175 protein-coding genes, 12 tRNA genes, 1 rRNA gene and 2 pseudogenes (1 of these 190 only partly in view) are annotated in these 224,096 nt (G+C 61.1%); 47 read left to right on the top strand and 143 right to left on the bottom strand.

Annotated elements, in window-relative coordinates:
- The 4 genes from BMYO_RS01350 to serS form a co-directional block, all read right to left on the bottom strand.
- Nucleotides 1–319: ribosomal RNA gene (locus tag BMYO_RS01350) — 16S ribosomal RNA — on the bottom strand; the annotation flags it as partial.
- A 6-nt stretch (nucleotides 320–325) separates the two neighbouring features.
- A complete protein-coding gene (locus tag BMYO_RS11410; RefSeq protein ID WP_143249086.1) occupies nucleotides 326–817 on the bottom strand; it encodes a hypothetical protein in 492 nt (163 codons plus the stop codon).
- 648 nt (nucleotides 818–1,465) lie between these two features.
- Nucleotides 1,466–1,550: transfer RNA gene (locus BMYO_RS01340), tRNA-Ser, on the bottom strand.
- 248 nt (nucleotides 1,551–1,798) lie between these two features.
- Nucleotides 1,799–3,085 (bottom strand): serine--tRNA ligase, encoded by a 1,287-nt coding sequence (serS, locus tag BMYO_RS01335; RefSeq protein WP_094666776.1) that lies wholly within the window; start codon nucleotides 3,083–3,085, stop codon nucleotides 1,799–1,801.
- 143 nt (nucleotides 3,086–3,228) lie between these two features.
- Here serS and BMYO_RS01330 point away from each other — a divergent pair, with 143 nt between their 5' ends.
- Nucleotides 3,229–4,413 carry a diacylglycerol/lipid kinase family protein gene (locus tag BMYO_RS01330; protein ID WP_169834004.1) on the top strand — a complete coding sequence of 395 codons (1,185 nt, stop codon included), beginning with the start codon at nucleotides 3,229–3,231 and terminating at the stop codon, nucleotides 4,411–4,413.
- 62 nt (nucleotides 4,414–4,475) lie between these two features.
- On the opposite strand, the gene BMYO_RS01325 is transcribed toward BMYO_RS01330, so the two are convergent.
- From BMYO_RS01325 to BMYO_RS01310, 4 genes are all read right to left on the bottom strand, one after another.
- Nucleotides 4,476–6,263, bottom strand: a complete 1,788-nt coding sequence (locus BMYO_RS01325; RefSeq protein ID WP_094666775.1) for a putative PEP-binding protein — start codon at nucleotides 6,261–6,263, stop codon at nucleotides 4,476–4,478.
- Between the two features lie 10 nt (nucleotides 6,264–6,273).
- Entirely contained in the window at nucleotides 6,274–6,618 is a 345-nt protein-coding gene (locus BMYO_RS01320; RefSeq protein ID WP_094666774.1) for an HPr family phosphocarrier protein, read from the bottom strand.
- An 83-nt stretch (nucleotides 6,619–6,701) separates the two neighbouring features.
- Complete coding sequence (locus tag BMYO_RS01315) at nucleotides 6,702–7,586, bottom strand: PRD domain-containing protein (protein WP_094666773.1); 885 nt, start codon at nucleotides 7,584–7,586, stop codon at nucleotides 6,702–6,704.
- A gap of 44 nt (nucleotides 7,587–7,630) precedes the next feature.
- On the bottom strand, nucleotides 7,631–9,736 hold the full coding sequence (locus tag BMYO_RS01310; RefSeq protein WP_094666772.1) for a glucose PTS transporter subunit IIA: 2,106 nt from the start codon (nucleotides 9,734–9,736) through the stop codon (nucleotides 7,631–7,633).
- 329 nt (nucleotides 9,737–10,065) lie between these two features.
- Between BMYO_RS01310 and BMYO_RS01305 the strand changes: the two genes are divergently transcribed.
- Together BMYO_RS01305 and pgm are read left to right on the top strand one after the other, a co-directional pair.
- Nucleotides 10,066–11,550, top strand: a complete 1,485-nt coding sequence (locus BMYO_RS01305; RefSeq protein WP_420807272.1) for a sugar porter family MFS transporter — start codon at nucleotides 10,066–10,068, stop codon at nucleotides 11,548–11,550.
- A gap of 333 nt (nucleotides 11,551–11,883) precedes the next feature.
- On the top strand, nucleotides 11,884–13,560 hold the full coding sequence (pgm, locus tag BMYO_RS01300; RefSeq protein ID WP_094666771.1) for a phosphoglucomutase (alpha-D-glucose-1,6-bisphosphate-dependent): 1,677 nt from the start codon (nucleotides 11,884–11,886) through the stop codon (nucleotides 13,558–13,560).
- Between the two features lie 1,370 nt (nucleotides 13,561–14,930).
- On the opposite strand, the gene BMYO_RS01295 is transcribed toward pgm, so the two are convergent.
- Nucleotides 14,931–15,989, bottom strand: coding sequence for a hypothetical protein (locus BMYO_RS01295; RefSeq protein ID WP_169834003.1), 1,059 nt, complete (start codon nucleotides 15,987–15,989; stop codon nucleotides 14,931–14,933).
- A gap of 334 nt (nucleotides 15,990–16,323) precedes the next feature.
- On the opposite strand from BMYO_RS01295, the gene BMYO_RS01290 reads away from it, so the two are divergent.
- A complete protein-coding gene (locus BMYO_RS01290; RefSeq protein ID WP_094666770.1) occupies nucleotides 16,324–17,331 on the top strand; it encodes a ribonuclease H family protein in 1,008 nt (335 codons plus the stop codon).
- 143 nt (nucleotides 17,332–17,474) lie between these two features.
- The gene (rpiA, locus tag BMYO_RS01285; RefSeq protein WP_094666769.1) at nucleotides 17,475–18,173 is read left to right on the top strand and encodes a ribose-5-phosphate isomerase RpiA; all 699 of its coding nucleotides are present in this window, start codon (nucleotides 17,475–17,477) and stop codon (nucleotides 18,171–18,173) included.
- Between the two features lie 761 nt (nucleotides 18,174–18,934).
- Here the strand turns inward: rpiA and BMYO_RS01280 are convergent.
- Together BMYO_RS01280 and BMYO_RS01275 are read right to left on the bottom strand one after the other, a co-directional pair.
- A tRNA-Asn gene (locus tag BMYO_RS01280) sits at nucleotides 18,935–19,007 on the bottom strand.
- Nucleotides 19,008–19,054: 47 nt separating this feature from the next.
- Nucleotides 19,055–19,127, bottom strand: a tRNA-Asn gene (locus tag BMYO_RS01275).
- A 249-nt stretch (nucleotides 19,128–19,376) separates the two neighbouring features.
- On the opposite strand from BMYO_RS01275, the gene BMYO_RS01270 reads away from it, so the two are divergent.
- Both BMYO_RS01270 and BMYO_RS12385 read left to right on the top strand, forming a co-directional pair.
- Nucleotides 19,377–20,096 (top strand): GIY-YIG nuclease family protein, encoded by a 720-nt coding sequence (locus BMYO_RS01270; protein ID WP_094666768.1) that lies wholly within the window; start codon nucleotides 19,377–19,379, stop codon nucleotides 20,094–20,096.
- 299 nt (nucleotides 20,097–20,395) lie between these two features.
- Nucleotides 20,396–22,777, top strand: coding sequence for a DUF4143 domain-containing protein (locus BMYO_RS12385; RefSeq protein ID WP_338024363.1), 2,382 nt, complete (start codon nucleotides 20,396–20,398; stop codon nucleotides 22,775–22,777).
- Between the two features lie 261 nt (nucleotides 22,778–23,038).
- On the opposite strand, the gene BMYO_RS11405 is transcribed toward BMYO_RS12385, so the two are convergent.
- Complete coding sequence (locus tag BMYO_RS11405) at nucleotides 23,039–24,814, bottom strand: glycosyltransferase family protein (protein WP_143249084.1); 1,776 nt, start codon at nucleotides 24,812–24,814, stop codon at nucleotides 23,039–23,041.
- A complete protein-coding gene (locus BMYO_RS01255) occupies nucleotides 24,811–25,767 on the bottom strand; it encodes a glycosyltransferase family 2 protein (RefSeq protein ID WP_094666765.1) in 957 nt (318 codons plus the stop codon). The genes BMYO_RS11405 and BMYO_RS01255 overlap by 4 nt, the downstream gene beginning before the upstream one ends.
- A gap of 205 nt (nucleotides 25,768–25,972) precedes the next feature.
- Between BMYO_RS01255 and BMYO_RS01250 the strand changes: the two genes are divergently transcribed.
- Entirely contained in the window at nucleotides 25,973–27,514 is a 1,542-nt protein-coding gene (locus BMYO_RS01250; protein ID WP_158216924.1) for an oligosaccharide flippase family protein, read from the top strand.
- A 45-nt stretch (nucleotides 27,515–27,559) separates the two neighbouring features.
- Here BMYO_RS01250 and BMYO_RS01245 read toward each other — a convergent pair whose 3' ends face one another.
- From BMYO_RS01245 to BMYO_RS01135, 22 genes are all read right to left on the bottom strand, one after another.
- Nucleotides 27,560–28,660: a polysaccharide pyruvyl transferase family protein gene (locus BMYO_RS01245; RefSeq protein ID WP_158216923.1), complete on the bottom strand. Its 1,101-nt coding sequence runs from the start codon at nucleotides 28,658–28,660 to the stop codon at nucleotides 27,560–27,562.
- A 10-nt stretch (nucleotides 28,661–28,670) separates the two neighbouring features.
- Nucleotides 28,671–29,867 carry a glycosyltransferase family 4 protein gene (locus tag BMYO_RS01240; protein WP_094666762.1) on the bottom strand — a complete coding sequence of 399 codons (1,197 nt, stop codon included), beginning with the start codon at nucleotides 29,865–29,867 and terminating at the stop codon, nucleotides 28,671–28,673.
- Nucleotides 29,868–29,910: 43 nt separating this feature from the next.
- Nucleotides 29,911–30,936 (bottom strand): glycosyltransferase family 2 protein, encoded by a 1,026-nt coding sequence (locus tag BMYO_RS01235; protein ID WP_094666761.1) that lies wholly within the window; start codon nucleotides 30,934–30,936, stop codon nucleotides 29,911–29,913.
- Nucleotides 30,920–32,002 carry a glycosyltransferase family 4 protein gene (locus BMYO_RS01230; RefSeq protein ID WP_094666760.1) on the bottom strand — a complete coding sequence of 361 codons (1,083 nt, stop codon included), beginning with the start codon at nucleotides 32,000–32,002 and terminating at the stop codon, nucleotides 30,920–30,922. The genes BMYO_RS01235 and BMYO_RS01230 overlap by 17 nt, the downstream gene beginning before the upstream one ends.
- 48 nt (nucleotides 32,003–32,050) lie before the next feature.
- The gene (locus BMYO_RS01225) at nucleotides 32,051–32,752 is read right to left on the bottom strand and encodes an acyltransferase (RefSeq protein WP_169834002.1); all 702 of its coding nucleotides are present in this window, start codon (nucleotides 32,750–32,752) and stop codon (nucleotides 32,051–32,053) included.
- Nucleotides 32,753–32,792: 40 nt separating this feature from the next.
- Complete coding sequence (locus tag BMYO_RS01220) at nucleotides 32,793–33,515, bottom strand: glycosyltransferase family 32 protein (RefSeq protein WP_094666759.1); 723 nt, start codon at nucleotides 33,513–33,515, stop codon at nucleotides 32,793–32,795.
- A complete protein-coding gene (locus tag BMYO_RS01215; protein ID WP_143249083.1) occupies nucleotides 33,512–34,849 on the bottom strand; it encodes a 3-phosphoshikimate 1-carboxyvinyltransferase in 1,338 nt (445 codons plus the stop codon). Before BMYO_RS01215 ends, BMYO_RS01220 begins: the two co-directional genes overlap by 4 nt.
- 74 nt (nucleotides 34,850–34,923) lie before the next feature.
- Complete coding sequence (locus BMYO_RS01210; RefSeq protein WP_094666757.1) at nucleotides 34,924–35,985, bottom strand: glycosyltransferase family 2 protein; 1,062 nt, start codon at nucleotides 35,983–35,985, stop codon at nucleotides 34,924–34,926.
- A gap of 11 nt (nucleotides 35,986–35,996) precedes the next feature.
- Entirely contained in the window at nucleotides 35,997–36,527 is a 531-nt protein-coding gene (locus tag BMYO_RS01205) for an acyltransferase (protein ID WP_094666756.1), read from the bottom strand.
- Nucleotides 36,528–36,551: 24 nt separating this feature from the next.
- Nucleotides 36,552–37,337, bottom strand: a complete 786-nt coding sequence (locus BMYO_RS01200) for a hypothetical protein (protein WP_094666755.1) — start codon at nucleotides 37,335–37,337, stop codon at nucleotides 36,552–36,554.
- On the bottom strand, nucleotides 37,334–39,010 hold the full coding sequence (pssE, locus tag BMYO_RS01195) for a PssE/Cps14G family polysaccharide biosynthesis glycosyltransferase (RefSeq protein WP_094666754.1): 1,677 nt from the start codon (nucleotides 39,008–39,010) through the stop codon (nucleotides 37,334–37,336). Before pssE ends, BMYO_RS01200 begins: the two co-directional genes overlap by 4 nt.
- A gap of 26 nt (nucleotides 39,011–39,036) precedes the next feature.
- Entirely contained in the window at nucleotides 39,037–39,507 is a 471-nt protein-coding gene (gene pssD / locus BMYO_RS01190) for a PssD/Cps14F family polysaccharide biosynthesis glycosyltransferase (RefSeq protein WP_094666753.1), read from the bottom strand.
- A 96-nt stretch (nucleotides 39,508–39,603) separates the two neighbouring features.
- Complete coding sequence (locus BMYO_RS01185) at nucleotides 39,604–40,842, bottom strand: nucleotide sugar dehydrogenase (RefSeq protein WP_094666805.1); 1,239 nt, start codon at nucleotides 40,840–40,842, stop codon at nucleotides 39,604–39,606.
- A 284-nt stretch (nucleotides 40,843–41,126) separates the two neighbouring features.
- Nucleotides 41,127–42,578, bottom strand: coding sequence for a tyrosine-protein kinase domain-containing protein (locus BMYO_RS01180; RefSeq protein ID WP_233427971.1), 1,452 nt, complete (start codon nucleotides 42,576–42,578; stop codon nucleotides 41,127–41,129).
- A 256-nt stretch (nucleotides 42,579–42,834) separates the two neighbouring features.
- Nucleotides 42,835–44,682, bottom strand: a complete 1,848-nt coding sequence (locus BMYO_RS01175; protein WP_094666752.1) for a DUF4012 domain-containing protein — start codon at nucleotides 44,680–44,682, stop codon at nucleotides 42,835–42,837.
- A 206-nt stretch (nucleotides 44,683–44,888) separates the two neighbouring features.
- A complete protein-coding gene (locus BMYO_RS01170; RefSeq protein ID WP_420807271.1) occupies nucleotides 44,889–46,454 on the bottom strand; it encodes a sugar transferase in 1,566 nt (521 codons plus the stop codon).
- A gap of 219 nt (nucleotides 46,455–46,673) precedes the next feature.
- The gene (locus BMYO_RS01165; RefSeq protein ID WP_094666751.1) at nucleotides 46,674–47,246 is read right to left on the bottom strand and encodes a hypothetical protein; all 573 of its coding nucleotides are present in this window, start codon (nucleotides 47,244–47,246) and stop codon (nucleotides 46,674–46,676) included.
- A 358-nt stretch (nucleotides 47,247–47,604) separates the two neighbouring features.
- Nucleotides 47,605–49,290 (bottom strand): MDR family MFS transporter, encoded by a 1,686-nt coding sequence (locus tag BMYO_RS01160; RefSeq protein ID WP_169834001.1) that lies wholly within the window; start codon nucleotides 49,288–49,290, stop codon nucleotides 47,605–47,607.
- A 1,286-nt stretch (nucleotides 49,291–50,576) separates the two neighbouring features.
- The gene (locus BMYO_RS01150; RefSeq protein WP_094666749.1) at nucleotides 50,577–51,476 is read right to left on the bottom strand and encodes a hypothetical protein; all 900 of its coding nucleotides are present in this window, start codon (nucleotides 51,474–51,476) and stop codon (nucleotides 50,577–50,579) included.
- A gap of 1,397 nt (nucleotides 51,477–52,873) precedes the next feature.
- A complete protein-coding gene (locus BMYO_RS01145) occupies nucleotides 52,874–54,178 on the bottom strand; it encodes an Nramp family divalent metal transporter (RefSeq protein WP_375137680.1) in 1,305 nt (434 codons plus the stop codon).
- Between the two features lie 532 nt (nucleotides 54,179–54,710).
- The gene (locus tag BMYO_RS01140) at nucleotides 54,711–55,511 is read right to left on the bottom strand and encodes a transglutaminase family protein (RefSeq protein WP_094666748.1); all 801 of its coding nucleotides are present in this window, start codon (nucleotides 55,509–55,511) and stop codon (nucleotides 54,711–54,713) included.
- Nucleotides 55,512–55,612: 101 nt separating this feature from the next.
- Nucleotides 55,613–57,793, bottom strand: coding sequence for a circularly permuted type 2 ATP-grasp protein (locus BMYO_RS01135; protein ID WP_094666747.1), 2,181 nt, complete (start codon nucleotides 57,791–57,793; stop codon nucleotides 55,613–55,615).
- A 519-nt stretch (nucleotides 57,794–58,312) separates the two neighbouring features.
- Here BMYO_RS01135 and truA point away from each other — a divergent pair.
- Nucleotides 58,313–59,224 carry a tRNA pseudouridine(38-40) synthase TruA gene (truA, locus tag BMYO_RS01130; RefSeq protein ID WP_094666746.1) on the top strand — a complete coding sequence of 304 codons (912 nt, stop codon included), beginning with the start codon at nucleotides 58,313–58,315 and terminating at the stop codon, nucleotides 59,222–59,224.
- A 113-nt stretch (nucleotides 59,225–59,337) separates the two neighbouring features.
- On the opposite strand, the gene rplQ is transcribed toward truA, so the two are convergent.
- From rplQ to BMYO_RS00975, 30 genes are all read right to left on the bottom strand, one after another.
- Nucleotides 59,338–59,874 carry a 50S ribosomal protein L17 gene (gene rplQ, locus BMYO_RS01125; RefSeq protein ID WP_094666745.1) on the bottom strand — a complete coding sequence of 179 codons (537 nt, stop codon included), beginning with the start codon at nucleotides 59,872–59,874 and terminating at the stop codon, nucleotides 59,338–59,340.
- A 95-nt stretch (nucleotides 59,875–59,969) separates the two neighbouring features.
- Nucleotides 59,970–60,965: a DNA-directed RNA polymerase subunit alpha gene (locus tag BMYO_RS01120; RefSeq protein WP_094666744.1), complete on the bottom strand. Its 996-nt coding sequence runs from the start codon at nucleotides 60,963–60,965 to the stop codon at nucleotides 59,970–59,972.
- A gap of 77 nt (nucleotides 60,966–61,042) precedes the next feature.
- Complete coding sequence (gene rpsK / locus BMYO_RS01115) at nucleotides 61,043–61,444, bottom strand: 30S ribosomal protein S11 (RefSeq protein WP_094666743.1); 402 nt, start codon at nucleotides 61,442–61,444, stop codon at nucleotides 61,043–61,045.
- 83 nt (nucleotides 61,445–61,527) lie between these two features.
- Entirely contained in the window at nucleotides 61,528–61,905 is a 378-nt protein-coding gene (gene rpsM / locus BMYO_RS01110; RefSeq protein WP_012578466.1) for a 30S ribosomal protein S13, read from the bottom strand.
- Between the two features lie 145 nt (nucleotides 61,906–62,050).
- A complete protein-coding gene (gene rpmJ / locus BMYO_RS01105; protein WP_003814578.1) occupies nucleotides 62,051–62,164 on the bottom strand; it encodes a 50S ribosomal protein L36 in 114 nt (37 codons plus the stop codon).
- Nucleotides 62,165–62,187: 23 nt separating this feature from the next.
- The gene (infA, locus tag BMYO_RS01100) at nucleotides 62,188–62,406 is read right to left on the bottom strand and encodes a translation initiation factor IF-1 (RefSeq protein WP_003808114.1); all 219 of its coding nucleotides are present in this window, start codon (nucleotides 62,404–62,406) and stop codon (nucleotides 62,188–62,190) included.
- Nucleotides 62,407–62,573: 167 nt separating this feature from the next.
- Nucleotides 62,574–63,134, bottom strand: coding sequence for an adenylate kinase (locus BMYO_RS01095; protein WP_094666742.1), 561 nt, complete (start codon nucleotides 63,132–63,134; stop codon nucleotides 62,574–62,576).
- Between the two features lie 200 nt (nucleotides 63,135–63,334).
- Nucleotides 63,335–64,675 carry a preprotein translocase subunit SecY gene (gene secY, locus BMYO_RS01090; RefSeq protein WP_094666741.1) on the bottom strand — a complete coding sequence of 447 codons (1,341 nt, stop codon included), beginning with the start codon at nucleotides 64,673–64,675 and terminating at the stop codon, nucleotides 63,335–63,337.
- A 479-nt stretch (nucleotides 64,676–65,154) separates the two neighbouring features.
- Nucleotides 65,155–65,607 (bottom strand): 50S ribosomal protein L15, encoded by a 453-nt coding sequence (gene rplO, locus BMYO_RS01085; RefSeq protein ID WP_094666740.1) that lies wholly within the window; start codon nucleotides 65,605–65,607, stop codon nucleotides 65,155–65,157.
- A 2-nt stretch (nucleotides 65,608–65,609) separates the two neighbouring features.
- Nucleotides 65,610–65,795 (bottom strand): 50S ribosomal protein L30, encoded by a 186-nt coding sequence (gene rpmD / locus BMYO_RS01080; protein ID WP_094666801.1) that lies wholly within the window; start codon nucleotides 65,793–65,795, stop codon nucleotides 65,610–65,612.
- A gap of 5 nt (nucleotides 65,796–65,800) precedes the next feature.
- Entirely contained in the window at nucleotides 65,801–66,532 is a 732-nt protein-coding gene (rpsE, locus tag BMYO_RS01075; protein ID WP_094666739.1) for a 30S ribosomal protein S5, read from the bottom strand.
- Nucleotides 66,529–66,900 carry a 50S ribosomal protein L18 gene (gene rplR / locus BMYO_RS01070; RefSeq protein WP_094666738.1) on the bottom strand — a complete coding sequence of 124 codons (372 nt, stop codon included), beginning with the start codon at nucleotides 66,898–66,900 and terminating at the stop codon, nucleotides 66,529–66,531. Before rplR ends, rpsE begins: the two co-directional genes overlap by 4 nt.
- Nucleotide 66,901: 1 nt before the next feature.
- Nucleotides 66,902–67,441 carry a 50S ribosomal protein L6 gene (gene rplF, locus BMYO_RS01065; RefSeq protein ID WP_094666737.1) on the bottom strand — a complete coding sequence of 180 codons (540 nt, stop codon included), beginning with the start codon at nucleotides 67,439–67,441 and terminating at the stop codon, nucleotides 66,902–66,904.
- Between the two features lie 17 nt (nucleotides 67,442–67,458).
- Nucleotides 67,459–67,857 (bottom strand): 30S ribosomal protein S8, encoded by a 399-nt coding sequence (gene rpsH, locus BMYO_RS01060; RefSeq protein ID WP_094666736.1) that lies wholly within the window; start codon nucleotides 67,855–67,857, stop codon nucleotides 67,459–67,461.
- Nucleotides 67,858–67,945: 88 nt separating this feature from the next.
- On the bottom strand, nucleotides 67,946–68,131 hold the full coding sequence (locus BMYO_RS01055) for a type Z 30S ribosomal protein S14 (RefSeq protein WP_003814530.1): 186 nt from the start codon (nucleotides 68,129–68,131) through the stop codon (nucleotides 67,946–67,948).
- A gap of 1 nt (nucleotide 68,132) precedes the next feature.
- Nucleotides 68,133–68,705 carry a 50S ribosomal protein L5 gene (gene rplE, locus BMYO_RS01050; protein WP_094666735.1) on the bottom strand — a complete coding sequence of 191 codons (573 nt, stop codon included), beginning with the start codon at nucleotides 68,703–68,705 and terminating at the stop codon, nucleotides 68,133–68,135.
- A complete protein-coding gene (gene rplX, locus BMYO_RS01045; RefSeq protein ID WP_094666734.1) occupies nucleotides 68,702–69,037 on the bottom strand; it encodes a 50S ribosomal protein L24 in 336 nt (111 codons plus the stop codon). Before rplX ends, rplE begins: the two co-directional genes overlap by 4 nt.
- A gap of 1 nt (nucleotide 69,038) precedes the next feature.
- Complete coding sequence (gene rplN, locus BMYO_RS01040; RefSeq protein ID WP_094666733.1) at nucleotides 69,039–69,407, bottom strand: 50S ribosomal protein L14; 369 nt, start codon at nucleotides 69,405–69,407, stop codon at nucleotides 69,039–69,041.
- Nucleotides 69,408–69,501: 94 nt separating this feature from the next.
- The gene (rpsQ, locus tag BMYO_RS01035) at nucleotides 69,502–69,762 is read right to left on the bottom strand and encodes a 30S ribosomal protein S17 (RefSeq protein ID WP_094666732.1); all 261 of its coding nucleotides are present in this window, start codon (nucleotides 69,760–69,762) and stop codon (nucleotides 69,502–69,504) included.
- Nucleotides 69,763–69,764: 2 nt separating this feature from the next.
- A complete protein-coding gene (gene rpmC / locus BMYO_RS01030; RefSeq protein ID WP_094666731.1) occupies nucleotides 69,765–70,016 on the bottom strand; it encodes a 50S ribosomal protein L29 in 252 nt (83 codons plus the stop codon).
- Nucleotides 70,016–70,435: a 50S ribosomal protein L16 gene (gene rplP, locus BMYO_RS01025; protein ID WP_094666730.1), complete on the bottom strand. Its 420-nt coding sequence runs from the start codon at nucleotides 70,433–70,435 to the stop codon at nucleotides 70,016–70,018. The genes rpmC and rplP overlap by 1 nt, the downstream gene beginning before the upstream one ends.
- A 6-nt stretch (nucleotides 70,436–70,441) precedes the next feature.
- Complete coding sequence (rpsC, locus tag BMYO_RS01020) at nucleotides 70,442–71,245, bottom strand: 30S ribosomal protein S3 (RefSeq protein ID WP_094666729.1); 804 nt, start codon at nucleotides 71,243–71,245, stop codon at nucleotides 70,442–70,444.
- A 2-nt stretch (nucleotides 71,246–71,247) separates the two neighbouring features.
- A complete protein-coding gene (gene rplV / locus BMYO_RS01015; protein ID WP_094666728.1) occupies nucleotides 71,248–71,607 on the bottom strand; it encodes a 50S ribosomal protein L22 in 360 nt (119 codons plus the stop codon).
- Between the two features lie 16 nt (nucleotides 71,608–71,623).
- Entirely contained in the window at nucleotides 71,624–71,902 is a 279-nt protein-coding gene (rpsS, locus tag BMYO_RS01010; protein ID WP_003814508.1) for a 30S ribosomal protein S19, read from the bottom strand.
- Nucleotides 71,903–71,917: 15 nt separating this feature from the next.
- A complete protein-coding gene (rplB, locus tag BMYO_RS01005) occupies nucleotides 71,918–72,748 on the bottom strand; it encodes a 50S ribosomal protein L2 (RefSeq protein ID WP_094666727.1) in 831 nt (276 codons plus the stop codon).
- Between the two features lie 36 nt (nucleotides 72,749–72,784).
- The gene (gene rplW, locus BMYO_RS01000; protein WP_094666726.1) at nucleotides 72,785–73,081 is read right to left on the bottom strand and encodes a 50S ribosomal protein L23; all 297 of its coding nucleotides are present in this window, start codon (nucleotides 73,079–73,081) and stop codon (nucleotides 72,785–72,787) included.
- A gap of 5 nt (nucleotides 73,082–73,086) precedes the next feature.
- Nucleotides 73,087–73,746, bottom strand: a complete 660-nt coding sequence (rplD, locus tag BMYO_RS00995; protein WP_094666725.1) for a 50S ribosomal protein L4 — start codon at nucleotides 73,744–73,746, stop codon at nucleotides 73,087–73,089.
- Between the two features lie 6 nt (nucleotides 73,747–73,752).
- Nucleotides 73,753–74,394, bottom strand: coding sequence for a 50S ribosomal protein L3 (gene rplC, locus BMYO_RS00990; RefSeq protein ID WP_094666724.1), 642 nt, complete (start codon nucleotides 74,392–74,394; stop codon nucleotides 73,753–73,755).
- 16 nt (nucleotides 74,395–74,410) lie between these two features.
- Nucleotides 74,411–74,719: a 30S ribosomal protein S10 gene (gene rpsJ / locus BMYO_RS00985; RefSeq protein ID WP_003808013.1), complete on the bottom strand. Its 309-nt coding sequence runs from the start codon at nucleotides 74,717–74,719 to the stop codon at nucleotides 74,411–74,413.
- Nucleotides 74,720–75,653: 934 nt separating this feature from the next.
- Entirely contained in the window at nucleotides 75,654–76,622 is a 969-nt protein-coding gene (locus tag BMYO_RS00975) for a type IV toxin-antitoxin system AbiEi family antitoxin domain-containing protein (RefSeq protein ID WP_143249081.1), read from the bottom strand.
- 228 nt (nucleotides 76,623–76,850) lie between these two features.
- Here BMYO_RS00975 and budA point away from each other — a divergent pair, with 228 nt between their 5' ends.
- Nucleotides 76,851–77,612: an acetolactate decarboxylase gene (gene budA / locus BMYO_RS00970; protein ID WP_094666800.1), complete on the top strand. Its 762-nt coding sequence runs from the start codon at nucleotides 76,851–76,853 to the stop codon at nucleotides 77,610–77,612.
- A 220-nt stretch (nucleotides 77,613–77,832) separates the two neighbouring features.
- Entirely contained in the window at nucleotides 77,833–78,834 is a 1,002-nt protein-coding gene (locus tag BMYO_RS00965) for a YwiC-like family protein (protein WP_094666799.1), read from the top strand.
- A 171-nt stretch (nucleotides 78,835–79,005) separates the two neighbouring features.
- On the opposite strand, the gene adhE is transcribed toward BMYO_RS00965, so the two are convergent.
- Nucleotides 79,006–81,738, bottom strand: a complete 2,733-nt coding sequence (adhE, locus tag BMYO_RS00960) for a bifunctional acetaldehyde-CoA/alcohol dehydrogenase (RefSeq protein ID WP_094666721.1) — start codon at nucleotides 81,736–81,738, stop codon at nucleotides 79,006–79,008.
- A gap of 506 nt (nucleotides 81,739–82,244) precedes the next feature.
- Here adhE and BMYO_RS00955 point away from each other — a divergent pair.
- Both BMYO_RS00955 and glgX read left to right on the top strand, forming a co-directional pair.
- Nucleotides 82,245–83,408 (top strand): ROK family transcriptional regulator, encoded by a 1,164-nt coding sequence (locus BMYO_RS00955; protein WP_094666720.1) that lies wholly within the window; start codon nucleotides 82,245–82,247, stop codon nucleotides 83,406–83,408.
- Nucleotides 83,405–85,717: pseudogene (glgX, locus tag BMYO_RS00950) on the top strand (glycogen debranching protein GlgX); the annotation flags it as partial. The gene BMYO_RS00955 and the pseudogene glgX, both read left to right, overlap by 4 nt.
- Before the next feature lie 677 nt (nucleotides 85,718–86,394).
- Here the strand turns inward: glgX and rpsI are convergent.
- The 9 genes from rpsI to BMYO_RS00905 all read right to left on the bottom strand — a co-directional run bounded on the left by rpsI (nucleotide 86,395) and on the right by BMYO_RS00905 (nucleotide 96,961).
- On the bottom strand, nucleotides 86,395–86,886 hold the full coding sequence (rpsI, locus tag BMYO_RS00945) for a 30S ribosomal protein S9 (protein ID WP_094666719.1): 492 nt from the start codon (nucleotides 86,884–86,886) through the stop codon (nucleotides 86,395–86,397).
- Between the two features lie 22 nt (nucleotides 86,887–86,908).
- A complete protein-coding gene (rplM, locus tag BMYO_RS00940) occupies nucleotides 86,909–87,358 on the bottom strand; it encodes a 50S ribosomal protein L13 (RefSeq protein ID WP_094666718.1) in 450 nt (149 codons plus the stop codon).
- 462 nt (nucleotides 87,359–87,820) lie between these two features.
- Nucleotides 87,821–89,986, bottom strand: coding sequence for a 4-alpha-glucanotransferase (gene malQ / locus BMYO_RS00935; RefSeq protein WP_094666717.1), 2,166 nt, complete (start codon nucleotides 89,984–89,986; stop codon nucleotides 87,821–87,823).
- 180 nt (nucleotides 89,987–90,166) lie between these two features.
- Nucleotides 90,167–90,904: an AbrB family transcriptional regulator gene (locus BMYO_RS00930; protein ID WP_233427967.1), complete on the bottom strand. Its 738-nt coding sequence runs from the start codon at nucleotides 90,902–90,904 to the stop codon at nucleotides 90,167–90,169.
- Nucleotides 90,905–90,913: 9 nt separating this feature from the next.
- Nucleotides 90,914–91,555 carry an IMPACT family protein gene (locus BMYO_RS00925; protein WP_094666716.1) on the bottom strand — a complete coding sequence of 214 codons (642 nt, stop codon included), beginning with the start codon at nucleotides 91,553–91,555 and terminating at the stop codon, nucleotides 90,914–90,916.
- Nucleotides 91,556–91,617: 62 nt separating this feature from the next.
- Nucleotides 91,618–92,658 (bottom strand): NAD(P)-dependent oxidoreductase, encoded by a 1,041-nt coding sequence (locus BMYO_RS00920; RefSeq protein WP_094666715.1) that lies wholly within the window; start codon nucleotides 92,656–92,658, stop codon nucleotides 91,618–91,620.
- Nucleotides 92,659–92,893: 235 nt separating this feature from the next.
- A complete protein-coding gene (locus tag BMYO_RS00915; protein ID WP_094666714.1) occupies nucleotides 92,894–94,276 on the bottom strand; it encodes a CapA family protein in 1,383 nt (460 codons plus the stop codon).
- Between the two features lie 623 nt (nucleotides 94,277–94,899).
- Nucleotides 94,900–95,385, bottom strand: coding sequence for a hypothetical protein (locus tag BMYO_RS00910; RefSeq protein WP_233427966.1), 486 nt, complete (start codon nucleotides 95,383–95,385; stop codon nucleotides 94,900–94,902).
- 586 nt (nucleotides 95,386–95,971) lie between these two features.
- Nucleotides 95,972–96,961, bottom strand: coding sequence for an HNH endonuclease (locus BMYO_RS00905; protein WP_094666713.1), 990 nt, complete (start codon nucleotides 96,959–96,961; stop codon nucleotides 95,972–95,974).
- A gap of 90 nt (nucleotides 96,962–97,051) precedes the next feature.
- Between BMYO_RS00905 and BMYO_RS00900 the strand changes: the two genes are divergently transcribed.
- Nucleotides 97,052–97,327 carry a helix-turn-helix transcriptional regulator gene (locus tag BMYO_RS00900; RefSeq protein ID WP_094666712.1) on the top strand — a complete coding sequence of 92 codons (276 nt, stop codon included), beginning with the start codon at nucleotides 97,052–97,054 and terminating at the stop codon, nucleotides 97,325–97,327.
- A gap of 4 nt (nucleotides 97,328–97,331) precedes the next feature.
- Here the strand turns inward: BMYO_RS00900 and BMYO_RS11390 are convergent, their stop codons facing one another.
- From BMYO_RS11390 to BMYO_RS00865, 6 genes are all read right to left on the bottom strand, one after another.
- Complete coding sequence (locus tag BMYO_RS11390; protein WP_143249080.1) at nucleotides 97,332–97,565, bottom strand: hypothetical protein; 234 nt, start codon at nucleotides 97,563–97,565, stop codon at nucleotides 97,332–97,334.
- Between the two features lie 398 nt (nucleotides 97,566–97,963).
- The gene (locus BMYO_RS00890) at nucleotides 97,964–99,337 is read right to left on the bottom strand and encodes a hypothetical protein (RefSeq protein ID WP_143249079.1); all 1,374 of its coding nucleotides are present in this window, start codon (nucleotides 99,335–99,337) and stop codon (nucleotides 97,964–97,966) included.
- 6 nt (nucleotides 99,338–99,343) lie between these two features.
- Nucleotides 99,344–99,943 (bottom strand): hypothetical protein, encoded by a 600-nt coding sequence (locus tag BMYO_RS00885; protein WP_094666709.1) that lies wholly within the window; start codon nucleotides 99,941–99,943, stop codon nucleotides 99,344–99,346.
- Nucleotides 99,944–100,636: 693 nt separating this feature from the next.
- Nucleotides 100,637–102,115 (bottom strand): tyrosine-type recombinase/integrase, encoded by a 1,479-nt coding sequence (locus BMYO_RS00875; protein WP_094666707.1) that lies wholly within the window; start codon nucleotides 102,113–102,115, stop codon nucleotides 100,637–100,639.
- Between the two features lie 204 nt (nucleotides 102,116–102,319).
- A tRNA-Ser gene (locus BMYO_RS00870) sits at nucleotides 102,320–102,407 on the bottom strand.
- A gap of 238 nt (nucleotides 102,408–102,645) precedes the next feature.
- Nucleotides 102,646–103,587 (bottom strand): EamA family transporter, encoded by a 942-nt coding sequence (locus tag BMYO_RS00865; protein WP_094666706.1) that lies wholly within the window; start codon nucleotides 103,585–103,587, stop codon nucleotides 102,646–102,648.
- Nucleotides 103,588–103,997: 410 nt separating this feature from the next.
- Between BMYO_RS00865 and dinB the strand changes: the two genes are divergently transcribed.
- Complete coding sequence (dinB, locus tag BMYO_RS00860; protein WP_094666705.1) at nucleotides 103,998–105,272, top strand: DNA polymerase IV; 1,275 nt, start codon at nucleotides 103,998–104,000, stop codon at nucleotides 105,270–105,272.
- A 150-nt stretch (nucleotides 105,273–105,422) separates the two neighbouring features.
- Here dinB and dapC read toward each other — a convergent pair whose 3' ends face one another.
- The 9 genes from dapC to BMYO_RS00815 all read right to left on the bottom strand — a co-directional run bounded on the left by dapC (nucleotide 105,423) and on the right by BMYO_RS00815 (nucleotide 112,642).
- On the bottom strand, nucleotides 105,423–106,628 hold the full coding sequence (gene dapC / locus BMYO_RS00855) for a succinyldiaminopimelate transaminase (protein ID WP_094666704.1): 1,206 nt from the start codon (nucleotides 106,626–106,628) through the stop codon (nucleotides 105,423–105,425).
- Between the two features lie 128 nt (nucleotides 106,629–106,756).
- On the bottom strand, nucleotides 106,757–107,077 hold the full coding sequence (fdxA, locus tag BMYO_RS00850; protein WP_094666703.1) for a ferredoxin: 321 nt from the start codon (nucleotides 107,075–107,077) through the stop codon (nucleotides 106,757–106,759).
- An 83-nt stretch (nucleotides 107,078–107,160) separates the two neighbouring features.
- Nucleotides 107,161–108,687, bottom strand: a complete 1,527-nt coding sequence (locus BMYO_RS00845) for an amino acid permease (protein WP_094666702.1) — start codon at nucleotides 108,685–108,687, stop codon at nucleotides 107,161–107,163.
- A gap of 219 nt (nucleotides 108,688–108,906) precedes the next feature.
- The gene (locus BMYO_RS00840; RefSeq protein WP_233427962.1) at nucleotides 108,907–110,145 is read right to left on the bottom strand and encodes a UDP-N-acetylmuramate dehydrogenase; all 1,239 of its coding nucleotides are present in this window, start codon (nucleotides 110,143–110,145) and stop codon (nucleotides 108,907–108,909) included.
- Between the two features lie 610 nt (nucleotides 110,146–110,755).
- On the bottom strand, nucleotides 110,756–110,923 hold the full coding sequence (gene rpmG, locus BMYO_RS00835) for a 50S ribosomal protein L33 (RefSeq protein WP_007053013.1): 168 nt from the start codon (nucleotides 110,921–110,923) through the stop codon (nucleotides 110,756–110,758).
- A gap of 63 nt (nucleotides 110,924–110,986) precedes the next feature.
- Nucleotides 110,987–111,060: transfer RNA gene (locus tag BMYO_RS00830), tRNA-Met, on the bottom strand.
- Between the two features lie 4 nt (nucleotides 111,061–111,064).
- A tRNA-Thr gene (locus tag BMYO_RS00825) sits at nucleotides 111,065–111,136 on the bottom strand.
- 1 nt (nucleotide 111,137) lies between these two features.
- Nucleotides 111,138–111,219 (bottom strand) — tRNA-Tyr (locus BMYO_RS00820).
- A 343-nt stretch (nucleotides 111,220–111,562) separates the two neighbouring features.
- A complete protein-coding gene (locus tag BMYO_RS00815; RefSeq protein WP_094666699.1) occupies nucleotides 111,563–112,642 on the bottom strand; it encodes a histidinol-phosphate transaminase in 1,080 nt (359 codons plus the stop codon).
- Nucleotides 112,643–112,762: 120 nt separating this feature from the next.
- On the opposite strand from BMYO_RS00815, the gene BMYO_RS00810 reads away from it, so the two are divergent.
- Nucleotides 112,763–113,995, top strand: a complete 1,233-nt coding sequence (locus BMYO_RS00810) for a trans-sulfuration enzyme family protein (RefSeq protein WP_094666698.1) — start codon at nucleotides 112,763–112,765, stop codon at nucleotides 113,993–113,995.
- An 18-nt stretch (nucleotides 113,996–114,013) separates the two neighbouring features.
- Here the strand turns inward: BMYO_RS00810 and BMYO_RS00805 are convergent, their stop codons facing one another.
- The 9 genes from BMYO_RS00805 to BMYO_RS00765 all read right to left on the bottom strand — a co-directional run bounded on the left by BMYO_RS00805 (nucleotide 114,014) and on the right by BMYO_RS00765 (nucleotide 128,987).
- Nucleotides 114,014–118,528, bottom strand: coding sequence for a transglutaminase domain-containing protein (locus tag BMYO_RS00805; protein ID WP_158216922.1), 4,515 nt, complete (start codon nucleotides 118,526–118,528; stop codon nucleotides 114,014–114,016).
- Nucleotides 118,529–118,623: 95 nt separating this feature from the next.
- Nucleotides 118,624–119,691, bottom strand: a complete 1,068-nt coding sequence (locus BMYO_RS00800) for an AAA family ATPase (RefSeq protein ID WP_094666796.1) — start codon at nucleotides 119,689–119,691, stop codon at nucleotides 118,624–118,626.
- A gap of 120 nt (nucleotides 119,692–119,811) precedes the next feature.
- On the bottom strand, nucleotides 119,812–120,942 hold the full coding sequence (locus BMYO_RS00795) for a 3-deoxy-7-phosphoheptulonate synthase (RefSeq protein WP_094666696.1): 1,131 nt from the start codon (nucleotides 120,940–120,942) through the stop codon (nucleotides 119,812–119,814).
- 221 nt (nucleotides 120,943–121,163) lie between these two features.
- The gene (locus tag BMYO_RS00790; protein ID WP_094666695.1) at nucleotides 121,164–122,510 is read right to left on the bottom strand and encodes a C1 family peptidase; all 1,347 of its coding nucleotides are present in this window, start codon (nucleotides 122,508–122,510) and stop codon (nucleotides 121,164–121,166) included.
- Nucleotides 122,511–122,687: 177 nt separating this feature from the next.
- Nucleotides 122,688–124,187 carry a cell division protein gene (locus tag BMYO_RS00785; protein WP_094666694.1) on the bottom strand — a complete coding sequence of 500 codons (1,500 nt, stop codon included), beginning with the start codon at nucleotides 124,185–124,187 and terminating at the stop codon, nucleotides 122,688–122,690.
- A 182-nt stretch (nucleotides 124,188–124,369) separates the two neighbouring features.
- A complete protein-coding gene (locus BMYO_RS00780; RefSeq protein WP_094666693.1) occupies nucleotides 124,370–125,047 on the bottom strand; it encodes a pyroglutamyl-peptidase I in 678 nt (225 codons plus the stop codon).
- Nucleotides 125,048–125,197: 150 nt separating this feature from the next.
- A complete protein-coding gene (locus tag BMYO_RS00775) occupies nucleotides 125,198–126,028 on the bottom strand; it encodes an IspD/TarI family cytidylyltransferase (protein WP_094666692.1) in 831 nt (276 codons plus the stop codon).
- 317 nt (nucleotides 126,029–126,345) lie between these two features.
- Nucleotides 126,346–127,344: a purine nucleoside phosphorylase YfiH/LACC1 family protein gene (locus BMYO_RS00770; RefSeq protein ID WP_094666691.1), complete on the bottom strand. Its 999-nt coding sequence runs from the start codon at nucleotides 127,342–127,344 to the stop codon at nucleotides 126,346–126,348.
- 14 nt (nucleotides 127,345–127,358) lie between these two features.
- Nucleotides 127,359–128,987 carry a peptidase U32 family protein gene (locus tag BMYO_RS00765; protein WP_169834000.1) on the bottom strand — a complete coding sequence of 543 codons (1,629 nt, stop codon included), beginning with the start codon at nucleotides 128,985–128,987 and terminating at the stop codon, nucleotides 127,359–127,361.
- Nucleotides 128,988–129,060: 73 nt separating this feature from the next.
- Here BMYO_RS00765 and trmD point away from each other — a divergent pair, with 73 nt between their 5' ends.
- Complete coding sequence (gene trmD / locus BMYO_RS00760; RefSeq protein ID WP_094666689.1) at nucleotides 129,061–129,978, top strand: tRNA (guanosine(37)-N1)-methyltransferase TrmD; 918 nt, start codon at nucleotides 129,061–129,063, stop codon at nucleotides 129,976–129,978.
- Between the two features lie 23 nt (nucleotides 129,979–130,001).
- Here trmD and rsmD read toward each other — a convergent pair whose 3' ends face one another.
- The 4 genes from rsmD to BMYO_RS00740 form a co-directional block, all read right to left on the bottom strand.
- On the bottom strand, nucleotides 130,002–130,652 hold the full coding sequence (gene rsmD / locus BMYO_RS00755) for a 16S rRNA (guanine(966)-N(2))-methyltransferase RsmD (RefSeq protein ID WP_233427957.1): 651 nt from the start codon (nucleotides 130,650–130,652) through the stop codon (nucleotides 130,002–130,004).
- Between the two features lie 399 nt (nucleotides 130,653–131,051).
- On the bottom strand, nucleotides 131,052–134,072 hold the full coding sequence (locus tag BMYO_RS00750; protein ID WP_094666688.1) for an ATP-dependent DNA helicase RecG: 3,021 nt from the start codon (nucleotides 134,070–134,072) through the stop codon (nucleotides 131,052–131,054).
- A gap of 479 nt (nucleotides 134,073–134,551) precedes the next feature.
- On the bottom strand, nucleotides 134,552–134,746 hold the full coding sequence (gene rpmB, locus BMYO_RS00745; protein WP_094666687.1) for a 50S ribosomal protein L28: 195 nt from the start codon (nucleotides 134,744–134,746) through the stop codon (nucleotides 134,552–134,554).
- A gap of 166 nt (nucleotides 134,747–134,912) precedes the next feature.
- Nucleotides 134,913–136,508 (bottom strand): aminotransferase-like domain-containing protein, encoded by a 1,596-nt coding sequence (locus tag BMYO_RS00740; protein ID WP_094666686.1) that lies wholly within the window; start codon nucleotides 136,506–136,508, stop codon nucleotides 134,913–134,915.
- 651 nt (nucleotides 136,509–137,159) lie between these two features.
- On the opposite strand from BMYO_RS00740, the gene BMYO_RS00735 reads away from it, so the two are divergent.
- The 5 genes from BMYO_RS00735 to BMYO_RS00715 all read left to right on the top strand — a co-directional run bounded on the left by BMYO_RS00735 (nucleotide 137,160) and on the right by BMYO_RS00715 (nucleotide 143,883).
- Nucleotides 137,160–137,903, top strand: a complete 744-nt coding sequence (locus BMYO_RS00735; RefSeq protein ID WP_094666685.1) for a LysE/ArgO family amino acid transporter — start codon at nucleotides 137,160–137,162, stop codon at nucleotides 137,901–137,903.
- A 386-nt stretch (nucleotides 137,904–138,289) separates the two neighbouring features.
- Nucleotides 138,290–139,318: a PfkB family carbohydrate kinase gene (locus tag BMYO_RS00730; protein WP_094666684.1), complete on the top strand. Its 1,029-nt coding sequence runs from the start codon at nucleotides 138,290–138,292 to the stop codon at nucleotides 139,316–139,318.
- Between the two features lie 114 nt (nucleotides 139,319–139,432).
- Complete coding sequence (locus BMYO_RS00725) at nucleotides 139,433–140,716, top strand: MFS transporter (protein WP_094666683.1); 1,284 nt, start codon at nucleotides 139,433–139,435, stop codon at nucleotides 140,714–140,716.
- 37 nt (nucleotides 140,717–140,753) lie between these two features.
- Nucleotides 140,754–142,115: a glycosyltransferase family 4 protein gene (locus BMYO_RS00720; protein ID WP_094666682.1), complete on the top strand. Its 1,362-nt coding sequence runs from the start codon at nucleotides 140,754–140,756 to the stop codon at nucleotides 142,113–142,115.
- Between the two features lie 241 nt (nucleotides 142,116–142,356).
- Nucleotides 142,357–143,883, top strand: coding sequence for an amino acid permease (locus tag BMYO_RS00715; RefSeq protein ID WP_420807274.1), 1,527 nt, complete (start codon nucleotides 142,357–142,359; stop codon nucleotides 143,881–143,883).
- Nucleotides 143,884–144,178: 295 nt separating this feature from the next.
- Here the strand turns inward: BMYO_RS00715 and BMYO_RS00705 are convergent, their stop codons facing one another.
- Nucleotides 144,179–144,424, bottom strand: coding sequence for a hypothetical protein (locus BMYO_RS00705; RefSeq protein ID WP_094666679.1), 246 nt, complete (start codon nucleotides 144,422–144,424; stop codon nucleotides 144,179–144,181).
- Between the two features lie 128 nt (nucleotides 144,425–144,552).
- Nucleotides 144,553–145,251, bottom strand: coding sequence for an HAD-IA family hydrolase (locus BMYO_RS00700; RefSeq protein ID WP_094666678.1), 699 nt, complete (start codon nucleotides 145,249–145,251; stop codon nucleotides 144,553–144,555).
- Nucleotides 145,252–145,959: 708 nt separating this feature from the next.
- Here BMYO_RS00700 and BMYO_RS11960 point away from each other — a divergent pair.
- Nucleotides 145,960–147,483: an esterase/lipase family protein gene (locus BMYO_RS11960; RefSeq protein ID WP_233427955.1), complete on the top strand. Its 1,524-nt coding sequence runs from the start codon at nucleotides 145,960–145,962 to the stop codon at nucleotides 147,481–147,483.
- Nucleotides 147,484–147,902: 419 nt separating this feature from the next.
- Here BMYO_RS11960 and BMYO_RS00690 read toward each other — a convergent pair.
- The 4 genes from BMYO_RS00690 to BMYO_RS00675 all read right to left on the bottom strand — a co-directional run bounded on the left by BMYO_RS00690 (nucleotide 147,903) and on the right by BMYO_RS00675 (nucleotide 148,764).
- Nucleotides 147,903–147,975, bottom strand: a tRNA-Val gene (locus BMYO_RS00690).
- A gap of 39 nt (nucleotides 147,976–148,014) precedes the next feature.
- Nucleotides 148,015–148,086: transfer RNA gene (locus tag BMYO_RS00685), tRNA-Val, on the bottom strand.
- A 37-nt stretch (nucleotides 148,087–148,123) separates the two neighbouring features.
- Nucleotides 148,124–148,196, bottom strand: a tRNA-Gly gene (locus BMYO_RS00680).
- 172 nt (nucleotides 148,197–148,368) lie between these two features.
- Complete coding sequence (locus tag BMYO_RS00675; protein WP_211276812.1) at nucleotides 148,369–148,764, bottom strand: GntR family transcriptional regulator; 396 nt, start codon at nucleotides 148,762–148,764, stop codon at nucleotides 148,369–148,371.
- A gap of 257 nt (nucleotides 148,765–149,021) precedes the next feature.
- On the opposite strand from BMYO_RS00675, the gene BMYO_RS00670 reads away from it, so the two are divergent.
- The 6 genes and pseudogenes from BMYO_RS00670 (at nucleotide 149,022) to BMYO_RS00645 (ending at nucleotide 157,115) form a co-directional block, all read left to right on the top strand.
- Nucleotides 149,022–149,582 (top strand): NADPH-dependent FMN reductase, encoded by a 561-nt coding sequence (locus BMYO_RS00670; protein ID WP_094666677.1) that lies wholly within the window; start codon nucleotides 149,022–149,024, stop codon nucleotides 149,580–149,582.
- A 1,127-nt stretch (nucleotides 149,583–150,709) separates the two neighbouring features.
- Nucleotides 150,710–151,084: pseudogene (locus BMYO_RS00665) on the top strand (methylated-DNA--[protein]-cysteine S-methyltransferase); the annotation flags it as partial.
- 362 nt (nucleotides 151,085–151,446) lie between these two features.
- Nucleotides 151,447–152,925, top strand: coding sequence for a DUF2974 domain-containing protein (locus BMYO_RS00660; protein ID WP_094666676.1), 1,479 nt, complete (start codon nucleotides 151,447–151,449; stop codon nucleotides 152,923–152,925).
- 610 nt (nucleotides 152,926–153,535) lie between these two features.
- Nucleotides 153,536–154,201: a TetR/AcrR family transcriptional regulator gene (locus tag BMYO_RS00655; protein ID WP_094666675.1), complete on the top strand. Its 666-nt coding sequence runs from the start codon at nucleotides 153,536–153,538 to the stop codon at nucleotides 154,199–154,201.
- A gap of 106 nt (nucleotides 154,202–154,307) precedes the next feature.
- Nucleotides 154,308–155,807, top strand: a complete 1,500-nt coding sequence (locus BMYO_RS00650; RefSeq protein ID WP_233427953.1) for an aspartate ammonia-lyase — start codon at nucleotides 154,308–154,310, stop codon at nucleotides 155,805–155,807.
- A 510-nt stretch (nucleotides 155,808–156,317) separates the two neighbouring features.
- Complete coding sequence (locus BMYO_RS00645; RefSeq protein WP_094666674.1) at nucleotides 156,318–157,115, top strand: mechanosensitive ion channel family protein; 798 nt, start codon at nucleotides 156,318–156,320, stop codon at nucleotides 157,113–157,115.
- Nucleotides 157,116–157,322: 207 nt separating this feature from the next.
- Here BMYO_RS00645 and BMYO_RS00640 read toward each other — a convergent pair whose 3' ends face one another.
- The 10 genes from BMYO_RS00640 to BMYO_RS00595 form a co-directional block, all read right to left on the bottom strand.
- Entirely contained in the window at nucleotides 157,323–158,465 is a 1,143-nt protein-coding gene (locus BMYO_RS00640; RefSeq protein ID WP_233427952.1) for a CPBP family intramembrane glutamic endopeptidase, read from the bottom strand.
- A 399-nt stretch (nucleotides 158,466–158,864) separates the two neighbouring features.
- Nucleotides 158,865–160,094, bottom strand: coding sequence for an ABC transporter ATP-binding protein (locus BMYO_RS00635; protein ID WP_169833999.1), 1,230 nt, complete (start codon nucleotides 160,092–160,094; stop codon nucleotides 158,865–158,867).
- 6 nt (nucleotides 160,095–160,100) lie between these two features.
- The gene (locus BMYO_RS00630) at nucleotides 160,101–160,919 is read right to left on the bottom strand and encodes an ABC transporter permease (protein WP_094666790.1); all 819 of its coding nucleotides are present in this window, start codon (nucleotides 160,917–160,919) and stop codon (nucleotides 160,101–160,103) included.
- A gap of 116 nt (nucleotides 160,920–161,035) precedes the next feature.
- Nucleotides 161,036–161,968: an ABC transporter permease gene (locus BMYO_RS00625; RefSeq protein WP_094666673.1), complete on the bottom strand. Its 933-nt coding sequence runs from the start codon at nucleotides 161,966–161,968 to the stop codon at nucleotides 161,036–161,038.
- A 29-nt stretch (nucleotides 161,969–161,997) separates the two neighbouring features.
- A complete protein-coding gene (locus tag BMYO_RS00620; protein ID WP_094666672.1) occupies nucleotides 161,998–163,170 on the bottom strand; it encodes an ABC transporter substrate-binding protein in 1,173 nt (390 codons plus the stop codon).
- Nucleotides 163,171–163,596: 426 nt separating this feature from the next.
- Complete coding sequence (locus tag BMYO_RS00615) at nucleotides 163,597–164,784, bottom strand: D-alanine--D-alanine ligase family protein (protein WP_094666671.1); 1,188 nt, start codon at nucleotides 164,782–164,784, stop codon at nucleotides 163,597–163,599.
- A 180-nt stretch (nucleotides 164,785–164,964) separates the two neighbouring features.
- The gene (locus BMYO_RS00610) at nucleotides 164,965–165,966 is read right to left on the bottom strand and encodes an NAD(P)H-dependent glycerol-3-phosphate dehydrogenase (RefSeq protein ID WP_094666670.1); all 1,002 of its coding nucleotides are present in this window, start codon (nucleotides 165,964–165,966) and stop codon (nucleotides 164,965–164,967) included.
- Between the two features lie 773 nt (nucleotides 165,967–166,739).
- Complete coding sequence (locus BMYO_RS00605; protein WP_094666669.1) at nucleotides 166,740–167,657, bottom strand: lysophospholipid acyltransferase family protein; 918 nt, start codon at nucleotides 167,655–167,657, stop codon at nucleotides 166,740–166,742.
- Between the two features lie 220 nt (nucleotides 167,658–167,877).
- Nucleotides 167,878–168,267 carry a Rid family detoxifying hydrolase gene (locus BMYO_RS00600; protein WP_034527123.1) on the bottom strand — a complete coding sequence of 130 codons (390 nt, stop codon included), beginning with the start codon at nucleotides 168,265–168,267 and terminating at the stop codon, nucleotides 167,878–167,880.
- 277 nt (nucleotides 168,268–168,544) lie between these two features.
- The gene (locus BMYO_RS00595) at nucleotides 168,545–169,681 is read right to left on the bottom strand and encodes an ATP-binding protein (protein ID WP_094666668.1); all 1,137 of its coding nucleotides are present in this window, start codon (nucleotides 169,679–169,681) and stop codon (nucleotides 168,545–168,547) included.
- Between the two features lie 600 nt (nucleotides 169,682–170,281).
- On the opposite strand from BMYO_RS00595, the gene BMYO_RS11380 reads away from it, so the two are divergent.
- Nucleotides 170,282–170,707 (top strand): hypothetical protein, encoded by a 426-nt coding sequence (locus BMYO_RS11380; RefSeq protein ID WP_158216921.1) that lies wholly within the window; start codon nucleotides 170,282–170,284, stop codon nucleotides 170,705–170,707.
- A 610-nt stretch (nucleotides 170,708–171,317) separates the two neighbouring features.
- On the opposite strand, the gene BMYO_RS00590 is transcribed toward BMYO_RS11380, so the two are convergent.
- The 3 genes from BMYO_RS00590 to BMYO_RS00575 form a co-directional block, all read right to left on the bottom strand.
- Complete coding sequence (locus BMYO_RS00590; RefSeq protein WP_158216920.1) at nucleotides 171,318–172,634, bottom strand: LPXTG cell wall anchor domain-containing protein; 1,317 nt, start codon at nucleotides 172,632–172,634, stop codon at nucleotides 171,318–171,320.
- 207 nt (nucleotides 172,635–172,841) lie between these two features.
- Nucleotides 172,842–176,348 carry a prealbumin-like fold domain-containing protein gene (locus BMYO_RS00585; RefSeq protein WP_143249076.1) on the bottom strand — a complete coding sequence of 1,169 codons (3,507 nt, stop codon included), beginning with the start codon at nucleotides 176,346–176,348 and terminating at the stop codon, nucleotides 172,842–172,844.
- Between the two features lie 1,136 nt (nucleotides 176,349–177,484).
- A tRNA-Arg gene (locus BMYO_RS00575) sits at nucleotides 177,485–177,557 on the bottom strand.
- 96 nt (nucleotides 177,558–177,653) lie between these two features.
- Here BMYO_RS00575 and BMYO_RS00570 point away from each other — a divergent pair.
- The gene (locus BMYO_RS00570) at nucleotides 177,654–178,280 is read left to right on the top strand and encodes a CYTH domain-containing protein (protein WP_094666665.1); all 627 of its coding nucleotides are present in this window, start codon (nucleotides 177,654–177,656) and stop codon (nucleotides 178,278–178,280) included.
- Nucleotides 178,281–178,621: 341 nt separating this feature from the next.
- On the opposite strand, the gene BMYO_RS00565 is transcribed toward BMYO_RS00570, so the two are convergent.
- The 3 genes from BMYO_RS00565 to BMYO_RS00555 form a co-directional block, all read right to left on the bottom strand.
- Nucleotides 178,622–179,593, bottom strand: a complete 972-nt coding sequence (locus BMYO_RS00565; RefSeq protein WP_094666664.1) for a tetratricopeptide repeat protein — start codon at nucleotides 179,591–179,593, stop codon at nucleotides 178,622–178,624.
- Between the two features lie 150 nt (nucleotides 179,594–179,743).
- Nucleotides 179,744–180,751, bottom strand: a complete 1,008-nt coding sequence (locus tag BMYO_RS00560; RefSeq protein WP_094666789.1) for a DUF8094 domain-containing protein — start codon at nucleotides 180,749–180,751, stop codon at nucleotides 179,744–179,746.
- A 14-nt stretch (nucleotides 180,752–180,765) separates the two neighbouring features.
- Complete coding sequence (locus BMYO_RS00555) at nucleotides 180,766–182,145, bottom strand: hypothetical protein (protein ID WP_143249075.1); 1,380 nt, start codon at nucleotides 182,143–182,145, stop codon at nucleotides 180,766–180,768.
- Between the two features lie 80 nt (nucleotides 182,146–182,225).
- Between BMYO_RS00555 and BMYO_RS00550 the strand changes: the two genes are divergently transcribed.
- Nucleotides 182,226–183,194, top strand: a complete 969-nt coding sequence (locus BMYO_RS00550; protein WP_094666663.1) for an FKBP-type peptidyl-prolyl cis-trans isomerase — start codon at nucleotides 182,226–182,228, stop codon at nucleotides 183,192–183,194.
- 477 nt (nucleotides 183,195–183,671) lie between these two features.
- On the opposite strand, the gene nucS is transcribed toward BMYO_RS00550, so the two are convergent.
- The 10 genes from nucS to BMYO_RS00500 all read right to left on the bottom strand — a co-directional run bounded on the left by nucS (nucleotide 183,672) and on the right by BMYO_RS00500 (nucleotide 193,926).
- Nucleotides 183,672–184,502 carry an endonuclease NucS gene (gene nucS / locus BMYO_RS00545; RefSeq protein WP_094666787.1) on the bottom strand — a complete coding sequence of 277 codons (831 nt, stop codon included), beginning with the start codon at nucleotides 184,500–184,502 and terminating at the stop codon, nucleotides 183,672–183,674.
- Between the two features lie 546 nt (nucleotides 184,503–185,048).
- Nucleotides 185,049–185,348 (bottom strand): F0F1 ATP synthase subunit epsilon, encoded by a 300-nt coding sequence (locus tag BMYO_RS00540; protein ID WP_094666662.1) that lies wholly within the window; start codon nucleotides 185,346–185,348, stop codon nucleotides 185,049–185,051.
- The gene (atpD, locus tag BMYO_RS00535) at nucleotides 185,348–186,835 is read right to left on the bottom strand and encodes a F0F1 ATP synthase subunit beta (protein ID WP_094666661.1); all 1,488 of its coding nucleotides are present in this window, start codon (nucleotides 186,833–186,835) and stop codon (nucleotides 185,348–185,350) included. The genes BMYO_RS00540 and atpD overlap by 1 nt, the downstream gene beginning before the upstream one ends.
- Nucleotides 186,836–186,844: 9 nt before the next feature.
- On the bottom strand, nucleotides 186,845–187,765 hold the full coding sequence (locus BMYO_RS00530; RefSeq protein WP_094666660.1) for a F0F1 ATP synthase subunit gamma: 921 nt from the start codon (nucleotides 187,763–187,765) through the stop codon (nucleotides 186,845–186,847).
- A 3-nt stretch (nucleotides 187,766–187,768) separates the two neighbouring features.
- Nucleotides 187,769–189,397, bottom strand: coding sequence for a F0F1 ATP synthase subunit alpha (gene atpA, locus BMYO_RS00525; RefSeq protein WP_094666659.1), 1,629 nt, complete (start codon nucleotides 189,395–189,397; stop codon nucleotides 187,769–187,771).
- 108 nt (nucleotides 189,398–189,505) lie between these two features.
- Nucleotides 189,506–190,336, bottom strand: coding sequence for a F0F1 ATP synthase subunit delta (locus BMYO_RS00520; RefSeq protein WP_094666658.1), 831 nt, complete (start codon nucleotides 190,334–190,336; stop codon nucleotides 189,506–189,508).
- A gap of 46 nt (nucleotides 190,337–190,382) precedes the next feature.
- On the bottom strand, nucleotides 190,383–190,904 hold the full coding sequence (locus BMYO_RS00515; RefSeq protein ID WP_094666657.1) for a F0F1 ATP synthase subunit B: 522 nt from the start codon (nucleotides 190,902–190,904) through the stop codon (nucleotides 190,383–190,385).
- A gap of 190 nt (nucleotides 190,905–191,094) precedes the next feature.
- Nucleotides 191,095–191,325 (bottom strand): ATP synthase F0 subunit C, encoded by a 231-nt coding sequence (atpE, locus tag BMYO_RS00510; RefSeq protein WP_033890625.1) that lies wholly within the window; start codon nucleotides 191,323–191,325, stop codon nucleotides 191,095–191,097.
- A gap of 156 nt (nucleotides 191,326–191,481) precedes the next feature.
- Nucleotides 191,482–192,291, bottom strand: a complete 810-nt coding sequence (atpB, locus tag BMYO_RS00505) for a F0F1 ATP synthase subunit A (RefSeq protein WP_094666656.1) — start codon at nucleotides 192,289–192,291, stop codon at nucleotides 191,482–191,484.
- Between the two features lie 597 nt (nucleotides 192,292–192,888).
- A complete protein-coding gene (locus tag BMYO_RS00500; protein WP_094666655.1) occupies nucleotides 192,889–193,926 on the bottom strand; it encodes a homoserine O-succinyltransferase in 1,038 nt (345 codons plus the stop codon).
- Nucleotides 193,927–194,359: 433 nt separating this feature from the next.
- Here BMYO_RS00500 and BMYO_RS00495 point away from each other — a divergent pair.
- Nucleotides 194,360–194,436 (top strand) — tRNA-Met (locus BMYO_RS00495).
- Nucleotides 194,437–194,916: 480 nt separating this feature from the next.
- Here BMYO_RS00495 and brnA read toward each other — a convergent pair.
- From brnA to BMYO_RS11370, 3 genes are all read right to left on the bottom strand, one after another.
- On the bottom strand, nucleotides 194,917–195,150 hold the full coding sequence (gene brnA, locus BMYO_RS00485) for a type II toxin-antitoxin system BrnA family antitoxin (protein ID WP_094666786.1): 234 nt from the start codon (nucleotides 195,148–195,150) through the stop codon (nucleotides 194,917–194,919).
- A gap of 46 nt (nucleotides 195,151–195,196) precedes the next feature.
- Nucleotides 195,197–195,469, bottom strand: coding sequence for a BrnT family toxin (locus tag BMYO_RS00480; protein ID WP_094666785.1), 273 nt, complete (start codon nucleotides 195,467–195,469; stop codon nucleotides 195,197–195,199).
- Nucleotides 195,470–196,256: 787 nt separating this feature from the next.
- The gene (locus BMYO_RS11370) at nucleotides 196,257–197,654 is read right to left on the bottom strand and encodes a hypothetical protein (protein WP_143249074.1); all 1,398 of its coding nucleotides are present in this window, start codon (nucleotides 197,652–197,654) and stop codon (nucleotides 196,257–196,259) included.
- Between the two features lie 376 nt (nucleotides 197,655–198,030).
- Between BMYO_RS11370 and BMYO_RS00470 the strand changes: the two genes are divergently transcribed.
- The 8 genes from BMYO_RS00470 to valS all read left to right on the top strand — a co-directional run bounded on the left by BMYO_RS00470 (nucleotide 198,031) and on the right by valS (nucleotide 209,323).
- Nucleotides 198,031–200,313 carry an alpha-1,4-glucan--maltose-1-phosphate maltosyltransferase gene (locus BMYO_RS00470; protein ID WP_094666653.1) on the top strand — a complete coding sequence of 761 codons (2,283 nt, stop codon included), beginning with the start codon at nucleotides 198,031–198,033 and terminating at the stop codon, nucleotides 200,311–200,313.
- 72 nt (nucleotides 200,314–200,385) lie between these two features.
- On the top strand, nucleotides 200,386–200,880 hold the full coding sequence (locus BMYO_RS00465) for an inorganic diphosphatase (protein ID WP_094666652.1): 495 nt from the start codon (nucleotides 200,386–200,388) through the stop codon (nucleotides 200,878–200,880).
- A gap of 554 nt (nucleotides 200,881–201,434) precedes the next feature.
- Entirely contained in the window at nucleotides 201,435–202,013 is a 579-nt protein-coding gene (locus tag BMYO_RS00460) for a manganese efflux pump MntP (RefSeq protein WP_094666784.1), read from the top strand.
- 128 nt (nucleotides 202,014–202,141) lie between these two features.
- On the top strand, nucleotides 202,142–202,846 hold the full coding sequence (locus BMYO_RS00455; protein WP_094666651.1) for a hypothetical protein: 705 nt from the start codon (nucleotides 202,142–202,144) through the stop codon (nucleotides 202,844–202,846).
- A 233-nt stretch (nucleotides 202,847–203,079) separates the two neighbouring features.
- Nucleotides 203,080–203,871: a winged helix-turn-helix transcriptional regulator gene (locus BMYO_RS00450; protein ID WP_169833998.1), complete on the top strand. Its 792-nt coding sequence runs from the start codon at nucleotides 203,080–203,082 to the stop codon at nucleotides 203,869–203,871.
- Nucleotides 203,872–203,895: 24 nt separating this feature from the next.
- Nucleotides 203,896–204,564 carry an endonuclease III gene (gene nth, locus BMYO_RS00445; RefSeq protein ID WP_094666649.1) on the top strand — a complete coding sequence of 223 codons (669 nt, stop codon included), beginning with the start codon at nucleotides 203,896–203,898 and terminating at the stop codon, nucleotides 204,562–204,564.
- A gap of 306 nt (nucleotides 204,565–204,870) precedes the next feature.
- On the top strand, nucleotides 204,871–206,484 hold the full coding sequence (locus BMYO_RS00440; RefSeq protein WP_094666648.1) for an ABC transporter substrate-binding protein: 1,614 nt from the start codon (nucleotides 204,871–204,873) through the stop codon (nucleotides 206,482–206,484).
- 58 nt (nucleotides 206,485–206,542) lie between these two features.
- On the top strand, nucleotides 206,543–209,323 hold the full coding sequence (gene valS, locus BMYO_RS00435; protein ID WP_094666647.1) for a valine--tRNA ligase: 2,781 nt from the start codon (nucleotides 206,543–206,545) through the stop codon (nucleotides 209,321–209,323).
- A 179-nt stretch (nucleotides 209,324–209,502) separates the two neighbouring features.
- On the opposite strand, the gene BMYO_RS00430 is transcribed toward valS, so the two are convergent.
- From BMYO_RS00430 to BMYO_RS00420, 3 genes are all read right to left on the bottom strand, one after another.
- A complete protein-coding gene (locus BMYO_RS00430; RefSeq protein ID WP_094666646.1) occupies nucleotides 209,503–211,848 on the bottom strand; it encodes a hypothetical protein in 2,346 nt (781 codons plus the stop codon).
- 342 nt (nucleotides 211,849–212,190) lie between these two features.
- Nucleotides 212,191–212,580, bottom strand: coding sequence for a chorismate mutase (locus BMYO_RS00425; RefSeq protein WP_094666645.1), 390 nt, complete (start codon nucleotides 212,578–212,580; stop codon nucleotides 212,191–212,193).
- A gap of 333 nt (nucleotides 212,581–212,913) precedes the next feature.
- Nucleotides 212,914–213,888, bottom strand: coding sequence for an aminodeoxychorismate lyase (locus tag BMYO_RS00420; RefSeq protein WP_094666644.1), 975 nt, complete (start codon nucleotides 213,886–213,888; stop codon nucleotides 212,914–212,916).
- 259 nt (nucleotides 213,889–214,147) lie between these two features.
- Here BMYO_RS00420 and BMYO_RS00415 point away from each other — a divergent pair, with 259 nt between their 5' ends.
- The 6 genes from BMYO_RS00415 to BMYO_RS00395 are packed head-to-tail and all read left to right on the top strand — an operon-like array spanning nucleotide 214,148 to nucleotide 221,017.
- On the top strand, nucleotides 214,148–214,948 hold the full coding sequence (locus BMYO_RS00415; RefSeq protein ID WP_094666643.1) for a putative hydro-lyase: 801 nt from the start codon (nucleotides 214,148–214,150) through the stop codon (nucleotides 214,946–214,948).
- A 52-nt stretch (nucleotides 214,949–215,000) separates the two neighbouring features.
- Complete coding sequence (locus BMYO_RS11645; protein ID WP_158216919.1) at nucleotides 215,001–215,165, top strand: hypothetical protein; 165 nt, start codon at nucleotides 215,001–215,003, stop codon at nucleotides 215,163–215,165.
- Nucleotide 215,166: 1 nt separating this feature from the next.
- The gene (locus BMYO_RS00410) at nucleotides 215,167–215,937 is read left to right on the top strand and encodes a LamB/YcsF family protein (protein WP_094666642.1); all 771 of its coding nucleotides are present in this window, start codon (nucleotides 215,167–215,169) and stop codon (nucleotides 215,935–215,937) included.
- A gap of 21 nt (nucleotides 215,938–215,958) precedes the next feature.
- Nucleotides 215,959–218,028: a 5-oxoprolinase subunit B/C family protein gene (locus tag BMYO_RS00405; protein WP_233427951.1), complete on the top strand. Its 2,070-nt coding sequence runs from the start codon at nucleotides 215,959–215,961 to the stop codon at nucleotides 218,026–218,028.
- Nucleotides 218,025–220,049, top strand: a complete 2,025-nt coding sequence (locus BMYO_RS00400; protein WP_094666641.1) for an acetyl/propionyl/methylcrotonyl-CoA carboxylase subunit alpha — start codon at nucleotides 218,025–218,027, stop codon at nucleotides 220,047–220,049. The genes BMYO_RS00405 and BMYO_RS00400 overlap by 4 nt, the downstream gene beginning before the upstream one ends.
- 38 nt (nucleotides 220,050–220,087) lie before the next feature.
- Nucleotides 220,088–221,017, top strand: a complete 930-nt coding sequence (locus tag BMYO_RS00395; protein ID WP_094666640.1) for a DUF4392 domain-containing protein — start codon at nucleotides 220,088–220,090, stop codon at nucleotides 221,015–221,017.
- Between the two features lie 253 nt (nucleotides 221,018–221,270).
- Here BMYO_RS00395 and rho read toward each other — a convergent pair whose 3' ends face one another.
- Together rho and BMYO_RS00385 are read right to left on the bottom strand one after the other, a co-directional pair.
- Nucleotides 221,271–223,499 (bottom strand): transcription termination factor Rho, encoded by a 2,229-nt coding sequence (rho, locus tag BMYO_RS00390; RefSeq protein WP_094666639.1) that lies wholly within the window; start codon nucleotides 223,497–223,499, stop codon nucleotides 221,271–221,273.
- A 520-nt stretch (nucleotides 223,500–224,019) separates the two neighbouring features.
- Nucleotides 224,020–224,096 carry the final stretch of an NAD(P)/FAD-dependent oxidoreductase gene (locus tag BMYO_RS00385; RefSeq protein WP_094666638.1) on the bottom strand. The gene runs 1,537 nt beyond the window's last position, so the window shows 77 of its 1,614 coding nt (coding positions 1,538–1,614); its start codon lies beyond the right edge, outside the window; the stop codon is at nucleotides 224,020–224,022.

Below are 224,096 nucleotides of genomic sequence, written 5' to 3'. Positions count from 1 at the left end.
AGTCCCAATGTGGCCGGTCGCCCTCTCAGGCCGGCTACCCGTCATAGGCTCGGTGGGCCATCACCCCGCCGACTACCTGATAGGACGCGACCCCATCCCATACCGGAAAAACCTTTCCCAACACACCATGCAGTGCATTGGAGCATGCGGCATTACCACCCGTTTCCAGGAGCTATTCCGCAGTACAGGGCAGGTCGGTCACGCATTACTCACCCGTTCGCCACTCTCACCCCGGCCGAAACCAGGGATCCCGTTCGACTTGCATGTGTTAAGCACGCCGCCAGCGTTCATCCTGAGCCAGAATCGAACCCTCCACAAAAAAACTTCATGAAGAAAGCCCGAAAAACAGACTCTCAAAACAAAAAAGACGAGAAAAATCCTTTATAAGGAAAAAGGACCTCTCACACAAAACCCCATCACCATTCAACCATCTCTCAGGCACCCACCAGAAAACCAGCAGGCAGGCAATGGACTGGCAATCATTGACTATAAAGAAGTAGTACAAACACGCTCTTGAGTTCTCAAACCACCACCACACAAGCAACCCAAGCCCCAACCAAACACAAGGAAGAAACCCGAACCGCTCAGCGGCAACAGATGAATAACCTACACGAACACACGAACAAGCGCAAATCAGGCGCACGAAGAACAGCCCAAATCGTTGCAACGACAGGCTTCCACCGGCGTGTCGCAAACCCCGCAAACCCGCTGACACCATCAGTGTAAAACCGCAACCGACCCACACACCAGCAAAAAACACCACTACAACAGCGCATCCCACAACAATTCCGTCTCCAGACACCACCCGTTCACTCACATCCACAACTCACATCAACCCCGTCACTCCCAAACAATCAATAACCCCGCTCAACCACAACCCCGCCAACAGCAACAATCCCAGACGGAATGCATCGCCCTGTACGCAATCACGTCCATGCGACGCCCACTAGACTCATCCCAAACAGATGCCGACCCACGCGAAAGGCACATCCCATACCACGGGGGATCAATACTTGCCAAATTCCGCACGAGCGTCACAATCCTGACCGCGCAGAGGAATTATGACGGGCTTACATGCTCGCATTCATGGGAAGCAGAGCGGTCGCAGTCGGCAATCCCTGCCATGTGCTGCGTCCGATCAATGGGTCTATTCACGGTTCCGATCGCTCCATCGCCTGATGACAAGTCGTGACAGCGATTCGAAAACGAACGCCACAGACAACCGCCCTGTCGCATCATGGCCACAACACATTCGTATCGACATCGCACATGCTGCCCCAATGAAGAAAGCCCCAGTTAAACTGCTGTGCATCGCGATACGATTCACTTCGTAATCTTTGGTTTGCGGCGGTAAGCCGCTATCCGCAACAAGGTCCGATGCTCCAGCACCGGGGCTTGTTGCTACGCGGATCGCAAAGCAGAAATACGAAAGGGTCCCAGGCAATCGACCCGGAACCCTTAACGGCGGACAGAGCGAGATTCGAACTCGCGGAGGGTTGCCCCTCAACGGTTTTCAAGACCGTCTCTTTAGACCGCTCAGACATCTGTCCTTGTGTGCGCATCGGCCCGAAATCGCATAGAACCAATCAGACTGACAACGCACGACGTTCAATTATACAGATACGACACCCTTTTTGCCCGATTCGGAGAATAACGGGCAAAATCGTGTCTCACCGCCCCCGCTCGTACGGAAACGGCGGTCACGCCTCCCACTTGACGAACAGCCCAGTGGAGTGTTCGTAGCAGCGCGCAGCGAAAGCGTGGCGCACGTCGCGAAACGCAGCAGGCGTGACGGAGGTCACGCCTCCCACTTAGTCGGCTCGATGACTTCCTTGCCACCCATGTACGGACGCATGGCCTGCGGAATCTCGATGGAGCCGTCCTTCTGCTGGTGGTTCTCCAGGATGGCGACCAGCCAACGGGTGGTGGCCAGCGTGCCGTTCAGCGTGGAGACCGCACGGGTGGAGCCGTCCTCGGTGCGCTCACGGATGTTGAGACGACGAGCCTGGTACTCGGTGCAGTTGGAAGTGGAGGTCAGCTCGCGGTAGCGGCCCTGAGTCGGCACCCACGCCTCGCAGTCGAACTTACGGGCGGCGGAGGAGCCGAGATCGCCGGCGGCGGTGTCGATGATGCGGTACGGCACCTCGACCTTGGCGAGCATCTCCTGCTCCATCTCCAGCAGGTGCTGGTGCTCGGCGTAGGAGTTCTCCTGCTTGGCGTACACGAACATCTCCACCTTGTCGAACTGGTGGACGCGGATGATGCCGGAGGTGTCCTTGCCGGCGGCGCCGGCCTCACGGCGGTAGCAGGAGCTCCAGCCGCAGTAGCGCAGCGGGCCGTTGGACAGGTCCAGAATCTCGTTCTCGTGCATGCCGGCGAGCGCCACTTCGGACGTGCCGACGAGGTACTGGTCGTCGGGCTCGCGCAGGCGGTAAATCTCATCGGCGTGGGAGTTGAGGAAGCCGGTGCCGGCCATGACCTCGGGACGCACCAGCGTCGGGGTGATGGCGAGCACGAAGCCGTGCTGCTCGGCCTGGTCCACGGCCATGGTAAGCATGGCAATCTGCATGCGGGCCACAGCACCGCGCAGGAAGTAGAAGCGGGAGCCACCGACCTTGACGCCGCGGCGCATGTCGATGCCGGCCACGTTGGTGCCGAGGGTCAGATGATCCTTCGGCTCGAAGCCCTCGGCCGCGAAGTCACGGATCTGACCGACCTTCTTGACCACGACGTAGTCGTCCTCGCCGCCTTCCGGAGCCTCCGGCTCGACGATGTTGGACAGCTTCCACATGGCGGTGGTGTATTCCTCGGCAGCGGCGTCGGCCTTGGACTTGTACTCGGCCACCTTGGCGGCGAGTTCCTTGGTCTGGGCAATAAGCGCGGCCTTCTGATCGGCCGGGGCGGCGGCCACCTGCTTGCCGATCTCCTTCTGCTGGGCGCGGGCCTCCTCGAAGGCCTTCAGCGACTCACGACGCACGGTGTCGGAGGACAGCACCTCATCGACGAGTTCCACGGACTCGCCACGCTTGCGCTGGGATTCCTTGACGATATCGGCGTGCTCACGAATGAATTGAATATCAAGCATGGGCCTAACACTACCGCCGCAAGCCGACACGCGGCAATCCTCCGGCTAGCCCGTGGACCGGCCACTCGTTCAACGTGCACAAACTGTTCATGTTCACACGTTTTCCTCAGGCGGCACCCAGTCCCACGGTAACAATAGGAATCATGTCTCAGCCTGTCCTCACCGCGCTCATCGTTGTTGTTGTTGTCCTCGTGATCGTGGCCATCGTCGCCGCCGTGCTGGCCGCACGCGCGCACCGCCGCCGCAAGCTGGCGGAATCGTTGGACAAGCGGCGTGACGACGAGGTGCAGTACGCCTTCATCATCAACCCCTCCAAGCCTCAGGCGGAGGCCGAGCGGCTGCATATCCAGGAATTCTGCGCGGCCAAAGGCCTTGACCGCATCCGCTTCTACGACACCCAGCTTGACAAGGACGGGCGCGCCTGCGCTAAGGAGGCGCTGGCGGACGGCGCCGACGTGGTCATCGCAGTGGGAGGCGACGGCACCGTGCGCACGGTGGCGAGCGCCGTTTCAGGCACCGGCCACGCCCTCGGCATCATCCCGATCGGCACCGGCAACCTGTTCGCCCGCAACATGGGCATTCCGGTGGATGACATCGACGCGGCGCTGACCGTGGCGACGTCCCACGGCTCACGTCTGGTGGATATGGGGCGACTCTGGCTGCTTGACCATCCTGAGGACGATCACGGCCATGCGTTCCTCATCATCGCAGGCATCGGCTTCGACGCTGCGATGATCGACGACACCGATCCCGCTTTGAAAGCCAACATCAGCTGGCTCGCCTACTTCGTGGGCGGTTTCAAGAACCTGTTCGCCCCGAAATACCAGGCCAATCTGACCATCACCAGTCCCGATGGCTCCTCGCACTCCATCCGCAATCTCGACTTCCGTACGATCATGGCCGGCAATTGCGGCCAGATTCCTGTATTCTCCCTGATGCCGGCCGCCTCATATGACGACGGCATCCTCGACTTCGAAATCATCGACACCACTGGCGGCATCCTTGGTTGGGCGAATCTGTTCGGCGATGTCGTGCATCAGACGCTCATCGGCAAGCCTGAGCAAAACCCGCTCTCCACGAATTCGACCATGGAACAGATACAGGGGCTTACCGCTGAAGTCACGCTGGAGAAGCCGGCCAAGGCGCAGGTGGACGGCGACATGCTGCCCGAGACGCGCCACATCCGTTTCTCGGTGGACCGTCGCGCGCTTATTGTCCGCGTGCCGGCGTCCACGCTCTCCTCTCTGGAGAAGACCGCGCAGGCCGCGGCGGCGAACGCCACGGCCGATTTCGCCGAAACCACGGCACTGCTGGAGCCAATCCGCTGAAAATCCCATGTCAGCGTCCCACGAGCGCTCCACTTGCGCCTTCCGCGGTTAAACCGTCGAAGTCACAGCACATCACGCAGCCTGGCGTCGGCGAGCGCCAACGCGGATTGACGAGCTTCCGTCGCTGAACGCGCGTTGAGCGCTGCCTGTGCCATGCGTTGGCAATCAGCCAGACTGTGCAGCCGCAACGCGGACCGTACAGCGGCCGCCTTCCGCCAAGCCATCGACAGCGACCGTATGCCGAATCCCGCAAACACCAGTGCCAGCAGAGGATCGCCCGCAGCTTCGCCGCACACACCCACCGGCTTCCCGGCTACCAGACCGCCCTCGACGGTCATCCGTATCATGCGCAGCGTTGCGGGCTGCCATGAATCGAGCAGGTCGGACAGACTGCCGTCAAGCCGGTCGGCCGCCATCGTGTATTGCGCCAGATCATTGGTGCCGATCGACGCGAAATCCGCCACGGCGAGCAATGACGCGGATTGCACGGCTGCGGCCGGCGTTTCGATCATGATGCCGGCATACGGCAGCCCTGCCGCATGCGCTTTGTCCACGAACCATTGCGTCTCCTGCACGGTCGCGACCATCGGGGCCATCACCTTCAGACAATTCCCCGAGGCCCGATATGCATCGGCAAGCGCCGCGAGCTGCGTATCGAGAAGATCCTCGCGCCGCATGCCCAAGCGGATGCCCCGCACACCGAGCGCCGGGTTGGACATGGCCGACGCTTCGCCGCCGTCGCTCCGTGCGAAGGCAAGCGGCTTATCGGCACCGGCATCGAACGTACGGACCGCCACCGGCCGGCCGTCGAACGCATGGACCGCCCGGGTATACGCTTCGGCCTGCTCAGCCTCCGTCGGCGCCTGCGAACGGTTCAGGAACAGGAATTCGCTACGCAGCAGGCCGATGCCATCAACACCGGCCAGGGCGGCCTCCTCCGCTTCGGCCGGAGTGCCAACGTTGGCGTTCAACAGTATCCGGCATCCATCAGCGGTCATAGCGGAGGAGTCATCGACGTCGGCTGCAGCATCGGCTGCATCTGTAGCATCGGCAGCACAGGCAGCACCGCCATGGAGCAACGCCCTTCGCCGGGCGGCGCGTTCGGCGGCACAATCCCAATCGGCAGAATCGGGATTGACGATCACCTCTCCGGCGCCACCGTCCAGAACGATGCGACTATCATCGGCTGCCGCTTCCAGCACACCATGCGCCCGAACCACGGCTGGAATGCCACGTTCGGCGGCCAGAATGGCGGTATGTCCGGTAGCTCCACCCTCCTCCAACACCAGTCCGCGTACTGCAGCGGGGTCCAACGCGGCAGCATCGGCGGGCGCCAGATCGCGGGCGACAAGAATCACCGGGATGTCGCGCACGGCATCGTGCTGGGGGACCACGACCGGCAATCCCCGCAACTCGGCGATGAGACGGCTTCGGATGACGTTGAGATCGGTGATTCGTTCGGCCATCATGCCACCGGCCTTGCTAAAGCGCTCGATGTATCCGTCCACGGCGTTGGCCACGGCACGGGTCACGCCATCGCCGGCCGACAGGCGCTTCATGATGGATTTGTCCAATCCGCGATCCTCGGCCAACCGCGCGCCGGCAGCGAGCATGGCACGGGTCATGTCATCGGCCGCCCGCAAGGACCGTTCCCTCAACGCGGCAGCGACGGCAGCCATCGCCGCACGCACACGCATCATGTCCGATTGTGGGTCCACGCACGCCGGCTCCCCCTCGTCAACGCCCGGCGGCTCATGCATCAGTCGCGCACAGCCATATGCCACACCGGAGGAGACCCCGATGCCCTGCAATACGCGACGTTCGTTGCCGCTTATCCGTGTGGCCGCCATCAGACCCCCATCAGACTCCATCAACGGCATCGACGGCATCGAAATCACGGGCGAGCATCGCGGCGAGTCCGTCCAGTTTCGCCCTAATGGCCTCGACGGTGGCATCTGCGGCGCCCGCGCCGGCGTTCGCACCGGCGTTCGCACCGGCTTGCCCCTCATCGACGCCGATGGTCACCGTCTCCCCTCCGGCGATGCCGAGCGCCATGATATCCAAGGCGCTGGCGGCATCCGCCTCCTCGCCGTCGTGCCAGAGCACCACGTCAAGCCCGGTCTGTTCCACGGCAGTGGCGAATATGGCGGCCGGGCGCGCATGCAGTCCCATGGCACTGCCTACCGTTACCGTTCGGGTGATCATCGCGTCTCCTGTCTGTAATCCATCTGTCCGTAATCCATCTGTCTGCAATCGATCTGTCTGCGATCGGCGTGTCTGCGTTCAGTTTATTTGCCGTCGGCATGACTCCCGTCGTCCGGCCCGGCGCCGACCCGCTCGGCATCGGCGGTGACTCGGGCCACATGCATCGCCAGATAGGCGACTTCGTCCTCGCTGATATCCGCGTCGAGTCGCAACTCCAGCAACGATCGGATGGTGCTCGCGCAACGTACGGCCTTGGGGTAGGCGGCACGAATCGCCTCGATAATGGGCGCCGGCTCGCCATCCAGCTGACGATGCTGGTGCACCCGGATGAACAGGTAGCGCAGATGGGTGATGAATCGGCCCACGTTCACCGATTCGCGATCCAGCACCAGCCCGTACGTCTGTTCGATGATGTCAAGCATTTGTTGAATGACACCGGTCATCGTATAGGTATAGGTCAGGTCTCCGGTGGCGAACCCGGCGTTCACCAGATGCATGGCCAGCGAGGTCGCCTCGCCGTCCGGCAAAGGGGTGTCAAGCCGCGCGTTGATTGCAGCGAGCAGCGAACGCCCTTGCCCATATTCGCGCGGATAGAGGTTGCGCACCTCACCGATCAGCGGGTAGGTCATGTCGATGCCACGCCGTCGTCGTTCAATTGCGCCGGCGATATGGTCGGAGAGCGCCAACACCAGCGTGGTGCTTGCGCTCTGATGCTCGTCCAGACCGGTCTCCTTCATGGCGTCGACCACCAGACGAATGGTTTCCGGAGCGATGTCCGCAAGCATCTGCGCGAGATGGTCCGGGTCCCGGCCGTCCGACGGCACGAAGGTCCGTACGATCTTCGATTCATCCACCGATTGGCCCGGTCTGGCCTGGAATCCCAAGCCACGGCCCGTGAGAATCACTTCGCCGCCGTTGCCGTCTTTGGCCAACACGACGTTGTTGTTGAAGACCCTCAGTATCTCCACGGCGTCCTCCTTTCACCGCCTGCATCGCCTCCCCGGCGCCATTGTCACCGTTCCACATCGATGATAGGGTCACCGACCCGCACGACTCTGGCTTGGCGATCCGACACGTCGGATTCCCCCTGGTTCCGGTTCCCTGCGCCGAGTGGCGTCCCGTTTCCGGGGGCGGTCAGCAATGGCGTGACCGACTCCATCGCAGCGCTGTTCACCACGGTGACCACGACCACCATGCTGCGGCCGGACCCGACAACCGCATGGCGATCGACCTGCATCACCGGCTCACCCGCCTGCACCGCATCGCCTTTGCCCACCTGCAGCACGAAGCCTTCGCCATCCATATCGGCGGTGTCCAAACCGACATGCACCAATACCTCGACGTTGTCATCGGTTTTGATGCCGAATGCATGCCCCGTTCTGGCCACGGTTTTCAGCATACCGGCAACAGGTGCGCATACCGTCATCATGCCGTCGCTCCCACTCGGCATCACACCGATGCCCTCGCCCAATGCCTTGGATGCGAATACCGGGTCACCGATTGTGTCCAAGCCGACCAGCGCACCGTCCACCGGCGCGAATACGGCATGGGAGGACTGCGCCTTGGATACCCCTGCACCCGCATCAGCCGGCGTGCCGTCGCTCGGCTCCGCATCCGATATCGGAGCATCCGGCAACGCCGCATCATGCACGGCGCCATCGGCGGATCGGCCCGGTTTCACGGAGGACACGGCATTCATCGGGGTTCGGTAATCGAACATGACCACCAGCGTCATCGCCACCACGAACGCGATCGCGATGGACGACGCATATACCCACGCCCTGTCGAACACGGGAATCGTCAACAGCGACGAGAACGCGAAGGCAGTGGTCGTCACCCCGTGCACGGTCTGGCCGTCCGGCAGCACGGACGGGAACAGGCTGCCCAGCACCGCACTGGACACGCCTCCGGCCGCGCACCCGGCAAGCAGCCACCGGTAGATGCGGCGATGCTGCAGATGAATACCGTACAGACTGAGTTCCGAGACACCGCCCAGCAGTCCCGCCAGCAGAGCGCTCAGCGCAGTCTGGCGCATGGCCGAGTCCCGGTCACGGACGGCGAGCACCAGCACGCCCGCAGTCGCACCGAAGCACGCGAAGTTCCATACGCCCATCGGACCTTGCACGAAGTCATAACCCAATGTCTGGATGTTCACGAGCATCAGGGCGTTCAGTGGCCAATGCAGGCCCAACGGCACCAAAAACGGGTACATCATCGGGATGAGCAGCGCGAACAGGAACGGCACATGCGCATCCAGCCAGGCCGTGCCGGCGCTCAGCCCATCGCCGATCCACACGCCGAAGGGCCCGATGAGCAGCACCGTGAGCAGATAGACGGTCACCAGCGAAAGGAACGGCGCGAACACCAGCTGCACACTGCTTGCAATCACCCGCGCAAGCCCGTGATACACCAACGCGAGCGCGACGGCCATCAGCAACGGTACGATGAGGTTCCCGCTGTAGTCGCGAATCGGGAGGGCCACGCCGAACGCGGTGACCCCTCCAGTGACTCCGGCAAGTCGCGGCGCCATCAAGGCCGCCATGATCGCGCCGCCGAGCCACGGATCGACATTGAGCTTGCGGGAGGCGTTGCAGGCGACCATCACCGGAAGCAGCATGAACATGCCCTCCCATATCGCCTTCAGCAGATTCCATCCCTGTGTAGCGTCGCCGGACGGCATACCGCCGAACGCCACCATCACATTGGCCAAGGCGATGACCATCGAGGCGCCGAGCAGCGCTCCGAGCAACGGACGGAACGCGTCGGATACGTAATCGAGTGCGGCGCCCGCCCATGCGCGCGCGGACTTCGGCCAATGGCGGTGCTCGGGGGTGCCGGTCGCAGACGTACCGCCAGCAGAAGTGTCAGCCGCAGACGCGTCAGCCGAGGCCAGTACAGCCATGACCGCCTCATACACCGATGCCACAGCGCCCCCGATGACGATCTGACAACGCCCACCAGGACGGGAGAACGCACCCAACACCCCATCGATGGCCTCAATGCGGGCGAAGTCGGCCTTGCGCTCGTCTGCAAGCACAATGCGCAGGCGTGTGGCGCAATGCGTGACCTCGAGGATATTGCCGGGGCCGCCGAGGGCTTCGACTATCCGCATCGCCATCGACGTATTCCCCACGGCCAACTCCTCTCACGGTTGTCGCCATTGTCTCGCATACGCCATCACAGTATCGCGCTTCGGAGTGTCGCGGTCGAAAACGTCGTATCCTATGTTTCACACGTTGCGTAGCAGGGTTGTTACTTGGAAACGAGGCAAGACCTGGAGCGATGTGGAATCTGCGTATCCCATGGACGAATGTCCGTGGCGATATACCGATTCCACATTGTTCCAGGTCTTTTTTGTTGTCCGGGTACATCGATGATGTGTTCCTGCACGCAGCGCGCAAAGCCGCAAACGCAAGCACTGTCAATGACGATGAAAGGAACAGGACAATGACGACGGCAGCAACATCACCCACATCGACCCAGACCGTAGCAGACGCGACAAGCGCCGTGGCGAGCGAAGCGGCAAACGCCATCGAGAAGATCGAGGCCATGGAATCCCGCGGCTTCTCTCCCCGATTCCCGCTCAACAGCTCGTTCATCTTTACCTTCGGCGCGCTCGGTGGCATGCTGTTCGGCTTCGATACCGGCATCATCTCCGGCGCCTCCCCGCTCATCGAATCCGACTTCGCCCTGAGCGTCTCCCAGACCGGTTTCATCACTTCGTCCGTGCTGATCGGCTCGTGCGCCGGCGCGCTGTCCATCGGCGCGCTGTCCGACCGGTTCGGCCGTAAGAAACTGCTCATCGTGTCCGCCATCCTGTTCCTGATCGGTTCGGGCATGTGCGCCATGTCCACCGGCTTCCTGATGATGGTCGCCGCGCGCATCATCCTCGGCCTCGCCGTCGGCGCGGCGTCCGCACTGACACCGGCCTACCTCGCCGAGCTCGCACCGAAGGAGCACCGCGGGTCGCTGTCCACGCTGTTCCAGCTCATGATCACCTTCGGCATCCTGCTGGCATACGCCTCCAACCTCGGTTTCCTCGGCCACGACCTGCTCGGCGTGCGCGATTGGCGCTGGATGCTCGGCTCGGCGCTCGTGCCGGCGGCGCTGCTGCTGATCGGCGGCCTGTTGCTGCCGGAATCCCCGCGCTATCTGGTGAACAAGGGCGACGAGCGCAACGCGTTCAAGGTGCTCACCCTCATCCGCAAGGACGTCGACCAGACGCAGGTGCAGCTCGAGCTCGACGAGATCAAGGCCGTGGCCGCGCAGGACACCAAGGGCGGTGTGCGCGAGCTGTTCCGCATCGCGCGTCCGGCACTGGTGGCCGCCGTGGGCATCATGCTCTTCCAGCAGCTCGTGGGTATCAACTCGGTCATCTATTTCCTTCCGCAGGTGTTCATCAAGGGCTTCGGCTTCCCTGAAAACGATGCGATCTGGGTGTCTGTGGGCATCGGCGTGGTGAACTTCGCCTCCACCATCGTGGCCACTCTGATCATGGACAAGTTCCCGCGCAAGACGATGCTAATCTTCGGTTCCGTGGTGATGACCGTCTCGCTCGCCATTCTCGCCGTGATGAACTTTGCGGGCGACGTGGCCGTGCTCGCCATTCCGACCATGATCCTCATCGCCTTCTACATCCTCGGTTTCGCCATCTCCTGGGGCCCGATCGCATGGGTGCTCATCGGCGAGATCTTCCCGCTGTCGGTGCGAGGCATCGGCTCCTCCTTCGGCTCGGCGGCCAACTGGCTGGGCAACTTCATCGTCTCCCAGTTCTTCCTCATGCTGCTCGCCGCATTCGGCAACAACGTGGGTGGCCCATTCGCCATCTTCGGCGTGTTCTCGCTGCTGTCCATCCCGTTCGTCATGCGGTTCGTGCCGGAGACCAAGGGCAAGTCACTGGAGGAGATCGAAGCGGAGATGACCCACCGCTGACGGTCGGAAGCCGACGGTCGGAAGCCGACGGTCGGAATGATTGCAGCGACCTTTCCGATGATGCGTTGACGGCAATGGCCGACGTTCGCGATTTCGCGGCGTCGGCCATTCTCATATAATCAGTCATCGGTAGTCAATCATGTGATTGCATACGGCCCCACGCGATTCCATGCGATCCGATGCCTCAAACATGTCCCGCGCAGCGCCCAGGAACCCAACGAGATATGAATTTTGACCAAACAGCAGGCAAGATTATTTCTTTTTCGCACAAAAGTTGACAACTCTTAACATAATTCCACACGAAACCTCGGAAAACGTGGCAGAATAAGAGGCATGGTAGCAACAAATGCGGGTCTTCCCGCCACCCCAGCAGATCTGATTGACGTCGATGAGGTCATCGGCAAGTACTACGACCTCGTCCCCGATCCCTCCGTCCCCGAGCAGCGTGTCATCTTCGGCACCTCCGGCCACCGTGGATCGTCCCTGAAGACCTCGTTCAACGAGGCCCACATCATCGCCATCACCCAGGCCATCGCCGAATACCGTAAGAAGGCTGGCGTGACCGGCCCGCTGTACCTCGGCTCCGACACCCACGCGCTGTCCGCCCCGGCCAAGAAGACCGCCATCGAGGTCCTTGTCGCCAACGGCGTGCACGTGCGCATCGACTCCCGCAACGACTTCGTGCCCACCCCCGTGGTCTCCCAGGCCATCCTGACCCACAACCGCGCGGCGGACGGCACCCAGCGCTTCGAGGGTGAGGGTCTGGCCGACGGCATCGTCGTCACGCCGTCCCACAACCCGCCCACCGACGGCGGCTTCAAGTACGACCCGGTGACCGGCGGCCCGGCCCCGGCCGATGTGACGAACGCCATCGCCGCCCGCGCCAACGAGCTGCTCGGCGACTTCAAGTCCGTCAAGCGTGTGCCCTACGAGGAGGCCATCAAGTCCGAGTACGTCGAGGGCTTCGACTTCCGTGAGCACTACGTCTCCGACCTGGAGAACGTCATCGACTTCGACGTGATCCGCAACTCCGGCGTGCGTCTGGGCATCGACCCGCTCGGCGGCGCCTCCGTGAACTACTGGCCGCTCATCAATGAGAAGTACGGCCTGAACATCGGCGTGGTGCGCCCCGAGGTCGACCCGACCTGGCGCTTCATGACCATCGACCACGACGGCAAGATCCGCATGGACCCGTCCTCCCCGTACGCGATGAAGGGTCTGGTCGATGAGCTCAACGCCGGCGCTTGGGACAAGTACGACCTGGTCGGCGGCACCGACCCGGACGCGGACCGTCACGGCATCGTCTGCCCGAACTGGGGCGTGATGAACCCGAACCACTACATCGCCGTGTGCGTGGAGTACCTCTTCGGCGGCAACCGTCCGGGCTGGCCCGCGGGCGCGGCCGTAGGCAAGACGCTGGTCTCCTCCTCCCTGATTGACCGCGTGGCCGCTTCGATCAACGCGAAGGTCATCGAGGTGCCGGTCGGCTTCAAGTGGTTCGTCGATCCGCTGTTCTCCGGCGAGGTGGCGTTCGGCGGCGAGGAGAGCTCCGGCATGAGCTTCCTGCGCAAGGACGGCCGCGTGTGGACCACCGATAAGGACGGTCTGATCCCCGACCTGCTGGCCGCCGAGATCACCGCCAAGACCGGCAAGAACCCGGCCGAGCTGCACAAGGACCAGGTGGCCCGCTTCGGCGAGTCCTGGTACAAGCGCGTGGACACCCCGACTACCCTCGAGCAGAAGCAGAAGTTCGCCAAGCTCACCGGCGACGACGTGACCGCCACCGAGCTGGCCGGCGAGGACATCACCGCCAAGCTCACCGAGGCTCCGGGCAACCACGCCAAGATCGGCGGCCTCAAAGTCACCACCAAGGACAACTGGTTCGCCGCCCGTCCTTCCGGCACCGAGAACATCTACAAGGTGTACGCCGAATCCTTCGAGAGCCCCGAGGCCCTCGACAAGGTGCTCGACGAAGCCAAGCTCGTGGTCGACAAGGCCCTGAGCGAGTGAGGGTAACGCGCGCCTAGTGTGTATGGTGCGTCATGCACGGTCCGTGCGTGCTGGCGCCCCTCGTTCCGCAAGGTTTCCTACGGATATCCCCGAACCGCACCTCCGATTGTTGGACTGAAGTAATTCAGATTCAATGATTGGAGGTGCGGTTTTTCATGTGTGGGAATGCGTAGGGATCACAGGCGTCATTATGACGATGAGTTCACCGATGAGTTCATACGTGCCGTCGTCGGCGCGATTCACAAGGGTGCCGGCAAAGTCTTCCTCGCGGGAAACCTATGGCTCTGTTAAACCAGCTTTGGCATAAGAGGCGAATTGGTGGGGCGGGGTTCCTAGGAAATCACTCTAGGGAATCAACCCATTCAGAACTTTCGCTGATTAATCCATGTCAATTCTGGTTCAACAGAGCCAAACCTTGTGTTTTGGCCTGACTGAGCCGATCGTCACGCAGTGCATCGGTGTGTCGTCCCTCCGCCGAAACCCGCCAACGCCCTCGCAGACCGTTTCATCATGACTGGCGACAGCCTCCGACGACTCCACCATACGTACCGCGTAACGCTCGACGCACAGCACCCCACTCGCACGGCGCACATCCCCCGTTCGCAATCACGGACGGCGAGCACAAGGGATGCACCCCGCGCACGCGATGTATACCCCTTTCTCCACGCTCGGCCACGCGCGCAACACGCCATTTGCGGTACGATGCGCCGATTTAACGCTTTTCGAGCTGTTGTACCGCAGCAGTGCGCCCCGACAGCCGAAGCAAACGTTTTCAATCCATATCGGGGCAATGCGCCTATTTCAAAAACCGCGGAAACAAGCCATTCCTGACTCATGGGCGAAATCGACCGCCCGCAGCCCTGCGGTACGATACACGAAAAACGCGCGATTTCGCACATCGTACCGCGCCTTCTTGTACACAACACGTCAAAAAGAGCCTTCTGAGGATTTCGTACCGCAGCCATATGCCACGCGCGCATCACCCATCGCAGTTACCGGCCACATAGTACAGCGCTGCGCCACACTATAAGCGGCTCCGTATGGGACAAAACCTAGACACATTCCTCGTTTCTTAGGCAGGCCCCAAAGAACAGGACGGCACAACAAGGCAGGCATACGCGCAAGGCGCCGATAAATAGTTGACTGCGCCTAAGCAATGGAAACACACGGCCCTTACACGCCAAAATCGGAAGAGCCACTTAACTTCCCTCCGAATCGCTTCCATACACCGCGAATGCAGGAAAGATTGCACCGCATCCCTATCCAAGCATCTCCGCCCACCTTCGGAGAACCTCATTGGCTGAGTTCAGGTCGTCAGCGGACATGGTCTTCCCGCCTTGCCGACAATACCCCACTCCCCTGCGTCGACCTCAACTTCTTCGGCGCGACTCCTTCAATCGGCGCTCGGCCAGCTGCTCGATCGTCATCGCAATCACCCGAAACTCGAATACCGCGCCGCGACGGGCAAGCTCGCGCGCCACATTGAAGGCGAACTCGGCGCGCGCATCCTCATCGGCAAGGCTCGCGGCGGTGGCTACGAACACGGTCCACCGCCGACCAATCAGTCGGTCCCGTTTCTCCCGATCACGCCGCCACTGTGTCTTGCTCGTACGATGATGATCTCCATCGTATTCGACCGCGACTTTGTATTCCGGCCAGGCCATGTCCAACGTCATTGGGAAACCCGAGTCGAACAGTGCATCGGGAACCATATAGTTCACCGCAGGCTGAGGAATGCCATGTGACAACAGCGAGATTCGTTCCTCGGTTTCCTTCGGTGAATCCGCTCCGGGCACGACCAGATCCAATGCACGCAGACACCGAGACCGGCCCTTGAATCCCACGAGTCCGTTGATGCACGCGGCGAAATCGCGATGCACGGCCAGGATGTCACGATTGTTGGCCAGTGACGGCTGCTTCGCCGTGGCGGTGATGATGGCGTCACCAAGCACGACCAACGACTCGAGTGGAACATGCACCGCCATCTGCGCCCACACATGGAACAGATCCAATGCAAAGACATGCCGATTAATCCGAACCACGTTCTCATTGGTGACGTATCTCCATATATGGGTGCGCACTTCCTCGTTTCGAGCACGAATGCGCTTGTCCCGTGTGCTGCACACGGCATGTAACACCGACTGGTCAAGATTGCAGTCGGCCGGCAACGGCACGGACTGCAGCGCAAGAGACGTGGTCATGCCGAACAGCAGCCTACGGTCCAATCGTTTGGCGACTTCAGTGCAGCGCCGCGCAGTATCGCGTTTGCGCTGCGCAATGCTTTCACCCATCGCAGGGATTGGGCCGCTCGCACTCACGGACTCAGCGGCGCGCATAGGGGCACAGGTCACCTCCGATTCCTCAGGTGGCGGATCATGAAGCGAGATGGCAGGTGCGGCATAGGCATCATCATTGATTGCGGTACTCATGGGCTCACCGTAACGAACCGGCCGCAAAAAGGAAAGCCAAAACGGGGTATGTGGTTCCAGCTTCCGTTATGCAGGGTAAATGTGGATAACTTCGGTGACTCAGCGACCGTCTGACGGCACGGCAATCGTTGCGCATGGCGTGCGTTAGGGTGGAGCGCAGGACGACTGTTGCGCCGAAGGACGGCGATGCACGGCGATGCACGGCGATGCACCGGGCGATCCGAATGCAGCGCCGTCATGTGGACAATCGAGCGGATAATCCACAGGCAAGGTGAGCGAGCGCAGTCGCGCCCCTCGGAGGAGCTGTTCGCACTGACCGGAAAGTGAGTGAAACGTGACCATCACAGTATCGACGGACGGATCGGCACTGGGCAATCCGAACGGCCCGATGGGCTGGGCCTGGGCCGACCATGAGAAAAACGCCGGCGGCAAGCCCGGCCATGACCATGACGATCATGGATATGACGCCGGCGGAGCCACGAACGGCACCAACCAGATTGGCGAGCTGTGCGCGGTGCTCGAGGCGTTGCGCGCACACCCCGGCAGCGAGCCCCTGCTCATCGAATCCGATTCGCAGTACGCCATCAACTGCTCCACCACATGGGTGAAGGGCTGGAAGCGCAACGGCTGGAAGAACTCGCAGAAAAAGCCCGTGAAGAACGTGGAGCTCATCAAGGCGATCGACGCCGAGATCTCGCGCAGGCCCGGGCCGGTGAAGTTCAAGTGGGTCAAGGGGCATGCGGGCAACGCCGGCAACGAACTGGTCGACGAGCTGGCACGCACGTATGCCGGCGACTGCCGCTCGGGCGCGCGAGACGGCTACCTGCCCATCGAGGGATGGCAGTCACTGCTGCATTCCGAATACGCGCGCGGTACCGACGTGCCGCCGGACGTGCAGCTGGTGTTGGACGGCAATGCCGACGCGGACAGTCTGCGCAAGCCGACGTTCGAGCAGAAGTCGGCACAAAAGCCCGTGCAGCAGTCGGCTCATGACGCAGCCGGGCAGTCCCCCGCCGATACGGCATCGGGCGGCAAGCAATCGTTGGCGGAGCTTCTGGCTGAGCCCGAGGGCGTACCGGATCTGGATTTCGGGGATACCGGCAATGCCGATAGCTCCGCAGTCGCCGATAGCCCGCATCCCAGCCCCGTTCCCAGTCCGAATCCGAATCCCAGCCCCAGCGGACTGACGGTGTCGGGCACGCTGACCTTCTCCCCCGCTCCCAAGACCAGCCCGTACTTCAACGGCCAGCCGATGCCGATTTCCGGCACCATCACCATCACCGGATACGTGGACGGCGACGGCAATCTGACCATCACCGGCGTCCCCTTCATCCGGCGTTAGCCGGAAGCAACGCATCGTCAACCACCCGTTCGCCTACCATAATCGGACGCGAAGGCACATATTCGCTCACCCGCGTTAGGATAGGAACCGGACTTCACAGCGTTACCGCATGGCGTGAAGCACGGATGGCAAAGGAGAATCGCATGGATAAGGCACAGCAGGATGCCCTCAAGAAGGCGGCCGGCATCGAGGCCGCCAAGCTCATCGAAAACGGCATGATCGCCGGCCTCGGCACCGGTTCCACCGTCAGGTTCCTGGTGGACGAACTGGGCCGTCGCGTCCAGGAGGAGGGCCTGCAGTTCACGGGCGTCACCACCTCCCGCCGCACGCAGGAGCAGGCCGAGGGCTACGGCATCAAGATCGTGGACATCGACGATGTGGACCACATCGACATCACCATCGACGGCGCCGACGAAGTGGACAAGAACTTCAACGGCATCAAGGGCGGCGGCGCGGCCCTGCTGTGGGAGAAGATCGTGGCCACCAACTCCAACAAGATCGTCTGGATTGTGGACGAGTCCAAGGTGGTGGACACCATCGGCAAGTTCCCGCTGCCGGTCGAGGTGATTCCGTTCGGCGCCGGCCATGTGGTCAAGAAGTTCGAGGCCAAGGGCTACAAGCCAGTGCTTCGTCTTGACGCCGAAGGCAAGGAGGTGCGCACCGACGAGAACAACTTCGTGGTGGATCTGCACCTGGATCGCATCGATCACCCGTACGAGCTGGCCGAGGATCTCATCAACACGGTCGGTGTGGTGGAGCACGGCCTGTTCCTCAACATGGTGGACAAGGTCATCGTCGGCGACCCGAACGGCCCGCGCGTGATGACCAACGCCAACAAGTGATCGACGGCTGCCGAGCGTGGGAGGCCTGGCGCCGGGTGAAGGATATCGAGGATATCGCCGCGTGCTGCTGGGCGTCCGATAGTGTCCGATAGGGTAGTCCGGTAATCGATGATTGATTGCGGGTGATTCGGCGTTCCCGTAACGCGCGCCCGTACGGCTTACGAGCCCGTTTTCGCTGTGGAATTCCCATGATTCCCATGGCGGAAACGGGCTCGTGTGTTTTGGCGCAACGGCACGGTCATGGTGATGGCCGGAACGAGACCTGTACGCCGGTGGTTGCACGACAGCCCCGGATGCTGAAGCCGCCCCCGGACTTATGTTCCGTTGGGCGTCCCCACCCGCACACAGCGCCCCTGCAGCATCAAATGGGACGAAACGTAAGTCAGCGACGAGACCGTGTTACGTTTCGTCCCACTTAATCACCTCAAAACGGGACGAAACGTAGCATAACCCCGTCGCTGACTTATGTTTCGTCCCGTTTCGCCGCACGCTAGGGCCGGCCGGCGGCTCTTGTTAGCCACACAGGATAGCCACGTTGCCACACGATAGCATGGTGGCCCATCTCGCAAATTCAAATTGTCTGAGCGACACGCCCCTTTTGAAGTGGGTGGGAGGTTGGCAGCGAAGCTGACCTGAGGGAGATAGAGGCTGAAATACTCAATCTCAATCATTGGTGAGATAGGCCAATAGACGGATAGCCCATGTCTTGGCCATTTCTCAAACGCAAAAAGGCCCCGGATATAATCCGAGGCCTTACCAAGCTCCTGCGGCTGGGCTTGAACCAGCGACCGTCCGATTAACAGTCGGATGCTCTGCCAACTGAGCTACGCAGGAATATTCAGTTATCAGTCCAGCAAGTCAACCGACCTACCGGAATGAAGCTCCTGCGGCTGGGCTTGAACCAGCGACCGTCCGATTAACAGTCGGATGCTCTGCCAACTGAGCTACGCAGGAATATCTGCACACAAGATTGCACTTGCGCACAAGCCATAAATCATACACACTCTTCCGCAAAACACAAATCCATTGCAACGTCTTGCGTGTCGCCGCTTAAAGTGGTTTTTCATCCGCTTCCGACACGCGCAAAGTATTAACCAGAATCTATCTACACCCTTATATCCATAAGTACCTTTATATCTCTTCTGGTTGCCCTCAGTCTCCTTTATATCCTATGCTGGTGCTTATCAAAGTGAAGGAGTTGCCATGGACAGGCCGAGCGCCAGCAATCTACAGGACGATTTCGGCAAATACAAGTATGTCGGACTTCCCTTGCAGCCATCAATCTTTGCCGAGATACTCCTGCTCTTGTTCGACGGCAAGCGATTCAAACGAGAACAGGCAATTGAGGCAGTCCGTCAATACCATCAACATCACGGTGGATCACTGGATCATTTTTCAGGTCCCGGAGTCTTCAAGAAAGCCGCTTCATATCTCAAGCCCCAAGGCCTCACTAACGTGAACTACGGCTATTGGACCCTCGAGCACCAGAATGTAGCACAACAGACCAACGACCACCCTTCACCATCCAGCACCACAGAACGCCCCACACACACCAAAACATATACGGCGCATGGCAATCGAACAATCGGAGAAGGCAGTGCAACCGTATACGTGTACTACTTTGACGCGTATAAAGAAAAGGCCCAGCGCAACGGCAAAATCTATTGGCCATGCCGGATAGGATGCCCCGACACAGATTCCCTGTCTCGCTTTTATGAACAATCACAACCCTGCTTCCCCGAGCCCCCTCACATCGCACTCACCATTAAATGCGACGATGCCTCAACGCTGGAAACAACAATTCACGGCATGCTCAAACTACAAGGCAGACAACTCACAGACACGCCCGGAACCGAGTGGTTCAACACCAACCCGGAAGATATAGCATCATTCTGCGCTGCTATCTTCCAAAATCATATCTGACACCAGCACGACGAGGAGAGCGGCCAGACCAGCCAAGCCCCTCACCATACGGCAGTGGGCGGCGGAGCCACTTGTGCCAGGCCGCATACACTTGTGTTTGGCTGCATATAAGCATGCGCCACCGCCCAAACCCGCCTTTCAAGAAAACGCTGTTTGACAAAACACAGTGCATTGAATGTTGTTTCTTTACTGCATCTAATGTTGTTTTTCTTAATGCGATGTTATATTATTCATCTATGGTCAAGTATATATCTCGCCCGTTGGCCCAGACGCTCAAAAACACGAAGGCAAAGGTCCTAGTGCTTGAAGGCGCCCGCGCAGTCGGCAAGACAATGCTCGTTCAGCGGGAATTGCCGGATTACCACTATGAATCGCTCGCAGACGAAAGCACGTATCGATACGCCAAATCCCATTTGCAAGATTGGCTCGAGTCGCTCCCCTCCGGCACGATTATTGACGAAGCTCAGCGTATCCTAGGACTTCCACTCGCCATCAAGGGAATAGTGGACAAGACTACAGACACAGCAACACAATTTGTACTCACCGGTTCCGCTTCCATAACGCGCAACGGACTCGACGGTCAAGATCCACTGACCCGCAGATCAAGACGTTTCCTTCTCAATCCGCTTACCCGCCATGAGTATTATGGCAATGCGGCTGTGAGCATTGTTGATAAGTTATGGAGCTATACACCGAACTCAGATTATCGTTCCGCAACATCAACATCCGATATCACGCGATACATGGAGACCGGAGGTTTTCCTTCTTACATTGCATCCAACGCGTTTATGACCCCTGCGGAACGGAGACTCGCAATCCAAGACGACATCGATAACGTCCTCGGCGATACCGTTCTTCCCGACGAACATCTCGACAAGTCAATAGCCACGTCTGTTCTGCAGGAGTTACTGGCAACACCCGGAGGCATTCTCAATCTCAAACGAACCGCGGACCTGGTACATATTGATGCAAGGACTGTCGAACGATACGTCAGTATTTTTGTCAGCCGCTTTCTTATTCGCACTTTGCCAAATCTGAAGACTACAGCCAATCGTCAGGTTTTGGCACGATCCAAGGTGCATCCTCTGGATACTTCATTCTCAATCGCAACTTTTCGACGTAGTGGGAAAAACCCTGATCAAGATCGAGTGCTGTTCGGACAAATATTCGAATCCTATGTCGTTAATCAGATAGTTCCGGAAGCGCAATGGTCAGACAAACGTCCGGATGCATTCTACTGGCGAGAAAGCGGATCAAAGCCAAAAGAGGTTGATCTCGTTCTGGTCAGAGACAATGAACTTATTGGCATCGAAGTCAAATCAAACAGCAACGTTGATCGCACTGATTTTGCAGGGCTTTCCCAGCTACGAGCGAAAGATTCGCGATTCAAGCGTGGATACGTCGTATATTGCGGACAGCATATTCAAAAATTTGCCAATGACATGTGGGCCATTCCTGTTTCTGCACTATGGGACAGCGATGGGTTCACGCATAATCAAAATCCATATAGCACAGACAATATACTCGAACATACGAAGTTATCAGAAAGACCCAATAATACCAAGATGGAAGCTTTATCCGAGTCTGATTATGACGCCAATATTTTCTTGAGCTATAGTCATAACGATAACAACTATCTCGACAATGCAATTGTTGATTTTGCCAGCAACCTCGTTACCGCATATAGGTTCCAAACCGGCAGAGAACTTCACCTATTCGCGGATACTGATATTCATTGGGGAGCCGAATGGCGTCAAGTGCTCGACCACAACATATCTAAAGCGAATATCCTTTTAGCGGCTGTGACCCCTCAATATCTAGGGAGCAATCCATGTCGTCAGGAATTACTTGAATTCAATGCACGCAGTGGACAACACAGCGGCAACAAAATTCTCTCCATGATTTGGCAAAACATCGACGCAATACCAAACAGCGGAAATGACCCCGTACTAGACATTATTCACGATAAACAATTCATTTCTGTCGAGGATTTAACCTTTGAACCATCTAACACTCCTTCCTACAAAAAGCGAATGGCTGAAATCGCCTCGAAACTCAAGGATGTCATAGACGAACAGAACAACCAAATTGATCAAGCTACGAATGCTCGCATTCACTTATCATCCAACACCAGTTCTATTGATAACAGGACAAATGATTTTCTTTCATTGATGGCAGAAGCCGATAAATCAGCTGACAGCCTTGATGAAGAAATGGTTATTTTTACTAAATCAATAAGCAATATCATCAAACGATTCAGCGAGAATCCCGCACCACAGAATGCTTCAGCTACACGTTTGATAACATGGAGTAACCAAATTGTCGATGCATCGGAAAACGATGTAAGCAGCCTTAACGAAAGTACAGCACATCTTTCAAATATTTGGAGCAACTATTATATAGCATTGCAACAATATATAGACCAAGTTACATATATGCCTGCTGGAGCATTACGCAATCAGCAAATTAATGGATTAATTAATAATCTTGATCAATTAATTAATTCCTTTACTATTTCAGACGATATTCAGCATACAGCTTCTATGATCACCGCCTTGGGGAATCTCATAAGACCATTAACACCAATCATGACCAGCATAAACAATGCATTCAAATTCTTTTCTAGCATTCAAATGCAAGCCACCGCTTTGAGAACGCGGCTCAACGAGCTATCTCGATAGTAGGTTAGAGGCATGCCCGCCCTGCCAGTTTCCGCCGGAGCGACGCAAAAAAACGGCATACAGGCATGATGTTGCTGAACCCTCAGGCATGGCCGCCGGTAATGCCATACGTGAGGGTTCACGCAAACACCGCACACATGACGACCTCACTGCGAATCAATCCGCATGCGGCGACTACCTAGTAGCCCATCTCCCCATCTACAGTTCTTCGCCCGATAAGCTATAACCCTCCATCAGCGAGAGCAATACAACTACGCATATCTATTCTCCGAAGCGTAGGCACGATTTCAATTGCGATCTACGGCCCCATCCCAGCGCGCTGATGAAGAGCATAAGCGGCAAGAATTGCAAAAGGTAACGGGTCCGGCCTCCTTCAAAAATCAGCAAGAACGCGTAACCGCCCAAAAGCGAGAGCGCAATCCACGCCTCCAAAGCAATATCAGATAATTTTGCTTTCGCGAGATACAATCTAACAGAAAACAACAGCATACCCAGTACAAGCAGAATATAAATTGCTTGCATAATTATTTCATATATTTGATGGGCGTCTTCTCCGTCTGCAAGGAAATCCTGCACCCATACAAAAGGCACAATGTTATGGCTATGAATTGGGTTCTTTTCCCCTACCGCTACCCATCCGGTACCTTTTTGCCCGTTCAAGACAGTCAGATAAGAATTATCACCAAATGAACCGTCAGCTGAATTGTAGTAGCTCTTTTTAAGAAGAAAACTAAAATATCCTATAGGACCGAAATCCTCAAGACGCTGACCGATGACGGACAGATTATACTGCTCTTTCTCTTCTATGGTCGGCCGAGCAACAGTCGCCCGATAGTCTGCTTCATTGTATCGCCCATGGTCTTTCATACCCATCATAAGGTAATGCGTCATTGGCACGGAGCGACTTGAATCGTAATTAAAAACAGTATGTTCAGCAACTTGCAAAGGCATGGCTACAATACCAAACCCAATGATGATTGCCAATATTGAAGGAATAAATTTCGTGAGAATACTTTTGCCAAGGCAAAGAACGAACCACACAATCACAAAGGCAATTAGAGGGATGACGGACGACGGTTTCATCGCGTACGCAAGAGATGTTGAAACGCCAATCAACAAGAAATGCGCCACAAAACCAACAATCTCCTTGATTCGCCATGCATCAATATGCCTCTCCTTTGATTTGTTAAATACTTTTACCATCAGAGATATCATCCAAATTGATAAGGGAAGGCTGAAAGTATCAGTATAGGGGCATATAATCCATGTAGAACATCCCAGTAAAAGAGCCATAAACAAATATGCATAACGAGATGCCCGTTCGGAGATTGGCCGAATCGTTTTCTCCAGAAAGAGAATCGAAGTGTCAACTATCACAATGTTAATCAACTGCATACAAAAGACAATAATTGTCACTGCACGTAGCTTATTCTCTATAAGTATCGGACCAGAAAGTAGATAGAGTATTCGCGTTGGAATATACTCAATCAAATACAAAAAAGCATTATTGGGATATGTAGATAAGTAATTATCAAAAACACCCGGAGTCAGCACTGCGTTAATTGAACTCGTCTGTGCGGCGCGTGCATCATATCGCAAATGAGCAGGAATGAAACAGGCAAGAATGACCATCTGCCAACACAGCATCGCAATGAAGACAATTCTTCGGTGATTGGCAAGAAATCGAATCCACGAAACGACTCTTGCCCTGAAACGCGCTGAAAACAACAATGCCGTTGCGATTGCAACACATATCGCAATCGTAACAGCGCCAGGACCAGTCAGTATTCTGTGTTGTTCAATGACGGGATCATCAGAATTCGCCTTAATGGAAATCTCATCAGCTGGTATGATGCTGCCAAAGTACGATACCGCACAGTACAGCCACCAAACAAACACTCCGGTAATGAATGCAAATAGAATAATCGACGCCCGCCTGCCGATGGATTCGGATAATGCTGTTCCATGACTGCCGCGACTTTTCATCTGGGTCTTTTCTACCATGACATTTTCTCGATTTATGAATTGCTGGTTCATAGGTCTTCTTGAGTGGAAAGCAAAACGCATCTCCTCAAAGTGGTGCCCGCGATGATGTAGCGTGGCCGATGCTTAGTTTCGAGATAAATCTTGCCTATGTATTCGCCGATGATGCCAAGGCTGAGCAGTTGAACGCCCGCCAGGAAACAGATGATGGAAGTTATGGAGGCCCAGCCCGACACTGTGTTGCCTGCAAGCGCCATTACAACGGCCCAGATCACAGCGATGAAGCTAACGAGACTGACCGAGGCTCCGAACCCTGTTATCAGTCGTATGGGTTTGATACTCAGGCTGGTAATGCCGTTGAACGCAAGTGACAGCATCTTGTTAAGTGGATAATGAGACTTTCCCGCCAGACGCTCGTGTCTCTCGTATTCCACGGTGGTATGCGAGAATCCCACAAGAGGGAACAACCCGCGCAGAAACAGATTGACTTCGTGATAGTCAGCGAATGCGTCAAGCACGCGCTTGGAAGTAAGCCGGTAGTCGGCGTGATTGTAGATGACTTCCGCCCCAAACGCATTCAACAGTTTATAGAAGGATTCCGCAGTGAATCGTTTGAAGAACGTGTCTGTGTCCCGACTGGAACGAACCCCGTAGACGATGTCGAATCCTTGGCGATACTTATCCACCATGCGCCCCATGGCGTCGATGTCGTCTTGCCCGTCGCAATCGATGCTGATTGTGATGTCAGCATGGTGCCGTGCTTCCATAAGTCCCGCAAGCACTGCATTCTGATGGCCCCGGTTGCGGGATTGCCGGATGCCTTGGTAACGTTCGTCAGTTTTGTTGAGTTCGGCGATGATTTCCCACGTGTGATCGACCGAGCCGTCGTCCACGAAAAGAATGCGTGAATTCTGCGCTATAGCACCACTGGCAGCTAATTCGTCAAGCTTGCCGAGAAACAACGGTGACGTACGCGGCAGTACTTGTTCTTCGTTATAACAAGGAATTACGACCCAGAGACAGGGGGGGGGACCGACATCTCAAACTTCCTCTTGCAGCTTCCATCCACATGCGAGACTGAAATCATCCTACGGTTAGGGTACACTCCCTTTCAGACATAATACGGCTTCATGAACGCATGCTCCCCTATTGATGCCACAGACCATCGGAGTCCTGCACATCGTGAAGGTCATGCTCCATGAGGTACTTCCAATGGCTAAAGCCACCAAGAAACAGCTTGCGATCAACATGATTGCCAACATGGTCGCATTCTGCGTCCAGTTCGGCGTCAACTTTTTCCTCACACCGTATATCGTCAAACAGCTCGGCAGTGAGGCCTACGGCTTTGTGACGCTCTCCTTCAACATCGCGGGATTTGCCAGCATCATCACAGCGGCCTTTGACTCGATGGTCGCCCGCTTCGTGCTCATGGAAGATGCGAAGGGGAACGACGATGCGGCCACAAAGTACTTCAACTCCGCTCTGGTCACCGATACTGTTCTGGCAGTCATACTGTCCATTCCTTTCGGAGCCATCGTCATCTTCGCCTCCGATGTCCTCAGCATTCCCGCGCGTCTCATTGTCGATGTGCAGCTGGCCTTCGCGTTCGCCTTCCTCGGCACCCTGATCAATCTGGTGTTCGCTTCGTTCGGCTGTACCTATTACGTCAAGAACCGCCTCGACCTTGAGGCCCGTCGCAATATCGAAGGCAATATCATCCGAGCGACGCTCCTCATCGCCCTGTTCGTCCTGCTACCGGCCAAGATTTATTTCATCACCGGAACGATGATGGTTGTCATCATGTACAATTGCGCGGCGAATCTGTACTACAAACGCAAGCTGATGCCGGAGATACCAATCAGCATCCGCAATTTCCGCTTCGGCTCCGTGAAAAAACTGCTGTCGTCCGGAATCTGGAATTCGGTCAACAGTCTGAGCACCACGTTGCTGAACACATTGGACATCCTCATCACCAACCTGTTCCTCGGTGCCGCGTTCAGCGGTATCTACGCGCTGGTCAAGACGATTCCGAACTTCCTGAACCAGCTCATCGCCATTCTGGTGAAGGTGTTCGTGCCGAACATCAACATCCTCTACGCACAAGGAAAGAAAGACGAGCTACTCCGCGAGGTGCTGTTCTCCGTCCGTGTCATGGGCTTCCTCGTCACGATTCCCATCGGATTCCTGATGGTGTTCGGCGGCGCGTTCTATGAGGCATGGGTACCCACGCAGGACAACCATCTGCTGCAGTCGCTGTCCTTGCTGACCTTGTTCCCGCTGATCGCCTCCGGCATCATCACCGTCATCACCAACGTGTACATCACCACCAACAAGCTCCGGGTCCCGGCATTGGTCCTGCTTGGCGTCGGCATCATCAACCTAACGTCGGTGGTGCTCCTCCTCAAGTTCACCAATCTGGGCATGTGGACGGTCCCGACCGTCGGCATGACGACACAGCTGTTCTATTACGTCGGGTTCCAGCCCATCTATGCGGCACGATGCCTGAAACTTCCCTGGCATACGTTCTATAAGGCCATCGGCTTGGGCTCGATGTGCACGGTCACCATGGTGGCGGCGTGCCTGCTGTACCGTACCGTGTTTGACGTTCATGGGTGGATTCCGCTGATTATCGCGGGCATCGTCTGCTCCATCGTCACTATGGGCGTTAACGCGCTTATCGTGTTCACCGCCCAAGAGCGCCGGTCGCTGCTTGCCAAGCTTCCGCTTGGGCGTACCCGTTCGAGGGGACACTGACGCGCATAGCGCTAATGTCCCACTCCGTACGGTGCGTCACGGGCCTCACATCTCCGCCGCACATAAGGCATGCCGATAGACCTCGCGCACTTCAGCGCCTGTGCGCATCCAGTCAACATCGGCATCCTGCCATTCTCGCTTGAATGTGGCCAATTTGGATTTGATGGGTATGGGCACAATGCCGACCTCATACTGCAAAGCGAAGATCATCGAATGCATGCGGGCCGAAATCAGGGATTCGCAATCGGACAGCTCCCTCAGATAATCGTCAACGTCGTCAATCGAAGCCAATGCGCAGTCCACGTGCTTCTCATCGCGCAGCCACTGCTGGAATCGTGTGGATTCACAATAATCGGAGTATGTGGTGTACAACAGCTTCACCGGACGCTTGGCATGCTGAAGCATAAGCCGGTACCACATCTCATAGTATTCATGGAGCGTGTACTCGTTCTTGAGCGTGCCGGTGAGCTCATGATACGAATACACGCATACGGCATCATGCGTCTTTTCCGGCGCGTGATACCGCGTCTCCTCAATCCGGCGCAGGGCCCGGTATGCGAAGACCACATCCGGCGCATAACCGCATTCCACACGTAGAGCATTCTTCATCACATTGACCGTTTGCTGATCCCGCACCATGATGCAGTTGCATCGACTGAGCGCATCATGGAGTTCGGCGCGCTCACGCCACGTAAAACGGGCATCCGAGCTCACCCCGAGTACGAAGATGGGGCATTGCCGCTCCGCAAGCACCGCAATCCACGACAGCAAGCTGTAATAGAAGGGATGTCGGTTACCCTTGATGAGTTCTCCACCGCCGATGACGGCACAGTCGAACGACTGCCCCTGCAATCGCTCGCGAACGCTACGTTCATATCGCTGCCGTGGCGTTTCTTTCCCATAATTGCTGACGGCGCGTTTGACCGTTCGTATCGCCTTCCGCAACGAGGAAATCCGCTCTTCGGGAGCGAACGAGATCGGCTTCGCCTTCTCCAAGGCGAGATCGGTAGCGCATTCATCGGGAATATAGGGCATGGTGACCACATCCGCATCCAACGTTTCCGACACCAGATCCGACATTGTCTCGGCAATGGCCCGATCGCCCAAGTTGTCGGTGTGTCCCTGATTAATGAGCAGCACACGCATTAATGACCCCCTATCCGAACGCTTCCTTGCAGAAATTATTGAAGTAATTGGATACGTCGTAGTCCGGGGATTCGTCCAGGGTACGACGAGCGGCATCGGTTTTGGATTGACGTACATCGCTGTCCAAGGAACGCCTCATAGCTTCACGCAGCCCGGCCACGATAGTTTCGTCGTCATTATCGACCAGAAGAGCGGACTCATCCGATACGATCTCCGGTATCGCGCCGGAACGGGTGGCTATGATCAACAGATTTGCGGCCATCGCTTCCAGAACGACCAGCCCGAATGGCTCCTCCCATCGCGAGGGGATGACCGCCACGTCCGCGGCGGACAGCACCTTCGGCATGTCGGCAGGCTGGACGAATCCGGTGAAGATGATGTCGTCGCGTCCCTCGCACATGGTTTTCAACGTATCGACATACGGGTCGGCGTCGGAGGTGTTGCCAAACCATGATTTGCCGACGATCAGCAGTTTGGTCTGCCGGCTCGTGGCATCCGCGAAGTCCACATATGCCGCAATGAGTTCACGGACGCCTTTTTCCCGGGTGATTCGGCCGGAATACACGAATACGACATCATCCGCCGCGATACCCAATCGAGCGCGCTCCTCCGTTCTGTCGCCTTCGCTTCTGAAACGGGCGATATCGATGGCGTTCGGCAGCACACGCATCTTGTCGCTCGCGGCGGCTTCCATGACGATCCGCTTCAGATAGTCGCTGATGACGACGAAGGAATCGACATGGGGCATGATGCGGCGCACCAACTCAGGTGTTTTGCTGGAACCGTCATACCCGTTATGCATGTGGTAGACCAGTCGCGCCCGCTTCCTGATCCGTGCTATCCGATCGCAGATGAGCATGTCGTTTTCAACCAGCAGCACGTCGTAATGTCCGAACAGCACTTTGCGCATGATCCACAGATCGGATGGCGTGAGATACCTCCTACGCCCGGTGACGTAGGTGATTTTGTTGTGGATGCGGGAACAAACCCGATCCGCTAAGCCAGGCGATACCTGTGTGATGCGTGTATGCGAATAAGACGAATCGTCAAGCCGTTCATCACGACATGACAGCACCTCGATATCGAACCGTGGTGCGCGTTCGTTGCCTTCAATCAGCCGAGTACACAGCTGCTCCACCGCACCACCGCGGACGGCCGGCACGGGAAGGAATTGCGGAGGAATCATCAGCACGGTTTTCATTGACATGGATGCCAGTCACTTCCTTAACATCAACCAGTTCAGTTACCGTCTACCTACGTAATAAACGTTTGGCTTCACACAATAACAATCCCAACGGCACGCCTCCCATACGGACGCATCGCATCAGCAGAGCATCAAAAGCCCCCACGCCGTCAAGAGGCCACGAACGGCCCTCTGCACACATATATGTCAGAATCTCCTTGGCAGCACGCCGATCCTGCCCAGTACTGTCACGTTTGCGCATGTATTCATGCAACGCGCTGATTGCATAAGACCGCTGCAATGACCAGAATCTTTCTCCGAGTCCTCGCCCGGTCAACAATGGTTTAATGGCTTCGAGAATCGTCCGATAGGCTCTCCAAACATAGTCCAGCCCCTTGCCTCGGGAGAGTGAACTCGCGGAGTAGTTCTCATATACATATGCCGCTGTTCGGCTCACGAATACATCGCCACATGATGCATAGCATTTGTAGTTGTAGAGCGCATCTTCACCCAGAGATACCGAGAAGTCAAAATCCACTGATTTCGCGATGTCAGCTCTGTATACCTTGTTGAACAGGTAGTTCATCAGTGAGATATTCTCGGGTCGCGAGTATATGTCAAGGAATTCCGCTAGCAGCATGGCGCCTTCGGTAGAACCAGATGGTTGGCACTTCCTGGTTACCTTACCCGGCTTGTCTCGCTCCAGATAGCCGAAGACATAGACGGCGTGCCCCTCATTGTCACGTAGCTCTTCCACGATTCTCTCGAGCTGCTCTGCGGCATAATAATCGTCGCTGTCCACGAAAGCAATGTACCGTCCAGTGGTGGAGTGAATTCCACGAGTTCGCGCGGCCGATGGACCGTTGTTGTCGACGCGTATCACGGATATGCTTCCGTATTGTTCGCTATAAGTATCCAAAATGGCCGGGGTACCGTCCGTAGACCCATCGTCCACGCAGATGATCTCGTATGATTCACCCATCTGCGAGATGATGCTGTCAAGGCAACGTCCAATGGTTGACTGGCTGTTGTATACGGGAACAACGAACGACAGCAGTGGTCTGGAACCGTCATAATCAACTGAGATTGTCAATCAAAGCCTCCCATTCATCTGCTATGGGCCGGATATGAAAAGTCTTGGACATAGATAATCCGTTGCGGGAGAACTTATCCTGCTTAGTGCAGTCCTTAATCAGCAACAACAGCTTGTCGGCGAATGCGTCCATATCGCCATCGGCGACGAGATAACCGTTCACGTCGTCGCGCACCAGTTCACGTGGTCCTGTCAGGCAATCATTGGCGACGATCGGCAGCCCCTTGGACATGGCCTCGAGCAATACCATAGGGAAGCCCTCGTACCGTGATGCCATGGCGTAGATAGACGCTTTATCGTACCATTCCTGCACGTTTTGCGTAGTCGGAATGAAATCGATGTTGGAGATTCCGGCGTCCTTAGTCTGCCGCACCAAGTCGTCATGACGTTCTCCCGATCCAACGAAGGCAAGTCGCCAGTCTCCGACTTCTCGATGAATCCGCGACCATGCCGAGATGAGACGGTCGCAGCCTTTCTGATCGGTGAGCCGACCCACGGATATAACACGATGCTTCGAACGCGGAGACGGGGCCACGTGTTCAAATGGGGTGGGATTATTGATCACAGCCAGTTGTCGTTCCGGGAAACCAGCATCAAGGTACATCTGCTTGTCTTGCTGCGTGAGCAGAACGAGTCTGTCCGCATGGCTCCGGATGAGCTGCAAAGCCTTGACGCGCCTGCGCTCGGTCTGCGCATGCACATAGTTGAAATGATCCCATACGATGTGGCGACACGGCAGTCCGCAGAGCGCCCATACGGTCCAATAAGCGAGCGCTGAATCAATATCGATGAACACATCGAATCCATGGCTCTTGATATACCGGCGCAACTTCCACACCGGGTAGACGAATGTGCGGTATAGCTTCCCCTCAGTGGATGGCTTAAGCAGATAATCAACCTTCACCCGCTCGTCAACGGGGAAAAACGGCTGCCCGTAATCCCAGAAGCTCAAGATGGTTACATCGAAGCCACGCTGTGCAAGTGCGTTGGCGATCATGATGCCCACACGCTCCGTGCCTCCGGAATGGGCGATCACGCCGTTGAAGAAACAGATTCTCTTAGTCATGGTTTTTTCTTTTTCGTTCGTCGCCGTTGTTAGAGATGCCGTGTGCAACTACCGCACACTGGCAAGGAACTCTTCCATGCTGTCAAACATCGGCTTATGCCGACGCAGGCACGCATTGGACATGGATTCGTTACCGACCAATCTCATCACTGCGCTCCATGGCTCCTCCAACCGATCCGGATTGTTGTTGAACAGCCAGAAGAACTCATGCAGTTCCCGTGCGCCCGGGTCTCGGCCGTATTCCTTGCGATATTCGCGAACTAGTTCAACCGCCTCGTCATATTGTCGCTTCTCACGCTTGTTCCTGTAGGCTTCCAACGTCGAAATGACGCGAACAGGATTCCCTGCGGCAACGCAATTACTGGGAATGTCGATGTTCACCAGACTGTTCGCACCGATGATTACGTTGTCGCCGATGGTGACGCCTTTGAGAATGGTCGCTTGCATGCCAATGAACACATTGTTGCCGATGGTGACCTTGCCTGAAGATCCCAGGACTTCACCGTAGGCGCCCTTCAATACCGACCAATCGTAGCCATGGGTGAGTATGGTGACTCCATTAGTGATTTGCACATCATCGCCAATTTCCAACAACCAGGGGCGAGTCAAGTCAATGGTATTGGTGGTAGGCGAGAAAAATGTAGTCCGCTCCCCCACTTTGACACCTTTTTTACGTAAAAATGACACATAAGCACGTGAGTCCGCTTTAGGCCCAATTACCATACGCCGTATCAACTGCTTGAATTTCATGGCAACCTCTTGATGTTTCGTCACACGTTTTTTGATTGCTTTATTTCTTGAACGCTTTTTTGACCAAGACCAGTTTGTTGAAGGCGGTCTCTCCCACCAATCGCTTAACCGTACGTGCGATTTTCTTCTTAGGTGGTTGCCACGTGGCAGAGTATTGATGGATGCTAACTGTGTTGGCGGTCATGTTAATCTTGCCGGTCAGGTAATCCTTGGGCGCGAAGTAATCAGTCGGATAGATTGTCATCTCTCCATCGAGGGTCTGCATTGTATTGTCTTGGAGCAAACCATAGTTCATCAGAAAACGGGTGATGTAATGGGGACTCGGCGTAAGGTTGAGTTCGCCTTGCTCATCCACGAAGACCAGCTCGTCGTACATATCGCGCAGGCCCTTAATCAGAGGGTTGCCGGCTTCGGCACCAAAGCCGATGCCGCCGTTAATCCACTCGCCACTCTCGAAGCCCATATAGGCTTTGTTCACCAGCAATTCGTCAAGCGGCTTCACCAGTTCCACATCGGTATCGAGATAGATTCCGCCATGCGTGTAAATGATATCGAACCGAGCATAATCGGGGACGAACCCCCACTTCTTACGGTCATAGGCCTCGGCCATATACCGGTTTTTATGCACATCATAGTTGGATTCATCCCATCGCACGATTTCGTAATCCGGAGCGAACTTCTTCCAACTCTCCATGCAACGACGCTCCTTTTTAGGCAAAGGACCGCCACCGAACCAACAGTAATGAATGACTTTGGGAATCATTTCGTTCTCCTCGCTTGTAGACCGTTCTTGGTATCGATATAAGGCAAAGAAAGAATCAGCATCAGCAAAAAGGCAGATGGCTCCAAACGCAACATAATATTGTAGAAAAACAGGACTATCATGAGGACGCACGTTGTCTGAACCACAATATCGTACTGATTATCCGAAGCCATTGTTCTCGCTTTGTTGAAAATAACAACAATAATCAGCAAATACAGGATTATGCCAACAAAGCCGGTTTCAATGAACATCCATATGGCATGAAACCATTGATAATTTAAATATGAATACTGTGCATAAAAGTCACTGGTAAAGAAATTCGTATAATCGGCATTGCCAAGACCGATTCCGAACATCTCCAGCAATGGGTCATTACGGAAAATATAATCAGCAACAGTCCCGATACCAGTGAATCTATTCAAATCACCAGAGCCATTGTAGCCAGTATCACGCGTTGCGTAATCCAAATATCCCTGAAGACTATAATTATCGGCGTAGGTGCTGGAGCCTCCACTGTTAAGCGCAATAAAGTACATCGATGCGGTGGAAAGAACAACACCACCAACCGCGAACGCAATGATCGCCCTCCACGATACCCCTCTCCGGAAAGCCGTGAACACGACGATAACAACAAGCTCTACCAGAAATACTTTCAGCTCTGCTGTGGCCGACATATAAATAGCGGCGATGCATGCACATGCGAATACGAGCGTATTCACGCGATGGTTGAAAAACCGAGAACAAATGTCAATAAGATACAGACATAGGATAAGGTTCAGAGGTAGATTACTTCCAGAAAAGTTCCAGAATATCCCACCAATCATATCGCCGACAATGGTACCTTCGGGATATGTTATCAGGAATCTTTCGACGGTGCACAATGGAACGGAAATCCAAAACACCACACGAATGACACGCAACACTATTGCAAAATCTGTTTTCTTTAAGAAAACAATACATGAATAGAAGAACATGAAATAACGGACAATATTCCGATATCCCCACAACAATATTGCTATACGCTCACCAGATATGATGCCACCAATAGCACCAAAGGAGCAATATAAAGTCATAAGACCGATGACTACGGTAGCGGACCGCGATAACTTTTTCCGTTCGTACAACGCCAATACAAATACTAGACAATTCAACGCATCATTACCATACAGAAGCACCCGAGGAAGATGCAACGTATACACAGTAGCGTAGGAAAAGAAAAAATACGCCTGAGCGCAAAGAAGCCATGCCACGCCATATGAGGATGGCGTAAACCTGTTCCTCATCCACTTGCGAATATCTGCATGGCGAATCCACGACGCCGTTAATCGCCCCATATCCTACTCCAACAATATACGCGGTTAATTAGTGCTCTGCATTCATTCATCTCAATCATCATTCGCCGTCATAATCAGAACCGGCGGTTCTTTTTCAGACGCTTCAGGGAAACCAACAGTATGGCTGCAAGAGTCCAACGATGGGCGATGCACATATTCATCATCTTCAGCTGGAAAGGGTTGCGCCGATATGGATATCGCGCGATAACCGTGCGCACGTCCTGATCATTGATGATATGTTTCACTGCCGCATAAGCATCGTAATCCTTATAAACCCGACCGTGAGAGACCACCATGCCAATGAAATGACGGACACGACCTAAGAAATACCGGTCCAACCGCATACGATATGCATCGGTATCACAGATTTTTTTCAAATCTTCATCCATACGTGAATATTGTTTTTTCTGCCGTTCAAGAAAACCCTCGTCAAAAGAATGAGTAAGCGACGCATTGTTGGTATATCGGTAGAAATACAGGGGTTTGTCAATGTAAGTTACACAGACCGCATGCTGCAGATAAGCGATGTCGAAAATGACGTCTTCCGAAATGAATTCACGTTCAGACGGGAAACGAACGTCATGCTTACGAATTACACCCATCGAAAACAGTGCGAAGCAGGTCGACATGGATAGCAATGCCTCCCTGTCGGTCTCCGGCTTGCCTGCGATCATCTCGAGCAATACATGGTCGATGATGTCGCTATCACGGAATGTACGGTTATTGTATGCCGCCGGTCGTGGTCTGACATTGTTTTCGTCATAGTATTCGGCATACCCGCAGTAGCTGGTATCGGCACCTGTCTTTTCCAACTGCGCGTACAGTTCCTCCACCATGCGGGTATCCACGAAATCATCGGAATCAAGAAACATCACGAATTCGCCCTTGGCGACGTCCAAACCACTGTTGCGCGCCATTCCAAGGCCGGCGTTTCGCTTATGCACCACGCGGATGCGGTCATCCTGACCAGCCAGGCGGTCGCACATCTCACCGGATGAATCCGTCGACCCGTCATCCACCAGAATGATTTCGAGATGCCTATACGTTTGGCGCAATACGCTCTCGACGCACTGTTGCAGATACTGTTCCACGTTATACACCGGAACGACAACGCTAATCAATGGGTTTGCACTCATCGCATTTCCTCTCACACAATAAAGCCATATGGCTCGTCGTCAAGAATTTGACGCATCTCACTCTTGCGTTCCTGAGTCACGCCGCCACGCTTGGTGTATGAGGCGTCGAAGGTACGTCCCGACGCCATGCGCTTTTCATTCTTAACCTTGAACTCTTCGTAGCTTTGAATGACCTTCGCGGGCGCACCTGCCACCACCGTATTCGATGGAATCTCTCCACCAACAATGCTGCCCGCGCCAATTACGACGTTATCCCCGATGATGGTGTTGGGCAGGATGATGCTTTTCGCTCCGACGAACACATTGTCGCCAATCACCACCGCGCCGACCTTGGAATAGCCGATTGCCTTCTTGGTGCTGCCATCGTGGCACAGCACCAGCACATCCGGAGCCAACGTGACGTTATTGCCAATGGTAATGAGCCATGGGAAAGAGGAATCGAGGAACGCGCCCCGTTCAAGTTGGAAATTCGATCCAATGGTTGCGCCTTCACGCACCCACTTTTTGATGCGTATCTGACGAACCTTAGTATCAAACAACATCACAATCACCTCCAAGCAATACACTCACAACAACGACTTCACTGAGTCCACAAAGAACTTGGGGAAATACATGCTTACTTCGCCATGGTCTTTGTAAGACCGCACATCTTCAACCAGCGTGCACTCTCGCTTGCGAAGCGCCTGCAGCAAATCACTGATGTGGTCGGCGTAGGTGTGTTCCTCCGTGGAATAGTGCAGAAACACAGTCTGCGCCTTGTCAGGAACTCGCTGCTCGATGCGGGCGAGCAAATGTCCGTCAAGAACACGCGTCACCTCGTCATGGTCATGACCGGCCGCGATGCCCCGAAGCGTGACCGCATTGGCCGGCGCGTTCAGATACCTGCCAAGCCAGAACTGGGGCGCGCCGGCGATGATTTCGGCACCCAAGCCCCGGCCTGCGTATTGCATGCCGAAATCTAGTGCCGCCCAACCGCCTTTTGAGGAACCACCGAAGCAAACCTTCCGTAGCTCAGAACGCTTGAGGAACATATCGATCAGCGCCTTGGTCGCCTGCTCCATCTCAAACTGCGGGTACGCACCGAGGTAATAGCCGCCGCGATGATCCTCGCCGAAATCATCGAGGATGAACAGCTTGTTGACCGACACATCCTTCAGCGTTCGCATGTAGTTATATCGGGCGGGGATACCGGCACGCGTGCATGCGCTGAACACCACCAGCAACCGGTCGGAACCCTTACACGGCTGGTACATGTATTTCAGCGTGGTATTGCCGTATCGGAATTTGCGCTCCTGCACGGCTTGCTTCAGCAGTGTGGTAGCGAATTCAATGTACTTGGAGAGCTTTTTCACAGTGCTTCCTCCACCGCCTTCCGATACACTCCGGCGATGGTCCGGAAATACCCCGCATCATCGAACTCGCGTTCGGCGAGCGCCCGGGAGACATGCGAGAACGCCTCGTACCGCGCACGGTCCGACGCGATCCGCGCCAAAGCATCGGCGAGCGCATCCACGTCGCCCGGCTCGACCAGATAGCCGTTTTCGCCGCCATGCACGGCTGCGGCCATGTCGCCCACGTTCGTGGCGACCACCGGCATGCCGTAGCTGATGGCTTCCAGCACGGCCACGGGCAGTCCCTCGTTGTAGGAGGGCAACACCAGCGCCTGGCTGCGTTCGAACAAGGCGCGCTTCCCGTCGCCGTCGGTCCAGCCGGCGAATTCCACGGCGGCGCCAAAATCGCCCGCATCGCCGTTTTCAGTGCCGCCGTCCCCGGCATCCGTCCCGGCCAGCAGTCCGAGCGCCCTGGCCTTTGCCTTGAGCTCGTCCTCCTGCGCGCCGGTACCGGCGATCACCACGCGCATGGAGCCCAAGCGGCCCGTATCGCGCAATCGGGCCACCGCGTCCAGCAAATCACCCACACCCTTGCGTTGGATGAGCACGCCCATGAACAGCACGCGGAACGGCTCGCCGTCCTGCGGCCAACGCACGGTCACGCCCGGCATGTGCACGGTGTTGCTCACCACCACGGTACGAGCGGCGGGTTCGATTGCCTTGATGCGTTCGTTCCACTGCTCGCCCAGCACCACGACGGCCGAGGCCTCACGCAGCATGGCACGAATCCGGTCCTGCTGCGCGGGCTTGCACGCCGCATACCACTTGGCGAATTCGGAACCATGCATATGAATCACATCGGGCACGCCATACTTGCGGCACAGCTTGTGCACCTGATACTTGCGCACAAAGCTGCCCTTGTACGATATATGGATGTGCACCACGTCCGGCCGCGCCACAGAGCTGGCCAGCAGCCTGCGGATGCGCGCCAGAGCCCGCGCGAAGAACAGGGTCTTCTTCACCGGATTCGAGACGATGTACGTGGGGATGAACCTGAGATTCACGCCGTCACCGGCCCAGTCATAATCCATCAGCTGACCTATCACGCTGGTGATGCCGCCCTTCACGGCAGGATCATTGCCCACCATGAGCACACGGAGGTTCCGCCCCTCGTGGTTCCCGCGGTTCCGCTCCCCCACCGGCTCCGCCCCCATCACTTCGGAGCGAATGAACCCATCAATCGACTCGACAATCGCGTGCGTATTGGACCGGAACGGCTTGTACTCGGTATGCTTCACCTCGTTCAGGGCCTCGGCGAGCTGCGAACAGTCATCGCAGCCGCAGATGATGCCCATCTGCCTGAATTCCGCGATGAGCTGCAGCTGATGGTCATCCACATGCTCGCCATACTTGGCGAGACGCGGCACGGCGATGACCTTCTTGCCCTTCTTCACCGCGCCGATAATCGCACCGGTACCGCCATGCGTGATGACGATATCGGCCTCGTCCATCCGTGCGGCGAACTCGTCCCGGTCGAGGAACCGTTTGAACGAATAATGCTTGGGCTCATAATCGCTGTAACCGCTCTGGGCGAACACCGGTTCCGCGATCACGCCGGAATCCACCAGCTCGTCCACCGCCTTGAGCAGACGGTCGAACTGGAACTTCTGCGAACCAAGGGTGATGAAAATCATGCGCACTCCGTCCCTGAGTAGATGTTTCAGTAGATGCTGCCCAGGCAGATGGCGTTCGGATAGCTCCGCTTCATGCTGTCCCACTGCACATAGAATCGGTCCGCGAACCGGTACAGCAACTGTCCGGATTCCGTGGCCGAGGTGACTTTGGCGAACGACTCAATATAAATGAGTTTCCTGCCGAACAGCTTCATCAGCAGACACATCGGCAGCATGGCGAGCACACCTGTGCAGATGATCACATCGGGGCGTTCCTTGAGGAAGATGCCAAGGCAGCGGAAGCCGTTGCCGATGAGCTTGAGCAGGACCATACGCTCCTTGCGGTTGATCTGCGGCACATAATAAGTACGAGTGCCCCTGTCCTTGGCCTGATACTGCGTGCGCTCGGTAAGCACGAAGCTGTCGTAACGCTCCATCAACGGCTTCAGCATCATCAGCTGCTCGTAATGGCCGCCTGAGGACGCGGCGAAGCATAGCTTAGGCGATGACGTACTCATGAGGTCTCCTTTCGTCCGTCCGACGATGGCTCTGCGGGTCGGCGATGCATCCCCACGGCATCTACGTAACGGGAATCGCGGGCCGCCGACGACGATTCAGTCCCTGCGGAAGAGATCCCGCGTATACACCTTGTCGTTCACATCGTCCAGCACGGCGTCGTAGCGGTTCGCGAGAATGGCGTCGCTGCGGCGCTTGAATTCGTCGAGGTCATTGACCACTTCGCTACCGAAGAATGTGGAACCGTCCTCCAGCGTCGGCTCGTAGATGATGACCGTGGCGCCCTTGGCCTTGATGCGCTTCATCACGCCTTGGATGGCGGACTGGCGGAAGTTGTCCGAATTCGCCTTCATGGTCAGGCGGAACACCCCCACGACCACGGGCCGTTCGTCGGATGCGTCGTATTCGTTGTTCTCGCTATACCCGTAGTACCCGGTTTTGTTCAGCACCTGATCGGCAATGAAGTCCTTACGGGTGGCGTTGGATTCCACAATGGCCTCGATGAGGTTCTCCGGCACATCCTGGTAGTTGGCGAGCAGTTGCTTCGTGTCCTTGGGCAGGCAGTAGCCGCCATAGCCGAAACTGGGGTTGTTGTAGTGCGTGCCGATGCGCGGGTCCAGACACACGCCATCGATAATCTGGCGCGTGTCGAGCCCCTTGGACTCGGCGTACGTGTCGAGTTCGTTGAAGTAGGAGACGCGCAGCGCCAGATAGGTGTTGGCGAACAGCTTCACGGCCTCCGCCTCGGTGAAGCCCATGATCAGCGTTGTGACATCCTGTGCGATGGCGCTTTCCTGCAGCAGTCCGGCGAAGGTGCGGGCGGCTTCCATCAGACGTTCGTCCTCGAGATCGGTGCCCACCACGATGCGACTCGGGTAGAGATTGTCGTACAGGGCCTTGGATTCGCGCAGGAACTCCGGGCTGAAGATGATGTTCCGCGATCCGCTCTTGTCGCGAATGGCCTTCGTATAGCCCACCGGAATCGTGGATTTGATGACCATGATCGCGTTCGGGTTGACTCTCATGACCAAATCGATGACGGCTTCCACCGCGGAGGTGTCGAAGAAGTTCCGCTTGCTGTCATAGTTGGTCGGCGCGGCGATGATGACGAAATCCGCGTCGGCATAGGCCCGCTCGCCGTCCAGCGTGGCGGTGAGGTTCAGCTCCTTCTCCGCGAGGAAGCGCTCGATATACTCGTCCTGGATGGGCGATGTGCGGGCGTTGATCATGTCCACCTTCGCGGGCACGATGTCCACGGCCGTGACCTGATGGCGCTGTGCAAGGAGCACGCTCAGGCTCAGCCCCACGTAGCCGGTGCCGGCCACTGCGATATTCAGGGACGTGCGTTCAGTCATCGGTGAACCTCTTTCCTCAATACGATCATCAGGAGTGTGTGACGGCGCCGGCATTGCAGCGCTTTGATTGGTATGGACGGTGGAGTGGTTTGCAGTGGAGTGGTTTGTCCCGCCCATAGATTTTCGACTTTTCCCTTCCCCAGTCGGATTCGCCGCCAGCCCCTCTTCTTCAGAAGAGGGAGCCAACGCTCAGGCCGGTGCAAGACGGACCAGTAAGTGTTTTGCAGAGGGAATCTGCGGGGCGTGGCACAGGTCACAGGACGTGCTCAGCGTTTCTCGGCGTCGCGGTGTTTGGAGCCGGTGTCCCGATGCCTGCTCCCGTATCCCGACTTGGTGTTGCCGTAATAGTAGTAGTAACCGGACTTGCGGGACTTGTCCTGCTCGGCGTAGTTGATGGCCACGCCGGCCGCGTGGATGTCGAGCGTTTCCAGTTCCTGGGTGGTCTGGCGAAGGACATTCTTTTCCGTGACCCCGATTCCCGCCACGAGCAGCAGTTCGGGCCCCTCCTTGGCGAACACTGCGGCATCGTTGGCCACCTGCATCGGGGCGGTATCCACAATCACGTAGTCGTAGGCGCCGGCCACCTGTTCGATAAGCGCCTTCAGGGCACGGGAGTTGAGCAGAATGCTCGGGTTCATGCTTTGCATACCTGCGGGCAGCACATGCAGGTTCTGCTTCCAATACCGTTGGATGGCATCCTGCGAGGAGACCTGATTGGTGATGAGGTGGGTCAGGCCCACATTGCCGTCGATACCGAGCTTGTCGGCGATGGACGGGTTGCGCACATCGGTGTCGATGAGCAGCACCTTGCCGCCGTTCTCGGCGAAGGCGGTGGCCAGATTGACGCAGAGCGTGGTCTTGCCTTCGGACGGACCGGCGGAGGTCACCACGATCACATTGGACTGGGGACCATCCGGCAGCGCGAACATAAGATTGGTGCGGAGTCGTCGCACCTCCTCGGCTTCACGGGAGGCGGGCTTGGCGATGATGACCGGGGTCTTGTCCGCGTATGCCTCATCGCGGCTCAGGCTGCCCAGCACGGGCGACTCCACGATGCCGGTGACATCGGAATCAAGGCGGACGCGGGTATCCATCAGGTCCTTGATCAGTGCGGCCACGATGCCGAGGATGATGCCGCAGGCCACACCGGCCATGAGATTGCGCGGGATGTTCGGCGAGCTGGGGGAGGCGGGTGCGTACGCCTGCTGCACCACCGTCAGATTCACGGGGGATACGATCTTATCGCCCTCATCGGTGTACAGGGTGGACGTCACCTGTTTCTTCAGACTCTCGGCGACCGCATTGGCGATGCTCGACGCCGTCTTCGGATCGGGGTTCTTCACGGAGAGGTCCACCAGCATAGTGCCGTCCGGGTTCGATGCGGTGACGCTTTGGGCGAGCACACTCACCGTCGTGTTCAGCCCCAGATCGTCAATCACCGGCTGAAGCACGGATTCGGTCTTCACCAGCTGGGGATACGTCCGGATCTGGCTGTTGATGTAATTCGCGCCGGAACTCAATTCGCCGGCATTGCCCGAACTGCCCGTCTCCCCGGAGCCTGCGGAGGTGCGGTACGTGGCCAGCAATTCGGCGGTGGCCATATATTGCGTGGTCCGCGTGAATGTGTAGCAGGCCATCGCCACCGTCACGACCACAAGCGTGATCACCGCGGTGATGAGGTGCTTCTTCAGCACATGAACAATGTCAAGAATCGTCACTTGGCGCTCCGTTCCCAGCCGGGGACTTCAATTCAGGATTGTTGTGTATCTGTTCAAGTTTAGCGAGAAGGGGGTACCCCTATTGATAAAGGGGTGTCAGGTGGTGGCCCGGCTTGCTCACGATTGAGGATTTCGGATGTTTTCCTCCCCGGTCAGCTTCGCCGGCAGCCCCCCCTCATCAAAGGGAGCAACCTGGCGGCCGATTTCGGGAGGCTCGGCTTCTCCGCCAGCCCGTCCCGCGATTGCCGACAAACCGCTAGTCAATCATCGGCGTCTGGCGCACAGTCAGGGCGGTATCGCCGGCGGCGGGGCTCGCCAGTACGCGAACGGTGGTGGTGAACCGCTCCCCCGGCTCCAACGTCACGGTCTTCACCCCTACGGTCAGCCCCTCATGGGTGGCAATCTGATCGAAATCCTCGGTCCAATCCACCAGACGACCTCCGGCCGGCGCGTATACATACAGCACCGTTTCAATCTCCCCATGCCTGGGCCTGTGATCAGCGGTGTATCCGCGCAGCAATACCGGCGTGTTGGATATGCTCGCAGCATCCGCGGTGTTCGTCAACGTGATATCGAGTGTGTACTGCCTGGCACCGTTCGGATAGGTTTTCTCATAGGTGGCCTTGACCTCACGGTCCAGATACCAGTCCATTTTGCCCATCGTGCCGTCGTTGAGATAGACGCCGGCCACCGGATTGCCGGGGGCATCGCCTGAAATCAGCGCGCCGGAGACCGCCGTGCCATCCAGCCGGTCCTGCTCCGCCTCGTGGGTGCTGTACACGTACAGATGCCCATCATCCGCCGCCTCCCGCACGACCTTCATCAGACTGCGGCCCTTGCCATCGAGATGATGAAGCACGTGGTCGAACACCTGCGCGGCGGCACTCGAGAAGAAGGCATCCTGCTCGTCCTGGGTGGCGCCGGTCAGATAAATGCGGTTGAGCAACACTTCCGCGGCATTCTCGGCGCTCAGCGTGAGCGTATTCGCGCCACCATCGCCCTGTTCGAGTCCCAGCACCGCCGACGTGATGGTCGAGTCAAGGCTGACCGGGCCGGTAACGGCAAGCAATCTGCCGAGGAACACCGGGTCCACACTGATGACGCCATCCACCTTGCCGTTGCCGGCGCGTTCCCAGATATCGCTGGCGAGTTCGCCAGTGCGCGTGAAGTCCGGTGTGAAGTTCAGATCCTGATAGTCCGTCGCCATGTTGGTGGAAAACAGGTTGCGCTCATCGGCCGTGAGCACGCCACTGGCCTCTCCGGCGCCGAACACCGCATCCGATGGCGGCGTGGCGAAATCGGTGAGGCGTAGGCGGCCGTTGGTGACGGTCAGGGTGCCCCACGAACTGGCGATGCCGCCCGTGGCCCTGAGCTCGGCGTTGTTCTGCGCCAGTATGAGGTACGTGCGGCTAGCTCCGCCATTACCACCGCTGCCGCCATTACCGCTGCCCCCGAGGCCCAGCATCGAAGGCGCGACATCCGCCACCCTGCTGGCCATGTCCGTGAGTGCGGAAAGTCTGCCGATCTGTTCCCGGCCCTGCTCGAGGGCGCTGGTCAGTTGCGGGATGGTCGTAGGTCCCACGGTATTGAGTCGCGCGGCGGCATCGACGATCGACTGGTGTGCGGCGGCCAAGTCGGCCGACGAATCCTCCAGACCGCCCAAGCTGATGACGCCATCCTTGATGCCGATTCGGTCAAGGTCCACGGACCGCAGCATCTTGGTGATTTTCGGGATGCCGTTGTTGGAGACGTCCTCGAGGATGTGGACGGTCTCGCGAATCGCCGTGATATCCGCGCCGTATCTAGGCGTCATGCCGGCGAGCGCCCAGACGGGCTGACTGGTCTGACGATAGGCGGACTGGACATGGTCGGCGAATTCATCAAGGCCATCGGCTGCCTGATCCAGGTCCCCGGACTCGGCAGCGGATTTGACCTGCGAGACGGCCGCCACCGCGGCCTCCACTTCGCCTTTGGCGATCCACGCGGACACGGCGAACCAGCCGGCCAGCGCGCACATCAGCGTCACCATGGCGACAAGAACGCCAAGGATGATGCGGCGACGGCGACGGGCCCGTTTCATACGCGCCACGGCCGCACGGCTCATCCGCCTCCGGGCCGGACGGCCGTTTGCGGATTGGGGCAGATCGTCCTCATGAGACAGGTTCGTTCCGTTCCCTCTGGAACCGGATGTCGTGCCGGGCATAGGTTCGACGATTGACGGGGTCGGCGGGGCAGGCGGAGTCGGCGGAGTCGGCGGCTCAAGGGGCTTACCCGGCTCGAGCGGCTCGGACTGAGGCGTGGGACGGTCCATCAGTAGGCCCCCTTGTGGCTCAGCACGGCACCGACCGTGCGGAACATGAGGTGGATATCGCCCATAATCGACCAGTTCTGCACGTAGGCGACATCCAGCGCCTCGCTTTCCTCGGCGGACAGGTCGGAACGGCCCGACACCTGCCATGGGCCGGTGATACCGGGCTTGACGAGCATGCGCGTGGCATACAGCGTGTTGTAGCGCTCATATTCCTCCGGCAGCGGCGGACGCGGCCCCACCGTGGACATATCCCCCTTGAAGACATTGAGGAACTGCGGCAGTTCGTCAATGGAGAAACGGCGGATGAACCGGCCTATCGGCGTGATGCGAGGGTCGTCCTTCATCTTGAAGATGAACCGGTTGGTCTGGCCGGTCTGTTTGGCCAGTTCGGCCTTGAGCTTGTCCGCATCGGTCACCATCGAACGGAACTTGATCATCTCGAACGGCTTGCCGTTGAGTCCGACGCGGGTCTGCGTGTAGAACACCGGACCGCCATCGGTCAATTTGATGGCGATCGCCACCGGCAGCGTGATGAACAGCGAGCAGACGATGGCCAACGAGGAGACCACCAGATCGAACATGCGCTTGGCGACCCGCACGGACGGCGTGTACTGGGCAAGTCGCTGGGTGATGATGGTGACGCCCTGAATCGAGCGGATCTGGAATTCGTGGTTCGCCGTGTCCGCGGCGGAGGCCAGCATGGCGATCTCCAGGCCGGAGGACTCCATGCGTACGGAGAAGATGTTGTAGTTGTCGGAATACCGGCGCAACTCGTCCGCGACCAGCACGGTCTGGGCGTTCATATCGACGATGCGATGCGCAAGGTCTTGGTCGCGGTACTCGAGCACCGGCAGCGAATCTCCCCAATTGGCGCTGATCTGCCATTCCAGCATCTCGATGTCGGTGTCCGCTTCGATCAGCCCCGTCTCCGGGTTGAACCTGATCGGGCAGACCGCCACCGGCCGGTAGTTGAGCTGTTGGCGACGCCCCAGAAAACGCAGGGTGTTGCCGATGCCCTTCGGCGAGCCGACGATCACCGTGCCGTAGGCGAACTGCCCCGCATCACGGCTGCGCGTAAGGAACATGCGGGAGACGATGCGTTCCATTGCGGTGAGCAGCCAGCCCGCCACCACCATGAGTGTCAAGGTGCGCAGGGGCATTCGGAAACCGAAGATGTAGTCGAGCGTGCAATGCAGCATCCAGCACAACGCCATGCCCTTGACCGGCAGTATGTTCACCTGATAACCGTCGCCCATGATGTGACGATGGTAGATGCCCACGGTCCTCAGCGACCAGATCCAGCAGCATGCGGAGACGACGAGATAGAGCGTGGTGTCCACGGCGAAGCCGAGCCTCTCCGAATAGAACTGCACCCCAGCCGTACGCACATTGAGGACGGTGGCCTCCGCGATGAGGAACATGGCCGCATCCACCAGCATGAGCGCAAGATTGACGAAGAACCGCCAATACAGCACCTGCGACAACTGCCGATCACGCAGCGTTCGGAATTGTTCGTCGGTGCGACCGAGGAACAACCGATTATGCAACTGTGATGACCGAGCCAATATCTCCCCCGCGCTTCCGAACGTCGACCGTATACCATCATGTGCGGCGTCTGTGGCGTTCCAAGCGTCGGAGAAGGGTCAGGCGAGAATGTCGGCGACGACACCATTCCCGGCAAGGAAATCAGGGGAACCGTTCGCATAGGGGTACCCCCGTACCGCGCATAACAGTATACAGAACCCCCTATGACTCACGGGGGTGTTCGGTGTCGGAATCGGGGGTCAGCGGCCGGTTCGGCGGCCGACGCGCTTCTTCAGTTCGTCGATTTCATGCTCAAGCTGGATGATGTAGCGTACCTGCTGACGGATGAGCTGGTCGCGCACGTCATCCTTCACGGACGGGGCATCCTCGGAGCCGTCGTTCGCGGAGGAGGCTACGGCCGAATCCGCATTCGCAGCACCGACACCGACGCCCGATGCACCGGCACCGGCGTCATCGTGACGCGCCGCAGTCGTATCCCTCCCCGGCGCACGGTCTTCGGAATCGGAACCGGCCTCTGCCGAGCCTTCGTCGAGAACACGCTCCCCGGCCGACCCTTGACCGGCGAAAATCTCGGATGCGGACTCCCGCCAGCGGGAGAAGCACCGTTCAATGCGCTTGTACCCGATGAGCTCCGGTGGCAGACCGGCCTTGCGGAACAGATTCACAGGACTGCCACCCCGGTAGTAACTGGTCAGACAGCTGCGCTTGAACTCGTCGGTGTAGGTGATGCGCACGGCCGAAGCGGCGGCCACGGCCGGCAAACTCTCAAGATAGGCAATCTGCTCTTTGGTAAACGGAACCTTGCTGCTCATGGTGTGACGTCGTCTCCCCAAGACATGTACCGCAGGCGTGCGCGCCCCACGGACGGCATGCGGTCGCACTTTACGTTCCGTCATCATCAGGGGTCGCCTTTATGTTCCAATCAGTGTTCAGTACCACGAGGAAGACCAGGTGCACACCTCAAAACCACAACAACACCGTCACTACCTCGTTATGGGATTGTACATGTTAGCGTTCACAGCACCTAGGGGAGACATAGAACTTTCACAATACGAGTCCCATTCAGCCCGCATATCGGACGCTATGGCGCACCTCCGGCATTTTCGCCGGACGGATTGCCGAGCCGCCGGTCAGTCAGTTAGTCGGTCGGTCAGCCGGTCAGTCGGCCAGTCAGCGGACGGGCCGGCGACGGCGCAACCGATTGCGCAGCGCACGCAGCGAAACAGTGTCGCGAGCGCGGCCTGCACCATCTCCTTTGACCCCGAGCGCCACGAGCAGCACCATGACCATGCAGATGCCGGCGGAGATGCGCAACACCCACTGGATGCCGAAGATGGAAGACGCCACAGTGGACGCGCCGGAGGCCTTGCGCCATGCCTCGAACGTCTCCATGAGAATCACCAGCACCGGCGCGCCCACCGCACCCGCGATCTGACGGGCCGTATTCGTCACCGATGATCCGGCCGACACCTCATCGGGGCCATTGAGGCAGTTGAGCGACCATGTGGTGATTGGCATCAGCAGGAATCCCATCCCGATCTGACGCACGAACTGGCAGATCGACACCCACCAGATCCAGGTGTCCATCGACACCAGAGACATGCCCACCGTGCCGACGGCGAGCACCGTCGATCCGAACAGCGCCACCGGCCGGGCGCCGAACCGGTCCATTGCTCGTCCGCCGAAGAACTGGGAGATGCACATGCCGATTGCGCCGGGCAGCATGATCAGACCGCTCATCGTGGCCGAATAGCCGCGGTCGGTCTGGATATAAAGCGGCATGATCACCAGAATCGAGCTGAACGCGAAGAACGCGAGCGATGCGACAATGGTGCCGATGGTGAACGACCGGTTCGCCAGCACGGTGAGATCGAGCAGCGGCGGCTGTGGGCGATCGGCGGCGCGAGGTTCCGACGTCTTCTTCGCGGCGTTTGTCGTGGCCTCAGCGGTCACCACAGACAACGGGGATTGCCCCGACTGCGATGCCGTGTGCAGCTTCTCCCCTGATTCCGATTGCGTCTGCTCCCCCGCCTCGCGGTATCGGCGGCCGGCCCGCAGATTGCGCGCCACGAACCAGACGATGCCCACCAAACCAACGGCCATCGGGACCCAGGTGATCGGCGCGGTAAACCCATAGGTCTCGGAATTGGTGAAGCCGAACATCAGTCCACCGAAGCCGAACACCGAAAGCATCACCGAGAAGAAGTCAGCCTGGACGGTCGGATCGTGCGAGCCGAAATTATGCAGGCCGAACATGGCGGCCAACAGTGAGAACACACCAATGACCGTCATGGTGAGGAAGATGGAACGCCAGCCGTTCGCATCGGTCTGCAAACCGCCCAGCGTCGGACCGATGGCGGGGGCCACGCTCATGGCCATGCCGACGGTGCCCATGGCGAATCCACGGCGTGCCAACGGATATATCGAAAAGACGGTGATCTGCAATACCGGCCACATGACGCCCGTGCCGACGGCCTGCAGTACGCGACCGGCGAGCACCCATACGAAGTTCGGGCCGACCCAAGCCAGTACAGACCCGAGTGTGAACACCACCATCGAGCAGATCACAATCTGGCGCGTGGAGAAACGGCGGGTCAGGAAGGCCGTCAACGGCACCATCACACCCATGACCAGCTGGAACACGGAGGTCAGCCACTGGCCGGTGGTCACCGAGATGCCGAATTCCGAGACAATGGCCGGCAACGCGGAGCTCAGCTGGAGCTGCGCGAAGTTGCCGACGAACGTGATGAACGTCAGAATGGCGATCGACACGAACGCCGCGTGGCTGAGCTTGCCATCCACATACGATTCCTCGCGGCTCAACACTCGCTGCAGTTCGCCGCGCCGGTTGCCCATATTCCCCTTGCCGTTCGCAGATTTCACTCGTACACGCTATACCCAGCTCTACCCAGTTTGACCGGTCTGACCAGTCCAGTCCATATCCCGCCGAGTTGGGCAACCTGACCAGGCTGACAGGGCCCACTGAAGTGGCTTGGCCTTTGTTCCACCTCTACTGTGGGGACGGCTTGCGCCGCTTGTTGTCTATAAGTACTCGTTCTCTGCCTGTTCCGGCGTTCTGGATGATGCGCAACCCCGAGTTGGGGAAGATTTACTCGTTCTCTGCCTGTTCCGGTGTCCTGTAGCCCCGGCCAGAATAGGCGACACACGGTCTCAATCAGCCCAGCCTGTCTATTCCGCCCCGACTTGACTTACTATCAACCCACCCGAACGAGTTGCCCAATCCTTTCTGCCTATTCATGGTCCGGCCAGTCCGGTCTGCCGACCCAAGCCAAATGATCTGGAAGCTCCACAGCTCGGTCAAAATCGGCCTAACACGACCGCTGCTAGCGGATTCCGACCCCATATTGTGCAGCATCCGGTAATCCATTGGCAGCTCCGCTGTCGGATGGCAGCTCCACTGTTGAACCTCGACGGTTGGCTGTCGGTTCTCGACGCATAGCTGTCGGTTCTCGACGCATAGCTGTCGGTTCTCGACGCATAGCTGTCGGTTCCTAACGGTTGAGTGTCGGATTTCGACCGTTCAGTGTCGGACCTCAACGCATGAGTGTCGGATTTCGTACAACATATGTACGAAAACCGACACTCAACCGTCGAAATCCGACAGCCGAACATTGAGGTCCGACACTGAAACGACGAGAACCGACAGCCAACCGTCGAGGTCCGACAGTGTTGAGCTCCGACAGCCAAAGCGCGCCAAAACACGTACTCAGACGTTGGCACTGACTCGTGGGAAAAGTGTGACTCTGTTAAGTCAGAATTGACATACAAGGCGGGTCGGTTGGGCGGATTTCCTCGAGGAATCACCCCATTCGGAATCCGAGCTGATTCACCTATGTCAATTCTGGCTTAACAGAGCCAACAGTTTCGTCGTTTACGCCGTTGAGCCGGCCAGTTATTCCGTTCCGGCTATTCTCCACCAGCTGTTTCCAGCCTAAGCAATCAATTTCAAGTCATTTGCGACTCGACGAGACCGCGGAATTGCAGCGTAGTGGTCTGTCTCGTAATTGTCTGAGCGGTGTTGGCCCCCTCTGGCGAGGGGTCGGCAGCAAAGCTGACTGGGGAGAGAGACAGGAGATGCAGTGCTCAATTATTTGTGAGACGGACCAGTAGTTTCCGATATGTCAACGTATCCACGGCGCGGAGACCGTTCCACACGGCACTCCCGCTGCCGTAAGCTTGTCAATCATCGGAGAGCGCCGAACCGCGTCAGCGAAGAACCATCGGACAATCTGTGTAACGCCTCCAGCCTTCAGCGCTTCCTGACGATTGCGTTCACGAACCACCACCCCTTCAACCGAGCGCCCATTCGTCATGGAAACATCAACGTACTTCTGCTGTCCATCGAGCTCCCCGACGATCAACCTCCCATCAGGCAACTTCCACAGATAGTCGACGCGGTACAACTGACCAGCATTGTGCATATCGGAAAACTCAGCCTGCTGCTCAGGTAGCATCATGCCTTCCTCAGCCATGGTGGCATAGCAGAACGATTCCCCGCCGTTTTCGCTCAGACCGTTGGCGAAACGAGCCAAGGCACGCGACTGATGCTGGTTGCGGGCACGATGCGGCTCGTCACAGTATGCAATCAGGTCTTCACGGGATATCATCCCCTGCCGCAGGGCCGAATCATAGAACGACAACGCACTGCGCCCCTCATACAAACGGCCACAGTCGAACAGCGTACGTTCAATTGTGGTGACCCGGACGCCACTGATTTCGCAAGCTCGTTCAATCTCATGCTGCGGCACATAAAATCTGCGAATACGTTCACAATAGCCGTTACGCGGCGTGCCGCCAGACGATGCCAGCATGATGCGATCATCGTTGGAATGCAAATGGAACGAATGTTCAAGACCCCACGCACACGCTGCCGAAATACCGGCAAACACCATGTTGGGATGACGAATCGCCAGCGTCCGCATAACATGCAACATTTTCTCGACGGGATTGAGACTGCCCCAGTACTGACACTCGACGTACATGCTGGGATAGGGGCGAAGAACGTCACCGTCCTTCGTCATGCGATTCAGGTATGCGCATTCGCGTGAATCGGCTGTGCAGAGGCATTGCCGTCGCATCTGCGCATCGGCAAGCTTGTTTCTGATAGTTCCGTATGTCCCCATGCACTGACGCTAACGGATGACATGCAACAAGCACAAGGCCAACCGGGAAATGTGGATAACTCAACGGGCCATTTCGCGTGAATGCTGTGGATAACTCGATGACGTATCCACATTCCGCCGGCTTAGAGGCGTACTCGTCCTTCCGCATCGTCTGATAATCATGCCGCATGACAAGCGCGTATGCACGGCGACAGCGACGCCAATCGCTCCACCGCCCGCCATAACCGTCGGGACTGTTAGACCAAAGTGTTGCTAGTATGCCACGTCAGAAATTCGTTGATTAATTCACTACCCCTCAGACCCGCTTCGCAGGCCAGCTCCCCTAACAAGGAGAGCCAATAATATATTCAACGAACTTTTGGCGCGGCATACTAGCGGTCTGCCTCACTAATGATTGAGGGGGTTCAGCTTCTGTCCCCGTCAGCTTCGCTGACAGCCGACCCCTCACCAGAGGGGGCCAACACCACTCAGACAATTACGAGACAGACCACTAGCCATTAGAATCGTTGCGATTACTGACTTCTAAGCATCCCTGCCTTAGCTAGAGCGCAGATAATCGAGTATACATGCGATGCAACCAGCAACACCTTGGTCTAACACAACCTAACCGTTTAACCCAGCAGCCAATCTGTTGATCTCTGGCGCATGCAGTTCGTATCCCAACGTGCATTCGTCATTTCCTCGGCTGTGTTGTCGAATCTCGACGGTTGGCTGTCGGTTCTCGACGCATCACTGTCGGTTCCTAACGATTGAGTGTCGGATTTCGGCAGTTGAGTGTCGGACCTCAACGCATGAGTGTCGGACCTCGTACAGCATATGCACGAAATCCGACACTCAACCGACGAGAACCGACAGTGATGCGTCGAAATCCGACAGCCAACCGTCGAGGTCCGACACCGAAACGACGAGAACCGACAGTCAGCAACTAACAACCATCGAAAACTGACAGTCAGGCGATACCAAAGACCACGAAGACAACCACGAAAGGACCACAAAGCCGACGACCAACCGTTGACGCTCGACATCGCGACATCGACAAACGCCTCAAGCGATGAAACCAGCACTGAACGGCATTAATCCTCACCAGGACACAATACAACATCAACACAGATGCACATTGGAAGTCGACTTACCAGTTGAGAGCCAGTTGGCAAACCAGCCGGAGAACCAGTGGTCCGTCTCTCAATTGTTTGAGCGGTATCGGCCCCCTCGAAGAGGGGCTGTCAGCGAAGCCGACTGAGGGAGAGGCAGAAGCTGAACCCCTCAATTGTTAGTGAGACGAGCCACCAGGACACTTACGCCTTGCCGAGCACGGTGAGGACCACGAGCAGCACGTTGAGGGCGATGATGAGCACGGCCACGGCGATGAACAGCGCATGCTTGACCGGACCGTCCACCCACTTGCCCATCAAGGCCTTGTCATGCGTATAGCGCATGAGCGGGATGATGGCGAACGGGATGCCGATGGACAGAATCACCTGACCGATCACCAGCGCCTCGGTGGGGTTCGGGGCGAACCACAGCACGATCAGACCGGGCACCAACGTGACCACGCGGCAGGCCCACATCGGAGCCTTGATCCTGAGCAGGCCGTGCATGATCTCGGAGCCGGCGTAGGTGCCCACCGAGGTGGAGCTCAGCGACGAGGCCAGCAATCCGATGGAGAAGATCGTACCGATCACCGGCCCCAGCACGGAGACGATGGCATGCTGCGCTCCCTCGATGGAATCGGTGCCCTGCATGCCGTAAAGCGAGTTCGCGGCGAGAATGAGCAGGCACAGGTTCACCGAGCCGGCGAGCAGCAGCGCCCACACCACATCGACCTTGGAGCCGTCGAGCAGACGCTTGGTGGACGGCTTGGCCTGACCGGCAGCGTAGTGGTCATTGACCAGCGTGGAATGCAGGTAGATGGCGTGCGGCATCACCGTAGCGCCGAGCATCGAGGAGGCCATGAGCACCGAATCCGTGGTGGTGAAGTGCGGAATCAGACCGCCCGCCACCTCGGCCGGGTCGGGCGGCGCGATGAACAAGCCCGCGATGAAGCCGAAGGTGATGACCAGCAGCAGCGCAATCACCATCTTCTCAAACAGACGGTGCGTCTTACCGCCTTCGAACAGCAGCAGAACGGTCGAAACCGCACCGATCACGCATCCGCCCACGAACAGCGGCAAATCGAACAGCAGATTCAGTGCTATGGCGCCGCCGATGAGCTCGGCCAGATCGGTGGCGATGGCGATGACCTCAGCTTGGGCGAAGAACATGAAACGTCCGGCGTCCCTCATGCGCTCGCCCAGCAGTTCGGGCAGCGACTTGCCGGTCACTATGCCCAGTTTGGCGGACTGGTATTGGATGAGCACACTCATCGCATTAGCGAGCACCAGCACCCATACCAGCAGGTAACCGTATCGCGCGCCGGATGTGATGTTGGCGGCCACATTGCCCGGGTCCACGTACGCGACGGCGGCCACGAACGCCGGCCCCAGAATGCCGGCGAGCGCATGCCCGTGATGGGCCTTGCCGGCAGCCGACCGGCCTGATTGACCACGCGCGGCCCGCCGCTCCTTGTCGATCTCCGCTTCGGCACGGTCCCGGTTGGCCACCGCCTCCGCATCCAGCACGTTGATGTCGGGGTGTTCGGCGCCGAGACGGGCGATGTCCGGATGGATGGCGCGCCGCTTATCGATGGTGTGCATACGTCCATAGCCGCGTCCGTGCGTACGTCCATTGGTGATGGTCGGGTCGTTGGTCTTGCCTGGCTGCCGCACCCGCTGCGACGGCAACGCAGGATGCCCGTCGTTCGTCGATTCCGATTGGGCCGGCGATTCCCGGACCGGACCGCCCGTCGCCGTGCCATTGCTGCCGCCGTTGCCGATATCGGCGGTATCGCTGTTGTCTATGCTGCTGTTATCGTCCTGAGTCTCGCCTATTTCGCTCATGTTCGCATTCACCTCTCCTGTACGCATTGCTTTCATACCGCGCCCCGTTATAGCGCAGGCATGTTTCATGCGTCAATAATGCGAGCGGGCGCGATATGTGAGATGCGTAACGTGACGCTCCGTATGCCGCGCAGCAGGCCCCGGGATGCCCCGGCCCGTCACGGACCGAAACGGGTCGAAACGGCCCACCGCGAACTCACGTCAGCTGTTCGTGCACGGAGGCGTTGACCCACTGGTGCTGCTCGACGTTATAGCCGGAGAAGATGCCGATATCGAGCATGCAGTCACGGTAATCACGGCCGTGGGCGATGGTGATGTAGTTGTCATCCACCAGACGGTCATGCGTCGGGTCGAGCCCGATCCAGCGGCCATCCTGATACACCTCGACCCATGCGTGGGTGGCGCCCTCGCCGCCCAGCAGACCGGCGATGTACCGCGCGGTCAGCCCCACATGACGGCAGACGGACAGCATCACATGCGCGTAGTCCTGGCACACGCCCTTGCGCTGCGCGAGCGCCTCCTCGGCGGTGGTGCGGATGGTGGTGGAACCGGGCGTGTAGACGAACGCCCGATACACCTCGTGCATCACCTCGGCGGCCTTCTCGACAGGCGTGGCATTGGACGGCAGTCCGGCCATACGCTCACGGCACGTCGCTATCATGGCCTCCACGCAGGGGCCGGGGATGGTCAGCGCCGAGTTGAATCGGTAGAGCGGCTTGTAGATCTCGGTTTTGATGTGCTCATTGTCCACGAAGGCGATGCCGGTCACCGAGTACTTGAACACGTCATGGGGCTCGGGGATGAACCCGGTCATCACCACGGAATCGAAGGAATCGATGGTGGTCTCGAGTTCGGTCTCCGGCGTGAGCTTGACTTCCACGTCAATCACCTGCTGGCGCGGACCGGTGGCGGGGATGCAACGCAGCTGGAACCGATGGTCGGTGACCGGAGAACTGAAGGAAAGCTTCATCTCATAGTCGAACACGAGTTTTTTCAACGTATCTCCTGCGGGAATCAAACAACACAGCCTAGTGGGCACGAAACACCAACCATCACATCAAGCCGTGTTTCGTGCTACCACCTTAGCATTTCCGTCCGTCAGGGGCGCTTGGCATCCATATTCATCGCGCTCAGCGAGCCCATGTCCTTGATGGCCAAGGCACTGACACGCCCGGAATAGTCGTCGAGGTACTGCTGCAACAAATCCGCCACGTTCTGATATCCGCGTGCGGGCAGCTGGCCGACCAGCCAGCTCAGGCCGTCGGCGAAGCAGCTCGGCAGCGGCATGCCGTCCAGCACCATCGAATAGGAGGCGAGCTTACGCAACGGGGCTTCCATCTCCTCCATGGACAGGCCGAAGCGCGTGTACAGGTCGATGCGCTCCAGATACTTGCCGATGAACACGAATGCCTTGAGTGTGGGGTCCACTGGGGAATTCTCGATGCCGCCCCAGAAGGCGAGCAAATCGTCCGCGATGTCGCGATGGTTGTACAAGCTCTCCGCGGGGTCGGCCTTCTTGGCGGCATCGGTGATGTTGGTCATCGCCAGCTCCACGTACTGCAGCAGACGGGAGCTCAGTTCCGGACGCAGGATCACGGCGTTGTTGAACGCGGCGGTCACGGCCGAGCGCACGGAATCCGGATTACTGCCGTCGTACAGGAAGTTCTTAACGAACTCGTCGAAGTCCTCGAAGTCCTCCGGTAGATCAAGGGCGTGCGCGAACGGGCGGAAGGCGTCCACGTCGGTGTCCATCACACGGTCGTAGAACGGGAAGAACTGGTTGAGCGTGGTGAACGCACGCTCGGTGTACCGTCCGAGCCAGTACAGGTTGTCGGCCTTCGACGCCGTGACCAGCGAGAGCGAATGACGGCGGGATTGGCTCAGCAGGTTCACCACCTGCGCATTCGCGTCGAGCTCATGTTCCACACCGGATTCGGAGGCGAGCACCCACGTATCCTTGAATCCGCCGCCCTGCGAGGAGTTCACGATCATCTGGCCGGGCACGGACGAATACCGGGTCAGTCCGGAATACCAGACGTGCGTGTTCTTGCCGGTCACGACGAACGCGCGCAGATCGCACTTGCGCGGAGACATCTCCCCGGTCTTCGGATCGAACACATCGATATCGCGGAACTGGATGACCTCCTGGGCGATGAACCGGCGCGGCTCCTCCTTGATACGGTCGGCCAGTTCCTCACGGGCCGTGGTGTCCAGCGACGAGCCGAACACCACGCCGTAGCCGCCGGCCTCGGCCACATCCTTGATCACCAGCTCGCCCATTCGATCGAGAACCTCCTTGCGGTCGGCCTCGAACATCGGCATGTAGGTCGGCGCGTTGTGCAGGATGGGCTCCTCGCCGAGATAGTACTTGATCATCTGCGGAACGAAGTAGTAGATGGCCTTATCGTCGGCCGCGCCGTTGCCGGGCGCGTTGACGATCGCCACATTGCCGGCGCGATAGGCGGACAGGATGCCCGGCACGCCGATCACCGAATCGGGGTTGAAGGCGAACGGGTCAAGGTACTCGTCGGACAGACGACGATAGACCACGCCCACACGATGCCGCTTACCGGCGTAGTCGAGGAAGTACACCTTGTTGTCCACCACCTCGAGGTCCTCGGGGAAGGCGAGCGCCGCGCCGGTCTTCTCGGCCAGATAGGCGTGTTCGAAGAACGCGGAATTGTAGCGGCCGGGAGTCAGCACCACGGCGATACCCTCGGTGGAGACGAAGTCCATGGCCTTGCGTAGCAGTCGGGGGTATTCGCGATTGTCGCGGATGCGCACGTCGCGGAACAGTCGCGGTGAGATGCGGCGCTCGATGTCGCGCACGAACAGCGGATAGCTGGCGCCGGAGGGGATGCGCAGGTTGTCTTCGAGCACCCACCAGCGACCGTCCTCGCCCTGGACGAGATCCTCGCCGGCGATGTGCGCGAAGATGCCGCCGGGAGGGGTCACGCCGTTGACCTGCGGGAAGTAGCCGGCGGAGGTGTATACATATTCCTCGGGAATCACACCGTCATGGATGACGGCCTTGTCCGAGTAGATGTCCTTGAGATAGGCATTGAGGGCGTTGACGCGCTGCTTGAGTCCCTTCTCCAGCTCGTCGAACTCGTCCGATTCGATGATGCGCGGCACCGGATCGTACGGGAAGAGCCGGTCATGATATTCGCCGTTCTTGTAAATGCCGAACCGCACGCCGTTGCGGGACAGCTCGCGGTTAATCGCCTCGCGGCGGTTCACCAGATCGTGGGCCAGTTTGTGTGCCGCGGATTCGATCATCGTACCTGCTCCTTGCTGTAGCGACCGGAACGGATTTGGCGCACGCTCGCGCCGTCCACCGTGACCGGCTGTGATGACTTCAACCTAGAACCGCTCGGTTTCGTCAAATGTGCGGGCGTGTTACGGGCAGGTCACTTGTGCGGGGCCGGCACCAGGATGGGACGAGCCGCGACGGGTGTGGACGAGACTGAGGGTAATGGCTTTATTGCATTCGTTGGCTGCGTATTATTTTCGGTTCGTCGCAATTGCCTCTCTCTCGCCTCTGGCGTCCTACGTGTGTTCTACACCAGAAGTTCGTTGATCATGTTTTTGGCTCCGCTTGTCAGGACGTTGCCATGAAGCAAACCGCGAAGTTATTTGTAGGCATCGTGCGAGCCAACAGGCGAGCCAATCAGCTGCGCGCGTAGCGAGTCCGAAATTGCAGGACGAGCTAGCACGCGAAGCGGGACTAGGGGGTAGTCAATTCGTCAACACATTTCTGACGAGAACCACTGTCGTCGCCCGTTAGGATGGATGATTATGACACGACTTCGGCTTGATTTGGCATATGACGGCGGCGGATTCTATGGTTGGGCGCGCCAGCCCGACCTGCGCACCGTACAAGGCACCATCGAGGATGCGTTGCACAAGGTGTTGCGCGTGCCGTTCGATGACGCCGATGAACCGTTGCGGCTCACGGTGGCCGGCCGCACAGACACCGGCGTGCACGCCTCGCATCAGGTGGCGCATCTGGATGTGTCCGACGAGGTGCTGGCCCGTTGCGTGGGCCATATGGAGGTGCCATCCACCGAGGCGCTGGCCCGTCGTCTCAAGGCGGTACTGCCTTCGGATATCGTGATTCACCGGGTCTCGGTGGCCCCGGAAGGCTTTGACGCCCGTTTTTCGGCGCTGGAACGCACGTATGTTTATCGGGTGGCCGACCAATCCAGTGAAGTGGACCCGCGATTGCGTGGCTGCGTGCTGCGCGTGGATGAGACGTTGGATTTGGACGTGATGAACCAGGCCGCCGCGATGACCATCGGACTTCACGATTTCGGCTCGTTTGCCACCCCGAACCCCGGCGGCACCACGATTCGGGAAGTCAAAACCGCCTACTGGCGTCGGGTGCCGGCAGCGCCTTTGATTCCGAATGCTATCGCCATGGATGAGGCCTATCGGACGCCGACGCTGGAGTCCGGATTGATAACGTTCACAATCGTGGCGGACGCCTTCGCCCGCAATATGGTGCGTTCTCTGGTCGGCTCGTGCATCAAGGTCGGCTCCGGGCGCAAGTCATTGGCATGGTTCGCCGGGAAAATGGCCGAACCGGTGCGGGAAGGGTCGAGCGGACCCATTGCGCCGCAAGGATTGACGCTGGAGCACATCGCCTATCCCGCCGACGACCAGCTCGCCGCCCGCGCCGAGGCCATCCGCGCGGTGCGCACGTTGTAAAAGCCCATACCTCACCTCATTCTCCCCGAAGGCTTATGAAAACGCGAAGAGGGTTGGAACCCAATGGATTCCAACCCTCTGGCTAATTGGTGAAGCGTTCAGTCAGACTGCGCTCACTCGGCCTTCTCAGCCTCAGCCTCGGCGGGAGCCTCAGCGGCGGTCTCCTCAGCCGGAGCCTCAGCAACCGGAGCCTCGGTAGCCTCGGTGTTCTCAGCCTCGGTAGCCTCGGCCGGAGCCTCGTCAGCAACCTTGGTCGCGGCTTCGGCTTCCTTCACCACGGCCTTCTTGGCCACCGGCTCGGTCACGAGCTCGATGATGGCGGCCGGAGCGGCATCGCCGACGCGCGGGGCGATCTTGACGATACGGGTGTAGCCACCCTCACGCTGCTCCATCTGCTCGGCAATCTGGGTGAACAGGACGTGCACCACGGACTTGTTGCGGATGACGCGCATCACGCGACGGCGGGAGTGCAGATCACCGCGCTTGGCGAAGGTGATCAGACGCTCGGCCAGCGGACGAAGGCGCTTGGCCTTCGGCAGCGTGGTGGTGATGCGGCCGTTCTGGAACAGGCTGGTCGCCATGTTTGCCAGCATGAGGCGCTCGTGCGCAGGGCTGGAAGCCAGACGCGGGCCCTTCTTGGGTGTAGGCATGGGTTTACTCCTTATTGTCCGTCACGGCAAGCAGGTGGGCACATGCCCGAACATCCGATTGCCTGTACTACGGACGGTTGGTCAAAAGAGGCAGATCACTCGTCTTCCGGCGAGAAGAACGTGCCACCTTCGAGATTGATGGTATCGAAGGCCATCGGCGAGGACTTGAGGCTCAGACCCAAGGTCTGCAGCTTCTCCTTGACCTCGTCAATCGACTTCATACCGAAATTGCGGATGTCGAGCAGGTCCTGCTCGGTATGGGAGACAAGCTCGCCGATCGTGTGGATGCCCTCGCGCTTGAGGCAGTTGTAGGAACGCTGCGTCAGGTTGAGGTCCTCGATCGGAACCGCCATTTCGGGGTTGGTCTCCTCGGCCACCGGGGCCGGACCGACCTCGACGCCTTCGGCCTGGGTGTTGAGCTCGCGGCACAGGCCGAACAGCTCAACCAGGGTCGAACCGGCGGAAGCCACCGCATCACGCGGGGAGATGGCGGGCTTGGTCTCCACGTCCAGAATGAGCTTGTCGAAGTCCGTGCGCTGCTCCACACGGGTGGCCTCGACCTTGTAGCTCACCTTGAGTACCGGGGAGTAGATGGAATCGACCGGAATACGGCCGATCTCATCGGTGTCCTGCTTGTTCATCTGGGCAGGCACATAGCCGCGGCCACGCTCGACGGTGAACTCGATCTCGAGTTCGCCATCATCGGCGAGGGTAGCGATGTGGTGCTCCGGGTTGGCAATGGTGACGCCGGCCGGCGGGGTGATATCCCCGGCGACGGCTTCGCCCTTGCCGCTCTTGCGCAGGTACATGACCACAGGCTCGTCGTATTCGCTGGTGAGCACGATGCCCTTGGTGTTCAGCAGGATCTCGGTGACATCCTCCTGGACGCCCGGCAGAGTAGTGAACTCGTGCAGGGCACCGGAGATGCGCACGGAGGTCACGGCAGCACCCGGGATGGAACTCAGCAGCGTGCGACGCAGCGAGTTGCCGAGCGTATAGCCGAAGCCAGGCTCAAGCGGCTCAATGATGAAGCGGGAGCGCTGTGGATTCAGAGATTCCTCGGTCAGAGTCGGACGCTGTGCAATAAGCACTGTGGTTATCCTTTCAGCTTGACTCGGTGGTGCACTCACCAGTCAGGCGGTTATGGATGGATGGAATTGCTGAGTGCTCAGACGCGACGACGCTTCGGAGGACGAACGCCGTTGTGGGCTTGCGGGGTGACGTCGGTGATGGAACCGACCTCGAGGCCCGCGGACTGCAGGGAACGGATGGCGGTCTCACGACCGGAACCCGGGCCCTTGACGAAGACGTCGACCTTCTTGAGACCGTGCTCCATAGCCTTGCGGGCGGCGGACTCGGCAGCCATACCAGCAGCGTACGGAGTGGACTTACGGGAGCCCTTGAAACCGACGTCGCCACCGGAGGCCCAGGACACCACAGCGCCGGACGGATCGGTGATCGAGATGATCGTGTTGTTGAAAGTGGACTTGATGTGAGCCTGACCCACCGGAATCGACTTGCGGTCGCGGCGACGGGCGGGCTTACGAGCGGCTTGCTTTGGAGCTGCCATTGACCCTCGTTTCCTATTAACGAACTAAATTGTTGAGTCCGGGCGATGGGATGGTCATCCCGTGGCCCGGAGCATGCCACCTATTACTTGGTGGCCTTCTTCTTTCCGGCGACCGTGCGCTTCGGGCCCTTGCGGGTACGGGCGTTGGTCTTGGTGCGCTGACCGCGCACAGGAAGTCCCTTACGGTGACGCTGGCCTTGGTAGCAGTTGATCTGAATCTTGCGACGAATATCCGCATCGATTTCACGACGCAGATCACCCTCGATCTTGTAGTTGGCCTCGAGGTAGTCACGCAGCGTAATCAGCTGCTCGTCGGTGAGATCCTTGACGCGGATGTCCGGGCTGATACCGGTCGCGGCAAGCGTTTCCTTGGCACGAGTGCGGCCCACACCGAAAATGTAGGTGAGGGCGATCTCGATGCGCTTCTCATTGGGGATGTCGACTCCGGCAAGACGTGCCATTGCGATTCCTTCTTGTTTTCCGTAGGTCTTGCACCCACTCGTCCGGTGACCGGCACGGGCCTACGTACCCGTGGTTCAGTGTCGTTCCCTGACGGGAAGCACTGTGAGGGAGTGCCTGATATCAATGCCGCTGGAGAATCTGCTCTCAGCCCTGACGCTGCTTGTGGCGGGGGTTGGTGCAGATCACCATGACGCGGCCGTGACGACGGATCACGCGGCAGTTTTCGCAGATCCTCTTCACGCTAGGGCTGACCTTCATGGTTATCCTTTTCTTGTGTACCTTTACTTATAACGGTACGTAATACGTCCGCGGTTCAGGTCGTAGGGGCTCATCTCGAGCACGACACGATCCTGCGGAAGGATGCGGATGTAGTTCTTACGCATCTTGCCGGAGATCGTGGCGAGCACGATGTGCTTGTTTTCGAGCTCTACGCGAAACATCGCGTTCGGCAGTGCTTCCACCACCTGACCTTCGACTTCAATCACACCGTCTTTTGCCATGCGCCTCAGTTCCTATCCTTGGACTATTACTAATGACGTGTACGAAGACACACCAACCTATAACTATATACGCAAATGCCCTTGCGCGACACACGGCGTGTCGTACAAGGGCATTGATAATGACTGTGATATCAGGTGCCGGCAAACGGCACCGACGTCAGCTTCGTTCAGCCGAGCTCGGCGATAATGGTCTTGCTGATCTCGTCGATCGCGCCGACACCGTTCACGGCGACCAGCAGGCCGCGGGACTTGTAGGTGTCAAGCAGCGGGGCGGTTTCCTTCTCGTAGGTCTCCAGACGCTTCGCGATGGCCTCCGGGGTGTCGTCGGCACGTCCCTGCTCGGCGGCGCGCTTCTTCATACGCTCGAGCAGCACCTCGCGGCCGGCCTCGAGGGCCACCACATGATCAAGCTTGACGCCCAGCTCGGCCAGCATCTGATCGAGGGCCTCGACCTGGGACGCATTGCGCGGGTAGCCATCGAGAATCCAGCCGTTGGCGCAATCCTCCTTGGCCAGACGGTCCTTGACGATCTTGTTGGTCAGGGAATCCGGAACCAGCTCGCCCTTGTCGGTGTAGCTCATGGCTTCGAGACCGAGCTCGGTCTTGTTCTTGATGTTGTAGCGGAAGATGTCGCCGGTGGAGATGGTCGGGATGCCGTAGTGCTCGGCGAGGAGGGCTGCCTGAGTGCCCTTGCCCACGCCCTGGGGGCCCATAATCAGCAGACGCATATTGTACTCCTTAACGGTTTGTTGGAGAGGGGTTGGGTGCTTCCCCTCAGTCGCTTACGCGACAGCTCCCCTCGGTGAGGAGAGCCATGTGTTTGATTGGCGCCCCTCTCTGAGGGGAGCTGCCGGCGCAGCCGGCTGAGAGGAGCCACGCAAATACAGATGCGGCACCGGCCATTGGTCGATACCGCATCGGTAACAATTTACTTGCCTTCGGCGGTGTGGTCCACGTTCTCGAGCAGGAAGCCGGTGTACTGGAACTGCTCGGTCTGGGCCTTGGCCTGACGCAGGGTGTCGAGACCGACGCCGGCGATAATCAGAATCGTAGTGCCACCGAACGGGAGCTGGGCGTTAAGGCCAAGCGCCATGATGAGCACGGTCGGAATCAGCGCCACAAACAGCAGGTAGACGGCGCCGACGGTGTTGAGTCGGTTCATCACGTAAGTCAGGTAGCGGCTGGTGGCGCTGCCGGCGCGGATGCCCGGGATGAAGCCACCGTACTGCTTCATGTTGTCTGCGGTCTCATCCGGGTTGAAGGTGATGGACGTGTAGAAGAAGCAGAAGAACACGATCATCAGCGCGTACAGCGCGATGTACCACACGGACGTGGTGTTCGCCAGGTTGGAGTTGATCCACTTGACCCAGGACTGGTCGGACTTGCCGAACTGGGCGATCAGGGTCGGGATGGCCAGAATGGAGGAGGCGAAGATCGGCGGGATGACGCCGGACATGTTGATCTTCAGCGGCAGGTACGTGGAGGAGCCGCCGTACATCTTGCGGCCGATCATGCGACGGGTGTACTGGACCGGCACACGACGCTGGCACAGCTCGACGAAGTCGACGAAGATGAGGATGACCACGAGCACGCTCACGACGATGCCGAACTTGACCCAGTCGCCATCGGTGCCGTTGGTGCCCCAGCCGATCTCCCACAGCTGCGGCAGGAAGCCGGAGCAGATGGACATGAAGATCAAGATGGACATGCCCTGGCCGATGCCCTTGTCGGTGATGAGCTCGGCCATCCACATGATCAGGCCGGTGCCGCCGGTCATGATGAGCACCATGGTGACGAGGTTCCAGACGGAGCCGTCCGGGATGACCTGATCGCACTGGTAGTTGAACAGGGCGCCGGAGCGGGCGGTCACCAGAATGGTGGTGGACTGCAGCACGGCCAGACCGATGGTGAGGTAACGAGTGTACTGGGTCAGCTTGGCCTCGCCGGACTGGCCCTCCTTGTGCAGGGCCTCGAAGCGCGGAATGACGACGCGCAGCAGCTGCACCACGATGGAGGCCGTGATGTACGGCATGACGCCCAGTGCGAAGATGGACAGCTGAAGCATGGCGCCGCCGGAGAAGAGGTTCACCAGTCCGATGAAGTTCTCGGAAGCGGTCTGCATCTTACCCATGCATTCCTGAACGACCGAGTACTTGACGCCGGGGGTCGGAATGAACGAGCCGATGCGATAGACGATGATGATGAACAGGACGAAGAGAATCTTCTTCCTCAGCTCTTTGGTCTTCAGGGCCTGGATTAGTGTCCTCACCTGGGTTTCCTCCCTATGACACGCCAACGGGCGTGCAAAATTACACAAACTAAAAACCGAGCATAGTCGAAAGTGCCTACTTAGGACACCGCATGTCTCGTGGATGTTTGCTGAACGGTACTGTCATGCTGAACGAGGTGGGGCATGTGCAACCATCGGACGTTCCATGAATCCGCCTGCTGTTTCGATGCCGGTCCGGTATCGAAACGATCGCTGCGTAGCTGTCGGCGGCTATGTGCGTCGGATGCGATCCGGATAGGACCGTCAGGCATCCATCATCCACACCCGTCATCCACGCTGACGAGCGCTGACGTTTCCATGGCGCGTCCGCCAGACAGGACACCTTGTGGTTGCCCAATCCCCCACTGCGCTCAGAATGACCGTAATCATACTGCGAATAGCTATAGATAATAGTGGCCCCCGTCCACCAATCGGCGAACGGGGGCCACATATCAGATTCGGTTCACCCCGCGGGACTCTCAGTCCTCGGAGATGGAGCCGCCAGCGGCTTCGATCTTGGCCTTGGCGGAAGCCGAAGCCTTCACACCCTTGAGGGTGAACGCAACGGTGGTCTCGCCATCGCCCAGCACCTTCACCGGAGCGCCGTCACGGACGACACCCTTGGCGACCAGATCGGCAACGGTCACTTCGCCACCCTGAGGGAAGACCTCAGCGAGCTTGGCGATGTTGACGACCTGGAATTCGACGCGGAACGGGTTCTTGAAGCCACGAAGCTTCGGCAGGCGCATGTACAGCGGCAGCTGGCCACCTTCAAAGCCCGGACGAACGTGGTAACGCTTCGTCTGGCCCTTGAAGCCACGGCCGGCGGTCTTACCCTTGGAGCCCTCACCACGGCCAACGCGGATACGATCGCGGTTGGCGCCCGGAGCGGGCTTCAGGTCGTGCATCTGCAGGATTTCGTTATCTGCCATAATCAGTCAACCTCCTCGACGGTGACCAGGTGGCGCACGGCGTTCACCAGACCACGGTTGGCCGGGGTGTCCGGACGGACAACGGTCTTGCCGATCTTGTTCAGGCCGAGGGTCTTGACGGTGGCGCGCTGAGCCGGGGTACGGTTCACGATGCCGTGATGCAGGGTAATCTTCAGGTTCTTAGCCATGGGAATCACTCACCATCCTTCTCGTCGGCGGCGGCCTTAGCGGCAGCCTCCTCGCGGGCCTTGCGAGCCTCGGCGATGCCGGCGGCACGGGCACGCAGCAGGGCGTCCGGAGCGACCTCGTTGAGGGTCAGGCCACGACGAGCGGCAATCTCCTCCGGCTCCTCAAGCTGCTTGAGGGCGGCGACGGTAGCGCGCACCACGTTGACCGCGGTGGCGGAACCCATCGACTTGGACAGCACGTCGGTGATGCCCGCGCACTCCATGACGGCGCGCACGGAGCCACCGGCGATTACACCGGTACCGGGAGCGGCCGGACGCAGCAGGACGGTGCCGGCGGCGTCGTGACCCTGAACCGGGTGGGTGATGGTGCCCTTGACGCGCGGCACAGTGAACATGTGCTTCTTGGCGTCGAGCTGGCCCTTGGCGATGGCGGCCGGGACCTCACGGGACTTGCCGTAGCCGACACCCACGGTGCCGTTGCCGTCGCCAACCACAACCAGGGCGGCGAAGCTGAAGGTACGGCCACCCTTGTGGGTCTTGGACACACGGTTGATGGTCACCACGCGATCGAGCATCTCGTCGCCGTGGTTCTCCTCACGACGGTTGCGACGCTCGCCGCGACGGCCTTCACCGCGCTGGCCACGACGACCCTTGCGGTCCTCGTTGTTGGATTCGGTCGCCACAGTGTTCTGAGTTTCTTCAGCCACTTGGGTTTCCTTCGTTTCGTTGTCGCTCACAGTGCAAGACCTCCCTCGCGGGCGCCTTCAGCAACGGCTGCGACGCGACCGGTGTACTTGTTGCCACCGCGGTCGAACACGACCTCGGTGATGCCGGCGGCCTTGGCCTTCTCGGCGATGAGCTCGCCGACCTTCTTGGCGGCCTCAACCTTGGTGCCCTCGAAGCCGTTGAAATCGGCCTGCAGGGTGGAGGCGGACACCAGAGTCATGCCCTTGGTATCGTCGACCACCTGGGCAACCATGTGGCGGTTGGAACGGGTGACCACCAGGCGCGGACGCTCGGCGGTGCCGGAGATGCGCTTGCGGATACGCGCGTGACGACGCTTGAGAGCGACCTTCTTGCCTTTTCCGAGAATCTTGACGCTCATATCACTTACCAGCCTTTCCAGCCTTGCGCAGGATGTGCTCGTCAGCGTACTTGATGCCCTTGCCCTTGTAGGGTTCCGGAGCACGCAGCTTGCGGATGTTGGCGGCGACCTGACCCACAACCTGCTTGTCGGTGCCCTTGACGACTACCGTGTTCGGGTTCGGAATCTCGAAGGAGATGCCAGCCGGCGGGTTGACGGTAATGGTGTGGGAGTAGCCGAGGAAGAACTCGATGCCCTGGCCCTTGGCGACGGCGCGGTAACCGGTGCCGACGATCTGCAGGGTCTTGGAGTAGCCATCGTGCACGCCCTTGACCATACCGGCCATGATGGAGCGGGCCAGACCGTGCTTGGCACGGGTCGGACGCAGGTCGTCGGCCGGGGTGACGATGATCTCGTTGCCCTCGACGACGGCGGTGATGCCTTCCGGCAGCTCGTAGGAGTCGGAGCCCTTCGCGCCCTTGGCGGAGAAGGACTGACCCTCGATCTTGACTTCAACGCCAGCAGGGATGGCGATGGGGAGCTTACCAATATGCGATGCCATGTTTCAGCTCTCCTTTCTCACCACACGAAGGCGACAATCTCGCCGCCAATGCCCCGGTCGAGGCATTCCTTCTGAGTCAGCAGTCCCGAGGAGGTCGAGATGATGGCGATACCCAGACCACCGAGCGGCATCGGCAGGGAGTCGGACTTCGCGTAACGGCGAAGGCCCGGCTTGGAGATGCGCTTGATGCCCTGAATGGAACGCTCACCGTTCGGACCGTACTTGAGGGTGACCTCAAGCGTCTGACCGACCTTGGCTTCCTTAGCGGAGAAGTCCTTGATGTAACCTTCGCGCTTCAGGATCTCGGCGATGTTCGCCTTGAACTTGGAGTACGGCATATCCACGGTTTCGTGCTTGGCCGCGCTCGCGTTACGCAGACGAGTCAGCATGTCTGCGATCGGATCTGTCATTGTCATTTTGGGCTTCACGCCCTTTCTCGCCGTGGTTTCCGCCGCTCGTCCGCCCCAACGGGCGGAACGGGCCGCGGACCTTCAGCGTCGATGTTTACCAACTGGACTTCGTAACTCCGGGCAGCTCGCCGCGGTGGGCCTTCTCACGAAGGCAGATGCGGCACAGGCCGAACTTGCGGTAGACGGAGTGGGGACGACCGCAGACCTGGCAGCGCGTGTACGCGCGCACCTTGAACTTCGGCTTGCCGGCCGCCTTGTTCTTCAGAGCGGTTTTTGCCATATCAGTTCTCCTTGAAGGGGAAGCCGAGCTGCTTGAGCAGGGCGTAGGCTTCCTTGTCGTCCTTGGTGGAGGTCACCACGGTGATGTCCATACCGCGCACGTGATCGATCGAATCGGGATCGATCTCGTGGAACATGGACTGCTCGGTGAGACCAAAGTTGTAGTTGCCCTGGCCATCAAACTGGTGGCCGTTGATGCCGCGGAAGTCGCGGATACGGGGCAGCGCCAAGGTCAGCAGACGATCGAGGAACTCCCACATGCGGTCGCCACGCAGGGTGACGTACGCACCGATGGCCTGGCCCTCACGCAGGTGGAACTGCGCGACGGACTTCTTGGCCTTGGTGATCTTCGGCTTCTGGCCGGTGATCACGGTGAGGTCCTTGACGGCGCCTTCGATGAGCTTGGAGTCGCGAGCGGCGGCACCCACACCCATGGAGACGACGACCTTCTGGAGGCGAGCAACCTGCATCGGGTTGGAGTACTTGAACTCCTTCTCGAGCTCCGGGATAATCTCCTCGTTGTACTTGACCTTCAAGCGCGGGGTGGCCGGCGCTTCGACGGTAGTATCGGTCATGCCAGCTCCTTTCCGGACTTCTTGGCGACGCGCACGCGCACGGTCTTCACCTTGCCGTCACGCGCCTCTTCCTTGATGGTGACGCCCACGCGGGTCGGCTGCTTGGTCTCCGGGTCGATGACCATCACGTTGGAGCGATGGATCGGAGCCTCGACAGACACGATGCCAGCCTGCTGGCCCTGCTGCGTGGCGCGCACGTGCTTCTTGACGATCTGCACGCCTTCGACGATGAGTCGGTCGTTGGGCAGCACCTGCTTGACGGTGCCCTCCTTGCCGCGGTCCTTGCCGCGGATGACCTTGACCAGGTCGCCGCTCTTGATCTTGGCTACCATGTCAGATCACCTCCGGGGCGAGGGACACGATCTTCATGAACTTCTGCTCACGCAGTTCACGACCAACCGGTCCGAAGATACGAGTGCCCTTCGGTTCACGGCCGGAGCCGAGAATGACGGCGGCGTTCTCGTCGAACTTAATGTAGGAACCATCGTTACGACGGGATTCCTTGACAGTGCGGACGACAACGGCCTTCACCACATCGCCCTTCTTGACCGACCCGCCGGGGATGGCGTCCTTGACGGAGGCGACGATCACGTCGCCGATGCCGGCATAGCGTCGCTTCGATCCGCCGAGCACTCGGATAGCGAGGAGTTCCTTCGCACCCGTGTTGTCGGCGACATGAAGCCGCGTTTCCTGCTGAATCATTGATTCTCCTTAGCCGAGCTGGTTCTCCCCATTTACCGGGATGCCGTGGTCGCCCACAGCACCCCGGTAAATGGCGAGCCTTGCCGAACTTTACTTACTTAGCGCGCTCGATAATGGATTCGAGACGCCAGCGCTTGGTCTTGCTCAGAGGCCGAGTCTCCATAATACTCACAAGGTCGCCAACGTGGGCTTCGTTGTGTTCATCATGAGCCTTGACCTTCTTGGTGGTGCGCACAACCTTGCCGTACAGCGGGTGGGTGGCGCGCTTCTCGAGCTCGACGGTGATCGTCTTGTCCATGGCTTCGGACACGACGTAGCCGCGGCGAACCTTACGGAAGTTACGCTCTTCAGCCATAATCACTTCTCCTTGGATTCGGTAGCGGCCGGCTCCTGGCTGATGCCAAGCTCACGCTCGCGCAGCACGGTGTACATGCGGGCGATGTCATGCTTGACGGCCTTGAGACGGGCAGTGTTCTCGAGCTGACCGGTAGCGGACTGGAAGCGCAGGTTGAACAGCTCTTCCTTGGACTTCTTCAGGAAGCCCTCGATCTCGGCGTTGGTCTTCTCGTTGAGATTCTTGATGGAGTATTCAGCGGTACCGACTGCCATCAGATATCACCACCTTCACGTGCGATAATGCGGCACTTCATCGGGAGCTTGTCGATGGCGCGGCGCAGAGCCTCGCGAGCGACGTCCTCGGACACACCACCGATCTCGAACATCACACGACCGGGGCGGATGTTGGCGATCCAGAACTCCGGGGCACCCTTACCGGAACCCATTCGGGCACCGAGCGCGTGCTTGGTCAGCGGACGATCCGGGAAGATCGTGATCCACACACGACCGCCACGCTTGATGTAACGGGTCATGGCGATACGGGCGGCTTCGATCTGACGGTTGGTCACGTAGGCCGGGGCAAGAGCCTGGATACCGAAATCACCGAAGTTGATCTCGTTGCCGCCCTTGGACATGCCAGAACGCACGGGGCGGTGCTGCTTGCGGTACTTAGTCCTCTTGGGGATAAGCATTCTTGCTCACTCCTTCGTTTCTGCAGCGTCGGCAGCCGCGGCGGGAGCCTCGGCCTTCGGGGCCTCGGCGGCCTGCGGGGCGGCAGAACGGTTGCCACGGCGCGGGCGGCGATCGCCGCCACGACGGCCCGGACGGTTGTTCTGCTGAGCCTGCTGCTCTTCGAACTCGGATTCGGTCATGTCGCCCTTGTAGATCCACACCTTGACGCCGATGCGGCCGTAGGTGGTACGAGCCTCGAAGAAGCCGTAATCGATGAGGGCGCGGAGGGTCTGCAGCGGAACGCGGCCCTCACGGTAGAACTCGGAACGGCTCATTTCCGCGCCGCCGAGACGGCCGGAGAGCTTGATGCGGATACCCTTGGCACCGGCGCGCATGGCGTCCTGCTGGGCCTTGCGCATGGCACGACGGAAGGTGACGCGGTTGGTCAGCTGCTCCGCGATGCCCTGGGCGACCAGCTGGGCGTCAAGGGCGGCGTTCTTCACTTCGAAGATGTTGAGCTGGACCTGCTTGCCGGTCAGCTTCTCGAGCTTGGCGCGGACCTTCTCGGCCTCGGCGCCACGGCGACCGATCACGATGCCCGGGCGGGCGGTGTGGATGTCGACGCGGACGCGGTCACGGGTGCGCTCGATCACGATCTTGCTCACGCCGGCGCGCTCGAGATCCTTGTTCATCTCCTTGCGGATCTTGTCATCCTCAAGGACGAAGTCGCGGTAGCGTTCGCCGACCTTGTTGGAGTCGGAGAACCACTTGGAGCGGTGGTTTTCGGTGATGCCCAGACGGTAGCCAAACGGATTGATCTTCTGACCCATCTTTAGCGGGCTCCTTCCTTGTTAGCCACGACGACCGTGATGTGGGAGGTGCGCTTGTTGATGCGAGCGGCACGGCCCTGGGCACGAGCGCGGAAGCGCTTGAGGGTCACGCCTTCGTCAACGAAGGTCTCCTTGATGTACAGGTCGTTCTCGCGGAACGGCTCGCCGGCCTTGTCGGCCTTCACGCGGGCGTTGGCGATGGCGCTCTCCAGGGTCTTGCGGACCGGCAGGGCCGCAGCCTGAGGGGCGAACTTCAAAATGGTGACGGCGTCGGTCGCCTTCTTGCCGCGGATGAGGTCGACCATGCGGCGAGCCTTGCGCGGCGTCACGCGGACGTGACGAGCGATTGCTTTAGCTTCCATGTTCTATTCCTTATCCTTAGCGGCGGGCCTTCTTGTCGTCCTTCACGTGACCCTTGAAGGTCTTCGTGGGGGCGAACTCACCCAGCTTGTGACCAACCATGGCCTCGGTGACGAACACCGGGACATGCTTGCGACCATCATGAACGGCGAAGGTGTGTCCGATGAAATCAGGAGTGATCATCGAACGACGGGACCACGTCTTGATGACGTTCTTGGTGCCCTTCTCGTTCTGCTCGTCGACTTTCTTCTGCAAGTGGGCGTCGACGAAGGGGCCCTTCTTGATGCTACGAGTCATCTTCTCGATACTCCCTTACTTGCGGTTCTTGCCGGACGGACGACGACGAACAATCATCTTGTTCGAAGCCTTCTTCGGACGACGAGTACGAACCTCGCCCTTGCCCCACGGGGAAACCGGCGGCTTGCCACCGCGGGTACGACCGCCGTGCGGGTGGTCGACCGGGTTCATGGACTCACCACGGGTGATCGGGCGCTTGCCCATCCAACGAGCACGACCGGCCTTACCGAGCTGGATGTTGGCGTGGTCCTCGTTGCCGACCTCGCCGACGGTAGCGCGGCAGCGCGCGTCGACGTTGCGGATTTCGCCGGACGGCATACGCAGCTGGGCGTAGGCGCCATCCTTGGCGACGAGCTGGACGGCAGTACCGGCGGAACGGGCGATCTTGGCGCCGCCGAGCGGCTTCAGCTCAATCGCGTGCACCACGGTACCGGTCGGGATGTTGGCCAGCGGCAGGTTGTTGCCCGGCTTGATATCGGCCTGGGCACCGGTCTCGATGACGTCACCCTGCTTGATGCCCTTCGGCGCGATGATGTAGCGCTTCTCGCCATCGGCGAAGTGCAGGAGGGCGATGCGGGCGGAACGGTTCGGATCGTACTCGATCTCGGCAACCTTGGCCGGCACGCCGTCCTTGTCCCAACGCTTGAAGTCGATGAGACGGTACTGGCGCTTGTGGCCGCCACCGCGGTGACGGGAGGTGATGCGGCCGTAGGAGTTACGACCACCAGTCTTGGAATTCTTGCGAACCAGCGACTTCTCAGGCGTGGAACGCGTCAGCTCGGAGAAGTCCGAGACGGAGGCGTTGCGGCGGCCTGCGGAAGTCGGCTTGTAAACGCGGATAGCCATAATGTAGTTCTTCCTTTAACTTTTCTCGGCTAGCCTTCAGTTGCCAAAGATATCGATCGTCTGGCCCTCGGCGACGGTCACGATCGCGCGCTTCTGGGAGACGCGGTAACCGAAACCGGTGCGGGTGCGCTGCTTCTTGCCGGCGCGGTTGAGGGTGTTGACGTTCGTCACCTTGACCTTGAAGATCTCTTCGATAGCCTGCTTGATCTGGACCTTGTTCGCGTCCTGAGCAACCACGAAGGTGTACTGACCGCGATCGGAAGCGGCGTAGCTCTTCTCGGAGACCACCGGCTTGAGAATCACGTCATGTGCGGGCTTGTGAATAGCGACCATCTAAATCAGGCCTCCTTCGGCTCGGTCTTGGCGGCCACGAAAGCCTCGAGGGCTTCCTTGGTGAAGACCACATACTGCGCGGTGACCACGTCGTACGTGTTGAGCTGATCGACGAAAATCGGGTGAACGTTCGGAAGGTTGCGCACGGAGATCCACTCGTTGATGTTGTCGCGAGTGAAGACGATCGTGGCGAACTTGTCCGAGATGACCGGGTTCAGGGCGGCGATAGCGGCCTTGGTGGACGGGGTATCGGTGATGCCGAAGTCCACGACGGCGATGCGGCCGGCGTTGGCGCGGTCGGACAGGACGTAGCGCAGGGCCGCGGCCTTCATCTTCTTGGGGGTGTTCTGGGCGTAGCTACGCGGCACCGGGCCGTGGACGACGCCACCGTGGACCCACTGCGGCGCACGGATCGAACCCTGACGGGCGCGACCGGTACCCTTCTGCTTCCACGGCTTCTTGCCGCCGCCGGAGACCTTGGACTGGTTCTTGACGGCGTGGGTGCCCTGGCGGGCAGCCGCGAGCTGGGCGATGACGACCTGGTGGATCAGCGGGATACGGGCCTGAATGTCCTCTTTGGAGACACCGAAGAGCTCAGCCGGGGCCTCGACGGTACCGGTGGCCTGGCCCTTGGCGTCAGTGACGTTGAAAGAAACGTTTGCCATGGTTTATCAGGCTCCCTTCACAGCCGTGCGGACAACGACGATGCCGCCCTTCGGGCCCGGAATGGCGCCCTTGATGGCGAGAATGCCGTTCTCAACATCGGAGGAAACGACGGTCAGGTTCAGGACGGTGGAGGTCACATGACCCATGCGACCGGCCATACGCTTGCCCTTGAGAATACGGCCCGGGGTCGCGCATGCGCCCACGGAACCAGGACGGCGCTCGTTCTTGTGAGAGCCGTGGGAACGACGGTAGGACTTGAAGCCCCAGCGCTTGATGGTGCCGGCGAAGCCCTTACCCTTGGTGGTTCCGGTCACATCGACCTCGGAACCCTCTTCGAACAGATCGGCGGCCAGCTCCTGGCCCGGCTCGAACTGATCGACATCATCGGTACGCACCTCGACGAGGTGACGACGCGGGGTGACACCGGCCTTGGCGAAGTGGCCAGCCAGCGGCTTGGTCACCTTGGTCGGGTCGATGGCGCCGTAACCGAGCTGGACGGCCTTGTAGCCATCGGACTCCTCGGTCTTGACGGCGGTCACCACGTTGGTGGACACGTCGACGAGCGTGACGGGCACGAAGAAGCCGTTCTCGTCCCACACCTGAGACATGCCGAGCTTCTTGCCCAGCAGAGCCTTGCGATTAGACATAATGCTTCCTCCTCCCTTACAGCTTGATTTCGATGTTGACGTCCGCAGGCAGATCGATGTGCATCAGGGAGTCCACGGCCTTGGGGGTCGGGTCCACGATGTCGATGAGGCGCTTGTGAGTGCGCATTTCGAAGTGCTCGCGAGAATCCTTGTACTTGTGAGGAGAACGAATAACAACAAAGACGTTCTTCTCGGTCGGCAGCGGAACGGGGCCAACAACAGTTGCGCCCGCGTTCGTCACCGTTTCGACGATCTTCTTCGCCGATTGGTCGATGACCTCGTGGTCATAGGACTTAAGCCTGATGCGGATTTTCTGTCCCGCCATTGCCGTCCGCCCTTTCTAGCGATTCGTTGTACTGTTTACCAACCTGCTTCTAGGGCACCGGCGCGCATGGCCTCCCTTGGACATACGTCCCTCGGCGGTCATCCGACATCAGTGCGCAGTTTCCGGCGACGTTCACACATCACCAGCCCGCGCTCGCTTTTTTAATTCCAATTTGCGAGCCCAAATCAGGCAACTTGTTTATCTAACCACCGAGGTGGGACTAATTCGCCGGTTCAGAAACCCGGGCGTGTCGCCCCTCGGATTCCCGTCCTTCCCCTTGGACTTCAATCCTGCTCCCTACTGTTCTTCCGCCGTTCTCCTCCGTTCTCCCACCATCCCGTCTGCTTTTGTTTTCCACTGTCTCTTCCGTCCCCTCCACCTGCTCAGATTTCCGCATTCATAAGGAGAGTGACTGTCTGACTGCTCTCAGGCCGTTCCTTCCCCTCACACGGATTTCCGGCCAGGTTGGTAGAAGACGAGCAGTACGGCGTCGTCATCCCGCCGCCCACGCAGATTTCCGTCCTCTCGAATCTGGATTTCTCCCTCTCTCTTCTCTCAATCTCCACACCGACCAATCTTGTTTTCTTAACGGTCTCGTGTCTTTATTCGTCCACCGTCTCTCACGCAGGCAATTTGTGTATCTGAAATCAGGCTGCAGGTAATTCATGTCTGTCAAGGAAGGAGTTCGACTCATAATCGGATACAAACTGCCTGCAACACAGCAAACAACACACTTTTTACCTGCGTCTTCGCCTATAACCCCACTCATTCTCCCTGCAACGTTCCGCAAAACTGAATAAAACTGGATACGCACATCTGTGCAAACTTATTAATCCACCCGTTCTGCCTGCGCCTCATTCTCTTCACTCTGTAACGACAAACCAATGCAGGTAAAACAATGACAAATAACGACAGCATCATGAGAAGTTCGTCATTAATCTTCATTAGCGCCCACGGAACTCCGCGGAACCCCGGCATGCATGAGTTTGCGGACCAAAGGTTCCCGCTTCATGGCCTCACGGAACGAAAATCGCACAACTTCATCGGCAATCTGACGAATACGCTCCTCCCTTTCTTTCTCCGCGATGATAGTGTCGGACAGACTTCCGTGAAACATCACCGGATCGCGATATTTCACGCGTCCATCCAGCTCAGCAACAATCAAACGGCCATCAGCCGTATGCCAGGCATAATCCACGCGATCGCGATGCGCAAGGTCAAAGGGATAGATAATCTCTTCCTGAAGAGTCGGACAGGTAAATCCCTCCTCCACAATCACCCCGAGAGCATACGCTTCACCGCCGTTTTCGGTCCGGCCCGTCGCATACTCCAGCGCACGCAACGCCTGATTGCGGCCTTTCCCCTGCGACTGCTCGAAGAAGTCACGCAACGATTTCTTACTTGCAAGACGCTTACGCAGCACAGCCTCGCCGATCGCCAGTGCATCAGGAAAAGTATGTTTTCTCATGCAGTCGAATGCCGTACGATGCAACGGCGTCACTCGCACACCATCGACGACTTCATACTGAATATCAGCCATATAGTGGTGCCGGAGCAAACCATAATCATGCTGATATGTATTCCGGGTAACCGCGATATTCACATTACGCATGTGACGGGTGGACTCATTGATGCCATGCAACGCCGCCGCGGTCATCTCGCTGAACACCCATTGTGGATGCTTTGCCGCCAAAGACCTGATAATGTGCCGATACCGTTCCGCACCGTCCAGCGAGCCCCAGTAATCGGGCCGCACATACATGCCTTTATATATGCACTGCAGTTCGCCGGCTTTCGCACGCTTCGCCAAAGAGCAACGCTGGGAGGCATTCAACCCCCATACACACAGGCGCTGCCGTTGCGCGGCGTCGAGGCGTTGTTCGAGTTGTTTGTTTCGTCTCATGTGGAGACGGTATGGGATGGCGGGCGCGCAAGTCCAGCCGAACTGGCCTATGTGGTTCCAGCTTATAGAGTTATCCACATTTGCGCACGCAGGTGGCGCGAATGTGGATTTGACCGACGCGATGGAGATGGGGATGTGAGGAATGGATGATACGACGTGGCCGAGGTCACAGCAGGGAATGCGAAACAAGGATTGTGGGTCAGGACACGGCCAATTATCGTGGATGCCGTGACACAATCACTGGCCAAGAACATCCACCCCATCACCGAGCACGGCGCGAACGTGCTGTATCAGCATGGCACGTTGGCACTGCTCGTACCGGGGCTGCTCGAGGGCACCACCACGATCGGCGAGCTGCTCAAGCACGGCGACACCGGCATAGGCACCGGCGAAGGACTGGACGGCGAACTCATCATCCTTGACGGCATCGCCTACAAAATAGGCCAGTCGGGCGTGGCGGAGCGGGTACCGGACGACTTCACCATGCCGTTCGCCAATTCGCACCGCGCGGCATTCCAATACCAGTGCGAACGCGAGGACATCGGCCTCGAGGCGCTCAACAAGCGCATTGTGGAGGCCAACGGCCGCGCCAACACGTTCTTTTCGGTGATCGTGCACGGCACGTTCAGCTTCATCAAGACGCGCGCCGTGATCAAACAGCAGGCGCCCTACCCCACGCTGCTTGAAGTGGCCGACCGTCAGGCCATCTTCCTCAGGCACGACGTGACCGGCACCATGCTGGGCTACTTCTCCCCCGTGATGTTCCATGGGGCCGCCGTGGCCGGATTCCACGAGCATTTCCTCTCCGACGACCATACCTTCGGCGGCCATGTGCTTGACGCGGTGCTGGGTCGTGGCAAGATTTACAGTCAGGTGTTCGACACTTTGGTGACCCACCTGCCGGTGGACGATCCGGGCTACCGCAATCACGATTTTTCACAGGACAACATCGCCGAAGCGATCACGAGCGCCGAAGGTGACGCGCGGTAGTTTCTTTGTCGCGGGCAGCAGCACGTTCGTGGCCGAACGGACGTTTCCCATCCGGTTCGGGTCCATTTCCAGTATCCTGCGTCAAAAACTCGCTGACGAATTCACTGCCTCTCAGGCCTACTTCGCGAACCGTTCGTCCTGCAAATATAGACGCGCTGCGTACGCAGTCTACTGGCTTCCGGCCTTCCGTTCGCGCGATCACACCGATACGATGGTGGGCATGAATGAGCAGTCGTCCCCTACTCCCGTCCCCGCTCCGGCTTCCGGCAAGGCCGCCCGCCGCCGCACCGGAAAAGGCGATTGGATTCCCGACCAGCCGGGCGCGTGGGCGATGGCGTTGCTGCCTGCAATCGCGGGAGTCGTCATCGCCGGATCGGGCGTGGACACCATTTGGCTGCTGGTGGCGTGGATCATATGCTACTGCGTGCAGTTCAGCGCGGCGAGATGGCTGAAGTCACGTTGCTCACCCCGGTATTTGCCGCCGGCACTCGTATATGCCGTCGCATTGGCGATCGTGGGTGTGCCGTTTCTTATCACCCATGCCGGCATACTGCGTTGGGCTCCTCTATATATAGTGCTTGCCGCGGCATCGATGGCGGCCGCGTGGCTTCGCAAAGAACGCTCACTATGGGGCAACGCGGTGGCGGTCATCGCCGCATCCACCATGACCGTGGTAATCGATTCCTTCACGCCCCGACCGCAACGAGCCTGCCTCAAGCAGGCCATGCCTCTTGGCGCCGATACACCGACTTTCTTGGCATGCAATCCCAACAGCATGTACGCGGCGGTTCGCGATATGCCAGCCATTGAGCGGCTGTTCGACCTTCAGGCCTGGTGGCCGGAAGGCGCCTTGCCACCGGGGGGGTTGGTCGCCACCCTCCTGTTTGCGGTCACGCAGTTCGGCTCGGTGCTGTTCGTGAAGACCATGATTCGGGAACGCGGCAAACGCGGATGGCTGTGGGCGTCGTGGATATGGCACGGTGCGTTGTTCGCTACGGCGATGATGCTCCAGGCAATGGCGCTGAATCCGATGCATAACCTGCCGACGCTGCCGACGCTGCCGACGCTGCTGACGCTGATTGCCGCCGCTGCGCTGCTAGCGCGGGCGATCGCGTTACCGCTCGTCGCCCGAACGCGCACCATCAAGCCGATGATTGTCGGCGTCACCGAATGCTTCTCAAGCCTCCTCGTCTTCGGATGCATCATCGCGGTGGTGATGTAGTCCGTCGCATTGTTGCCGCAATGGTGCGTAATACGAGGGGAGCCCGTCCGCAATGGACGGGCTCCCCTGTAGTCGCTGTAGTCGGCATCGGGCCGGATATCCGACTGTCACCGATCAGACATCAATCCGACATACGGCAATCCGATACCGATATCCGACTCATCGCACATGTCAGACGCGCTCGGAGGCCTCCTCGGTGGCAGCCTCGCCCTCGCGTTCGACGCGCAGCTTGTGGCCTTCGGCCTGGCTGACGCCGTAGTAGGCGGCGATTGCGATGTCCTTCATGTCGTTGATCAGCGGGATGCGCGGGTTGGCCGGGGTGCACTGGTCCTCGTAGGCGCGCATGCCGATCTGGTCGAGCACGCTCCAGAAGTAGTCCTCGTCCACACCGCAGTCCTGGAAGCTCTTGTTCATGCCGAGCTTGTTGTCGCGGTAGTCCTCGACGGCCTTCGCCAGGTTCTCGACGGCCTCGGCCGGGGTGCGGCCGGTGTCGATGCCGAGGTTGCGGGCGATGTCGCGGTAGCGTTCCGGCGCGACGTACTTGTTGTACTTCGGCCAGCTGGTCGGCTCCTCCGGGATCTGGCCGTTGTAGCGGATCACGTACGGCAGCAGGATCGAGTTGGTGCGGCCGTGCGCGATGTGGCACAGGGCGCCGATGGTGTGGGCCATACCGTGGCACATGCCCAGGAACGCGGAGCCGAACGCCATGCCGGCCATCGTGGCGGCGTTGTGCATCTTCTCCTGCGCGTTCGTCTTGGCCAGACCGGGCTCGCCGTTGACGGACTCGGCCAGGTTCTCCCAGATGAGCTTGGCCGCGTGCAGGGCCATGCCGTCGGTGAAGTCGTTCGCGTACACCGACACGTACGCCTCGAAGCTGTGGGTCAGCGCGTCGAAGCCGGCGTCGGAGGCCAGACGGCGAGGCTGGGTGCGGGCTAGCACCGGATCCACGATGGCCACAGACGGGGTCAGCGCGTAGTCGGTGATCGGGTACTTGTAGCCGGTCTTGTGGTCCGTGATCACGGCGAACGGCGTCACCTCGGAGCCGGTGCCGGACGAGGTCGGGATGCACACGAGCTTGGCCTTCTTGCCCAGCGGCGGGATCTTGAAAGCGCGCTTGCGGATGTCGAAGAACTTCTCGCGCACGTCGGAGAACGCGATCTCCGGGTGCTCGTAGAGCAGCCACATGATCTTGGCCGCGTCCATCGGCGAGCCGCCGCCGACCGCGATGATCGTATCGGGCTCGAACTCCTCGCGCATCATCTCCGCGCCCTTCTCGACGGTCTCGACGGAGGGCTCCGGCTCCACGTAGTCGATGATGCGGAACGTCACGTTGTTGGAACGCGCGCGCAGCTGGTCGATGATCTTGTCCACGACGCCCAGCTGCTCCATCACCTTGTCGCACACGATGACGGCCTTCTCGATGCCGAACATGTCGCGCAGGTACTTGATGGCGTTCGGCTCGAAGTAGGTCTTCGGCGGGATCTTGAACCACTGCATGTTGTTGTTCCTCCGAGCGATGCGCTTGATGTTGACGAGGTTCACGGCCTGCACGTTGCCGGACACCGAGTTGCCGCCGTAGGAGCCGCAGCCCAGGGTCAGCGACGGGGCGATCGCGTTGTAGATGTCACCGATGCCGCCCAGCGAGCTCGGCTGGTTCCAGATGATGCGGCACGCGTGCATCCGCAGGCCGTACTCGCGCACGAGCTCCTGGTTGTTGGTGTGGATGGCGGCGGTGTGGCCGGCGCCCAGCTTGAGCATCCTCTCGCACATCTCGAAGGCCTGTTCCTTGGAATCGGCCTTGAGCACGGCCTGCACCGGGGCGAGCTTCTCGTGGGTCAGCGGCTCGTCGTCGGAGACCTCCTTGCATTCGGCGCAGATGATGGTCGCGTCGGCCGGGATCTCGAAGCCGGCAGCCTTGGCGATGTACTGCGGGGACTTGCCCGGCACCACGGAGTTGAGCTTCGGCATCTGGCCGGAGCCGGCGGTGCAGCCGAACATGTACTGCTCGAGCTTGGCCTTCTCCTCAGGGTTCACGAAGTACGCCTTGCGGGTCTTGAGCTCCTTGACCAGCGCGTCGTACACGTCCTTGTGGGCGATGATGGCCTGCTCGGTGGCGCAGATCATGCCGTAGTCGAAGTGCTTGGAAAGCACCAGATCGTTGGCGGCACGCACGATGTCCACATCCGTGTCGATGTAGGCCGGGGCGTTGCCGGCGCCCACGCCCAGGGCCGGCTTGCCGGAGGAATACGCGGCCTTGACCATGCCCGGGCCACCGGTCGCCAGGATCGTGGCCACGCCCGGGTGCTTCATCAGCGCGCCGGTCGCCTCGATGGACGGGTGCTCGATCCACTGGATGCAGTTGGCCGGGGCGCCGGCCTCGATGGCGGCGTCACGCACGATGCGCGCGGCCTCGACCGAACACTTCTGGGCGCCGGGGTGGAAGCCGAAGATGATCGGGCAACGGGTCTTCAGGGCGATCAGCGACTTGAAGATGGCGGTGGAGGTCGGGTTGGTGACCGGGGTCACGCCCGCGACCACGCCCACCGGCTCGGCGACCTCGTCGATGCCCATGACATCGTCCTCACGAATAATGCCGACGGTCTTCTGACCGGCCATGTAGTTCGTCACGTGCTCGCAAGCGAAGATGTTCTTCGTAGCCTTGTCCTCCACGAGACCACGGCCGGTCTCGTCCACGGCCATCTTCGCCAGCACCAGATGCTTGTTCAGCGCCGCCACCGAGGCCTTCGCCACGATGCGGTCCACCTGCTTCTGATCCAGATTCTCAAACTCGTCCAGCGCCTTGAGCGCCTTCTGCACGAGCGCATCCACCTCGGCCTCGGCCGCCGCCTGCTTCTCCTCGGGGGTCGGCTTAGTCGCCTCGACCTTGTTCTTTGCTTCTGCCACTTGGGTCCTCCTCGATCGTTCTTGGGGTGTAGGGCAAAGTTTCCTATGCAGCGGCCCACCATCATTCGACGAGACGATACAGGCATCGATTCGTGCTGATGGCAAGAAACCGCCGTCACAACTCGTTGTGACCTGAGTCACAATATACCGAAGCGGTTTTTGCCCTGCATTCGCACAATTCCAACGGCGTTTCATGTGTGATTATGGAATTTTTTTGTTTGCTTTTGTTCAATAAGCCTTATTTTTGAGGTCAAATACGGCTATTATGGTAACTATTGTTCGCTTTTTTGGTATATGAACAGCACTGCCGAGACGATTCGCCCGCAACTTCTATAAAGTAATTTCAGTAAAGTATCGTCTTCTTGCGCAATTATCTAAAACGTGTTTAGATAAGTAAGGTATTTCCCCATAAATGCAACGATAAAGACGGACGGCGCACCGAGCGTCGCGTCCATATCTCCGTCATCTTGCAGTATCCATGCCGATCAGCCAATGGAGGCACCGAGATGAAGGCACTGCCACCCAGCGAAGTCAAGGCACACAACCGTAGCGCCATCATTGCCTACCTCTACGCGCACCGGCACGTCACCAAGCGGCAGCTGGCGGACGAACTCCAGCTCAGTCTTCCCACCGTCGCGCAAAACCTCCGGGAGTTGGAGGCCGAGCACATCATCGGCAGAGGCGACCTCCAGCAATCCACCGGCGGTCGCAAGGCGCAGTGCTACGAATTCAATCCCGACCACCGTACCGCCATCGGCGTCAGCATGGATGCCCACGAACTGCGGTTGCGCGCCGTGAATCTGCACGGCGGCGTGGTGGCAAGGCTGAACAGCATGGTCCCGTACCGCAACACCAACGTCTATTACCAGCGCATCGGCGGCATCATCGACAACTTCGCAGCCGATGTGGCGCGAAAGCACGGATCGGTACTGGGCGCGGCGTTTTCCATCCGCGGCGTCATCTCGCCCGATGGCGCGACGGTGACGTTCGGGCCCATCATGGGCAACACCGGCCTGACGCTGGACACGCTGGGCCAGTCGGTGCATCTGCCATGTCTGATGGTCCGGGACGCCGACGCCTCGGCCATGGCCGAACTGTGGTTCGACGCCACACTCCGCGACGCACTATGTGTCTACCTCGACCGCAGACCGGGAGGCGCGGTAATCATCGGCGGAAGGCTCCATCAGGGGCCGAACCAATGCGACGGCGCAATCGAACATATGACGCTGGTGCCGAACGGCCGCCCCTGCTACTGCGGACGACGAGGGTGCATGGACGCCTACTGCTCACTGGAAACGTTGCCGGAGGATTACGAATCCATCCCCGGTTTCTTCAGCGTGCTCGAGCAGGGCGAGCGCCATCACCGTGAGCGCATGAACGAATGGCTCGACTACGTGGCGCAGGCCATCGCGAATGCACGTTCGGTCATCGCCGGCGACGTGATCATCGGAGGCGAAGCGGCGCCGATGCTCGAGGATGACGAGATCGCGGACCTCAAGGCCCGCGTGGCGCGCCGCAGCCCGTTCGGAACGGATCATTTCACGCTGCGCAGGAGCTACTGCGGCGAGGATCAGGACGCCATCGGCGCGGCGTTGCGGTTTGCGCAGCGCTATCTTGACGGAATCAGGGGAATACGGGTCTCAGGCCCCACGTCTACAATAGGTGTATGAGAAATCCACCGTTGCATCGTTATGCCACCCGCCCAGGCTTCTACTTCACCGATGACGGTGGCGCGGACGTCGTGGTCCGTTCCGAAACCGCAGGTCAGGTCTGGCTGTGCGTGCTGGAATCCATCGATCGGCCCAGCGCCTTCTTCCAGGACGCCATCCGACTGTTCTCCGACCCCGGTTCCTCGTTCATCCGCCAGATTCACGAGTTTCCGGTCTGCACACGCATCATCGAGCATCTGTACCTGCGCGAGACCCTGTTCCGCATGACCGGACCGAACTACGGTCTGTGGTACGTGCACCTGCCCAAAGCCTGGGACGGCATGCGCTATGGCTACCGCGTGGACGGGGCATGGGACCCCAAGCATGGCGTGCGATTCAACCCCTACAAGTTCCTACTCGACCCGTACGGCAAGGGCGTGGAGGGCGCGATGGAGCTCGATCCGGCCGCCTTCTCGTACGCCTGCGAGGTTCAGGACCGCAAGGTGATCGGCTCGGCCTACGGCGAGATGAGCACCGTGGACTCGCTGGGCCATGTGCCGGTGTCCGTGGCCATCGACGACCGCGATATCCACAAGCACGTAGGCGACCCCGACCATCCGCATGTGCCGTGGCGCAAAACCGTGATCTACGAGCTGCATGTCAAAGGCTTCACCGCCAATGCGCCCTGGCTGCCCGAGGAACTGCGTGGCACCTACGCCGGACTGGCTCACCCGATCACCCTCGCCTATCTGCAGAATCTGGGCGTCACCTCCATAGAACTGCTGCCCATCCAGGCCAAACAGGACGAGCTATTCCTGCAGGAGCACGGACGGCACAATTACTGGGGGTATTCGACCCTGAGCTACTTCTCCCCCGAGCCTTCGTACGCCACCAAGGCGGCGCAGGCCAAAGGCGCCACCGCGGTGCGTCTCGAGGTCATCAACATGGTCCGCGCGCTGCACGAGGCCGGCTTCGAGGTAATCATGGACGTGGTGTACAACCACACCTGCGAAGGCGGCGTGGAAGGGCCGACCATGTGCTGGCGCGGACTGGACGATCTGGCCTACTACCGTCATCAGAAGGCCAATCCCGGACGTCTGGAGGACACCACCGGATGCGGCAACACGTTCGACTTCACCAACACGCATGTGGTCACGTTCGCCGTGGATTCGCTCAGGTATTGGGCCAAACGCATCGGCATCGACGGTTTCCGCTTCGATCTGGGCGTCACGCTGGCACGCCTCAACGGCGAGTTCACCCAGCATCACCCGTTCCTGTACGCCTTGCGATCCGACCTGCTGCTCGGCAACCTGAAGCTCATCATGGAGCCTTGGGATCTGGGCAATTTGGGTTGGCGCACCGGGCAATTCAGCATCCCGTTCGCCGAATGGAACGACCGTTTCCGCGACACGGCACGCACGTTCTGGCTGCAGGACGTGGACGACAGCACGGACTTCGGCCGGACGAGCCTGCAGGAGATGGCCACGCGACTGTGCGGTTCGGCGGATCTGTTCGCCACCGATCCAGGCCGTGGAGCCACGGCGTCCATCAACTTCGTCACCTGCCATGACGGGTTCACGCTGACCGATCTGACCCGGTACAACTCCAAGCACAACGAGGCCAACGGTGAGAACAACAACGACGGGTCCTCGGTGAACCATTCGGCCAACTTCGGCGTGGAGGGCGTGACCGACGCGCCGGAAATCATCGCAGCGCGCGAACAGGCCGCCATGAACCTGACCGGCATGCTGATGCTGTCGCTGGGCACACCGATGATGCTTGCGGGCGACGAATTCCGAAATACGCAGGACGGCAACAACAACGCCTACTGCCAGGACAACGACATCACATGGATGAGCTGGGACTGGCTGTACTCGCCGCATAAGACGCGCGAGATGCGCCGACTGGAGACGGTCTCGCGACTGGTATCGCTGCGCAAGTCGCTTGATCTGTACCATCATGAGGACTTCTTCACACGTCTCACCCAGCTGGGGCTGTTGAAGCCGTCCGACCGTGTGAAGTGGTTCCTGCCGGACGGCACGCCGCCCAAGGAAAGCGACTGGTTCGATCTGGGCGTGCGCAGCTTCACCATGCGGCTGCTGTCCAACAGCGAGGTGGATGTGTGCATCGTGGTCAACGGCGTGGCCGAGGACCGACAGTTCCATCTGCCGTCGGACAGCAAGTGGGCTCCCAAATGGTGTTCCGCGGAAATCAACGGACGCTGGCCGGCGCAAGGCGATCGGGCGGCGGAGAACGAGACGTCCGAGGATATCAGCGTGTGGATGCAGCATGTGCAGAACGCCGATGAGACTGTGCGCCGACTCGCCGAACAGGCACGGACACAGGAGGAGACCGATCGTCGGCTTCGGGCCGGCTCTAATGCCAGTGCCAGTACCGGAGCCAGCTCCGATGATCGGGGTGACACCGGTGCCATCCCCGACGATGTGCTCACCACCGAGTTCGGCGTGGTGCCGGCGCGCGGTGACGATGGCCAGCTTCCCAACTTCCCCGCCTCCGAGCCGGGCTCCGGTTCCGATGCCGTCCCCGATTCCACCGCGGATGCGTATCAGGCAGCGAATACCGGCAGCGATGCCAGCACTGATGCCGAATCCCTCGCCGAGCGTCGCACCATGCAGGTGACGGATGCGCTCCGTGCCGTTGGGCACGCCGCTGCGGCAGCGGTCAGCGACGATGGAATCGGGCAGATGCCGGGATTCCAGCGTTCTTCTGTGGATTCTGCTACGGATTCCGTTTCCGGGGCTGGTTCCGGTCTACCGGGTGACGGGTCGGTCGCCCCCTCCGGAACGTCTGCCGCCGAAGCCGGCATGGGAACCGGCACCCAGGCGAACGATGCCGGAACGGTCTGGACCATGCCTGCCCTCAGCATCACTCTGATGAAGCAGGTGTGACACTTCCGGGCTCTCAAATACCCTCAGATACAAGGAACCCCTCGCGGATAAGTCCACGAGGGGTTCCTTGTGCTCGGTAGAACGCAGTCGAAGCGAAATTAACGCTTGGAGAACTGCGGGGCGCGACGTGCCTTGTGCAGACCAGCCTTCTTGCGCTCCACGACGCGGGCGTCGCGGGTCAGGAAGCCAGCCTTCTTCAGGGCGGCGCGGTTGGCATCACGATCGATGGCGTTCAGCGCACGGGCCACGCCGAGGCGGATGGCGCCGGCCTGACCGGTGGTACCACCACCGTCAACGAGGACGATAGCGTCGAACTTGCCTTCGAGCTTGAGCAGCACAATCGGGGAGTTGACCTCACGCTGCAGCAGCTTGGAGGGGAAGTACTCCTCCAGGGTGCGGCCGTTGATGGTCCACTTGCCGGAGCCCGGAACCAGACGAACGCGGGCGACAGCCTCCTTGCGGCGACCGGTGCCGTAGCCCGGCTCGATCGCGGAGGTGCCGGTGCCAGCGCCGGCGTTGGTTTCGGTGGTGTAGTTGGTGAGCTCCTCTTCGGTCTCGACAACCTGGGAGTCGTTGGTGTTTTCAGCCATGATTCTTATCTCCTCTCAGGTTTCACTTGGCCTGCTGCGAGACCTGAGCGATCTCGAAGACCTTGGGCTGCTGGGGGGTGTGCGGGTGCTCGGCGCCGCGGAAAACGCGGAGACGGTCGAGCTGGACCTTGGCCAGACGGTTCTTCGGCAGCATGCCCTTGACGGCGGTCTTGATGATGCGCTCGGGGTTCTTCTCGAGCAGCTCGGCGTAGGAATCACGGCGCAGGCCACCGGGGCGGCCGGAGTGCACGTAGAGTTCCTTGCCCATCTTGTTGCCGGTGAGAGCAATCTTGTCGGCGTTGATGACGATGACGTAATCGCCGAGATCAGCGTGCGGAGCGTAGGTCGGCTTGTTCTTGCCGCGCAGCAGGGTAGAAACCTGGGTGGCGAGACGGCCGAGCACGACGTCGGTGGCGTCGACGATGTACCAGTCGTGAGTCAGATCAGCTGGCTTCGGAGTGAAAGTTTTCACTGGATTACCTTTTCTATTCATTGTGTTCCGGGTTTTCAGCTGCTTGACGTGTGCTTGGTCACAGCGCGCATCCAAGAAGCATCGAACCTCTTTATCCGTGGGCTCCCTGAAAGTCCTCGGTGGCGAGTGGGAAAGCGCTTTGAAGGACCCCTTAGGGAAACACAACAATCCACTAGTATATCGCCGGGCTTGACATACGGCAAAGCGGCGTGGTGCGCCGAATTTCGCAATGCATCATCTCGGTACCGGTCATGACCGCAACCACGACAGCCATACCCGGCCGCTCACATCGACTTTGACTTGACTCGGCGCAAGAAACTCCCGCGAAAGCGGGCCACAAAAGCAGCGCCCGGATGCCCCTCGGACATTCCGGGCGCCCATGGCACTTACCGGATGACCGTCAAACACCAATCAGTCCCCGGCGAACACCACCCGTGCACCGTCACCAGACGGTGCACTGTTTCAGCTGTTGAAGATCTCGGCGAAGCGCTGGGCGCCGGGCGTGTCGAAGAGCGTTTCGAGCGGCACCACGTTGCCCTTGGCATCGGCCAGCGGGATACGCCAGTTCGGGTACTCGTTGTTGGTGCCCGGCTGGTTCTGCGCGCGCTTCTCCCCCACCGCATCGGTGATGGAGGCGGCCAGCAACTTGCACGGCGACCCCTTGAGCGCGCGGTACAGCGCATCGACGATCTCCGCCTCGTGCTCTTCACGATGCTCGGCGAATTCCGGATCAAGGTAGCCCTGCTCAACCAGCATGGCCAGCATGGCGTCCTGCTCGGCCTTGGCAGATGCCTCGAATTCCTCGGCCGGACCGGTCAGCAGGCCCAGACGCTCACGAATCTTGACGTGCTCGAATTCGAGGTAGCCGGCTGCCGGCGGCAGGTCGTGCGTGTTGACGGACGCCAGCGCGTAGGGACGCCACTTGACCGGCGGACGGAACACGCCGTCACGCTGCTCGAACCATTCCACGGCGCAGCCCAGAATGCCATGGCTGGACAGCGAATCGGCCACGTACTCGGGCACGACGCCCAGATCCTCGCCCACGACCACGCCATTCGCGCGGGAGGCCTCGATGGCCAGAATGCCGAGCATGATGTCGGAATCGTAGTAAACGTAGCCGCCGTCGGTGGCGGGGTGGTTCTCAGGAATCCACCACAGGCGGAACAGTCCGAGGATATGGTCGATGCGCACCGCACCGGCACGGGCGAACATGCCGTGCACCATGTTGCGGTATGTCGTGTAGCCAGTGGCCTCCAGATCGATGGGGCTCAGCGGCGGCTGGCTCCAATCCTGGCCCTGCTGGTTGAACATGTCCGGCGGGGCACCGACGGTCGCGCCCTTGGCGAAGCGCTCGGGATGCCACCACACATCGGCGCCGAGCGGATGCACGCCCACGGCCATGTCGGACATCACGCCGATGCGCATACCGGCGTCCTTGGCCGCCTGCTGTGCCGCGGCGAGCTGATCGGCGGCGACCCATTCGAGCCAGCGATAGAAGTCCAGGGTGTCCGGGAACTGGGCCTTAAGGTCGGCGACCTCGGGGGACTCACGGTTGTACTTGCGCTCCCAGTTGTCCGGGTCTGCGGTGGGGGCTCCCCACTTGTCGTAGCACAGGCACCATGTGGCGTATGCCTCCAAATCGGAGCCACAGGTCTGCTTGAACGACTCGAACGCCGCCTGACGTTCGGCGGAGCGGCCGGCCTTGAAGATGATCCACAGCGCATGCATCTTCGTGCGCCACATGGCGTCGCGGTCGATGATCTGGGCATCGCCGTTGAGCGGCTCGGCGTCGGCGTGCAGTCCATCCACCTCGGCCTTGGCGTCTGCGGCGAGCGCGGCGTACTCCGGCAGCGACTCAGGGCGGATGTACGTGAAGTTGACCAGACGACGGCTCACCGGCAGGTACGGGGACGGCGTCAGCGGGGAGACGGGCTCGGCGGAATGCACCGGATTGATGAGCACGAAGTCGGCACCGGTCTTGCGCTTGGCGTCCACCAGCAGGTTCTTGAGGTCCTCGTAGTCGCCCACGCCCCAGGAACCACTGGAACGAATCGAATACAGCTGCGCCATCCAGCCCCACAGGCTGCCGCCCTTCATCGGATCAAGCAGTTCGATGTGGTCCGGGGCGCTGATCAGCGTGGCGTCCTGCACACGGTCCGACACCCTGACGTGCAGCGTGTGATAGCCGACCGGAAGATCGGCGGGGATGATCAGGGCGGCGGTGGAGATGAACGTACCGTCAAGGTCGTAGGCCTGGGAGCCATCCCCCGGGCCGACTTCGATGGCGCCCTCGTAAGGCTGGCCGTTCTCTAGCGTGATGGTTGCGGACGGCACGTCCAGAATGCCAGTATTGACGTAGACCTTGCCCTCCTTGCCCGCGATGTGCAGCACCGTGGGGGCGACCAGCCGGCTGTGACGCTGGTTCAGGATGCGACGGATGGCGGTCTCCTGTGCGGTTTCGCTGCTGGCATCGATACCCAACGCAGCAAGCAGGGCTACCAGAACATCATCGGCGATCTCGTGGTAGTCGTGACTCATGCCCACATAGCTGGTTCCTATGCCGACCAATTTGGCCAACCGAATCAGCGGACGGGCCAGACGAACTTCACTCTCGGTACGCTCACTCATAGCCCCCAGTCTAACGCCGACCGGTTACGCCACACCGTATTGAAGGTAAAGCGACACGGCCAAATCAGTACGTTTCAGCGATGCGCCGCCCATATTGATGTCCGGATGACGAACACCTGGTAAACGGTCACGTAACCAGTCGGGCGCAGCCGACTCGCCAGCCAAAGCGTCCGGCCGCGGTCACGCGCGACGGCGACGCTCCACGGCGTGACGCACCTCCGCCGACGGGTCATCGGCGAGCTTGTCCAACATGGTCTCGGACACGTTGGGGTTGAGCGCCACGGCACGCCGCACCATCGAGGACAGCACCGCAGGGGCGCCCTCCTCGAGTTCGGTGCCGAGCGAGCCGAGAAAGTCAAGCGTTTCGGTATCCACCTCAGGGTTCTGCGCACCCTCGAGACGCATCTTCCAGCTGGTGCGCTTGTTCTTGAGCGCCGTATCCCTGACGGCGGGCACCGGGTCCTTGGTCAGACGGCCCACCAGCCAGTTCTTGTCGTCCGTATTGGCGGCCACGGCTTCGCGCACGGCAGCCTCGGGGTCGGTGGAGAGCTTGACCAGCACGTTCGGGAACGGCATCGTGCTCGCCAGGAACACTCGATCCTCCACCGGGGTGTGCGGGTTGCCAGCCACGGCCTCGAGCAGTGCGGTGGCTCGGGAGAACGCCGCCTGATCGGAACGGTCCGGCAATGGGCGGCGGGCGAATTCGGAGAGCTCCGCCGGGTCCGTGGAGTGGCGCAGACGCTCGTACGTGGCGGTTAGCGGTTCGAAATCGGCAGTGGCCTCGGCGGAGCCGGAATCGGGCTCAGCCGCAGGCGCGGCCTCATCGTTGGCGGACGCGGGCGTGCCGGACTGAGGTTCGGGAATCGGGGCGTCGGCGATGGGCGCGGCGGCGGATTCGTTGGCGTTCTGGTCGGTCATGGTTCCAGCTTAATCGAGCGGTACGGGGATGTTGACCATATCCACCGGTTCCGGTGTGACGGCGGCGTTGAACGTCTCCCGCACCCGTTCCTCGAACCGTCCGGTCCGTTCGGCGGGCACCACGGCGGTCAGCCGGATGTCGGCCGCGTACTCCTCGGCCTCCTGCCGTCCATCGATCTGGGCGAGAATCTGCTGGAAACGGGACAGTTGCGGGTAGTCAAGCCGGACACGATAGCGGCGGGCGGTCATGATGCGCGCCACACGCGCGGTTTTCATCGCCATCGACGCGGCAGACGAGTAGGCGCGGACCAGCCCGCCCGAGCCGAGCAGGATGCCTCCGAAATACCGGGTGACGGCGATGACACAGTCGGTGGTACCGGATTGCTTGAGCACGTCGAGAATCGGCTTGCCGGCGGTGCCGGAAGGCTCGCCGTCATCGCTCATGCGTTCGGACAGGCGTCCATCGGCACCGCCGCACACGGCGGCGTACGCCACATGACGGGCCTTGGGATGCCGCTCACGGATGGCGGCGACGAATGCGAGCGCCTCGTCGAGCGTATCGACGTGGGCCGCGTCGCCAATGAATTCGGATTTCTTTTCGACCAGCGAGTCATGGGCCGGCTGATCCGGCGTGTTGAGAATGGTTTGCATGATGGGCTTTGCGAGTGGGCGTCCGGGGTGTCAGGTGGATGGGATGGGCGGAACGCCGTGGGTCAGCATTCGGAGACCACGACGTTGAGATCGTCGCCGGCGAAATAGGCGCCGATGCAGGCGACCATCTGACGGGTGAGCTCACGGAACGCACCGTCGGTGCGCCAGCCGACATGCGGGGTGAGCACGATGCCGGGGATGCGGCGGAGCGGGTCGTCGGCGGGCAGCGGCTCATGGTCGTAGACGTCAAGGGCGGCCGGGATATCGCCCTGCTCAAGGCGGGCGAGCAGTGCGCCGGGGGCGATGACCTCGGCGCGGGCCGTGTTGATGAACAGCGTGCCCGGTTTGAGATGCGCGAGGTTGTCGGCCGTGATCAGGCCGCGCGTGGCCCCGTCGATGAGCGGCAGGTGGACGGAGACGACATCCGAGCCGGCGATGAGTTCGTCGAGGTCGTCGATGGGCGTGGCCCCGCTTTCGGCGAACCGCTCGGCGGGCGTGTGACCGGTCCGCCAAGCCGCGACATCCATGCCGAAGGCGCGGGCGATGCGGGCGACGGTCGAGCCGATGCCGCCAAGGCCGATGATGCCCAGCCGACGACCGGCGAGCTGGAGTCCGTCCATGTGGGGGCCGGCCCAGCCTCCCTCCTTGATGCCGTGATCGAGTTCGCCGACGCGGCGCACCAACTCGAGCAACAATGCAAACGTATGCTCGGCAACCGCGTTGTCGCCGTAATGAACGGCATTGCAGATGCGTACGCCGAGCTCGCGCGCGAGGGCGAGGTTGATGTAGCTGGCCACGCCGGTGCCGGAGAAGACGATGCAGCGCACCTTGCCGCCCTCGCCGCCGCGCACGCCACCGGACAGACGTCGCAGCAGGTCGTCGGATAGGTGCGGGCCGCCGTTGATCATAACGGTCGCGCCGGCGGTGCGCTCGGCTATGAGATCCTCATCCTCGGTGAAGTCCTGATACAGCCGCACGCGCGCCACGTCCTTGAGTGCGGGAAGTTGCGCCTTGAGCGGTCCGATCATCGAGTCGAATACCGCGGGCATCACCACCAGCGGCAGATCCGTGCGCTCGGGCTGGGTTTCGTAGATCTCGGTCATGCCCACCACATTAGGCGTGCGGTGGGAGAAAGGGAACATAGGGCGGCATTGACTTGAGGGGCAAGGGCTTGTGAGGGGCAAAGGCTTGATGAGGCAGCGGCTCGCAGGGTCAATGGCCTAAGGAATCAACGGCGCGCAGAGTCAACGGCTCGAAACGAATCGGCTTGACAGCTGCCCCGCCGACCGACCACCGACCACTGACTTGACGCCACCCGTCGGCCGACGCCACCAATGGTCACTTCGTGCCGGACGAGGCCGTCTGCTCCTGGGTGATGTTCCACTCGCGCACCACGTTCTGGTCGGCGCCCATGGAGTAGATGACGTTCCAGATGCGTTGCCGTATCTGGGCGTCGTACGCCTCGTCCCAACAGGTGCCTATGGGATGGTCACTGGATATCGGACACCATTGGTAGTTGCCCTGATGCACGTTAGCCGTGGGTACCCAATCGATGCGGTTCACGCGCCAGGAGCCTTTGACGCCCTTCTTGCCGGCGAATTGGATACGTGCCGTGACGCCCTGGTTGTTGACCAGCGTATCGGGCGTGTTGGCGGATTCAGTCACCGCATTGCCAAGACCGTAGATGATCCAGGTGTTGTTGTAGTGCTCGATGGGCTGCGCACAGTGGCATCCGGCACCGTAGATGACGTCGAACGCGCCGGTGTCGGCCAGTTCGTGGGCTTCGGAGATCTGCCAGGAATCGGCGTAATCGAGGTATTCCTGCACCGAGTGCATGGCGATGGCCACGACATCGGCACCTTGTTCTCGCGCCTTGTTGGCCTTGTCCACCGCGCGCTGGATGTCCGAGTCATGGTTCGGGTCGCCATCCTCGCGCAGCCGGTCCACCTGCCAGTCGTAATCGGCGGTCATGCCGTTGAGGGAGACCGTTCCGGTCACCAGCCCCAGCTTTCCGCCGCCGGTGGGTGAATCGATGACCAGCGGTTTGGTGGAGTCGGCTTCGGTCTTATACGAGCCGGTCTGTGCGATGCCGTCCGCCTCAAGCGTGTCCCACAGGCGCGCGATGCCATCCGAGCCCTGGTCCCACGAGTGGTTGGTGGCGTGCGTGCAGGCGTTGTATCCCACGCGCTTGGCGGCATCGGCCACTTCCGGGGGGATGTTGAAGATCGGGTAGGCGGCGTAGGGACCGCCGCGCTGTGCGATTGGCGTCTCGAATTCGCATACGGCGATGTCCGAGGCTTGGATGTACTGCTTCATCGGCTCGAACAACGGGTCGAAGTTGAATGCCGTGCCATCCGTGGCATTGGGGTTGGGGCCTTGGAAGTGGCTCCACAGCCCTTCATGGAAGAGCAGGTCGCCGTTGACGAGCAGGGCGATGCAGTCGGTGTCAGGGCAGTCTGGGGAGTTGCCGTGATGCTCGGCGACCGGCTTGGGGGTCGCCTTCGGCTTGTCGATCGCAGTCTGCGAGGCTGCAGTGTGGCCTGCGGCTGAGTCGGTATCGGCTTTGGAGTCGCCATGGGTGGTGAGCCAGACGCCGACGCCCAATGCCGCCGCGAGCGCGATCACGAACACCGCGATCACAGCCACGATGCCCGTATGCGCTCGTGCGTATGACTGCGGACCGCCCGCGCGATGCTGCCCGCGTCCTCTGATATGGCTCATAGCCCTGCCCCTTCGCCTGATCCGTCGGATTCCATCCGTTGCGTCCGGTACCGGCCGTTACCGGCCGCTACCGGCCAGTACCGGTCGCGATGCATCCGATGGTCACTCCTGTCTCTCTGATATGTAGACTACCGCTGGGTATTGCCGTTGGCGACGGTCTTGTCTTGTCGGCGACGCGACGATTGGTCATCGAATCGTCGGCCGGGACAATCGCCGGAACCGTCGAATTACGGGGGCACCCCAATAGGCGTCCTGCATGAGAAGCCAGTGGAACATGCAAGGCATACGACTTATACGACGCCGTACATCAATGTGTCGCATACGCAACGCGATTCGTGGTTTCGCTGCCGCGTTATCGACGTGCCGTTGGCACGATACCGCTAGAATGACGAACTGGAGGCGGACGGACAATGGCGTACCTCCGGCTCCGCTACACGTCGAACGGCGGTGTGACGCTTCGACAGTAGCGGAGGAGCCGTCCGCTTAATAGCACTTCAATATCAATCCCCCATTGATTGCGCACCCCCTTTGTCATTGGTATGGGGCGGGTTTTCCGGGGACGTCATTGATGCCATGCATTGTCGCCACCGTGATGCGCGATGGCGACAATGCGTGCGACGCCTTTAGCCGAGATCAGCGAACTGGCACATCCAGCGGGAGCCAATGAACTTGAACCGCAGATTGACGCGGATGTCCTCCTGCCCGATGGTCATGAACACGGCCATTTCCAGCGTCTCCGGACTGATGATCATACCGTCCACCAACGTGGGCACGGTAGGAAGATAGCAGAACCGGGCCTTGGTCTCGGGATGCGTGATCATGTGCGCATCCAACAGATATTGCATGGTACGCAGGCGTTCGAGACACGGTTGGGTCATGGCGCGCTGCAGCCGGTCCACACTTAGCTTGCCACGGACCGCGTCGGTGGAAGTGCACGCGATGCGACACGCCGCCAAGGCCATCGCATGGCATTCCTGCGCATTGAGGCCGCCGACGAACGTGGGCTGGATGTGATATCGGACGGGACGATCGGACAGTTCCACGACGATGAAGCCGTCGTAGCCGGGTAATGGGTCATAACGGCGGTAGTTGAATACGAAATATTCCATGGCGGTGAATCCCCCTTGATCTTCAGGTATGATTCATCCCCCTCGCGCGAACCATACCCCCTAACAACAACATGAACGGCCCGCCAAGTCAAACGTCCCAGCGCGCCGAGTTGCTCGGTCGCGCCGGTTTCCGGTCGCGGACCTCCTGTCACCTTCCGAATCGATGACCGGTAACGGCGCTGGCCCAGGGAATTCCCGGTTCACGTACCGGATATCCTACCGATAACGTCATGCGCGAAAGCGACTTGCAGACCGCCGGCCCCTCTGGCCAAAGATGCCCGAAAACGTTGGAACGGCGCCGTTCCCCGCGCAAAACAAAAGGGTTCCGAGCTTTCACCCGGAACCCTAGTCGGCGGAGTCAGAGGGATTCCACACCGACATGCCGTGATGTATTGGAATCATTGGCTTCACGGTACTTAGCGAAAAACCGTTACCACCTTATTTACCACCTAACACGCCGATAACTATATGTCATGAACGAGATTTGGCAATTCTTCCTCAATATCTAGTAATCGCAACATTCCCCATCGGAGAACAACGTATTAGTACTCTCTTATCACTTGGCTCACTCCGGCATATTAGAACCTCAAGCGCCGAGTTTAGCGCCTTTGCTGCGGTTGCATCGCCAGCATAGGGTCTGTAGGTTGTCCTCTGTGGTCAAACCGCCTTTCGAGACGGGCACGATATGGTCAACCTCCAGCAACAGGTGCGGCTCCGCGTTCAGGTTGACGCCGCATGCGCGGCATTGGTAGCCATCGCGTTCCAGAATGTGCTTGCGTAGGGCGCTGGTCATCAGGGCTCGCTGCCCCGCCACGCTTTTCCTCCACCTGATCTGGCTGCTGAGGTATTCGACCATGCCGTTCAGATTGGGGATGTCCATGGTGCACACGCTCTGGGTTGAGGCGTTGCCACCCGAGGAAACATACTGGAACTTGAAGCTGGGATAGTAGGCGTCGTTCAGGCGCACGTCCTTGAAGCCCAGCTTTCGATCAAGCGTCTTCTTGCTGAAGCGCCTAATCAGCCACGGCACATCATGGGCGACGCTATCCAGAATGTCGGACTTCTCCGCGGTCAGGGACGTTTTGCCGTCCTCTGCGGCGGTGAAGTTGTTCAGCATGGTCTCGAACTGCTCCAACGTCGGCTCATCGGCCTTGAACCCGAAGTACTTGCACACATATTTGAGCGGGTCGCGCTGGGCACCGGCGACGACCTCGCGCGAGCAGTTGCACACGTTGGGGTCGTTGGTCGCCTTGCCGAGCTCGGAGCGCCTGTAGTTCCAACGGCTGGAATCCCGCCACTCGGCATGCCCGCGAAGCGACATGTCCGTCCCGAGCCTCGTGCCCTTCAGTTCCTCGATATGGTCGTTCAGGTCGTTGCAGTCACGCACGTGCGCGCTGATGCGGTTCCTGATCTCGAGAAACTTGGCGCTACGGAAATACATGAACTCATAGGCCTTGTAGCCAAACAACACAATGAAGACCACAAGGGCGACAGGCCAGCTACTGGTCGTCATCCCGACAATGAGGAACACGGCCACACCAACCCATATGGCGATACTCTTGACTCTCTCGGACATGCGCACCCTTTTCCCTATTTGGTAAGGCCTTACTCATTATGCTTTACCGGTAAGGCCATAGTTTAATTGCGCCACACATAGCTTGGCAACATGCCGCACACACATGTGCCCGAGGAATGGGCCGTCTACGCCAAACGTCTGGGGCTGAACATCCAGCGGCAACGCGTCACACGACACCTCAGTCAGGAATACGTGGCATACAACGCCAATCTCTCACGCTTCGCATACCAGCAGCTCGAAAAGGGCGAATCACGGCCCGGGACGCCATCGAACCCAAGCCTATTGAACGTGATGGCCATAGCTCAAGTATTCGGCGTCACCATAGACGACCTGCTACCCGAGCCATGGCCCGATCTCCACGCATGACCTGCTATGCGAAGGTGATATTGATCTCAGGCGGCTCAGGCCGCCCCAGCGTCGCATCGACCGACTGCCTCGGCCGCCCCTCGGCCCGGTCCAGCAGCTCCCGCAGCGCCTTTAACTGCCGTACGGGGTCGCTGCCGTCCTTGGCGCGGGAGAGAAGCTGTATCACAAGCTGCTCGGTCTGGGTAAGACTCCCCCGCTCCGCCTTCTCCAATTCCACACGAATCTGCTCATCGGTCATATCGAGATACCGGCGCGCGGTCAACTCGAATGAACGCCCCCTAGTAGGAAACGTGTTACGCCTCTCGGGATTGGTATGGAAACCGGTCTTGGGCTGGTTACCCGACACGAACCTACCCAAATCATCCCTATCGCCATCACTACTCACAGCCATATCCTCCTTTCCACCGCTTGGAATGCAAGCGGCAGTATCGTATTCGCTCCATTCATATCGGAGAAACACCGGCATTCTTCTTTCCCGCACTCATAGACGGTTATCTAGAACTAGACTGCTAGACATATTGGAATTATTGGGGTTAAGGCTCTAGACTGGCGGACTATCTAGAACTAGACAGTCCGCCAGTCTAGAATGTACTTATCCCCTATAACAGTAGGGGTCTAACAGTCTAAGCGCTAGACTCATGGACGTACACTCGAAAGTGCCCATAGCTGCGACCCTGTACCTTCTACTTCGGGACCTATTTTCTCCAGTAGTCCTTCCTCATACATGCGACTGATGGTCTGATAGGTGTCAGAAGTGGGGATGCCTGTCTTCCTCTGAATCATGTAGCCCTTGATGCCCTCATGCTCGTTGTCGTATTTGCCGAGCGCTTTCGTGATTCGTCGGGCATAACGTTCATAATTGACGGCTTCTTTGGCTTCGCTTTTTGCTATTAGATCATCGGCAAGTCGCTCGCATCGTTTTCCGCGTCGGATAATCCGCGAGTCGTTCACACATACTTCGCGGGTCTGCCGAGACTTGGCGACAATGTACTTGGCTCGCTGCCAGTCCTCTTCCGTGACAATCAACGCAGCACCAACGCGTTGCTCGAGGATTGCCAGCAGGCCGGCTGTCTTGATCGTCACGAGTAGGCTATGGCCGTCCATGCCGTCCGGTCGGGCACCGTGTAACCGATTCAACCCGTCTGCGTCCACTTCTTCAAAGACAGCCGCCGGATACTCAATCACATGAAACGGATATACTATATTGCCGTTTTCGCTCCGACACTTCTCATAGCCACCGGCTTGATACAGGCCATCTATCTCGAACTCGGACGGTTGCAACTTGCTAAGTTTGCCAGCATCGAAGCCTAAATCTCCAGACGGTCGATGCGGACGTTCCTGAGGCGCATCCGGGTCGCGCGTGGTAGCCCAGAGAATTCGTTGCGGCAATCCAGTCACATCTTCTTGCATAAGGATATCCGCATTGCCCGGTTGCACCCCGGTCACAAGCGCGACGCGATACCCGTATTCGGGCACGCGCAACCGTTTGGCCTCGTTCACATTCTGCCCACCAATAGCCTCGCCACTCCACAGGCTCGTTAATGTCCCCAGCAAAGTAGAACCAGTACGTCCCATAGCCGCACCCAATACGGTGACTTCCGGCACGTCAAGCATGGCACGCATATTCACGCACCTCAGGACACTACGTTTGCTCTTGACGTCGTCGTCAAGTCGGTCGCGCCGCGCGAACAACGTAGCCAACCCCTCACCGGATACCGGCAACGTATCCGTCGCGTTCAGATCATTCGGGATTAGACGCCGTGCCGTACCGACCGCAAGCCCCTTACCGTCTGATGAAGCACCCACTATTGCAACGAACGTGTTCAAACTGCCGTATCGGGACCCCACGAACGCAGGCGTGACCACATTCGGTGGCGTAACCACCGCCACGCGCGCCAGCACGCTTAACAGAACAGCCCACGGTGCCGTGCGTTCACTACGTGCTGTCTCCAGAATGAACCGCAACCGGTGCGACGATTGCCAGAACTCCAGATCATTTGCGTACGTCATATCCAATCACCCGCCAATCATGCAAGACGCCACACTCGGCCAACGATCGCCGGCAAAGTCGCCAATCGATCGCACAACCATGTCCGCAGTCATATCAACGTTCACGATACGACCACGCCAGCGATCAGCACTCGCTGCAAGCCGTCGCCGCACATACCCGGCATCCATACGCGCACGATTCGGCAGCAACTGCATATCAATAAACGAGTCCAGCCGTCTATCGACATCGCTCGTAGTCACATGCAGCACACGCACATCCGTCACACTCGCGCTCACAGACAATGAGAGCATCGCAGGCGGCATAAGCAGCGACGCCAATCGGACGAGCGCACCAGCCGGACGGTCGCCAGTCCACGCATCCACACACAACGGCAACGGAACGAAATGGCTCGCATACACGGTCAGCGACAACAAGTCTGCCGAACACGAGCATTCACCGGAAACAGTCAGCCGGTACGAATCGAACACGGATTCAAGCAGATAATCAGCCAGCATGGGCAGCACATACGCCGGCGCGTCCATAGTAGCTGTCAACATGCTCGCGTCTGGTTTGGGGTAGGCTTCGCCATGCCCCGGGACAGCCGGGGATTGGATAATGGTGTTCACCAGCTCAGCACCCCGCGAACTCGTTAAGTGATTTAGAAGTGATGAGCACGCGAGTACCGATTTTGACGGCCTTGAGCTTGCCTTCCCGCACAAGTCGCATGGTCACACGCGTATCCTTCAGACCGAGTGATTCAGTTGCTGACTTAAGTGGTTCAAGCCTCTTCAAGCTCGTATGTCCGTTTGCCTGTCGAATAATCGGCGTTTCATCGGCGAATTTAGTAGACTTCATAATGTCCTTTCATTTTGAAATCAGTCGCGCTTCATGCGCAGGTGAGGGACAGAACACCCCAGAGTTGCCCCTCTAGGGTGTTCATTTTTTTGTTATGTCACACGGCTTAATGCTTTCCAGCGTTTCGCCGCGTCACATCTCTACATTATCGCTTTTCCGCGCATTGCAAGCGGCACCGTGCATTACAGCGTTATCCCCATACATTTATCATTCCTCTCCTGAAGAAAAATATAACTTTTTTTATGTTTGTTTTTATTGTTAAATACGTAATAACAGAACATGGAAAACACGCAAAACCGTTAATTCGGATATAACAAAAATTAGACAGACCAATAAATATTGTCATATAATTTATGTGTTTTGTTTTCCACGGTCCTTCCCTAGAATCACTCGAAGACGAGTAGAGGTTTCGACCAAATGTTCTTTTTACCTTTCAATATTGCGGATAAAGTCAGTACGATTTTTTAGACTTTGGGCGTGTCGCCTTCCGCGCCGCCCAATATCGCCGACAGTGTTTCAATCTTCACGGCATCCGGCAGCAGCTCTATCACACTGGCACGCCGCGCAGGCGACAACGAATGCAGCACACTTATACGCTGATCTAACGGCATTCCAGCAAGCACGCCAATAATTGACTGTGCATCATCACTTTTTATCTCTCTAGCCATCGTCCGCGATTCTTCTTCACCCGCAGCACTCACAGACTGTTCAGCTTTATCAACCTCATTCATAACTTCGGTTAAGTGATCACCTATGGTTTGATACACACTTGCAACGCTCATGCTTGTATGCCCACCCTGTCTCATGACTTCGCTCACGGTCGCACCATGTTCGACCATACGGCTCAATGCATCCTTGCGTAGATCATGCGGACGCATAGTTTCCAAGCCGGGTATTTTCTTGCAAGCACGAGCGAACGCGTTACGGTAATTCTGTGGGGCGAGCTGCCGTCCCGTTCTTGAGGACGTGAACAACAGCATGTCAGATTGAGTAATCTCATGCGTGGTCATCCACTCACTTAGCATGTCCGCAAGCGTACGTGGTATGTGTACGTCACGGATAGAAGATCGCGTTTTCGGTGTTGTGATCTCGGTTGAATACTTCCCTTTGCCGTTTGGAGTACGCTGAGATTGCTGTTCAACGTGAATAACAAGATTATCTAAGTCGATGTGCCGTCGGCATAGGCCGAGTGCTTCACCTTCACGCAAGGCGGCTTTATCGCAAATCGCGGCAACCATACGCGCCCAGTCAGGCAACACATCCATTAATGCAGACCATTGATCATCTGTTGGGCGTACTGGCTCATGCTTAATGAGCGGACGCACTGCCTTAATCTGGCATGGATTCGACGGTATAAGCGTCTTGCCAGTATCGTCCACTGGCTCAGACGCTGCACTGTTCATGATTGTTTTCAAATGCTTATAGACGTGATAACGACGGTCTTCAAGATTAGCGTCAAGACGAACCGTCTTGAATGTATCCCACCACCGTTGCACGTCCTTCGGCGTAATCTCACTCATAGGCATGTCCCCGAAAAAATCCAGCAAGTACAAGTTGAGCGATTCACGATACTTTTGCTTGGCGGTCTGCTTAAGGTCACTGCCATCCGCCTTCTTACGGCTCTCCACCCAAGGAACGGCATATTGACGAAACGTAATCAATTCACGCCGTCGTTCCGCTTTCCTGAGTTTTTCTGGCACCCAGACGCCGGCATGAATCGCACGAAGATTCTCGTTTAGCCACGCCTCTCCATCCAGTTTCCGTGATTCCGTGAATGTCTTCCGTGTTCTTTCTGGCAATCTCAATTCAGGCCATTTGCTGAACGCTTCGGGGGGCGTAACGAACGAATATTCGATGTAATCGTAGATTTTGCCGTTGCGCTTGACGTGTTTCAGCGTGCGCTTGCCCTCGCTCGCTCTCTGCCGTTTCGGTGGTCTTCCCATAAGATGCCTGCCCTAAGGTGGAAACAATTACCAGCATTGCTTTCATTACCACCTTATTTACCACCTAATATAGGCATCACCAAGCGTCTCCATGTACCCTCACGCGAATCGTCAGAAGGTGCCACAATAGCCTGAAAACGGCTTTATTCCAATGAATAAGGCATGAAAAAAGGGTTTTGCGATTCCTCGCAAAACCCTTGTAAGCGGAGTCAGAGGGATTCGAACCCTCGAGCCGCGGAAAGCGACTAACACCTTAGCAGGGTGCCCCTATCGGCCACTCAGGCATGACTCCTTGTTGCATTCAAGCGCAACAGCAAGATACTGTATCACACTTTGCGGATATGACGCGCCCTGAATACGCACTTCAATCAAATTGATGCCGATGCAAGCCGGTACACGCGACACTTTATGTTCACTGGTATGCCGCGTCAGAAGTTCGTTGCCGAAATGACCACCCCTCAGCCCCGCTGACAAGGGGAGCCACAATATAGTCAACGAACTTACGCCGCGGGACACTAAGAGACATATGCTTACTTGGCAGGCGCCGCGTCACCGGAGAAGGTGATGATGACCGCGCAAATCACCAAAGCCACGCCGATGATCTCACCGACGTTCGGAATCTCGCCAAACGCCAACCCCACGGCCACCGCCATGGCGGGATTGATGGACTGCATCACCGAGAACGCGCCGGACGTGGTGCGGCGCAGGGTGATCTGTTCGATCACATAGGGAATGAACGACGCCATCAGGGAAATCACGAACAGCAACGCCAGCAGCTTCAGCGAACCGCCGGGCTCGAGGGCCCATGTGGCTGTGGATTTGGGGTGAATCACATGGCTCACGGCCGGTACGGCGAGAAACAGCGATTGCACGACCCAACCGATGGTCACCGCGATGCACAGATTGTCCAGCGAATTGCCGCCGGATGCCACGCGACGCCCGGTCACGATGTACACGCCCCACATCGATCCGCCGATGAGAATGGCGATCAGACCCACCACGAACGTGCCGTTGCCGGACGGATTGGCCAAAGAGATGCCGGCAAGCAGCACCACGCCGACCGCCGCGATACCGATGCCCAACCGTTCGCGCCAGCTGCGACCGGTGATGACCGCCACGGACAGCGGTCCCATGAATTCGATGGCGACGGCGATGCCCATGTCCATATTGCTGATGGCCACGTAGAACATCGTGTTCATGAGCACCAACGAACATCCGAGCAGTACGACGAGCCCCCACGACCGGGCGCTGCGGTGGAACAGTCGCCCGCGTTTGGCGGCGCTCCACGGCCGCCGCCATGCAAGCAGCAGTAACACCATGAATCCCACTCGATACCACACCGAATACAACGGGTCGAGCTGGGCGAACGCCAGCTTGGCGATGGCCGTGGCGAGGTAGATAACCAATGCCTCACCGATCACGATGAGCACTACAGGGACACGGTTGAGGAGATCGATTACTGCCTTCTTCATGCACCTCACGCTACTCGGGCCATCGGGACAGCGTCCCGCAAACGTGGAACAAGCCGGGATGTGGACATTGGCGTGAGACGGGAGTGTGGGATGCGGACGCGGGGCATAATCGCGGACATCGGACGCGAGCGTGGATACTGGGACGCAGGTTCGCGATGCGGGCGCCGGTCATGGGTTCGGATGGGATATGGATATGAACCAGACGCATGATCACAGGGCGCGAGCCGAGTCCGACGACGAGTAATCGACGGAAAACGCCTGCATGCCCGTCCGAACATCAGGTTCCGACACTGGCCAACCAACGTCGTCAGCCGCCATCGTTCGTCGCCATCGTTTGCCAACACCGGCCACCGACATCGCACCGAGGCAAGCCCGCCGACCATCATCATCCACCTTCTACAATGGAATCCATGAGCACCGCACCAAGACTGGCCGCCGCCAAACGCGATTGGGGGCACGACGAAACCGGTTGCACGGTGCTGCACATCGACATGGACGCCTTCTATGCCTCCTTGGAGGTGGCCCGCAGACCGGAACTCAAGGGCAAACCGGTGATCATCGGCACCGGACCGCGATCGGTGGTGTCCGCGGCAAGCTATGAGGCGCGTCGCTATGGCATCAATTCGGCGATGCCGGCCGCCCGCGCGCACCAACTCTGCCCGAACGGCGTGTTCCTGCCGGTGGATATGCGTTACTACCGCATGATGTCGAGCCGCATCATGCACGAGGTGTTCCTGACCGTCACCGATCGATTCGAGCAGGTGTCGGTGGATGAGGGCTATATGGACGTTTCCGGCGCCTTGCTGGCGTGGAACCGACCGAGCGACATCGGCGCCTGGGTGCGCCGTCAGGTGGCCGAACGGTTCCATGTGACCTGCTCGGTGGGCATTGCCTGCAACAAACTTGTGGCCAAGATGGCCTCCACCAATGCCAAACCGGACGGCATGCTGCTCATTCCGAAAGCCCGTTCGGCCGAATTCGTGCAGATGATGCCGTTGCGCGGCATTCCCGGCATCGGCCCGTCACTGGAGAAAAGACTCAACGCATGGGGCGTGAATTCCGTGGCCGATCTGGCCCGGATGGACGAGACAACGCTGGCGCGGGCCACTGGTTCGACGGCGGCCGCCCACGGATTATGGATGGCCTCGCATGGCATCGACCCGCGCTCGGTCACGCCGATCCGGGAGGAGAAATCAATCGGTTCCGAACGCACGCTGCACACCGACACCCGCGACATGCGCGTGGTATGCGACCTGTTGCGCTCGGCATGTGACGAAGTGGCCAGCACCCTGCGGCGCAAGGGGCTGATGGCCCGTACGGTGACCGTCAAACTGCGGTTCGCGGACCTGAGCTATCAGACCCGCTCTCTGACGATGGAACGGCCGACCGACACCGCCGGCGTGCTGTATCCCGAATGCGTGCGGCAGCTGAAGGCCATGCTCGGAATGCCGAGCACAGCCGGACCGGACGCGATACTGCCCAAAACGATACGACTGGCGGGCATGAGCGCGTCGTCACTCAGCGAGGCCGCGGCCACCGCAGTGCAGCCGTCGCTGGACGACATGCTTGAGGAGGCCGCCGACGTGCAGGGGCGGACCTCACAGGCGCGACGGCACGACGCCGAAGCCGCGCTGGACGCGGTGAGACGGAAGTTCGGGTCCAAGGCCGCCCAGTTCGGGGCGTGAGCCGCACGGTACCACCCCGTCACATCGACGCGGCGGTACCCTGGCCCGGTCAGGCGGCCACACCGTGACGCGCACACCACAAACGTTGACGACCCTGCCCCTCGGCCTCGCTTCGCGATCCGAATCCCGGCAGAGGCGGCAACAATATGATCAACGAACTTCTGACGCAGGACGCTCGGCAAGACGCTGGCACGCCGCGCGGATAGCCTCATCGGTGGCGGTGGCGGAGAACCGCAGATGCGTCGCATCGTTGTAGAACTCGCCGGGGCTTGGAATGATGCCGATCTTGGCGAGCTCGGCCATATCCGTCCAGCAATCGCCGGACTTGGCCCTGACCCACACATACAGCGCACCGGAAGGCATGGAGGCCTGATAACCATAGGCGTTCAGCGCATCGACCAACGCCGCGAGACGACCACGGTAGCGAGCCCATTGCGTATGGACCGAGGCGGCGTCCCTGAGGCCCGCGGCCATGGCGGCCTGCACCGGGCCGGGAATGATCTCGCCAATCTGCTTGCGGTATTCGGCCATCTCGCTCACCAGACGGTAATCGCCGGCGATGAGGGCCGTGCGGTATCCGGCCATGTTGGATTGCTTGGACAGCGAGTACAGCACCAGGATGCCATCGGCCGACCCCTCGCACACATGCGGGTTCAACGCGCAGGGCGTGGCGGACAGACTGAACGCGCCCGAGGCTGCGGCAGGCTCGTTGGACTCGGACACCGGCGCGCCCCCGCGCGAGCCACGCCAATCCATCAGCGCATAGCACTCGTCGGAAAGCACCACCGCGCCGATGCGGCGGGCCGCGGCCACGATGTCCGCAAGCCAGTCGGCGGAGATGACCTCGCCGGTGGGGTTGCAGGGCGAGTTGACCCAGATGGCCTTGACGCGCGGCACATGGACCCAAGATTCGACATCCGTCACGTCATCGACCTTGAGCACGGTGGCGCCTGCCAGTTGGGTTCCGATCTCGTAGGTCGGATAGGAGACCTTGGGCTGGACCACCACGTCGCCCTCGCCGAGGTGCAGCAGCGAGGCCATGAGCGCCACCGCCTCCTTGGAGCCGACGGTCGGCACGACGGCCGCGTTGATTGCCTTCAGGTCCACGCCACGCATGGTGCGGAACCAGGAATCGATGGCGGCCTTAAGCTCGGCCGTCCCCACCGTGACGGGATAACCGTGGGCGTTCGCGGCGTCGGACGCGCCAGCCAACGCCTCGCGAACGGACTCGGGGACCGGGTCCACGGGCGAGCCGACGGACAGATCGATCATGCCGCCCGGCACTGCCTTGGCCGTCGCCTTGAAGCCGGCGATTCGAGACCAATCGTACGGGGAGGAATATGTGTGGAAGCCCATGGAAAACCTTTCTCCTTGCAATCCGTTCCACGATACGACGAACCCCCGGCCTTGTGCAGCCGAGGGTTCGTCAGCATGTGTGATGGGCGCGGCAAACTACCGCAAACTACCGCGAATTACCGCGATTCTCACTGGTTCTGCGGCGGCAGCGCGGCGACCTGCTCCGGGTCCTTACCAATCGGACCGTGCGCGGAGGCGCCACCGAAATCACCGACCTCGGCGAAGAAGTTGGCGGCGGCGTCCTTGTACCAGGCCCACTCGTCCGGCAGGTCGTCCTCGTAGAAGATGGCCTCGGTGGGGCACACGGGTTCGCAGGCGCCGCAGTCGACGCACTCGTTCGGGTTGATGTACAGCGAACGCGAGCCTTCGTAGATGCAGTCCACCGGGCATTCATCCACGCAGGCCTTGTCCTTGACGTCCACGCAAGGCTGGGCAACAACGTATGGCATGGAATCCTCCTTAAATCACGCTGCGTACCAGCTTAGGCTCGCGGTAGGACGCTGCACGCGGCAGTCCGCAACAACGCGCAGCCTCAGCCGTTGACGGCCTTGTCGGTTTCGGCGGACAGCGTATCGCTCAGATCGCCCTTGCCTAAGCGGGCGTGCCAGTAGCCGTAGCCGAAGTAGATGGCGAAACCGACCACGAGCCACACGAGGAAACGCACCCAAGTGAGCACGGTCAGGTTGAGCATGAGCCACAGGTTCGCCAGACCGATCAGAATCGGAATCCACGGGTTGCCGGGCATCTTGAAGGCGCGCGGCAGGTCAGGGCGCTTCCTGCGCATGATCGGGATGGAGATGGCGACCAGCGTGAAGGCCGACAATGTGCCGATGTTCACCATGTCGGACAGCACGCCGATGTCGAAGAACGCGGCGACCAGCGCCACCACGACGCCGACGCCGATCTGCAGACCGGCCGGGGTGCCGTGCTTGCCGGTCTTGGACAGGCTGCGCGGCAGCAGACCGTCGCGGCTCATGGCGAAGACGATGCGGGTCAGGCCCAGCAGCAGCACCATGACCACGGTGGCCAGACCCAGCACGATGCCGAAGCTGATGATCTTGGCGGCCCAATTCGCGCCGACCAGCTCGAAGGCGGTGGCCAGCGATGGGCTGTCCTGCTTGGCGAGGTCCTTATAGGAGACCATGCCGGTGGTCACGACGGCCACGAGCATGTACATGACGATGATGAGCGCCATGCCCACGCCGATGCCGAGCGGCACGTTCCTATGCGGATTCTTGGTCTCCTCGGAGGCGGTGGCGACCACATCGAAGCCGATGAACGCGAAGAACACCAGGGCCGCGCCGGACAGGATGCCGGGCACGCCGTAGATGGACGGGGTCATGCCGGTGGCCCACTGCCACAGCGGCTGGCCCCACATACCGGCCACGGCCGAGGAACTCTGCACGGTGTCGGCCGGCTGGCTCGGCGGGATGAACGGCGTGAAGTTCGAGGCCTTGACGTAGAAGAAGCCGACGATCACCACGAAGAACACGATGGCGATCTTGAGCACGGTCATCGCGCCGTCCACGCGTGCGCCGATCTTCGTGCCGAACACCAGAAGCACTGTGAAGAACGCGACGATGATGATCGGGGCGACGTCAATCGAGAACGAGCCGATCGCGATGTTGGTGTTGAGATTCCATCCCATGAGCCGCATGAAATCGTTGAGGTACACACCCCAGTATTTGGAGATCACGGAACCGGCCATGAGCATCTCGAGGATGAGGTCCCAGCCGATGATCCATGCCATGACCTCACCCACCGTGGTGTACGTGAAGGTGTAGGCGGAGCCGGCCACCGGAATCATCGAGGCGAACTCGGCGTAGCACATCACGGCCGCACCGCACACGATGCCGGCGATGAGGAAGCTGATGATCACGGCCGGACCGGCGTGGAAGGCGGCGGCCTGCGCGCCCACGGAGAAGATGCCGGCGCCGACGGCGACGGCGACGCCCATAATGGACAGATCCCACCAAGTCAGGTTGCGCTTGAGCTTGCGGCCCTCTTCACCCGTTTCGGCAATGGTCTGTTCGACGGATTTCGTACGGAACAGTTGCATAACAGCCTTTTCTTCTCGTTGTATGCACGCTCAGTGAGCGCAAAATATCGAACAACGAGTATAGAGAAGGCAATGTGACTTGTCTATTACCAGTTGACGCTTCGGACTGGTTCTTGTTCCGATGCCCCAGCCTCTTGGCTGTCGGATTTCGACGGTTGACTGTCGGTTCTCAACGGTTCAGTGTCGGATTTCGTACATATACGGTACGAAATCCGACAGTCATGCGTCGAGGTCCGACAGCACACCCACGCACACCGGCTCGGGAACCAGCGTGACGCCGAAGTGGTCCTTGACGGCCCGTTGTACCGCGCGTGCCAGTGCCTCGACGTCCGTGGCCGTGGCTTCCCCGCGATTGGTGAGGGCCAACGTGTGCTGGGTGGACAAGCTGGCGGATGCATCGTCGGCGACCCGGTATCCCTTATGGCAACCGGCGTGGTCGATGAGCCATGCGGCCGATGTCTTGACGCCGGACGTACCGTCCGGCAGCGTGGCTGGGAACCGCGGGGCGTCCTCGGGCAGCGCTGACGCCTCATCGGCGGTCAGAATCGGGTTCATGAAGAACGAGCCGCAGCTGTGGCGGTTGCGGTCCGGAACAGGCAGTCCGTCGTCGCCCAAGGCGATGCCGGCGGATTCGTTGACCGAAGCCAGTCGGCGCAGGTCGGCGAGGATGTTGGCCTCGCGTTTGGTGCCTGCCATGGCCGGCGATGTGTACCGGGTGGGGTCCTCCAGCATGCCCTTGGCGGCACGCACCTTGAGCACGGCCTCGCGGATATCGGCGGTGGCCATGCGGTCGCCCACCTCGACGCCGAGCGCCTTGGCGAGCTGCTCATACCCCACCGTGCCCTCGGCGGAATGGGTCAGCGCGAAGGTGACGGAGAGCACCACGTAGCGAGGCGTCGGGAAGAACCGGTCGGCCGGCCTGGCCGGAGCTGCGTACATGCTGGCTTTGAGCGCGGAATAACGGTAGCCGAATCGGAGGTCGGCCGGGGTGAGGTCGCGCGTGGTCTTGGTCTCGCGGTCCCACACCTCCACCGATTCGACCGAGGTGGCCACCTCCTGGCCGTATGCGCCGATGTTCTGCACCACGGAGGCGCCGACCGTGCCGGGGATGCCGGACAGTCCTTCGACGCCTTCAAGCCCGAGCTGTACGGTGAAGGCCACGAAATCATCCCAGTTCGCACCGGCCTCGGCGTTGATGTGCACCGTGCGGTCACTGCCCTCGACGGGCGCGGCCTCGTCCGGCACGGTGATCTGACGGCGGGCATCGCGCACCACCACGCCGCCGAACGGCTCATCGGAGACCAGCAGGTTCGAGCCGCCGCCGATCACGACAAGCGGCAGGCCCTTGGAGTCGGCGTCCTCGACGGCTTCGATGAGGCCCACGCGGGTGGTCGGTTCGATGAAATGGGCGATGGGGCCGCCGACGCCCATGGTGGTGATGTCTGCAAAACTGGTCATGTTGCTCATCCTACTTGGTTCCTGAGGTGAGCGGGTAGAGGTGGACGGGTACGACGGATCGTTGACTGTTGACGGTGGACTACTGACTACTTATCTGCTGACGGTGGAGGTTGGGGCATACGTTGCGCGACACGCTCAAGGCCGCTCGGCCGAGCCTACGGTCGCGCAACGCATACCCCAACCCCCACCTGCCTGATTAGCTTGGTTTCGACTTCGGTTGGTTTCAGCAGCGACACAGGTGACGGCTGCAGGTATTTTGCGCATCCCGAGAAGGGTTGCAGGTGAAACGTGTCTGTTTGTGGCCTCAGAAAGCCAGTAAACAGATACGTTTCACCTGTTATCCCCATTAACGTGCTCTTTCTGCCTGCATCCAAGGCCGTAAACAGACACAAAATGTCTGCGGCTCAGCTCGCCTCACGCCCAATCACGCCGGCAGGGCATCTCAGAGGGCCATAAACAAGCATCTTTCCCCTGCACCCCTTTCACGAGCCCCGATGCCCGCACTCATGTTACAGATATTTCGTGTCGATAAAGCAGATGACCACCGAATGGGGCGCAGATATGCAAAAACCCGGCCTGTTGGGGCCGGGTTTTGAAAGTCTCTACGCGATCAACGGGTCTCGCGGTGCACGGTCTGCTTGCCGCAGCGCGGGCAGAACTTCTTGAGCTCGAGACGATCGGGCGTGTTACGACGGTTCTTGGTCGTAATGTAGTTGCGCTCCTTGCACTCGGTGCAGGCCAGCGTGATGCCCGGACGGATGTCGGCGCTCTTAGCCATTCTCATTCACCTCTGTGTTCTTAGGTCTAATGGGTGCGCCCACCTTCCAGCGGGCGCTATTTGTAGCGAGGAAGAGGCTCGAACTCTTGACCTTACGATTATGAGTCGTACGCTCTAGCCAGCTGAGCTACCCCGCCAGAGAGCCCCGAGTGAGAATTGGACTCACGACCTCTTCCTTACCAAGGAAGTGCTCTACCACTGAGCTATCGGGGCGTGGCGGATAGTGGATTCGAACCACTGAAGCACGAAGCGGCTGATTTACAGTCAGCTCCCTTTGACCGCTTGGGAAATCCGCCAGTCTGTTTCCTTATTTGGTCCGGCCTCTTGGCTTGACCTCGTCAGGCAACTTGGCTATTAAAGCAAGAAATCCGCAGCCGCGCAAGTCGGCCTCACGAAACCGGTGATTTTCGTTGCAATTCCGGGCTTTTATCGGCGTGTCGTTTTAGACCTCTCAGGGCCATCGTCGACCGAACAGCCGGCATCATTCGTCGCGGGCCGTGCGACACCAACCATCATCGGGTGCCGCACGGCCGCCGGCTGACGTCGCACGGCCACCGATCGACGTCAGCATTCACCGCCGACGTCGCCAGTCACCGCCGATCGACGGCCGCGACGACCCACCGGCCCGTCCTCGGCCTGTCAGAAGCCGGCCGCCTTGAGCTTGGCGCACACCTCGATCACCAGATCGTTGGCCTCCACCTCACCGATGGAGATGCGGATGCCCTCACCCGAGAACACGCGGGTGGAGAGCCCAGCCGCCAGGAACTGCGAGGCGGCCTCGTCGGTCCGCTCGCCGAGCGGCAGCCAGAAGAAGTTCGCGTACGGTTCCGGGAAGTCCCACCCCTGCTCCTTCAGGGCGGCGACCACGCGGTTGCGCTCGGAGACGATCGACTTGACGCGGTCGGTCAGCTCGTCATAGGCATCGAGGCTGGCGAGCGCGGCGGTCTGCGCCACATCGGTCACGCCGAACGGCAGGGCCACCTTGCGCATGCCCTCGATGACGTCGGCCGGGGCCACGCCGTAGCCGATGCGCAGACCGGCAAGACCGTAGGCCTTGGAGAACGTGTGGGCCACCACGACGTTCGGATACGCGCGGAACAGGTCCATGGCCACGGACGTGTCGGCGTCGGTGTTGAACTGGAAGTAGGCCTCGTCGAACAGCACCAGCACGTCCGAAGGCACGGCCTCCATGATGCGGTGGGCGTCCGTGGCGGACACCGACGTGGAAGTGGGGTTGTTCGGGTTGTTGACGATCACCAGCCGGGTCTTCTCGTTGACGGCGGCGATGATGCCGTCGATGTCGTGCGAGCCGTCCGGCAGGTTGGGCACCTGAACGCTGGTCGCGCCGGCGCCGGTGACGATGATCGGGTATGCCTCGAAGCTGCGCCACGGGTAGACCACCTCGTCGCCGGGGCCCGCCACCAGCTGGACCAGCATCGTGATGACTTCGGTGGAGCCGCAGCCCAGCACGACGTTCTCCGGCTTGACGCCGATCTCCTGGGCCAGGCGCTCCACCACGGCCCAGCCGCGCATGTCCGGGTAACGGTTCAAATGCGGCAGCGCATGGTGCGCGATGGCATCCACCACGCTGGGCAGCGGCTCGAACGGATTCTCGTTGCTGGAGATCTTGAAGGAGCGCTGGCCCTCAACCTTGGGAGCGGGCTTGCCTTGCTTGTATGCGGGAAGGGTGTCGATGATACTGCGATGTCTGTAACTCATGGCCCCATCCTATACCCCTATACCGTTTTCCAATAATCCGCTCTTAAAGCCCGGAATAACACTGTTTTCGGGCGATTACCCGCACTTGCGCGCACCGGGGGGCGCTGGCAAGCTGGACGCATGACTTCAGATCTCGTGCATCATGGACAATCCTTCGACGACCAGCCGCTCGGCTTCGGCACGCTGGCCATCCACCTCGGCAACGGGGTCGACGCCGAAACCGGCGCGATCCGCCGCCCCATCACGCTGGCGAACGCCTACGCCCTGCCCTACGACCCGTCCGACATCAACTGGTCCAGCTCGGACGTGAACCTCTACACCCGCAACGGCCACCCGAACCAGCGGTATCTCGAGGAGAAGCTGGCCCGCCTCGAGGGCGCGGAGGACGCCGTCGTGCTCGCCTCGGGCGTCGCCGCGCTGGCCGCCACGTTCACCACGTTCCTCAACCGCGGCGACCACGCGATCTTCTCGGACACCACCTACATCGCCGCCTACCGTTTGCTGAACCAGATCCTGCCGGAGAAGTACGGCATCGAGACCTCCATCGTGGACACGTCCGACCCGGAGAACGTGCGTGCGGCCTTGCGTGAGAACACCAAGCTGGTCCATATCGAAACGCCGGCGAACCCGACACTAAAGGTGTCCGACATCAAGACCATCGCCTCGCTGGCGCACGAGGCCAATCCGGACATCCTCGTCTCGGTGGACAACACGTTCAATTCGCCGTACAACGTGCGTCCGCTCGATTTGGGCGCGGACATCGTCATCGAGTCGCTCACCAAGTACATCAACGGCCACGGCGACGCGCTCGGCGGCGCGATCGCCACCACCAAGGCCCGCACCGACCAGATCCGTTTCACCGCGCAGGTGAACTTCGGCGGCATCATCTCGCCGTTCAACGCCTGGCTCATCAACCGCGGCTCGGTGACGCTGCCGCTGCGCATCCGCCAGCACAATGCCTCGGCGCTCGCCATCGCGAAGCATCTCGAGTCGATTCCGTCCGTGCGGTTCGTCTCGTACCCCGGCCTCGAGTCGCATCCGCACCATGACGTGGCCGTAAGCCAGCTGGCCCGGCCGGATTCCGGCTTCGGCGGCGTGCTGGCGTTCGGTCTTGACACGGACCATGACGGGCACAACCGGTTCGTCTCCAAGCTCAACATCATCACGTCCGCGGTGTCGCTGGGCCATGACGAAAGCCTCATCGTCTTCCTTGGCGAGGACGACGAACGCCAGTACCTCTACCCGCCCGAATTCCACCGCGGGTTCTTCCGCTTCGCCGTGGGCCTCGAGGACACCGATGACCTGATCCGCGACATCGATCATGCGCTGGTCGAAGCCGGATTCGAGGTGTGACGACGGGATTGGGAACCACTAGCGGGGGAACCGCTTAAGGAAGGTCTGGAACCGCCCGGTTAGGCCGGTGACCGGTTCCGGACGTCCGCCAAACCGGGCCGCTGTGGCATTGCGGGCGGCATCACGGATGAAATCGGCCTGATCTGGGTAACGTTTGGCCAGTCCGGCGGCGACCTCCAAATCGGTGTCGGCGGGGCTGGGTTTCGCAGCCGGGCGTGCGGTGTTGAGTACCTCATGCCATACGGCCTGCCACGCCGCATCGGTCAACCCCCCATCATCAGATGACACCTCGGCCCGTGCAATCGCACGCAGCACGCGGCGGCGACGCATCCAACGCCACAGACGCGGCGCACCCCAGACGCTTCCCACCGCGAGCGCCAACGCGAACAGGCCGAGGAGGACGCGGGCCCACACCGGCCACGTCATGATGTCCGGCAGCGTCAGCCGCCAGACGCCGGCCGATGTGGCGCCGGAGGCCGCATCCTGCGAGGTATCGGTCGCGCCGTTCTCATCCGCGGCATCGGCGGAATCGTCATTCGTGGATTCGTCAGCGCCGGCCGCATCATCGGACTGGGCGTTCTGGTCGGACTGATTGGTTTCGGTCGATGATTGATCGCCGTCGGACGTGGACGAGGAATCACCGGACGCATCGGTGGAGTCGGATGCGGAATCGGACTTGGCGGACCCGTTGTCAACGGTCGCGGGCGTCACGTCGAACGGCACCCAGCCCACGCCGTCCATATACGCCTCGACCCAGGCGTGCAGCTGCTTCGATTTGACCGTGAAGTAGCCGTTCGCGTCGCGATCCTCGACGCCGGCGTTGTACCCGAGCACGATTCGGGTGGGCACTCCCATCGCGCGGCCCAGAATGGCGAGCGCCGAGGCGTAGTGCTGGCAGTAGCCGGCGTGGCCGGTCTCGGAATCGAGGAAGTCGTCCACCACCTCGAGGTTGTCGCGGCCGTCACCGTCCGGCGCGTTGAGCGAGTAGGTGAATCCGTTGTCCGGGTTGGTGAAGTACTCCACGAGCCAACGCATCACGCGCACCTGATTGTCGTAGCTGTCGCCCGTGATGGGCACGCCGGCGGCCTGCGCCTGGTTGATGACGGCGCGCACGTTGGCGGGCAGGTCCTTCGGCACCGACGTGTACCGGCTGGCGTGGGCGCGTTCGTCGCTGATCGAGACATACCGCTTCATGCGTTCGGCGGCGGGGTTGGACTCGCTGATGGACCCCTTGACCATCGAGTAGGCGCTCAGTCCGGAGTTCATCCCGCTCAGCACGCCGACGACGCGCCCCTCCCACATGTTGGCACCGTAGAACTCACTGACATGTTCGCCGTCGTCGCCGTTTATGGAGGACTGCGTGGAGACGTCCCTGAGCGGTACGGCGATCGTCACGTTGCCGTCGGCGCCGAAGCCGAGCACGTAGTCGTCCTTGCCGAAGCCGAACTGCTTCACGACCGTGTCGTTGAACACCACGCTGGTGGGTACGGTGGCTTGTGAACCGTCCAGAAGCATGACCCCACCCCCGCTGAAGCTGCCGGAACCGAGCCGCCATCCGTTCGGCCCGACCACGCTGCCGTCGGCGTTCAGCGTGGCCTTGATGACGAGGAAATCGTTGGTGCTGTCGCCGTGAATCTCAGCCAATCCCGTGTCGGCGAGGTTGCGACGCGCCTGATACCAGGCCGTCATATCGTCGGTCGTGGTGTCACTCTCATCCAGCAGACTGCTCTCGGCGGCCTTGACCGGCGTAAGCTGGCTGAAACCGGACGAGCCGGTGATGGGGGTGAGCGCGCTTCCGTACGCCGTGTATTCGATGTCCGGCGAGGTGCCGGTGGTGCGGTTGTATACCGTACCGTCCTGATAGAGCAGCCAGTCGTCGCCGACGCCGTTATCGAGGTAGGAGACATTGCCGGGGACGGGCAGGAAACGTGATTTCAGCGAGGCGATGCGCACGTCGGCATTAACCATGAACTGTTCGAGCGAGGCCGAATTGGTGAGCGCCACATCGTAACCGGTATAGCCGAGGGCGGCCATGTACGCGCCCAGCGGGTTCATGACCATGCGCTGCCTGCGGGTGAGCTCATCATCACTGTCGCGGCCGAGCTGGATGCCCGAACCGTAGAGGCCGGCGTCGAGCGCGAATTCGCGGTCGTAGCCCCACGAGTCGCCGTCGAAGTTGTCCAACGTGGTCAGGCGCAGGTACAGGCGTCGGTAGGCCCGGTAGGTGAAAACCGTGTTGTCCGAGCCGGCGGCAATGTTGCGTTTGAGGTCGATCATCGGGTTGACGGTGTTCGAGGTGAACATGCCGCCACCCTCGCCGATCGACAGCGGGACGCGATAGGCCAGATCGGCGGCGGGACCGGTCAGCGGCAGGGTGATTGCCGCGGCGAGCAGCGCGGCGATGACCGGGGTGGCGCGCAGAGCGAGGGAGGCGCGACCGCCCGCCATCGATTGCAGCGGAGCGAATCTGGAGGTGAACCGGCGCAGGGGCGGCCGTGAGTCACCGGACCGTTGAAAGCCGGGACGGCGAGCCAGCTGAGATATTTCAGGCGACCTAGGCGACTTGTTGTCCGTCTCGGTTGTCTCGGTTGTCTTGGTTGTCTTGGATGCCTTGGCCGGCGCCCCGGTCCGAGCCCGAATCGCCCGGGGCAGCCGAATCTCGGCGACCGCCCGCTGTGGCCGGGCCGCCCAGAGCGCCAAGGGAAGCGCGACCACCACGAGGCCGATGGCCCAGAGCGGCGCGATATGGCCGACCAGCGCGTAGTCCGCAGCGAGTGCGGCCACCGGCAAGACCACCATCACCGGCCACACCGGACGGAAGGCGAGAACAAACCGAATCAGTATGGCGAGCGCCGCCACCAGCAGGATGAGGAACATGTCGCTGGCGGGGGTCACCTTAAGCGGCGGCAGCTGGAGGTTGAGCTGGTTGAATCCGTCCTCGACGACGCTGACGAACAATTGCCAGCGGGCAGCGAGGGCCGCAAACGGGCCGTCTGCAGCGGTGGACGCGGCAGATGCGGCCGATGACGCGGCTGCCCCCGCAGACACCCCGCTGCCATCCTGACCGGCAGCCGTCCCCTGCGCCGCGATATGGGCCAAGGCGTCGCCGGCCACCGAGCGGAGCCGGATGACGGACAGCACCACTGTGGCGATGAGGGTCAGTACCGTGTACCCGAGGCATCGCCAGACCGGACGGGTGTTCGGACGCCCCGGGTGCGTTCGTCCGGCGGCGAGCCTCTCGGCGACGCCTGTCTCCAATGCTGCGACCGCCAACAGCGCGGCGGCGAACCATATCCATAGGCCCGTGGGCGCAATCAATCCGCTCACGCCCGTGAGCGCTACGCCGAAGAAGGCAAGCAATGCCAGTATCTGCGCGAGAGCGGATGCATCGGCGAACTCGCGCCGGCGGAACACATCCCCCACCGGGACAATCCCGGCAATACCGCCGCTCGCATGCGCTCGATCGCCGGCGATATCGATATGCCGATATGCCGGACTCGACTGCGGAGCCGATGGATCGAGCGCAGTCAATCGATCGGCGATCGGCGTGCGCCGCAGCGCGCCCAGCAACGGTTGGTCGGCGGCCGCGTCGCATGCCAGTACCCGCACAGGTCCCTGTCCGTTCATCGCAATGCGCACGATGGCGGCGGCCCGCGCGGCGGGCGCGGCCGTATCACCAGCGGACTGTTGTTCACTATGGGCATGGTGGCTTCCCGACGCGCGCGACCGTGCGCGGCCCGACCGGCCGTCAACAATCACTTCCCCACTCGGCCTGACGGCGGCGAGGAACCGTTCGACGGCGTCGATGCCCTCGAATGTCTGAACACCGTCGGTCACCACCAACCGTTCCGCGCGGCCGTTTCGTGCAGCCAAAGCCCACGGCAGCAAAGCCGCGACCGCCGAATCCAGTTGGTCTTCAGACACTTCGACGGTGTTGAGGACCAGCAGCGCCGTGGTGCGGACGTCGCGACTGGATTCGCGCGTCATCAATTCACCCCGGTGGGCGGTGTGCCGCCAGGAGATGAGCTTCAGCGGATCGCCGGGGGCATAGGCGCGCACGCCTCCGGAATGGTCGGATTGGCTGGAGCCCACCTGCCGTTTGTCCACCGCCGCGATGCCGGATTCGCCTCGCTTGTCGTCATCCGGCAGCACCAGCGTCTGGCCGTCGCTGGGAACGACCTTGCGGGCCGCGACCAATCCCAGCGGCGAGACCCAACGCGCCACCGTGCTCACCGTGACGTACCAGCCACGCCGTTCAGGCACGTCGCCCCTCAGACGGGCCACCACGTTGCCATGGCTGTCGCGCTGCTCGATCTGCCGTGCGAGCCGCGCATCACCGATGGGGAGTAAGCCGAACCATTGCAACCCGGTAAGCACCAACGCGATGACGAACACGACCGTCAAGGCGATGGCCGCATCCATCAAGGTGCGGTCGTCCAGCAACAGACCGCCGAAGCATGCGCCCGCCGCCGCGGCGAGCAACACCAAGCCGCCCACGGTCGGACGGATCAGGCCGTGGCGTATCGGCCGCACAGACCGCACCGGCTGCGCAGGCCGCAGCGTTCGATGTTCCGAATCCCGCGTAGCCGCTCTCCCGCGCGGCCCGCCGTGCCTTGCACGCCGCATCATCACACCCGAGGAACCGGTGTGGACGCCACGATATCGGCGATGAGCCCGCGCGCGCGGTCAAGGGAGGACGAGCCGTACCCCGCATCCTCCAGAACGAGCCGGTGGGCGAGCACCGGGACTGCCAACGATTGCACGTCATCGGGCAACACATAGTCACGCCCTTTGATGAAGGCACGCGCGCGGCCCATCGCGGCCAGATGCAGGCTGGCGCGAGGCGACGCACCGTACCGGATGCCGTCATGGGAACGGGTGGCGCGAATCAGGGACACCACGTAATCGGCCACCGGCTTGGCGAGCGCGACTTTGCGGACGGCGGCGCGAATGGCCGTCGTCTCGTCGCCCGTGCAGATCTGGCGCACACGGTCCAGCGGACGGGACCAGTCCGCGGAGGTGAGCATTGCGGATTCCGCTTCGGCCGACGGGTAGCCGAAACTGGTGCAGGACATGAACCGGTCGAGCTGGGCTTCGGGCAACGGGTACGTGCCTTCAAGCTCAATCGGGTTCTGGGTGGCGATGACGAAATACGGGTCCGGCAACACATGGGTGATGCCATCCACGCTGATCTGCCCTTCGCTCATGGCTTCGAGCATGGCGGATTGGGTCTTGGGATTGGCTCGGTTGATCTCGTCGGCGATGACGATGTTGGCGAACAGCGGTCCGGGATGGAACTCGAAGTCGTGGGTGTCCTGCGAGTAGATGCTGACGCCGGTCAAATCGCTGGGCAGCAGGTCCGGAGTGAACTGGATGCGGTGCGATTCGCCGCCGATGGCCTGTCCCATGGCTCGGGCGAGTGTGGTTTTGCCGACGCCCGGCACATCCTCGAGCAGCAGATGACCGCCCGCCGCGAACGTGGTGACCACCAGATCGATAATCTCACGCGAACAGGAAAGGGAACGCTCCAGCGCTTCAGCGAGACGGACGAGAGTCGACGGATCGGCAGCATCCACCGCATCGGCAGCATGGGATGAGCTGGCCAAGCCGCCGGATGCAAACGAGCTTGCCGATGATCCGGACGGCGGCGTAAACGATGGCGGCGTTGCAAACGGGCGAACGGATGCGTCGTTCATGACGTCCTCTTTCATAGCGACTTCAATCCATTACCCAGTGTACGTGCGGCGTCGTGCGACTCACAACGTCCTCGCTACCAGCGATATTACTTCGCCGCCGCTGTGGATACGGTCGCGGCGTCAGCGGGCGCGACGGGCAGTGACGGCGTCGGCCAGAGTATGCAGCAACTCGTTGGTGCGCTCCCATGGAATGCAGGAGTCGGTCACGGACTGGCCGTACACCAGCTGATCGAGCGGCGCGGGCTTCTGATGGCCGCCCACGAGGAAGCTTTCCATCATGACGCCGGTTATGCCCTCTTCGCCCTCGGCCAGACGGGCGGCGATCTCCTCGACCACCTCGGCCTCGCGCACCTCGTTCTTGCCGCAGTTGCCATGAGCGGCATCGATGACCAGACCGTGCTCGCTGGGGCCGGATGCCTTGGACGCCTTAAGCGCCTCAAGTGCCTTGCGCACGGACTCGGCATCGTAGTTCGGGCCGGAGCTCGAACCGCGCAACACCAGATGGCAGTCCGGGTTGCCACGGGTCTCGGCGGAAATCACGCGACCGTCAAGGTTAATGGACAGGAAATGATGCTCGAATCCGGCGGTGAAGCAGGAGTCGGCGGCGGCCTTGATGGAACCGTCGGTGGAGTTCTTGAAGCCCACCGGCATGGACAGACCGCTGGCCAGCTCGCGATGCACCTGGGATTCGGTGTTGCGCGCGCCGATGGCGCCCCAGCTGATCGCGTCGCAGATGTACTGCGGGGTGATCGGGTCGAGCCATTCGGTGGCGATGGGCAGGCCGAGGCTCAGCACATCGGTGAGGACCCTGCGCGCAAGCCACATGCCCTTGCGGATGTTGAAGCGGCCGTCCAAATCGGGGTCGTTGATCAGGCCCTTCCAACCGATGGTGGTGCGCGGCTTCTCGAAGTACACGCGCATCACGATGACGAGGCGGTCCTCCAGCTCGCGCTTGACCGCGGCCAGTTTCTCGGCGTACTCATGTGCGGCCTTGGGATCATGGATCGAGCAGGGGCCCACGATGACGAGCAGACGGTCGTCGCGGCCGTTGAGTACGTCGCGAATCTCCTGACGCGAGTGCAGCACCAGCTCGCTCATCGCATCGGTGAGCGGCTGCTCCTTGAGGAACGCACGGGGTGCGGGAATGGGGTCGAGCTGACGGATGTTGATATCGACCGTCTCGGGAAAGACGGCCTGCTCCCCCAAACGACGTTCGTCCTCGGAACTATCCGGACCACGAAGTGCTGCCATGCCGACTCTCCTCTCCTGTATTGACGCATCGATAGGCATACAAAGGCGTAAGTCTACCTGTGGACGGATGGATATGGAAAAGCCCGACCGGTTGGTGGACGCGGTCGGGCGGGGATGGATGGGCTGGTGGCCCCGAACCGCGCCTGTGGAAAGCCCACCGGGCTTTCCACTTAACGGCGCGTCGGCTCAGGCGCGCTTGCGTGATTCCGGCTACGTCGGAATCACGCAAGCGCGCCCATCGGATCCCACGCGGGGAGCATGGTGGCGGGCTCTTCTAGGGCGGCCTGGTATTCGGCGGGGAGCATGGACTTCGGGACGGCGACCTCGTAGACGTACTCGGTGAACCAGTCGTCGGACATGGTGAAGTAGCCCTTGTCGGCGATCTTGGCGCCCCAGGAGTTCTCCACGCGCCAGCGACGGGTGGTGGTGCCGTCATCGGCCACATCCACGCCGGCGAAGGCCATGGCGTGATTCATCGCGGAGTCGCCGAAGCGCACGCGGGCCTCCTTGTCGAGGTCGAAGTCCACGTCGTAGACCTTGCCATACTCGAACAGGTCGGTGGCCCACGCGCCGTTCTCACGGTCCATGAACGGGCCGCAGTCGGCGCCGAACCACACCGGGATGCCCTGCTCGACCAGGATCGTGCGCACGCAGTCCTTCATGAACTGGTTCGGCACGTTGAGGTATTCGGTCGGGTCGCCGCCGGCCACGTTGCCCAGATGCTCGATGCCGATCTTCTTGCCCTTGGCGTGCTCGGCGCGCGGGTCGTCCACGAGGCACACGTAGTCCTCGAGGCCGGCAGGACCCACATACTTCTTCCAGAACTCGACCGGCGTGATCTCGCCGTCACGATGGAACTCGCCATCGGCGTCGGTCCACTCCCAGTCGAAGGAGACCGGCGGTTCGCCAAGGTGGATGGTGAGGATGCGGTGGCCTGCGGCGGTGGCGTCGGCGATGATCTCGTCCGTCTTGGCCTGATCGCCGGCGGCCGCATACAGGTGGGCCACGGCGGTGTGCAGCATGTGACGCAGCTGGTTGTTCATCGCACCGGTGTTCTTGGAGGATTCGGTCTCCGGGAACAGGTCCTTCGGCACGGCGCCGTACTTCTTGTACACGTTCATGGCCATGGTCCACTGGCCACCGTCGCCCATGACGTCGGCGAGCAGGTGCTGCATCAGGCGGGAGTCGGAGGGCTCGCCTGCGGCCACCAGCGCGGCCACATCCTTGAGGAAGTAGTTGACGCGCTCGAGCTTGTCGTAGTACATCGCGTAGTTCTGGGAGAACTCGAACTCCTTGAGGTTCATGTTCTTCTTGGCGATGAAGCGTGCCACGTTCAACGAGCTGAACAGCCAGCAACGACCGGAACGGTCCTGATGGGTGGCCTCGCCGTTGTCCACGGTGGTGGAGAAGCGGCGCTGCAGCAGGCGGGCGCGATCGTAGTTGCGGGCCACCTTCTCGATGCCGGCGGCGGTCACCGCGTTCATGGCCAGGCGGCTGGTGCCGTCGGCGTCGAATTCGCCACGCAGTGCGTCCAGCGCTTCGCCGGACAGAGGCGTCAATTCACTCATGTCTGCTCCTTCTTCGGATTGCGTGCTTGTGGCACGAAAAACGCATGCGGCACCTGGCCCGAAGGCTCAGGTGCCGCATCTTGCCGTTAGTAGTCTAATCGACGGCTTGTCATTCGCCGCCGGCAGAGGCCACCAGTGCAGCGACCGTTGAAATCCGCAACCGTGACCCCGACGGAATCAGTGGTTCTGGTTCTGGGGAATGGCCTGAGTGGGCTCTTCGCCCTCTTCGAACTCATGCTCACCGTGCTGGGAGTGCGAAGCCTCGGCATCGGCTTCGACCTCGGTCGGCGCGTCCGCTTCGCCGGGCACCGGATTGACGACGGGCAGCGGCACGGGAGCGACCGGCTCGTCCGTCTGACCGGGCTGCGATTGGTCCTGCGGAGCCGGCTGGGACGCGGGCTGAGCGGCAGGGCCTCCGAACGCAAAGCCGGCGAACGCCTGGGAGAACATCGCCTTGAGCTCGGACACACGCTGGGTGATGGCCGCCTCGCGCTGCTGCAGCTCGGTGATGTGCTTGGACAGGCCATCCAGCTCGCTCTGGGCTGCCGCACGACGCTCCTCGACCTGGGCATCCGCGTCCTCGCCGGCCTTGCGCACGATCTGCGCCGCCTGCTCGTCGGCCTCCTGACGCTTGGCTGCGGCATACGTATCCGCCTCCTCGCGCGTGGTCTTGGCCTGGCTGACCAGCTCGTCCGCCTCCTTCTTGGCGGCCGCGCGGCTCTCCTCGAGATGCGCCAGCAGCTCATTGACCTTCTTCGTGGCCTCGTCCTGCTGGGCGGCGATGTCCTTACGGATCTGCTCCACCTCGGCGTTGACCTGACTCATCGTCGTGGTGCGGCTCACCTCGGCCTCATCGGTGATCTCCTGCGCCTTGGCCTTGGCCGTGTCGGTGATCTCGCTGGCCTTGCGCTGGGCCTCGGTCATCATCTTGGAGACCTGTTCGCGCACATCGGCGAGCTTCTTGTTGGCCTCGGCGAGGGCGGCCTCGATCTGGTCGTTGGAATCGGACTTGAGCTTGGCGATCTCGTCGTTGGCGCTCTTACGCAGCTCGGCAACCTTGCGCGTGGCCTCCGCCTTCATGTCCGCGATCTCGCGTTCCTGCGTGGAACGCTCGGAGGCGAGCTTCTTGTTGTGCTCCTCGCGGGCGTTGCTCAGCTCGAGCTCCACGGTCTGGCGCTGCTCGGCGACGTCCTTGGCGGTGCGGTCGCGCAGCTGGGCGGCGTCCTCGTTGGCGGAAGTGGTGACCGACTTGGCCTGATTGGTGGCGTTTTGCAGGATGGAGGTGGCCTTGGCGTTGGCGTCATCCACGATGTGCTTGGCATCCAGCTTGGCATTGTTGATCAGCGTCTCGGCCTGAGCCTGAGCGCTGATGCGGGTGGACGAAGCGTCCTGCTTGGCGCGTTCGAGCAGCTCGGCGCTGGTCTGTTCGGCGGAGGCGAGCATCTGCTGGGCGTTCGCACCGAGGGATGCGAAGGTGTTGCCTTCGGGCTTCTTGTTCTTCTCCTCCTGAAGCTGCGCCTGCAGCTGCAGGATGCGGTCGTCGTCCGCCGCGATCTGCTCGCGCATGCTGGCCAGCGTCTGCTGGGCCCGGTTCAGGCTCTCCTGGGTGGCGTCGAACGCCGCATCCACCTTTTCCTTGTCATATCCTCGCAGCACCACCGGGAAACGATCCACCATGGCTGTATGTTCCTTTCGCCCAACACATGCGCCCCTTGGCGCGTACTCATGCACTGTAGCGCATAGTGGAGCTGTACCGCGCCATGCGTTGTGCAATCGTTACAATGCGTGCGAACCGTGTTCTATTCCCCGCCCACGACCCCGGTGACGGACCGGCGTTTCCTAGTTTTTCAGACGATGCGTCAGGCGATGAGGATGTCGGCGTTGGAGGGCTTGAGGTAGTAGCGCACCGTCTCGCGTACCACGTCGCGGCCGGCGGCGATCTGCTGGTCCAGCGGCAGTCCGTGCTGGCTGGAATGGGCCGGGCCGACGAGCGGGAAGCTCACGAATCCGCCGAGCACGCGGTCCTGCGTGGACATCCAGTTGAGCAGGTTGTAGAACAGCGAGTTACACACGAAAGTGCCGGCGTCCGAGCTCAGGGTCGCGGGAATCGAGTCGATGGTGAAGTCCTTGAGGATGGAGCGCAGGGGCAAGCGCGTCCAGTAGGCGGCCGGGCCGTCCGGGTCGATGGGCTCACGGCGCGGAATCACGTTGTCGGCGTCCGGCCGGGCCGCGTCCATGAGGTTCGTGGCGCACCGCTCGAGCATCACGCTGCGTGCCGCATGCTTGAGGCCCGTGGCGATGACGATGTCGGGATGGACGGCCTCAATCGCCTCGAGCAGCGTGGGCCACGCCTTGGCGAAGCTCACCGGAAGGCTCACGGCATGGATGGTCACCTCGACACTGCCGAGCGAATCATCCGGACCGGACGGGTCGCCCAACCCTTGGGCGGCCAGGGCCGTGGGCACTTCGTAGGCCGGATTAACCTCCACACCGTCGTAATGGTCGAATCCGGACATCACCACATTGAGTTCACGCATAGCTTCCAGTCTAGCGGCTCCGGCGCGGGAGGCCAGTATGCGGCACCAGGCATCGCCCGGCGTCCGCGCCGGAAGTTCGCTGATTATAGTGCGACTCCTCTTGTCAGGAGGCCGAAGACAAGGGGCCGGGCACCCCTCCGACGCGGCATGCTAGCGCAGCTGGCCGGCGGCTTGGGCGAGCAGGGCATGCATGCGGGCACGGGCCTCCTCCTTGGGATCGCGGCCGAGCAGGTCCTCGGCGATACGCTCGGCGGTGGGGATGTCCGCCAGCGTGGTGATCTTGAGGTTGGTCTCCGAGCCGCCCACGATGGCAACCGGTTCATCCGGCAGGTAGTCCACCACCACTCGCGTGTCGTCGGTGGGATGGAAGTCCGGGTCGGCGGCCGCCAGCTCGTAGGCGTGACGAATCGTGGAGAAGCGGAACGACTGCGGGGTCTGCGCACGGTAGGAGTCCGCGCGGTCCGGCACCGAACGGATCACCTTGAGATCGCCCAGATCCTGCGTAAGCAGGATGGTGTCGGTGGAGGCGTATGCCACGGTGGCGGCCTTGAACTGGTCGAGCGCGTCAATGGACCCATCGATGGCGGACTGCGCCACGAACGGACGGACGGCATCATGGATGAGGATCTTGGCATCGTCGGGAATGCCGGCGGCCGCAAGCGTGTCGAGCGCCGCAGCGGTACTGTCCACGCGTTCGGCGCCGCCGTCGATCACGACGCGGACCTTGCTGTAGCCGTATTCCCCGATGAGCGACTCGACCGTGTCACGCACCTTGGCGTTGACCACCACCACGATGTCGCTCACGCGCGGGCAGCGCTCGAACGCTTCGATGCTCCAGCACACGATGGGCTTGCCGCCCACGGAGACGAGCTGCTTGGGGTTGTCCGGGTCGAACCGGGTGCCGAATCCGGCCGCAAGCACCACGGCCACCACCGGCACATGCTGTGCCGGCAGGACCGGCGACGGCTCCGATTGCACCATAGGCGTCTGCGGAGTCGCCTCGGAAGCGTCCAACGAAGTCGCCAACGATGCGGAAGTCTCTGATTCTCTCTGCGTCATAATGCCTCACCGTAGAACGTGCCCTCGAATGGTGTGAGCAAGCCCACACCATTCTGCACGGAATTTCCTTGACCGATCAGCGATTGCAGGCGCCGAACGACCGTATTCAGGCACGCCGTATCCGAGCACGCCGCGCCGCCGGCCAATCGCCGATGGCACTCGACCGCGAACCGTCTGCCATCGGAAGAGCACTGCGGAAATCTCGGCTGTATCGGGGAGTCTGGCCGTATCGAGGTGCCTCAGGAGCGCACGATCAGGGCGAGCATGCGCCCCTCGTGGGTCTTGCCTGCGAGCACGGCGCGGCGGTGGGAGTACCACAGCGGGTTTTCAAGCGTGCACATGCTGTGTTCGATTGCGCCGATGCGTTCCGCCAGCGAAGCCGGCCCCTCGCCATCCGTGCGGCACAGTTCGGCGAGCTCCACGTCCTCTTCCAGGTATTCGGTGGCGGCGTGTACGCGCGGCATGGAATCGACGACCTGATGCACGCCGGCGAAGGCCAGATCAATCATCGCGGCCTCGGCGATGTCGATGCCCGCCCCGCCGAAACGGGTCTCGGTCTTGGTCAGGGGGAAGCGCTTGACGAACGAGTCGGCGATCTCGTCGCCCACCTCGTAGCAGTCGCCGCAGATGCGCGGGCCAAGCGTGGCGATGATGCGGGCAGGGTCGGCGCCCTTGTCTGTCATCAGCTCGACAGTCGAACCGATCACCCCGCGTTCGAGGCCTCGGCGGCCGCAGTGCGCCGCGCCGATGATGCCGGCGACCGGATCGGCCATGAGCACCGGCAGACAATCGGCGGCGAACATGCCCAGCGCGATGCCCGTCTGGGAGGTGACCTGACCGTCCGCCTCCAGCACCGTAACGGCGGACGGGGCTGCCTCGCCGTCCTCATCATCCTTGGTGCCCGAGGCGTCAAAACCAAACGGCGCGTTGGATTCGTAGGTCTCATCGATGTCCACCGCCACGGCGGAGTGCACTTGGGAGACGAGCGACAGCGGCGCGCCGACGGCCTCCTCGAGGGCCATGCGGTTGGAACGCACGGCCTGCGGGTCGTCGCCCGCTTTGCCGCCGAGATTGAGGTTGCCGTAGTCGCCGGTGCTGAGGCCTCCGAGACGGGTGGTATAGACCACGGTGACGCCCGGCGCAAGGGCGATGGGGATGGTCACCGGAATCGGGCGGCCCTCCGGATCGGTGGAGCTGATCGCGTTGGAGTCGAGAATCTCATCACTGTATTCGGCCATGTCGCTGGTCCTTCCTATTCGGCCTTGAGGGTGGGGCGCTTGGTGCGCGAGCGGATGGCGGCGTTGATCGGCACCGGATGCGGGCACGGCATCGAGAAGACGTGCGCGGGGTTGTTGATGGCGGGCACCGGCACGCCGTCCGCGTCCCTCAGACCGCTGTCCGGCACGGTGTAGGCCAGCGGCTGCGCGCCCGGCAATAGGAACTCGACGTGCTGGCCGGGCTCGATCTTGTTGCGGCTCATCAGGGTGACGCGGCCGCCTTCATCGGCGCTCCAGCTCAGCACCTCGCCCACCACCATCCATGAACGGAAGTAGGCGGAGCGGTCGGTGTTCTGCGTGACCTTGTGCTCCGGGTAGTAGAAGCCGGTGGAGTAGTCGCGGTGCGCCACCTTGTCGGGCTCCTCGATCAGCCATTCGGGCAGGCTGACGTGCGGCGCCGGGCGAACAGCCGCATGCTGCCAGTCGGTTTCGATGGCTTCGGCGGCCGTGTTGGACTTGCGTCGGGTGGAACGGGCGTGGTAGCTCAGGTCATCGGGCTCAGCCAATAGTCCGGACTGCGAGCGGACTGACTCCTCGGTTCCTTCCTCGGTTCCGGCTGAAGTCGGCCGGCCAGCCGATGCAACGCCAGGACGCTCGTAACCGTCATCCGCCACTCCGGCGAAAGCCTTATCCGCATTGCGCGTCACCTGATCCTGACCGAACTCGGCGGTCGCCTCGGCGTAGTCGGGGTCGGTCGGGCGAATCACCCGGTCATGGAAGGGCTTGAGCACCGTGCCGTCCGCGGATTCGAAGCCGCGCTGGACCATGTACTCGTTGACCGCGGTCTTGTAGGCGTTGGTCATTGCGGCGATGTAGTACGCGCTTTTCGCGCGCCCCTCGATCTTGAGGCTCGTGGCGCCGGAGTCGATGAGGTCGTCCAGATGCTCGAGCATGTTCATGTCCTGCGAGTTGAACAGGTAGGCGCCGTTCTCGGTCTGCTCGATCGGGAAGTACTGGCCGGGGCGCTTCTCCTCCACGATCGAGTACTTCCAGCGGCACGGCTGGGCGCATTCGCCATGGTTGCCGTCGCGGCCGGTGAGATAGTTGGAGAACAGGCAGCGGCCGGAGAAGGCCATGCACATGGCACCGTGGACGAAGCACTCGATGTCGAGGTCGTCGGGGATGTTGGCGCGGATGTCGCGCACGGCCTGCAGGTCCATCTCGCGGGCCAGCACCACACGACGGGCACCAAGCTCGTAGAAGGCGTTAGCGGCCTGATAGTTGGTCACGCCCGCCTGGGTGGACACATGCAGTTCGAGGTTCGGGGCCACCTGCCGGGCCATGAGCATCACGCCGATATCCGAGACGATCAGTGCGTCCACGCCGGTGTCCTTGAGCTGGCCGACATACTCGCGCATGGCTTCGATCTCGTTGTTGCGCGGGAGCACGTTGCAGGTCACGTATACGCGGGCGCCGTGCTCGTGGGCGTAGCGCGAACCCTCCTCGAAGTCCTCGAGGCTCAGGTTCCTGGGGGCCGAGCGCATGCCGAAGGCCTTGCCGCCGCAGTAGACCGCGTCGGCGCCGTAGTCCACGGCCGTCTTGAGGCCGCGCAGGTTGCCGGCCGGGGCCAGCACCTCGGGCTTCTTTCGTGTGGGGAGGTTCATCGTCGTATTCATCATCGCAATAGTGTAGTGATGGGCGTGTAATGCGGGCGGGCCTACCGTTAGGCTGGAGCGCATGAAGATCGATATCGTGAGCGTGTTCCCCGAGTATTTCGACGTGTTCGGGCTGAGTCTGATGGGCAAGGCGCAGGCGAAGGGCCTGTTGGAGGTCAAGGCGCACAACCTGCGCGACTGGACCCATGACGTGCATCATTCGGTGGACGATACGCCGGTGGGCGGCGGCGCGGGCATGGTGATGAAGCCCGAGGTCTGGGCTGAATGCCTCGATGAGCTGCTCGGGTTGAATACGCCCGACGTGTGTGCCGGAGGCAACGGCGAAACGGACGCGGTTACCCCACAATCCGGTCCGGAACCTGGATGGGAACCGGCGGAAACGTCCTCCTCTATGTCACAACCAGCCACCATTCCGGCGAGCGATGCCCCGGTGCTCATCTTCCCGAACCCCTCCGCACCGCTGTTCACCCAGAGCGACGCCACCGAGCTCAGCCATGCCGGACACCTGCTGTTCGGGTGCGGACGCTACGAGGGGTATGACGCGCGTATCCCCGACTATTACCGCGCGCAGGGCATCGACGTACGCGAATACTCGATCGGCGACTACGTGCTCAACGGCGGCGAAGTGGCCGTTTCCGTGATGGTGGAGGCCATCACCCGTCTGATGCCGGGGTTCATGGGCAATCCCGACTCGATTGTGGAGGAATCCTACACCGGCGAGGGCGCGTTACTCGAGCACCGGCAATATACGAAACCCGCCGTGTGGCGCGGCCTAGCGGTCCCGGAGGTGCTGCTTTCCGGCGACCACGGCAAGGTGGATCGCTTCCGCCGCGACGAGGCGCTGGCCCGCACCGCCGAAATCCGCCCGGACCTCATCGAGGCGCTGGACTGCAAGGCGTTGGACAAGGCCGACCGTAAGACCCTGATGTCACTGGGGTGGGAGGTCTCCGCCACCCATCCGCGCCGGTTGGCCGACTGACCTGATGTAACAGGGCGTATTCCTTACCTTCGGTCTCCTTCACCGTTCTCATTGTTCTTGTCGCCCGCGCCGTCCGCGTCGCTTTCTCCGTCCTCGTCGTCCTCGACAATCGGCTCGATGTAGAACACGGCCGTTTCGCCGTAGTTGCGGCTTTCGGTGATCTCCCAACCTTCGGGCGCGGTTGGGGCGTCCGAGCGGACCGATCGCTCCAGCATAATCACCGTATGGTCGTTGGTGGCGCTGCCTGCGGCCAAATCGGCGAGCAACTGGTTGCAGGACTCGGTCTCATAGGCATACGGCGGATCGATCATGATGAGATCGAACGGCTCGCCGAATCCGCCTGCCACGGCTTCCGCCTTTTTGGCCAATACGCGGGCCTTCAGGTCAGTGGTCCACGAACGGTTCCGCTGCAATTGGGCCAGCGTCTTGGTGATGAGAGCCGCGGCCGGTCTGGAGGATTCCACAGCCACCAGCTCCCGCGCCCCGCGGCTCAACGCCTCGATGCCGAGCGCGCCCGTGCCGGCGAAGAGATCCAGCACGCGGGCGTCGTCCAGCACACCCCACGAGTCGAGATGGGAGAAGATGGCTTCCTTGGTGCGGTCCGTGGTGGGACGGGTGCCGGTTTTGGGGGTGGCGAGCGCCACACCTTTGAATCGTCCAGAAATTACGCGCATGCGTACCAGCCTAGCGGCTGCCCGGCATCGTCGGCGCTCAGAACATCATCGGTGCGCACAACATCATCGACCGCTCATGGCATATCGCCCGTGACCTTCGTCACTCGTCAGGCCCATCCGCCACCTATCTGCCTTGCAAGGGGTACTTTTCCCCTTCGCCCCGGAGCTATCTGCGTTGCAAGGGGTACCTCGCGCGCCAAACCGCGAGTATCGGCCGTGCCATCGCAACGCCGTTGCGCTGTTTCCCGGCTCTGTCTACTTGAGCACCTACCCCTTGCAACGGATATAGCTTTCCGCGCAACCGGTGTACCTACCCCTTGCAGACGAGAAAGCCTAATCCCAGTGGGCAAATCGTAGGCGCACACCCCAGAAGACCCTCAAAAGACCCTCGGAAGACCGTCAGCTGGAGGTCAGGAACGTCTCGTTGCCCCGGGTGAAATCAAGCACGGCCCCCGCCAACTGGACCTCGCCCGCCAAATCGGGGTCGGCAGCCAGCAGACGTTCGGCTCGAGCACGGGCGTCGGCGATCATATCGGCATCCTTGACCACGCGCAGCAGTTTGAGACTCGATTTGCCGCCGGATTGCGCATCGCCCAGCACATCACCGGCTCCGCGGAATTCCAGGTCGGCTTGGGCGATCTCCGCGCCGTCCAGGGAATGATGAATCACTTCGAGCCGCTGCTCGGCCGTCGAACCGGGCTCGGCGCGGGAAATCAGGAACGCCCACGAATTGGTGCCCCCACGTCCCACACGCCCGCGCAGCTGGTGCAACTGGGACAGCCCGTACCGATCGGCGTCGAAGATGACGATACAGCTGGCCTGCTTGACGTCCACCCCCACCTCGATCACGGTGGTGGACACCAACACCGGGGTCGCACCATTGACGAAATCGGCCATGACCTGCGTTTTGACGTCGTCCTTGTCCCGGCCCGTCAGCGTGGCGAAGCGGATGCCGGCGAATTGCGGCAGCTTCTGGAGCCGCCCGGCGATTTCCTCCACCGAATGCAACGGCGGACGCGCCACCGTCTCGCCATTGTCGTCGAAGGTCTCATAGGGGTCCTCGATGCCGACCTCCCCGGCCCGCCCGCGGCCACGCGACGAACGCGAGGCGCGCGCGGACGTGCCACCGGCCTCGGAGCCGGCGTGCGAAGCGCCTTCGGCCGAACCGTCGCCGCTCTCCTCCATATCGATGCGAGGGCAGACGATGTACGCCCGTTCGCCCGCATCGATGCGCGCACGGATGTGGGCGAACATGCGACCCATCGTGTTGGCGTCCGTCTCGTTGACTACCACGGTGCGAATCGGTTTGCGCCCGCCCGGCAGCTCGGTGAGCCAGGAGATGTCGAGATCGCCGAACCACGTCATGGCGGCGGTGCGTGGGATGGGTGTGGCCGTCATCACGAGCAGATGCGGCGTGGTGCCGTCGTCCGATTTGGCGTTGAGGCTTTCGCGTTGTTCCACGCCGAAACGGTGCTGTTCGTCGATGACCACCAGCGCCAGATGCGGGGCCTGGAAGGTTTTGGAGAACGCCGCATGGGTCGCCACGATGATGCCCGGCGCGCCCGACGCCGCTTCGGCGAGCGCTTTGCGTCGTGCGGCGAGCTTCATGCCACCGGTCAGCAGGGTGACGGGTACGGCCGGGGTCGCCGGAACACTCGCGGACTTCCCCGCAGTGTCCGTGACTCCCGAATCGGATCGGGGGCCTGATGCGTCCGCGATGCCCGTGGTTTTCGCGGCATTCGCGGCACCCACAGCCTCCGAGATACCCGCAACAACCGCATCGGCATCACGCAAACGCGCCAGCATGGCTCGAATCGTCTCGTAATGCTGTTCCGCGAGCACCTGGGTCGGCGCCACCAGCACCGCCTGATACCCGGCGCCCACGGCCTGCAGCATGGCGGCAAGCGCCACCACGGTCTTGCCGGAGCCCACTTCGCCTTGCAGTAGCCGTTGCATGGGCCAGTCGCGGGCAAGGTCGGAAGCGATGTCGTTCACAACCTGCCGCTGACCGTTGGTGAGAGTGAACGGCAGCGAGGCGATGAATCGGTCGCGCAGGTTCAGGGCTGGCGTATCAGGCGATGCGTTCGCGGACCGGATGGCGGCGCCGGCGCCAATCCCGTCCGCAGTGCCAGAACCCGCATCGGCGTCAACTGAATCAACCGGAACGTTCCTCGATCCGACGGCGACAGCGGCGGCACCAACACCAACCGCTCCGGCGACAGCGCTGACGACATTCAGCGGACATGGATGCGCCGAGGATTTATGGGCATGCAGGCGGGCCCTCACCAGCGAGGTCTGGGAGACGAAGGCCTCCTCATAGCGCAAAGTCTCGATGGCATGATCGAACCGGTGCTTGGTGCTCGGATCGTGGATGGCAAGAAACGCCTCGGCGCGGTGCATCAGCCCTTTGGCCACGCGGATGTCTTCAGGCAGAATGTCAGGTATGGCGCCGGACGACGCGACGGCGGACCCGGCGACCGAATCGGCGGCCTGACCGGCAACGGCGGTCTGCGCGGACGCAGACTCTCCCGGCTGAATGGCGATGACCTCGGTGGAGGGGGCGACGAGTCCGGATTCGCTGGAATCGGAGCCGGCCGCGGAACCACGCACTCCCATCATCCACAACAGGTTCAGGATCGTCTCATGGATATGCTCGGAGGAGATGCGCGAGCTGGCGTGGTAGACGGGTCGCGGGCGGCAGACTCGCGCAAGTCCCTCGCCTACGGTGTCGGCGTCGTATTTGAGCGCCGGGGAGGGCGACTCGTGGATGGACCGCCTCGCTTGTCCGTTCGGCTGAGCAGGCAATTGACCGGTCGGCAGACCAGTGGGGACCGGACCGCCGTCCGGAGCCGGCCCAGCGGCAACAGGGCCCGCAGCCGGAACCAATCCTTCGGCCACCGCGAACTCATCTTGCCCCGGAGCCATTACGCCGCTGACGGCACGTCCGGCAGCGACGGACCGCATCGTGGGCGCCACGGTGAGAATGTCGGGATGCGTGAACTGAAGCTGTCCCATGTATTCGCCGGGCATCCCGGAGATGACCACGACCGAGCCGGCGCGCAATCGCATGCTCACCCAATCCACATAGGACTTGCGGTAGGAGAAGAAGGTGAGGCGTGCCAGACCGCCGGCGACACGACGCGACCGGGCGAAATCCGCGTCGTCCACGGTGGCTTCGAGCCGGTACCCACGCCGCGCGTTCATCGGCACCACGCGCAAATCGCGAATCGTCGCGGCGAAGGCCATGGTCTGACCGATCCGCGCCTCACGAATGGCCCGCAGCGGCACGGGATCGGTGACGCGGAACGGATAATAGGTGAGCGCATCACCCACAGTGACCACACCCAGCGATTTGAGCGCGGAGACCCGGCGCTTGTTGGTGATCAGCGCGGCAAGGGCGGTGTCCATGGTGATGCTCATAGGGCACCATTGTATGGCGAGCGCCGCAATCCCGCCTCAGTTGGCTTCCTCGCCGCACGTTTTTGCCGAATCCCGACCACAATCGGACGTATGGCACCTTCCAAGCGTCCGTTTATGGTCAGCACGCGCCCCTTCCTGACCATAATCGGACGCAAAACACCCTCCAAGCGTCCGTTTATGGTCAGGACTTGCCTCCTCCTGACGAAAGACGGACGCAATCGGCCGCTTTTACGTCCGTTTATGGTCAGGAGCGTTCATGTACTGACCATAAACGGACGCTCGAAAGCCGCTGAGCGGCCGATTGCGGTCAGGTCAGGATTCGCCGCACACACGATTCTTGCCGGCTTCCACGACCTTCCCTGGGGATGAACCGCACGGAGAGCCATGCGGAACCGTCCGCAGATACGACAGAACCCGCCGAGCCGAAGCTCAAGCGGGTTCCGAAGGACGCTGATGCGTCAGATACGTTAGTACGCGATTCACGCGGCCACGCGCTGAACCTTGCCGGCCTTGAGGCACTTGGTGCACACGCGAATGCGAGTGTTCTCACCATCGATCGTGGTGCGCACAGACTGCAGGTTCGGGCGGAAGCTACGCTTGGTACGACGATGCGAATGGGAAACGGTAAAACCGGTCTGCGGACCCTTACCGCACACTGCGCAACGAGCTGCCATGATGGACTCCCTTAAACCTTGATTTGTCAAGTCTTTTCCGTGTCCAACCGGCGGTATTACCCGACATGCCGAACACACAACTTCACAAGAATACAGCTCAATACCGACAACCGCAACTCTTGCGTGTATCATGGCCGGACCAACGCGCCGGAGCGCGCAAGACACGTCACACCAACGCGGCCAACGCGGCGGCGGCACGCGCGAACTCCTCCGGCGTGGTGTACGCATAACTGAGCCGCAGTGCGTTGTCGCTCTCGAAATCATAGATATCCCCCGGATTAAGCAGCACGCCGCGTTCGAGCGCCCGCTGGAACAACCTCCCCATGCGCACCGGCTCGTCGAAGGTGAGCCAGATATAGAATCCGCCGCCCGGCGTGTTCCAGTGCGCGCGCCCCGCGAACAAACGGTCCAGCGTCTCCAGCGCCGCATCCCGCCGACGGCGCAGCTCGCCGCGCAGCGTCTCCAGATACTCCGCATACATCCCCGAAGTGAGGAACCGCGCGAACACCCACTGGTTCAGCGTGCCCGCGCCGTAATCCATCTGCATCTTGACGTCGGCCAGCCGGTGCACGATGCGCTCGTCAGCCACAATCCAGCCGATGCGCAGCCCCGGGGCCAACGCCTTCGACGCGCTACCCACGGTGATCACCATGCCGGTGTCGTCGAAAGTTTTGAGGGATGGGGGCACATCGCCGTCGAACACCAGATCCTGATACGCGCAGTCCTCGATGATAGGCAACCGACCCGCCACACATGCGTCGATGAGCATCCGTCGCCGCTGCGCAGACATGGTGATGCCGGTGGGATTGTGGTTGGTCGGAATCGTGTACAGCACCGCACCGCCGGAGGCCGACCGGCCCGACACGCCCGTCCGCCCTACCTGCGACGACGCCCTCACGGAGACGGCGGATGCGGCGGCCCCGGAAACGATGGCCGGACCCGCAACGCCCGACGATCCCAACGAACTCGAGACCGCCCGGCCCGACACGCCCGACCACCCCAACACCTCGCCCAGGGCCCCGACGTCGATGCCCTGCCCATCCATCGGCACGCCGGCGAGCTTCATCCCCGCCGACTGGAACACCTGCAGTGACTTGATGTAGCTGGGCGCCTCGGCCACCACGGTGGAACCGGAGGAGAGCAGACTCACCGAAATCATCTGCAACCCCTGCAATGCGCCCGACGAGATGAGCACCTGCTCGGGCCGGCACTCGACGCCCCAATCCCGCATATGGACGGCGATCGCCTCACGCAGGACGTCAAGGCCCTCGGGCGGCGGATAGCCGAGGGCGTCGATCTCCTCGGCCGCCTCGTGTGCCACGCGCCGCCACATCCGGCGGGGGAAGAGCCGCGGATCGAGCTCGCCGGTGCCCAACCGCGTCTTGGTCGGGTCGAATTCATACCGGTTGATGGCCTGAATCGTGTCGTTGTTCGCCTTGAAGAAGCCGGAGGAGACGTAATCCGCCCAGTCGGGCGCGCCGGAAAGCATCAGCGACCATGTGTTGCTTATGATTCGCGTCCCCGCGCCATGCCGCCCCTCGACGATGCCGTAGTCGGCGAGCTCCTCGATGGCCGCGATGACCGTGGACCGGTTCACGCCGAACGCCTCGGACAGCGCGCGTTGGCTGGGCAGCCGCGCACCAATCGGCCAGGCACCGGAGGCGATGCGCTCACACATGAAGTCCACGATCTGACCGGTGACCGGGCGGTCGGCGGTCCGGTCCGGCTTCCAATCGATATGCAGCGGTGCGATGCGCGCCATAACGCCCTCCTTCCGAAGCGGATGCCATGGGCCAATCATGCAGCCCGGCATCCAGCCAACCTGACCAGCCAGCCAACTGGGTCAACTAACCCGACCAGCCAACCAACCCGACCAGCCAATCTGATCGGCCAACCCGACCGAACGACAAACCAACCCGATCGGTCAATCAACCAACCTGATAGGCCGATCAACCTGATCGACCAGCCGACTCCCACCAACCAGCCAGCCGTGCCACACACCCGATCCGGCCGGCCCACCCAGCCCGCACGGCCCGGCCAGTGGCCGGCCGATCGGCGCGGTAATCGAGCACACAATCAGACGGCCAATGCGTCCGGCAGACCGGGTGTGCGAAATCCACCAAACGCCCGCACATCCCGCACACCCGCTTCACGATTCCATTCATTGACGCACATTTGGTTGGGTTACATATGCCATGCTTGGCTGGTTGCCAAGTGTAGCCAATTCCTTACCATAGGTCAATGGTATTGGAAAGCCGCGGTTTAAGGGAACATCGGTTCACCACCGCACCGCACACTGGAACGGTGTTTGGTTGGTTTGGCTGGATGGATATCAACCAACCAAACCTGCGGATGAACGAACACGAGAACCGACGCGGAACGACACACGCAGCGTAGAAGACGGAGGCCGAACATGGGTCTGTATATACAAGGACTAACGATGGGGCTCGCCTACATCGCACCGATCGGCATGCAGAACCTGTTCGTCATCAACTCGGCGCTGACCCGCACCCGCCGCAACGCCCTCATCACCGCGCTCATCGTCATCTGCTTCGACATGGCGCTGTCGCTGTCCTGCTTCTTCGGCATCGGCGCTTTGATGCAGGCCCACCCGTGGCTGGAGAACATCGTGCTCGGACTGGGCGGGCTGGTGGTGATCCGCATCGGACTGGGGCTGGTGCCGCCGAGCAGGAAGGCCGGGAAGTCGGACGGAACCGGCGTACATGGCACCGGGGCCAACACCACGAACGGCGTCGCAACCGGCACCGGAGCAATCGCCGCCGGCACAGCCGCCTTCGACTCATCCGCGACCGTAGCAACCGCGCAGGTCCCGGACAAGCACCTCGGCACCCGCGGCCTGTTGAACACCATCGGCACCGCCTGCGCCGTCACCTGGTTCAACCCGCAGGCCATCATCGACGGCACGTTGATGCTCGGCGCCTTCGCGGCCACGCTCAACGCGCAGCAGACAGCCCCGTTCATCACCGGCGTCGAGACCGCCTCGGTGCTGTGGTTCTTCGGCGTGACGCTGCTCGTCAACGCCTTCGCCCACAAGTTCAGCCCGAAGATCATCGACGTGCTCAACCGAGCATGCGGCGGCGTCATCACCCTGTATGGCATCAAGCTGCTGGTCGACTTCGCGATCGCGGTGTTCTGACGCACGCCCGGACTGACGCCCGACCTCGACCCCAGGCAAGAAGACCATCACTTCAGCGCGCGAATCCAGTGGCCTGCCCCACTGATAATTAAGAGCTTCAGCTTCCGCCCCTACCCCAGTAAGCTTCGCTGACAGCCCGTCATCAGAGGGCCAACACGACTCAAACAATTACGAGACAGACCACCAGCCAAGGCAATTCAACCCCCGTCCCGACCGAAAGACCACCACCCTGAAATCCCCCTGAAACACCGGTAAACCAGACGCTTTACCCAATAAAACCCGGCGGTTTGTCCATTCCGTAGCCGCAGACCTCTCATATAATTTCGAGTAGAGACGGCAGGAGCGAAGAAGCCCTGCACACTCGATTGGCAACGAAGGAGGCTGCGATGTTGGATCTGCGACGTGGCATTGGCACCCATCAGCCCCGTGTGATCTCACTGGGACAGGTTTGGGTAGACATCATGATGAATGTGGACGAGGTGCCCCCGGAAGGCGGGTTCGCGGTGGCGGACCACCCCAAGCCCTCGATCGGCGGCAGCTACCGCGTGCTCGAGGCGGTCAGCCGCATGGGCGTCGAGGCGGAACATGCCGGCATCCTCGGCAACGGCCTGTGGGCCCACTTCATCCGCCAGTCCTTCCAGGACAATGGCATCACGCACATCGGCCAGGACCGTTTGGACGAGGATTCCGGATTCCGCGTGGTACTCCGGTCGGAATCTGGCAAGAGCGACTCGGCCATCAAGACGTTCATCGCCTCGTACGGGGCCGAGGCGCACGGCGACGCCAGCACGTTCGCCATGCTGGAGCCGCAGGAGCACGATGTGGTGCACATCAGCGGCAACACGATGATGGACCACACCGCCACCGGCGTGGACGGCTTCCTGCTCAGGGCCGGCACCGATCCCGCCACGCGCGACTACACGCTGGTGATCAACCCCACCAATACACTGCGTCTCGTCAACGACCACATGCTCGAGGATCTGGTGCTCGCGCGGCCGATCTGGTCCTGCAACCGTCAGGAGGCGATGACGCTGGCGGAACGCCTCGGCGCTCCAATCGACGACAGCAAGGTGACCATCGGCGGCGGACTGGACGATTTCATGCATCAGCTGTGCGACGGCCTGGGCTCCACGCTCAGGGCCCCGCTGGTGGTGCGCGTCGGCTCGCGCGGCGCCTGGGTGCGCGAACCCGGCGGCGAAACCATGCATCTCGAGGGATTCCCCACCAAGTCGGTGCACACCCGCTCGGCCGGCAGTTGCCACACCGGCGTGATGTGCGCCATGCTGGCCGAGGGGCGCGGGCTCGCCGAAGCGGTCAAGGTGGCCAATGCCGCCACGTCCGTCGCCATCGCGCGCAGCGTCAACGGCATCCCCCAGTGCCCCGACTACGACGAGGCCGTGGAGCTGCTCAAGTAAGCCTCGGCATCAGCCCCGGCATTGTTCATATTCCGTTCAACTGAAACGGCGTATAACCCATATCCTCCGCTTTTACGATTGATTGCAGTCGTATATAGCGAGGAGCATACCTATATGAGCGCTGCCAGCATCGCGCCGTCATCGGCGAATGCCAAACTGTCCGCACGCGAGAAGAAGTGGATCGTCTACGATGTGGGCAATTCCGCGTTCGTGCTGCTGTCCACCGCGGTCATCCCGATTTACGCGAAGTCGCTGATGCCCGCGGACGGCAACATCGTGTCCGCATGGGGCTATGCGCAGACCATCGCCTCGCTCGTCATCGCGCTGCTGATGCCGCTGCTTGGCTCCATCGCCGATGTGCAGGGCATGAAGATCAGGTTCTTCCTGGGCTTCTTCGGCACGGGCGTGGTGATGTGCTGCGCGATGGCGCTGCCGCTGACCTGGCTGCCCTTCCTCATCGTTTACGTGCTGGCGACCATCGGCCTCAACGGGTCGCTGACCTTCTACGATTCGATGCTCATCGACACCACCACCAACGAGCGCATGGACAAGGTGTCGTCCCACGGCTACGGATGGGGCTACGTCGGCTCCACCGTGCCGTTCATCCTGTGCATCGCCCTCATCTTCGGCGGCCCTGCGGTGTTCGGCTGGTCCACGACGGCCTGCACGAGGGCCGCGTTCGTCATCACCGCGATCTGGTGGGTGGCGTTCACGATACCGCTGCTCACCAGCTACAAGCAGGTCCACTTCCGCGCCACCCGCGAGCACACGCGTGAGGCGGTGGCCGGTACGTTCACCGAGCTGGGCTCCACGTTCGGCAAGATCGTGAAGAACAAGCCGCTATGGATGTTCATGATCGCGTTCTTCTTCTACATCGACGCAGTGAACACCGTGATCTCCATGAGCACGTCGTACGGCACCGAGCTCGGCATCGATTCGACGCAGCTCGTGGTGGCACTGCTGGTCACGCAGTTCGTGGCGTTCCCGTGCGCGATCATCTACGGCCGTCTGGCCGGCCGCTTCGGATGCAAGCCGATGATCATGGCGGCCGTGGTGGCGTACATGGGCATCGTGTTCTTCGCCACGTTCTTCCTGAAGTCCGCAGTCGAATTCTGGATTCTCGCCATCCTCGTGGGTATGTTCCAGGGCGGCATCCAGGCGCTGTCCCGCTCCTACTACGGCAAGATCATCCCCAAGGACCACGCCAACGAGTACTACGGCTTCTACGATATCTTCGGCAAGACCGCCTCGATTCTGGGCACCTTCCTGGTAGCGACCACCACGAGCCTGACCGGCAACGCCTCGATCGGTGTACTTTCCATCGCCATCCTGCTGGTCGTGGCGCTGGTGTTCCTCACGCTGCAGAAGGACCCGACGCGGCAGGGCGCCGCGGCCTGATCGTTCGGCTCATCACATCATCGGCAGGCGCATCATCGTGGACAAGACAACGAACCATCAATCGGACGAACAATCTCAATCAGCGGAACCGGCAGAACAGGATTCGGCGCAACGCAATCCGGACGACCGCTCCTTGACGGATTCGCCGGAGCGCGGCATGGACGATTTCGAACGGCGCAAGCTCAACGTGCTGGTCGTCAGCGAATCGTCGCTGGCACAGACCAACGGCGTCTCCGGCAGCGTCATGCGCATCCTCGACCGATTCGCCGAGCGCGGGTTCGAGGCCCGCGTAATCGCCCCGCAGCCGGCACCGAAAGGCGGCACGTACGCGGGGTTCGCGGTGGACGAAGTGCCGACCGTGGCGATTCAGAAGTTCAACGTCGCCATTTCGCCGAAGACCCCGATCATCCAATCCATCGAAAATGGCCCGAAACCGGATGTGATCCATGTGGCCGCGCCGATCTCCAAGCTCGGACATGCGGCCCTGATCGCCGGCGAGGAGCTTGGCGTGCCGACCGTGGCGATCTACCAGACCGACGTGGCGCAATATGCGCGCCGTTTCGCCCGAGAGGCGATCGACGGCGTGACCGATGGCGTCGCGCCGCACCACACCGGCTGGCTGCGCAAGGTGAGCAAGGCGGCCGGCGAGAAGGCGGAGGACATCGTGGCCAAGCGCATCGCGCAGATGCACAACATGGCCACGCTCACCCTGGCTCCCACCAATCAGGCCCGGCAGAGGCTGGAATCATTCGGAGTGGACCCGTCGCTGATCCAGCTCTGGGGGCGCGGCGTGAATTCCGCACTGTTCAATCCCGCGCGCACCGGCACGGCGCATGTGCGCGAGCTGCATCGCGAGTGGAGCCACGACGGCGCCATGCCGGTCATCGGTTATGTGGGACGGCTCGCCCCCGAAAAGCAGGTGGAGCAGCTGGTGGCTCTGGACGGCCTCGACGTGCAGCTGGTGGTGGTCGGCGGCGGGCCGATGGCGGAGGAACTGCACGAGCGCCTGCCCCACGCGGTGTTCACCGGCATGCTGCACGGCGACGATCTCGCCGATGCCTACGCCGCGCTGGACGTGTTCGTGCACACCGGCAACGAGGAGACGTTCGGTCAGACCATACAGGAGGCGATGGCGAGCGGTCTGCCCGTCATCGCGCCGGCCAGCGGCGGCCCGATCGATCTGGTCGATAGCAATGTGACCGGTCTGCTGTATCACCCCAACGATGAGAATGACCTGCGCGCCTGCGTGGCGCGGCTCGTCGAGGACGCGCCGTTGCGCCGGCTCATGGGCACCAACGGACTCGCCGCCGTGCAGGGCCGGACCTGGCCGATGATGGTCGATCGGCTCATCGATTACTACCGGCTGGCCTTGGATCTTAACCTCGCACGTCGCGCCTGAGTCCTGAGTCCTGAGTCCTGAGTCCTGGACTCTGGCTCTGGACCCTGAACCCAAACTGAACACAGTCCCATCCGCCGCCGGCCCGCGCGTATACTGTTCTGGGCGCGGCGGAGCGGCACTGCATCCGAATCCGATCTGCCCTCCCGCGTGCCAGTCATGGCAAAACCACGTCAAAGAGAGCAGTATGAGTCAGACCGAACCCGATGCGGCCGCACAGTCGCAGCCGCATATTTCCGACACGATGACGGGGACTCCGGCATCAGCCAACGCGCCAGCCGGCGCATCAATCGATGAGCCAGCCAACGTACCGGCCGATGCATCGTCAAGCGACGCCGCCTCTGGCGGGAACACGAACACCAAGCACGCGCTGCACACCAACCTCAAGCGCGGCATGGAATCACGGCATCTGCAGATGATTTCGCTCGGCGGCGTGATCGGCACCGGTCTGTTCCTGAGCTCCGGCTACACCATCCAACAGGCGGGCCCGATCGGCACGATCCTCGCCTACGCCATCGGCGCGGTCATCGTGTATCTCGTGATGCTCACGCTCGGCGAGCTGTCGGTGGCGATGCCGGTGACCGGCTCGTTCCATGTGTACGCGGAGAAGTTCATCGGCCCCGGCACCGGTTTCGTCATCGCGATCCAGTACTGGCTGACGTGGACCGTGGCGCTGGGATCGGAGTTCACGGCCGCGGGGCTGCTCATGCAGCGATGGTTTCCGCAAACGCCCACATGGGCATGGTCGGCGGCGTGCATCATCCTCATCTTCACGTTGAATGCGCTGTCGGTGCGGTTCTTCGCCGAAGCCGAGTTCTGGTTCGCGTCGATCAAGGTGTTCGCCATCTGCGCGTTCATCGCCATCGGCTTGCTCGCGATCTTCGGCGTGATCCCGATGAAGGGGTACACGCATGCGCCGATGTTCGGCAACCTCACCAAGGACGGCATCTTCCCGAACGGATTCATGCCGGTGTTCGCCACAATCCTGACCGTGAACTTCGCGTTCTCCGGCACCGAGCTCATCGGCGTGACGGCCGGCGAGACGCGCGACCCGGAAACCGCCGTGCCGAAGGCCATCCACACCACGCTGTGGCGTCTGGTGCTGTTCTTCATCGGCTCGATCGTGGTGATGTGCGCACTGATTCCGTGGCGTCAGGCCGGCGTGGGAGAAAGCCCGTTCGTGCTGGTGTTCAGCTCCATCGGCATCCCGTACGCGGCGGACATCATGAACTTCGTGGTGCTGACGGCCGTGCTGTCCGCCTCGAATTCGGGCCTGTACGCCTCCACGCGCATGGTGTGGTCGATGGGGCACGAGGGCATGATTCCGCGGTGGTTCGCCAAGACGACCCGTCACGGTGTGCCGTTGCTGGCCCTGTGCGCCGCGATGGCGGGCGGATTGCTGGCCCTGCTGTCGTCGGTGATCGCAGCCTCCACCGTGTATCTGGTGCTTGTGGCGCTGTCCGGACTGTCGGCCGTGGTGGTGTGGATTGCCATCGCCTACTGCCAGATCGTGTTCCGCAAGCGCTGGATCGCCTCGGGGCACACGGTTGCGGAGCTGAAGTACAGCACTCCCGGATACCCGTACACGTCGTGGGGCGCGTTCATCCTGTGCACCGCGTCGTTCCTGCTGGTCTTCTTCGACAAGGAGCAGCGGTTCGCGCTCGGCGCCGAACTGGTGTTCATCGTGCTGTGCTACGGCGCGTATTTCGTGCAGCGGTGGTGGCGGAAGCGCCATCCCCGTGAGGAGGATGAGCCGCTGCGCTTGCCATGACGGCGGGTGTACCGCGGATACCGGTTGCCCGCCGGCCGCTTTGCCGGGTTCCCACCGGGCTGTTTGCCGGGTTCTTAACGGTTCGCTTTGCCGAATTCTCACCGGTTCACTGTCGGTTCTCGACATACCACTGTCGGTTCTCGACATACCACTGTCGGTTCTCGACATACCACTGTCGGTTCTCGACATACCACTGTCGGTTCTCGACATACCACTGTCGGTTCTCGACATACCACTGTCGGTTCTCGACGCTTGACTGTCGGATTTCGTACGTATTTTGTATGAGACCCGACAGTCAAGCGTCGAGACCCGACAGCCAAGTGTTGAAATCCGACAGCGAACCGTCGAGAACCGACAGGGAACGCACCTGACGCACCTGACGCAGCAGACGGGACGCACAGCACACGGCAGACGGGGACGCACCACACGCACCACACGCACCGGACACACCAGACGGGACGCACAGCAGACGCGCCAGACGGGGACGCAGCAGACGGGACGCACAGCACACGGACCAGACGGTGAGAATGGGTCCGCTCATGGTTCGTTTTGCAATTGTCTGAGCGGCATCCCCTTCCTTCGCCGAGCTGGCAGCGAAGCCGACCGGAGAAGGTACAGCAGCTGAAATCCGTAATTATCAGCGAGACAGGTTCGCAAACACCGAGGCAGTCACGCAAACAGCCGATGGCGCAATGAAGCGGCATCGGTGAAGCGTATGCCTGTGAGGCCGGCGGCGGTCCCGGCCTCGGCGTTCCACGGCTTGTCGTCCACGAAGGCCGTACGGGCCGGTTCCACGCCGAATCGCGCAATGGCCCGGCGGAAGATCTCAGGGTCCGGCTTGTGAATGCGTTCGGCGCTGGAGACGACCACATCCTTCAGAACGCCGAGCGCCGGGAACAGTTCACGCGCCGCATCGACGTATTTGACCGTGAAGTTCGTCAGTCCCCAGCAGCGCACACCGGCCGCGTCCAGATCATGCAGGAGCTCCGGCATGCCGGGCAGCATGCCGACGAGCGCCATCCGCTGACGCTCGAAGTACAGTCGGAATGCCCGCAACGCCGCGGCATCGGCCTTCACAACGTCTGATGGGGAGGCTGACGAGGAGGATGAACCTGACAGGGAATCCGCGAAGTCCAAGAGGTCCGGCAAACCATGCTGCGCGGCATAATCGCGCAACACCCGCTCCTCGCTCCAGCCCAGATCGGACAGTTCGTCGTAGTGCCAGAAACCATACGGGTCGTCTCGGTCGAACAGCCGGTCCATCACCGAGTCCTGCACCTGCCCCACCAGCGGCACACGCGGCTCCCAGTCGACCAGCACATCGCAGAAATCGAAAATCACATCGGAATAACGGGCAGACGCAACCATAGGCACCATCCTAAGCCCGTCCGCCCGCCGGCAAGGAGCTGATGGCACTATGGCGAGACGGGCGCATCGGGCCGACGCGACGATGGCGATTCCTAGTGGTCTGTTTCTTAAATAATTGAGGACTTCAGCTTTTTCTCTCACCCAGTCAGCGTCGCCGACAGTCCCTCGTCAGAGAGGGCCAATACCACTCAACCAATTGCGAGACAGACCACTAACACATGCTCGTATCTCGCCGTAAGTTCGTTCATTAGGTTTGGCTCCGTTAAACCAATTTTGACATACATGGAGAGCCAGGTTGGGTTGCTTCCCCTGAGAAAGCAACCCAACCTAATATGCCACGTCAGAACTTCGTTTATTAATTCCCTGCCCCTCAGACCCGCTTCGCGGGCCAGTTCCCCCAACAAGGAGAGCCAATAATACATTCAACGAATTAATGGCGCAGCATATTAAACATGAACGGATTAATCCATGTCAATTCTGGTTTAACAGAGCCTTAGGTTTTGCCCTCCCCTGTCAGGAGAGCCGGCCGCGAAGCGGGGCTGAGGGGCAGCCAATTCGTCAACAGATTTCTGGCGCGGGACGCTCGACCCCGTTTTTGGGCACCGCTCCGCTCATCCCACCGCACATCCCACCGGCCCGCGCGAGACGCACGCGGGCAACACGGATAAACTGGAGACGGATGAAACGGTCAGCAAGCTAGGGGGCCTTATGACCAATCGCATCACCGCATGCCGGTTCGGCGTCATCATGTTGCGGATATTCTGGTGGACCACGCTCGCAGCCACCATCGGTCTGATACTGTCTCTCGTCACCATGCTCGCCTACGGGTGGCCGGCTGCGTGGGGCGAGGCATGGCCGGTGTGGGCCGCCGCGCTGGCGGGCGTGATGCTCATCGAATCGATCATTTTCTGGATCGGCATCATCACCGTGTACGTCACATCCGTGCAGCTGGGACTCAAAATCCGGGTTATCGGCATCCTGTGCGGATGGATTCCGATTGCGAACCTCATCGCGCTCAACCTCATCATCCGCACGGTCGGCGAGGAGGTGCGATTCGAGACGGCAAAGGAGCGACTGGACCGGTCTCGCGCGGGCGCACGCATCTGCGCCACACGCTACCCCGTGTTGCTGGTGCATGGCGTCTTCTTCCGCGACACACAGGCACTCAACTATTGGGGCCGCGTTCCCGCCGAACTGCAACGCAACGGCGCGACAATCTATTACGGCGAGCATCAGTCCGCAGCATCGGTGCCGGACGCCGCGCGAGAGCTGACCGCGCGCATCCGGCACATCGTCGAAACGACCGGCTGTGGCAAAGTGAACGTCATCGCGCACTCCAAGGGCGGGCTGGACATGCGTTATGCCATCGCCCGTTGCGGCGCGGCGCCTTATGTGGCCTCGCTGACCACCATCAACACGCCGCATCGCGGCTGCGGGTTCGCCGATTACCTGCTGACCAACATTCCAGCCAGCGCGCAGTCCAAGGTGGCGGCCACCTACAACGCGGCCGCCTCCCGGCTCGGTGACGCGCACCCTGACTTCATGGCTGCGGTTCACGACCTGACCCAGGCAGGTTGCGCACGGCTCAACGCCGAAATCGGCGATTGGGACCAGTTGAACGGGCGCTGGCAACGGGAATCAGCGGGCAGTGCGCTTGGAACGACGGCGGGCAGTGTATCAGGCAGGACAACGGGCGGCGCGCCAATCGTGACGGCAGGTGGTGTGCCGGGCGGGACAGCAGGCGGCGTATCGGCCCAGAACACCAGCGATGCGCCCGCCGAGCCGTCTCCGATTGCCGTGAACGAGCACCTCAGCCAAGCCTCCGGCCCGTGGGCTGTCCCTTCCGGCGCGGTAAGCCAGTCGCGGCAATCGTATCCCCGCGCAGGCATGACTGCCACACCCGCTTCCCCGGCGAGCCCAGTCCCCCGCACCAGCCCATTCGCCGGCATCGTGTGCCAAAGCGTCGGCTCGAAACTCGCCCATGCCACCACCGGCAAGTTCCCGCTCAACTTCACCTACCCGTTGGTCAAATGGTTCGACGGGCCGAATGACGGACTTGTCGCGCAGCCGTCATTCCCGTGGGGAGAACGGTTCACCTGGCTGGAGCCGAACGGCGTACGCGGCATATCGCATGCCGATATGATCGATCTCAACCGCGAGAACATCCCCGGATTCGACGTGCGCGAGTTCTATGTGCAAATCGTCGCCGCGCTCAAGCAACGCGGATTGTAGGTTCCGACGCACCGACACCGCGGCCAGTGTCCTGCGCTAAAAATTCGTTGAATATATTTTTGGCTCCCCTTGTTAGGACGTTGCCGCGAAGCAACCAGCGGAGTGTTTGTAGGCAACGTCCGAGACGACAGGCGAGCCAGCAGAACACGCGCGAAGCACGTCCTCAATCCGCAGGACGAGCTGGCCCGCGAAGCGGGTCTGAGGGGATAGAGAATTCGTTAACGAATTATTGACGCGGAATGCCAGACCCTAGGCCTCCCTCACGATAAGTGGCTTCGTATGGGACAAACTTAAGTTACCCGTTCTGGATTCACCGGAGGTGGAGGGCAGACCAAATTCAGCGCAACATTCCGCAGTTCGATCCCGAAGTCCGAAGCCGAAAACAAAAATCCCGCCGAACTTGGCGGGAGAATGAAGGGTGGGCGATGTAGGAATCGAACCTACGACCCCTTCGGTGTGAACGAAGTGCGCTAGCCGCTGCGCCAATCGCCCGATAAGCCAAGGACCAGCAGCTAGCCACCGCCCCTCGAGTGGGCGATACAAGATTCGAACTTGTGACCCCTTCCGTGTCAGGGAAGTGCGCTACCTCTGCGCCAACCGCCCGGGTCAGTCATCCGGCCGAATCCGACGGCCTTCCGAGAGCGGACAACGGGACTCGAACCCGCGGTCTCAACCTTGGCAAGGTTGCGCTTTACCAACTAAGCTATGTCCGCATGTGCTTTGCAACAAGCAACAGGTGAATAAGATACGCGCTTTTCGAGGAAAATGCATCTTCCCGCGTGTCTCGGCGGAATTCCGCGGTTTTCGCCCAGTCATCATTTCGGCACAACCACCCCGACAGGCACGACTTTCCCGCCATGGCATCCGCGGTTATTCACAAGTCCTCTACAATTCCGGCTCGGGCAAATCCCACATCGCACCAATCACATCCTGCACCTCGCTGCGATTCAACCCCTGCCGGCGCGCGGCGGACACCAGCACCTGAACCGCAGCCAGCACCTCGCAAGGTGCCTGCTCACGTTCGGCGACGCGCGAAGGACGCCCCGGACTCGTCACAATCAGCCCCTGTGATTCAAGCTCCCCGTACGCCCGGCGAACCGTGCCCGGCGCCACGCCCAGATCACCCGCCAGACCTCGAATCGACGGCATCTCGGCTCCGGCCGGCAACTCGCCGGCGCGAATCAGCCCGGTGAAGTGCGCCACGATGCCGGTCGATCCGTCAATATCCGAGCCCATTGCGGACGTCATGTATGCGATTGCGCTAATATCTGTAGCAGTCATTGCGGTCGCCCCCTCCACGGGCTCGGCCCCGCAGCCATTTCCATGCGCCGAGCCGAGACCGATTCCCGTCATCATTCTGTATCAATCAAAAGATACAGCACTAACTGTACGCCGCCGCGGAATTCCGCCAATCTTCACTCAAGGTGAAGCATGTCGGCGAGGAGACCGCACAATAATGGCGTAACGAAGGTGGTTTGTCACGGTCGTCGCGCGACCGGAACGGACCGCAACGCAATACGTATATTAAGGGGGATATCATGACCCAGCTTCTGTTCATCGTGGGCAGCCTGCACAAGAACGGCTTCAACGCCCAGCTGGCCGAGGAGGCCAAGGCCCTCATCGGCGACCGCGCCGAGGTGAAGTTCCTGAACTACACCAACGTGCCGTTCTTCAACCAGGATGAGGAGTTCCCGAACCCGCCGGCCGCCGTGACCGAGGCGCGCAAGGCCGTCACCGAGGCCGATGGCGTGTGGATCTTCTCCCCGGAGTACAACTACAGCTACCCGGGCGTGCTGAAGAACCTGCTGGACTGGCTGTCCCGTCCGCTCGAGCCGTTCCCGGCCGACCCCGTCACCGTGCTGGCCGGCAAGAAGGTCGCGCTGTCCGCCGTTGCCGGTCAGTCCGCCGGCGCCGGCACCCGCGCCAAGCTCAACGAGGTGCTGGGCTTCAACAAGGCCGAGCTGCTGCCCGAGTCCGAGCAGGTGGGCGTGGCTCTGCCGGCCGAATCCTGGGGCACCGGCAAGCTGGTCCTGTCCGACGACGACAAGGCCAAGCTTTCCGCCGAGGTTGACGCCTTCCTCAAGTTCGTCGAGGAGTGATTCCGGAGTAAACCGAATGCAATCACCAGCGGCGTTCTGACGGTGATTGCATGCAATGCACCCAATGAGTAAGTCCCTTCTGCCCTCACCGGCGGAGGGACTTACTCATTACATAGCTCTTTCGTTCTTGCTTCTATCTTGTATCCGCGTCGGCCACCTGCGAAGCAGGTTTGGGTAGGGTGCTCCCATGTTGTTGCCAACCTTGTGATGGGTTGTTGTGTCGCGTCCAGGTTGGTTTTGTGATGGGCGTGCTTCGCCTTGGCGTTGGCGGTTCGTTGCCATGGCCTGTGTCGGTTGGTTTCAGACAGCGAGGGCTTGTCCCGGTAGAGGGTACCGCTCCTGAGCATGCTGTAGATCACGTCGCAGCGGCGTAGGGTGAGACGGCGAATCCGTAGACGAACCTCCGACGCGGGGCACTGGGCCATCCGGCACATCGTCAGGAGGGTTTCTGCGTTGCAAGGGGTACATTTCCACTTCCGCGAACAGCTATCTGCGTTGTAAGGGGTACCTTGCTCCCGCTATCGAGAGTATAAGAGCCACAACCGTTACGGTATTCCGCGGTTTTGCACGGTCTTCTACTTGGGTATGTACCCCTTACAACGCAGATAGCCAACCGCACAACCGGTGTACCTACCCCTTACAACGCAAATAGGCCGACAATCGACGACTTGCCAAGCCTTGATACCACCGATTAGCCCGCCGCCAAGCGGATAATGGTGGTCATGACACAGTTGGCGCAACGGCTGATGCCACATGTGGCACACGCCACGATCGACACCCCCATCGGCAGGATGATCATGACCTCGGATGGTTCATCCCTGACCGAGTTGTGCCTCGACGACTGGTGGTGGGCGCACCCCGGCTCGACCGCCGAAGCAATCGAGCTCACCGGCATTTGCGAAAACACAACCTTGAGCGACAAGACCACCGTTCGTCCCGCGTTCTCGCGCGAACAGCAACACGAACAGCAGCATGAACAGCAACGGCATGCCGTCTCACCACTTGCGCCGAGCGAGAAACAACACCCTGCCTTACACGCCAACGCCAACGCCAACGCCAACGAGCACGATTACAACCACGACCACGACCCGCACGTTTGCAATGCAACCGACTCGCAGCATATCGAAGTGTTCAAGCAGACAAGGGAATGGCTTGCCGCGTATTTCGCCGGCGAGCGTCCGGGTCTCGCTTCGGCGCCCGCACTCAGGCCGAACGGCACTCCGTTCCAACGCGAAGTGTGGAATCTGGTCGCCGAAATCCCCTACGGCGAGACGGTGTCATACGGCGAACTCGCCGCGGAGTTGGCCGAGCGCCGTGGCGGCGGACGCATGGCCGCACAGGCCGTGGGCGGTGCGGTGAAACGCAATCCGATCACCATCATCGTGCCCTGCCATCGCGTGGTCGGCGCAGGCCGTTCCTTCGGCGGCTACGGCGGCCGGCTGGACATCAAAGCCGCCCTCCTCGAGCACGAAGGCGTCGACCTCTCCCGATTTGACCTGTAGGGCGGATGCGCGGCAGACCGAACGTCACATCCCCCATACAACGCCATTCGCCAAGTACCGCGCCAGCAACCTCACGCATTATCCAACATCATTCCGCTTCATGGCGGGAATACGCCCGGCGACGTTCGCCGAGGGAGCACCACCAGCAAGCCATGCTGGCCGAAATCGTAGAATTTTGCCGGTAAGAGGCCACGGGCCCGCGAAGGCATGCCACAGTGTAGTCATACACTCTGCAATACGACATCCGCAGCGCATGAACGGCTACCGACTGAAGCAGCCCACACGCCCCGAAGCTCTGCGGAGGAACACGAACCACAGACTCCGCCGAGATGGCCACGAATCGACAGCCAAAGGAGGGCAGCATGGCCAGCATCGCTGATTATGTGCGCACTGAGGAGCGCTCGTTTGCCGAGCTGCCGCTCAACGAGGTGGATGCGCTGATTTTCGGCACGCTGATTTACGAGGACGTGGCCCGCATCTGCCCTACGCTGGCGCTGGACGAATCCGACCCCGAATCCGCAGACGGCTCGTTCGCGTCTCGCATCCGCTCGTTCGAGCCCGAGCATCCGCTTCTCTGGCTCAGAGCGCTGTGGCACCCGATGATGGAGTCGATCAGTATTGCCGATGCCAATCAGAAGCTGCACCAATCGACCGCCAACGAGGAGAACGACAAGCCCCATGAGCCGCAAGTGGTCTCGGTCCTCGACCCGAGCCTGACCCACGCCCTGTTCCAAACATGCGCCAAGTCCCCGCGATTTGCCGGAGTGCGCCTCGGCGCCGTGGTCGAGCACGTCAATCGCGGCGAGCAGACACAGTTCGCCGCCGCGACGTTTCAGCTGCCGGATGGACGCAGCCGCCGCAATCCCACGCGCAAAGGCACACTCGTCATCTCCTTCCGCGGCACCGACGACTCGTTCATCGGCTGGAAGGAGGACTTCAACATGTCCTTCCAGTACCCGGTTCCGGCCCAGCGTGCGGCGAGCGCCTATTTGGACACGGTGGCGCGCCTGTGGGCCGGCCCCATCATCCTGACAGGCCATTCCAAAGGCGGCAATCTCGCGGTTTACGCGGCGATGAACGCCGACGCCAAGGTCCAGCGTCGCATCCAGCACGTCTATTCGCTGGACGGCCCCGGCTTCCCGCAGGAGATCGTGACCAGTCCGGCCTATCGGGCGATACAGCCGAAGGTGACGAAGATCGTGCCGAGCTCGTCGATCGTCGGCATGATTTTCGAGACGCCGGAGCCGTGCCGCGTGGTCGCGTCCGATTCCGACGGCATCATGCAGCATTCGTCGCATACCTGGCTGGTGAACGGCGACCAATTCGTCACCGAGCCGGATCTTAGCTCCAGTTCGCAGCTGTTCAACGAGCGACTCAACCAGTGGGTGGTCTCCCTGACTCCCGAACAACGCGAGCGGGCCGTGGACGCGCTGTTCCGCGTGCTGCACGCCAACGGCGCCACCCGGCTCAGCGATCTGATGGGCAATCTTCCGGCCGCGATCCCCTCCATGCTGGGCGCCTACGTGGGGCTCACACCCGAAGACCGGCGGCATCTGACCGAGGCAATGGCGATTCTGTTCAGGGCAGCCGCCACCAAGCGCAAGCCAGCGGCGACGGCCGGGACATCTGCGACTGAGCCCGCGACTTCGCCATCCGACGCGCCATCCGACGCGCCATCCGACGCGCCCGCTGCAGAACCAGCGCCCGCAACGGACGCCATCGCGTCCGCAGAAGGCCCCAACTCCAACGTGACGACGGCCGTCTCCGCACCCCGGTATGGCTCACAAGTCCCAACCCCGACCGCCCCAGACTCCCCCAACTCGACATCATCCGCAGCCTAAGCCATGGTTCCGCGCGCGGTGTACCCGCGTGTGCTGAGCGGTGGGACGGTGGAAGTCGCCAACATAGTTCCGCGCGCGGATGTACCCGCGGCGAACGTCTGCACCTGTGTACCTATCCGCACCTCGATAATCCTCCAAGCGTCCGTTTATGGTCAGGAATGTAACGCTACTGACCAGAAACGGACTCCCAGAAGGCACTCAGCGTCCGTTTATGGTCAGTAGGGAGGGAACTGCCGACCAGAAACGGACGCTCTGCGGTCGATTTGCGTCCGTTTCTGGTCAGAACCGCCAGCCTGCTGACCATAAACGGACGCAACAGGCCGGAACAACCGCATAGCCCTCCTTGCCAGCCGAAGTGACCCAAGAACTTCATCTATCATCAAATTGGTTATACTGCATAATAAAATGAGTTATTAGACAAGCTGACCACCCGCATCCGCCGGATTCACGTCATACCCACAGGCTGCACAGCAGTCAAGCGAACGGTGAAAACCGCAAGCTGATGCATACAAACCATGCGGCCCCGGCCCGTCGCGCGTGCCCGGCCTGCACCGACGACCGCCAAAGACCGAGCCCGGCCCGCAGCGCAAGAACCGCACAAGGAGGACCAATGCCACGCCCACGCCACGATTCCGAGGTCCTGCCCGCCAAGGAACGTCTCGAGAACGCCTTCTGGGAGCTCCTCGCCGACCGCGACTACCGTAAGATCACCGTCACGGATGTAGTGCGCGAGGCCGGAGTGAACCGCAATTCGTTCTACTACCACTTCTCCAGCCTTCCCGAACTGGCCGATTCCGCCATCCTGCATCAGGTGGAGTCCAGCACGGTCCAACGCCGCCCGGACCCGAACGGCGACGCCGAGGAGCAGTGGAGCGAGCGGGTCACCGCCCTGCTCTCCGACCCGGAGCAACGCCAGCGACTCGACCGTCTGGCCCTGCTCGCAGGTCCCCACAGCACGCTGGACCTGACCGAATCCCTGCGTGATTTCGCCCGACTGCAGCTCTTCAGCATGCTTCAGCTCGACCCGGAACACGTCGACCTGAAAACCGACCTCATGGTCGAATTCACCGTCGGCGGACTGCTCGCCGTGCTACGGCGCCGGCCGGAGCTCAGCGACACCATCGAGCTCAAAGACCTGCTGAAGGAGGACGTGGCCGTACTGGCCATGGGCACCTATCTGGCCATGAGCCGCGAGGACATGCTCGCCCATTGGAACCGCATCTTCGTCCACAATGCGCAAGGCCTCACCGCTCACGACACACACGTCCGCCGATGACGCCCAACAGCGCAGGCGCCGCTAGACGATACTGGTGAGGTTTCTCACAAGGCGCAACTGCCCGCATCTTCTGGCATTTCGGCGCCGGCGACGGGACAATGGAATCATGAGTGAAACGACGAACACCATCTCCATTGTCAAGGCCGCCGATCCATCGACCATCAACCCGGCGGCCGCCGATCCCGCCGCCACCCGTCTCGAGCACGACTGCATCGGCCAGCTGGAGGTGCCGGCAGACGTCTACTGGGGCATCCACACCCAGCGCGCCATCGCCAACTTCCCGGTCTCCGGCATCACGGACGCGCAGCATCCGGAGCTCATCCGCGCCTACGCCACGGTCAAGCGCGCGTGCGCCATCGCCAACGAGGAGCTGGGCCTGCTCGACCACGACAAGGCCGAGGCCATCCGTCAGGCGTGTCTGGAGATCGAGGCCGGCAAACTGGCCGATCAGTTCCCGGTGGACGTGATGCAGGGCGGCGCCGGAACCTCCTCGAACATGAACATGAACGAGGTGATCGCCAACCGCGCGCTGGAGATCGCGGGACATCCGCGCGGCGACTACCACTACATCCATCCGAACGACGACGTCAACGAATCCCAGTCCACCAACGACACCTACCCTGCGGCCTGCAAGCTCGCGCTCATCGACGCTATCGGCCCGCTCGCCGAGGCCACCAAGAAGCTCGCACGCGCCTTCCACGACCTCGCGGACAAACACGTCAACGACGTGACCATCGGTCGCACCCAGCTGCAGGACGCCGTGCCGATTACGTACGGTCAGGAGTTCCACTCCTTCGCCACGCTGCTGAAGTCGGATCTCGCCGCATTCGACCGTGTGGTGCCGCTGCTCGCCCAGCTCAATCTGGGCGCCACGGCCATCGGCACCGGCATCTGCGCGGATCTCCGGTTCCGCAGGTCCGCCATCGACCATCTGGGCCGCATCACCGGCCTGCCCGTCACCGCCGCGCCCGACCCGGTGGCCGCGATGACCGACATGGGCGCATACGTGGCCACCTCCGCCGCAATCAAGAGCCTCGCCGTACACCTTAAGAAGGCCGCCGACGACCTTCGCCTGCTCAACTCCGGCCCGCGCTGCGGTTTCAACGACCTCGACGTGCCCGCGCGCCAAGCCGGGTCGAGCATCATGCCGGGCAAGGTGAACCCGGTAATCCCCGAATGCGTGAACCAGTGCTGCTTCATGATCTTCGGCATGGACGTGACCGTGAACTGGGCCGTGGCGGAAGGGCAGCTGCAGCTCAACGCCTTCGACCCGGTGATGGTCCATGAGCTGCTGAGCGGCATGTCACTGCTCACCAACGCCATGACCATCTTCCGCACCAACTGCGTGGAGGGCATCAAGGTCAACATCGAGCGCGGCCGCGAATTCGCGCAGTACTCGCCGTCGATCTCCGCTGCCCTCAACCATTACATCGGATACGAGGCCGCCGCCGACATCGCCGCCGAGGCCGTACGCTCCGGCCGCACCGTACGCGAGGTGGCCGGCGAGCGCACCGATCTGCCCGCCGAGCAGCTTGACGAGATCCTCGATCCGATCCGTCTGGCGCGCGGCCTCGGCCAAACCTGCCGCGAGCACCAGCAGCAGTAGCCTCGGCGGATGCCGGAACTTATGCAGGGCATGTCCAAATGACCAAATGACCGAAACGTCCGAATGAGCAAATGACCGAAATATGGTCTGCCGAATGTCTGTTTTCGGTTCATCCAAACCTGGGTCTCGCAGTCCAGCATTCGCTCACGCGCATTCTGGGCATATCCCTACCACTTATTCTGGGCATACAGGCCTCATATAGACGGTTCTGGGCATATGACCACCATAAGGAGTCGATTTTGGCTTGCTTAAGGTACGAATATGCCCAGAACCGGCCAGCAGGCCAGCCAGATGGTAGGGATATGCCCAGAACCCGTGGAACGGCCCGGACTCAACCCGTGGGACAGCCGGACTCAACCCGGTAAGGCGACCCGGACTCAACCTCAACCCCGTAAAACGGCCCGGACTCCCACCTCCGCCAGACCTGCTTCACGACCCATCGATACCGCATCGAGCCCGCAGAAACAATGCCATGACGCCCCTGTTCCGCCGGGCTGTTACGGTGACCATATGACCGATTTCAGATACTTCATGGCAGGCTGGCTGCAGACGAACGCCGGCAAGCTCATCTGGCTGGTACTGGTGCTGGTCGTGGCGTTCGTGGCCGACCACATCGTCAGCCGACTGCTGCGCAAGGCGCTTGACAAGTCACAGATCCCCAGCGCTTCGATCTTCATCAACCTGATGCGCGTGGTGATCTGGACTGCGGCTGTGGCGATGGTGCTGCAGCCGGTGTTCGGCATCAACCCCACCACATTGGTCACCGCCCTCGGCATCGGAGGTGTGGCGATTTCGCTGGGTCTCAAGGACACCATCGCCAACGTGATCGGCGGCTTCGGACTCATGCTGGGCCGCGTGATCCAGCCCGGCGATCTGGTGACCATCCAAGGCACCACCGGTACCGTGGTGGACATCACCTGGCGTCATTCGATGATCGAGACGCGTGGCGGCGACCGCATGGTCATCCCGAATTCCATCCTCAACACCGCGGCCCTGACCAAGCTCACGCCGTCGAGCGAGGGCATGGTGACGCTTGAGTTCACCGCCAAGGCCTCCAGCGACCCGGCCGAGGTGAGCCGCGACATCCTCGCGCGCGTCACGCAGGCCACCGCCGATATGGCCCTCGAGGGGCAGCCGCCGCTGGTCAAGTTCACCGGCTTCTCGCCGTACGGCATGACCGGTCAGGTGCTGCTGTTCGTGCGCCCCGGCGTACTGCTCTCGACCGCGCGCGATCGCGCCGCACGGGCCATCGCCTCGCCCGCGCCGGATTATCTGGTGGAGGACGGCGGCTCGGCCCACAATCTGTGACCATCGTTCCCGTGTTCCGACTGGGCGTGATACTCCGCTAGCGCAAGATATGGCAGTGGCTCCCTTCCGATAAGAGGGAGCCACTGCCATATCTGCTGTAATCGCTGTATCACGCTGTCGGTTCCAATCGCAGACCCGGATGCGCTCCGGAAGCAATCCGGATACGGTTCCGTCAGCCCAGCAATCGTCCGATCCGAGGGAATCGGCTCACATCAGCAGCGCCACAACCGTCAGAGCTATGGTGAGCAGCAGATAGCTGATCGTACCGATGTTGCCGTACGCCGTACGCGTCACACACCCTGCGGGCAGTTCCTCGGGTGCCGTGTAGAACTCCCAGCTCTTGCGCTTGACGATGAGCAGCACGATACCGGCGATGGTCAGTGCGAGCAGCACCATGACGTAGAGGGAGTAATAACCGAGTCCAGCCAGCCTTGCATCCGCCGTCTGCACCAAACGCAGAAGCTCCTCGTTGCTCGTGGAACCGTCAAAGAGGCGAGGATCGACCTGCCGGATGATCAGCGGCCCCACCACCGAACCGTTGAGATTGAACAACATGTGCATGAGTATCGGATAACGCAGACGCGAGGTGCGCGTATACACGTACCCGAGGAGGAGGCCCATGCCGAAGGCGTAGAAGAACTGGTACAGGTTGTAGTGGAACAGACCGAACGCCAGAGCCGAATACAGGATCGCCGTCTTTTCGCCATATCGGCGCAACCGGGAGATGATTTGCTGACGGAACATCCACTCCTCGAAAATCGGCGCGAGCACGACGATGAACAGTACGTTGACCCACCAGTCACCGCCAGCGAGAATGTCGACGATTCGATTCGAGGACTGTCCCTGGCTCAGCACCAACGACAGTACCGTGCCGATAATATTGCCGACGTATCCGACCGCCACGACCATGATGAGAATACGGAGGAACTCGCCGGCACGCATGGGGTATTGGGCGGTGCGCAGCACCGGCACGCGCGTGGCGATGAGCATGCTCAACGGCATGGCGATCAGGTATATCGTTCCGGAAGAAACCAGGACCGTCGCCCACATCGGCGCATCATCGCCGAATACCGAGCGTAGGATGGCCCAGCCTATTTCGCCCGCCGCAAGCCAGATCAGCATCATTGCCACGATTGTGGCTCCGATGAGCGAGAACCGCCGGCGGGCGATGGCCAGCCAATCGCGTCCCTGACGGGAATGCTGTGTCGAGCGCGGATCGGACGGCTGCGGCTGATGTGCACCGGGCGATGTATCAGTCTGCGGGATATTGTGTTGCGCCACAGGTTGCGATGGCTGAGTGTTGTCCTGCTGCGGCTGCATTTCCGGAGCGGACGGCATTGTCTCGTTCATGTGGTTCCCCTATCTTCACTGGTTCGACAGTACCGATCTCGTATGCCTGTCATGATTCAGAATAAGGGACGGATACTGCACTCGCGCTCATTCTTCAGAGCGATTTCCCAGTGATTCCAAGGCGAATCAAGTTCATCCCTCAGAGTGATTGAGGCGGCATAGCGCGCCGTCGCATCATGTCGAATGATGTCGCATCAGGTCGCATCATATGGAATGCAAACGCAACACCGAACGCAACGCCAAACGCACGGTATCACGCACGAATCGCGCACGAATCATCCCTACGCGCGCGATACCGCGCAATACCGTCAATACGCAAAAGGGGCCGCGCACAATCGCGCGACCCCTGATAGACGCCAATTCCGCGTTCAAGCGTGAGGCGCCGGATACCGGCCGAAATCAGCAGGCGAGGGCAGCCACGGCACGCGGCGTGACGACCACCTCGTCACCGGTAGCGAGGCCGGCCGGCAGCTCGTTGGCGGGCAGCTGCACGGTCACCTTGAGCTGTTCGCCCTTGTTCCAGCGCTGGAATTCGCCGGAGGTGATGACGGTGTCCACGCGCACCAGGGAGCCGAGGAAGTGGATGACTTCCACGCGGGCGTGCTCGCCGATGTTGGAGTCATGCTGCGAAGGCAGGGCCAGCGTGAGGTTCTCCGGACGCACGAGCACGGCCACGGAGTCGCCGGTGGCGGAGTTCGGCAGCAGCGGCAGACGCTGGCCGAAGACCACCGCCTCCTCGCCGTTGGAGGCACCGGGCAGACGGTTGGTCAGACCGATGAACGTGGCCACGTACTCGGTGGCCGGGCGCTGGTACAGGTCCTGCGGGGCGGCGATCTGCTCGATGCGGCCGTGGTTCATCACGCCGATACGGTCGGCCACTGCCAGTGCCTCCTCCTGATCGTGGGTCACGAACACGGTGGTGGTGCCGGTGTTGAGCTGGATGCGGCGGATCTCGTCGCGCAGCTGCACACGCACCTTGGCGTCCAGAGCGGACAGCGGCTCGTCAAGCAGCAGCACGCGCGGCTTGATGGCCAGTGCGCGGGCCAAAGCCACACGCTGCTGCTGGCCGCCGGACATCTGCTGGGTGTACTTCTTGGCCTGATCCTTGAGGCCTACGAGCTCGAGCTGTTCCATCGCGATGCGACGGCGCTCCTCCTTGCCCACGCCGCGCACCTCGAGGCCGAAGGCCACGTTCTCGAGCGCGGTCATGTGCGGGAAGAGGGAGTAGGCCTGGAACACCATGGCCATCTCGCGCTTGTTGACCGGCACGCCGGTCACGTCCTGTCCGCCGACCATGATGCGGCCGCCCTGGATGTCCTCCAGACCGGCGAGGGAGCGGAGGGCGGTGGACTTGCCGCAGCCGGAGCCGCCGAGCAGCACGACCATCTCGCCCGGCTTGATGTCAAGGTTGAAGTCGTCGAGGGCGTGCACGGTGGAACCGGGGTAGATCTTGACGACATCCTGCATCTGGATGGAGCCGCCGCCGCGTTCCGCGGACTCCTTGAGCAGCTTCTTGGCGGCCTTGGTCACGTCCTTGGCCTTGACGCCCTGCAGCGTGGCGGTCGGATCATTCTTGAACTCGTCCTCGGTCTGGGCCGGGGTGGCGAGGGTCTTCTCATCAACGGTCATGATTGGTTAGCTTTCCTTCGACTTGCGCATCGCATCGGAAATGAGGTCGAGCGCGACGAGCAGAACCACGCCGAAGAGCAACGCAAGCAACGACATGGCGGTGGAGATCTGGGAGTTGGACTGGCCGAGCTGGTAGAGCGCGACCTGAAGGTTCATACGGCCGAGCAGCGAGGCGACGGTGTATTCGCCCAGCACCACGGCGATGGAGATGAACGAGGCGGACAGGATCGACTGCCACAGGTTCGGGATGATCACACGGAAGAACACCTTCGGCCACGAAGCGCCGAGCGAGCGGGAAGCCTCGACCAGGGTCTTGACGTCGATGGAGTTGAGGCCCACGGCGATGGCGCGGAAGGCGAACGGCATCACGAGGATCACGTAGGCGAAGCACAGCCAGATCGGGTTGGTGCTCAGCACGTCCGCCGACAGCCAGCGGTAGATCGGGCCGAGACCCACCACGAGCACGATGGCCGGGATGGTCAGCGGCAGAGTGGCGACCCACTCGATCGCGCGTTCCAGCGCCTTGGAGCGGATATGGACGATGACCATCGTGGGCACCATGAGCAGCAGCATGATCACGACGGTGACCACGCACAGGGCCAGCGAGGTGCCGATGCCCTGCCACAGCACGGTCAGGTCGGCGCCCAGCGACTCGCCGTTGCCGGTGAAGATCGCGATCCACGGCGCGGCGGACCAGCGGCCGGACAGCGGGTGGCGCAGGGTGAAGATGAGCATCGAGAAGAGCGGCACGAACAGGAACGCCAGCGTGATGAACAGGATGACGAACTTGATGACGCTCTGCTTGCGGATGCGTGCGGCGCGCAGCTGCGGCGGCTTAGTGCCGACCGTGCCGGTAGTGCCAGTGCCGGCGGAACCGGTCGAACCGGTGGCTCCGGTCTTGGCTACGACGGCAGCGTTTGCAGCAGTCGCGGAGGTTTCGTTCACTGCCAACGTCCGGCCCTCTTTTCCACAGCGTGGCTCAGCAGCATCACGATGGCCACGACGATGATCATTGCGAACGCCAGCACCTGGGCGAAGCCCTGCTGGTTCGGGTCCATCTCGTTACGCATGGCGCCCTGGATCATCAGCGGCACGAGGATCGAGCGCTGGGAGAACAGGGCGGCCGCGGTGGCGTACGCGGAGAACGCGGAGGCGAACAGCAGCAGGAACGCGGAGATGAAGCGCGGCGCCAGAATCGGCAGCGCCACGCGGGTCCAGTACTGGAAGGTGCTGCCGCCCAGAGACTCGCAGGCCTCACGCCACTGCGGACGGATCGAATCGACCGCCGGCAGGAAGATGATGATCATCAGCGGGATCTGGAAGTAGCAGTACACGGTCACGAGGCCCGGCAGCGAGCTGAGCCAGTTCGGGTTGACGACCAGTCCGGTCAGCTGCTTGATGAGCATCGTGCCGATGCCGTTGATGCCGATGGTGGCGATGAACGCGAAGGCGAGCATCACACCACCGAACTGGGCGAGCACGGAGGAGATGGCGGAGACGAGGCGACGCATCAGGCCGTTCGGCTTGGCGCCGATCACGAGGGCGTACGAGGCGAGGCCACCCACCACCGCGCCGATCACCGAGGAGACGATGGACACGAGGATGGAGGTAACGAACGCGGAGATCGTGTTGGCTTCGAACAGCTTGTTGAAGTTGGCGAGCGTGAAGCCGCCGTCACGGGTCTGGAACGCGCCGATGATCACGATCACGGTGGGCGCGAGCAGGAAGCACGCGGTGTAGGCGAAGAACGGCAGGGTGACGGCGATGGTGCCGAGTTCCTGACGGTGCCGGGCCAGCGTGGAGGAGCTGGAGTTAGCGGACGGACCCGCCACCTTGGCGGTGGCAGGTCCGTTCTGTGCGATTGCAGCAGTCATGGGTTCGGTTGCCTTAGGTTGCCTTAGGCTCAGTTGCCGATGGTCTTGTCCCAGTTGTTCTGCAGCCACTCGGTGATGCGGGTGGCGTCATCGTTGGTGTAGGAGACCGGCTTGCCCTCGATGGTGATGGCGTCCTTCAGGGTGTCCTGATCGACGGTGCCGTCTTCCTTCATGGAGGAGAGCAGCACCGGGTTGGCGCCACCCTTGAACCACAGGTTCTGGGCCTCGGCGGAGTACAGGTACTCCTCCCACAGACGGGCGGCGGCCGGGTGCGGGGCGTCCACGTTGATGGCCTGGTTGTAGTAGCTCACGACCTGGGCCTTCGGGAAGGTCTTGTACTCCCAGTTCACGCCCTTGGACTTGAGCTCCTTCTTGTAGGAGGCCTGGTTGTAGGTCCAGTCCATCACGACGCCGGTCTGGCCGGAGTCGATGGTGCCGTTGGTCACGTCAACGGTGGTGAGGTTGCCGGCGTCCTTGAGCTTCTTGAAGAAGTCGAGGCCGGGCTGCAGGTTGTTGATGTCGCCGCCGGCCAGCTGGTTGATCATCAGGTAGCCGTTGAAGGCGGCGCCGGCCTCGGCGGGCTTGCCGTTGAGGGCCACGGTGCCGGCGAACTTCGGGTCGAGCAGATCCTCGATCTTGGTGATGTCGCCGTACTTGTCCTTGTTCCAGCCGATGGACATGATGCCGGTGTAGTCGGCGTAGTAGGCGCCGTTGGCGTCCTTGTTCTCATCCGGGATCTTGTCCCAGGCCTGCACCTTGTACGGGGCGAAGGAATCGGTGGAGGTGGCGGCGATCTGCTGACCGACGTCGAAGACGTCCGGAGCGGCGTCGGTGCCCTTGTTGGTCTTGGCGGCGTCCAGCTCCTCCTTGGAGGAGGCGTTCGGGTTGAGCTCGGTGACCTTGATCTTCGGGTACTTCTTCTTGAAGGTCTCGATGACCTCGCCGTAGTTGGACCAGTCGTGCGGCAGGGCGATGACGTTCAGGGCGCCTTCTTCCTCGGCGGCCTTGACGAGGTCGTCCATGGTGCCGAAATCGGCGAGGGAGGTGGCCTTGGCGGACTTTTCGTTGACCTTCACGGACTTGCCGGTGGAGGTGGAGGAGGAGTCGGAGCTGTTGGAGGCGTTCGACGAACCGCAAGCAGCCATCGAGAACGCCAGAACGGCGGCAATGGTGCCGGCCGCGATCTTACGCAGGTTCTTCATGATGTTCCTTTTCTCAACATGCATCCAGATCCGACTATCGGGGCCGGACCCTGGGAGTCGGGGCGTCGATTCGCGCTGTACTTGCGCGGCCCATAATTCCAAAAACAGAAGTTATGAGGGTTATCTGTCACGACACTGGCGTGCAGGTGAACGTTCTTCGCCGTTTGCCGTACATTCGCTGAACAAAAGGAAACTCACGGTGAATTAGTGACGATTGCGGCCGATGTGTCACACGGATGATGGCCGGCTCGCCGCTCGCCAACGCGGAATTGCTGACGCAGAATTGTTGACGCATACCACCAGCGGCAATCACCGCACTGCAAACACAACCGCACATATGAGAAAACGTACGCCGACATCAATCAGCGTACGTTTTCGACAACATTGCCTGCGACGGGAATCGCCCCGGCCCGAAGCGGACGGCGGTTAGCGCAGCACACCCTCGATGAGGCGGGTGATGAGCTCGGTGTAGCTCACGCCGGTGGCCTCCCATGCCTTGGGATACATCGAAATCGGCGTGAAGCCGGGCATAGTGTTGATCTCGTTGATTATCACGGACCCATCGGGCGTCACGAAGGTGTCCACGCGGCTCAGTCCGGCGCCGTCCACGGCCTTGAAGGCACGACGGGCCACGTCGCGCACGTCCTCCAGCACGCTCACCGGCAGGTTGGCCGGCACCTCCACATGGCTGGCAGAGGCGTCCATGTACTTGGAATCGAAGTCGTAGAACTGGTCGTCGTCCTGATGATCGAGCACGATCTCGCCCGGCCAGCTGGCCTCCGGCTCGTCGCCCGGCTTGGCGCACAGCACGGCGCATTCCACCTCGTGGCCGTCGATGCCCTGCTCGATGAGCACCTTCCAGTCGTGCTCGCCGCCGGCGGCGATGGCGGCGGTCAGACGGTCGAGCTGGGTCTCGCGGTCATCGGCGGCCTCGACCTTGGTCACGCCGAAGCTGGAGCCGGCACGCGAGGGCTTGACGAACAGCGGGTAGGTGAGCTGAGCCTCATCAATCTGCGCCAGCACATCGGAGGCGGTGAAGTTGCGCGCGTCCACGGTGATGCCGGGCGCGGTGGCGATACCGGCTGCCGAGAGCACCACCTTGGTGAAGTGCTTGTCCATGCATGCGGCCGAAGCGAACACGCCGCAGCCCACGTACGGCACGCCCATCATCTCGAGGAGGCCCTGAATCGTACCGTCCTCGCCGTACGGGCCGTGCAGTACCGGCAGCACCGCATCGACGTGGCCGAGCGAAGTGACCGCATGATGCGTTTCAGGGTCGGACGTGTTGACGACGTTGGAGTCAAAGCCGTTCCCGGCCGAGCCCAGATCACCGGGCTCCCCCACGAGGAAGCCATCCTTGCCGAGGGAGGGGTCCAGCAGCACCGGACGGGTTTCCGGCGTAATCTTCACGGTCGGCAGCTCGCCGCCGTCCAGATTCCAGCCGCGGGGGTCCTCGCCGCCGACGATCCACTTGCCATCCTTGGTAATGCCGATCGGAATCGGCTCGAAACGCTCGGTATCCATGGCGTTGAGCACACCGGCGGTGGAGATGCAGGAGATCGAATGCTCATCCGCACGTCCGCCGTACAGCACCACAACACGCTTCTTGGCCATAACCATCCTTACTGTCTGCCTGTTAGAGAGGCCTTGTCGAGCCCAACCGATGACCCTCGCCGTTGGCGATCGATCATCAGCGGCCGCTATCGTATACCGCTTATCTCACTATCGCTGGCTCGCCGGGCGCGTTGGGCGTCCGGCTCACCGAAACCGATACGAGTCTACTCGCTCCCGCGCTCACTCGCCCGTGACTTCGCTGCCGAACAGTCCGGCCAGCATTTCGGAGCAGGAGATGCCCTCGTTGAGCACACGGCTCATCTGATAGGCCAGCGGGGTGGGCACGCCGAGTTCGTCGCCGAGCGCCACCACGGCATCAGTGGTCGGCACGCCTTCGGCCACGCCGTTGCTCACCTTGGTGGCCTCCTCCACGGTCAGTCCCTTGCCGAGGTTCGCGCCGAACGTATAGTTGCGCGAAAGCGGCGAGCCGCAGGTGGCGACGAGATCGCCCACGCCCGCGAGTCCGGCGAAGGTTTTGGGATCGGCACCGGCGGCCGCACCCAAGGCGGTCAGCTCGGCCAGGCCACGGGTCTCGATCATGGCGGCCGTGTTCTCGCCGTAACCGGCGCCGCGGGCCATGCCGACGGCGAGCGCGGTGACGTTCTTGAGGCTGCCGCACATTTCGAGGCCAATCACGTCGGTGGTGACGAACGCCTTGAAGTAGGACGTGGTGCAGGCTTCGGCCACCTTCTTGGCGTTCTCGATGTCCGCGCAGGCCACCACCGTGGCGGCGGGATGACGGTCGGCGATCTCCTTGGACAGGTTCGGACCGGAGACAGCGGCGAAGCGCTCGACCGGCAGGTCAAGGGTCTCGCGCACCACTTCGTCCATACGCTTGTTGGTCTTGCGCTCGATGCCCTTCATCAGGCTCACGACGATGGCGTCCTCGGGGATGAGTCCCTTGAAGTCGGTCAGGGCGATGCGCGCGAACTGGGCGGCGATGGCCACCACCACGATTTCGGCGCCCTTGACGGCCTCGGCGCAATCGCCGGTGGCGGTCATGGCGTCCGGCAGCTTCTCCACGGACGGCAGACGCACGCCGTTGTGATGATGGTCGCGGATGCCCTCCACGATCTCGGGCTCGCGCGCCCACATGGTCACCGTGTTGCCCGCGTCGGCCAGCACCTGGCCGAAGGCGGTACCCCATGCTCCCGCACCTAATACCGTGATTCTCTTACCCATATGCGTATACTCCTCCGTTCGTCGCATGGGGTGCTGTTCTTCCACCTCACGGCTGTCGCCGCTCGGCGTCGCCTACTGACAGTCCACCGGACTGTCAGCCTAACGGCTCCGCCCATGCTCCCGCACCTAATACCGTGATTCTCTTACCCATATGCGTATACTCCTCCGTTCGTCGCATGGGGTGCTGTTCTTCCACCTCACGGCTGTCGCCGCTCGGCGTCGCCTACTGACAGTCCACCGGACTGTCAGCCTAACGGCTCCGCCCATGCTCCCGCACCTAATACCGTGATTCTCTTACCCATATGCGTATACTCCTCCGTTCGTCGCATGGGGTGCTGTTCTTCCACCTCACGGCTGTCGCCGCTCGGCGTCGCCTACTGACAGTCCACCGGACTGTCAGCCTAACGGCTCCGCCCATGCTCCCGCACCTAATACCGTGATGTTCTTACCCATACTGCTCCTAGTTATTGTGAAAGCGTCGTCGCATGACATTCTGATACCTGTGCCATGCTACTCCATGTCACTGGCTGCCGCGCTCCCCTCAGTCCGCATTCGCGGCGGCCAGCTCCCCTCAAAGAGGGGAGCCAAGGTTTGGGGCGGCTCCCCGAAAAGGAAAGGGACGACCACCCAAACCTTGACTCCTTCGTTGAGAGGAACCGTCGTGTTGCATGTGATCAAAGACCGAAAAAGCACCTTGGCTCCCCTCCATGAGGGGAGCTGTCGGCGAAGCCGGCTGAGGGGAGTCCGCATCAAACGCACATCCACCCAAGAAATCACCGAGCCGGGAACGGACCGCCGATCTCGGGCCAGGGCTTGCGCGACATGCTGCGATAGTCCCAATAGCCCTCGGCCGGGAACGACTCGCCGCGCAGCTCCTCGAGCACGGTGTTCATGCGCTTGAGTACGCGCCACGTCAGCTCGTTGACCGCCTCGACCGGCGGTTCCTCACCCCACGAATCCATATCCTCAAGCAGATCGGCGTAATCGAGCTGATGGTCGTAGCACATGACCACGTTCTTGCGCGGCCACGGCCACCAATGGTTGATGGAGGCCGCGCCCCACGTCACCGCCGGGAACAGCGGCACCTGCCGGCCCAGTCGGCGCGAGGATTCGAGCGCGATGTATCCCACGCCCTCCTTGACGCTCATCACCCACTTCTTCGGGTCGCGCGTCACGGTACCCTCCGGCCAGACGGTGAGCGGGCGGCCGGACGTCAGGATGTCGATCGAGGTCTCCTCGATCTGCTTGGCCTTGCCGGAGTGACGCTGGACCGGCTGCATGCCGACCAGCTGGAACCACTTGCCGATCACCGGCCACTTGGCCATCTCGGCCTTGGCCATGTAGCGCGGGCGACGACCCATGTGGAACAGGCTGGCCATCGGCACGAAGACATCGAACATGGTCACATGGCTTGCCGCGGTGATGAACGGCCCGTCCTCGGGAACCTGTTCTAGCCCCCAGGCGCGCGTCTTGCAGCTGGCACGGAACACCACGTCCACGCCGGTGAGCAATCGCTTGGTGGCCTTGGGATTCTGGGCGTTGATCTCCTCGATTTTGGCCTTGCGATTCGGGCCGGTGGGGAAATCATGCATGGGGTCGACGAGACGATGACGTTGCGCGAGTGCAGCGACCTGCGCGTCACTGAGCGGGCTTACGGCCGAACGCGGCGACGGTTTTCCTTTGGATGCCATGCACTCCATTGTGGCACGGTCCCCGGTCCCTAATCGAATCGACGCACATCGTTGGTCGTTGCGCGGGCGATTCGGTCGGACGGCGCTTATTGACGATGGACGTCGCTGGACGGCACGGCCGCAACGGGCCAGAGCGCTCAGCGACGCACCGGCAACAGCCACGACAGCGGCAGCCGTTCAGCCGCAACAATCCAGCGTCAGCAGCCGCAGCCGCCTCACATCAGAGCACGGCGATGGCGTCGATCTCGACGAGCGCACCCTTGGGGATGTCGTTGCCGCCGAACGCCACGCGCGCCGGCTTGACGGAGCCGATGAACACCTCGGCGTAGCGGGCATCCACTTCCTTGAAGTCTTCGACGTTCTTGAGGTAGATGGTGGCACGCACGACGTGCTCGATGCCGGTGCCGGCCGTGTCCAGAATATGCTTGATGTTCTTCAGCGCCTGCGCGGCCTGCTCGCCGGCGGTTTCGCCCGCCAGTTCGCCGGTGGCCGGGTCGATGCCCAGCTGGCCGGACACGAACACAAATCCGTTGGCCTTGACCGCCTGGCTGTACGCGCCCAGCGCGGCCGGCGCCTCGGAAGTGGCGACAGCTTCCATCTTCTCGCTCATATTGATGCTCCTCTCATCGCAGCCTGCATTCGGCAGCCTGCGATCTGCGACTGACGACTTGCGACGTCCGCCCGCCGATACCGCCGGCGTTCGGCGCCCCTGCCCCGGCAACACACCGATTACCTTGCAGTCTACCGGCGCGCCACGGGAATCGCCCGCCCGATGCCCGCCATACGGCCATGGGCGCGCCGCAGCACCGCGAATCGTTCGACTGAGTCCCAATCGTGATGCCGATAAGTACAGCCCGTCCACATCCCGATTCCAAGCGCCCGCCATCTCACAGCGACCGCAGGTACTCCCCTAGATGCGGCACGGCAAACTCCACCTGCCCGTGGCCAGCCGGCTGAATGAGCTTGTCCTTGATGAGAATCGCACGGTATTTGCTCACCCAGCTCCGGCTTCGTCGCGTGCGCTCCACGACATCGCCGATCCGCGTGACCTGCGGCGAGTCCATCGCCATGGCTTTCAGGAACAACCGTTCCGCGCTCGTAACGCCATCCAGCGCAGGCGCGCATACGGCATCATCGAACGCAAGCAACGCGTCAGCGACGCCAGCCGCCACATCGTCCGTCGTAATGATGGACGACCCGCGCCGCTGGGCTGATTGCCACATGTAGTACCCGACGAGCTGCACCATGTACGGGTATCCCTCGGACCGTCGAGCCGCTTCCAGCGCGTCGCTCTCGCTGATGGACTTGCCCGAATCAGCCACGGTTTCCAGATAGGCGTTTTTCACGTCCGGCAACGGCACATTGTCCAATTCGCGGCGCAGTGCACGCCGCAGAAATGTGGTCACCTCGTTATCCAGCAAGTCGTTGATCATATAGGGCAGGCCGGCGAACACGATGGCGACGCCCTTTTTCTCGTCATCGGGAACGTCGCTTTCGTCGGCATCCGTGATGATGTGCTGCACAGCCGTGGCAATGGCCACCAAGTCCTCATGAGAAGCCGCCTGCGTTTCATCGATGGTGATGAGGATGCCTTTGCCCTTCCTGATTTTCTTGGATTCCAGCCGTTTGTTTAATGCGTTGCGAAGAGTCAGCGGATTGGACTCCGCAGAAAAATGGGCTTGGCCGAGGCTAGCGGTCGCAATGCCGGGGATGCTGATGGATGGGCTGATATCAGCCTGATTCAAACGCATTCCCGAAGGAGCCAGAACTGTTACGAGACGGGACACCAATCCTGGGGATGCAGTTTCGGCGATGGTCTCCCATTGCTGCGCTTTGGCAATCCGGCGGAATTCGGTCAGCATCACCGTCTTGCCGAAACCTCGCTGCCCGGTGACCAGCATGATTCGTCCCGGCGCGCCGACACCGTTAATCAGCGCTTCGGAAAAATCATCGATGATGGACTGGCGGCCGATGAGAATTGGCGGCATCTTGCCTGCAGTTGGTTTGAACGGGTTGATTGCCATGACCGCACCTCCTCGCATATGTTTCCCCTGCTCTACGTCGTCGCCCATTCTGCCCATCGGGCTGCTCATATGGTTTCCGCATCGGGACACCGATCAATGGTGCATCAGGAATGTCAACGGCTGGGCGTGAACATGCACCATGTTACACGAAATTACACCGATGTACACGAATGCGTACCAAGTTACACGAATGCGTACTATTGCGTACTTTTGTTGCGGTGCGGTGGATAGTGCCGTTGAGCGGCGGCCTAGCGTGTGGCGCAATCGCACGACGGTGCGCTAAGGCAATGACGCGCATGGGAGTTTTGTGCCTAGCTGACGGATGCGCAGCCTCTAAATGGCGAAGAAGCGGATTGGGCGGCCGGAAGCATTCGTAGGGCCCGAAAGCGCAAAAGGAAAGGCCCGACTGATGAGGTCGGGCCCAGAGAGGAAGAGAAGAAGGAAGAAGAAAGGTTCAGTTATGAGATTCTGCGGAAATCCCTCCAGCTCGCTTTCGTTCGCCGGTGATTACATATAACCGCGTGATTCTGGCAGCAACGATGCGATAGCCGGAAATATCCCTGCGGCTATGCTGGGAGTTCGCTGAGTGTGGTGATGACGATGCGGGGAACGCATTGGGCCAATCCCCGCAATGACGAAGTGATCACATTCTTTCATCGAGCGAAAACCAGCACACTGGCTGATGCGCCAATTAGCGAAGTACGCGATGCATCCGGCAAGACATTTCACGCTTCAGGAATAACCATTACTGAAACGCAGCTCAGCAAGGCAGCCGAAGGGACTTATGGATATATGATTCGGCTGGTCGGCCACCACATCTGGGACGCAGCCGACATGCGCGATTCGGACATCATCAGCGATGACGATGTGGCCAATGGCATTACAAAAGCCCGCATAGACCTCGACAATGCTGTCTGCATTCCGGAGTTGCACGGATTATCCAAAAAACGATCGCGCCTACTTGTAGGCCATGGCCTCCTTCGACGGGCCGATCTCCGCCACGCAAGTCGCCGCGCACATGCATAAGATCCCCAAGTACGCGGCCACCTACCGCAAACGTCTGCGCGTCGCCTACGTCATCCGGGAAACCGAACGCGGAGAGATCGATTTCACCGTACCATTCCTACGGGAGCATTTGTGACGGTGCCGTCTCTGTACAGATTAGAGACGCACCTTCATTCAGCTCATGAATGCAATACTTTTCATCAGGATGTTTAAGAATGCAAATCTCGGGAAGCCAATGAGCTACCAGAATGCTCACTAAGCTGCCGACTAAAGCAGCAGCAATATCCTTACAGATATTCTGAATTAATGAAATGATTCCAGTTTGTACGCATAACCTATGTTTTTTCATAGGCGCCCCCTTTCTCTCCAATTTCTTGAAGCAGTCCAAAAAAATTAATAATACATTGAACATTAAGGCGGCAATCAGCATCCCGACAAATGAAGTTATGAACTTCACATTGGCGTCCCGAAATCCACATTCAGATTACGATAATAACACCTTTCCACCCAAAAAGCAAATATCTAAACCGATATCCCCTGATATCCGATTCGCAAATCGAAGACAAAAAAGCGGACCAACAATGTCCACTATTGTTAGTCCGCTTTTTCACCAATATAAATCAACAATCCTTCAGCGATTCAGCAACTGCTTGGTCTTACGCGATTTGACAAACACCGTCACGCCAGCGCCGGCAAGCAGCGCCGCGATGGTAAAGAACAGGGCGATGCCTTCTGCACCAGTCTTCGGCAGCTGGATGAGGTTCTGCACATCCTTGTATACGAACGCTGTGTTGTCAGAAAGACCATTCTTATCAGCGACAGTGAGCTGCCCGTGGTTATCAACATCGGTGACAGTGAACTCAAATGTCGTATTCGCACCATTCGACTGCGTCGTGACCGTGAGAACCAGACGGGCACGGAACTGCTCCGGATACGATGTTGGCATCGTGCTCTCGTAGATCAGGTATGTGCCTTCGGACAGGTTCGTGAACCCGAACATGCCGTTCCCCTTATTTTGGTCTCCTGAAGTGGATGTCTGGGTCGAGTCCTTCACGAAGTGCTGATCATTGCCCCAGATAGTGTCGAAGTTCGCGCTCGTCACGGTAGCCGTGATAGCTAGTTTCTTCAGGGTGAATCCGGCGCCGTTAAGGTATTCAGAGTCGTTACCAACACCAATCTTCTTGAAATGGATGTCAGGCTTGCAGTTCGTATTCTTCGATGACTTCAACTCAGTCAGACCGTTCGGCAAACTGGTAGCCGTGCCGTCAATGACCATCAGACCAGTATGATTCGCGAATTCCGTGTCATTGAGGCGGGTTCCAATCAAGACCGGCTTCAACGGATTATACGTGGTCGCGCAATTATCCCCTGTTGAATCCGTGTCATAGGCGGTGGTCTTGTCGAACAACAGGTACAAGCCGGTTCCACCCAATGCCGAAGTGTCCCCGGAGGCATTGAATGTGAGCGAATAATAACCGCTCTCAGCATTCGTGTTCAGCGTCGGGTCCACCGTGGGCTTGTTACCAACGTTAGTCTTGATGCTGTTAATGAACGTATCAAGCTGACCAGTCTGTAGCGTTTGGTTAGAGAACCATGTCATCGGATCTCCCTGAATCGTAACAGTATCTCCCAGAGCAGCCTTAATCGCCGTTTCAATCTGCGTCCTAATCGCACTGTTCGTGGTCAGGGCCAGCTTCTTTGTACCAGTGTTGTCGGTCGGGAAATCGTAGTCAGCAAGCTTCACGTACTCGAACTGTCGGGCCGTGGTGCCTTCCTTGTTTGAGGTGAGATCGTGGATATCGGTGGATACGAGCTTGATGGTGTCCTGTGCCACGGTGATCGAGACACTGTTGCCCGTATCATCCGCAGCTTGGGCGCTGGCGGTGCCGATCATCATGCCGCCGATCAGTGTGGCCAGGGCGGCAATCATGGCGAGTGGTTTCCTCATTCGCATGAGAGGTTTCCTTCTTCCTGTTCCTTGTTGTTTTTCGTTGATGTTTTCTTCGCGGAACCGAACCCACCGTCATCGGCAGGATGGTCCCGCACATTCTTCTGTTACGGCCCGCATAGGGTTTCCGGCATCCGGCGCAGCCCACATGGGCTTGCTGTATGCCGGGAGGCAGGTCAGGGGTCACCGGTGGCCTGGGCCGGACGGTCAGAGTTCTTCACGACGCCTCGCCTTCCCGGTGACTAATCCAGCCGCAGCCGCCGCCAAGGCGAGTCCACCGCCGATGATGAACCAGTCCAATCCGGACCGACCACCCGTGAACGGCAGGGCCGAGACCGGCGTCTTCGAATTGGCAATCACATTCGGACCATTGCTGATGTCCTGGTCATTGACCTTGATCCTGACATCGGTTTGCGTCGCGCTGACCGTGAACGTGTACTGCTTGTCCGATTTGTCGTATCCGTCGGGGGCATTGAACTCCTGGAGCGTGTACGTGCCTGTGGCGAGGCCGACGATCGTGAACTTGCCCGCCTCGGGGTCGATGTCCTTGTATGTGCCGGGGGTGACGTTGACGTTCGTGCATTCGTTGCCCACGCAGTCGGTCACGTTCGCCTTGGTCGGGGTCTCGCCTTTTTCGGGTGTGAGGGTCCATGTGGATCCGGCGAGCGGACTCTTGCCGTTGGCGTCGTTGCTGTCGGCCTTGGTCCAGCTGACCTGCATGGCCGTGTTCACGATGTCACCGGTTGCCATGGAGGTCTCCTCATTGCCCTTATGGTGAGTCCATTGGGCATTACCGTCTTTGAGAACAACCTGCCAGTACTCATCATTGGTGGGCTTCCAGTAGCCATCAGGCGTAGCGGTCTCTGTCAGCTTGTAGGTGCCGTCACCCATGCCGTCGAGTCGGAAGCCACCAGCCGAGGTATCCTTATCCAGATCGCACGGATTCGTGGATGCCACGGCTTTCGAAGGGGCGACTGCGGTGTCAGAGACACAATCCGCGACTTCCTTAGTCTCAGTCACCGCACCGTGGTCAACCTGCTCAAGCTTCCATGTACTGCCAGCAAGTCTGTCATCGTTAACGGAAGAGCGCTTCGTCCAAGCAATGCCACCCATCGGTTTGTTGCCGATCGTTCGACCGGAAACCAACGCACCTTCACCGCCGTTTTCATTCTGCTCATGGATATCGGGATCCTGAGGAATCGTGCCGTTGCTGACCGGGGTGATAGTAAACGTGTACTTGGTGTCGGTCTTCTGGTAACCGGTCGGAGCCTGTTCCTCGGTAAGCGTGTACGTACCGGGAGCGAGGTTGTCGACGCCTATCTCACCCGAAGTCCTGTTGTTATCGAGAATCCCATTGTCACGAATCACCGCCGTCCATTCTTCGTTGGTGTCGTCATGCTCCCAGCAATGGGATTGGCCGCTGGTCACATTACCGGCTTGGCATGCCTGGGTGCGAAGGAACTCGTCCATGTAGGGAGTTTTCTCGTCTGTACCGCTCATGTTCTTATCGGTGATCTGATTGTCCTTGATGGTGAGCTTCCAGATAGCGCCAGGAAGCAGTGTCGGCTTGTCCGTAGGCACAATTCCGTTTTGGTCCGCAGCGGCCTTCCTCCAAGATGCGGAGTAAGGACTGGAGAACAGGACTACGCCGTTACTGCCGAATCCGCCACCGGACAGACGCGCCCTGTTTCCGGTGATGCTGACCTGAGCGCTAGCTACCGCCTGATTTTGCTGTTCGCTATCGACGACCTTTGCCCGAAGTGCCACACCCGTCTGGATCGCACCTTCAGTCCCCTTATGGGATAGGACAAGTGTGCCTTTCTTTACAATCGCACCGTTATCAGCGTCCTTTCTGGCAAGTAGTGCGACAATGCCTTGACGGTTGCTGAGTCTGGGTAGCCACGAGTCGAAGTAGCCACTCGAATGCTGCAATGGCGTGTTGTCCTTGTGCCATTCCACTGCGGGCGTCGTGCGGTCCGTGAACCATGTATCCAGCAGTTGGAACGATGTGTCATTGTGATTCTTGAACTCGGGGTTCATCATCGCGAAATCGGCGCCGGCCGTAGTAGTCGTCCCCGCAAACTCTGGCATCTGAGGGATGTTGACCGGATTGTTGCTGGTATTGTCAGCGGCATCGGTATTCGCGTCGACTCTGGTATCAACCATGTTGCCGTATAGGGCGATGTTGCCGCCCTCGGAAGCCTGTGCGGACCCAGACGGGCACAGCCACAAACCACCGCCGAAATGACCGGCCGTATTACTTGTCGCCAAGCTGCGCGCCACATAGGAGGTGGTGTTCTCCTCCGTATAGATGCCTCCACCCAAATAGCCAGACGCGTTGTCCTCGTAGATTCCACCCATGAAATACGCCGTCGAAGACTGCCCCGGAGTCCCCTGCAGGAACACAGCGCCGCCTGCGCCGCCACGCTTGATCGCAATCGGATTGCCGGACTCATCCCATGGTTTCTCCACCGCAGCCCAGTTGCCGGTGAAATTCGGAGTGAGAATCTCGGTCCCTCCGGTGGCTTTGGCCTGGATTTTGTTGCTGATGCGCAAGGTACCAGTCGCATACACAGCGCCACCGCCAGAGTTCCAACCCCACGCGCGCGCCGAGTTTCCTACGAACTTGACCCCACCCTGAATGGTCAGGTTCCCTCCGTCTGTATGGATCGCGCCGCCGCCTGAACCAGACAACGTCGCGTTGCAGGGATCGCCCCATCCAACATTCCAATCCTCGGCGCAGTTGTTGGCCGGTTCCTGCATATTACCGGTGAACGTCCCTCCTGTGACGATTGTCGAACCTGAATTCTGGTTGATCACACCGCCGTTGGTCGACTTGTTGCCTGTGAACGTGCCGCCTTTCACCGTGACCGTGCCGCCCGCGTTATAGACCAGCGTACCCATGTCATGATTCTTACTGTCGGTCGTGTCGATGCCGGAGAACGTGCCGTTGTTGACGGTCAGCTTGCCGCCGTCCTGTGAATCTTTCGGCCCCTGCAGAAAAGCAAAAAAGCGCTTGCCGTTCTTGTAGGAGAAGCTGGCGTCGTTCACATCCGTGCCGATGGTGAGCGATGCGCCAGGGGCCACGTTGAAGATCGTGTCGCCGTTCTCTTTTGAGGTCATCGCAGGGTCGAGGCCATCGGACGCGGTCAATGTAATCTGCGAGGCGACGACGGCAATCTCGTTGGCCGGCACCTCGATGGTCTGCGCAATGACCACCATGGCGGGAGCAGTGGACTGCACACAGGTCTTAAGTATGGCCCAATTCCGCACATCGCCGCATCCCCCGGTTGGCTTAGCCACTGGTTGTGTAGTCGCATCGGACTGAGTGTTGGATGTATCCGTGGAAGCAGAGCCATCGTTAGTGCCGGCATCGTCAGAAGCATCACCGGGTGCGGTGTCGAGCGTACCGTCAGCTTGGCCGGCCCAAGTATCACTATCACTGGAGACGCTGGAATCAGTGCTCGACGACGTATCGGGAGCCGTAAAATCATCTGCCAGTGCTGAACTGGCATACGTGAGGCCCAGAGCGGCGGCGGTAAGCACGCCGACGAGTTTCATCCAGAACTTGCCCGGCTTGCGGAACTGAGCGGGGTGATCGAGACCTGCAACCTGTTCGGACTCAGCAATTCGACCGGCCACGCCGAGCAGACCGGCACGCCCCAGTCCGACCGTGACGGCCAGTCCGACGGAGCTCGCCGTCCTTATCACCATCGCTCATGCCGTTGCCCTTCATCGACATTGTCATGGATTGTCCTTCTCCTGGTTTCCCTGATTCCCTGGTCATTTCGTCTGCGGCCAACCCGCTTTTAGCTGTGTCGGCAACGCTGGTAACGCTGGCCGCAGTGGTCACGCTGACAGCTCTCGTTGCATCAGTCGTACTGGTCGTACGCACGTTTGCATGCATAGCCACACGGTTCTCGTTCATGGCAGACGCTCCGTTTTGCACCGATATCGCACCGCATACACCACAGCGGGCACAAGACCTGAGCACAACGACTGCCGAGGAATGCACACGTTTTCACCCAGTAAGAAGGACCCGTCATCGCCGTACCTGCCATGTATCGGCACCGGCATACGTACCTTCTTCCACCGAGCAATCACCTTGATGCACCTTCATCACGACGTCGTTAGCGCTCACAACTTCGGGCACACTCACGCGTACACTAATCAGTCACCATACCCCCCCCCGAGGGATATTCCAAACCGACAGAACAATCCGCGCGAGTCCCGTCGCATCTCCAGAAACGCGGAATATAGGCGAAAACTGTGCAAAATTAGTTAGCTCATTGGACCAATAAAGGAGCCGTGTAATACCCCTTCGCAGTATTTAAACCCCCAGGGGAACCTTCCGCGCATTCCCGACCCAGCCGACCGGGCGCTCAGCTCATCAGACCATGCTCCACATCACACGGCACGGGTCACTCACAGCGACTCCCGTTCTCGGGGATGTCCTTGGCGACGACCGAGCCGGCACCAATCGCCGAATTGTCGCCAATTGTCACACCCGGGCACACGATTAATCCGCGTCGGCTGATCCAAGGCCGGCCAATCCGATGTCGGGGTGCAATGAATCGAGCTGCTCTACCGGTACGCCTGCTACGTTCCCGGTTCTGCACCAACTTCATGCCTAAATTTGCGCCAACCGACGTCCCAGTGCGAATACACAAAAGGGGCTCCATCAATATCGACGCATCGATCTCGGCCAATGGATTCAATCACATACGATCAGTCCGCGACAACAGGCGCCACAATGCGCCACGGCACACAGCCATGTGCTCGATATGTGCCCAATTAGCACAACAGCGGAATCCCAAGGCTTTGAAACCATTGGAATTCCGCCACTCTCGTGGGCCCAAAGGGGATCGAACCCTCGACCTTCTGTTCCGGAGACAGACGCTCTATCCACTGAGCTACGGACCCAAGCAACTTCTCTACTGTACACCATCAGCGGGAAAACACCAGCGGATTCGCCAGCAAACGGCACGAAATAAGCGTTCCCCACCCTACAATGGTGTTATGTCGGAACCTACAGATGACTTCGAATACGAACGCCGCTTCTTCTGCCGGGAGTTGCCGGCGGAATACGACGACGGCGACGCACCGACCCTCATCATCCAGAGCTACTACGTGTACACCGACAACTATGCGCTGCGCGTGCGGCTGCTCTCCCGCACCATACACATCGACATGACCCCCGATCTTGACCCGGCGGCCATACTAAACCAATACCGCGAGCGCTTCACCGAGGCGTTCGTTACCGTCAAAGGCCCATCCGTGGGCGGCACGCGCTACGAGGTCGAGCGCGAAATCGACACCCGCATCGCCGCCGAACTGGTCAAACGCGGCGGCGCGGTGGTCATCAAGAACCGCTACTCAGTCTGGATTGCGGAGGACGGCTGGAGCGTGGACGTATTCGGCGGACCGAACGCGCCGCTCGTGGTAGCCGAAGCGGAACGTGCCACGCCCGTGACGAACCTGACGATTCCGAAGTTCTGCATCACCGAAATCACCGATCAGCCTCGGTTCAACAACGACGGACTCGCCGGTCGCCCGTTCAGCGAGTGGGCCAAGGACTTCGAGCGGGAACTTGCCGCCGAAGGCCCACGATTCCAGCAGTACTTCGGCAAGAACCGCATGGTGTGACGGCAATCGCGAGACGATAGCCGCCCGGCAATCCGAATCGTTCTATCCCGGCGCCCTGAACCGTCCTTGAGCCGCGGTCAATCCGCGGTAACGAGACCTTAGCGTTACATTGTCGCGAAAAACAAGGGTATTCCACGACAAAATCTCACTGACACCATCTCAGCGATACATTGTCGCGAGAACAGCCCGAAATTCACGACAATGTACCGCTGAACAGCACTGGAGAACGCCAAGAACCAACCCAACGAGCCATTTGCACATCGGCGCGAGACATTGTCGCGAGACGATAGCCGTCCATCGCAATCAATACCGCGATCGGCGCATCAGCTCAGCACATCAGCTCAGTACATCAGCGTGGCGAGGCGGCGACGGGCGCGCTTGAGGCGCTCGTCGGTGGGCTCGGGGATGGCGAAGTACTCGAGCAAACGCTTACGGACCGGCTCGATGTCAGCCTTGTGACCGGCGGCGAGGAAGTCCAACAGACGGTCGAAGGCGTCCTGGATCTGACCGCCGATCATATCGATGTCAGCCACGGCGAGCTGGGCCTCGACGTCATCCGGCTTGGCCGCGGCCTCGGCGCGCACCTCACGCACGTTGGCCTGACCGGAGCGGGCCAGCAGCAGCGCCTTGGCGCGTTCGCGGGCGGCGAGCGCATCGTTCGGGTCGGATTCCAGCACACGTTCGTACGCGGCGGCCGCACCGGAGTAGTCGCCCTCAGCGGCCAGACGATGGGCCTCGGCATGTTCAGGCGGCACCTGCTCGCCGTTGGCGTCGGCGCCTGCACCCGCGGACTTGGCCGCATCGGAATCCGGGTCCCCCGAGTACGGCGCGGTACCGCTCACGCCGGCTTGGGCCGCGGCCTGAATAATCTTCGGAATCACCTCGTCGCACAACTGCTTGATCTCGTCGTCGCTAGGCAGTCCCTGCAGCAGCGGCATCGGACGGCCGCCGATCAGCGCGAACAGCGCGGGCGCGCCCTGCACCTGCAGCGCCTGAGCGATGGACGGGTTGGACGCGATGTCGATACGCGACAGCTGGATCTTGCCGTCAAGAGCGTTCACCGCGTCGCCGAGCGCACGGGCCATCGGGAAGAGACGGTCGTCGGTCGGCACCCACAGGAACAGCAGAATCGGGAAGGTGGCGGAGGTCTGGACCATGGCCTGGAACGTGTTCTCGGTGGTGTCGATCACGTAGGCACCGGCCGCGGGCGCGCCGCCCGTCTGGCCCGGCTCGGCCTTCACCTGATGCTTGAGCGCCTCAAGATCGACGGCCCCCGCCAACGACACTCCGGGATGGAACTCCTGATCAGCCATGCTTGCCTCCATATATGTTCACAAATGCAAAACGGTGCTGGAACCGATTGTAGTTCCAGCACCGCGAAGAATCCGGCGAAGTTCGCACAGGGCGGCGTTCGCGCCCACGCGGCTCAGCCTACAGCGCTTCAGGTCTGCAGCGCCTCAGGCCTACAGCGCCTCGACCTTGACCGGCTGACGGTCGGCGCCCACGGCGGTCACCTGCGCGTTGTCGGCATCGGCCTTGGGGATGTACAGGGCCACGACGTTCACGTACGTCACCTGCATGGTGCTCGTGTACTTGTCGCTGTTGTATAGTGCCTTCTCGTCATCCGAGGCGGGCTGCGACTCGCGGCCGTCGCCGGCCTTACGCACCCACACCGAATTGATGCGGCCCACCACAAGTTCGCCGCCCTCGGCCGAACGCATGACCCACATCTGGTCCGGCACGGCGGTGAACGTCTGCTGCTGCGTGCCGTTGTTACGCTCCATGCCGGCCTGCACGTCGGATGCGGTCTTGGCCAGCGTCTGACGCAGCAGATCGTCGGCGAACTTGGAGGCGTACTGGCTGTTCGCGCCGTTCTGCAGCACATCGGCGTATTGGGTCAGCGCGTCCGTGGCTGTCATGACCAGCCCGGTGTCCTTGGCCGAACCCATCTTCGAGCCCAGCGTGGGGATCTCGAACTTCGGCAGCTGCGCGCCCTCGAAGAGACGGGCCATCGCCACGAGCTTGTAGTTTTGCCGCGCCGTGGCCTGATTCAGCACCAACAGTCGCTTGGACTGCTGATCCGACGTCGTGGTGGTGATAGTAAACACCGAACGCGGCCAGCCGTCGTCGGTGGGAATCACCACCTGCGCCACGTCCTTCGGAATCGCGGCGAACTTGCTCATCTGACCGGTCTTCTGGGCCACGGTGAGCTGGCTGGAACGGATCTCCAGCTGCGGGCCGGCCATCACCGAGGACAGCTGCTCGACGGACTTGGCCTGATCGGCCGCGTCGATGCCGTCAAGAATCGACAGGCGGATTTTCTTCTCCTGTGCCTCCGTGAGGTCGGGCGTGGGATTCGAGGCCGAATCGGCGACCGGAGTGGGCAGCTGTCCCTCGCAGGCGGCCAGCGGGGCCACCATCGCGACTACGGCGAGCGCCGCCACGGACAACCTGGTCAGTCGCGCGTGCATCGTATTGCGCTTGCTCATCGGCTCTCCCCCTGTCCGTCGTTCTGCGCGTCTCCGTTCGTGTTGGACTCCTGGGATTCCCGGGCCAGACGTGCGAAGTAGGCCTGGAGCTCATCGGGCGTGATCACGGAGGTCGATTCCACGTCGGCGTCTGCGGACGCGACCGAGGACCGGGATTCACGGGGGCCATCCGTGCCGTTCGTGCCGTTCGGCGCGGCGGATTGGCCGGACTCGGAGGATGCGGCCGATGCAGCCGATGCACCGGATACGCCGGTCGCATCAGACGCCGCATTGCCGGCATGTTCGGCACTCCCCGCGAGGACGGCCGCCGGCGACTCCGTGGACGCGGCGGACGCATGCTGCTGATCCGCGACCAGATTGCGGGACGCCGGGTCGATGATGACGGGCGACTGCGGACGCTCCTCAGCCACACTCTCACCCGCCGGCTTGGCACCGCGGCGATGACCGGCATGGCGGCGACGCTTGCGACCACCATTCGCGGCCGCGGCCGGATAGGACGGCGCGCCACCGGCGGCGGCACGTTCGGCGCGTTCGGCGAACGACAGCCCGGCCTCGACGATCTCATGCGCCGTCCCCTCGATGATGCGCTTGTTGCGGCGCTTGTGCGGAGGCATGGCGAACACGGAGGCGCACAGCACGGCGATGACGGCCAGCAGACCACCGGACAGATAGAACGGCATGGCGAAGTCCGGCACCTGCGAGCGCACCCAGTGCAGCTTGACCGTGGCCGCGGACGCTTCATCGCCCAGATCCACGATGGCCACGGTCGCCCCGGTGGCCTTGGTGACGTTCAATGTGGCGGACCCCTTGCCGCACTTGACGGAGGTCCACATCTCGGAGTCCTTGAAGGCGACCTCATCCTTGGCGGTGGAGCCGGCGGCTGTACCGGCAGTAGAACCGGCGGCAGAACCGGACGTGCCGGAGGAATCCGACGAATCGTCCGACGAGGACGACGAACCACCCGAGTTACCCGAACCGGCGCGTTCGACACTCAGCTCGGACCACGAGGACATACCGGTGACCCGCTGGTACGAATCCTGACCGATCCACCCGGTCACATCCTTCGCGGGCCCCAGCGCCACACATACCTGATCGCTGGAGGACTTCGACTCCGCGGTCAGCGTCGTGTTCTGGTCAAGAAGGTTGAGTACGCCGGCGTCCGTGACGATGTATTGCGTGCCGGTGACGGATGCGGACGCGGTGATCTCGGCGGACGGCTTCCACATCGTGGCATTCATAACCCCCAGCACGATGGCGGTCACCGCCAGAAGACCGAAGATGGGCGTCACCACGCCGCGCATGATCTTGGCATGACGAGTCGGACGCTTGGACTTGGCGTCTCGGTCCGGCTCTGTTGTCTGTTCTTCAGCATTCATAACGTTCCCATTCTACAATCCCCGGCTCTCGATTACCTGAGAGGGCTGAAAATCAGGGTTTGCCGGTACTGTGGTGTGTCATGCGCAAGTCTTCCATCATCAATCCCCTGACCAAGGCCGCGGCCCTTGCCTCGTCGCTGATCATGTGCGTCACGCTGGCCGCCTGCTCGTCGTCCTCTTCGTCCGATTCCTCTAAGTCCTCCTCGTCTTCCTCGTCGTCCTCCGACAGCAAGAACCAGATCGCCGGCGTGACCGCCACCGGCAAGCTCGGCGAGAAGCCGACCATCTCCTTCAAAACGCCGATGACCGTCTCCGACGGCTCCTACGTGGTGCTGCAGGAAGGCGACGGCGACGTCATCCAGGACGGCGACCGCGTGTGCGCGCAGGGCATCGCCCTCAACGTCAAGGACGGCACCGAGCTCATGGACACCTGGACCAAGAACACGCCCGACTGCTCGCTGGTGGTGAGCTCCTCGAAACTCTCCTCCACCTACTACGACCAGATCAAGGGCGCCAAGCTCAACACCACCATCGGCTTCGGTGTGAACGACCAGAACACGTCGGGCTACTCGTACATCATGGCGATGACCTTCGTCTCCAAGTCCAAGGACCTCGAAAAGGCCACCGGCGAGGAGGTCACGGACGTGCCCGTCAACCTGCCCAAGGTCACGCGCGACAAGGACGGCAAGCCTTCCGTCGATATGAACGGCCAGGGTTCGGTGGATAAGCTTGTGGCGCAGACACTCATCAAGGGCTCCGGCAAGACGCTCACCGATTCGGACACTGCCGTGGTCAAGTACACCGGCTGGCTGACGAACGGCAAGCAGTTCGACTCCTCGTGGGACAAGAACACCACGTTCGACGCCGACCTTTCGGCCAGCGGCCAGATCATCTCCGGATGGAAGCAGGGGCTGATCGGCCAGACCGTCGGCTCGCAGGTGCTGCTCGTGATTCCGCCGGATCAGGGCTACGGCGCCGATGGCTCCGGGGATACGATTCCGGGCAACTCCACGCTGGTGTTCGTCATCGACATCCTCGCGGCGTACTGATCGCGTATTGATTACGTACCAATCTCGTACCAATCTCGTACTGATCGAGTACTCACCGGTCACTCATTGGGCACGGGGCCGTTCCGGTTCCGTGCCCAATCCATCCGATTCACCGGTTCCGTAGCATCATCCTTCTGATTCATGGATTCCGTGCCCAATCCACCTGATTCACCCACAAACGGGACGAAACGTAAGTTTGCGACGATGGTCACTTACGTTTCGTCCCGTTTTGGTATGTCAAAGTGGGACGAAACATAACATAAGGTCGTCGCTGACTTACGTTTCGTCCCGTTTCCACGCCTGGAGCGATGCGAATGAGCCAAAGCTTGGCCGGGGAACGACGCTGAGACGTGCCACGGCGGTATTCAGCATTTAGCGGGAACAGGCACGGCCTGAGTCCCAGAAGACTTTCATCCCAGAAGCCTTGGTCGCAGAAGGCTTTCATCTCAAGAGGCCTTCACCCTCAGAAGAGACGGCTCAGAAGAGACGGAGGGAGTCGTCCTCGGTGCCCTTCATATCGTCATAATCAAGGATGAGGCAGGTAAAGCCACGATCCTTGGCCAGTACCTGGGCCTGCGGGGTGATGGTCTGCGCGGCGAAGATGCCGTGGACCGGGGCCAGCAGCGGATCGCGGTTGAGCAGTTCGCAGTATCGTGTCAGTTGCTCGACGCCGTCGATGCCGCCGTGACGTTTGATCTCCACCGCCACATGCTCTCCGTCGGCGTTGATGGCCATGATGTCCACGGGGCCGATGGCGGTGGGGTATTCACGACGGATCAGTTTCGCGCCCTTGCCGATGCGCTCGATCTGCTCGGCGAGATACCGCTGCAGGTGGTCTTCCACACCGTCCTTGACGAGCCCGGGATCGAGGCCGAGATCGAAGGTCTGGTCCGAATAGATGTGCTGCAGGGTCACCTCGAGCACATCCGAGCTCTTGTCAGCCGTGACGCGCAATACCTTCTCGGGGGTGGCGACATCGGTGACAGCATCAGCGCCAGCGACGTCTGCGATGTCAGCGATGACTTCAGGCACGGAATCGTCAGGTGTAGAGCCGGTGTCCGTATCGATGTCGATACCCGCATCCTCTGTAGTCGCCGAACCATCCACATCGGCGACCGACAGCTCCGGCGTGATCTCACGAATCGTGCAGGGCGCCGTCATCCAGTTGAGCGGCTTGTACGAGCCCAGTTCGGAGAAGATGAGCAGGCTGGAGTCGGCCTTGATGAGCAGCACGCGCTTGGCCAGCGGCAACGAGGCGTTGAGGCGGCCGGAGTATTCGGCCGAGCAGTCGGCAACAATGATTCGCATGGCCACCACTGTAACGGCGGCATCCAACAACCACGCGGCGATGCGTATCCGATGATGTTCCGGATGCTACGGATTTCAGGACATAGTAACGGTCTATCTCGTAATTGTTTAAGTGGCGTTGGCCCCTCTGACGGGCCGTTGCCGTGAAGCAAAAACAGCAGAGCTGTTTGCAGGCAACGTGCGAGCCGATAAGCGAACCAGCGTGCCGCGCACGCAATGCGTCCTTAATTGCAGGACGGGCTGGCAGCGGAGCTGACTGGAGAGAGACAGGGAATGCAGTGCTCAATGATTAGTGAGACGGACCAGTAGGTAGTGATCTGTGCGGCCCGCGCGGTCGGTCCGTGCAGTCTGTGCAGTCCGCCTGTACGGCCCGTACGGCCATAGAGACAGCAAAAGGCTCCCTCCGGATAATCCGAAGGGAGCCTTGAAGGATTGCCTACAGCACCCGGTTCCAACGCCCATAACAGACCGAAGCATCCGGCTCCAGCCTGTTATGGGCGGCGGCCCTGACCCGATAAGGGCCAATCAGGCCTCAGACTTCAGGCCTCATGCCGCATCCGGCCCGGAGTACTGCACGTCGTGGCCGCGTTCGACCGCCACGGTGAGCTTGTTCGAGTCGAAGGAGATGAATCCATCGGTCACCTCGAACATATGGCGATCGCCATCGGGCTCGACCACGGTGAGCGTACCCTGCTTGATCACCGTGAGCACCGGCTCATGGCTCGGCAGGATGCCCATGCCGCCTTCGGAGGCGGGAATGGTCACGCTGGTGGCCTCGCCGTGCCATACGGGATGGTCGGCGGCGACGATGTTCACCTTCATCGTGGTCTTTTCCGATTCAGCCATCACTCACCCAGTTCCTTCTGCATGTTGTGCCACTTCTCCTCGAGGTCGTCGATGCCGCCGATGCCGGAGAACGCCTGCTCAGGAACGTCGTCATACACGCCGTCGCAGATGCGGGTGAAGGCCTCGATGGTCTCGTCGGCCGGCACGTAGGAACCCGGACGACCAGTGAACTTCTCGGCCACGTAGAAGTTCTGGCCGAGGAACTGCTCGATGCGACGAGCACGGTTCACGGTGGTCTTGTCCTCCTCGGAGAGCTCGTCGATACCGATCAGGGCGATGATGTCCTGCAGCTCCTTGTTACGCTGCAGAATCGCCTTGACGCGGTTGGCGCACTCGTAGTGGGCCTGACCCACGTAACGCGGATCGAGGATTCGCGAGGTGGAGCTCAGCGGGTCCACTGCCGGGTAGATGCCCTTGGATGCGATGTCACGCGAAAGCTCGGTGGTGGCGTCGAGGTGGGCGAAGGTCGTAGCCGGGGCCGGGTCGGTGTAATCATCGGCCGGCACGTAGATGGCCTGCAGCGAGGTGATGGAGTGGCCTCGCGTGGAGGTGATGCGCTCCTGCAGAGCACCCATCTCATCGGCCAGGTTCGGCTGGTAACCCACGGCGGAAGGCATACGGCCCAGCAGCGTGGACACCTCGGAACCGGCCTGCGTGAAGCGGAAGATGTTGTCGATGAACAGCAGCACGTCCTGGTTCTGCACGTCACGGAAGTACTCGGCCATGGTCAGTGCGGTCAGCGGCACGCGCAGACGGGTACCCGGCTGCTCATCCATCTGGCCGAAGACCAGGGCGGTCTTCTCAAGCACGCCGGCCTCGTCCATCTCGCCGATCAGATCGTTACCCTCACGGGTACGCTCACCAACGCCGGCGAACACGGACACACCGCCGTGGTTCTGCGCCACACGCTGAATCATCTCCTGAATCAGCACGGTCTTGCCCACGCCTGCACCACCGAACAGACCGATCTTGCCGCCCTGCACGTACGGGGTCAGCAAGTCAATCACCTTGATGCCCGTCTCGAACATCTGGGTCTTGGACTCCAGCTGATCGAAGGCCGGCGGGTTGCGGTGGATAGGCCAGCGCTCGGTGACGGTGATCTTCTCATCCGGCTTCTTGTTGAGGATGTTGCCGGACACGTCGAAGACGTGACCCTTGGTCACATCGCCGACCGGCACGGAGATCGGGGCGCCGGTGTCGTACACGGCGGCGCCGCGCACCAGGCCATCGGTCGGCTTCAACGCCACGCAGCGCACGGTGGAGTCGCCAAGGTGCTGTTCGACCTCGAGGGTGATCTCGGTCGACTTGGCCTCGCCTTCCTCCTTGGCGCCCGTGTTGACGATGGTCACATGAAGGGCGTTGTAGATGTCGGGCATATGGCCGACCGGGAACTCAACGTCGATAACCGAACCCTGGACTCGGGTGACGCGACCGTGAATCGGCTCGCCGTTGGTCTCGGAAGCCACAGTGGTCTGATTCTCAGCCATAGTGCTTTCCTACTCTTCCTTTGTGTTCAGCGCGTCCGCGCTGCCGATGATTTCGGTAAGTTCCTGAGTGATCGAGGCCTGACGCGAAGCGTTGAGCTTGCGGGTGAGGTCATCGACCAGATTGCGTGCGTTGTCCGTTGCCGTGTGCATGGCGTTCTGACGGCTTGCGGTCTCGGAGGCCGCGGCGGTCAGCAGGCATTCGTGGATGCGGGACTGGACGTACTTCGGCAGAATGGCATCCAGCACCTCTTCCAAGCTCGGCTCGAAGGCGTACAGCGGGGAGACATCCTCCGCCGCCGGCTCGTTCTCCGGGTCCGGGACCTTGGCCTCGTTCTCGACAATCTCCACGGGCAGCATGCGCAGCACGCGCACCTTCTGGACCACCATGTTGATGAACTCGGTGTAGACGATGTAGAGCTCGGAGACTCCACCCTTCTCCGCCGGCTTCATGTAGGCGTCCATCAGCGTCTTGGAGATGGTCTCAGCGATTTCCACGCCGGGCTGATCGGTGTCGCCCTCCCATGTGGCCGCGACGTCGCGGTTGCGGTACTTGTAGTACGTCGAACCACGACGCCCGTACACGAACAGCTCCGGCTGCTTGCCTTCGGCCTCAAGGCGGGCCAGCAGCGACTCCGTTTCACGGATGATCGAAGAGGTGTACGGGCCGGCCATGCCACGATCCGAGGTGAGGGCGAGAACAGCCACGCGCGGGTTGTTCTCGTCCTTCACCGCAATCGGATGCGTGATATGGGTATGCGCCACCAACGCTTGCACGGCATCGAAAATCGCATCGGTGTACGGCTTCGCGTTCAGGGCCACGTCACGGGCCTTGGCGATGTGCGAAGACGCGATCATCTCCTGGGCGTTGAAGATCTTCTCCAACGACTCGGTGGAGTGGATGCGTGATTTCAATGCGAGTTGCGAGCCCATGGCTTACTTCTCTCCCGCCACGATCTTTTCCTGATCGACCGGAGCGGCCTTCGAGATGTCAGGCTTCTTCTCGACCAGCGGCTTGCCGGCGGAGGTGACGAAGGTGGCACGGAAGGCGTCCACGGCCTTGGCGAGGGCAGCCTCGGTGTCGGCAGTGAAGTCCTCGGTCTCACGGATGGTCTTGAGGATATCGGTGTTGTGGTCGAGGTAGTCCAGCAGACCCTGCTCGAACGGAAGCACATCGGCCAGCTCGAGGTCATCGAGCTTGCCGTGGGTGCCGGTCCAGACGGACACGACTTCCTGCTCCATGGAGTACGGGTGGAACTGCGGCTGCTTCAACAGCTCGGTCAGGTGAGCACCACGGGTCAGCTGGGCCTTGGACGCCGCATCCAGATCGGAGGCGAACATGGCGAAGGATTCCAGCGAGCGGTACTGCGCCAGGGAGATCTTCAGCGTGCCGGAGACCTTCTTGAGCGCCTTGGTCTGTGCGGCGCCACCGACTCGGGAGACGGAGATACCGACGTCCACGGCAGGACGCTGGTTGGCGTTGAACAGATCGGACTGCAGGAAGATCTGACCGTCGGTGATGGAGATCACGTTGGTCGGGATGTAGGCGGACACGTCGTTCGCCTTCGTCTCGACGATCGGCAGACCCGTCATCGAGCCGCCGCCGAGATCATCGGAGACCTTGGCGCAGCGTTCGAGCAGACGGGAGTGCAGGTAGAACACATCACCCGGGTAGGCCTCGCGCCCCGGCGGGCGACGGAGCAGCAGCGAGATCGAACGGTAGGCTTCGGCCTGCTTCGACAGGTCGTCGAAGACGATGAGCACATGCTTGCCGTTGTACATCCAGTGCTGGCCGATGGCCGAGCCGGTGTACGGGGCGATGTACTTGAAGCCAGCGGAATCGGAAGCCGGGGAGGCCACGATGGTGGTGTACTCCATGGCGCCGGCGTCCTCGAGGCTCTGCTTCACCGAGGCGATGGTGGAGCCCTTCTGGCCCACGGCCACGTAGATGCAGCGCACCTGCTTCTTCGGGTCGCCGGATTCCCAGTTGGCCTTCTGGTTGATGATGGTATCGATCGCGATGGCGGTCTTACCGGTCTGGCGGTCGCCGATGATGAGCTGGCGCTGGCCGCGACCGATCGGGGTCATCGCGTCGATGGCCTTGAGGCCGGTGGACAGCGGTTCGTCGACCGGATGGCGGTGCATCACGTCCGGAGCCTGGGCTTCGAGGATGCGGCGGCCTTCGCTCTTGATCTCGCCGAGGCCGTCGATCGGCTTGCCCAGCGGGTCCACGACGCGGCCGAGGTAGCCATCGCCGACAGGCACGGAGAGCACTTCGCCGGTGCGGCGCACTTCCTGGCCTTCCTCGATTCCAGCGAAATCGCCGAGAATCACCACGCCGATTTCACGGGCGTCAAGGTTGAACGCCAGGCCGAGCGTGCCGTCTTCGAACGTCAGCAGCTCATTGGCCATGCAACCAGGCAACCCCGTCACGTGGGCAATGCCATCACCGGCCGTGGCGACATATCCCACTTCCTGGGTGGGGGTGTCGCTCGGCTGGTAGGACGACACGAAGTCGTCCAAGGCCTTGCGAATCGAGGCGGGATCGATGGTCAGTTCTGCCATGATCACTCCTTCTATTGGTTATTGTTCAGTCAAGTCTTTGCTTGTGTTCCGCTGAGTGGCGTCGCGTCCGTCGTTGTTTGCGGCGGGAGCGCGAGGGGTGCCGCCCAGTTAGTTGCTGCCCGCTTTCACGGTGCGGTTGAGGTTCTGCAGCTGCGCGACCACGGTGTTGTCCGTGACCTCGTCGCCCACCTGAATGCGCATGCCGCCCAGCACGCTCGGATCCACCACCGAATTGATGTGGACCGGGCGTCCGGCCTTCGCCGAATAGATGTCGGTCAAGCGCTTGACCTGTTCATTCGTCAGCGGGGTGGCGGTGGTCACGGTGACCATCGATTCGCCCATGTGACGGGAGAACTTGTTGATCAGCCACTGGATGGTCTCCAGATAACGGCGGCGGCGCAGATTGCAGGTCGCGTGCTCGGCAAGTCGCATGGTGATCTTGTTCAGGCCCTTGCCGTCGAAGACCTCGCGGAACAGCTTCACGCGGGCCTCGCTGGTGGCCTGATCGTCATACAGCTTGGCGCGCACGACCGGCAGGGTGAGCAGCGCGGAGTGCAGCTGGGAGAGCTCGATGGACACCTGCAGCGTGGCATCGGTGGCGTCGGCGTAGTACATCATGGCGTCCACACCGAAGTCCTCCACCGCGTTGGCGATGTCTCGGGCGCGGCTCCAACGACGGGAGACCAAATCGGTCATGATCTCGACGGTCATCGGATGGGCGTTGCCCTGGAACAGTTCGTTGAGGACCGCGACCTTGTCGGCCACGGGCCTGGAGGGATCCGTCAGTGCGCGTTCCAACGAGATGTTGCGATCGAGCACACCGGTGATCTTGAACAGTTCGTTGCCGATTCGCCATGCATCCTCACGGGTGTCACGCAGCTTCGGGGCCAGCGAGTCACGCGACTCGCGGTCTGCAATACGGGATGCCTCTCCTCGCATGGTCACCTCCCTTTCTGGTTACGAATGTTCCTGACGACGTTCACGGTCACTTCTTGGCGTCCAGATCGCTGATCATGGCGTCAATCATCGAAGACTGCACGTCGCTGTCCTGCAGCTTGGCTCCCAGGATCTTGCCGGCCAGCGCGGTGGCAAGCGCACCGACCTCGCCCTTGAGCGAGACCATGGCCTGCTGCTGCTGGGATTCCAGCGAACGCTGGGCGTTGGCGGTGATCTGGGCCGCCTCGGCCTCGGCGCGCACGCGGGCGTCAGCGACGATGTGGGAGGCCTCGGCGCGGGCGTCGTCACGAATCTTGGCGGCTTCCACGCGGGCGTTGCTCAGCTGGGCCTCGTACTTGGCCTTGGCCTCGGCCGCGTCCTTCTGGTCCTGCTGTGCCTTGGCGATGCCGCCCTCGATCTTGGCGGTACGCTCATCGAACACGGCCTGGAACTTCGGCATGAAGAACTTGTAGAAGAACACCGCGATGATCGCCAGAATGATCAGCGACCAAACGATGTCGTAGACCTTGGGGATGAACAGGGCGATGCCGCCCTCTTCAGCGAAAGTCATTATCGTTCTCCTTTCTTTGCTTCGCTTCCGTTGATTGCGTTATCCCGGCTGCCGTGCGGTCCGGCGCTTCCGTCCTGAGTCTTAGCGTCCATTGCGGTGTCGCGGGCTGTGGCTTGAATCCACGATTCCGCGCGTCCCGATTGACCTAAGACGCGTCAGCGCGGCCTCAATACGGCGGCACGGGCCTCAATCACTGGAAGATGAAGCCGGCGACCAGACCGAGGAGGGCCAGAATCTCGACGAAGGCCAGACCCAGGAACATCAGGGTCTGCAGACGGCCGCCGAGCTCAGGCTGGCGAGCGGTGCCTTCGATGGTCTTACCGATCAGGATGCCCAGACCAATGCCAGGGCCGATGGCGGCAAGGCCGTAACCGATTGCGTTGAGATTACCAGCGACCTCAGCGAGGGTGATGATATCCATGGGTTGTTCCTTTCTGGTTTTTCTTCGATACGAAGGAAATCTTGGAATGATTGGGAAGGGAAGTCTTGTTGTGTTGCGCGGGTACCGCCGCGTCTTCCGGCTACCGGGTGGCCGGCGGTACGGGCTTATGGGAGTTCGGGGACCGGCCGGTGCCGATCACTCCGCCTCCGGGTAGCTCATGTTGATGTATGCGGTGGTCAGCATGGCGAAGATGAAGGCTTGCAGCGCGGCGACCATGATCTCGAAGAGCGTCATGATCAGGCCGGCGGCCAGCGTGCCAACGCCAAGGATGGACCATAGCTTGTTCGGAATCTCGATGAGGAACCACTGCGTGGCTGCGAGGCAGACGGCCACGGTGATGTGGCCGGCGACCATGTTGGCGAAGAGTCGCAGAGTCAGGGAGACCGGGCGAATCACCAACAGCTCGAGAATCTGAATCGGCGTGAGCAGGATGTAAATCGGGACCGGCACGCCCTTCGGGAACAGCTCGTCCTTCAGGAAGCCGCCGAGGCCCTTCTCACGGATGCCGGCGATCCAGTACTGGCAGAAGCACCAGCCGGCGAACACCAGCGGCATCGTGATCGTGGCGGTGGCGGCGATATTGAAACCGGGGATGATGCCGCACAGGTTGAACACCAGAATGGTGAAGAACATCGTGGTGATCATCGGCAGATAGCGACGGCCACGTTCACGGCCCATCACCTGATAGACGATCTGATCGCGCACGAACTCGATCACCCATTCGATGGCACCCTGCCAACGGCCGGGAATCAGCTTGGCGCGCGCTGCGGAAATCCCCAGAATGATCAGCATGATAACCGTGGCGATGACGCGCACCATGATGATGCGGTCCATCGCGAAGGGAGTCCCGGGGAAAATGATTTCAGGAAGAAGGAAATCATTGACGGTCGGGAAATCCGGCCCATCAGCGGCCAAGGCCAGCCCGTTCACAAGGGCTTCGTTCATTCTCTCGCCTCCTGCTTCTTCAATGTCAGGTGTCAGTTTAGACCAGCGAAAACGGCGAATGTGACGCAGCGGTTACTTTCGTCTTCCGCTTCGGGGTCTGCTAAGCGGGGACTGGGAGTCGGCGCTGGGCATTCGACTCCGAATGACTGAGAGAGATTATTTGCCTGTGACCGGACAAAGCGGCGACGGCTTTGGCGTGTCGCCCGGGAGCCCTACTGCCATAAGGGTTTTACGACTTGGCAATTTGCCATTGCGCTATTCGACAGTTCCACTTGGAGTGACGTATTTCGCTCATTTCATTGTCCGAATCGTGGACATTATGGCGTCCGGACAGCGAACGGCGTGACCATCTCGCGGACAGTCGCGGACTTGTTCGCTGGAAGGTGCGGACTTGTTCGCCGGCAGTCAGCCGCCCATACGGACGCCGCCCGAACCTCAAATGAGGCCGGCGCCGGTACACGTCCTCGTTCGCCATCTCGCGAGGGGTAGTTGCGGCGCGTGGAACAGTCGCATTGATACGTTTGTGCGTCACACGGACAGGCAAGCCATCAAAGCATTGCTTTTCTGGAAACCCATAAAGCGACGCCGGCGCCGGCATCACTCCCCGCGAATCACCCCATAGCCGTCATGCAGGAACGGACCGAAGCCGTCGTTGCGCGGACTGCCCGGCTCATGACGAATCGAGCGGTCGGTACCGAGCTTCTTCTCGGCGCGCAGCTGCGGCACCTCCGAGAGGTCATAGGGCGTGGTCTGGTAGACCCAGTTGAGCCAGTTGCGCCACAGCAGGTTGCCGTGGGCGCGCCAGCTGAACAGCGGCTCGAGCGTGGGGTCGTCATGCGGGAAGTAGTTCTTCGGGAACGGCACATTGGTCAGCCCCTTGGCCATATCACGCTCGTACTCCTCGGCGAGCGTGTACTTGCCGTATTCCCAATGGCCGAGGGCGAACACCTCGGAGAAGTCGCGGGTCGCAATCAGACCGGGACCGGACTTCGGCCCCCAAGTGAGCACCTGAAGATCATGCTTCAGCGCGACATCAGCCTCATTCACGCCGGCCAGACGCGAGTGCGGCTGAAGGGCGATCTCGTCGAAGCCGTTGGTCAGGAAGCAGTACTCGTCCTGCAGATACTGCGGGAAGACGCCGAAGATCTTCTGCGGATAATCGACCTTGCGCACGCCGTAACGGTAATAGAGCGCGCCCATGGCGCCCCAGCAGAGGTACATGGTGGAGAACACATGGGAGGACGCCCAGTCGAGGATGGTCTTGAATTCGTCCCAGTAATCCACCTCCTCGAAGGCGAGGTGCTCGACCGGCGCGCCGGTGACCACGAAACCGTCGTAGTAGTTGTCCTTGAAGGCGTCGAGCGTCTCGTAGAACTTGACCAGATGATCGGCGGATACGTGCGTGCTCTCGTGCGTGGAGGTCTTCATGAAGTCGACCTCGACCTGCAGCGGGCTCTTCGAGATGAGACGCAGCAGCTGGGTCTCGGTCTCGATCTTCTTGGGCATCAGATTCAGGATCACCAGCTTGAGCGGGCGGACACGCTGACGCTCCGCCTCGGGCTTCTCGAGGGCAAAGATGCGCTCCGAATCGAGGATGTCTCGGGCCGGCAGGCCGCTGGGGATCTTGATAGGCATGTCTTCATTATGGCCGCTCCGCGGATATGTCGCATGCATAGGGGTTGCGTTCGGCATATATAGGGGTCATAGATTCGCGTTATGGCGCGCTATGGAACGCGATGCGGGCGCCATGATGCGCTACGGCGTTGCTACGACGGTATGGTGCACGATGCGTTCGGAACCTCCAGGGCCGCGGCATTGCATGAGGAGCCATCGGACTCGATGCATTCGGAGATGTCTTGCGCCGCTCCCTCTCGCGTCTCGCTTCACGCCATCGGACTCGACGCATTCGGAGCCACCAAGGAACATCACTCCGACTCCGCGCCGGATAATCAGCCATGCACGACCCGCACGCACAAAAGCTACCGGCCTGCCCAAAGGCGACACGCCGTGAATTGACTTTCGCAAGTCCCTGAGTAAATTAGATAGAGCTGTCTGAAAGACAAGCCGTCGCGGGGTGGAGCAGCTCGGTAGCTCGCTGGGCTCATAACCCAGAGGTCCATGGTTCAAATCCATGCCCCGCTACCAATGCAAATGGCTAGGAATCGCAGGGTTCCTAGCCATTTTTCGTTTCACCGGAACTACCCCACGATTCCCGATAATCCGGGTTAATCCCCATTGACCGGCGTCAGAACTAGGACCGGGCCAAGCACAACCTGCCACCGTACGCCTATGGGGTTTGCAAGATATTCGTCCTGTGCACGCGTGTTGGCGGACAGTTTGAGCCCAATATCGAGACCACGGAAACCCGCTATTTCTCCGAGGGCGACTTACCAAAGCTCGCCGAGGAGAAAAACAACGCCGAACAGATCTCCATGTGCTTCGCCGCCCATCGCGACCCCAATTGGGTCACGATTTTCGAATAGACGATTCGATACGGGCTTCGTAGGAAGAACGATTTTTCCCGAACCTATTCGGAAGCCGTCAAACCATACTTCACCGCCTGGCGCACAGCGACAACAATGTGGCTGGAATCACCGGGATTCCAGCCACATTACGTATCATTTGTCACTCCTGATTGGAAGACGACGCACGACGATGGTCACGACGCAGCCGCTCGGCAATCCATGTATTCACCACGGCGTTTCGGCTAATCGCCAATTCGCTCGCTTCTTCGTCCAACGCACTGACCATCCAGGCCGGCATGGTGAAGGTGACCCTTTTCTCCAGCGGCGGATGGTGTTCGACAACGGCATGTTCCATGTCAAAGTAGTCAAGAACGTCTTCGCCCGCATCGAACATCTCATCGAGCTTCCTGCCAGTGACCTCATGGCCGGGATTACCGGGATTACTCGTACTGGCCATAGATTGCCTCCTCGTTCTTTCGTGAACGACGCACTGATATAATACGGATTCTTTTGCCACGCCTCGTAGTAATGGCAGTCCAGTGCTTTCCGTCGATCATGCCGAGGACCAAGTACCGAACCGCGTCATTACCCGCATGGGCAGCAACGAGGGTCACCGTTTTGGAGTTATCCCATAACCGCTGCGCCGCATCGAAATCGATGCCGTGCTTGGCAAGGTTGCTCTTGCTTTTCTCCGGATCGTACTCGAATTCCATCAAGTATCCCATCAATAATGTTACATCATATTTTCATCAAAATGATGCCTAAAACACATCAAAAAGCAGTCAATGACTGAAGTGAGCTTCTCGGGAGTCACCCAAACAGATAGCACCCCGAGAAGCAAACTCACTTCCGATTGGCGCCTATAGGCTCCGACGTTTGATGGCCGCCAGCATTATGGCGCCCACCGAAAGAACCGCCACACCGATACCGGTCACCAGCAACACCCCCGAGCCCGTCTTGCCCATTGGTTCCGCCCGGCGACGCTCGACCCCGCCCGACTCCATTCAGCTCCATTCAATGGGACGCAAATGCAAAACACCGGAAAATGCATTTGCGTCCCGCATTCCTCCCGCTTTATCCCGCATCATACAAACACAGAATGGCTTTATTCCGCCAATTTGCGATATCGAAAGACGGCGTGTAGACGAAAAAAGCGGGACGCAAATGCAGAATCTGCAATAATGCATTTGTGTCCCGCTCCACACGCCGCATTACGAAGACAAGCGTCACCGAAATCGGAATCGATATGAATCCAAGGTGGCTCTGCTCGGTCTCGACGGGGATTGACAATCGTCTACAAACTGTTGACCACCCTATTGGGGGAAACAGTTTGATCAAAAGAATCGTCTCCTCACCTCGCGTGTCGCCCAAACCGACTTCCACCTGCCCTACACCCATGTCAATCAAAATGTGGCTGCAATCCGGTTGGATTACAGCCACATTCTCGTATCACCTTGATGCCAAAACACAATGAGGGTTACGGCGATCGAAGATTCGCAGCTATAGGCTCCGACGTTTGATGGCCACCAGCATTATGGCGCCCACCGAAAGAACCGCCACACCAATGCCGGTCACCAGCAACACCCCTGAACCCGTCTTGCCAAGTTGCTTCGGACCAGCCACCGTCTTCTGAACCGTCCCCTCTATCTCCTCATCTTCGGATTCCTCTTTGTCTGGTTCCTCAGGTTCATCTATCTCTTCTCGTGGCTCTTCCGGCTCCTCCTCCGCTTCCGGCTCAACCACAAAAACTCGTTCTGCGGGATCATCATAACTGCTGGATACCGGCATCGCCCTGTCATCGCCCTTAAACGACCATACGAATACATACCAACCATGCTTCTTGGCAATTACACTAACCGGGGTCTCACTTCCATCTACTCGCCCCTTGTCAAGAGAGTAAGTCCCATTAACGGCACGCACATTCCATTGAGTCACTAATTCATGGTTCCGATCTTCCTCGGGAATTCCAGAACCAGAAGGCTCATACATCGCATCATTCGCCGGATTATCCGGGTCACCTGCCCACCATACGCTTATCTGCGCATACGGCTCATCTGCCCCAAAACCATATTCGCCATTCCCTGCAAATGTTCCATGGTCTTCAGGAAAACCAGAAACAGTAATCGTATCATTCAGACTCGCACCAACTTCGACAATATGCTCCGACACTTCAGAAGTTACTTCAATTGGCGCACGAATTGAATTAGTTTCTGCATCATCCATAAAGGAGCTTGTCCAATCTTTTTCTAGATATTCTTGAGCTCCAGCACTTTGCCGACTACGCTCAAACGCCCAGACCCACGTACCAAAATCGCCGTATTTCCGAGCAAAATATGGTTTTGTCCCTCCGAGCTCCGTCATAGCTTGCGCCTCGACAGTTTGACCAGCGCTGGTAAAACAAGCCTCTCCATACGCAGCCGGCACATACCCTTCAATTGCCAAACGAGCAAGGAAATCTGATGTACTCTCTCCAGTTTCAGGGGAAATAATCGTCCCAAGATTATTGCTTTCAATACCCTCGAAGTAATAACCACTTGCTCGTAGCTCCAGACCTACAGGCCAACCGATATCTGAATTTAATAGAGCACTAGTCACCTCATCAATAATCGGCGATTCTGAGTCGACAGCTTTGTCCTTCACTCGTGTAGAAACGATTGGGGAAATATAAGGGCCCATGGCAATGGGGACTGGAACTGTATCTTCACTCTTATCAGACAAACCAGGCTCAACCGTATTGTCAGATTCTATTGATTTAGCACACTCATTTGGAGAAGAAGAATCGGCGTGGGAGGGGGTTGGGGTGATGATGAGTGCGAGTAGCAGGGTCAGGGTGAGGAGTGTGATGAGTGAGGCTATGCTCCGTCGCCGCCATTGGGCTGGCATCCAGTGGGTGAACATCTCGGTGGTCCTTTCTCTTCGATCGCGCCGATTTCTCGATCTCGCCAATCGTGGATCCGCGTGATCCTCGCGATTCGCACGATCCGCACGATCCGCGTGATTCGCGCGATTCGTTATTTGTTGTTTCGGTTTCGTTGATTCCTATTGATTTATGTGGCCCCGCACGCTTCCTCGCGTGCGGGTAGGTCCGAGCTTGTCAGGTTTCACCGGCCAAAGCCACGTCTCCACACCAATGTGGTTCCAGCTTGGCGTCAACCGGCGAGTTGTGGATAACATCCCCCTCCGAGTTATCCACATCACACTGTTTATCGAACGTTTACATGAAAGTTATCCACAATGCACGCGAAATACCGAAAATCGCGCGCACCCCCCTAGAATGGGCATTATGGCAGTATTACAAAGCGCTCAGCGCAATTCCGATAATTCCGACACCACGTCACGGAAGTCAAAGGCGACCTCCGCCGCCAAGACCACCAAGTCTGCTTCCAAGACGTCCAAGACCGCCGCCTCCAAGCCCACCACCAAGCGCAAACGGGTTGACCCCGAAACGCGCCGCATGAACGAGGCCCTGAACGGGCTGGTGGTCGAGGCCCCCGCGCCCGTCATCGAGGTCAAGGAACCCGGCGAGTTCGGCCGCATCAACATCATGGACGTCACCCCCGGCGAGGAGCGCGGCACCTATCCGGCCCGCGTGGAGATCGGCGAACCGTTCAAGGTGACCGCCCAGGTGTTCATCGAGGGCCGCACCAAGGTGGGCGCCACCGCCGTCGTGCGCAACCCGCGCGGCCGCGAGACCATGCGCCTGCCGATGACCTGCACGAACCCCGGCCTCGACCGCTGGGAGGTCACCCTCAAGTGCGGCGAACACAGCGACCTTAAGCCCTGGGAGGACGGCTACGCGGCCGTCAAGCGCCAGCTGGGCATCTGGACCGTCACCGTCGAAGGCTGGGAGGACACCTACACCTCGTGGCTGCACGACGCCCGCATCAAGGTGAAGGTCGAGGACGACGTGGAGAACGCCCTCAACTCCGGCGCCGAACTGCTCGCGCGCTGGGCCCTGACCAAGGAATCCGGCATCACCGCCAAGGACCGCAAGGTGCTTGAGCAGGCCGCCGAGACCATGGCCAACAAGGAGCTCAGCCCGAAGGAGCGCCTGGCCGCCGGCGACAACCCGGAGATCGCCGCCCTGCACGAAACCCACCCGCTGCGCGACGGACTGTCCGCCAGCCAGCCGCAGCGCTTCAAGGTCGAGCGCCCGAAGTCCAGCTTCGCGGCCTGGTACCAGTTCTTCCCGCGCTCCGAAGGCGCCACCCGCGACCCGCAGACCGGCAAGATCACGCAGGGCACCCTGAAGACCTCGATCAGCGGCCTCGAACGTGCCAAGGCCGAAGGCTTCGACATCGTCTACCTGCCGCCGATCTTCCCCATCGGCGTGACCAACCGCAAGGGCCGCAACAACACGCTGGTCGCCGGCCCGGACGACCCGGGCTCGCCGTTCGGCATCGGCTCCGAACTGGGCGGCCACGACACCGTGGACCCGCTGCTCGGCACCATGGACGACTTCAAGGCCCTGTGCCAGCGCGCGCATGAGCTTGGCTTGGAGATCGCTCTGGACTTCGCGCTCCAGTGCTCGCCCGACCACCCGTGGGTCAAGCAGCACCCGGAATGGTTCCGTCACAAGCCGGACGGCACCATCGCGTTCGCCGAGAACCCGCCGAAGAAGTATCAGGACATCTACCCGATCGACTTCAACACGGATATGCCCGGCATCGAGAAGGAAGTCGAGCGCGTCCTCAACCTGTGGATCGACGCGGGCGTGACCATTTTCCGCATCGATAACCCGCACACCAAGCCGGTCCGCTTCTGGCAGGACGTGATCGCCGCCGTGACCAAGCGTCACCCGGAGGTGCTGTTCCTGGCCGAGGCGTTCACCCGTCCGGGCATGATGCGCGCGCTGAGCTACGTGGGCTTCACGCAGTCCCACTGCTACTTCCCCTGGCGCAACACCAAGGAGGAGCTGGCCGAGTACTTGCCCGTCACCAACGGCGACGACGGATACTACCAGCACAACACCTTCTGGCCCACCACGCCGGACATCCTCACCGCCTACGTGCGCGACAACGGCATCGCCGGGCACTGCGTGCGCGCGGTGCTGGCCGCCATGGGCTCGCCGTCGTGGGGCATCTACAACGGCTTCGAGCTGCTGGAGAACAAGCAGCGTCCGGGCTTCGAGGAGCAGATCGACAACGAGAAGTACGAGGTCAAGGTCCGTGATTGGGACAAGGCCAAGAAGTACGGCGTTGCCAAGATGCTCACCGCGCTGAACAAGATCCGCCGCTCCCACCCGGCCGCGCTGAGCTACCACAACCTCACCGTTCTGGAGACCTCCGATCCGAACATCCTGGCCTTCGCCCGTCATACGCCGGCCGATCTGACCGGCACCGGTCAGGCGGACACGCTCATCGTGGTGGTCAACCTCGATGGTCACGACGCGCATCAGGCGATGGTCCATCTGGATCTCGACAAGCTCGGCCTGCCCACCGACCGCCCGCTCAACGTGCGCGACGAGCTGACCGGCCGCGAATTCCAGTGGGGCTGGGACAACTTCGTCTCACTCGCGCCGTGGGCGGATGTGGCTCACGTCCTGACCGTGCAGTGACGGTTCCGGACTCGTCGCCACAAGTAGTAGTGTGTGTAACGAATAGTTTGCCGATTCCCTAAGGAGATAACAATGGCAGAGACCTTCAACGTCGTGGTGGAGATTCCGCGCGGTTCCAAGAACAAGTACGAAGTCGACCAGGAGACCGGCCGCGTCTTCCTGGACCGCGAGCTGTTCACCGCCATGGGCTACCCGGATGACTACGGCTACATCGAAGGCACCCTGGGCGAGGACGGCGATCCGCTGGACGCCCTCGTGATGGTCACCAACTCCGTGTTCCCGGGCTGCGTCATCGAGTGCCGCGCCGTCGGTCTGTACCACATGGAGGACGAAGAGGGCGGCGACGACAAGGTGCTGTGCGTGCCGGCCGATGTCCGCTACGACGGCGTCAAGGACGTCAAGGACGTCAACGAGTACCACCTCGCCGAGATCAAGCACTTCTTCGAGCAGTACAAGGCCCTCGAGCCCGGCAAGGAAGTCAAGCCCGGCGATTACTGGACCGGCGCGGACGTGGCCGAAAAGGAAATCGCTGAGGCGCGTGAGCGTCTGGCGAACGCGGCGAAGTGATTTCCGACAGGAAAGCCCGGTGGGCTTTCCGCGGCCACGTGCGAAGACACGACAGTGTCTGAGCCAATATTGAGCCGGCCGAAGGCCGTCCATAATTGCAGGACCGTGGCCGAAAAGGAAATCGCTGAGGCGCGTGAGCGTCTGGCCGAGGCGTCTAAGTGACAGTCCAGTGGACTGTCACTAGCCGAGGTGAGCGGCTACGCCGCGAAGGCGCGTGAAACGCGGGCGGCGAAGTGATTTCCGACAGGAAAGCCCGGTGGGCTTTCCGCGGCGACGTGCGAGGACGCGACAGCGACCGAGCCAATACTGAGCCGGCCAAAGGCCGTCCATAATTGCAGGACCGTTGCGGAGAAGGAAATCGTCGAGGCTCGCCAGCGGCTTGCCGATTCTCAGAAGTGATTTCCTCCTTCTGCTAAAACCTAGCAAGAGGCTCCTTCGGGGGCCTCTTGCTGTATACTTACGCCTTGTCTTTTCAATTAGGCGTAGGCGGCGTGTGGGAACGCTGGTCGAGGCCCATCGCATGGGTGCATCCGGCGATGAACCTTCTTCACACCATGATTTCGATCATTATTCAAACGCTGTTGATTTCCGTTTCCGTCGCCATGGACGCGTTTGCAGTATCCATCGGCAAAGGTCTGACCGTCACTCGCGTCCGTCATCAGGACGCCGTCAAAACCGCCCTCTGGTTCGGCGGATTCCAAGCATTGTTCCCGGTGCTTGGCTATTTCGCGGCCTCCACCTTTAGCTCGTACGTGACCTCGTTCGATCATTGGATCATCTTCGGACTGCTCGTCTTCATCGGCGGCAACATGATCCACGAAGCATTCGAGGAGGACGAGGAAAACGCCCGCGAAACCGCGCAATTCGACTGGAAGCATATGCTCCCGCTGGCCGTCGCATGCAGCATTGACGCCTTCGCTGTGGGCGTGAGTCTGGCGTTCATGAAGACCAACATGGTCTTCGCCATCTCCTCCATCGGTATCGTCACCGGACTGTTCTCCGCAGCCGGCCTGTACATCGGACGCGCGTTCGGCGCCCGCTGGCAGAAGCCTGCGCAGATCGCCGGTGGTGTGGTGCTCATCCTCATCGGTTTCAAGGTGCTGCTCGAGCACATGGGCGTCATCGCATTCTGACCGCGCTCCCGTAAGTCCTACTGCGCACCTACTGCTCAAGTTCCACCGTGTAAGTCCTACCGTGTCCCGGCACGTTCCTCTGCACGAAGTAGGATGTTATGAGACGTTTCCCGACTGAGAGGCTGTACATGAGCGAAATCACCCAACCGAACTGGAAGAACAAGGCATTGGGCATGCTGCTGATCCAGTTCACAGCCTATGCACTGCTCATTGCGGCCACGGCCATCCCCTCCCCCGGTCCGCTGCCGGCGATTCCGCTGATCATTTCGGCGCTGGTGCTCAGTCAGTTCGTGCTGTTCTGGCCATTCCGCGGCACCACACTGGATCGTGCGGCAACGCTGGTGTTCGGCGTGGTTTCACTGATTTTCGTCGTGGTGCCCTTCCCTTCCGGCAAGGCACCGGCCGATCAGTCCACTCCGGACGGCAACGCCCTGCCCTGGTACTCCTGGGCGTTGGCCGTCGGCCTGCTGTTGGTGGTGCTGGTGATTCTGTCCTTCGCCCGCCAGATGGCCCGCGAGAACCGCTCCCATCTCATCCGCGCGCTCTCCCATGCCACCACATCAGGCGTAGCCGCAATCGCAGTGGCGGGCTGGTGTTTCCTGCCGAATCTGGGTGCCCTACTGCTCAGGGATTCCCTCGTCGGCACGGTCACCATCGTCGTGATGGTGGCGCTGGCGCTGGCGCTGGCCGTGGCCTCCACACTGTGGGTGCGCGACGCCGATCCGGACCCGACCATCCGTCACCCTTGGATCGGCACCGGTCTGCTTCCGGTGATGCTCATGGGCGTGACCATCGCCGCCGCAACCCTGCTGCTCACGCGTATCCTCGCCTGAACTTCGTATAGCGCCCGTCGGTCGCCATGCGGCGCGCATCCGACACGAATCCGTTCGCTGTTCATATTCCGTACCGCTGCCATTCATGTGTCCAAGACGCGAGCGTACAATGAAAGACAACGTGACGGTAGCGGCTTCAACCCGCCGGTCCCACGATCGTAACGATTGATCACACCCACGGCGTGCACCGCGGATTCATCAGAGGGGGAATTAGCGTGACGGATCTTACGTTGATGACATTCGCCAGCGACCCCGCCACGGTTCTGCCGTCGCTGGCGTTGCTCTCCCACCGCGTGCGCGTTCTGCCGATGGACGCGGCGAGCCTGGTAAAGATGCCGGAGAACACGATTCTCTTCCTGGACGCGCGCGACGATCTGGCCACCGCCAAAACGCTGTGCCGTCTCATCCACGCCTCCGGCCTGTCCACGCCGATTGTGCTGGTGCTTACCGAGGGCGGTTTCACTGTGGTCAATTCGCAGTGGGGCATCGCCGACGTGGTGGTGACCACCGCTTCCCCGGCCGAGGTGGAAGGGCGCCTGCGTCTGGTCTCCGAACGCGGAAACGCGCCGGCCGCCGCGCCTGCGGGAGCCGCATCCGACGATGGCACCACGGTGGAGGACGGGCAGATCCGCTCCGGCGACCTCATCGTGGACACCAACGGATACACCGCATCGCTGCACGGCCGGCCCATCGATCTGGCCTACAAGGAATTCGAGCTGCTCAAGTATCTGGTCCAGCATCCGGGCCGCGTGTTCACCCGCGCGCAACTGCTGCAGGAAGTGTGGGGCTACGACTACTACGGCGGCACCCGCACGGTGGATGTGCACATCCGTCGTCTGCGCGCCAAGCTCGGCGGCGAATACGAGCATCTCATCGGCACGGTGCGCAACGTGGGTTACCGATTCGACCCGCCGGAGAACGACCGTGGCACGGCGGCCGCCAAGCAGGCCGCACAGTCCGCCTCATCCCGCGCAGGTTCCATCGATGCCGACGGCGACACCCCTGACCTCAACGCCGCCGCCTGATTCCGCGTCTTCGCAAGGCACTCCATGCGAGAATCCAAAACCGCGCGAATCGTACGCATGCATGATGAATACGACATCCTGCGCCAGGTGATTCCGGCACCGAAATGCGCACTCCATTTCTCAACGCCGCTGCAACTGCTGATCGCCACGGTTCTGAGCGCCCAGACCACGGACAAACGGGTCAACACCGTCACCCCGAAACTGTTCGCCACCTATCCCACCGCGGCGGCGCTGGCCAACGCCAATCCGACCCAGGTGGAGGATATCATCCATCCGCTCGGTTTCTACCGGTCGAAAACGCAGCATCTCCTCGGACTGGCTGCCGCATTGGACGAGCGGTTCAACGGCGATGTGCCGCACACGATGGAGGAGCTGACGAGCCTGCCCGGCGTGGGACGCAAAACCGCGAACGTCGTGCTCGGCAACGCCTTCGGCATTCCCGGGTTCCCGGTGGATACGCATGTGATGCGTGTGACCGGGCGTCTGCGCTGGCGCACGGACTGGCGAGTCGCGAAGTCCGATCCGGTGAAGGTCGAGAAGGAGATCACCGCGTGTTTTCCGCCTGAGGAATGGACCGATCTGAGTCACCGGCTCATCCTGTTCGGACGCGCCACCTGCCACGCCCGCAAACCCGACTGCGGCCACTGCCCGCTCGCCGATACCTGCCCGAGCTTCGAACCCACAGCCGCGTAGAGATTGCCCCTTGGTGGAGCGTACACACTTCCGCCCCGGCACTGATGACCGCCACTGATGACCGCCACTGCCGGGGCGTGGCCGTTCCCTTGCCGGAACCGATTCCGGGAGCCGTTCCCGTCCGGGGAGCCGATAATCGGGATGTCTGAAACAGCCGCCGGCCATGCGCATCATCAGCCGCGCACCATCAGCAGCGCCACGCCATCAGCGCCACCGGTTAGACTTGGGCCCATGCAACAGGGCAGACGGAACGAACGGCATGGCGCATGGGGCCACGCATGGGTCCAGTGGGGCGTGTTCCTAGGGATGGTCGCCTTGCTCAGCGCACTCGTCTGGGGCGGCTGGTCGGTGCTGCATCATCGCATCGCGTGGCCGGGTTTCGTCGGTGCCGCCGTATCCTCGAACGATGGCACGGTGAAGGTCGGCGTCACCGACGTGCCGGAATCGTTGGATATCCGCCCGTTCGCCGCCGCGGCCAGCACGGCCGGCGAGAACGGTACGACCGGCTCAACCAATCAGTTGGGCAGCTCGTCCGACGTCACCGCACTCGATACGGTCCCCTCGGCCGAACGACTGCTCATCGGCAACGTCTACGAGACGCTGGTCGCCACGGACCAGCACAATCAGCTCAAACCCGGTCTGGCCACGGGCTGGACGGTGTCCGAGGACGGACTCACCTATACGTTCACCATCGCGAACGGCGCCACGTTCTCGAACGGGCACACGCTCGATGCCACGGACGTGGTCTGGTCCATGCAGCAGTCGGTCGTCGCCAAGGCCAGCGGCGTGGATGCGCTCGGCGACCTGCGGTCGGTGACCAATCCGGACGCCCGCACCGTGGTCATCGCACTGGGACAGCCGAATCCCACGCTGCCGCGCGCGCTTGCCGGTCCGCTCGGCACGGTGTTCGATGCCGAGGGCACCGGCATCGATTACGCGACGCAGTCCGCCGGCTCCGGGCCGTTCATCGTGGACGGATTCCGTCCCGGACGGTCGCTGACGCTCAAGCGTAACGGCGCCTACCACGGCACGTTGGCGGCGAGCGCGGCCGTGACCATTGCCGCATACGATGACGATGACGCGCTGGCCCAGGCCGTGCGCAGTGGCGCGATCGACTGGGCGCCGGGATTGGGCGCCGACGTCGCGACCACGTTGCGGCAGGGCGCACAGTCGGAAGGGCAGTCGGACGGCACCGGCGGCCAAGTGACTGTCAGCACCGGCGCGACCACATCCAAGGTGCTGCTGGCGTACAATCACGGCAACGATTCGCTGCTTTCGGATGAGCAGGTGCGCAAGGCGTTCCGTCATCAGATCGACGCGACCGGGATCGCCGCCTCGCAGCAGGATTCGGGCGGCGCGCTCGGCGGGCCGATCAGCACCATGGAGCCGGGGTACGAGGACCTGACCGGCCTGTTTCCCTATGACACCGTCAAGGCGCAGTCGATGCTCGCGTATTTCGGCGACGAGTATCTGACCACGGTGGATCTGGTGGTCACCGAGCGATGGCGGTCCGTGGCGGAGACCATCAAGAATCAGATCGAGCAGGGAGCACGTCCGCGCGTGAATCTGGAGGTGCTCTCCAACACCGATTATGCGGCCCGGATTCAGGCGGGCACATGGGAGATGACGATTCTGAGCATGAACGGCACGGATGATGCCGGCATGTTCGTGGACACCGATTCCATATTCCATTATGACGATGCCGAGGCGCAGCAGGCGTACGCCTCGGCCCGTGCGGCCACGAATGAGACGGACTATGCGGCCCGGATGAAAACGTATGCGCGAGCGCTCAGCGAGGACGCGGCCGCCGATTGGCTGTACACGCGGGTCTGCTTCACGGCCGCGAGGACCGGCCTGGCCGGATATCCGACCGCGATGGTGGATCAGCGGCTGCCGCTGGCCGAGGTGCGGATGGGATAGGCGGAATCATGCGCCTTGCCATGCGCCTTGTCATGCAACATGCATAAACTTTGGCGTTATGACTGAAGGCAAATCCATCATCACCGCCAACCTCACCCCGCTGCCCGACAAGGTCGGCGTGGACGGTCTTGAGGACAAGTGGCGCGCCGTTTGGGACGACAACGGCACCTACAAATTCCAGAACACCCGCGACCGCAAGGCCGTGTACTCCATCGACACCCCGCCGCCCACCGTCTCCGGTTCGCTGCATGTGGGTCATGTGTTCTCCTACACGCATACCGATGTGATCGCACGCTACAAGCGCATGCGCGGCTACGACGTGTTCTACCCGATGGGCTGGGACGACAACGGCCTGCCCACCGAGCGTCGCGTGCAGAACTACTACGGCGTGCGCGTGGACGTGTCCCTCCCCTACGACCCCGATTTCAAGCCGCCGTTCGAGGGCACCGACGGCAAGAAGATCGACGCCAAGGATCAGGTGCCGATTTCCCGTAAGAACTTCATCGAGCTGTGCGAGAAGCTCACCGCCCAGGACGAGAAGCAGTTCGAGGCGCTGTGGCGCAAGCTGGGCCTGTCGATTGACTGGTCGCAGACCTACCACACCATCGGCGAGCACCCGCAGCGCGTGGCCCAGAAGGCGTTCCTGCGCAATCTGGCCCGTGGCGAGGCGTACCAGCAGGACGCCCCCGGCCTGTGGGACGTGACCTTCCAGACCGCCGTGGCCCAGGCCGAGCTCGAATCCCGCGAGTACCCGGGCTTCTACCACAAGGTGGCCTTCCGCTTCGAGGACGGCACCCCGATCTACATCGAGACCACCCGTCCCGAGCTGCTGGCGGCCTGCACCTCGCTGATCGCCAACCCGGACGATGACCGCTACAAGCAGTACTTCGGCCAGTACGTCTACTCCCCGCTGTTCAAGGTCAAGGTGCCGATTCTCGCGCATCCGGCCGCCGAGATGGACAAGGGCGCCGGCATCGCCATGTGCTGCACCTTCGGTGACGTGACCGATGTGCAGTGGTGGCGCGACCTCAAGCTCCCCACCCGTTCGATCATCCAGCGCAATGGCCGCATCGTCATGACCGTGCCGGACTGGATTACCGACGAGAACGGTAAGGCGATTTTCGAGGAGACCGCCGGCAAGACCACGTTCTCCGCCCGCAAGATCATCGTGGACCACCTGCGTGAGTCCGGCGATCTGGACGGTGAGCCAACGCCGACCAAGCGTATGACGAACTTCTATGAGAAGGGCGACAAGCCGCTCGAGATCGTCACCTCCCGCCAGTGGTACCTGAAGAACGGCGGCACCGACCCGGAGCTCAACGCCCAGCTCATCGAGCGTGGCAAGGAGCTCAACTTCCACCCGGACTTCATGCGCGTGCGCTACGACAACTGGGTGCATGGCCTCAACGGCGACTGGCTGATCTCCCGCCAGCGCTTCTTCGGCGTGCCGTTCCCGCTGTGGTACCCGGTGCTTGAGGATGGCACCACCGACTACGATCACCCGCTGACCCCGTCCGAGGACCGTCTGCCGATCGACCCGACCATCGACATGCCGGAAGGCTTCACCGCCGAGCAGCGTGACGTGCCCGGTGGCTTCACCGCCGAGAAGGACATCATGGATACGTGGGCGACCTCATCGCTCACCCCGCAGATCGTGACCCACTGGGCCGAGCCGGACGAGGCGTCCAAGGCCTTGTTCGCCTCCACGTTCCCGATGGATTTGCGCCCGCAGGGCCAGGACATCATCCGCACCTGGCTGTTCTCCACCGTGGATCGTGCGCATCTCGAGAACCACTGCCTGCCGTGGGCACACGCCACACTGTCCGGCTGGATTCTCGACCCGGACCACAAGAAGATGTCGAAGTCCAAGGGCAACGTCGTGGTGCCGAACGAGCCGATCGAGAAGTTCGGCGCGGATGCCGTGCGGTATTGGGCCGCCGCCGCCCGTCTTGGTCTGGACGCCACGTACGACGTCGGCCAGATGAAGATCGGCCGTCGACTGGCCATCAAACTGCTGAACGCCACCAAGTTCGCGCTGGCCATCGGCCGCGAGGACGAGAACCATCATGTGGGCGCCGCGGCCACGGCCGCCTGGGACCCGGCCGATGTGACCGAGCCGCTGGACCGCGCCGCGATGGCCAAGATGGCGCTGGTGGTCCGTCAGGCCACCGATGCGATGGAGGCCTACGAGCACTCCAAGGCGCTCGAGACCATCGAGTCCTACTTCTGGCAGTTCTGCGACGACTACATCGAGCTGGTCAAGAACCGCGCCTACGGTACCGCCGACGCGACCGGTCATGTGCCGTCCGAGGCCGCCGTGAAGTCCGCCCGCACCGCGCTGGGTCTGGGTCTGGATGCGTTCGCGCGTCTGCTCGCCCCGTACCTGCCGTACGCCACCGAAGAGGTGTGGAGCTGGATGCACGAGGGCGAAGGCTCCGTGCACCGCGCCGCATGGCCGACTCCGGACGTGTACGCCGCCGCGGCCTTCAAGGTCTCCCCCGACCTGCTGGCCCACGCCGGCGAGGCGCTGGCCGCGCTGCGTGGCATCAAGTCCAAGGCGAAGGTCTCCATGAAGACGCCGATTCTGTCGGTCAAGCTCGGTGTGGACGACGAGGTGCGCGAGTCCCTCGAAAGCGCTCTGGGCGATATCGCCGAGGCCGGCCGCGTGGTGGGCCGCATCTCCTTCGTGGGTGCCGCCGCCGCGATCAAGGCCGTGCGTGCGACCGCCGAGGCCGCCGCCGACGCAGCCAAGAGCGCCAAGGCCGAAACCGAAAACGCCATCAACGTGATCGTCGAGGACAGCGAACTCGGCGAGCCGCCGGTGAAGAAGGCGAAGTAAGCCTTCGCTTCTTTACCGGCGGCCTTCGCGGCCGCATATGGCGCGGCCGCTCACTTCGCCTGCGGACAGCCCATCGGGCTGTCCGCTTCACGGCTCAGCCGGTAAAGAAGTAACAAGTGAAATCGGCTTCCCTCAAGCGAGGGGAGCCGATTTTCGTATCAGGGCTCGGTTGCGGCGATTCACACGGTGGGAATCACCAGCAGGTAGCGCGGCCGGTCGGTGTGCATCTGCGGCACGGCGGCTCCAAGCTGTGTCGCGGCTTGGGTGATGAGTGCACCGGCATCGCCAAGATCCACGGTCTCGCCGATCAATGTGCTCATGTCGTGCGTGAGCAACGTGCCGCCCTTGCCGAAGCCGAACAGCACCGGAGCGTCATTGGTGTCGTCATGCGTGGTCTGGGTCGTGGATGACCCGTCACCGGTCCCGTCATTGCCGGCACCCTTTTGATCGGCGGTCTGGCCGTTGCCGGAGCCCGAAGAACCCGCGGAACCCACAGAGTTGGCGGCGTCCGATGATTCCCCGGCGCCCGCCCCGGACTTGTCGGACGATGCGGGCGCCCCCGACTGCCCCGCATCCCCGGACTTTCCACTGCCCAACGCCGAAGTCAGCCCATTGGCATAGCTCATTACGTCGCCGGCGGACATCGAAATCGTATCGTCCACCAGCGAGGCGTTGGCATCCTGCGACTGCTGCTGCTTGGCCTCCTCGGCCTGTTTGAGTGCCGCCTGGGCCTTGCGTTTGGCGTCAGCGGCCTTGGTTCGGCCATAGAAGGATTGGGACTGCGGATCGGCCAGTCCGGTCACGGCGTTCACTCCGGTTAAGCCGGCGACGGATTGGCCGGCAGACTGCTCATCCTTGGCATCGCCCGTCCTACGGCCCGTCGCACCATTCGTTACACCGTCCGTCGCCGCGGTATCCGTCGCCGCGCCGCCTTCGAACTGGTCGGAGAACCGCAGCACGATCTGCTTGAGTGCCTGCGACTTGCCGGTGTGCTCGCAGGCTGCGGCGAGCGTGGCCATCGCAGCGTCCACTTTGGCCTGCGCGTCCTTCAGATCTCCACTGCCGTTGGTCTCGGCGATGGCCTGTTGGGTGTAGGCGGAGGCTCCGGCGGATGTGCCGCCGGTCAGCAGCGACAGATTGGACGTGTAGACGTCCGTGTACTTCATCGAATACGGAATCATCGCGGCGGACAGCTGGCTCTGCCCATCCGCATACTGCTGGGAGCCTTTGGTAGCCTCTTCGGCGGCTTCCGTGGTCAGATCATCGATGAGCCCCGTGGTGCCCTGCTGCTGGATGCGGCGAATCACCTCGTCCAAAGCGTCCACGGCTCCGGCGTGCATATGCGCCGCACTCACGTTGTTCACCGCATCGGCGAGATCGAGGACCGCCTGAGCCAAGGGCGTGTCTCCGGACAATTCCCCGGCGGTGCCCATCAGCGCGGGCAGCTGCGTGGAGGTGCCTATCGACCCGGAAAGATGGGTGGTGTAGGAGCCCACGTACGCGGCCATGTAGTTGTCGAACGTCTGCTTATGGGCGGCCTTGCGTTCAGCGACCACGGACTGGTCCAGTCGGCGCTCGTTGTCCCGTAGCGCCTTGAGCTGCTCAATCAGCTGCTGGTGTTCGCCGGAACCGGCATCGGTGAGGGAATCAACCAACGAAGTGGCCGTCGCGACGAGTTGCGCGGCATCGGCGGATTGGGCGGCTTCACCAGACTGCGGCGCTGCCGCGCCTGCGGCATCAGCGTCAGCCGTCTGCCCGGTCTGATCTGACTGATTGGTCTGCGGCTGACCATTCTGTCCCGGCACCTCGCCCGAATCGACATCAGCGCCCGTACCCGCGGTGTCATTCCCCTCCGAGGGCAGCGAGGCGAACGCCACCGGGCTCATCGTGAATTCCTTGGCGTTCATGTAGCAGCTGAAGTTCAGTCCTTCGCCGGGTTTTCCCGCAGCGGCGATAAGCGTGTCGGAGCCTTGTGCGGACAGGGACACGCCTTTATCCGCGGAGATGTCGTCGGCCACCTGGGTAGGCACGGTGAAGGCCACGACCGGCACGCTCGTCTTGGCTTCGCCGGTGGCGGGCGTGATGTCGATGTAGATGCCGACGAGACCGGAGGCATTGCGTACGTCGTTGGCGTCCACATTCGGGCCGTCCAGCGAATACGTCACTGCAACCTTCCACGGGGAGGTCGGCGCGGTATCGGAGCCGGCGGGAATGCGCGTGACCGACCATCCCGCAGACGTTTCCGACTGGCCGTGTTCGGTGCCCTGATTATCCTGCGTGTTATTCTGCGATTCCTGCGCACTGCCGGAGCCAGTGGCGTTATCGGCCGGAGCCGCATTCATCGCCGACGGACCAGCCACATACCAGCGCGTGGGCGTGCCGTTCTCATCAAGCACCGCATACCGGTCATTGGCAGCGGCAAGCAGCGGGCCATAATCCATGTCGGCGGGCCGGCTCAGCCAGATGCCACCGGTGGCGGCGGTCACACACAAAGCGCAACTGACCAAGGCGGCGGCAAGCTTCATCCAACATCCATTCACGCGAGGGACACACCATCATCAGACGGGCCAGACCATAGCATCCGTCGTCCGGATATCAATCTAGTCGATATGCACCCCGAGCGAAACGTCCCGCGAAAACCATGCAGACCGGTTCTCGTTGTTCAACACTGGAATACTATGCCGCCGGCCGCAGCAATCGGCGAAACCGCCGAAAGGCGTCACTGCCTCCTATAGCGCTCCTATAGCAAGGGCCCACCGAGCCGTCACAAGCTCGATGGGCCCTTGCGCGCAACCAACACCGGGTATCAACCCACCGATGCGGTTCACGGATGCCGCATTTTCAATCGTTCACCAGCCGTTACAGCGTCAGGCGAACACGTCGAGCACACCCGGATCGCCGCCAGCATCCGCAATGCGCTTATGACGCTTCTTGGCCTCGGTCACCACGAATTCGCGGTACATCTCGGCGATTTCCGGGTCCAATCCCGCATCGATGGCGATGCGGTGCAGACGCTCGATCTGGTAATCCTCACGCTTGGTGTCCTCCGGGGCGAAGCCGGCACTGGCCTTCAGCACTCCGACGCGGGACGTGGCCTTGAACCGCTCCGCCAGCAATGAAATGACCGCGGAATCGATGTTATCGATGGATTGGCGCAGATCCTTGATGCGTGCGACCGCCTGGGCGGTTTCCGGATGGGCCGCCGCCTGGGCGGAGTCGATGGTGGTCCTTTGCCAGTCACTGCTCGTTTCGCTCATAGACTCGAGAATACTCCTGCCGAGCGTCACCACGCCATGATTCTCGCGTCCAAAGCACCGGCGCGGGCAGTCAGGCAGCGGAAACACGGCATGCGCCGCCAACATGGCATGCGACATGCCGGTATCTCGGTTGCAAGGGGTACATTTCGGCCTGTGCGCGCAGCTATCTGCTTTGCAAGGGGTACCTAATACGGGAAATCCCGAGTAGTGACGTTGAAATGATGGCGCATCTACTCGGGACTTCACTGTTGAGGTACCCCTCGCAAAGCAGATAGCTGTCCGGAACAGCCCCGATGTACCCCTTGCAACCGAGATACCGACGATTACCGACGTTCAGAACTCGTAATCGCCGGTGGGGCCGATGGAAAGCGCGTCGTCATGGGTGCGACCGGAGTGAATCGCATCGTTGATGGCTGCGATTTCAGCCGGGTCGCACTCATACGCCTTGCCGTCGAGCTCCTTGACCGGAATGACCCAGCCGCCATGCACCATGTAGAGGCGATCGGCATCGCGCAGCTCCTCGATCGGTAGCTTCTTGTATACCGCTTGCTGACCTTCCTGCAATGCCCACGAGAACATTTCACGCTGCGTGGTGCCGTCAAGGATGCCGATGCGCGGATCGGGCGTGACCAACATGGAGCCGTATCGGCCCACGATGGTGGAGTTCGGGCATTCAAGCGTGTAGCCGTCCTCGGTGAACAGCACCGCGTCGCCCACACCTCGCCGGTCACATTCACGATGCACCGCGCAATTGAAGGCATAGCTGAGTGTCTTGGCGCCGTTCAGCAGCCACGGCGCGCGGGCCGTGATGTCCGAAGGATAGCCGCGGGTCATGGAGGCCATGGTGATCGGATCGGGCGTGTGCAACGTGCCCTTGCCGTCCTCGAAGATGAAAATGGTCGGCGCTGTCTTGCCCTCAGCGGCCGCGGCCTTGCCCACGCCGGTGGACACATCCAGGCCTCGGGAGACGATGATGCGCAGCATCGGCCCGGGCTCAGGGTCGTCGTAGGCGTTCATGACCGCTTGGACGCCGCGCGTGATCGCCGCGACGTTGGGCTCCGGCATGTCCATGAGCCTGGCCGAACGGACCAGTCGACGCAGGTGGATCTCCAGCGATACCGGGAATCCCTTCCACGCGGTGGTGGCCTCGAAGATGCCGTCGCCACGCAGCACGCTCAGGTCGAAGGCGTTGATATTGACCGTCTCCGGGTCCACCAGTTCGATCAGGTCGCTGTCCGGCACATCGCTGACGTCGGCGTCGCCGAACATGAGCGCGCCATTACCCATTCCCAAAACAATCGAGCTCACGGTGAATCCTCTTTCCTTCACTCACAGCCATCTTCGCGGCCCGCATTCCGCATCGCCGCCGATGGCCCGGCAGTCTCATGATTCCAATGATTCCAATACGCGCCAACCGTTGCCGCCGCTTCGCGCGGCGCCTCGCCTTCGCGTATGCCTTTACGCTAGCCGCCGTTTGTTTCAGCTGCGTTCGACACGGGAACGTCCGAAACACAGCCGTCACATAGCCGTATGACACCGAACGATTACGGCACGTAGGTTGTGTTCCATGACCAGCCAATTCACCACCACACTCGACGCCGACTCCACACCGTCCGCAGCCCGCGCCGCATTCCGCGCCGGCGAGGTGCGCCCCACTTGCGGTATCGCACGCGGCCACGCGCAGGCCAATCTCATGATCCTGCCCAAGGACCAGGCGTTTGATTTCCTGCTGTTCGCCCAGCGCAATCCGAAACCCTGCCCGCTGCTGGAGGTGATGGAGCCCGGCGTGACCGAACCGTCGACCGCCCCTGGCGCGGACATCCGCACGGACGTGCCGCTCTACCGCGTCTGGGAGGACGGGGAGCTGGTCGCCGAGGTGAAGGACATCCGCGACTATTGGCGGAACGACTTGGTCACATTCGTCATCGGCTGCTCGTTCACGTTCGAATTCCCCCTGATGGACGACGGCATCCCGGTGCGGCACATCACCGCCGGCCGGAACGTGCCCATGTATGACACGTCGATCGTGTGCCGTCCGGCCGGGGCGTTCAAGTCCAATATGGTCGTTTCGATGCGCGGCATTCCGGCCCGGCAGGTCGCGGATGCCTGTCGCATCTCCGGCTACTACCCGTCCGTGCACGGCGCGCCGGTGTGCGTCGGCGACCCGCAATCCATCGGCGTCACCGACATCAATCATCCTGATTACGGTGACGCCCCGATTCTCGAGCCCGGCGACATCCCTGTGTTCTGGGCGTGCGGCGTGACCCCGCAGGCCGCGGTGATGGCGTCCAAGCCGCATTTCGCCATCACCCACGCGCCCGGGCACATGTTCATCACCGACGTGGAGGATCGACGGTATATGGTCTGACGGCAGCGTCCGGCCCCGATGGACACACGTCATCATCAGCAAAGGAAACCTCATGGAAACACCCATCATCCCGGAAGACGGCATGGTGGCCGGCCTGATTGACATGGCCGCCCCGGCCGCGTCGTCGGTTGACGGCCAGCATACGGACGCCGCAGTCCCGCGGCCGAAGGGACCGACCGTGAACTGGTCCATCCGATTCATCAACGAGGAGGCCTGACATGCCCGCGATCGATCTCAACAGCGATATGGGCGAGAGCTTCGGCCGCTGGACGCTGGGCGACGACGAATCACTGCTCACCGTGGTGTCTAGTGCGAACATCGCCTGCGGCTTCCACGCCGGGGACCCCGCCGTCATGGTCCGCACGCTTCGCAATGCGGCCGAGAACGGCGTCACGGTGGGCGCGCATGTGTCGTACCGGGATCTGGCCGGGTTCGGTCGGCGCTATGTGGACGAGTCCGACGAGGATCTCACGGCGGACATTATGTACCAGCTTGCCGCCATCGAGGGGCTTGCCACCGCCGCCGGCACTCACGTCTCATATGTCAAGCCGCATGGAGCGCTCTACAACCGGATTGTCACAGACGAGCGGCAGGCCGCCTGCGTGATTCGCGCGATGCAAATGGTCGACGCGTCACTGGGACTGCTCACGCTGCCTGGTTCCGCCGTGGGACGGCTGGCCGAGCAGGCCGGACTGCCCGTGTACCGCGAGGCATTCGCCGACCGTGCCTACACGCCGTCGGGCACGCTGGTCTCCCGCCGCGAACCGGGCGCCGTGATTGCCGACCCGACCGTGGTGGCTGACCGCGTGGCGCGCATGGTTTCGGACGGCACCGTTGAGGCGATTGATGGCACCGTGGTGCCCATCACCGCCGATTCGGTATGCGTACACGGTGATTCGCCGGCGGCCGTGGCCATGGCGAAGGCGGTGCGGGAGCGTCTTGAAGCCGGCGGCGTGACCGTTCGGCCGTTCGCGGGCCATGCCAGCTGATAACCGCATGGTAGGCACGGTATGATCATCGGCAACAAGCAATCCAATGGAATCGACGACGCCGCAGACCAGAGGCTGCGGTTTCTGGTCTGCGGCGATCGCGGCATGCTCATCGAATGTGATGATCTGAACGCGACGCTGCGCTTGTTCGCCGCTGTGAAGGCGGCGGCCTCCGCAGCCGAATCATCCGCATGTGCGCCCATAACGACACCGACGCAATCAGCAACAGGTCAATCCCTCCACGCTCGCCCAGGCTCTTCGCCAACCTTCGACGCGGACTACCCGGCCGGCGTTTCTCCGAACATGAAGGGGATTGCCGCGCGCGCGTTGCGCCACGCGGACGCACTGTCAGCAATCACCGAACTGATTCCTGCGGCGCGGACGCTGTTCATACGTTTCAACCCGCTTCTCACCACGCGCGCCGAACTCGAGGTCGCCGTGCAGGAGCTGGATACACGCGTGGACGTCGCACACGCCGCCCATGCCATCTCCATTCCGGTGACGTACGACGGCGAGGATCTAGCCGAGGTGGCGGACATGCTCGGTCTGTCGTCCGAAGCCGTGATCGCACGGCATTGCGGCACCCCATGGTCCGTGGCGTTCGTGGGGTTCGCACCGGGATTCGCCTACCTCACCGGCGGCGACCCGTGCTTTGACGTGCCGCGCCGCGCGACACCCCGCCTTTCCGTTCCGGCAGGCGCCGTGGGACTCGCCGGCACGTTCTCAGGCGTCTACCCGCGCCCGAGTTCCGGCGGCTGGCAGCTTATCGGGCACACCGATGTGCCGATGTGGGATGATTCCGCCAAGGTTCCGGCGCTGTTGCAGCCCGGCGATACGGTCCGGTTTGCGCCGGTTCGTCCCCAAACACCGATAGTCTCGGGCTCGCCCGCGAGCGCTGGTGCCTCGGCGAGCGCGGATTTCCCCACGAACGCAGCCTCCCCAGACATCGCCGCATCCGACACATTTCAGCGGAACGCCGCATCGCCCTCCACTTCGGCCCTCATCGTTCTACGCCCCGGCATCCTGGCCACGTTCCAGGACGACGGCCGCAACGCCGCGAACATGGGCGTCACAGGGTCCGGCGCGGCCGACCCGATCGCCTATCATCTGGCGAACGCCCTTGTCGGAAACGCACCGGGCACACCGGCCATCGAACTGACCAACGGCGGTGCCATGATCCAGGCCAGCGGCGATACGGTCGTGGCCGTCGCCGGCGCACCGGTCGATATCACCGTCACGGGGCGTGACGGCGGTCGGCCGTTCGCCATCGGCGGTCAGGAGGCGTTCCTGTTGCGCGACGGAGAAACCATGACGATTGGCGCGCCGACCGCCGGATTGCGCGATTATCTCGCCGTGATGGGCGGTTTCGACGTGCCGCGCATGCTTGGTTCGGCCTCCACCGACACCATGAGCGGCATCGGTCCCAAGCCGTTGCACGCGGGGCAGACCGTGCCCATCGGCACCGGTTCGCACGCAGAGCCTACCGACGGCCGACGCACCACGGACGACAACCGTCATTGCGATGTCGGCCCCGGTACTCGCCGGCCGTCGGCGGTCTCGGCCGGCGTGGCTCCCCGCGAGGACTGGCCTTCCGATCTGCCTTCGCCCGGCACGACCACCACGCTGGAGGTGACGTTGGGGCCGCGCGCCGACTGGTTCACCGATGCAGGATTAAACACGCTGCTGGAACAGGAATGGCTGGTCACCGCACAGTCGAACCGCGTGGGATTGCGGTTGAGCGGCGAGGTGCCGCTGGAACGCCGCGACGCCACTGAACTGGCCAGCGAGGCGACCGTCGCCGGAGCCGTCGAGGTGCCGACCAGCGGTCAGCCGGTGATATTCCTACGCGATCAGCCGGTCACCGGAGGGTACCCGGTGGTGGCCGTGCTGACCACGGCATCACTGGCGATGGCGGGACAATTGCCGCCGGGAGCCAGAGTGGCATTCCGCGTGACGGCGACGCCGGCAAGACACCACATGGCAGCGACGAGTGGCTCCGACCCGCGGCTCGCTTCGCAGGATGACGGAGCCATCGCATCACATGAATTCGCAGAACGGACACACGAACAGGCAACGGAGGCATCACTATGAGCGAAACCCGTCATATTCAGCGCATTCTCATAGCGAATCGCGGTGAAATCGCGGTGCGCGTGATTCATGCCTGTCAGGATACGGGTCGTACGGCCATAGCCGTGTACGCCGACCCGGATGTGGATGCATTGTTCGTGCATCTGGCGGACGAGGCGTACGCGCTGGGCGGCGGAACGTCACGCGAAACCTACCTCAACATCGGGCGCATCATCGATGTGGCGCGTCGTGCGCATGCGGACGCCGTGCATCCGGGGTACGGGTTCCTGTCCGAAAACGCCGATTTCGCCGCGGCTGTGATTGCTGCGGGCATGGTGTGGATCGGCCCCTCCCCCGAGACGATCCGCGAGCTTGGCTCCAAGGTGCAGGCCCGTCGCATCGCCGCGGACGTGGGCGCGCCGATGGCGCCCGGCACCACGGAACCGGTACGGGACCCGGCCGAAGTGGTTGCGTTCGCGCGCGAGCATGGTCTGCCGCTGGCCATCAAGGCCGTGTATGGCGGCGGCGGACGCGGACTCAAGGTGGTGCATGAGCTGGCGGACGTGGAGGAGGCGTTCGTTTCGGCCACGCATGAGGCGCAACTGGCGTTTGGCAACGGCGACTGCTTCATCGAACGGTTTCTGGCGCGCCCCCGTCATGTGGAGGTGCAGGTATTGGGTGACGCGTACGGCCATGTGGAGGCCGTGGGCACACGCGACTGCTCGCTGCAGCGTCGCAACCAGAAGCTGATCGAGGAGGCGCCGGCGCCCTTCCTTCCCGCCGACACCGAACGGCGGCTCAGGGACGCGGCCGTGGCCATCTGCGATCGCGCACGGTATACGGGTGCGGGAACGGTGGAGTTTCTGGTGGACCCGGACGGCACGATGTCGTTCATGGAGGTGAACACGCGCATTCAGGTGGAGCATCCGGTCACCGAAATGACCTGCGGCGTCGATCTGGTCGAAGCGCAGCTGGCGATTGCCGAGGGCACGCCGCTGGAGGCGATTCTGGCCGGTGCGGTGGATATGGCGGTTTTGGCGACGCGGGAGCGTTCATCGGCGAACGAAACGTCGTCGGCGGCGCGGGATGCGTCGATACCGGCGATTCGGCCGCATGGCCACGCCATCGAATTCCGCATCAACGCCGAGGATCCGGCGCGCGGCTTCGTGCCGTTCCCCGGCACGGTCACCTCGCTGCGGGTGCCTACCGGCCCCGGCATCCGTTGGGATTCGGGCGTTGCGGCCGGGTCGGTGGTGCCCGATCAGTTCGATTCGATGCTCGCCAAACTCGTGGTCTGGGCGCCCACGCGCGACGAATGCCTGCTGCGGGCCAAACGGGCGCTGGCCGAGCTGGAGATCGGCGGGGTGCCCACCGTCAAGGCGTTTGATCAGGCCGTATTGGCCCATCCGGATTTCGCCGCGACGGACGGACGGTTCGCCGTGTACACCCGTTGGATCGAGGAGGAATTCCTGCCCGCCGCCGATGTGCAATCGTTGTCCGGCGGGCGGTACGACGCGCGCGCCGCACAGGACAAGCCGGTGGAGAGCTGGGTGGAGGTGGACGGCAAACGATTGCGGCTGGGGTTGCCGGCGTCCTTCGCCGGAGTCGCGGCGTTGGGCGCCGGTCTGGCGGGGTTGGCGGCAGCAAACGCCACGGCAAATGCGCCGACCAGAGCATCCGGCTCGGCCATGTCCACCGGAACGACCGCCGCCACCGATGATGCGGGCTCCCCGCTTCCCAATTCGATGAGCGGCATCGCGGCGCTGTTGGCTGCCTCCGGCTCGCTTGCCGGAACCGGTGCGACTACCGGTGCAAACGCCGCCGTGACGAACGGCAACGCCATCAATGCCACCATCAGCGGCACGGTGGTGCGATGGCTTGTCGATGACGGCGCACAAGTGCGGCAGGGAGACCCGGTGGTGGTGTTGGAGGCCATGAAGATGGAGACCGAGGTCCCCTCTCCCGCCTCGGGAACGCTGCATCAGACCGCGACGGTCGGCGACTCCGTCCGAATCGATCAGCCGTTGGGCACCGTCACCGCATAGGGGACACGTAAGGACAGCTCAGGGGAAAGGAAGGAATCATGACTGCGGATACCGGTTCGCTGGCATCATTGCTCAGCTGGAGGCACTACCCGAAAATCGCACGCATCTCGAATCTGGCCAGCCGCGACGTGGGCCGCGGTTCGGAAACGCTGATGACGTTCTCGCGCGGTGACCTGTTCCGAGCAGCGCGGCACCTGACGGTCGGGGCGCCGGCCAAGGCGCTGGTGGTCACCGGATTCTTCATTCCGCAGGCGCAGGAACCCGCCGCCGAAACCGACGGGCCGCTGGGCGCCATCGAGGTCTGCATGGCCTTGCGCGCCATCGGCGGGGACGCCTGGCTGGTCAGCGACGAATGCTGCGAACCGGTGATTCGCCCTGCTGCGGAAGCGCAGTTGCCGGCCGATCATGTGCTGATCGCCCCCACGGAAAGCGGCGCGTTCGACAGTTGGATGAACGGCGTGATCGATATGGCCAAGGCCAATGACATCGATACGATCATCTACATCGAACGCGTGGGCCCCGCACGGGATGGACGGCCGCGCAACATGCGTGGCGTGGACATCACCGAATGGACCGCGCCCCTGAGCCGCCTGACGCAAATGGACCTGCACACCATCGGGGTGGGCGACGGCGGCAATGAAATCGGCATGGGCCGCGTGGCCGAGTATGCCATCGAAGGCGTGGTGGCCCACGGTGAGGACATCGCCTGCACGGTGCCGACCGATCAGCTCATCGTCTCCGGCACCTCGAATTGGGGCGCGCACGCATTGGTCTGCGCCATCCGTGCCATGGGCCGGACGGAGGTCGAGCCGTACCTCGCCCCGTCCTGGCATCAATCCACATTGGAGACGATTGTGTCGCACGGCGGCCTCGACGGCGTGCACATGAACAACGTACCCACCGTGGACGGCCTCAATCCCGACCGATATTACGCCGAAGTCAAGGCGCTGAGCGCGTTGGCGCGGTGAGCGGACCGGACAAACCGGACGAACCGGAAAGCCGTGCGAGCTGGGTGCAAGCACCATCTTGTCACCGCAGCGTTCAACGCCTAATGTCCTGAGCTCCATAGCAATCGGCCTTTGACCGATACCGTGTGTTTCATGCCGAACAGGCATGCGCCTGTGGGAAATCACATGATATCGGTCAAAGGCCGATTTCGATTTCGTTGCCGTTCGCAGACTCCGGCTACCGGTCAGTTGTCGGCAGCCGGTCAATCACCGGTCAGTTGCCGTTGACCGCGTTGCCGTTGTTGGCCTGCTGCACGATGGCGGCGAGGAAGTCGCGGTTGGTGGCGGTCTTCTTGAGGCGCGGCACCAGCGTCTGGTACGCCTGCTCGGGCTCCATGCCGCCCAGCAGTCGGCGCAGACGATAGATGATCGGCAGTTCCTGCGGATCGGTGATGAGCTCTTCGCGGCGGGTGCCGGAAGCGTTGATGTCGATGGCCGGGAACAGTCGCTTGTCCGCCAGTTCGCGGGACAGACGCAGCTCCATGTTGCCTGTGCCCTTGAACTCCTCGAAGATCACCTCGTCCATCTTGGAACCGGTCTCCACCAGCGCGGAGGAGATGATGGTGAGCGATCCGCCGTTTTCGATGTTGCGGGCCGCACCGAAGAACTTCTTCGGCGGGTAGAGCGCCTGGGCATCCACACCACCGGACAGGATGCGGCCGGAGGCCGGGGCGGCGATGTTGTACGCGCGGGCCAGACGGGTCATCGAATCGAGCAGTACCACCACGTCCTGGCCGAGCTCCACCAGTCGCTTGGCACGCTCGATGGCGAGTTCGGCGACCGTGGTGTGGTCGGAGGCCGGGCGGTCGAAGGTCGAGGAGATGACCTCGCCCTGCACGGTCCGCTCCATGTCCGTGACCTCTTCAGGGCGTTCGTCCACGAGCACCACCATAAGGTGGACCTCGGGGTTGTTCGTGGCGATGGCGTTGGCGATGTTCTGCAGCGTGATGGTCTTGCCGGCCTTCGGCGGAGAGACGATCAAGCCACGCTGGCCCTTGCCGATCGGGGCCACGATATCCATGATGCGGCCGGTGATCTTGTTCGGCGCGGTCTCCTGCTTCAGACGCTCCTGCGGGTACAGCGGGGTGAGCTTCGAGAACTGCGGACGGTTCTGGGCCTCCTCCACGCTCTGGCCGTTGATGGAGTCGATGGACTGCAACGGCACGAACTTCTGACGCTGGTTGCGGCGGTCGCCCTCACGCGGGGCGCGAATGGAACCATGCACGGCGTCGCCCTTGCGCAGACCGTACTTCTTGACCTGACCCATCGACACGTACACGTCGTTCGGGCCGGGCAGGTAGCCGGACGTGCGCACGAAGGCATACGAGTCGAGAACGTCGATGATGCCGGCCACCGGCACCAGATCCTCCTGCGGCTCGTCACGACGGTCGTTGCGATCATTCCGATCGACGCGGTCGAGGCGGTTCTCGCGGTCGCGGTCGGCACGCTCGTCGAAGCGGCGGTCCTCGTCGCCGGCGCCCAGCACGTCACGGTCACGGCCGCGCATGCGACGTCCGCGGCGATCGTTGTGCTCGCTACGGTCCACGCCACGGTCGCGATTGCGGTTGCGACGCACGAATTCATGCTCCTCCGACTGCTCGTCGCCCTCCGGCTGGTCGTCCCGCTTCGGAGCCGCCTGCGTGGGCAGCGTGGCCAGGATGTCGTCGAGATCGCGGACGTTCTCCTCGTCGCCTTCCTGACGACGGCGACGGCGCGGCTGGTCGTCCTCATCGTCACGCACGCGACGGATCAACGGCTCGGCGGCCTCGTCACGACGGGTACGGCGGCGACGGCCATCGCCGTCCTCGCCCAAATCCAGGGAGGCGAGCAGGCTGTCGCCCTCATCGTTGCGCTGACGGGTCTTGCGGCGGCCGGCATCGGCCTGATCCTCGCTGCGGCGACGGAACGCACGCGGCTCGTCGGCGGAATCTTTGGCATCCTTCGTATTCTGGACGCGACGGGCACGACGGGGCTCGGCGTCGGCGTCGAGGGACGGCAGGTCGAGCTGGGCGACCGCACCGGCCACGGACTGATCGTTCCTACGGGAGGCACGGGTCTTGACGGCGGAATCGTCGGACTGCGCGGGCTGGCTCGGCACGTTCTGGGCCGGCACGGACTGGACCGGAGCCGCTGCCTCGACCGGCGCAACCGGCGCTTCCTTGGCCGCCTGCTGCGCGGATTCAGTGACCGTCTTCGTTGAGGTGTCGCCGGAGGTCTCGGGCTTGTCCGCCTCCTTCTTGGCGACGGCCGGGGCCGACTTAGCCGTGGTCTTGGGCGCACGGACCGTCACACCCGCCGGCGGTTCGCCGCCGTTGCGCGCGGCCTGCAGCGTGGCGAGAAGTTCCGGCTTGCGCATGGTCGACGTGCCACGCAAACCCATCTGCTTGGCAAGCTCCTTCAGCTCAGGCAGCTTCATATCCTCAAGGTTCTGGCTATTTGCCACTGGTATGCCCTTTCCGTACCGAACAGGCTTGCGCCACTGCCGGCGTTAAGAGTGATTGTGCGGTGCTACCGCTCATAGATGTCCGCGGCGTCTCTGATACCAAGCGAACTTCGAATACTCTACAACGGCTAGCCGACCAACGCAAAACAGGAATGCCGCCATCCGGAGACCGTCTCGAAAAACAAAGGCTCTGTTAAACCAGAATTGACATGGTTGATCGGCGAAAGTTCTGATGGGGTTGATTCCCCTTATGAAGTCATCCCCACCAATTCGCTTCTCATGCCCAAAGCTGGTTTAACGGAGCCAAAACAAAAGGCTCCCCTCTCCTGAGGGGAGCCGATCACGGGAGATTAACGGGAGCAGTCAGGCGCGTGTCTCCTGAGGGGGGCAACGGCGAGGACGCTTTGCCGCTTATTCTCCGTAGGAGAAGTAGACAACGTGTGCGGCCTCTAGGCGCACCGAGGGAAGCAGTACAAATTGGTACTGCGACCAAGGAGCAACGACGAGGACGCTCCGTTATCTACTTCTCCTCGTGGTAGGACTTTTCGGTGTTGACGGACCACACGTTCTTCTTGGAGGTCTTGCCGGTCTTGATGT

The sequence above is a fragment of the Bifidobacterium myosotis genome, assembly GCF_002259745.1.
Taxonomy (GTDB): domain Bacteria; phylum Actinomycetota; class Actinomycetes; order Actinomycetales; family Bifidobacteriaceae; genus Bifidobacterium; species Bifidobacterium myosotis.
This window is presented reverse-complemented; position numbering and strand designations above follow the sequence as displayed.

Excerpts from the sequence above, each read along its gene's own strand:
- serS (WP_094666776.1), bottom strand. The coding sequence starts at position 3,085 with ATGCTTGATATTCAATTCATTCGTGAGCACGCCGATATCGTCAAGGAA.
- BMYO_RS01330 (WP_169834004.1), top strand. The coding sequence starts at position 3,229 with ATGTCTCAGCCTGTCCTCACCGCGCTCATCGTTGTTGTTGTTGTCCTC.
- BMYO_RS01325 (WP_094666775.1), bottom strand. The coding sequence starts at position 6,263 with ATGGCGGCCACACGGATAAGCGGCAACGAACGTCGCGTATTGCAGGGC.
- BMYO_RS01320 (WP_094666774.1), bottom strand. The coding sequence starts at position 6,618 with ATGATCACCCGAACGGTAACGGTAGGCAGTGCCATGGGACTGCATGCG.
- BMYO_RS01310 (WP_094666772.1), bottom strand. The coding sequence starts at position 9,736 with ATGGCGATGCGGATAGTCGAAGCCCTCGGCGGCCCCGGCAATATCCTC.
- BMYO_RS01305 (WP_420807272.1), top strand. The coding sequence starts at position 10,066 with ATGACGACGGCAGCAACATCACCCACATCGACCCAGACCGTAGCAGAC.
- pgm (WP_094666771.1), top strand. The coding sequence starts at position 11,884 with ATGGTAGCAACAAATGCGGGTCTTCCCGCCACCCCAGCAGATCTGATT.
- BMYO_RS01295 (WP_169834003.1), bottom strand. The coding sequence starts at position 15,989 with ATGAGTACCGCAATCAATGATGATGCCTATGCCGCACCTGCCATCTCG.
- rpiA (WP_094666769.1), top strand. The coding sequence starts at position 17,475 with ATGGATAAGGCACAGCAGGATGCCCTCAAGAAGGCGGCCGGCATCGAG.
- BMYO_RS01270 (WP_094666768.1), top strand. The coding sequence starts at position 19,377 with ATGGACAGGCCGAGCGCCAGCAATCTACAGGACGATTTCGGCAAATAC.
- BMYO_RS11405 (WP_143249084.1), bottom strand. The coding sequence starts at position 24,814 with ATGAACCAGCAATTCATAAATCGAGAAAATGTCATGGTAGAAAAGACC.
- BMYO_RS01250 (WP_158216924.1), top strand. The coding sequence starts at position 25,973 with ATGGCTAAAGCCACCAAGAAACAGCTTGCGATCAACATGATTGCCAAC.
- BMYO_RS01245 (WP_158216923.1), bottom strand. The coding sequence starts at position 28,660 with ATGCGTGTGCTGCTCATTAATCAGGGACACACCGACAACTTGGGCGAT.
- BMYO_RS01240 (WP_094666762.1), bottom strand. The coding sequence starts at position 29,867 with ATGTCAATGAAAACCGTGCTGATGATTCCTCCGCAATTCCTTCCCGTG.
- BMYO_RS01230 (WP_094666760.1), bottom strand. The coding sequence starts at position 32,002 with ATGACTAAGAGAATCTGTTTCTTCAACGGCGTGATCGCCCATTCCGGA.
- BMYO_RS01225 (WP_169834002.1), bottom strand. The coding sequence starts at position 32,752 with ATGAAATTCAAGCAGTTGATACGGCGTATGGTAATTGGGCCTAAAGCG.
- BMYO_RS01220 (WP_094666759.1), bottom strand. The coding sequence starts at position 33,515 with ATGATTCCCAAAGTCATTCATTACTGTTGGTTCGGTGGCGGTCCTTTG.
- BMYO_RS01215 (WP_143249083.1), bottom strand. The coding sequence starts at position 34,849 with ATGGGGCGATTAACGGCGTCGTGGATTCGCCATGCAGATATTCGCAAG.
- BMYO_RS01210 (WP_094666757.1), bottom strand. The coding sequence starts at position 35,985 with ATGAGTGCAAACCCATTGATTAGCGTTGTCGTTCCGGTGTATAACGTG.
- BMYO_RS01205 (WP_094666756.1), bottom strand. The coding sequence starts at position 36,527 with ATGTTGTTTGATACTAAGGTTCGTCAGATACGCATCAAAAAGTGGGTG.
- pssE (WP_094666754.1), bottom strand. The coding sequence starts at position 39,010 with ATGATTTTCATCACCCTTGGTTCGCAGAAGTTCCAGTTCGACCGTCTG.
- pssD (WP_094666753.1), bottom strand. The coding sequence starts at position 39,507 with ATGAGTACGTCATCGCCTAAGCTATGCTTCGCCGCGTCCTCAGGCGGC.
- BMYO_RS01175 (WP_094666752.1), bottom strand. The coding sequence starts at position 44,682 with ATGAGCCGTGCGGCCGTGGCGCGTATGAAACGGGCCCGTCGCCGTCGC.
- BMYO_RS01165 (WP_094666751.1), bottom strand. The coding sequence starts at position 47,246 with ATGAGCAGCAAGGTTCCGTTTACCAAAGAGCAGATTGCCTATCTTGAG.
- BMYO_RS01160 (WP_169834001.1), bottom strand. The coding sequence starts at position 49,290 with ATGGGCAACCGGCGCGGCGAACTGCAGCGAGTGTTGAGCCGCGAGGAA.
- BMYO_RS01150 (WP_094666749.1), bottom strand. The coding sequence starts at position 51,476 with ATGACGAAGGACGGTGACGTTCTTCGCCCCTATCCCAGCATGTACGTC.
- BMYO_RS01135 (WP_094666747.1), bottom strand. The coding sequence starts at position 57,793 with ATGATCGAATCCGCGGCACACAAACTGGCCCACGATCTGGTGAACCGC.
- truA (WP_094666746.1), top strand. The coding sequence starts at position 58,313 with ATGACACGACTTCGGCTTGATTTGGCATATGACGGCGGCGGATTCTAT.
- rplQ (WP_094666745.1), bottom strand. The coding sequence starts at position 59,874 with ATGCCTACACCCAAGAAGGGCCCGCGTCTGGCTTCCAGCCCTGCGCAC.
- rpsK (WP_094666743.1), bottom strand. The coding sequence starts at position 61,444 with ATGGCAGCTCCAAAGCAAGCCGCTCGTAAGCCCGCCCGTCGCCGCGAC.
- rpsM (WP_012578466.1), bottom strand. The coding sequence starts at position 61,905 with ATGGCACGTCTTGCCGGAGTCGACATCCCCAATGAGAAGCGCATCGAG.
- rpmJ (WP_003814578.1), bottom strand. The coding sequence starts at position 62,164 with ATGAAGGTCAGCCCTAGCGTGAAGAGGATCTGCGAAAACTGCCGCGTG.
- infA (WP_003808114.1), bottom strand. The coding sequence starts at position 62,406 with ATGGCAAAAGACGGTGTGATTGAAGTCGAAGGTCAGGTGGTGGAAGCA.
- BMYO_RS01095 (WP_094666742.1), bottom strand. The coding sequence starts at position 63,134 with ATGCGTCTGCTGATTATGGGCCCCCAGGGCGTGGGCAAGGGCACTCAG.
- rplO (WP_094666740.1), bottom strand. The coding sequence starts at position 65,607 with ATGGCAGATAACGAAATCCTGCAGATGCACGACCTGAAGCCCGCTCCG.
- rpmD (WP_094666801.1), bottom strand. The coding sequence starts at position 65,795 with ATGGCTAAGAACCTGAAGATTACCCTGCATCACGGCATCGTGAACCGT.
- rplR (WP_094666738.1), bottom strand. The coding sequence starts at position 66,900 with ATGAGCGTCAAGATTCTCGGAAAAGGCAAGAAGGTCGCTCTCAAGCGT.
- rplF (WP_094666737.1), bottom strand. The coding sequence starts at position 67,441 with ATGGCATCGCATATTGGTAAGCTCCCCATCGCCATCCCTGCTGGCGTT.
- rpsH (WP_094666736.1), bottom strand. The coding sequence starts at position 67,857 with ATGACAATGACAGATCCGATCGCAGACATGCTGACTCGTCTGCGTAAC.
- BMYO_RS01055 (WP_003814530.1), bottom strand. The coding sequence starts at position 68,131 with ATGGCAAAAACCGCTCTGAAGAACAAGGCGGCCGGCAAGCCGAAGTTC.
- rplE (WP_094666735.1), bottom strand. The coding sequence starts at position 68,705 with ATGACCGATACTACCGTCGAAGCGCCGGCCACCCCGCGCTTGAAGGTC.
- rplX (WP_094666734.1), bottom strand. The coding sequence starts at position 69,037 with ATGGTAGCCAAGATCAAGAGCGGCGACCTGGTCAAGGTCATCCGCGGC.
- rplN (WP_094666733.1), bottom strand. The coding sequence starts at position 69,407 with ATGATTCAGCAGGAAACGCGGCTTCATGTCGCCGACAACACGGGTGCG.
- rpsQ (WP_094666732.1), bottom strand. The coding sequence starts at position 69,762 with ATGGCTGAAGAGCGTAACTTCCGTAAGGTTCGCCGCGGCTACGTCGTG.
- rpmC (WP_094666731.1), bottom strand. The coding sequence starts at position 70,016 with ATGGCAGTCGGTACCGCTGAATACTCCATCAAGAATCTCAACGAGAAG.
- rplP (WP_094666730.1), bottom strand. The coding sequence starts at position 70,435 with ATGCTTATCCCCAAGAGGACTAAGTACCGCAAGCAGCACCGCCCCGTG.
- rpsC (WP_094666729.1), bottom strand. The coding sequence starts at position 71,245 with ATGGGTCAGAAGATCAATCCGTTTGGCTACCGTCTGGGCATCACCGAA.
- rplV (WP_094666728.1), bottom strand. The coding sequence starts at position 71,607 with ATGGAAGCTAAAGCAATCGCTCGTCACGTCCGCGTGACGCCGCGCAAG.
- rpsS (WP_003814508.1), bottom strand. The coding sequence starts at position 71,902 with ATGACTCGTAGCATCAAGAAGGGCCCCTTCGTCGACGCCCACTTGCAG.
- rplB (WP_094666727.1), bottom strand. The coding sequence starts at position 72,748 with ATGGCTATCCGCGTTTACAAGCCGACTTCCGCAGGCCGCCGCAACGCC.
- rplW (WP_094666726.1), bottom strand. The coding sequence starts at position 73,081 with ATGGTCGCTATTCACAAGCCCGCACATGACGTGATTCTCAAGCCGGTG.
- rplD (WP_094666725.1), bottom strand. The coding sequence starts at position 73,746 with ATGGCAAACGTTTCTTTCAACGTCACTGACGCCAAGGGCCAGGCCACC.
- rplC (WP_094666724.1), bottom strand. The coding sequence starts at position 74,394 with ATGTCTAATCGCAAGGCTCTGCTGGGCAAGAAGCTCGGCATGTCTCAG.
- rpsJ (WP_003808013.1), bottom strand. The coding sequence starts at position 74,719 with ATGGCGGGACAGAAAATCCGCATCAGGCTTAAGTCCTATGACCACGAG.
- BMYO_RS00975 (WP_143249081.1), bottom strand. The coding sequence starts at position 76,622 with ATGAGACGAAACAAACAACTCGAACAACGCCTCGACGCCGCGCAACGG.
- BMYO_RS00965 (WP_094666799.1), top strand. The coding sequence starts at position 77,833 with ATGAATGAGCAGTCGTCCCCTACTCCCGTCCCCGCTCCGGCTTCCGGC.
- BMYO_RS00955 (WP_094666720.1), top strand. The coding sequence starts at position 82,245 with ATGAAGGCACTGCCACCCAGCGAAGTCAAGGCACACAACCGTAGCGCC.
- rpsI (WP_094666719.1), bottom strand. The coding sequence starts at position 86,886 with ATGGCTGAAAACACCAACGACTCCCAGGTTGTCGAGACCGAAGAGGAG.
- malQ (WP_094666717.1), bottom strand. The coding sequence starts at position 89,986 with ATGAGTGAGCGTACCGAGAGTGAAGTTCGTCTGGCCCGTCCGCTGATT.
- BMYO_RS00930 (WP_233427967.1), bottom strand. The coding sequence starts at position 90,904 with ATGACCGACCAGAACGCCAACGAATCCGCCGCCGCGCCCATCGCCGAC.
- BMYO_RS00925 (WP_094666716.1), bottom strand. The coding sequence starts at position 91,555 with ATGCAAACCATTCTCAACACGCCGGATCAGCCGGCCCATGACTCGCTG.
- BMYO_RS00920 (WP_094666715.1), bottom strand. The coding sequence starts at position 92,658 with ATGACCGAGATCTACGAAACCCAGCCCGAGCGCACGGATCTGCCGCTG.
- BMYO_RS00915 (WP_094666714.1), bottom strand. The coding sequence starts at position 94,276 with ATGAGCCATATCAGAGGACGCGGGCAGCATCGCGCGGGCGGTCCGCAG.
- BMYO_RS00910 (WP_233427966.1), bottom strand. The coding sequence starts at position 95,385 with ATGGAATATTTCGTATTCAACTACCGCCGTTATGACCCATTACCCGGC.
- BMYO_RS00905 (WP_094666713.1), bottom strand. The coding sequence starts at position 96,961 with ATGTCCGAGAGAGTCAAGAGTATCGCCATATGGGTTGGTGTGGCCGTG.
- BMYO_RS00900 (WP_094666712.1), top strand. The coding sequence starts at position 97,052 with ATGCCGCACACACATGTGCCCGAGGAATGGGCCGTCTACGCCAAACGT.
- BMYO_RS11390 (WP_143249080.1), bottom strand. The coding sequence starts at position 97,565 with ATGACCGATGAGCAGATTCGTGTGGAATTGGAGAAGGCGGAGCGGGGG.
- BMYO_RS00890 (WP_143249079.1), bottom strand. The coding sequence starts at position 99,337 with ATGACGTACGCAAATGATCTGGAGTTCTGGCAATCGTCGCACCGGTTG.
- BMYO_RS00875 (WP_094666707.1), bottom strand. The coding sequence starts at position 102,115 with ATGGGAAGACCACCGAAACGGCAGAGAGCGAGCGAGGGCAAGCGCACG.
- BMYO_RS00865 (WP_094666706.1), bottom strand. The coding sequence starts at position 103,587 with ATGAAGAAGGCAGTAATCGATCTCCTCAACCGTGTCCCTGTAGTGCTC.
- dinB (WP_094666705.1), top strand. The coding sequence starts at position 103,998 with ATGAGCACCGCACCAAGACTGGCCGCCGCCAAACGCGATTGGGGGCAC.
- dapC (WP_094666704.1), bottom strand. The coding sequence starts at position 106,628 with ATGGGCTTCCACACATATTCCTCCCCGTACGATTGGTCTCGAATCGCC.
- fdxA (WP_094666703.1), bottom strand. The coding sequence starts at position 107,077 with ATGCCATACGTTGTTGCCCAGCCTTGCGTGGACGTCAAGGACAAGGCC.
- BMYO_RS00845 (WP_094666702.1), bottom strand. The coding sequence starts at position 108,687 with ATGCAACTGTTCCGTACGAAATCCGTCGAACAGACCATTGCCGAAACG.
- BMYO_RS00840 (WP_233427962.1), bottom strand. The coding sequence starts at position 110,145 with ATGACCAGTTTTGCAGACATCACCACCATGGGCGTCGGCGGCCCCATC.
- rpmG (WP_007053013.1), bottom strand. The coding sequence starts at position 110,923 with ATGGCTAAGAGCGCCGACATCCGTCCGGGCATCACGCTGGCCTGCACC.
- BMYO_RS00815 (WP_094666699.1), bottom strand. The coding sequence starts at position 112,642 with ATGAGTTACAGACATCGCAGTATCATCGACACCCTTCCCGCATACAAG.
- BMYO_RS00810 (WP_094666698.1), top strand. The coding sequence starts at position 112,763 with ATGACTTCAGATCTCGTGCATCATGGACAATCCTTCGACGACCAGCCG.
- BMYO_RS00800 (WP_094666796.1), bottom strand. The coding sequence starts at position 119,691 with ATGAACGACGCATCCGTTCGCCCGTTTGCAACGCCGCCATCGTTTACG.
- BMYO_RS00795 (WP_094666696.1), bottom strand. The coding sequence starts at position 120,942 with ATGGCAGCACTTCGTGGTCCGGATAGTTCCGAGGACGAACGTCGTTTG.
- BMYO_RS00790 (WP_094666695.1), bottom strand. The coding sequence starts at position 122,510 with ATGAGTGAATTGACGCCTCTGTCCGGCGAAGCGCTGGACGCACTGCGT.
- BMYO_RS00785 (WP_094666694.1), bottom strand. The coding sequence starts at position 124,187 with ATGGTGGATCGTTTCCCGGTGGTGCTGCGAGGATATGACAAGGAAAAG.
- BMYO_RS00780 (WP_094666693.1), bottom strand. The coding sequence starts at position 125,047 with ATGCGTGAACTCAATGTGGTGATGTCCGGATTCGACCATTACGACGGT.
- BMYO_RS00775 (WP_094666692.1), bottom strand. The coding sequence starts at position 126,028 with ATGGTGCAATCGGAGCCGTCGCCGGTCCTGCCGGCACAGCATGTGCCG.
- BMYO_RS00770 (WP_094666691.1), bottom strand. The coding sequence starts at position 127,344 with ATGGCCGAATACAGTGATGAGATTCTCGACTCCAACGCGATCAGCTCC.
- BMYO_RS00765 (WP_169834000.1), bottom strand. The coding sequence starts at position 128,987 with ATGAACCTCCCCACACGAAAGAAGCCCGAGGTGCTGGCCCCGGCCGGC.
- trmD (WP_094666689.1), top strand. The coding sequence starts at position 129,061 with ATGAAGATCGATATCGTGAGCGTGTTCCCCGAGTATTTCGACGTGTTC.
- rsmD (WP_233427957.1), bottom strand. The coding sequence starts at position 130,652 with ATGCGCGTAATTTCTGGACGATTCAAAGGTGTGGCGCTCGCCACCCCC.
- BMYO_RS00750 (WP_094666688.1), bottom strand. The coding sequence starts at position 134,072 with ATGAGCATCACCATGGACACCGCCCTTGCCGCGCTGATCACCAACAAG.
- rpmB (WP_094666687.1), bottom strand. The coding sequence starts at position 134,746 with ATGGCAGCTCGTTGCGCAGTGTGCGGTAAGGGTCCGCAGACCGGTTTT.
- BMYO_RS00740 (WP_094666686.1), bottom strand. The coding sequence starts at position 136,508 with ATGGCGCGCATCGCACCGCTGCATATCGATTGGAAGCCGGACCGGACC.
- BMYO_RS00735 (WP_094666685.1), top strand. The coding sequence starts at position 137,160 with ATGGGTCTGTATATACAAGGACTAACGATGGGGCTCGCCTACATCGCA.
- BMYO_RS00730 (WP_094666684.1), top strand. The coding sequence starts at position 138,290 with ATGTTGGATCTGCGACGTGGCATTGGCACCCATCAGCCCCGTGTGATC.
- BMYO_RS00725 (WP_094666683.1), top strand. The coding sequence starts at position 139,433 with ATGAGCGCTGCCAGCATCGCGCCGTCATCGGCGAATGCCAAACTGTCC.
- BMYO_RS00715 (WP_420807274.1), top strand. The coding sequence starts at position 142,357 with ATGACGGGGACTCCGGCATCAGCCAACGCGCCAGCCGGCGCATCAATC.
- BMYO_RS00705 (WP_094666679.1), bottom strand. The coding sequence starts at position 144,424 with ATGAGCGGACCCATTCTCACCGTCTGGTCCGTGTGCTGTGCGTCCCGT.
- BMYO_RS00700 (WP_094666678.1), bottom strand. The coding sequence starts at position 145,251 with ATGGTTGCGTCTGCCCGTTATTCCGATGTGATTTTCGATTTCTGCGAT.
- BMYO_RS11960 (WP_233427955.1), top strand. The coding sequence starts at position 145,960 with ATGACCAATCGCATCACCGCATGCCGGTTCGGCGTCATCATGTTGCGG.
- BMYO_RS00675 (WP_211276812.1), bottom strand. The coding sequence starts at position 148,764 with ATGACTGCTACAGATATTAGCGCAATCGCATACATGACGTCCGCAATG.
- BMYO_RS00670 (WP_094666677.1), top strand. The coding sequence starts at position 149,022 with ATGACCCAGCTTCTGTTCATCGTGGGCAGCCTGCACAAGAACGGCTTC.
- BMYO_RS00660 (WP_094666676.1), top strand. The coding sequence starts at position 151,447 with ATGGCCAGCATCGCTGATTATGTGCGCACTGAGGAGCGCTCGTTTGCC.
- BMYO_RS00655 (WP_094666675.1), top strand. The coding sequence starts at position 153,536 with ATGCCACGCCCACGCCACGATTCCGAGGTCCTGCCCGCCAAGGAACGT.
- BMYO_RS00650 (WP_233427953.1), top strand. The coding sequence starts at position 154,308 with ATGAGTGAAACGACGAACACCATCTCCATTGTCAAGGCCGCCGATCCA.
- BMYO_RS00645 (WP_094666674.1), top strand. The coding sequence starts at position 156,318 with ATGACCGATTTCAGATACTTCATGGCAGGCTGGCTGCAGACGAACGCC.
- BMYO_RS00640 (WP_233427952.1), bottom strand. The coding sequence starts at position 158,465 with ATGAACGAGACAATGCCGTCCGCTCCGGAAATGCAGCCGCAGCAGGAC.
- BMYO_RS00635 (WP_169833999.1), bottom strand. The coding sequence starts at position 160,094 with ATGACCGTTGATGAGAAGACCCTCGCCACCCCGGCCCAGACCGAGGAC.
- BMYO_RS00625 (WP_094666673.1), bottom strand. The coding sequence starts at position 161,968 with ATGACTGCTGCAATCGCACAGAACGGACCTGCCACCGCCAAGGTGGCG.
- BMYO_RS00620 (WP_094666672.1), bottom strand. The coding sequence starts at position 163,170 with ATGAAGAACCTGCGTAAGATCGCGGCCGGCACCATTGCCGCCGTTCTG.
- BMYO_RS00615 (WP_094666671.1), bottom strand. The coding sequence starts at position 164,784 with ATGGCCAAGAAGCGTGTTGTGGTGCTGTACGGCGGACGTGCGGATGAG.
- BMYO_RS00610 (WP_094666670.1), bottom strand. The coding sequence starts at position 165,966 with ATGGGTAAGAGAATCACGGTATTAGGTGCGGGAGCATGGGGTACCGCC.
- BMYO_RS00605 (WP_094666669.1), bottom strand. The coding sequence starts at position 167,657 with ATGGCATCCAAAGGAAAACCGTCGCCGCGTTCGGCCGTAAGCCCGCTC.
- BMYO_RS00600 (WP_034527123.1), bottom strand. The coding sequence starts at position 168,267 with ATGAGCGAGAAGATGGAAGCTGTCGCCACTTCCGAGGCGCCGGCCGCG.
- BMYO_RS00595 (WP_094666668.1), bottom strand. The coding sequence starts at position 169,681 with ATGGCAATCAACCCGTTCAAACCAACTGCAGGCAAGATGCCGCCAATT.
- BMYO_RS11380 (WP_158216921.1), top strand. The coding sequence starts at position 170,282 with ATGCGGGGAACGCATTGGGCCAATCCCCGCAATGACGAAGTGATCACA.
- BMYO_RS00590 (WP_158216920.1), bottom strand. The coding sequence starts at position 172,634 with ATGAGGAAACCACTCGCCATGATTGCCGCCCTGGCCACACTGATCGGC.
- BMYO_RS00585 (WP_143249076.1), bottom strand. The coding sequence starts at position 176,348 with ATGGTGATAAGGACGGCGAGCTCCGTCGGACTGGCCGTCACGGTCGGA.
- BMYO_RS00570 (WP_094666665.1), top strand. The coding sequence starts at position 177,654 with ATGTCGGAACCTACAGATGACTTCGAATACGAACGCCGCTTCTTCTGC.
- BMYO_RS00565 (WP_094666664.1), bottom strand. The coding sequence starts at position 179,593 with ATGGCTGATCAGGAGTTCCATCCCGGAGTGTCGTTGGCGGGGGCCGTC.
- BMYO_RS00560 (WP_094666789.1), bottom strand. The coding sequence starts at position 180,751 with ATGCACGCGCGACTGACCAGGTTGTCCGTGGCGGCGCTCGCCGTAGTC.
- BMYO_RS00555 (WP_143249075.1), bottom strand. The coding sequence starts at position 182,145 with ATGAATGCTGAAGAACAGACAACAGAGCCGGACCGAGACGCCAAGTCC.
- BMYO_RS00550 (WP_094666663.1), top strand. The coding sequence starts at position 182,226 with ATGCGCAAGTCTTCCATCATCAATCCCCTGACCAAGGCCGCGGCCCTT.
- nucS (WP_094666787.1), bottom strand. The coding sequence starts at position 184,502 with ATGCGAATCATTGTTGCCGACTGCTCGGCCGAATACTCCGGCCGCCTC.
- BMYO_RS00540 (WP_094666662.1), bottom strand. The coding sequence starts at position 185,348 with ATGGCTGAATCGGAAAAGACCACGATGAAGGTGAACATCGTCGCCGCC.
- atpD (WP_094666661.1), bottom strand. The coding sequence starts at position 186,835 with ATGGCTGAGAATCAGACCACTGTGGCTTCCGAGACCAACGGCGAGCCG.
- BMYO_RS00530 (WP_094666660.1), bottom strand. The coding sequence starts at position 187,765 with ATGGGCTCGCAACTCGCATTGAAATCACGCATCCACTCCACCGAGTCG.
- atpA (WP_094666659.1), bottom strand. The coding sequence starts at position 189,397 with ATGGCAGAACTGACCATCGATCCCGCCTCGATTCGCAAGGCCTTGGAC.
- BMYO_RS00520 (WP_094666658.1), bottom strand. The coding sequence starts at position 190,336 with ATGCGAGGAGAGGCATCCCGTATTGCAGACCGCGAGTCGCGTGACTCG.
- BMYO_RS00515 (WP_094666657.1), bottom strand. The coding sequence starts at position 190,904 with ATGACTTTCGCTGAAGAGGGCGGCATCGCCCTGTTCATCCCCAAGGTC.
- atpE (WP_033890625.1), bottom strand. The coding sequence starts at position 191,325 with ATGGATATCATCACCCTCGCTGAGGTCGCTGGTAATCTCAACGCAATC.
- atpB (WP_094666656.1), bottom strand. The coding sequence starts at position 192,291 with ATGAACGAAGCCCTTGTGAACGGGCTGGCCTTGGCCGCTGATGGGCCG.
- BMYO_RS00500 (WP_094666655.1), bottom strand. The coding sequence starts at position 193,926 with ATGCCTATCAAGATCCCCAGCGGCCTGCCGGCCCGAGACATCCTCGAT.
- brnA (WP_094666786.1), bottom strand. The coding sequence starts at position 195,150 with ATGTTCGATGCGGGCGAAGACGTTCTTGACTACTTTGACATGGAACAT.
- BMYO_RS00480 (WP_094666785.1), bottom strand. The coding sequence starts at position 195,469 with ATGGAATTCGAGTACGATCCGGAGAAAAGCAAGAGCAACCTTGCCAAG.
- BMYO_RS11370 (WP_143249074.1), bottom strand. The coding sequence starts at position 197,654 with ATGTTCACCCACTGGATGCCAGCCCAATGGCGGCGACGGAGCATAGCC.
- BMYO_RS00470 (WP_094666653.1), top strand. The coding sequence starts at position 198,031 with ATGGGCATTATGGCAGTATTACAAAGCGCTCAGCGCAATTCCGATAAT.
- BMYO_RS00465 (WP_094666652.1), top strand. The coding sequence starts at position 200,386 with ATGGCAGAGACCTTCAACGTCGTGGTGGAGATTCCGCGCGGTTCCAAG.
- BMYO_RS00460 (WP_094666784.1), top strand. The coding sequence starts at position 201,435 with ATGATTTCGATCATTATTCAAACGCTGTTGATTTCCGTTTCCGTCGCC.
- BMYO_RS00455 (WP_094666651.1), top strand. The coding sequence starts at position 202,142 with ATGAGCGAAATCACCCAACCGAACTGGAAGAACAAGGCATTGGGCATG.
- BMYO_RS00450 (WP_169833998.1), top strand. The coding sequence starts at position 203,080 with ATGACATTCGCCAGCGACCCCGCCACGGTTCTGCCGTCGCTGGCGTTG.
- nth (WP_094666649.1), top strand. The coding sequence starts at position 203,896 with ATGCGAGAATCCAAAACCGCGCGAATCGTACGCATGCATGATGAATAC.
- BMYO_RS00440 (WP_094666648.1), top strand. The coding sequence starts at position 204,871 with ATGGTCGCCTTGCTCAGCGCACTCGTCTGGGGCGGCTGGTCGGTGCTG.
- valS (WP_094666647.1), top strand. The coding sequence starts at position 206,543 with ATGACTGAAGGCAAATCCATCATCACCGCCAACCTCACCCCGCTGCCC.
- BMYO_RS00430 (WP_094666646.1), bottom strand. The coding sequence starts at position 211,848 with ATGAAGCTTGCCGCCGCCTTGGTCAGTTGCGCTTTGTGTGTGACCGCC.
- BMYO_RS00425 (WP_094666645.1), bottom strand. The coding sequence starts at position 212,580 with ATGAGCGAAACGAGCAGTGACTGGCAAAGGACCACCATCGACTCCGCC.
- BMYO_RS00415 (WP_094666643.1), top strand. The coding sequence starts at position 214,148 with ATGACCAGCCAATTCACCACCACACTCGACGCCGACTCCACACCGTCC.
- BMYO_RS11645 (WP_158216919.1), top strand. The coding sequence starts at position 215,001 with ATGGAAACACCCATCATCCCGGAAGACGGCATGGTGGCCGGCCTGATT.
- BMYO_RS00410 (WP_094666642.1), top strand. The coding sequence starts at position 215,167 with ATGCCCGCGATCGATCTCAACAGCGATATGGGCGAGAGCTTCGGCCGC.
- BMYO_RS00405 (WP_233427951.1), top strand. The coding sequence starts at position 215,959 with ATGATCATCGGCAACAAGCAATCCAATGGAATCGACGACGCCGCAGAC.
- BMYO_RS00400 (WP_094666641.1), top strand. The coding sequence starts at position 218,025 with ATGAGCGAAACCCGTCATATTCAGCGCATTCTCATAGCGAATCGCGGT.
- BMYO_RS00395 (WP_094666640.1), top strand. The coding sequence starts at position 220,088 with ATGACTGCGGATACCGGTTCGCTGGCATCATTGCTCAGCTGGAGGCAC.